Genomic DNA, 228,190 nt, shown 5'->3' on the forward strand with positions numbered 1-228,190 from the left:
TGTTCCCTGATCATCCCGATAATCTGCGCCTCGGTGAAACGGCTTTTCCTCATGTCGTCTGCTCCTTCTCAGGTTGGGCAGACTCTACATCACAGCGAGGGAACTTCCGGGGGGCAGGTCACCGCAAGGGTCATGAACCAGTGTTGGTTCAGGCATTCGGTGCGCACGCGTCCGTTGAATGCCTTGATGAAGGCATTATCGGTGGGTTTGCCGGGGCGTGAGAAGTCCAGAACGAGGCCCCGCTGGTAGGCCCAAAGGTCCATGTCACGCGAGGCGAACTTGATGCCCTGATCGATCCGGATCGTCTTCGGATAACCGACTTTCCGGCAAACCCGGTCCAGGGTGGCGATCACGCCTTGGCCGCGGTAGCTGTAGTGCACATCCAGCACCGGCACATAGCGCGGAAGGTGTCGGCGACTGTGAGAACGCGGAGCTTCTTGCCCGTTGCCAGTTGGTCGTGCACAAAATCCATCGCCCAGGTCTCGTTCGGACTGACGGCGTTGACACGGTCATCCCGCAGCTTGGCCTTGAGCCGCCACTTCGGCGTCTTGTTCCGCAGCTGAATCCCTAACCCCTTATAGATGCAGTAGACTTTCTTGATGTTGATGCCCCAGCCTTCACGGTCCAACCGGACGTGGACGCGCCGATAGCCATACCTGACACGCGTCTCACAGATCTCCCTGATCCGCTTGGCAAGGGCAGCCCGGTCGGTGCGGCGGGACTTGTAGTGGAACGTGGAACGGTCGAACCCGATGGCCCCACAAGCCCGCCGGATCGAGATCGCCCAATTTGCTGGGATCAGGTCAGCTCTGGCACGGCCCGCCCATTTCAACGGCTGATGCTGGTCGATCCGCCCATGAAAACGCCGCCCCGATCACAGGGGGCGGCGTTACGGCTTGTGCCCGATCAGAACGGGCTGTCGGGGAAATAGAACCGCGCGGCATTTTCCGGCGTGATCAGGGTCGAGCCGATGATGAACCGGCCATAAACCGGCGTGTCCGACACAAAGCGCAGCGCCGTCATCTCGATAGCTGCCGAAATCAGGGCAGGCGGATAGGTGACATCGACCGGCAGTTGCGGGTCTTTGTCCATGATCCGCTTGACGATTTCCTTCATCCCGGCGCCGCCGATGATCCACATTTCCTTTTCACGACCGGCTTGGGCGATGGCTTCCATCACGCCGATGGCCATATCGTCATCCGCCGCCCAGACCGCATCGATCTTGGGGTACTTCGACAGATAGTCCTGCATGACGGTAAAGGCTTCGTCGCGGTTCCAGTTGCCGTGCTGCTTGTCGAGGATTTCAATTCCCGACCCGTCGATGGCCTTCTCGAACGCCTCGACCCGCTCATTGTCCAGCGTGGTGGCGATGCCGCGCAGGATCACGATCTTCGATCCCGAGGCAAGGTTGGCCTTGAAATATTCGCCCGCAACCCGGCCAAAGGCGGTGTTGTCGCCCGCGACATACAGGTCTTCGATGCCTTCGACGGCAAGGCCACGGTCCACCACCGTCACCCATTTGCCGGCATCCTTCACCGCCTTGACCGGACCGGTCAGCGGTTCGGATTCGAACGGCAGCACGACCAGACCGTCGATGTTGCGGGTAGCCAGCATGTCTTCGATGTCATCGACCTGCTTGCCCGGTTCGCCCGCCGTGGCCAGCACGAATTTCAGGTTGGGATAGGCCTTTTCCAGCCGGGCGATGGATTGCTGGGCGTGCCAGTTCAGCCCGCCCATGAACCCGTGGGTGGCCGACGGGATCGACACGCCGATGGTATAGGTGGTTTCCTGTGCCTGAACCGAACTGGCGGTTGCCGCCCCTACGGCCAGAACCGCGGCGCTGCCAAGGAATTGTCTGCGTTTCATGGTCTCTCCTCCCAGATGACCGCCCGTTGGCGGGCCAGATTACCGCCCTTCGGCGGATGATTTCCCGCGTTGCAACACAACGGCGAGCACGATGATGACCCCCTGAATCGCCCCGTTCAGATAGGGCGACACCAGGTCGGCAAGGTTCAGGATGTTGTCGATCAGGCTAAGGATCAGCACGCCCACCACGGTGCCCCAGACCCGGCCATAGCCGCCTTTCAGCGCAGTGCCGCCGATGATCACGGCCGCAATCGCCTCCAGTTCCCACAAAAGGCCGGTGGACCCCGAGGCAGAGCCAAGACGAGGGACGTAAAGGATGGTCGCAAGCCCAACCAGCAGGCCAAGGATTACATAGGTCCACAGTTGAACCCGCTCGACCTTGACGGCGGAATAGCGCGCCACCTTGTCGTTTGACCCGATCGCCTCGCAATAGCGGCCAAAGCGGGTGTGGCGCATCGCCACCTCTCCCAGCACGGCGATGATGGCGAAAACGATGATCGGCCAGGCGATGCCGAACAGGCCCCCGTAATAGACCGGGCGGTAAAACTCGCGGGTGCCGAAGTCGAGGCTGAGGGTGCCGCCATCGGCGATCCAGGTCACAAGGCTGCGGAAAATGCCCATAGTGCCAAGGGTTACGATGAATGGCTCAATCCGCGCACGGGTGATCAGCAGGCCGTTTCCAAGCCCCGCCAGTAGGCCAACCCCCAGCGCCACGCCCATCCCCGCCAGCACCAAGGGAATACCCACCCCCAACCGGGGCAGCATCGCGTTCATCGCCAAAATCATCATGCCCGCAATGAACGCGGCCATTGAGCCGACCGACAGGTCCAACCCGCCAGAGGTGATGACAAAGGTCATGCCCACCGCGATCATGCCGATAAAGGCCGACCGGGCCAGCACGTTGGTGATGTTGCCGGCGGAATAGAAGTTTTCGTTCAGCCACGCCCCAAGGATCACCAGCAGGATCAGCGCGGCCAAGGGGCCAAGGGTGGACAGCGACAGGTTACGCATTCTCGATGGCCTTTTCTGTGGTTCCCATCACCAGCCGCACCACGGCGGTTTCGGTAATCTCGGCCCCGTCCAGCACGCCCGCCATACGGCCTTGCCGCATGACCAGAACGCGGTCGGAAAGGCCCAGAATCTCGGGCATGTCAGAGGAGATGACGATCACGCTGCGCCCCTCGCGGGCGAGGCGGTCGATGAAATGGTAGATCTGGCTTTTGGTGCCGATGTCGATGCCGCGGGTGGGTTCATCGATGATGATCACCTCTGGCTGGGCCAGCATGGTCTTGGCCAGCAACACCTTTTGCTGGTTGCCGCCCGACAGGTTGCCCACCGCCATATCGCGCTTGGGCGCGCGGATGTCGAAATCGGAAATGGCCTGGGTCAGCGCCTTTTCTTCAGCCTCGCGCGATACCAGCGGGCTACCAAAACGGTCCAGCGTGGAAAGGGTCAGGTTCTCGCGCAGCGTCTTGGCCAGCAGCAGCCCGCGTTCCTTGCGGTCTTCGGTCAGATAGGCCAGCCCCTGTTCCGCCGCCCCTGCGACCGAGCGGATCGTGGTTTCCGCCCCGTTGCGCAGCACGGTGCCCGAATGACGGCGCAGACCCACCAGCCCTTCGGCCAGTTCGGTGCGCCCAGACCCGACAAGGCCGGAAATTCCCAGAACCTCACCCTTGCGCAGGGCAAATCCGATGCCAGAGACCAGCGGCGGCACGGCGAAATCACGCACTTCCAGCACCACGGGGCCGAAATCGCTGCGGCGGGGCGGGAAGATGTCTTTCAGATCGCGCCCCACCATGGCCGTGGCCATGCCGTCCTCGGTCATCTCGCCGCGCATTGCCTGCCGCACCACGGCACCGTCGCGCAGCACCGTCACGCGGTCGGCCAGATGCGCCACCTCATCCAGTCGGTGAGAGGTGTAAAGCAGCGCCACACCTTGGGCGCGCAGCCGGTCGATCTGGCGAAACAGCACCTCCACCTCGTGCCCGGTAAGGACGGCAGAGGGTTCATCCATGATCAACACCCGCGCATTGCGCGACAGGGCCTTGGCAATCTCGACCATCTGGCGGTCAGACACCGGCAGGTCGCGGATGCGGGCATCGGGCGACACACGGCATTCCAACTGGTCCAGCAGGGCCTGCGTCGCCACCCGCATCGCCTTGTGGTCCAGCAGCCAGCCGCCCATTTCCCGGCCCAGCCAGATGTTCTGGCTGACCGTCAGGTCGGCGGCCAGATTGAATTCCTGATGGATGACGACGATGCCTTGCGCCTCGGCCTCGGCCCCGCTGCGATAGGTGGCGGGCTTGCCCTCGAACAGCACCTGACCGGAACTGGCCGCCAGAAAGCCGCCCAGAATTTTCATGATCGTCGATTTGCCCGCGCCGTTTTCGCCGATCAGGGCGTGAACCTCGCCGGGGTGCAGGGCGAAATCGATGCCGTGCAAAATTTCAATCGGGCCGAAACTTTTGCGAATGTCATGCAGCGCAAGGATCGCGGTCATAGCGTCACCCACGCCGCATTGCGCTTGGCTGACTGAACGGCGGCCTCGACAAAGCGCATCCCCTGCAAGCCGTCGGTCAGGGTTGGGTAGGTTACACCTTCGGGCACCGGTTGCCCGGCGTCATGGGCGCGGATGGCGCGGGCGGCTTCGGTGTAGATCGTGGCAAAGGCCTCCAGATACCCTTCGGGATGGCCACCGGGAACGCGGCTGACGCGCTGGGCCGCCGGGCTTGCCCCGGCCCCGTTGCGGGTGATCAGGCGCTTTTCCTGACCGAATGGGGTGAACCACAGGCGGTTGGGGTCTTCTTGCCCCCAGTCCAGCCCACCCTTTTCGCCATAAACCCGCAGCCGCAGCCCGTTTTCATTGCCGGGCGCCACCTGACTGCACCACAGCGTGCCCCGTGCGCCACTGGCATAGCGCAGCATCACATGGGCGTTGTCGTCCAGCTTTCTGCGCGGCACGAAAGACGACAAATCGGCGGCCAGGGCCTGCGGCACCTCGCCGCTGACAAAGGCGGCAAGATTATAGGCATGGGTGCCAATATCACCCAAAGCGCCACCCGCGCCCGACCGGGACGGATCGGTGCGCCATTCGGCCTGTTTCGATCCACTGGCCTCAACCGCCTCGGTCAGCCAGTCTTGCGCATATTCCACCTGTACCAGACGAATGCGCCCCAGATCGCCGCCCGCCACCATGGCGCGGGCCTGCCGGATCATCGGATAGCCGGTGTAATTGTGGGTCAGGATGAACAGGGCATTTGCCTTCGCCGCCACCGCTGCCAGCTTTTTCGCCTCGGCCATCGTGGCGGTCAGCGGTTTGTCACAAATCACATGGATGCCACGGCGCAGGAATTCGATCGCCGGGGCTGCGTGCATGTGGTTGGGTGTCACGATGGCAACGGCGCGGATGCCGTCCTTCAACCGCGCCTCGCGGCTGGCCATCTGGCGGAAATCATCATAGCTGCGCGCCGGGTCCAGCCCAAGTTCGGTGCCCGAAGCACGCGCCTTTTCGGCGGTCGAGGACAAGGCCCCCGCCACAAGCCGAAACTCTCCATCCAGCCGGGCGGCAATGCGGTGAACCGCGCCGATAAAGGCACCTTGCCCGCCGCCGACCATGCCAAGGCGAATGGGGTCCATCTAGCCCTCCAGCCCCAGCATCCGGCGATTGGCGGCGCGGTCGGCCCCCCCATCGGCGAAATCATCAAACGCCTTTTCGGTGACGCGGATGATGTGGGCCTTGACGAAATCCGACCCTTCGCGCGCGCCATCTTCGGGGTGCTTCAGGGCGCATTCCCATTCCACCACCGCCCAGCCATCAAAGCCGTATTGCGTGAGTTTCGAAAACACCCCGCCAAAATCCACCTGCCCGTCGCCAAGGCTGCGGAACCGCCCGGCGCGGTTTACCCAAGACTGGAACCCGCCATAAACCCCCTGCCGCCCGGTGGGGTTCAGCTCGGCATCCTTCACATGGAACATGCGGATGCGCTCGTGATAAATGTCGATGTTTTCCAAATAGTTCAGGTGCTGCAAGACATAATGCGAGGGATCATACAGCAGGTTGGCCCGCGCATGGTTGCCCACACGATCCAGAAACATCTCGTAACTGATGCCGTCATGCAGATCTTCGCCGGGATGGATTTCAAAGCACAGGTCCACACCCATGTCCTCGGCATGGTCCAGAATTGGCCGCCAGCGCCGGGCCAGTTCGTCAAACGCCTCCTCCACCAGCCCCGCCGGGCGCTGCGGCCACGGATAGACATAGGGCCATGCCAGCGCGCCCGAAAACGTCGCTTGCGCCGTCAGTCCCAGATTGCGGCTAGCGGTCAGGGCCTTTTTCACCTGATCCACCGCCCAGGCCTGCCGCGCCGCCGGATTGCCGCGCATGGCGGGCGTGGCGAAACCGTCAAAGGCCGCGTCATAGGCCGGATGCACCGCGACCAACTGGCCCTGCAGATGGGTGGACAGCTCGGTCACCACGACACCCGCTTCGGCGGCAACGCCCTTCACCTCATCGCAGTAGTCTTTTGATGTCGCGGCCCGGTCCAGATCGAACAGCCGCGCGTCCCAACTGGGCAGTTGCACGCCGACGTAGCCGCAATCGGCGGCCCAGCGGGTGATGGAAGCCAAGGAATTGAAGGGTGCGGTATCGCCCGCGAACTGCGCCAGAAACAGCGCCGGACCTTTGATCGTTCGCATCAGCCCCTCCCCGAGCGTGATGTAATCGGTTTCATTAACGATAGACGTGCAATGTAAACGATTGCAAGATGATTCCTGCCGCCGAAACCGGATTGAGCAGCCCGATCCCGCAGCGTAGGGAAGGACGATGAAGAAATATCGGCCCAATATCAGCGATGTCGCCCGTCTGGCGGGGGTTTCAACGGCGACGGTCAGCCGCGCCCTGTCAAACCCGTCGCTGGTCAGCGAGGCGACGCGCAAGGCGGTGCAGGGCGCGATTGCAACCACCGGCTACCGGCTCAACGAAACCGCGCGCAACCTGCGGCACCGGCGAACTGGCGGTATCGTGGCCTTGGTGCCCAATCTGGCGAACCCGTTCTTTTCGCAGATCCTGTCGGGCATCGCCTCGGTTCTTGGCCCGGCGGGGTATAACCTGCTGATCGCCGATACCCGCACCGCCGGGGCCGACCGTCTGCTGGATTATGCCGAACCCTCGCGGGCCGATGGGCTGATCATCCTGGACGGATCGCTGCCTGCCGCCGCCCTGACGGGCCGCATTCCGATGGTCGAGGCCTGCGAATGGGTGCCCGGCCTTGCGGCCCCCCGCGTCAAGATTGATAATCGCGCGGCGGCGGGACTGGCGGTCAATCATCTGGCCGATCTGGGCCACAGCCGCATCGGCCATGTCGTGGGCCCGGCGGGTAATGTGCTGAGCGTGGCGCGTCTGGCGGGGTATGAGGATACGCTGCGCAGCCGGGGTCTGCCCCTGATGCAAAGCGCAATCTATCAGGGCGACTTTTCGCTGGAGTCGGGCCGCGTTGCAGCGGAGGTGTGGCTGCAACAGCCGCAGGATACGCGACCAACTGCCCTGTTCCTTGCCTCTGATGCCATGGCTTGCGGTTTTATCGGCGAGGTGCAGCGTCATGGACTTTCGGTGCCACGCGATGTCTCGGTTGTGGGCTTTGACGATATCGAACTGATCGCCCATATTTCGCCGCCGCTGACCACAATCCGCCAGCCCCGCACGGCGATTGGCCAAATCGCGGCCGAGCGTTTGCTGAACCGTCTGCGCGGTGGTGAGGACACTGATCAGGATACAATCCTGTCGGTCGAACTTATCATCCGCGCCAGCACAGCCGCTCCACGTCTTTAACCGGCCACCTGTCAGAGAGTTTGCCACTCGCCGTATCGCGACGGGCATGCCCTTTGGCATCTCCACAAGATTGTTTGTTGCGACAACAAACAATCTAACCTACACTGCATCAACAGATCGATTCCGTGGGAGGAAAACATGCGCCGCCTTGGTATTCATTCGTTCGTCTGGACCAATGGCCAGACCCAAGAGGGCCTTGAAATGGCACTCGAGAAATCGGCCGAGCATGGCTTTCGGATGATCGAGTTTGCCTATCTGCGACCGGAACGCTTCAACCTTGATCGGCTGGCCACCAAGGCGCAGGCCCTGGGGGTGGAGATCGTCGTGACCATGGGCCTTCCCGCCGATGCCGATGTGTCGAGCGACGACAAAGCGGTGGTTGCCAAGGGCACAGCGATGCTGGCCGATGCGGTGCGGACGGTGCGCGATATTGGCGGTATCCGGCTGGGCGGCATCCTGTATTCGATGCACGGAAAGTACCAGAAGATGCCGACGCAGACGGGCTGGATGAACAGCGCGGGCGCCATTGCGGCGACGGCAGAGGTGGCCAAGGACAGCGGCGTTCAGATCGTGCTGGAGGTGGTGAACCGCTTTGAATCAAACCTGCTGAACACAACGGCCCAAGGCCTGAAGTTTCTGCACGACACCGGCCGCGATGATGTGTTCCTGCATCTTGATACCTTCCACATGAACATCGAAGAGGCGAGCCCCGCCGCCGCGATCCGCATGGCGGGCGACAAGCTGGCTTATTTCCATTTCAACGAGAACTATCGCGGCTACCTTGGTACAGGAACCATTGATTTCCCCAGCATTTTCGACGCCTTGGTCGCCATTGGTTTCCACAACCGTGACATCGTGTTCGAAAGCTTTTCCAAGGCGATTGTGGATGAGGGCCTGTCGCTGGCCTGCGGCATCTGGCGCGACACATGGGATGACAATAACCCGCTGGCCGCCCATGCCCGCCTGTTCATCGAACAGCGTTGGCAAGAGGCGCTGCTGCGGGCAGAAGTCAATGCGCAACCTTGAACAAGGCTAACCGCAGCACGGATGTTGACCCAAGAGGCAGACCAATGACAAAGCCTGAACCCCCCGGCAGTTCTGCCCGGTTCATCCGGCAGACCAACATGGTGGCGGCCTTGCAGGCGCTGTTTGACAACGGTCGCCTCAGCCGGGCCGATCTGGCGCGGCATCTGGGACTGAACCGGTCATCTGCGGGCAACATCATATCAGAGCTGCTGGAAAGCGCGCTGGTGCAAGAGATGCCTGACACCCCGCAGGATGACCTGCCGCGCACCGGCGGGCGCCCTGGCCGGGGGCTGGAATTGCAAGCTGGGGCGGCCTGTTTCATCGGAGCCGAGATCGGGGTTGAACATATCACCACGCTGCGGATGGACCTGAAGGGCGACATATCGCACAGCCGGATCGAGCGGTTTGACGGGCGGGCGGTTCCTGCTCGGCTGGCGGTGGAATGTGCGATTGCGCAGGCCTTTGACGGCATGTCCGAGGCAGAGCGCGATCTTATCGAAGGCTTTGGGCTGGCCGCTCCGGTGCAGATCGACGAAAGCGGCATGGTGCAGATCGCGCCGCTTTTGGGGTGGCTGGCCGAGGATCTGCATCTGCTGCTGCGTAAAGGCCTGCACAGCGACATTCCGGTGATGATCGAAAACGACGCCAACGCCTTTGCCTTTGGCGAAAGCTACCGCGATCCGGCAAGCAAGGCAGGCGTTACGCTGTTTTTGGTCATCGAAAGCGGCGTCGGCGGTGGCATCGTGATTGACGGCAAGCTGTTTCGCGGTGGGCATGGCCTTGCGGGCGAAATCGGTCATGTCCATGTACGGGATGGCACCGAACTGGAAGAGGTGTTGGGCCGGGCGCATCTGGAAAACCGCTACCGCAAGGCGACGGGTCTGCCGGCAACGACAGAGAGCTTTCTGAATGCCGTCCGCGCCGGTGAACCTCTGGCCGTCGGGATTGCCGAAGATTGGGCGCAGGATCTGGCACAAGCCATCGTTGCCGCCTGCCGGCTCTTGGACCCGAACCGCGTGGTTTTGGGCGGCGCGCTGGCGGCGCTTTATCCACTTGTGGCGGCACGGGTGGCGCGCGCCATTGGCGAGTTGCAGGCAGCGACGTTTCCGGTGCCGGATATCATCGTGCATCGCGCTGCTGAAAACGGAGCGGCTTTTGGTGCGGCCTGTATGCTGCACCGGCGGTTCCTGTCGCTGGAAAATGAGGCACTGCACAAGGCGTGACCGCCGGGTTTTGGCGTGGCGGTGGGGTTTTGACGAGGAGGAGGGCACGCATGGAACTTGCACCTAACAGTTTGGGGCCGACGATCTGTGTTGGCGAGATTTTGGTGGAAATCGTGGCAACCACGGTCGGCGATGGCTTTCGTCAGGCCCAACCGTTGGTTGGCCCTTATCCTAGCGGCGCGCCTGCGATCTTCATCGATCAATGCGGACGTATCGGCGGTTCGGCGGCGATGATCGGCGCCGTGGGGGATGATGACTTTGGCCGCGTCAATCTGGACCGGCTGATCCGGGACGGGGTGGATGTCTCGGCGATTGCGGTCGATGCAACCTTGCCGACCGGCAGCGCCTTTGTCCGCTATCGCGCCGACGGGTCGCGCGACTTTGTCTATAACATCGCCACTTCGGCGGCGGCGCGCTTTGGCTGGACGCCTGCGGTGGCCGGGCTTGCCGCGCGGGCCGGGCATCTGCATGTGATGGGGTCGGCGCTGTCGATGCCAAACGCCTGGGGGGTGATCGAACAGGCGGCTCAGCTAATTAAGGTGCGGGGCGGATCAATCTCTCTTGATCCGAACCTGCGGAAAGAGTTGCGCTATGATGAGGCGACCGAGGCGCAGTTTGCCAGATTGGTGGCAATGTCAGACTTGTTGTTGCCGTCTGGAGAAGAGCTAGAGCGCGCGGCGGGGGTGACGGGCGAGGCGGCAGCGGTCGCGCGGCTGTTCGAAATGGGCGTGACCGAGATCGTGCTGAAACGCGGCGACGAAGGCGCGACATGCTTTCAGCGCGACGGCAGCCGCATCGACGCGGCGGCCTTTGTGGTGGACGAGGTGGACCCGACCGGCGCGGGCGATTGCTTTGGCGGTGCCTATCTGGCCTGCCGCCGCCTTGGGATGCCGGTGGAACAGGCGCTGGGCTATGGCTGTGCGGCGGGTGCGCGCAATGTCACCCGGCGCGGCCCGATGGAGGGGGCGGGCACGCGGGCGGAACTGGATGACTTTATCCGAACCACGAAAAGGCGGGCATGATGCGGATCGAACTGGATCAACTGGCCGCTTTGCGGACCGCAGGCACGCCGCGCGGCATCACATCGGTCTGCTCGGCCCATCCGGTGGTGCTGCGGGCGGCCTTGCGCCATGGCGTCGCCACCGGGGCCACCGTGTTGATTGAGGCGACCTGCAATCAGGTCAACCATCAGGGCGGTTATACCGGCATGGTTCCCGCCGATTTTGCCGCTCTTGTGCAGCAGATCGCGGCCGAGGAAGTCTGCCCGATGGATCAGGTTATCCTGGGGGGCGACCATCTGGGGCCGAACCCCTGGCGCGACCGGCCCGCCGAGGAGGCGCTGGCAGAGGCGGAAAAGATGATCGCGGCCTATGTTGCTGCGGGCTTTCGCAAGATTCATCTGGATGCGTCGATGGGCTGTCTGGGCGAACCCGTGGCGCTGGATGACGAGGCAACGGCACGGCGCGCGGTGCGACTGGCCGCTGTCGCGGAACGAGTGGCGCGCGAACAGGGCGGGGCGATGCCGCGCTATATCATCGGCACCGAGGTGCCGCCGCCCGGTGGGGCCGACCATACCTTGCACGAGGTGCCGCCGACCGACCCCAAGGCCGCGCGCGAAACCATCGCCGTTCATCGCCGCATGTTCGCGGCGGCTGGTCTGGCCGATGCGATGGATAGGGTGATCGGGGTTGTCGTGCAGCCGGGGGTTGAGTTCGGCAATCACAACGTCATTCCTTATGCCCGCGCCAAGGCGCAGGCGCTGGCCCATGTGCTGGACACCGAAAGCGCACTGGTGTTCGAGGCGCATTCCACAGACTATCAAGGCACCGCCCCCCTGTCAGAGCTGGTTCAGGATGGGTTTGCCATCCTGAAAGTCGGCCCGGAGCTGACCTTTGTTCTGCGTGAGGCGCTTTATGCGCTGGACCTGATCGCCTCGGATCTGATCCCCGGATACGGTGACCGCCCGTTGCGCGCCACGATGGAGCGGATCATGCTGGACGCCCCCGGCGAGTGGGAACGCCATTATACGGGCAGCCCCGCCGTGCAGGCGGTGTTGCGGCATTATTCGCTGTCGGACCGTATCCGCTATTACTGGGTGCAACCGGCGGCGATGCAGGCTGTTGACCGGCTGATGGCCGCTCTGAAAGGCCAGTCGGTGCCGATGCCGCTGTTCTGGCAGCACTGGCCCGATGCCAACCGCTTTTCCGACACCCCGCTTGACCCCGATGCTCTGTTGATCTGGCGGGTGACGCAATGTCTGGACAGCTATCATGCCGCCTGTAGTCTGGGCGGATAACCATTTGACGGGGGCCGCATGAGCCATGATCTGAACGGGCGCTGCGTTGTCATCACCGGGGCGGCGGGCGGTATCGGCACGGCGATGGCCGAGGCCTTTGCCTCCACGGGCGCGCGGCTGGCGCTGGTTGATCTGCGCGCGCCAGAGGTATTGGCTGCCCGGCTGGGGCCGGGGCACGGGGCTTGGGCCTGTGATCTGGCGCAGCCTGCGGAAATTGCCCGGACAACGGCAGAGATCGGCGACCAGATGGGCATCGATGTGCTGATCAACAATGCAGGGCTGGGCATTGTCGCCCCCGCCGAAGAAATGTCGGTTGACGATTGGGACCGCACCCAGGCCATAAACCTGCGCGCGCCCTGGCTGATGGCCTGTGCGGCCTTGCCCTATCTGAAAGCATCGGGGCGGGGACGTGTGGTCAACATCGCCTCGCAGGCGGGCCTCATCGCCATTGCGGAACATGCCGCTTATGGCGCCAGCAAGGCCGGCCTGATCGGGCTGACCAAGGTTCTGGCGCTGGAATGGGCGCGGTTCGGCATTACGGTGAACGCCATTTCGCCGACGGTGGTGGAAACCCCGATGGCGCTGGTCGGCTGGTCAGGCGAAAAGGGAGAGCGTGCCAAGGCCGCCATTCCCGTGGGCCGCTTTGCCAAACCGGCAGAAATTGCCCATGCGGCGGTTTATCTTGCCTCGGTTCATGCCGGGATCGTCACCGGCGAAAATCTGGTGATGGACGGCGGCTTTACCATTCAATAGCGGCAGGAGAGGTCGGGCCGGGCAACAATCTTGCCCGACCCTTTCGCGTGATCAGATGTCGAAATTCGTCGGCAGCACGATCATGTCCCGAATTGTCACCGTCCGCTTGCGGGTCAGCATGTACATCACGGCATCGGCCACTTCCTCAGGCTCGATCAGCGCGCCGTTTTCCTTGGCTTTGCGCAGGTTCTCCTCTGGCCAGTCGGCCAGCAGCGCCGAGATCACAGGCCCGGGTGACACCTGACCCACGCGGATGCCCTGCTTGTTCAATTGCCGCCGCATGGTCTGCACAAAGCACGTCATCGCCCATTTCGAAGCGGAATAGACCGGCTCCCACTGAATCGGCAAATGGCCCGCGACAGAGGCGGTCACGATGATGTCGCCGGTGCCGCGCGCCTGCATATGGGGCAGAACGTCCCGCACGTTCTTCATCACCGCGTTGACGTTCAGGTTCAGCATGCGGTCAATCGTGTCGGTGTCCGTCTCGATCAGATCGCCGCCAATATAGCTGCCGGCATTGCAGTGCAGAATGTCGATGTGGCTGACCTTGGCCAGAATCTCGGGCACCATGGCCGAACAGCTTGCAGCGTCCAACAGGTTGGTCACCTGCGCCACCGCGTTGGGACCAAGTTCTGCGGTCAGCTTGTCCAGGGCAGATTTGTTGTAATCCACCATCACCACCTTGGCACCCGCATCCAGCAGTGCGCGCGTGGTGGCAAGGCCGATGCCAGAGGCGGCACCCGTGATGGCGGCAATCTTGCCTTCCATGGATTTGGTCATTTCAGTCTCCGGTAGGGGGTGAAAGGGTCAGACGGCCAGAAAGCCGCCGTCAATCGGCAGGACGGCCCCGGTCACAACCGGCGCATCGTCGGATAGCAGCAGGGCAATGGTGCGGGCGATGTCATCAACCTCGGCAAAGCGTCCCAGCGGGTGGCGCACCATCATCGGGTCTTTCTTTGCTGGTTCCGACCATGCAGCGGCGGCCAGTTCGGTCATCGTCACGGTGGGGGCCACTGCATTTACGCGGATGCCATGGGGCCCAAGCTCTTTGGCCATCACCCGCGTCGCCCCCTCCAGCCCGGCCTTTGAGGCGGCATAGGCCATGTGCCCTTCAAACCCGCGATGCCCGGCGATCGAGGTGACGTTCACGATCGCGCCGCCCCTGCCTGCCGCTACACGGGCGCGGGCAAATTCCTGCGCGCAAATCAGGGCAGCCCGCAGGTTGATGCCCATGACGGCCTCATACCCTTCTTCGGTCATGTCCAAGACGCTTTCCAGCACGTTGGTTCCGGCGCAGTTGACCAGGAAATCAGCCGTCCCCGCCGCCTTCATCGCGGCGCGGGCGGCAGCGTTGTCGGCCAGATCAACCCTGATCCCGACCGCCCCACAGTCGGCTGCCAGCGCATCAAGATCGCCTTGTGTCCGCGCCATTGCGATGACGCTGGCCCCCCGCGCCGCCATGATCTGTGCGCAGGCGCGGCCAATGCCTTTGCCCGCGCCGGTGACGATGACGGTTTTTCCTGCAAAATCAGCGGTCATTTCCCTTTTCCTTTTTCCGGTTGGTGAGGCGTTAGGGCGCCTTGGCCAACAACAGCTCTGCCGTCACATCATCGGTCACCAGCGTATCGACCAATCCACGACGGCAGGCGGCGCGGATGATATCCACCTTGTGCGGACCCGCGGCGGATAGGATTTTCTCTGGCACATTCAGCACCTTGTTCAGCGGCATTCCGATGGCGCGGTCGTCAATTGCCTGCGAGACGGAATTGCCGTCCTTGTCCAGAAACTGGCCCAGCACATCGCCAATCGCCCCCGAGGATTTCAGGTCTTCGACGGTCAGCCCTTGCGGCAAGCCATGCGACACGAGAAAGGACTTTTCAGAGACGTTGGAACAGGTCAGCAGCACTGCATCCAGCGTGTCGAACTTGCGAAAGTGATCCTGCATGGACCCCTGCGACAGGAACAGCTCGCGGTCGATACCCTGCGAAAGATAGATCGGCGCGGTCAGGATGGAATAATGCGCGCCCAGCACATCGGCAAAACCCGACGCGATGCCGAAGGAATTGAAGGTCGAACCCTGCGCCGTTCCACCCAGAATCGACACCACCTCAAGGTTGGGATGGGACTGGCGTTGCAGGCGGCGAATGGCCGAATCCAGCGTCAGCCCCCAGGACACGCCAAAGGACGTCCACTCGGCCACGCGCAGCCGCTCTGTCAGATGTTCGGCAAGGGCCGCCCCGACCGAGCGGTGAAATTCATAGTCGCTGTGGTTGGCCGGGCAGACGATGGCCTGTCTGATCTTCAGCTCTGCCATCAGCCGTTTTTGCAGTTCAAACCGTGGCAGGAACGGCGATTCGATCGAGATTTTGACAATGCCCAAGGCCTTGGCCCGCTGGATCGCCTGATTCACGCGCAGCCGTGTCACATCCATGATCAGGGCGGTTTCGGCCTGAGTCATCTCGTTCACATAATAGTGCCAGCAGACTTCCGCGATGAATTCTTCGCTGTCTGCAACAGGTTCGCGCGGCATGGGTCTGTCCTTTCCGATTTACGGATTGGCCTACGCCGACACCCCGTTCATCGCAACAACCGTGCCATATCTATCAAGTGTATTGCAATAGATACATATGAAAATTTTCACTTGCGCGAAAACGAATACATATGCATTTTGCTGCCAGGGGGAAGATGCGATTCGAATGGAAGGGACATTCGGACTGCCGTCTGCCTCTGCAAAAATAACCAGGGAGGAGACCCGAATGAACTTTGCTCTCAAGCTCAGCGCGTCCGTGCTGGCGTTGACAGTTGCCGCGTCTGCGGTGTTCGCGCAGGATGCGGCATGGTGGAAAAAGGCGGCAGAGCCCTATCAGGGCGTCACCCTGCATGGCGTGACCGAATCCTCGCCGCCGTCGAACTACATCCGCGAAGTGCTGGCTCCACAGTTCGAGCAACTGACCGGCATCCGAGTTGACGTGGAAACCACGTCCTGGGACCAGATGTTCGACAAGGCGATCAAGGACATGGAGGCCGGCACCGGCATCTATGACATGGTTTATATCGAACAGGACATCATCTATTCGTATCTGGCCCGGAACTTCCTGACCGACCTGACCGGCCTGCTGGCCGACAAGCCAGAGTTGAAGGCCGCGACCTACGACGAGGCGAACTTCACCACCTTCGCCAATTACTTCAAGGACGGCAAAGGCCACCTTTACGGTGTGCCGATGGAAGCCTTCATCAAGATTTACCTTTATCGCACCGATCTGTTCAACGACCCGGCCATCATGGCGGCCTATAAGGCGCAGACCGGCAAGGATCTGGCACCGGCCAAGACCCACGAAGACTATACCGCGATTGCCAAGTTCTTCTACGAATATGGCAAGGCCAACAATCTGGAGCTGTGGGGCACCACGGTTCAGGGCCATACCGGGCACCCCGCCTCGTGGTACGAATACTTTGAATCGGTTGCGCCAACCTTCGGCGTCTACAACTGGGGCATCGACGCCAACAACAACTATGCCGCCACGGTCGAGCATGGTGGCACGATGAACTCTGACACCGCGAAAAAGGCCCTTCAGTGGTGGCTGGACCTGCGCCAGTACGCACCGCCGGAAACCGATCAATCGACCTGGACCGAAACCGGCACCACCTTTGGCGCTGGCCGTGTGGCACAGGGCCTGATCTATGGTGAAAACGCGGGCTGGATCGCGGCGGATGCCGAAAAATCGCTGGTCACCGGCAAGGTGGGAGTCGCACTGCCGCCGCTGTCCGATGGCGTGATGGGAGCTGCCGAGGCAGGCAAGGGCTACATCGGTTACTATGACGGTGGCGCTTTCGGTCTGCCCGCAACTTCGAAGAACAAGGAAGCGGCTGCGCTGTTCTTGCAGTTCATCGGCCAGAACGAAGTGCAGCCCGACTGGGCCGTTGCCGCACCGCGCGTGACCAACACTGCAACCTATGATGATCCGAAGGTTGTAGCGATGGACGCCAAACTTGGTGGTTACTACAGCATGCTGAAGAACGATGGGCGACTGTTCGCAGGCGCACCTCCCTACCCGTTCCACGCTCAACTGCGTGAAGCAACTGCGCCGACCTTCTTCAAGATCCTGACCGGCGAACTCAGCGCGTCTGATGGTCTTGACCAGATGGCGGCGATCACGGAAGCGACCCTGACAGAACTTGGCTATCGCAAGTAAGCAGGCCTCCTGTCGAACCGACGGGCCGTCGCTGCAACCACGGCGGCGGCCCTGCAATCTGATCGGACCCGTCGCAGTCCGTCGAAACCATCGGTCAATCCAAAACAACTAGAGGGGGCGAGGCCTATGCAATCCAATCGGCTTGGCTGGATCTTGCTGGCACCGACGCTGGTGATCTTGTTCGCATTCGGGGTTTTGCCCTTTGTCTATGTCTTGTGGGTATCTTTCCACCAATGGAACCCCTTTGCGGTTGACCCGACCATGGTGTTCAACGGCGCAGACAACTTTCGCAAGATCGTCTTTGACGCCGATTTCCTGAACTCGGTTGGCGTGACGGTGATGTTCGTGTTTTTCGCCGTGATCTCGGAACTGATCGTCGGCTATTTTCTGGCGCAGGCCTTCATGCGCGAATTTCCGGGCAAGGCGTTTTTCCGCACCATCCACACCCTGCCGCTGATCATGGCACCGATCATCGTCGGCTCTGTCTGGAAGCTGATGATGACACCGTCGATCGGCATCATCCCGCATTATATGCAGCAATGGTTCGGTATCAGCGTCAACATCGGCACCTCGCCCTTTGCGGCCTTTACCACCATCATCATCATGGACATCTGGCACTGGACGCCGCTGGTCACCCTGACTCTGATCGCGGCGCTGGTTTCGTTGCCTGCCGACCCGTTTGAACAGGCCCAGATCGACGGTGCCAACAAGCGGCAGATCTTTTGGCACATCACTTTGCCGATGATAGCCCCTGCCGTTGTCGCCACCGTCTTCATCCGCCTGATGGACGCGCTGCGCACGGTGGACGAAGTCTGGATGCTGACCGGCGGTGGCCCGGGTTCGGCCACCCGGTTCGTCGGTGTGCATATCTTCAAAGAGGTCTTTCCCAAGACGAACTATGGCTACGGCTCCACCATCTCGGTTGTCGTGCTGTACCTGACGATCGTCGTCTGCTGGCTGCTGTATGTGACCATGCTTGCCCCAAGAAACACGAAGAAAGGTTAAGCCGATGAAAAAGCAAAACCCCTATGTCGGCATCATCTTCTGGACATTGGTCAGCTTTCTGACGCTGTTCCCGGTCTACTGGCTGTTCGTGATTTCGGTGAAACCTGCGGTGCAGTTGTTTTCCACCCCCGGTGTCTGGCTGACCGATCCCTATTGGGGCAACTATGCCAAGGTCTGGGGCGACCGCCTGCTACGCAGCTATATGCTGAACTCGATCATCATTTCGACCGGCAACGCGTTTCTTTGCACCATCCTTGGTTTTTTCGCCTGCTATGCGCTGTCGCGGTTCAAGATGGCCGGGAAAGAGTCGATCTTCTTCTGGACGATCACCAACCGCATGGCCCCGCCTGCCGTCTTTCTGCTGCCGTTGTTCCTGCTGATGACACAGGTTTACACCATCGGCGAATGGCGTCTGCTGGACACCCGGATCGGCATGATCCTGGTCTATTGCACCTTCAACCTGCCCTTCGCGATCTGGACCCTGCGTCCCACCGTCGAGGGCATTCCACGAGAGCTTGACGAGGCTGCCTTTGTCGATGGGGCCTCGCCCTGGCAGGTGGTTACAGAGGTGGTCTTTCCGCTGTGCCGCCCCGGTCTGGCCGTAACCCTGATCCTGACCTGGGTTTTTGCCTGGAACGAATACCTTCTGGCCGCCACGCTGACCAACTTCAATGCGCGCACGCTGACCACGGGCCTGTCGGAATATGTCACCTCGACCGGCACCGAATGGGGCATCATGGCGACCATTTCGGTCTTTACCCTGATCCCGGCGCTGATCGTGTTCGGCTTGGTGCAAAAGCACATCGTGGCCGGTCTGACCTTTGGCGCTGTGAAAGGATAAGGCATGGCACAAGAAACCACGCTTGCATCTGTGCATCTGGAAGATGCCGATGCGACCCCGCCATCCGCCCAAAAGCAGGGCTTTCTGCCGATAGAGACCAACTGGTTCGACCGGCTGTTCATCGCGGTGGTGATCTGGGTGGCCCTGTCGCTGTTCTGGTTCCGCTTTGTCGAGCCGATGGGACTCTCGATCTGGATTTCGAATGTCATCGCGCTTGTGCTGGCCGTTTGGATCATCAGGAAAGGCTGATCAGATGAAATCGCTTGTTCTGGAAAAGAAAGATCACCTGTCCTTGCGCGACTTTCCAGCGATTGACCGGGTTGAAGAGGTGCTTGGCCCGCGCGATGTGCGCATCAAGCTGCACACTGTGGGAATTTGCGGGTCGGACGTGCATTACTACACCCACGGCCGCATTGGCCCGTTTGTGGTGAACGAACCGATGATCCTGGGGCATGAGGCGTCGGGCACGGTGATCGAAGTCGGGTCGGCGGTGGCCAGCCTTAGGGTCGGTGACCGGGTTTGCATGGAGCCGGGAATCCCTGATCCGAACTCGCGGGCCACACGGCTGGGCATGTACAACATCGATCCGGCGGTGCGCTTTTGGGCCACGCCCCCGGTGCATGGCATTCTGCGCCCGACCTGCGTGCACCCTGAGGCGTTTACCTTCAAGATCCCCGATAATGTCAGCTTTGCCGAGGCCGCGATGGTTGAGCCGCTGGCTGTCGGCGTTCATGCCGCGACCAAGGCCCGCATCAAGCCGGGTGACAATGCCGTAGTGCTGGGGGCGGGGCCGATTGGTCTGGTGACCGCGCTGGCGGCACTGGCTGCGGGCTGCGCACGGGTTTACGTTACCGATCTGGCGGATAAAAAGCTGGAGATTGCGGGCGCACTCAGCCGCGCAATCACCCCGGTCAACGTCCGATCTGAAAACCTTGTCGATGTTGTCCGGCGCGATACCGATGGCTGGGGCGTGGATGTGGTGTTCGAGGCGACGGGTTCACCGCATGCCGCGAAAACGGTGTTCGAACCCCTGGCCCCCGGTGGCTGTGTGGTGATGATCGGCGGTCAGCCCGACCCGATCCAGTATGACGCCGGGGCGGCCATGGTGCGCGAGGCGCGGGTGGAAAACATCTTCCGCTATGCCCATGTTTTCCCGCGCTGTGTGGGCATGCTCTCCTCCGGGGCGATTGATGTGAAACCACTGATCACCCGGACCTTTGATTTCGACGAAAGCGTTCATGCTTTTGAAACCGCCGCATCTGCCCCTCCGGCGGACGTGAAAATGCAGATCAAGCTGCCGCAGTAAGGGGACAGACCAATGGCAAGTGTAACGATAAAGGATGTCGTCAAGCGGTATGGCGCGGTGCAAGTGATGCACGGGGTCAGCGTCGATATTCAGGATGGTGAATTCGTCGTTCTGGTCGGCCCGTCCGGTTGCGGCAAATCCACCCTTTTGCGGATGCTGGCGGGGCTGGAAGAAATCTCTGGCGGCACGATTTCCATCGGCGACAAGGTGGTGAACAACGTCCTTCCCAAGGAACGCGATATCGCGATGGTGTTCCAAAGCTATGCGCTTTATCCGCACAAGACGGTTTACGACAACATCGGCTTTCCGCTGAAAATGGCCAAGCGCCCAGCTGCCGAGATCGAAGAAAAGGTCACCAAGGCCGCCGAGGTGCTGGACCTTGGCAAATACCTCAAGCGCTATCCCAAAGAGCTTTCGGGCGGCCAGCGTCAGCGCGTCGCGATGGGCCGCGCCATTGTGCGCGACCCGCAGGTGTTCCTGTTCGATGAGCCGCTGTCGAACCTGGATGCCAAGCTGCGCGTCACCATGCGGATTGAGATCAAGGAGCTGCATCAGCGCCTTGGCACCACCATCGTCTATGTTACCCATGACCAGATCGAGGCGATGACCATGGCCGACAAGATCGTGGTGATGCGTGATGGCCGGGTGGAACAGGTGGGCAGCCCGCTGGATCTTTATGACAACCCCGACAATGTCTTTGTCGCAGGCTTTATCGGTTCGCCCTCGATGAATTTTCTGCATGGCAAGATTGCCCTTTCCGGGGGCCGCAAACAATTCGTGTCCGACAACGGGCTTGTGCTGCCCCTGCCGGAAACCGCCGCCGCCGAAGGGCAGGCCGTGACCTATGGCATCCGCCCCGAACATATCCGCATCGGGGATGGCGGCGTTACGATGAATGTGGTCGTGGTAGAGCCGACTGGCTCGGAAACCCAGATCTTTGCGAAATCGGGTGGCGATCTGATCGATGCCTTGGTCAAGGACCGCATCTCTGCGCGGCCGGGCAGCGAGATCGGCTTTCTGATCGACCCTGCCAACGTCCGGCTGTTTGACCGCAAGTCGGAGCGGCGCATTTGACAGAAGGCACGCCGCCCAAGACCAGGGCCGTCATCTTTGACATGGACGGCTGCCTTGTTGACAGCGAACCGCTCTCGCTAGAGGCGGTTGCCGCCGAAATCCGCGCCTCGGGTCTGCCGGATGTGACGGCGACCGAAGTGGGGGGGAAATATCTGGGCGTCTCGCTGTCGCAAATCGTCCGCGACGTCGAGTCGCGCCTTGGCCATCCCTGCCCCCCCGGTTTTACCGACCGGATGGAGGAGCGGCTGTTCGCCTCTTACAGCGCCGGTCTGCCGCAGATCGACGGGGTTGAGGGGCTGTTGGCGGTTCTGGACAAGGCCGGGATTGCGGTGGCAATCGCCTCTGGTGCCTCGGTGCGGCGGTTGGCCAGAACGCTGGATCATGCCGGGCTGGCCGGGTATTTCGAAGGCCGCAGGTTCAGTGCCGATCAGGTGCGCCACGGAAAACCTGCGCCCGATGTCTTTCTGCTGGCCGCCCGCGAGCTGGGCGTGGAGCCCCGCCATTGCGCCGTGCTGGAAGATTCACCGCATGGTATCAGGGGTGCGGTTGCGGCAGGGATGCGGGCGGTCGGCTTTGTCGGCGGCAGCCATCTTGCCGGTCTGCGCAAGGAACATGCTGCCATTCTGCGCGAGGCCGGGGCCGATCAGGTGATCGATACGCTGTCGCAGGCATTCGATGCCCTTATTCCACAGGAATTTCAAAGAGGTGCCCGATGATAACCCTTTGCAATGCCACGCTTGACCAATTGCCCGCAACGGTGCTGCGCCCAACCTATGACCGCGCGCGGTTGACCCCCGGCATCGTGCATATCGGGCTGGGCAACTTTCACCGGGCGCATCAATCCTGGTATCTGCACCGGCTGATGCAGCAGGGCCTTGCGCAGGATTGGGGCATCATCGGTGCGGGCGTGCGCGCCTTTGACGCCGCGCAGCGTGACAAGCTGGCGGCGCAGGATTACCTGACCACCCTGATCGAGCTGGACCCCTCGGGCCAATCGGCTGAGGTGGTGGGATCGATGATCGGCTATGTCCCCGTGGCCGAAGGCAATGGCCCGCTGATCGCCCAGATGGCAGACCCGGCCATTCGGATCGTGTCGCTGACTGTTACCGAAGGCGGTTATTACATCGACCCGGTAACCAAGGCTTTTGACGCGGGCCACCCTGACATGCAGTTCGATGCCGCCAACCCCAGCACGCCCCGCACCGCCTTTGGCGCGATTGCGGCGGCGCTGCGCCTGCGCCGGGACCGTGGGACCGGCCCCTTTACGGTGCAAAGCTGTGACAACCTGCAAGGCAATGGTGCCGTTTTGCGGCAAACGCTGGTGTCGCTGGCCCGCGCCTCTGACCCCGCGTTGGCCGACTGGATCGCGGCCACTTGCGGCTTTCCGAATGCGATGGTCGATTGCATCGTGCCGGCCACCGGGCCTGCCGAACTGGCGCTGGTGCACAGCTTTGGCATCGACGATGCGGCCCCCGTCACGCATGAAAACTTTCGCCAATGGGTGATCGAGGATGCCTTTTGCGCTGGTCGCCCGCCGTGGGAACGGGTGGGCGTGACCTTTACCGACAATGTTCACGGCTATGAGGCGCAGAAAATCCGCATCCTCAATGCCGGGCATCAGGTGATCGCCGCCGTGGCCGAAGTGATGGGCATGACCACGATTTCGCAGACGATGGCGCATCCGCTGATCCACGCCGCATTTCGCAAGATCGCGCAGGAAGAGATATTGCCACATGTTACCCCGGTGCCGGGTATGACACCGGCGCAATATCTGGACCTGATCGACACCCGCTTTGCCAACCCTGCCATCGTGGACACCGTGCGCCGGGTGGCGTTTGACGGCTCGTCCCGTCATACTGGAATGGTTCTGCCCACGGTGCGCGATGGGTTGAAGGCGGGCATCTCTGTGCGCGGTCTCGCCTTGGTCGAAGCGGCCTGGGCGCGGATGTGTCACGGCACCCGTGACGATGGCACCACGATTGAGCCCAACGATCCGTTCTGGCCCATTCTTACCCATCAGGCGCAACTGGCCCGCGCAACCCCGCGCCAGTGGTTAGATCTGCGCCAGTATTACGGCGATCTGGCCCAAGCCCCGGCCTTTGCCGAACCTTTCGAGTATTGGCTGACGATGATGTATCGCGATGGTATGAGCGCGACCCTGCAAAACTATCTTGGAGCCAATTGAATGACCTTTCTCGGAATCGATCTGGGAACATCCGGGCTTCGTGCGTTGCTGGTGGACGCGGCGGGCAACCCCGTCGGGGCGACCGAACGGTCCTATGACGCCAGGCGCCCCTTTCCGGGCTGGTCAGAGCAGGACCCGTCCGACTGGATCGCGGCCCTTGAAGGTGCGGTAGAGGAATTGCGCGCAAAATTCCCAGCCTTTGCCGAATTGCGCGGCATTGGTGTGTCCGGGCAAATGCACGGTGCGGTTTTGCTGGATGATGCGGGGCAGGTGCTGCGCCCGTGCATTCTATGGAATGATACCAGATCACACGCACAAGCCGCGCGGCTTGACGCGATGCCTGAACTGCGCGCGCTTTCGGGAAATATCGTCTTCCCCGGCTTTACCGCCCCCAAATTGGAATGGCTGCGCGAGAATGAGCCAGAGGTTCATGCCAGGGTTGCCAAGGTTCTGCTGCCGGCAGCCTATCTCAACCACTACCTGACCGGCGAATTCGTGGCCGATATGTCGGACAGCGCGGGAACCTCTTGGCTGGATGTCGGCAAGCGCCAATGGTCGGACAGCTTGCTGAAGGCCAGCCATATGCGCCGCGATCAGATGCCTGCGCTGGTCGAAGGGTGCGAAGAGGCGGGTCGCCTTCGCCCGGCTCTGCTGACAAAATGGGGCCTGCGCGGGCCGGTCAGCGTGGCAGGGGGCGCCGGGGACAATGCGGCGGCGGCCTGCGGCATCGGTGCGTTGCACGAAGGGCAGGGATTTGTCTCCCTTGGAACCTCGGGTGTGTTGCTTGTGGCACGCGATGGCTACAGCCCGGCACCGGAAACAGCCGTTCACACCTTTTGCCATGCCATTCCGGGGCGCTGGTATCAGATGGGTGTGATGCTGGCCGCGACCGACAGTCTGAACTGGCTTGCCCGCATCACCGACCGCAAACCAGCGGTCTTGACGGGCCAGTTGGGCGATGCCCTGAAAAAGCCGGGGCGCGTGCGCTTTCTGCCCTATCTGGCAGGAGAGCGGACGCCGCATAATGACGCGAATATCCGGGGCAGTTTCACCGGACTGGGCCTTGCCACCTCGGTGGATGATCTGACGCGGGCCGTGCTGGAAGGTGTTGCCTTCGGCCTGCGCGACAGTTTTGAAGCGCTGAAGGCGACGGGGGCCAACATGGAAAGCCTGATTGCCATCGGCGGTGGCACAGCTTCGCATTATTGGCTGCGCCTGATCGCCACGGTTCTTGATCTGCCGCTGCGCCTGCCCGCCGGGGGTGAATTTGGCGCGGCCCTTGGGGCCGCAAGGCTGGGCATGGCCGCTGCCACCGGGGTCAGCCCCGAAAGCATCATGACGACGCCAGACTCGCGGGAGACGATTGAGCCTGCGGCCGAAATGACCGGGGCGTTCGACGATGGATATGATGCGTTCCAGAGGGCCTATCCTGCGCTGAGATCGGTGCAGTAACCGCAGGCATAGGCAGGCACCAAGAGGTTTCTGTGAAGCCCAAACCGCCCTTGACAGCGGCGTAAGAGATATGACCGTCAGGCTGGTGGTGACGGTTCTGATCACGTTCGGCCCGTCTTCATGTTGCGCCCTTGCGTGTCCGGTTCGCGCATCCGCCGACCGGGATTTCGCCCTTGCAGCCAGACAGCCCCGACAGGGCGACGGGAAAAAGAGCGCCGATGAGGGAACCGCGTGGCGTGGTATCTGCCATTCAGCAGAACGTGCCGGGCAATGTATTTCGACCCCTTTCTTCCTGCGCCTACTTACAAGGTCCAGTGCGCAGGCGCCTTTGATGTCGCAAAATTGCCCATCCGCTTCGCAGCCGCGACTGTGACGACAGCCCTTCCAACCCCTCATGTCAGCACCCGTATCGCCAGGAGGGACGCCATGAGTGAAGTTGCCAGAACTGTCCGCGCCGGAGGCCGTGGCGCCCGCCGTGCCCTGCGTGCTGCCCCCGATTTCGAAATGCTTCCCGCGTTAAAGCGCGGCATCCCGGAATGCGAGGTGATGGATCAGGGTCGTGTCGAACAGATCGACAATGCCTCGATGTCAATTCTGGAAGAGATTGGCGTGATCTTCCGCGACGAGATCGCGATTGCCGACTGGAAACGCGCTGGGGCCAAAGTTGATGGCGACCGGGTCTATCTGGACCGCGGTCTTGTGCGCGAATTGATCTCCACCATCCCCTCGGGCTGGACATATCGGGCGCGGAATCAGGAAAGAAGCCTGCCCTTCGGCGGCAAGCATTCGATCTTTGTACCGATGACCGGCGCGCCCTTTATCCGCGATCTGGATGACGTGCGCCGCTGGCCGACGATCGCCGACCTGAACATGTTCCACAAGCTGTCGCATATGTCGCCGGCGCTGCATTCCACCGCGCACCACATTGTGGAGCCGATGGATATGAAGGTCAGCCACCGCCACCTGCACATCACCTATTCGTCGATGAAGCATTCCGACAAGACCTTCATGGGCATGACGACCAGCGGCAAGAACGCCGAAGACGTGATGGCGATGTGCGAGATCCTGTTCGGGGCGGATGTGATGGAGGAAACCCCCGTCACCACCGGCAACTGCAACGGCAACTCGCCGCTGGTCTGGGATGAGACGATGCTGTCTGCGATGCGCGCCTTTGTGAAGCGTAAGCAGCCGGTCCTGTGCTCGCCCTTCGTGCTGGGCGGGGCCAATACCCCGGCCTCGGTTGCCCCCGCTGTGGCGCAACTTAATGCCGAGGCGCTGTCGGCGCTGGCCTATACGCAAGTGATCCGCAAGGGCGCCCCGGCGATCTATGGCCATTACCTGTCCACGGTCAGCATGAAATCCGGCGCACCGATGGCGGGCACGCCCGAAATTTCGCTGATGAACTTCATGATCGGCCAGATGGCGCGTTACTATAACGTGCCGTGGCGCACCTCGAACAACCTGGGTGGGGCCAAGACTTTTGACGCGCAGGCCGGGTATGAAAGCGCCATGACGATGAACGCCGTCCTGCACGCGGGTGCCAATTACATCTGGCATTCGGCTGGCTGGAACGAAGCGGGCATGCATTGCTCCACCGCCAAGTTCGTGGTCGATGCCGAAATGTGCCAGATGGGCTACCGCATGGCCGAAGGCCCGCGCTGGGATGACTTTGACGAGGCAATGCAGGCGGTGCGCGATGTCGGCCCCGGCGGGCATTATCTGGGCCACCCGCATACTTTGGAAAACTTTGAGCGCGCCTTCTTCATGCCGAAGCTGTTTGACAACAACAGCATTGAACAATGGCAGGCCGAAGGCTCGGTCGAGATCACGCAGCGTGCGCTGGACCGCGCAAAGCAGCTTCTGGCCGACTATGAGGAGCCCAAGCTGGACGAAGGCGTGAATGAAGCCCTGCTGGACTATATCGCCCGCCGCGAGCGCGAAATTCCGGCGGTGGACGAGTTGAACACCGAACACTGATCCCTGTGACTGGCCGCCTTTCGGGGCGGCCTTCTTTTTTCTATCGACAGGTATAGTGATCGCTCTACTTTTTCTTTGCAAAGGTAGAGCAATCATTCTACTTCGTGGGCCATGATCAGCACAAAAGACAGAATCGCCTCGGACCTGGAACGCAGCTTTGCCGCGCTGGGCTTTGCCGAGCAGGGAGTCGAGGCGCTGCGGGCCGAGGCGGATGTGTCGCTGCGCACGCTTTACAAGCACTTCCCCAGCCGCGAGGCGATGATCGTCGGCGCACTGGAGCACCGCGATGTAACCTATTCCCGCTGGCTGGAGGGCGGACCAGAAGATGGTGCTGCGCATGTGCTGCATCCACTGGTCCGGTTGGGCGACTGGCTGGCCGAGGTGGCGAACACCGGCTGCCTGTTCCTGAACGCCTGGGCGCAGTATCCCGACAGTGCAGCCATTGCTGCGGTCGTGCGTGATCACAAGGCACGGCTGGCAGATGAGTTCCGGCAGCGTCTGGCTCGTGTGGTGCCGGGGCAGGACACCGGCCATCTGGCCGAAACGCTGTTCCTGCTGCACGAGGGCATGACCCAGGCTGCACGGTTGCAAGGCCGCGAGATTGCCTATGACGCCGCCATGCAGGCCGCCCGCGCGGCCCTGGCTGCCGCAAACATCCACTAGGGAGAAGACCTTGGGTCGCATCATGCACGCCGTCCTGCTGACCGGCCACGGCGGATACGAGGCGCTGGAATACCGGACCGATGTTGCGGTGCCACAGCCAAAGCCCGGAGAGGTGCTGATCCGTGTCGCCGCTGCGGCGATAAACAACACCGACATCAACACCCGTACGGGCTGGTATTCCAAGGCGGTGACAGAAGGCTCGAATCTGGGCGGAGCGGGGGGCTTTCAGGGGGCCGATGATGCCGATGCAAGCTGGTCTGGCGTTCCGCTGAAGTTTCCCCGCATTCAAGGGGCGGACGCTTGCGGGCAGATCGTCGCCGTGGGCGAGGGTGTGACCGCCGCGCGGATCGGAGAACGGGTGATCGTGCGCAACCTTTTGCGAAGCTATGTCGGCTGGAAGCCCTTTGACTGCTGGACCTTCGGGTCTGAATGCGACGGGGGCTTTGCGCAATATACCGTAGCCCCTTCGCGCGAGACGTTTGCGGTTGATTGCGATTGGACGGATGCCGAACTGGCCACCATACCCTGCGCCTGGTCAACGGCAGAAAACATGCTGCACCGGGGCAAGGTCGGGGCCGAAACGGTGCTGATTACCGGCGCGTCGGGGGGCGTTGGTTCGTCGGCGGTGCAACTGGCCAAGCTGCGCGGCGCGACCGTGATCGCTTTGGCGGGCAAGACCAAAGCGGATGAGGTCATGGCCCTTGGCGCTGACCGGGTGGTTGATCGTAAGGCCGATCTTGTCAAGGAACTTGGCCACGACAGCGTTGATGTCGTGCTGGACCTGGTGGGTGGTTCTGGCTGGCCGCAGCTTTTGGATGTGCTGAAAAAGGGCGGGCGCTATGTGATTTCGGGCGCCATTGCCGGGCCGCTGGCCCAGATCGACCTGCGCACGCTGTACCTTAAAGACCTTACCCTGTTCGGCGCGACATTTCAGGACGATTTGGTGTTCGAAAACCTCGTCTCCTATATCGAGGCGGGACGCATCCGCCCCGTCGTTGCCCGCACCTATCCCCTTTCCGATATCGTTCAGGCCCAGAAGGATTTTCTGGCCAAGGGCCATGTTGGCAAACTGGTCCTTATCCCCCCCTTCTGACAACGACTGAACGCCAGGAACCGCTCCGATGAAAATCAAGGAAATTCACGTCTACGCCCATGACCTGCCGGTCAAGAACGGGCCCTATACCATGGCCAATGCCAAGGTCTGGGCACTGGACACCACGCTGGTCAAGATCGTCACCGACACCGGCCTGGTTGGCTGGGGCGAGACCTGCCCGGTTGGCTCTACCTACGCGCCAAGCCATACCAAAGGTGCCCGCGCCGCGCTGGACGAGATGGGGCAGGGGCTGATTGGTGCCCCGCTTCATCCCCTGAGCCTGCGGCGCAAGATGGAGAGCCTGCTGAACGGTCACCGCTATGCCAAGGCCGCAATCGACATCGCGGCGTATGACATCATGGGCAAGGCAACCGGCCTGCGTGTGGCCGAGCTTTTGGGCGGCGTGGCGCAGGAAAACGTGCCATCCTATTTCGCCACCGGCGTGGGCGAGCCGGATGAGATCGCCCGCGTTGCCGCCGAAAAGGTGGCTGAGGGCTATCCCCGCCTGCAAATCAAGATCGGCGGGCGCCCGGTCGAGGTGGACATCGCCGTGATGCGCAAGGTCTGGGAGGTGATCCGCGGCAAGGGTGTGCGTCTGGCGGCCGATGGCAACCGCGGCCTGCCCACCCGTGATGCGCTGCGGCTTTCCCGCGAATGCCCGGATATCCCCTTCATCCTTGAACAGCCCTGCAACACCATAGAGGAGCTTGCCGCGATCCGGGGTCAGGTGCATCACGGCATCTATATGGATGAAAATTCAGAAGATCTTGCCACCGTCATCCGCGCAGCGGGGCAGGGGCTGGTTGATGGCTTTGGCATGAAGGTCACCCGTATCGGTGGCCTGCAACAGATGGCCGCCTTCCGTGACGTCTGCGAGGCCCGCAGCCTGCCCCACACCTGCGATGATGCCTGGGGCGGCGATATCATGGCTGCTGCCTGCACCCATATCGGCGCGACGGTTGCCCCCCGGTTGAACGAGGGCGTCTGGCTGGCCGCGCCCTATATCGAAGGTCACTATGATGCCAAAAACGGCATCGACATCATTGGCGGCCATATCAAGCTGCCGGAAGGTCCCGGTCTTGGTGTGGTGCCGGATGAGGGTGCTTTCGGCAATCCGGTTCTGTCATTCGGCTGAGGAAAGAAATGAACGATCTTAGGGGAAAGAAGGCGCTTGTAACGGGCGCAGCGGGTGGCATCGGCGCTGCGGTGGTTAAGGCTTTGCGGGCGCAGGGCGTTGCGGTGGCGGTTGCAGACCGCGATGTATCGGCGGTTGAGGCCGAGGCGCATCTGCCGGGGAACCTGCTGGAAGCCGCCTATGCCGATGGCTTGCCCGCTGCGGCCAAGGCCGCGCTGGGCGGGCTGGACATCATCGTCAACAACGCAGGCGTGATCACCCGTGGCAAGGTGGATGAAACCACGGATGCCGATTGGGATCTGTCGGTCGGGGTGAATGTGCAGGCGCCGTTCCGCATCTGCCGTGCGGCCATTCCGCTGATGGGGCCGGGCAGTGCCATCGTCAACGTCGCCTCGTGCTGGGGTTTGCGTCCCGGTCCGGGTCATGCGGTCTATTGCATGACCAAGGCCGCGATCGCCTCACTTACGCAGTGCATGGGCATGGATCACGCCGACAAGGGCATCCGTATCAATGCCGTCGCCCCGAACGAGGTAAACACCCCCATGCTGCGCACCGGCTTTGCCAAGCGCGGGTTCGATCCCGATAGTGCCGTGGCCGAGTTGGGCAAATCCGTGCCGCTGGGCCGGATCGCCGAGCCGGAAGATATTGCCGACGTGATCGTGTTTCTCGCCTCGGACGCCTCGCGCTACATGGTGGGCGCGGTGGTAGAGGTGAATGGCGGGAAGCCTGTGAAATGAGCCGCTTTGCAGGAAAAACCGCGCTTGTGACGGGCGGGCGGTCTGGCATCGGGCAAGCCATTGCCCGCCGCCTTGCCGACGAGGGCGCGCGGGTGTTTACCGCCCAGCGTGGCCCGGATGCCGCGTTCGAGGGCATCGAGGCCGATTTTACCGACACCGCCAGCCCCGCAAATGTGGTGGCCGAAATCATCGCCCGCGCGGGCCGTCTGGATGTGCTGGTGAACAACGCTGGCATGATGCAGGAGGCCCGCGCCGAAGCCATGTCGCTTGAAGATTGGGAGCGCAATCTGCGCGTCAACCTGACCGCGCCCTTCTTGTTCATCAAGGCTGCACTGCCGCATCTGCGCACGGGGCGGGGCGCAATTGTCAACATAGGCTCTATCGAGGGGCTGGGGTCCAACCCGCAGCACGCCGCCTATTCGGCGTCGAAGGCGGGCCTGCATGGGCTGACCCGCGCTGTGGCGGTGGACGAATCGACAGACGTGCGCTGCAACGCCGTTGCACCCGGCTGGATTGACACCGAGCTGAACGAAGCCTTCGTCAACGCCATGCCGGACCCGGCGGCGTTTCGCGCCAATATCGGGCGTATCCATCCGGTGGGGCGGACCGGCAAGCCCGAGGAAGTGGCGGCGCTGGTGGCATGGCTGGCCTCGGACGAGGCGGCGTTTGTGACGGGGCAAGTCTGGACGGTTGATGGTGGCCGGATGGCAAAGTTGAGCTTGCCCTAAACCGCGTCGGGGGCCACCCCGGCGTTCCTTTACCTTGTTCCCAAGGTTGCCCCACCATCGATCACAATGTTCTCCATCGTGATGTGCCGCGCCCGGTCAGATAGCAGGAACAGCACCAGATCGGCCACGTCGTCCACCTCGGCCATGCGGCGCAAGGGTATGCCTAGCCGCCAGGTCTTGGGATCACCGTTCAGCACCCCTTCAAGGCCGGACGTGGCCGCCTGGGTCTGGCGCTGCATCTCGGTGTTGGTCGATCCGGGCGAGACGATATTGCAGCGCACGCCATAGTCGGACAGTTCCAGCCCAAGGCATTTCATCGCATGGATGATTGCGGCTTTTGACGCAGGATAAGCCCCCAGCCCCACCCGTGGCGTGGTGCCCGAATTCGAGCCGATGGTTACAATGCCGCCCTGCCGACGGCTGGCCATATGGCGGGCGACGGGCAGGGTCAGCTCCAGCGTGGCCAGAAAGTTTGTCTCGACAATGCGGCGAATGCCATCTGCGGGGCAATCCAGCAGACGACCCGCCTCCAGCACACCGGCGGCATTCACCAGATGGTCGATGCCGCCGAAATCGGCGATCCAACGATCAAGCCCGGCAGTGAACCGCGCGCTGTCGGCGACATCCATCACCTCGCACAGCAAGGCATCGGCATTTGGCCCGGCCTCTTGCCGCAGGGCGTCAAGTTTTGCCTGCGACCGGCCAAGCGCAATCACCTGCACACCCGTGGCCAGCAGGGCAAGCGCGATGCCCTTGCCAATCCCTTGACTGGCCCCTGTGACGATGGCGACAGGCATCGTGTTCATTCCCGTCCCGCCCGCCATTCCTTGTAGCGCAGGAACACATTTGCCCCCAGGGTCGAGAATGGCTTTGGCGGCAGTTTCGTCGGCTGGGCATCCTTGGCAAAGTGACGGGTGGCGTCGGTTTCCAGACCCATCGCCAGCTCGGCGGCGGCAATGCCGGTCAGTGTTGAACGTGCGGTGCCAAGGCCGTTGCAGACAGTGGCAGCGAAAAGCCCCGCCTCCAGTTCTCTGGCAATCGAGACGCCATTGCGCGTCAGGCACAGGTGCCCGGCCCAGGTGTATTCCTGCTTCACGCCTTTCAGCGCCGGAAAGCGGTCGGCGAATTTCTGGCGATGGACGGCGGCTGTGCGGGTTAGCGCGGCATCCGACGCCTCCATTTCCGGCAGAAAGCTGGCACAGGTGCGGGTGATGATGCGGTTGCCGCCAAGGGCTGTGTCGATCCGGCGCATCGTGGTGCCCATCGGATCGGCGGGGGTCACACCCCAGCGCGGCTGACCACCCAGCGCTTTCACCGTCTGGGCAGAAAGATCCACCGTCATCGAGGCATAAAGGAAAACGTGCATCAGGCGGTTCTGGGCAAAGCCAAAGCTTTCCAGATGCCCGTTGTTCGCCAGAATGATCTTGCCCGCCGAAACGTGGCCGTGGGGGGTGGTTACGGTCCAGCCGCTGCCGCTGCGGGCAAAGGCGGTGACGGGCGTGTTTTCCCACACCCCCACGCCCGAGGCGCGCAGCCCCTCGCCAAAGCCGCGCACAAAGCCAGCCGGTTGCAGCATCACCGTGCCGGGGGTGTAAAGCCCCGAGACATAGTGGCGGCTGCCGGTCAGATCGAACATCCCCTTGGCATCAAGGCGCTCGTTCGGTTCGCCCAGCGAGGTCAGATGATCGGCATAGCTGCGGTTCAGCGTATCGGCAGTGTCAGAGGCCGCGCCATTCACCTTGCCCACCGGGTCAAAATAATCGGCCCTGATGCCGTAATCCGCAACTGCGCCCCGCGCAAAGGCGATGGCCTGCCGGTTCAGCGCGATCATCCCCCCGTCATCGCCATGCCCGGCGTAGTCATCCGAGGTAAGTTCATGCGGCAGGTCGATCATAAAGCCTGAATTGCGGCCCGAGGCCCCTTCGGCAAGGCGGGTTGCCTCCAGCACGGCGATTTTCAAGGTCGGGTCCAGTTCGCGCAACCTGCGGGCTGCAGCAAGGCCGGCAAATCCGCCACCGATGATCGCCACATCAACCCTCTGGTCGCCCGGCAGGGACAGGGGCGCTGGCTGGCCCGGCAAAATGGCGGACCATGCAGCGGGGCCTTTGTGCACGGGCGTGCGGCGGGCCTCATATCGGGTCATCTGGGTCCTCATCTTCTGGCACGTCTGGGCGGCGGTGAAAACCGCTCCGGCTGTCAAGTCATCTTTGTCCGGCACCAGGGCGGCACGCAAGGAAGCGCTTGCGCCGCCGCCCCGCTTGCAGACCTGGCAACCGCGACCCTACCCCTGCCGAAAGGGTCGATACGCCGCATCAGCCCACCGCTTCGTCCGTATCATCGGCCAGATCGACCCAGATCGTCTTGACCTGGGTGTATTGGTCATGGGCGTGGATGCCGTTGTCGCGCCCACCGAATCCCGACTGCTTGAACCCGCCGAAGGGGGTAGAAATATCACCCTCACCGAAGGAGTTCACCGTGACAGTTCCGGCCCGCAGCGCGCGGGCGCCGCGCAGGGCGCGCTTGATGTTGGCGGTAAAAATGCTGGCGGCAAGGCCATATTCGGTGTCATTCGCCAGCGCGATGGCTTCGTCAAAGCTGTCAACCGTAAGAACCGACAGCACCGGGCCAAAGATCTCCTCGCGCGCTTGCTTGGCATCGCGCGGAACATCAAGGATTGTCGGCTCGACAAAGCCCTTGCTGGCCTTGCCGCCAAGGATGACCTTGGGGCCCTTCTCCAGATAGCTGCAAACCTTGTCGAAATGCGCCTTGGACACCAGCGCGCCCACCCGGTTCACCGGATCCATCGGGTCGCCCATCGGCCATTCGCGGGCATGGGCGACGATACGCTTCAGCAGCTCTTCCTTGACACCCTTCTGCACGATCAGGCGCGAGGAGGCAGAGCAGTTTTCGCCCATGTTCCAGAAAGCACCGTTGACGATATGGGCCGCAACCCGGTCAAGGTTTTCGGCGTCATCCAGCACCACAGCCGGATTTTTGCCACCCATCTCCAGCGTGACTTCCTTGAGGTTGGATTCCGCCGCATAGCGCAGGAAGCGTCGCCCGGTTTCGGTGCTGCCGGTAAAGGACACAGCGTCAATGTCCATGTGGCGACCGATGGGTTCGCCAACCTCTGGCCCGGTGCCGGGCACCACGTTGAAGACGCCCGCAGGAATGCCCGCCTCCATCGCCAGTTCGGCCATGCGAAGGGTGGTCAGCGGGGTTTCCTCGGCCGGTTTGACGATGACCGAACATCCGGCGGCCAGCGCCGGGCCGATCTTCCACGCCAGCATGAGAAGCGGGAAGTTCCACGGCAGGACAAGTCCGACAACGCCCACGGGTTCACGCACCACCATGGCGATGTGGTTGTCCGATGCCGGGGCGACTTGATCGTAGATCTTGTCAATCAGCTCGGCGTGCCAAGTCAGGCAATTGATCGTCTCGGGGATATCAACCTGTTCACAGTCATAAATCGTCTTGCCGGAATCGAGGCTTTCCAGCACCGCCAGTTCGCGGGCGTTGCGCTTGACCAGTTTCGCCAGCCTGATCAGGGTCTCTTTGCGGTCCTTCGGATGCAGGCGCGACCAGCGGCCGTCTTCAAAGGCATCGCGGGCCTTTGCCACGGCAAGGTCCACATCTTCGGGCCCGCAAGCGGCAACCTTGGCCAGCACATCGCCCGTGGCGGGATTGACCGTGTCAAAGGTCTTGCCTGCGATGGCGGGGCGGAAATGGCCGTCGATGAAAGCCTGGGTCGGAATGGACAGACCGGCGGCGATGGCCTTGTATTCTTCGGTGGTCAGAAGGCTCATCGGTTCACTCCGCAACGATCTGGGCGATGGTGGTTTTCAACACGCGCACGGTTTGTTCCAACTGGCGCTTGTCATCTTTGTTCAGGCCTTTCAGCGGCGGGCGCGGCGGGCCGGCATACTGGCCCATCATTTCGCAGCCGTGCTTGATGCACTGGATGAACTTGCCACCCTGTTCCAGAACGCGCATCAGCGGCATCAGCGCCGACATGATGCGACGGCCCTTGTCGAAATTACCTTCGATTGCACAGGCCTTGTACAGCGCCAGATGTTCGGCGGGCAAAAAGTTCGATCCGCCACAAACCCAGGACCGCGCGCCCCAGGCGAAGAATTCAAGCGCCTGATCGTCCATACCGCAAGACATCTGGATATGCGGATAGTCGCGGGCCAACAGGTGGACGCGGTTGATGTCGCCCGAGGATTCCTTGATGGCGCAGAAATTGCGGCTGCGGCCGGCACGGTCCAGAAACTCCTCGCCCATGTTGATGCCCATCCGGCCGGGATAGTTATACAGCATGATCGGCAGATCGGCGGCGCGGTCGATGGCCAGCGCATTCAGCGCGTTTTCACGCTCGGTCGGCACGGAATAGGGCGGGCTGCCCACCAGGATCGAATCCGCGCCGATCTTGGCGGCATGTTCGGCCATGATGACCGAATCTTCCAGCCGGATCGCCACGGTGCCCAGCATCAGATGCACCCGGCCCTTGGTCACCTCACGGGCAAGGCTTGCCATTTCAAGGCGTTCCTGCATCGACTGGGCATAATATTCGCCGGTCGAACCGCCATTGATGATGCCATGAACGCCCGCAGCGATCAGGTATTCCAACTGTGCGACAAAAGCGTCGCGGTCGATAGTTCCGTCCTCACGATGGGGCGTGATGGCGGGGGTGTAGATGCCTTCGAATTTCATGAGGCTCCTCGTGTTTCGGCTACTCCGGGCGCGCGGCCCAGAGGAATGTTGATGCTTTCGGGGGTGACGAAGCTTTCGATCTGGGCGCGAGACAGCTCCCAGTGGGCCACGGCCAGATTGGCAGCGGCGTCGGCATTTCCGGCTTCGATCAGGTCAATGAACTGGTCGTGCTGGTCGGCGGCAAGCTCTCGCTGCGGGGCGAGGTGCAGCTTACGTGGGTTGTAAAAGGTCATCCCGATGCGGGTGTGGTCGATCAGCAGGCGGCGCAGGCTGGGCGTCAGGTATTCGTTATCGGCCATTTCGCCGATGATTGAATGGAAGCGCTCGTTCCCCAGCGCCCTTTCGGCCGCATCACCGGACTTGATCGCCTGACGGAACGCCCACTGGCATTCCTTCAGCTTTACGACCTGCGCAGATGTGGCGTTTTCAGCCGCAAGGCGCGTTGTCGCCGCATAGATCATCGGGGCGGCCACAAAGAAATTGCGCAGCGTCTTGTGTGACATGGGCGCCACCTGCGCGCCACGGTTTTCATGCAAGACCAGATAGCCCTCACCGGCAAGCTGGCGCAGCACCTCCCGCAGGGGGGGGCGAGAAATACCATAGATTTCCGCAAGTTCGGTTTCATCCAGATAGACGCCCGGCTCCAACGCCTCGGTCAGAACCTTGCGGCGCAGGTCCTCGATGCACTGGGTCTTCTTGCTGCGGGAATCGATGTCCAAGGGTTCTCTCCTGCCTGATCCGGGGGTCTTCACCGTGATTCAGGTAGCTTGCTTTCTGTGTAGTCTAATAAAATACATATTGTCTACATTAAAATTATATGGTTGTAGTTTGGAAACCGGGAGGAGAGATTCTGCATGGCTGAAACCCGCGAGGACGTGATCCGCTGCGAAGGAATCTGGAAGATCTTTGGCGACAAGTCGCGCCACGCGATGGAGGCGGTGCGCGCGCGCGGCCTTTCAAAAAAGGACATTCGCGAACAGTTTGACTGTGTTGTCGGTGTGCAGGACGCAAGTTTCACCGTGGGACGGGGTGAAATCTTTTGCATCATGGGGCTGTCAGGATCGGGCAAATCTACCTTGATCCGCCACATCAACCGACTGATCGAACCGACCTCTGGGGCGGTTTATATCGAGGGCGAAAACGTCAATGCGATGAATGCCGAGGCGCTGCGCAAACTGCGGGCGGAAAAGATCGGCATGGTCTTTCAATCAATGGCGCTGATGCCGCACCGGACTGTGCGCGACAATGTGGCGTTCTCGCTGGAAGTGCGCGGCGTGTCGGATGCCGAGCGGGCAAAGGTTGCCGCGAAGGCCATCGAAATGGTGGATCTGACGGGATGGGATGCAAAGTATCCTGACGAGCTATCGGGCGGCATGCAGCAGCGCGTAGGGCTGGCCCGTGCGCTGGCGGCGGACCCGACGATCCTGCTGATGGACGAGCCTTTCAGCGCGCTGGACCCGCTGATCCGGCGGCAATTGCAGGGCACCTTCATGGAGCTGTCGGCGGAACTGCACAAGACCACGGTCTTCATCACCCATGATCTGGACGAGGCAATCCGTATCGGCGACCGCATCGCCATCATGAAGGATGGGGTGCTGGTGCAGATCGGCACGCCGGAAGAGATCGTGACAGAACCGGCAGACGATTATGTGGCCGAGTTCGTGGCGGGGATTTCCAAGCTGGATCTGGTGACCGCAGCGCGGATCATGCAGCCGATGGCTGCCTATGTGCAGGCCAATGGCCCGCAAGACATGGGCACCTGGCCGGTTGGCAAGCCGGAAGACAAGCTCAACGAGCTGGTCGATCTGGCGGTGGGCACCGACCATCCGATCCTGATCGCGGCAGAGGGCGCGCCGATCGGCGTGGTGACCAAGCGCGCGCTGCTGCGCGGTATCCAGGGACGTGATGAAGAGAGGGCTGCCTGATGGCTGACACGAGCTTTGACTGGCTGAACCCCTTTGCCTCCATCGATCTGGGCATTGCGTCCTGGGCGGACGGCATCAAGCAATGGGCGATTTCCCACCGCGAGATGATCCAGCCCATCAAGCGGTTCTTCGAATCGGTGATCGTGGGTATTGAAGGCGCACTTCATGCGGTGCCACCCTTGGTGATGCTGGTGATTGTTGCACTGATCGCCTGGCAGGCGGCGGGGCGAAGGGCGGCGATCGTGGTCGGCTGTTGCCTGCTGGTTCTGGGCCTGCTTGCACCCGAGGCCTGGGGCTTGGCGATGACCACGCTGGCGATTGTCACCGCTTCGGTGATCTTGTGCGTGCTGATCGGGCTGCCTCTGGGGGTTCTGGCAGGCAAGAGCGACAGGTTCGAGGCCTTTATCCGCCCTGTGCTGGATACGATGCAGACCATCCCGGCCTTCGTCTATCTGGTGCCGGTGGTGATGATGATCGGCATCGGCAACGTCTCTGGCGTGATCGTCACGATCATCTTTGCCTTGCCGCCTCTGGTCCGGCTGACCTCGCTGGGCATCCGGGGGGTGAACCCTTCGGTGGTCGAGGCGGCGCGCGCCTTTGGAGCCTCTCCTGCGCAGATCCTGCGCAAGGTCGAGCTGCCACTGGCGACGCCGACCATTCTGGCCGGGCTGAACCAGACGATCATGCTGTCGCTTTCGATGGTTGTCATCGCCTCGATGATTTCCGTGAAGGGACTGGGGAACGAGGTGCTGCGGGCGATGGGGCGGCTGGATGCCGGCAAGGCCATCGTCGGCGGTTTGGGGATCGTGATGCTGGCCATCGTTCTGGACCGCATTACCCAAGGGCTTGGCCGGTCGGGCCGGGAGCGCGGGCATCGGCATTGGTGGGAGACCGGCCCGGCGGGCGTGTTGACTGCCATGTTCAAGAAGACCAACTGAAAAAAACAACTGAAAACAACTGGGAGATATCGAATGAAACTGTTCATGACGACCGCCCTGGCGCTGGCCCTTGCGGTTCCCGCCTTCGCGCAGGACAAACCCGGTGAGGGCGTGACTGTGCGCCCGATCCTGCCGGTGCAGATCGAAGAGCATTTCCAGCACGAGATCCTGTTCCGCGCGCTGGAAGATCTGGGCTATACCATCGCCGAGCCGAACGAGGCCGAGTATCAGACGATGATCCTGGCTGTCGGCGCGGGGGATGCCGACTTTACGGCAGTTGAATGGCGCACCCTGCATGACGGCTTCTATCAGGAAGCTGGCGGCGATGCGGTGATGTCGAAGGTCGGCCACTATATCGAAGGCGCGCTGCAAGGCTATCTGATCGACAAGAAAACCTATGACAGCGGCATCCACGACCTGAGCCAACTGGCCGACCCGGCCGTTGCCAAGCTGTTTGACGCGGATGGCGATGGCAAGGCCGACCTTGCCGGCTGCATTCCCGGCTGGGGCTGCGAGCGGGTGATTGAAACTGGCCTTGACGCCTATAAGCTGCGCGACACCGTGACCCACAATCAGGGTGCCTATCAGGCAATGATCGCCGACACGATGGCGCGCTTCCAGAACGGCCAGCCGATCCTGTACTATACTTGGACCCCCTATTGGGTTTCGGGCGCGCTTGTCCCCGGTCGTGACGTGGAATGGCTGAGTGTGCCCTTCACCGCGCTGCCCGATGGGGCCACCGGCAACACCGAGTTCAACGGCAAGAACCTGGGCTTTGCGGTGGACGAAATCGGCATTATCGCCCGCAACGACTTTTTGAAGGCCAACCCGGCTGCGGCAAAGCTGTTCGAGGTTGCAAAGCTGGACATCAACGACATCTCGGCAGAAAACAAGATGATCGCCGATGGCCAGAATTCGAATGACGACATCAAGCGTCATGCCGATGAATGGATCAAGGCGCACCAGGCTGATTATGACGCCTGGCTGGCTGCAGCCCGTGCTGCGGCAAAGTAAGTTGGGCTGACAGACCTTGGGGGCCGCCTTCCGGGGCGGCCCCTTTTTTATGGAGGAAGACATGACCGGACCCCAGCATTTCACCTTCTTCCTTCTGCACGAATTTACCCACATCGCCTTTTCCTGCGCATTGGAGCCGCTGCGGATTGCCAATCTGGTTTCCGGCAAGCCGCTCTATCGCTGGACCCTTGTCAGCGAGGATGGCAAAACCGCCACCTGCTCGAACGGCTCGGTTACACTGACGCAGGCGGGGCTGGAGCCTACGCGCCATACCGACCGATTGTTCGTGATCTCGGGTGTCGATGTTCAGACCCACACCACAGGCCCTGTCCTGAACTGGCTGCGGCGTGAACGGGCGTCGGGCACGCCCCTTGGGGCCATCTGTTCCGGGGCCTATGTGCTGGCCAAGGCCGGGTTCCTCGATGGGGTTGAGACATCGGTTCACTGGGCTTGGCATGACTTGTTTCAGGAAGAATTTCCCGAGGTTCGCCTGGTCCGCAATGTGTTCTGCGCGCGCGAAAAGATTATCACCGCCTCTGGCGGGACGGCCGCGGCAGATCTTATGCTGCATCTGATCGGGCGGGCGCATGGTGCCGATCTTGCGACCGAAGTTGCCGACCAGATGGTTTACAACGCCGTGCGCGAAGGAACTGCGGCGCAGCGCGTATCAATCCAGTCCCGGCACGGGATGCGGAATGAACACCTGAAACGCGCCATTGCCATCATGGAATCCAGCATCGAAACCCCCCTGTCGCCCAGTCTGATCGCCGAAGACCTGGGCATATCGACCCGGCAGTTGGAGCGGTTGTTCGCGCGCTACCTGAATTCTACCCCCAAGCACTATTTCATGGAGATGCGACTGAACCGGGCACAGAACCTGCTGGTGCAGACCGAGCAATCGGTAACGGAAATCGCCATGGCCTGCGGTTTTCAATCCACCTCGCATTTCTCCAAGGTGTTTCGGGCGCATTTCGGCACCTCGCCGGTGTTTCAGCGCGCCAAACTTGCTTAGGACGTAGCGTTCTGGCCTGTATCGGGCCGCGAGTTGGGCGACATGCGTGCAAGGCTTGGAGGGGTTAAGCGCAGGCATCCATGCCCGGTCGCCACCAAGGCCGGTGCTGCGTTAGAAAGCCATCCTTTGCTCTGCCTGCGCCGGAATCAGCCTTGTCGGCGATGGTTGCAACAGGTTGTCGCGCAGAGCTTTGCCCTGAGGCCAAGGCCCGAAACCCGACGCCACATTGATGTGGCCTGCATGACCCGCGTCGATCAATTCGCTGCCCCAGGCCGCGGCCAGATGGCGGGCGCGATCAAACCGCATCCACGGATCGTTCCGGCTTGCGACCACGTTGGTTGCGATATCGAAGCGCGGTTCCGGGATCGGGCCGAAATGGCCGATGCGATCATTGCCCATTGTCTCGGCCGGGGCGACCAAAAGGGCCGCCCGCACCCGCAGTTGCGGCCAGTTTGCCAGCAGCCGGGCGATCAAGACCGCCCCAAGCGAATGACCGACAAGAATGCAATCCGGGTGATGCAGGATCATCGAGGCCAGATCGGCCTCCCAGACCGCAGCAACAGGGTGGCTGGGCTCTGGCAGTTCCACCATCAGTGACCTGGGGTCTGTCGCCGCCCACCAGTGCTGCCAATGTGGCGCGGCAGAGCCATCAAGGCCGGGGACGATCAGGGTTTTGGTCATGTCATGCCTCCGGGTGCTGTTTGCGGGTCTCATATTAATCTAGCAAGATTATCGTGATTTTGGTTCCCAAAGACAGCTATGGAAAGGGAAGCTCATTCTCTTGGATGGGCCTAGCGCGATAGGGTATCGACCGGATAGGCGGTGGTGAACTTCATCCGTTCCATCGCAAAGTGGCTGGTGATGTTTTTGATCGGCACCGCATCGGTCAGGCGTTTGTAAAGCCTGTCGAATGCGATCATGTCGGCAACGGCCACGCGCAGAAGATAGTCGATCTCACCCGCCATGCGGTAAACTTCCATGATTTCGGGGATCGCGTCTGTGGCCTTTGCAAAGGCCTCGCGCCATTCGGCGGAATGGTCGGGTGCCTCAATGCCAACGAAGACCGTCAGGCCAAAGCCAAGCTTGGCCGCATCGGCCAAGGCCACGCGACCGGTCAGCACCCCGTTCGCTTCCAGCTTCTGGATACGCTTCCAGCAGGGCGTTTGCGACAGGCCCGCCTTGTCGGCAATCTGGGCGACGGGAAGTGTTGCGTCCCGCATCAGTTCTGCCACGATCTTGCGGTCAATCAGGTCCAGGTCGGTCATGGTCAGCTTGCCTTTCTTGCCCGGTTGCGGGGGCCGCAGATAAGAATGCACTAAATCAAAATAAAATCTACCGTCTTTATCGTGTATGTGTGATCAAAAGGAAAGAGAATGGTTCCTTCGCGTTCCTACGATGCTTTCTGCCGCCAAGCAGCCCAGCCTAGATCAAGGCCAGGCAAGGTTGCCTGCTGGGATGCCCAATCCGCTGCCAGACAGCGACATGCCAGAGCCTGGACTGGGCGGGCACTTCCAACACTTGCCAGCACACTGGCACCTGCCTTGGCGTTGCGGCAAAAGCGCGTGTCAAAGCTCAATCCCGCGCGCCACTTCAATCTCCTCCTGATCACTTGGCGCGACTTTTCAGATCTTGCCTGGTCATTTGAATTTCGGCTTCCACATATGCCCCCCGATAGACATACGAGGTCTCGTGGCGGGCATACTGGCCGTCACGGTCCGCACTCAGCCAGTTGAAGGACCCCACGCAAAGAAGATCATCGTCCACCGCAACGATTTTGCTGTGCAGCTTTTCCAGACGATGAAGCGATATGCCAATCTGCCTTAACGCCTGCTCGGCTTCATCGATCTGCCTGAGTCCTTCCGGCAAAAGGTCGGCGTTCAACAAAGGGTCGGCGTAGATGTCGATCACCGCACCTCGTGCGGCGGCAGACTGCAAACCCTTCAAAATCCCCGTGCGCTGCATCGTGCGCAGCTTGATCCAGGGACTGACGATCAGATAGCGGCGGGCATTGCCGGACAGGGCGTTCAACAGGAATGTATCATGCTCGGCGGCATCGCGCAGGCTTTGCAGTTGACGATCACGCTCTTGCAGGTCGGGACGAGGTGCCGGATGAAAGTCCAGTTCCCGGCCCGGACGATCAAGAAAGGCAGACAGCAGTGCGCGCGGTGACCCCGGCACAGCCTTTGCCATCAGGTCCATATCGCCAAACAGCAGAAAGCTGTCTTTGGCGCGCGACACCGTAACATTCAACATGCTGGGCGAGGCATCGATGAAGCCGCCATCGCCATGTTTGGAATAGACCGGCGAAAAGATCACAACCGGGCGTTCTGCGCCTTGTAGCGCATGGACAGTGCCGATTGTGATGGCTGCTTGTCCCGCTACACTGATCTTGTGGCCAGAGCAGGCAGCCCGCAGCGCACGAACCTGGGCGCCAAAGGGGGTAACGATGCCCACGATCTGCTCTATCGGGCGGCCATAGCGGTTTTCCAGGGCGGTGCGATTCTGGGCGATCCAGGCGGCGATGGTTGCAGCTTCTGTCGGGTTTGACCGGCTGTTGCCCGCGCGCGACACTTTTCCGTCGATGTGAAGGTATCCCATGGCGGGCAAAGGTGCATCCAGCGGCGCGGCCCCGCGCCTGGGACGCAGCTTGCCCTTGTAACAAAGGGCGTTGCTGTAACCAATAATCTCGTCATGGCAGCGGCGATGCTCGAATAGCCAGAGTCCGGGGTCCAGATCTGGCCAAGGCGAAACCCGGCATGCCTGTTGTGCAAGCTGCATGGCGCTGCCCGTGGTGGTGCAAAGGCCGGTGGCGGCCAAGGCCTGAATGTCCGCCTCTGTGCCCAGCAGTCCGGTTTCGCGCAGGTTTCCAAGGTCGACGGCGCGGGGCACGGTCGAAATTGGCTCGATCTGTCTGGTGTCCCCGATAACGAGCGCACGTTTCGCCAAAGAGAAGGCGGCACCTGCGACCTCTGGCAAGACCTGACCTGCTTCATCCATGATCAGAAGATCGATGAAATTATAGAGATACTTATTGGCCCATTTGTCACCGTCACGGCGGCTGTAAAAGAGTTTGGTTGGCAGGCTGGCAAGCGTGGAAACCGCGCAAGGGGTCAGCATCATGCGCCGATGCCAGCGCGGAACAAGGGTCGCACGGCCCCTCTTGTTCGCCGAAGCGGCGATCTCCGCCAGATCGGCCTCCATCGCCAACAGCCAGCGGCCCTCCCAATAATGTGTGGCCAGACGGAAAAGGTTGAAACGCAGCCCAAGGTCCAGCCGGTCTTCCAGCCCGTCCTCTCCGCCCAGCGCCAGCATTGCCTGATCACGCGCGGATTGGGCGGCGGTCAGTTCGGCGCACAGATCCCGGATGTGCTGAAAGGCCTTCCGTGCGGCGGACACTGCGGCCTCTGCTGTCAGAAGGGCCCTTTTCAAGTGCTGATCGATCTCTGATACCCGCCCAAGTCCTTGAATCCCGGGCAGCCCTTCAAGCGCCAGACGTGCCCGCAAGACGCGCTTGCGCTCCACCCCCGGAATGAAGCTGAACAGGGCAATCAGACTGGATTCCGCAGCTTGCTGTCGATCAAACGCCGCGCGGTGGCGCTGAATGGTGTTGGCCGCCTGTATCTGGGCATCCAGGTCCGCCTGCGCCCGACCTTCTGCCTGTTGAGGAGCCCGCCCCAGACCACTGACCTTGGCGGCAAGTATGGAGAGGTGGGCAACGCTGCGGTCGGCCTCGGCCAATTTGCTCACCTCACGCGTGATGGTGCCTTGCAGTGCCGCCACAAAGTCGGCCACATCTCCCTGACAGTCCGGCCCTTGGCAGTCTGGCAATGCCGCGCGCGCCGCAGTCAGCCAGACTTCTTTTGCCGCCTGAAAACCTTTTACGGTTTCCATCCGGGTCTGGAACTCTTCGGTCTGATATTTTTCGCCAGCGTCCTGCTTGCGAGAGTTCGCGGGCAGAAAGATGCCGTAACTGTCGATGCCGGGCAGCCATCGCCCGGCGAAACGCCCGTCGCCCGACGCGAAATCCTTGCCGAAGGCGTCGATGATATTGGTCACGGCCTGATTGTTAGAGGAGACCGCGACGATCACCGGCGGGTCGCCCCCCGCTACTGCCGCCCGAATCCATAGCCCGGCCACGGCCGACAGCAGCAAGGTGGTCTTTCCGGTTCCCGGTGGCCCGTTGACTGCGATGACCTCACCTTGCGCAGCCGCGTCCAGCCAGGCCAGCACTTGCCGCTGCTGTTCGGATAAGGGGAAGTGCGGGTTGGAATGGCCAAGACGTCGGGCAAGCGATGTTTCCACCACCTTATCCGTGACCGTCCCCTGCGTTGGGCTAACCATTCTTGCCAGAAGGGGCACCTCTGGATGATCGGCAAGAATCTTGTCGTAAAGGTCAAGAATGTTGCGCACCGTGGCCGAGGCGTCATCGGCACGCTCTAGCAAGCCATAGCCGGCAGGACGGTAATCCTGATCTCCCTCGGGCCAACCCTTTGTGACGGCATTCAGCATCTTGCGGCAATGCGCCAAATAGGCGGGCCAATCACAGGGATTTTGCAGCCGGAGCGGCTCTGCCACCAGAAATTCGTCCAGCGCATCAACGGTGCCTATGGAGAACTCGTCCGAGGGCAGCGGAGCCAGAACATCCCGCGCGATCACACTGCGCTGGGGCTGAATGCGCCCCTCGCGGTCGATCTGGGCTGTGGTGACAATGGGCGCCACCAATTCTGGCAGACCATTCCTCATTACCGCACCATGCGACATCCGCCGCGCTGCTACGAGTGGCCAAAGCCGCACCCCGATCGTTTTCGCGTTGGGCTGATCGTGAAACAGCAGGTTGACCGCGCCCAACGGCACCTCGCCACTTTGCAGTACCTCCGGCGAAAGTTCGATGAACCGGCTACGGTCGCGATGGCTGAACTTGCCCTTACCCAGCGCGCCATCGGCCAGCGAGGTGCGCCAATAGCGCAAGACCACATCAAAATTCCGGTTCATAAATAGGGCCTTAGGTCGAGAGTGAAAAAGCAAGAAGATGAACAAGGGAATGTGAGCGTTCGCCCGAAGAATGGCAAGCGCGCCCAGTCTTGATCGAGAGATGCCAAAGCCCTGTAAGTATAGAAGCGATCCAGACTGGGTTTGCAGGCGCAACGGGCATCTGCGCCACAAGGGTGAGCGCCATCGATCACTTTGGCGGGGCATCCAAACGTCCGAATTAACACCAAAAAATCCGCGAAAACACGGATTGAGATAGGTTCATTTCGTATTCGAAGAGTTTTGAGTGTCTTTCCAGACACTTCACGGTCTTGCCTGACAACAATCAGGCGGTGGTGAGCCGGACAGGATTCGAACCTGTGACCCGCTGATTAAAAGTCAGCTGCTCTACCAACTGAGCTACCGGCCCCACGCAGCCGCCCAATACGGAACCTGCGCAGGGGCGTCAACCCCGAATCGGGCGTAAATTCATCGGCTTGATACAGGGGAGACGGATGGTGAGCCGTGAAGGATTCGAACCTTCGACAAGCTGATTAAGAGTCAGCTGCTCTACCAACTGAGCTAACGGCCCATCCGTGGGGCGGGCAATAGTCTGATCACCCGTAAGGCGCAAGGGACAATTTTCTGGCCTCTGGAATCATCAAGGGCACAGGCGTATATGGGGCAAATGACAGACCAGACCCCAGAAACCGGCCTGCGTTTCATGAAGATGCATGGAGCAGGCAATGATTTCGTCGTGATCGACTCGCGCGGGCGGGGCGGGGCGGCAATGGTCACGCCTGCGCTGGCGCGGGCACTGGGTGACCGCAATCGCGGCGTGGGCTTTGATCAGTTGGCAGAGATCCGCGACAGCGATCAGGCCGATTTCGTCCTGGATTTCTGGAACAACGATGGCAGCCGCGCCGGGGCCTGTGGCAATGCCACGCGCTGCGTGTCGGATTATGTGATGGCGGGTGCGGGCAAAAAGGCGATCAGCCTCGTCACTCAGCGGGGCGGTCTGGCGGCGGTGCGTCTGCCGGATGGCCGGGTTTCGGTGAACATGGGGCATCCGCAGACCGATTGGGCCGAGGTGCCGCTGGCCGGGGCGGTTGATACCCTGCACTTGCCCCTGCCGGGCGGCCCGGTGGCCGTGGGCATGGGCAACCCGCATTGCGTGTTCTTCGTCGAGGACGCCGAAGATGTGAACCTGCCGCAGCTTGGCCCGCGCTATGAACATGACCCGCTGTTTCCCGAACGCACCAATGTGGAATTCGCCAGCCTGATCGGCCCCGACCGCCTGCGCATGCGGGTGTGGGAGCGCGGGGCGGGCATCACGCTGGCCTGCGGGTCGGGGGCCTGCGCCACCGCGGTTGCCGCCCATCTGCGCGGGTTGACAGGCCGAAAGGTGGCGCTGGAGCTGGATGGCGGCGTGCTGGAGGTGGACTGGCGCGAAGATGGGGTCTGGATGACCGGGCCGGTGGCCCATGTCTTCGACGGCTGGCTGTCGCCCGACTATCTGGCGCAGAACGCATGACCGCGCCGGTGTTTTCCACGCTGGGCTGCCGCCTGAACGCCTATGAGACCGAGGCGATGAAGGAACTGGCCGAAGCTGCGGGCGTTTCGGGCGCGGTGGTGGTGAACACCTGCGCCGTGACGGCCGAGGCGGTGCGCAAGGCCAAGCAGGAAATCCGCCGTCTGGCGCGCGAAAACCCCGGCGCGCCGGTAATCGTGACCGGTTGTGCCGCCCAGACCGAGCCGGAAACCTTTGCCGCCATGCCAGAGGTGACCAAGGTCATCGGCAACCATGAAAAGATGCAGGCTGAAACCTGGAACAGCCTGCGCGTGCCCGACCTGATCGGCGCGACCGAGAAGGTGCAGGTCAATGACATCATGTCGGTCAAGGAAACCGCCGGTCATCTGATCGACGGCTTTGGCCGGGTGCGCGCCTATGTTCAGGTGCAAAACGGCTGCGACCATCGCTGCACCTTTTGCATCATCCCCTTTGGCCGTGGCAATTCGCGGTCTGTCCCTGCGGGCGTGGTGGTCGAACAGATCAAGCGCCTGGTCGACAAGGGTTTCCTTGAGGTCGTGCTGACCGGGGTGGACCTGACAAGCTGGGGGGCTGACCTGCCCGCGCAGCCTCGGCTGGGCGATCTGGTCATGCGCATCCTGAAACTGGTACCCGACCTGCCGCGCCTGCGGATTTCCTCGATCGACTCGATCGAGGCGGATGACATGCTGATGCAGGCCATCGCCACCGAGCCGCGCCTGATGCCGCATTTGCACCTGTCGTTGCAGGCGGGCGACGACATGATCCTGAAACGGATGAAGCGCCGCCACCTGCGCGATGATGCCATCCGGTTCTGCGAAGAGGCCCGCCGCCTTCGCCCCGACATGGTGTTCGGCGCCGACATCATTGCCGGCTTCCCGACCGAGACGGAGGCGATGTTTGAAAACAGCCTGAAGCTGGTGGATGACTGCGGCCTGACCTTCCTGCACGTCTTTCCGTTCAGCCCGCGCAAGGGCACCCCGGCGGCGCGGATGCCGCAGCTGACCGGCCCGGTGATCCGCGACCGTGCGGCGCGGCTGCGGGCAGCGGGTGATACAGCACTGGCCCGCCATCTGGCCAGCCAGCAGGGGGCGACCCATCGTATTCTGACCGAAACCGCCCGCATGGGCCGGACCGAGCAGTTTACCGAAGTGGCCTTTGCCAGCGATCAGCCCGAGGGCGTGGTCATCACCGCAGCCATCACCGGACAACAGGGCGAACGCTTGCTGGCATGAAGCCGCCGCCGTTGCAATCCTGTCCCCCGGCGGCTATCTGATCGGGGCTGACGTCACGCGAGGAGCGATCCGATGAACTGGATTTCCAATTATGTCCGGCCCAAGATCAACTCGCTGTTTTCGCGGCGCGAGGTGCCCGAGAATCTGTGGACCAAATGCCCCGAATGCGGAACGATGCTGTTTCACCGCGAACTGGCGGCAAACCTGAATGTCTGCTCGAACTGCGATCACCATATGGCGATCAGCCCGCAAGACCGTTTTTCCGCATTGTTCGACACCGGCGTTTTCGTCGAGGTCAAGGTGCCGGAACCCGTCGCTGACCCGCTGCATTTCCGCGACCAGAAGAAATACCCCGACCGGCTGAAAGCGGCGCAAAAAGCAACCGGCACCAAAGAGGCGATGCTGGTGGCCGAGGGCGAGGTGGGCCGTACCCCCATCGTCGCAGCCGCCCAGGATTTCAGCTTCATGGCCGGGTCGATGGGCATGTATGTCGGCAATGCCATCGTGGCGGCCGCCGAACGTGCGGTAAAGCTGAAACGCCCGCTGGTGCTGTTTGCCGCTGCCGGGGGCGCACGGATGCAGGAAGGCATCCTGTCGCTGATGCAGATGCCGCGCACCACGGTGGCCGTGCAGATGCTGAAAGAGGCGCGGCTGCCCTATGTCGTCGTGCTGACCCACCCCACCACGGGCGGCGTGACAGCCAGCTATGCCATGCTGGGCGATGTGCAAATCTCTGAACCCAACGCCCTGATCTGCTTTGCAGGCCCGCGCGTGATTGAACAAACCATCCGCGAAAAGCTGCCCGAAGGGTTCCAGCGCGCCGAATATCTGCTGGACCACGGCATGCTGGACCGCGTGACGCATCGCAAGGCATTGCGCGAAGAGCTGATCACAATTCTGCGAATGCTGACCGGCCAACCCCCGGCGGTTAAGGGCGATTTGCCGCCGCCTGGTGAACCTGCGGTGATGGCGGAAGAAAAGTGACCACCTCTGACCTGATTCTGGACCGGATGATGACCTTTCATCCGAAAATCATCGACCTGACGCTGGACCGGGTGCATCGCCTGCTGGCGGCACTGGACCACCCAGAGCGCAAATTGCCGCCCGTGATCCATATTGCCGGCACCAACGGCAAGGGCAGCACCCAAGCGATGATACGCGCCGGGTTAGAGGCTGCTGGCGACAAGGTTCACGCCTATACCTCGCCCCACCTTGCCCGCTTTCACGAACGTATCCGGCTGGCGGGCGATCTGATTTCCGAACCCGCGCTGACAGCCCTGCTGGATGAATGCGTGCAGGCGAACGGCGGCGAAGAGATCACATTTTTTGAGATCACCACCTGCGCCGCCTTTCTGGCCTTTGCCCGCACCCCGGCAGACTGGACCTTGCTGGAGGTTGGGCTGGGCGGGCGGCTGGATGCCACGAATGTGGTCGATCAGCCGCGTCTGACCATCATCACCCCCGTCTCGCTGGATCACGTCGATTTCCTGGGCGATACCGTGGGCAAGATTGCCGGTGAAAAGGCCGGAATCCTGAAACGCGGCGTGCCGGTGATCGTCGGGCCCCAGACGGAAGAGGGGCTGGCCGTGATCGAGGCCCGCGCCGCCCGATTGGGCGCGCCGGTTCTGGCCTTTGGCCAACAGTGGAGCGTTTGGGAAGAACGCGGGCGGCTGATCTATCAGGACGAAAACGGCCTGTTGGACCTGCCCTTGCCCACCCTGCCCGGCCCGCATCAGATTCAGAACGCAGGCGCTGCGATTGCCGCCCTGCGCGCCTTGGGGCAAGACGAGGCCGCATGTGAAGCCGCCGTCAGCCGCGCTTTCTGGCCAGCCCGTATGCAACGGTTGAAGGTCGGGCCGCTGGTCGATCTGGCGCCCAAGGTCGAACTGTGGCTGGACGGCGGCCATAATCCGGCGGGCGGAGAGGCGGTGGCCACCACTCTGGCCCGGATGCCCGCGCGCGAAACGCACCTTATCTGCGGGATGCTGAACACCAAGGATGTTTCGGGTTACATGCGCCCCCTAGCGGGCCATGCCGCGCGCCTTCACGCAGTATCGATTCCCGGCGAAAAGAACACCCTTCCCGCCGAGGTGACGCGCGATGCGGCCATGTCGGTGGGCATTCCTGCGGTGTCGGCGCAGTCGGTTACCGCAGCCTTGGCCGAGATTGCCGCAACCTCACCCGAGGCACGGGTGCTGATCTGCGGTTCGCTGTATCTTGCCGGGGCGATCCTGCGCGAGAACGGCTGATCATTCGGCGGCAAGCAGGCTCATCACCGGATCGTCCTGAAGGAACTCTGCCGCCAGCAGGCGTTCCAGCCCTTCGTGCAGGGTGAACGGGGCGGCAAATCCGGGCAGCTCTGCCGCCCGGGCAAAGGTGGTTTCGGCACAAAACTTTTCAATACGGGCGGCGTTGACCGGGTGGCCCCGGCCCGTCGCGCGCGCCAGCCTGTCGGCCAGCCGCCCCAGCGTCATTCCCAACGCATAGGAAATGCGCGGCCCGGTGCCCGACCGGCCCGACAGGCGCTGTCGCGCGTGTTCCACAAGCATTGCCATCGTCATGTCGGGACCATCGGCATAGTTGTAAACCGCCAGATCGGGGCGCTGGCCAAGGGTGGCAAACAGGAAGGCCGCGACATTGCCGACATAGGCCATAGACTTGGCATTGGCACCATCGCCGACCATCACGAATTCATTCGCGGCGATCTGGGCCAGCAACCGATGCACATTGCCGCGGTTCCCTTCGCCAAACACAACGGCAGGGCGCAACAGGGTCAGGGACCCGCCAGTCTGCTCCTGCCAGTCACGCAAGACGCCCTCTGCCGCCGCCTTGCTTTGGCCATAGGGCGTATCGGGCGCAACGGGGCCGGTTTCATCGGTTCCCGGGGCTGCGGCCCCATAGACCGCAACGGAAGAGGTGAAAACAATCTGCCCGATGCCCCGCTGCCCCGCCAGTTGGCAGATGTTGCGCGTGCCATCGACATTGGTGCGAAAATACTCCGCCGGGTCGCGCAGGTCATCGCGGTGGGCCGCAGCCAGATGAACCACCACCTGCCCCGACAGGGCGGCAGACAGGGCGTCCGGGTCACGGATATCGGCGATTCGGCTGCGGCTGGAAAATTGGCGGCTGGGCACAAGGTCGATAACCTCAAACTCTTGCCCGGCGCGGGCCAACTGGCGGCAAAACGCCGTGCCGATAAACCCCGCCCCGCCGATAACGCTGATCTTGTCCATGGCCCCTCGTCCTTTGGTCGGGCAAAGGATGGCAGCGAAGGCTGAGGATTGGGTTAAGCCCGGCCCAGAAACTTGGCAATCCAGCGCCGCAAGCGGCTGCCGCGCCGCGCCAGACGGTCACAGCCCAATCCCAGAACCACGCCGGCAAGCACCTGCCACAGATCATGCGCACCCACCACGATTCGCGACCCGCCCACCAGACCGGCCCCCAGAATCGCAACCGATTGCGCCAGTGCGTTGCCCGCCAGACAATCGCTGACCAGACGAGAGGTTCCCAGCACGGCGGTCGAGGTATGGGCCGAAGGCATCCCCCCGGTTCCGCCATGCGGGCGCTGGTTGATCGACGTATCGCCCAGAGCGCCTTTGGTGCCATGCGCCAGCCCGAACATCACCAGATAGCGCAGGCCATATTCAACCCCTTCGCCATTCGCGGCGGCACAGCCCAGTGCTAGCATAGGCAGGGCGATTTGCAGCCGATCCCCCGTCTTTTCCACCCGCCCAGCCGTTAGCAGGACCACGGCAATGATTGCGCCGCTGATCAGAAGCCCCCGGAGTGAGCCGAGGAACAGATATTTCAGCAGGCGAAGCGCGGCATTTTGCATGGCCGGACCATGGTTTCGCGGCCCGCCGTTGTCCAGCGGTTCCGTTCGCGCCGTTTTGGCGCTACACCCCGCAAAACGGCAGGAGATCGCGATGGCAGCGGTTTGGGCAGGATGGCGCGCGCCGGTGGTGGCGATGCTGGTGATGCTGGTGATGCTGGTGCTGGCCTTGCCCGGCTTTTTCAGCCTGCCGCCGATTGACCGGGACGAGGCACGCTTTGCCCAGTCTTCGGCGCAGATGCTGGCCTCGGGTGACCTGATCGACATCCGGTTGGGGGATGAGCCGCGCTATAAGAAACCGGTCGGAATTTATTGGTTGCAGGCGGCGGTGGCCGGGCTGACCGGGCAGGGCGAAAGCATCTGGGCCTATCGGCTGGTGTCGCTGATCGGGGCGGTGGCTTCGGTGGGGCTGACCGTCGGTATCGCGCGGCGCGTGATGGGAGAGGGGCCTGCGCTGCTGGCCGGGGTAATGCTGGCTTCTTCTTTCCTGCTGGGGGGAGAGGCGCGGCTGGCCAAGACCGATGCCATGCAGCTTGCGACAATACTGGCGGCGCAGGCGGTTCTGGCGCGGGCGTTTCTGCCGGGGGGGCGCAACCAAAGGCCGGACCTGTCGTTTGGGGCGGCGATGGGCTTTTGGGTAGCGGTCGGGTCGGGCATTCTGATCAAGGGGCCGATCACGCCGCTGGTGGCCCTTTTCACCGTGACGGGGCTGTGCATTCACCGCCGCGATACCAAGATTTTGCGCGTGCTAAGGCCGGTTTGGGGCCTGCTGCTGGTGCTGGCCATGGTTGCCCCATGGCTGATAGCGATCACGTTCAAAAGCGGAGGGGCGTTCTGGGCGGCCTCGGTCGGGCAAGACATGCTGGCCAAGGTCGGGCAGGGGCAAGAAAGCCATGGCGCGCCGCCCGGCACCTATCTGGCGCTGGTATGGGCGACGTTCTGGCCCGGATCGGCGCTGCTGGTCGCGGCCTTGCCCGCGCTGTGGCACGGACGGCGGCAGCCGGTCATGGCCTTTGCCTTTGGCTGGATCGTGCCGGTCTGGCTGATGTTCGAACTGACCGCGACGAAACTGATCCACTATGTCCTGCCCGCCTATCCGGCCTTGGCGATTCTGGTGGCCTGGGGCCTGTCGCAGGCCATGCCGGGGCGGGCTTGGCGCGGGATAGGTGCGCTTGTGGCGGTGGCGGTTCCTGGGGGGGTACTGGTGGCGCTGTGGGTTGGGGCCGGGCAGATTGGCGCGCAACTGGCACCGAGTTACTTGCTGGGGGCCGCAGGTCTGGCGCTTGCCGCGCCGCTGTTGGCCATAGCGCTTTGGCGCGGGGCGGTGCCGTTGCAAATCGGCGCGCTGGCGGGCGCGGGGCTTGCCCTGTCGGTGGCTCTGTTTCCGACTCTGGCGCGGATTCCGACGCTGTGGCCTGCGGTCGCGCTGGCGGATGCGGCGACGACCCACCCCGACTGTCGCGCGCTTTCGGTTGGGTATGAAGAGCCTTCGGCCCTGTTCCTTACCCAAGGCAAACTGCGCTTTGCCACCCCAGAGACGCTTGGTGCAGAACTGGCCAAACCCGGATGTGTGTTTCTGGCGGTTGAGGCGCGGGCGGGTAGCGGTCTGGCGGTGGGCTTGACTCTGATTGGCGAATTTAGCGGCATGAACCTTGGCAATGGCCGCAAGGTTGATCTGAGCTTTTACCTGCGCCCGTAGCGGGCCATGAACATCTGCACTGCGCCGTCGATCACGCGGGCCACGGCGGCAGGCGCGCAACAGGAATCGTCGCCGACCCCAAACACCAGCCGGTCGTGAATGCCCGCCTTGCAAAGCTGGGTGAACTGTTCGGCCGCAAGGTCGATGTCGTCTATGGTCAGCTCGCCCCGGTCAACCGCGCAGCGCAGGAAATCCGCGATGCGGTCATGCACCAGTTTCGGCCCATAGTGATAAAACTCATGCGCCAGCGCCGGAAAGGTTGCGGCTTCGGCCACGGCAATACGGAAAATCCGCTGTCCAAAATCACTGACCAGAAACGCCGTCAGTTTTTCGGCAGCCAGCCGCAGCACCTGCGCCACGGGGATCGCCTCGTCAATCTGCGCCTCGGCCTCTTCGGCCTGACGGCGGCATTCTGCTTTGGCAATCTCCAGAAACAGCAGGCGCTTGTCGGGGAAATAGGCGTAAAGCGTGGCCTTCGACACGCCCGCCTCTTTCGCGATGTCATCAACCGAGGCACGTTCAAAGCCATCGCGCATGAAAACGGTCCGGGCGCCTTGCAGCACCTGGTCGAACTTGCGCCCCTTTACGATCACCTGCGGTTTTGCGGTCATCTTGTCCCCGGCTGTCGCGGGCAATGTAGCCCGCGCATCCACCGGGGGGCAAGCACTGGTCAGTTGCCAGCCGGGCAAGAGCCACCAAGCGTTGCGGGCTGGGCGCAGCCTTGGGTCACTGGGGCACTGCTGTCAGGGAAATCGAGGTGCGGAAGGTCAAAGGCGCAGGCGGCGGCAAGACCTGACAGCAGAGCCAGGGCAAGGGCGAGGGTTTGGGTGCGCAGGTGGCTCATGGTGATCTCCTTATTTTGAACCTGACGGTTTAGTTCGATATGAACGGGTCGGTTCGGCTTGGCAAGAAGTTTTGAACTGTTTGGTTCAAAATGTCGCATCTTGCCGCGGCGCGGCGATCTGTTAGTTTAGAATCATTCCAGAAGGAGCAAGACATGATCCCCGGCATTTCCTCGCGCCGCCGCTTTTCCGACCTGACAGAGCAAGAGGTTCTGGCGCTTGCCATCTCTTCCGAGGAAGACGATGCCCGCATTTATCGCAGCTATGCCGAGCGGTTGCGGGCCGACTATCCCGGCTCGGCCGCTGTCTTCGATGGTATGGCCGAGGAAGAAGATAACCACCGCCGCCGCCTGATTGACCTGCATCAAGACCGCTTTGGCCCGGTGATCCCGCTGATCCGGCGCGAACATGTGGCTGGGTTTTACGCCCGTCGTCCGGTGTGGCTGGCTGCGAACCTGAGTCTGGAGACGATCCGGGCCGAGGCGGCGGCGATGGAAAAGGGCGCGCAGGATTTCTATCTGCGTGCGGCTGCCCGTACCAGTGATGCCGCCACCCGCAAACTGCTGGGCGATCTGGCCGCTGCCGAGGCCACGCATGAAGCCAAGGCCGAAGAACTGGAGGCCACCAACCTGCCCGAAGGCGCGCGCAGCGATGAGGATCTGACGGCGCGGCGGCAGTTCATCCTGACCTGGGTGCAGCCGGGGTTGGCGGGGCTGATGGATGGATCGGTTTCTACCCTTGCCCCGATTTTTGCCACGGCATTTGCCACGCATGATAGCGCAACGACCTTTCTGGTCGGCCTTGCCGCAGCACTGGGCGCAGGCATTTCGATGGGGTTCACCGAGGCCGCGCATGACGATGGCGTGCTGTCGGGGCGCGGTTCGCCCATGAAGCGTGGCTTTGCTTCGGGGCTGATGACGGCGGTGGGGGGCCTTGGCCATGCCCTGCCCTATCTGATTGCCGATTTCTGGACCGCGACGGCGATTGCGGTGGTGGTGGTGTTCATCGAACTGTGGGCGATTGCCTGGATTCAGAACCGCTATATGGAAACACCCTTTCTGCGTGCCGTGATGCAGGTGGTGATTGGCGGTGCCCTTGTTTTCGCCACCGGAGTGCTGATCGGCGGCGGCTGAAGCGGGCGGGCGCGGGCAGGCTCTTGCCCCGGCCCGCGCGGCATGACAACCAAGGGTCATGCTTGCGATCCTGTTCAAGACCCTGCCGTTCTTTGCCATCATCGGTCTGGGCTTTGCCGCAGGCCGCGCGCGCTTTATTTCGCCCGAAGCAACCGGATCGCTGACGAAATTCGTGTTCTACTTCCCGCTGTCCGCGATGCTGTTCGGTTTTGCCGCGCGGATGTCGCTGGATCATATCTTTGATCTGCGGCTGGTGCTTGCCTATCTGGTGGCGTCGTTCTGCCTGTGGGGGTTGGTGTTCGCGGTCGGCCGGATGCGGACCCTGCCGCTGGCCGAGGCCGCGATGGAGGCCCATGCCGCCGTGTCGGGCAACACCGGGTTTCTGGGCGTGCCGATGCTGGTCAAGCTGATCGGACCTGCCGCCGCCGCCCCGGTGATGATGGTGCTGACGCTGGATATGGTGGTGTTTTCCAGCCTGATCACGCTGGTTGTGACCGCCAGCCGCGAAGGGCGGCTGCGGCTGGCCAGCCTAGGACCGCTGCTGCGGGGGCTGCTGGCCAACCCGATGATCGTGTCGATCGTGCTGGGGTTTTTGTGGTCGGGCCTTGGGCTGCCGCTGCCCGGCCCGCTGGATGAATTTCTGACTTTGCTGGGGGCTGCGGCCACACCCTGCGCGCTGTTTGCAATTGGTGCGTCGCTCGCGGGTCGCAGGGCCGACCGGCCAGCCGCCGCCGCCTGGATTTCTGCTGTAAAGCTGCTGGCGCACCCGGCGCTGGTGTCGGGCGCTGGCTGGGCACTGGGAGTTGAGCCTTTCGCGCTGGGCGTGATGGTGGCTGCGGCCTCCTTGCCAGTGGCGGGCAACGTCTTCATCTTGGCGCAGCATTACGGCGTCGCCCCGCAACGGGTTTCGACCGCCATCCTGATCTCGACCGCCGCGTCCATCCTGACGGTATCGGCGGTGATTGCCCTTGTGGAGAAGATATGAAGACGATTTCAGAAAACCGCTGTTTCGGGGGCGTTCAAGGGGTCTACTCCCACGCCTCGCAGGTCACCGGCTGCGACATGACCCTGGGCCTGTTCCTGCCCGAACAGGCCGAAACCGGGGCGGTGCCGGTGCTGTGGTATCTGTCGGGTCTGACCTGCACGCATGAAAATGCCATGGTCAAGGCCGGGGCCCAACGCTGGGCGGCCGAGGCGGGCATTGCGCTTGTTTTCCCCGACACAAGCCCGCGGGGTGACGGCGTGGCCAATGATGCCGCCTATGATCTGGGCCAGGGCGCGGGGTTTTACGTCAACGCGACCGAAAAGCCCTGGTCACCGCATTTCCAGATGTGGGATTACATCACGGACGAACTGCCGAACGCCTTGTTCAGCGCCTTTCCCATCGCCGAAGAGGCCCAAGCCATCAGCGGCCATTCGATGGGCGGCCACGGTGCCCTGACCATCGCGATGAGCTTTCCGGGACGGTTCCGCAGCGTTTCGGCCTTTGCCCCGATCTGCAACCCCACCGCCAGCGACTGGGGCCGCAAGCAATTTGCTGCCTATCTGGGGGCCGAAGAATCGACATGGGCGCAATATGACGCGACTTTGCTGATGAGAAAGCGCGGTTTTGATGGCCCGATCCTGATCGATCAGGGCACGCAGGACCAGTTCGTCGATCTTTTGAAGCCGGAATCCCTTGCCATGGCCATGGCAGAGCGCCGGCAGGGCGGCAGTTTCCGGATGCAGAAGGGCTATGACCACAGCTATTTCTTCGTCTCGACCTTCATGGAGGAGCATGTGGCGTTCCACGCTGCGGCACTTCACGCCTAAAAGCTGCCATTACGCCGCCAAAATCATCGTCTTCCCTGTTTGTCATGGCCCGAAAGGGACCGGCAAAGGGGAAAGACGATGAAGCGAGTTGGGACTGCCATCCTGAGCGCTGCGTTGATGGTCGCAAGCCTGCCGCTTGCGGCTATGACAACGCAGGAAAGTGAAGTACTGGACCTGATCAATCAGGAAAGGGCCAGACACGGATGTGGGGCACTGTCGGTAAATGCCAGGCTGACCGCCGCCGCCGAGGGCCATGCCGTCGCGATGGCGACCAAGAATTTCTTTGGTCACAAGGGGCCAAATGGCTCTACCCTGCGCAGCCGTACCAACCATGCCGGCTATCGCGGCGGATCGCTGGCGGAAAACATCGCTGCGGGCTGGTCGACGCCGCAAAAGACCGTTTCCGAATGGATGGCCAGCAGTGGGCATCGCCGCAACATTCTGACCTGCAAGTACCGCGAGACGGGCATCGCCATGGTCTACGACCCCAACGACGCGCCGATTCCGGGGCAGCCCTCTCATCCGATGAAGTATTATTGGGTGCAGGTTTTCGGCAAGAAGTAACGCCGTGAGGGTGCTTTACGTCGATGCCGACGCCTGCCCTGTGAAGGCCGAGGCGCAGCAGGTTGCGCTGCGCCATGGCTGGGCCATGGTGCTGGTGTCGAATGGCGGCATCCGCCCGGTGGATCATCCGCTGGTCCAGACCATCTATGTGCCCGACGGGCTGGATGTGGCGGATGACTGGATTGCAGAGCGCGCAGGGCAGGGGGATCTGGTGGTTACCTCAGACATCCCGCTGGCCGGGCGTTGTATTACGGCTGGCGCGCGGGTGATCAAACCTGACGGCGCGGTGCTTCATGATCGCAACATCGGCGAAGCGCTGTCGCTGCGCAATCTGATGACCGATCTGCGCAGTGCCGATCCGTTTCGTCAGGGCGGCGGGCGCGCCTTTGCCAAATCGGACCGCTCGCGTTTTCTGGATGTGCTTGATCGTGAGATCAGGGCCGTGCGACCGGCGCCCTGAACCGGGCGTTCCCGTCAGCCGATGTCGCAACGGGAACAGACCGGCGCGGCGCAACGCGGTTCCTTGGCGCTATGACGCCCGCAGTTCCGACCCCGGCCAAAAGCCCCCGTTCTGGCATATTGCTGGCCTTGGGTGGGGCCATGGTGCTGTCGCTGAACGATCTTTCGATCAAGGCGCTGTCGGCCACCTATGCTCTGCATCAGGTTATCTTGCTGCGTGCGCTGATCGGAATGGCGCTGGTGCTGGCGGTGATCAAATTTTCCGGCACCGGCTTTGCCCAGTTGCGCACCCGGCGCAGGGGCGCGCAACTGTTCCGCGTATCGATCGTGATGATCTCGAATGTCACCTATTTTGTAGGGCTGTCGCTGATGCCCTTGGCCGATGCGGTGGCGACGGCCTTTGTCGCGCCGCTGTTCGTCACATTGATGTCGGCGGTGATCCTGCACGAACATGTCGGGCCGCGCCGCTGGGCGGCGGTGGGCGTGGGTATGGTGGGCGTGATCATCATGACGCGGCCGGGCGCGGGCGTGATACAACCTGCCGCGATTCTGGTTCTGATTTCGGCGCTGTGCTATGCGGGCAGCCATATGATGACGCGCCGCCTGCGCGATACCGAAAGCGCGATGACGCTGAATTTCTATGTGCAATGCGGCTTCATCGTGGTCAGTTCGACCATGGGGCTGATGTTCGGCGACGGGCATCTGGCGCAGGCCCCGGGCGCGACATGGGAGTTTCTGTTCCGCCCGTGGATGGTGCCCCAAGGGCATCACCTGTGGGCCTTTGTCGCCACGGGTCTGGCGGTGGGCATCGGTGGTCTGATGATGAGCCAGGCCTACCGCACGACCGAAGCTGCGTTGATCGCGCCCTTTGAATATATCGGAATGCCGATGGCCATTCTGTGGGGGTTGGCCTTCTTTGGCACCTGGCCCGACCATACCGCCTGGGCAGGGATTGCGCTGATCTGCGGCGCAGGGCTTTATACGTTGTGGCGGGAAACGGTTCGAAGAAAGGTTCAGGATGTCGCGGCCCCAAGCGGTGATATTTGACATCGGCAATGTGCTGACGCGCTGGCAGCCAGAGGCGTTTTATGACCGGGTGATCGGGCAGGACCGCCGGCAGGCACTTTTTGCCGAGGTTGACCTGCATGGCATGAACGACCGCATCGACGAAGGCGCGTTGTTCCGCGAAACCATCTATGACTGGGCCGAGGCCTATCCTGCTTGGCGGGATGAGATTCGCATGTGGTATGACCGCTGGGACGAACTGGCCAGCCCCCGCATCGACGGCTCGATCCGCCTTCAGCGCACCTTGCGGGCCAAGGGGGTGCAGGTGTTCGCGCTGACCAATTTCGGGCGCTATTCGTTTGAGGAAGCCCTGCCCAAGATGGATTTCCTGCAAGATTTCGACCGCCGCTATGTGTCGGGCGTGATGGGCGTGATCAAGCCCGATCCGCGGATTTATGAGATGGTTGAGGCAGATTGCGGCTTGCCCCCTGAAAGCCTGCTGTTCACCGACGACCGGGCCGACAACATCACCGCCGCCGCCCGCCGCGGCTGGCGCACCCATCAGTTCGAAAGCTGGCAGGGCTGGGCCGCGCGTCTGGTGGCCGAAGACTTACTTACAAAACAGGAGGCCGGGCTTTGACCCTTGAGATCGTTCCGAAAGAGGCTGAAAGCCTGCTGACATGGCCCGGCCTACTGGCGGCGTTCGAGGCGGGGCACCTGTTGCCGCAGCCCGATATCAAGGATCTGTTCTGCTATCGCGGGCCTGACACCATTCTCGACCGTGCAACCTGGATCGACGGGCTTGGTGCTTTGGTCAAGGTGGCCACCGTCGTGCCCGGCAATGCCGCGCGCGGGTTGCCCACCATCTATGGCTCGGTCACGCTTTATGATGATGTGACGGGCGATCTGACCTCTCTGGTCGATTTCCATCTGGTGACCAAATGGAAAACAGCGGGCGACAGCCTGCTTTCGGCCTCAAAACTTGCCCGCAAGGATGCGCGCAAGTTCCTGCTGGTGGGGGCGGGCAACGTGGCGCGCTCGATGGTCGAGGCCTATTCCGCCTTGTGGCCCGATGCTGAATTCACCGTCTGGAGTCGCACCCGCGCCAGTGCCGAGGCGATGGGGCTGGGCGTGGCCGAGGATCTGGAAAGCGCGGTAAAGGCGGCAGATGTGATCTGCACCTGCACAATGGCGACCGAACCCCTGATCAAGGGCGACTGGCTGCAACCCGGCCAGCACCTTGACCTGATCGGCGCCTATAAGCCCAGCATGAGGGAGGTGGATGACACTGCGATGTCGCGCGCCCGCGTGTTCGTCGATGCCTGCGCCACCACGATGCACCATATCGGCGAGTTGATGGCGCCACTGAAGTCCGGTGCCATCACCGAGGCCGATATTCAGGCCGATTTCTATGACATCAAGTCCGGCGCCTATCGTCGGAATTCAGATGACGAGATCACCATCGCCAAGAACGGCGGCGGCGCGCATCTGGACCTGATGACGGCGGATTACATCGCCCGGCAGTGGAAGGCGCGGTAACATGGGGGCGGGCATGGAAACGACAGATGTTCTTGCCCGCGCCGCCGCTTTGCCCTGCTGGACCGCACCCGAAGGTGCGCGGATGCTGGAGGGTGGCAAGACCAACCAGAACATCCTGATCACCGATGCGGGCAAGCGGTTCGTCGTGCGCTTTGGCTACGACATTCCTGAACATGGCATCTTGCGCTGGCATGAGCTGATGGTGAATCGGGCGGCTGTGGCGGCGGGCCTGTCGCCCGCCATCCGATATTCCGCGCCGGGGGTTCTGGTGTCGGAATTTGTCGAGGCGCTGCCCATCACGGCGCAGGATCTGGCACAGCCCCGCGCAATCGAGGATCTGGCCGCGCTGCTGCGCCGCGTGCATGTCGATACCACGCGGCATCTGTCCGGCCCCGTCCTCAGCTTTTGGGTGTTTCACATCCTGCGTGACTATGCCCGGCAACTGGCAGAACGCGGCTCGCCCCATCTGCCGCTGATCCCTGCCCTGTTGGCCGAGGCAGAGGGGCTGGAGCAGGCAATCGGCCCCGTCAGCATGGTTCTGGGCCACAATGACCTATTGCCCGGCAACATCCTGAAAGGGGCCGACCGGCTGTGGCTGATCGACTGGGAATATGCCGGTCTGGGCAGTCCCCTGTTCGATCTGGGCGGACTGGCCAGCAACAATGGTTTCACCGAGGCGCAGGAGCGGTTGTTACTTGCCGCCTATTACGATGCCTCGGCCACCGATGCCCTGTGGCACCGCTATCAGGCGATGAAATGCGCCTCGCTTTTGCGCGAAACGATGTGGAGCATGGTCAGCGAGATCATCTCGAACCTCGACGTCGATTTCGCCACCTATACCGCCGACAACCTGTCGGCCTATCGCGCGGCGCTGGCTGCGCTGAACGCTTGAGGATGCCATGAAAGACCTGCCCACCTCGTCGAAAGTTGTCGTCATCGGCGGCGGCATCGTCGGCTGTTCGACCGCCTATCACCTGGCCCGCATGGGGGTAGAGGTGGTTCTGCTGGAAAGGAAAAAGCTGACCTCTGGCACAACCTTTCATGCCGCCGGTCTGGTGGGGCAGTTGCGCACCAGCGCCAATATCACCCAGCTTTTGGGCTATTCGGTGGACCTTTATAAGCGGCTGGAGGCAGAGACGGGTCAGGCGACCGGCTGGAAGATGAACGGCGGCATGCGCCTTGCCTGCAACGCCGAACGCTGGACCGAGGTGAAGCGGCAGGCGACCACGGCGCATTCCTTCGGCCTCGACATGCAGCTTTTGACACCGCGTGAGGCGCTGGACCTGTGGCCGATCATGACGATCGACGATCTGGTCGGCGCGGCCTATCTGCCGACCGACGGGCAGGCCAGCCCTTCGGACATCACGCAGGCCCTTGCCAAGGGCGCGCGGATGGCGGGGGCGAAGCTCTATGAGGATACCAAGGTTCTGCGGGTGCAGATTAATGAAGGCATCATCAAGGGCGTTGAAACTGAACACGGGTTCATAAACTGCGAAAAGGTGGTGCTGTGCGCGGGCATGTGGACCCGCCCCTTTGCCGCCGCCCATGGGGTGAACGTGCCCTTGGTGCCGGTGGAACACCAATATCTGATCACCGAGAAAATCGAGGGCGTGCCAACCGGCTTGCCCACCCTGCGCGACCCTGACCGTCTGACCTATTGGAAGGAAGAAGTCGGCGGGCTGGTGATGGGCGGGTATGAGCCGAACCCGAAGCTGTGGCGCGACGGCAGCCTGCCGCAAGGCTTCCATTATACGCTGCTGGATAACGATTTCGACCATTTCACCCCGATCATGGAACTGGCTTTGGGCCGCGTGCCGCTGATGGAAAACGCGGGTATCAAGCAGATGATCAACGGCCCGGAAAGTTTCACCCCCGACGGCATGTTCATTCTGGGTGAGGCCCCCGAGCAGCGGAATTTCTTCGTCGGCGCGGGCTTCAACGCCTTTGGCATCGCGTCGGGCGGCGGTGCAGGTATGGCGCTGGCCGAATGGGTGGCCAAGGGCGAGGCCCCGTTCGACCTGTGGCCCGCCGACATCCGCCGCTTTGGCCGCCCGCATTTCGATACCGACTGGATCCGGAAGCGCACCTATGAGGCCTATGGCAAGCACTACACCATGGCTTGGCCCAGCGAAGAACACCACTCGGGCCGCCCCAACCGTCGCTCGCCCCTTTATGACACGCTGAAAGCGGCTGGTGCGGTGTTCGGTGAGAAACTGGGGTGGGAGCGCCCGAACTGGTTCGCCGCGCCGGGTGAGGTGGCCGAAGACATCTACACCTATGAACGCCCCAACTGGCACAGTGCCGTGGCCCGCGAACACAAGGCGGCACGAGAGGCGGCGGTGCTGATTGACCAGACCTCTTTCGCGAAGTTCGTGCTGAAAGGCCCGGATGCCGAGGTGGCGCTGTCGTGGATCGCGGCAAATGATGTGGCGAAACCCGTGGGCAGCCTGATCTATACCGAGATGCTGAACGACCGGGGGGGGATTGAATGCGACCTAACGGTCGCCCGCATCAGGCATGACGAATATTACATCGTCACCGGCACCGGCTTTGCCACCCATGATTTCGACTGGATCGCGCGCAGCATTCCTGCGGGGATGAACGCCCAACTGGTTGATGTGACGGGGGCGTATTCGGTGCTGTCACTGATGGGGCCAAAGGCGCGGGATATTCTGGCCGAGGTGACGCGGGCCAATGTGTCGAACGCCGCCTTCCCCTTTGGCACAGTGCAGACCATCGGCATCGCCGGTGCCCCTGTGCGGGCCTTGCGGGTGACCTATGTGGGCGAACTGGGATGGGAGCTGCATTGCCCGGTGGAATGTGCCGCCAATGTCTATGCCGCCCTGCATGCGGCGGGCGCCAAGCATGGGCTGGTCAATGCCGGTTACCGCGCGATTGAAACCCTGCGGTTGGAGAAAGGCTATCGCGCCTGGGCCGGTGACATTGGCCCCGACCATACGCCGGATGAGGCGGGGCTGGGCTGGGCGGTCAAGCTGAAGAAGGACTTTGCCTTCAAGGGGCGCGAGGCGGTGGCGGCGCAGCGGGCGAATGGCGTCAAGAAAATGCTCGCCACCTTTACCGCCGCCCCCGAGGTTATCCTTTATGGCCGCGAGACGATTTACCGTGATGGCCAGCGGGTGGGCTGGCTGTCTTCCGGTGGGTATGGCCATACTCTGGGACAGTCCATCGGGCTGGGCTATGTGCGGAACCCCGAAGGCGTAACGGCGGATTATGTGCTGTCGGGCAACTATCAGTTGGAGGTCGCCAGTGAACTGGTGCCTTGCGAGGTCACGCTGTCGCCGCTCTATGATCCGAAGGGTGCCAAGATCAAGGCTTAGGGCAGGCCCGAAGGCCTGCCCACCGGCTCAATAGCGTTTCGCCATCGCCTCAACCGGCAGGGGGCGGATCTTGTCGGCGTGCCCGGCGGTGCCAAAAGCCTCAAACCGCTGGCGGCAGACCTCGGCCATCATTTCCATGGCGGGTTTCATGTATTTGCGCGGGTCGAACTCTTCCGGCTCTTCGGCAAGGGTCTTGCGGATCGCCGCCGTCATCGCCAGCCGGTTGTCGGTGTCGATGTTCACCTTGCGCACGCCAGACCGGATACCGCGCTGAATCTCTTCAACCGGAACGCCCCAGGTGGGTTTGATGTCGCCGCCATAGCTGTTGATGATGGCCTGCAAATCCTCGGGCACGCTGGAGGAACCGTGCATCACCAGATGGGTGTTCGGCAGGCGGCGGTGGATTTCCTCAATGACGTGCATGGCCAGAATGTTGCCATCGGGCTTGCGGGTGAACTTGTAGGCGCCGTGGCTGGTGCCCATGGCGATGGCCAGCGCATCCACCCCGGTTTCGGCCACAAAGCGCTGCGCCTCCTCCGGGTCGGTCAAAAGCTGGCTTTCATCCAGCTTTTCGGTCGCGCCATGACCGTCTTCCTGATCGCCCATCCCGGTTTCCAATGACCCCAGAACGCCCAACTCGCCCTCAACCGACACGCCGCAGGCATGGGCCATTTCGACCACGGACTTGGTGATGTCGCGGTTATAGGCATAGTCGGCGGGTGTTTTGCCATCGGCCTTCAGGCTGCCGTCCATCATCACTGATGTGAAGCCATTCTGAATGGCGGTGGCACAGGTGGCCAGACCATTGCCATGGTCAAGGTGCATACACACCGGAATCTCGGGATACATCTCGGTCAGCCCGTCGATCAGCCGGGCCAGCACCCGGTCACCGGCATAGGCGCGGGCGCCCCGGCTGGCTTGCAGGATCACCGGCGCATTGCTGGCCTTGGCGGCGGCCATGATCGCCAGCCCCTGCTCCATATTGGAAATGTTGAAAGCGGGCACCCCATAGGAATGTTCGGCGGCGTGGTCCAGAAGCTGGCGAAGGGTGATGCGGGCCATGACGGTTTCCTATTTCGTGTCAGACAGATAGCGGGCGATCAGGTCCACCTCTTCGGCGGCGCCAAACACCAGCGGCGTATGTTCGTGCAGGTCTTTCGGCAGGCGGTCGAGGATGGGGTTCAGGCCATCGGTGGCCTTGCCGCCCGCCTGCTCGATCAGAAAGGCAATCGGCGCGGCCTCGTACAGCGTGCGCAGGCGGCCCTGCTCGTATCCCTTGCGCCGGTCGCCCGGGTACAGGAACACACCGCCCAGCAGCAGGATGCGGTGCAGTTCGCCCACCGCCGCCGCCAGCCAGCGCATGTTGAAATCGCGGCCGCGTGGGCCATCCTTGCCGGCCCGCAGGTCCAGCGCCCATTGCTGCAACCCAAGGGGCCAGTGCCGTTCGTTCGAGGCATTGTAAGCGATGGTTTTCGCCTGTGGCTTCAGCCGGACATTCTCGCGCACGACGCGGAACCCGTCCAAGGCACGGTCATAGGTGGCGATGTGAACGCCATCCCCCAGCGACCAGCCAAAGTCACAGCTATGCCCGAAAGAGGCATAGCCCGAAGCAACCACCGCGCGCCCCGTGCGCAAAAACCCGGCAGGGTCGGCGGGCAAGATGGAAAACAGCATCCCCAAAGGTGCGCCGATACCAATGCTGCCCGATCCATCAATCGGGTCAATCGCCACATCCCATGCACCATCTGGGTTCAGCGTGACGACATGCGGGTCTTCTTCCGACAGAACCTGCCGCACCCCCGCCACGCGCAGGGCCGCCAGCATGTGGTCATGCGCGCCCACGTCCAGCGCCTTTTGCGCATCGCCGGAATCATTCGTGCCGACAATCGCCGCCGGGTCACCATAGAGCTTGCCCGCCGCCAGCCGGTCGGCCAGTGCAGGCACCGCGCGGGCCAGTGCCAGAACGATGGCCGCAGGGCCGTGATCCTTGGGCAGAAATTCATCCAGCGGCGCACCGGTAAGCGCGCCGTCATTCGGCAGACGCAGCATCGGATCAGCCTTTGTTATACTTGGCGTCAACTTCGTCGATGGCGCAGACATTGCCCGCCGACTTGCCGCTGGCATCAAAGTTCATCGTCTCGGCCAGCCAGGCATCGGCAATCGCCTTGGCCAGTTCGGTGCCGATCACCCGCGCGCCCATGGTGATGATCTGCGCGTTGTTCGACAGCGCGGCACGTTCCGCCGAATAGGTGTCATGGGTCAGCGCGGCGCGAATGCCCGGCACCTTGTTGGCCGCGATGCACACGCCAATGCCGGTGCCACAGCACAGGATCGCGCGGTCATATTTGCCCGCCATCACCTCATTCGCCACCCGGTCGGACAGGTTGGCATAGAACGGGTCCAGCGCGTCGCCAATACGGCTGACTTCGGTCACCTCATGCTTGCCCTTCAGATGTTCGGCCAGAACCTTGGCCAAGGGTTCGCCCGCGCTGTCGCCTGCAATTGCCAGTTTCATGATGTTCCCTTTCAGAGTTTCGCGGCGCATTTCGCCAGAATGTCGAGGTAGCCTGTGACGTTCCAGGCCGACCGCCCGATGAACAGCCCGTCGATATGCGGGCAGGTGATAAGCTCTTCGCAGTTTCCGGGGTTGACCGAGCCGCCGTAAAGGCAGGGCACCTTGCGGCCCAGGACGTCCTGGGCCACCGAAATGATCTCGGCCTGCCGCGCATCGGCATAATCTGACGTTGCCGGGATGCCGTTCACCCCAATCGCCCAGACAGGCTCATAGGCCAAAAGGATCGGCGCGGAATGCTGCGCAGCAGTCAGCTTGCCCAAGGCCCCGCGCACCTGCGCCTCCAGCACCTGAACCGCGCGGCCCGCCTCACGCTCGGCCAAGGTCTCGCCGATGCAGATCAGGGGGATCAGACCATGGTGCACGGCAGCTTCGGTTTTCAGGCCGACGGTTTCATCGGTCTCGCCGAAATGCTCGCGCCGTTCGCTGTGGCCCAGTTCCACGATGTCCAGCGCGCAATCCTTGAGCATCAGGGGCGAAACCTCGCCCGTCCAGGCGCCCTCATCGGCCCAGTGCATGTTTTGCGCGCCCACCTTCACACGGGTGCCCGCCAGCATCGCCTTTACTTCGCGCACGGCAGTAAAGGGCGGGATGACAAAGGGCTGGATGCGGGCATCGACGGCAGCACCTTGCAGGCCGCTGGCAAAGGCCTGCGCCTCGGCCAGTGTCTTGTTCATCTTCCAGCTTGTGCCGATCCAGACTTGCGGGGCCATGGTCATTCCTTTGCGATGGTCAGGCGAATGCCCGCGCGGTCAATCGCGGCGCGATCTTCGGGGGCGGGGGCATCGTCGGTGATGATGCTGTCAAACTCGGCCAGATCGGCCAGCACATGCAGGGCGGACCGGCCAAAGCGGCTGTGGTTGATCAGAAGGCAGGTCTTGGCCGCCGCGGCCATCATCGCGCGTTTTGACCGCACCACCGCATCATCCATGTGAAACGAGTGCAGCCCCGCAACGGCAGGCGAGGAGATAAAGGCAATATCGGCCCGTAGGCGCGACAGCGCATGTTCGGTGACCACCCCGAAAAACGCGTTGAACTTGGCATTGAAGATGCCGCCCAAGGCAATCAGCGTGATGCCCGGCACATCGCGCATCGTATCAATCACGGCAGCATTGTTGGTGATGATGGTCAGCGGGCGCTTGGCGGCCAGCGCCTCGCCCAGATGGGCAGCCATTGAGCCATCGTTGATCAGCACTGTCATGCCGGGTTCAACCAGATCCAGCGCGGCGCGGGCCATCCGGTCCTTGGCGGCCCCATCCTGCAAGGCGCGGATGCGGAAATCGCTTTCAAACTGGGTGCCGGCCTCAATTGTCGCCCCGCCGCGCACCTTGCGCAGCAGGCCTGCCTGCTCCAGCTCATCCAGATCGCGGTGGATCGTCATCTTGGACACGGCAAACCGGTCGGCCAGATCATCAAGGTCCACCGCGCGGGCCTGAACCAGCAAATCCATGATCGCCTGTCTGCGTTCTTCGCGCTTCACGGTGCCCTCCCCGGCTTTGAGGATTGATAACACGGATTCGCACTGTCGCAACATTTATTATGTGAATTTGTTAAATAGTAATGTGATTTTTGTTGTCGGATCACACAGCCTACGTTACGTTAGCGCAAACATAGGGAGGACTCTGATGCCGATGGACCCAACCGTTGCGGCCAAGGCCGCGCTTGATCCGCAGAACTTTGCGCTGGCCAATTGCATCCGTGCCTTGGCGATTGACGGGGTAGAGGCCGCGAAATCCGGCCATCCCGGCGCGCCGATGGGTATGGCCGATGCCGCAACCGCGCTGTTTCGCAACCATCTGAAATTCGATGCCGCCAACCCCGACTGGCCCGATCGTGACCGCTTTGTGCTGTCAAACGGTCATGCCTCGATGATGCTCTATGCCCTGCTGCACCTGACCGGGTATGAGGACATGACGCTGGATCAGGTGAAGAACTTTCGCCAATGGGGCGCGATCACCGCAGGCCACCCGGAATACGGCCATGCCAAGGGGATTGAGGTGACCACCGGCCCGCTGGGGCAGGGGCTGGCAACGGCAGTCGGCATGGCGCTGGCCGAACGGCGACTGGCGGCGGAGTTTGGCGCCGATCTGGTCGATCACCATACTTATGTGTTTCTGGGCGATGGCTGCTTGCAGGAGGGCATCGGGCAAGAGGCGATTTCGCTGGCCGGGCACTTGGGTCTTGGCAAGCTGATCGTGCTTTATGATGACAACTCCATCACCATTGACGGGCCGACCTCGGTGTCCTTCTCCGAAGATGTTCCGGCCCGCCTGCGCGCCTGTGGCTGGCATGTGCAATCTTGCGATGGCCATGATGGCAAGGCACTGAATGCGGCGATTGCGGCGGCCAAGGCGGAAGGGGCCAAACCGTCGCTGATCGCGATGAAAACCGTGATCGGCTTTGGGTCACCGGGCAAGGCAGGCACCTATTCCGTTCACGGCTCGCCCCTTGGCGCGGCAGAGGCGACGCTGACCAAAGAGGCGCTGGGCTGGCATGCCGCGCCGTTTGAAATTCCGGCCGATCTGGGTGCCCAGTGGCGCAGCATTGGTGCGCGCGGGGCAGATGCCCGCAAGGCGTGGCAGGCGCGGCTTGCCGCCCGTTCCCCCGCCGAACAGGCCGAATTCAACCGCCGCATTTCGGGCACCCTGCCTGCCGCCTATGACGCAGCAGTAAAGGCAGCCCGCGATGCCCTGTTCACCGCCCCGAAAAAGGCCGCCACCCGCAAGGCCAGCCAGATGGCGCTGGAGGCGCTGACCCCCGCGCTGCCCGAGATGATAGGCGGTTCGGCCGACCTGACCGGATCGAACCTGACCCGCGTTCCGGCTGTGGACAGCCAATACACCCGCGAATCCCCCGGCCGTTACATCGGTTATGGCGTGCGCGAATTCGGCATGGCGGCGGCGATGAACGGGCTGGGCCTGCATGGCGGGTTCATCCCCTATGGCGGCACGTTTCTGGTGTTCTCGGATTACTGCCGCAACGCCATCCGGCTTTCGGCGCTGATGGGGCTTGGCACGATCTATGTGATGACCCATGACAGCATTGGTCTTGGCGAAGACGGGCCGACCCACCAGCCGGTGGAACACATGGCCAGCTTGCGCGCCATTCCCAATCTGACCGTCTTCCGCCCCGCCGATACGGTGGAAACGCTGGAAGCGTGGGACATCGCCATCCGCAACCGCCATGTCCCGTCGCTGCTGGCCCTATCGCGGCAGGATGTGCCGCAACTGCGGTTGGAGGCTGGCACGGAAAACCTGACGGCCAAAGGGGCCTATGTTCTGCGCCAGTATGGGCAGGGCCGCGACGTGACCCTGATCGCCACCGGCACCGAAGTGGCCTTGGCGGTCGAGGCGGCAGAGGCGCTGCACGGTCAGGGCCTGTCGGTCGCCGTGGTCTCGATGCCCTCGTGGGAGCTGTTTGAGGCGCAGCCAGAGGCCTACCGTGCCAAAACGCTTGGCACCGCACCGCGCATCGCGGTAGAGGCGGCGGGCAAGTTTGGCTGGACACGCTATGTCGCCAGTGAGGCGGATGTGATCGGGATGCCCGGTTTCGGCGCCTCGGCCCCGGCAGAGCGGCTGTATCAGGAGTTTGGCATCACCAAAGAGGCGATCATCGCCCGCGCCCTTGCCTTGACGGGCCGCTGATCAGGAAACCAGTGCCCTTGCGGTCGGCTCATCGGTAATCAGCCCGGTCAGCCGCCCGCTTTCCAGAACCGCACGGATGGCCGCCACCTTTTGCCCCCCCCCGGCGATGGCTACGATGCGGCTATGCGCGGGGCCGTCCAGATCAACCGCCAGCGTGCGCGCCGTCAGCGTGGTTTCCAGAACCCGGCCACGGGCATCAAAGAAATGACCCAGCATTTCGCCCATGCCGCCGCCTGAATTGATCGCGGCAATCTCTCGCGGTTCGATCATGCCCGACGCGACCAGTTGCGCCCCCGCATCCGCCGTGCCGATACCCACGAATTTCAGGCCTGCGCCATTCGACAAGTCAAAGATTTCCCGTACACCTGGCTGAGCCAGCAGGATCGCCCGGTCCTCGACCGAATTGGCAAAGAAGGGTACCGGCATCACATAGGCCTGCGCGCCGGTTTTCTCGGCCAGACGGTGCATCACGTCATGAGGGTTCGCCGCATAGTGCCGGGTCAGCCCCCCCAACAGCGAAATGAACCGCACGCCCCCTGCATCGAAACGCGGCAATTGCTGCACCGCAGCGGCAAGGGTGCGGCCGTGGCCAAGGCCGATCACCGAATGCTCGGCACGTTCGATTTCCCGGCGCAGAAAGGCCGCACCAGCAAGGCCAAGGGCGCGCAGCGGCAGGCCGTCTTCGCCCAGATCGGGCGCCACCTCGCAATGGGTCAGCCCAAAGCGGCGGCAAAGCTGTTCTTCCAGCTCTGCACATTCCACAATGGCCCCGTCGATCGAGACCTTGACCACCCCATCCGCCACGGCCCGCGCAATCAAGCGGTGCGCCTTGACGGATGGCAGGCCCAGCCGCTTTGCCACAGCCGCCTGCGTCAGCCCGCCGGCGTAATGCAGCCATGCCGCCCGGATCGCCAGGCTTTCCTCAGGGTCCAGATCACCACGCCGCGCCATTCAACCCGCCTGTTCCATGATGCTGCGCAGCACGTCAGCCGACAGCGGCGCGGGGTTGGCCTTCATTGAAGAAGAGGTACTTGCCGCATCCGCCGCCACAGATTGTGCTGCGCGGTCGATGCCCATTTCGGTTAGCTTTGGCAGCCCTTGCTGCCGCGCCCAGGCTGCCAAATGCTGCGCAGCATTTGGCAGAGAAATGTCGGCCAAACCGAATGTCTGCCCGATCCACCGGCCCACCTGATCCAGCCGCGCAGGGTCGGCCACCGCCGCTCGGTTCGCCACCAGAACATGCGGCAACAGCGCACCACAGATCGCCCCATGCGCGGCCCCGGTCAGCCCGCCCAAGGGGCCAGCCAGACCATGCACCGCGCCAAGCCCCGCATTGGCCAGCGCGATGCCGCCGCACAGGCTTACCCAGGCCATTTCATCGCGCGCCGCAGAATCTTCGCCCGCCATGAGCCGGGTCAGCGCCAACAAGCCGCGTGGGATGGCATCGCGGCATAGCAGATCGGTCATCGGATTGGCGCGGGTGGAGACATAGGGTTCAATCACCTGCGTGATGGCATCCAGCCCCGAAGCAAGGGTGATGGCCTTAGGGCAGCCATCGGTCAGTGCGGGGTCCACTACCGCAAGCCGGGGCAGCATGCGCAGGTCGCGCAAGCTGACCTTGCGGGCATGGTCTGGCACGCCGATCACGGCATTGCAGGTTACCTCGGCCCCGGTGCCCGCTGTGGTGGGCATGGCGACAAAGGGTAGGGGGGGCACATCCAGCGGCAGGCCAAGGCCCACCACCTCCAGATGGTCCATCATCGGGCGGGGGGCAGGCACCAGGGCCGCAATCGCCTTGCCCGCATCAATCACCGCGCCGCCGCCAAGGGCGACCACCACCTGCACCCCCGCCTTGCGCGCCAGATCGACCCCGGCTTGCACCAAGGGGACATCCGGCTCTCGCGGCACAGAAAATCGTGTGACCTTGCACCCCGTCAACGCCGCCGACAGCCAGTCTGACCGGGCAGGATTGCCACCCTGCACCAGCAGAACCCGGCTGCCCATTGCCGCGATGCGTCCGGCCGCCTGCATGGCCTGCCCGCGCCCGAACAGGATTTCGGTGGCGGTGGCAAAGGCGAAGGGCTGGGTCATGCGGCGGTCCTGTTCTTGGTCCCTCAGATATTCAGGTCTTTCACGCCGGTGTCGATATGCGGTGCCCAAAACGCCACGCTTTCCGCAATCTGGGGGATGACCTGCCGGTCGTTCGGCTCTCGTTCCTTGAAGGAAAGCTCCAGACAGATCTCGTTATCCACCGCCCCGCCTTGGGCAAATGCGGCGAGCAGAGGAGTGGGTTGGATCTTGCCCTTGGCGTTGAACTCGGCGGTAAAGGGACGGTGGCCGCCCTTGTCCATCAGGCTTTGCTTGATGTGGATGATCGGGCTGACCTTTGGTACCGCGCGCGCCCAGGCGTAGGGATCATAATCATCGGGGTTATCGCTGGTCACATCGCCATGATCGATGTCGGCCATCATCCACATCGGCACGGCCATGTTCGCCGCCGTCAGCCGGGTTTGCAGTGCCATAGATTCGGCGATGGTGTCGCCAAATTCGCGGCCAATGCTCATCGGTTCCCAGAAAACATAGTGCAGTCCTGCCGCCTTGGCATGGTCGGCCACCTCGGCCCAGCAGTCGATGGCGATCTGGATCAGGCTTTCCCGCCGCTTTGGATTGTCGAAATCCTGATAGGTGAAAATCGCGAATTGCGTGCCCACCGAGGTGCCGCCCAAATCGGCGGTTATATCGGCAAAGGTCTTGAACCAATCGACGTAATAGCGCCGCACATCGCGGTCGGGGTGGCCAAAGTGGTTCAGGCGGCCATAGGGGCCGGTCATGCCACTGGTCACCCGCACACCGGTGCGCGCCATCGCCGCCGCCATCTGGTGCGTTAGACGGCGGATCACCGGGGCGGGCCAGGACGGGTTGATGAACTCATGCGTCAGTTGCAGGTCGCGGATGCGCAGGTCGCGCGCGACGGTGGTGATCAGGGCATCCGGGTCGGCAAAGCGGTTGACCAGCGGATTGGTGTTCAATGACAGGGTCAGGGGCATGGGAACCTCAGGCAGCAAGATGGGCGGCGAACCAGGCGGCAAAGGCCGCCTGTTCAGCCTCGGTCAGATGCAGGCGGTGCTTGGTGCGGCGCCAAAGCACATCCTCCGCCGTCTGCGCCCATTCGCGGGCAACGAGATAGCGCGCCTCGGCCTCATATAGATTGCCGCCGAAATGCTGGCCAAGCTCCGCAAGGCTGGCGGCACTTGCCACCACATCCTTGGTGCGGGCTCCATACAGGCGACCGTAATGCTGCACCAAAGCGCGGGGCATCCACGGATAGGTTTCGCGCAGGCCATTGGCAAAGGTTTCGTAATCGGCATTCGCAATCTCACCCCCCGGCAGGGGTGCGCCATGGGTCCAGTCGCCGCCCATGTTGGGGAAGATGTGTTTCAGCCGGTGCAGGCCGCGTTCGGCCAACTCGCGATAGGTGGTGATCTTGCCGCCAAAGACGTTCAGCATTGGCGCGCCGCCGGTCTCATCCAGATCAAAGACGTAATCGCGCGTCACCGCCGAAGGGTTGCCCTTGCCGTCATCGAACAGCGGCCGCACACCCGAGAAGCTGTGCAACACATCCTGCCGCCGCAGCTTTTCCTTGAAATAGCGATTCACGGCGGCCAGCAGATAGTCGATCTCGGTCTCCGCAATCGTCACATCCTCGGCCCGGCCTTCCCAGGCGATGTCGGTCGTGCCGATCAGCGCCTTGTCGCCCTCATACGGGTTGATGAAGATCACCCGCTTGTCATGGTTCTGCACCAGATAGGCATTTGCCCCGACCCACCATTTCGGCACTATGATATGGCTGCCCTTGACCAGCCGCACATTGCGCGACGAGTTTGACCCGGCCACGCTGTTGATGACATCCGACACCCAGGGACCGGCGCAGTTGACCAGACATTTGGCGCGGAAGGTGCGGGTTTCGCCGCTCAGCTTGTTTTGGGTTGTCACCGTCCAGCCGCCATTCTCGCGTCGGGCAGAGGTGGCGGGCGAGCGGGTCAGCACCAATGCGCCCTTTTCCGCAGCCCCCACCGCGTTCAGCGTGACCAGCCGGGCATCATCGACCCAGCAGTCGGAATATTCGAACCCGCGTTTGTAATCATCCAGGATCGGCGCGCCTTCGGGGTCGCGGTGCAGGTTCAGCGTGCGGGTGCCGGGCAGTTTCTTGCGGCCCCCCAGATGGTCGTACAGAAAGAGGCCAAGGCGCACCAGCCACGCGGGCCGGTCTTGCGGGCTGTGAGGCAGCACGAAGCGCATCGGCCAGATGATATGGGGGGCCGCATTCAGCAGCACCTCTCGTTCAATCAGCGCCTCGCGCACCAGACGAAATTCGTAATACTCCAGATAGCGCAGCCCGCCATGCACCAGCTTTCCCGACCGCGAAGAGGTGCCTTCGGCCAGATCGTCCTTTTCGCACAAGACAACCGAAAGGCCGCGCCCCGCGGCATCGCGTGCAACGCCCGCGCCGTTGATGCCGCCGCCAATCACGAAAAGGTCGATCATTCCGGGTTCACTGGTCATCCTGGTCTCCTGATGCGTGGCGTGCGGCGGCCAGGGCGTCCCATGCGGGGATGAGGCTGCGCCGTGCGGCGGTAAATGCGGGGAAGATGCGGTCATAGGCGGCGGCCAGCCTTGGGTCGGGCGGTTCTGCCGGACCCAAAAGCGGCGTGACCCATTCGGCGATGCAGGCCTGCATGTCGGGATAGGCACCGATGGCGACCGCCGCCATCATGGCGGCGCCCGCAGCCCCGGCCTCTTCGCGGTCCGATACGCGGACCGGCGCATGAATGGCCGCCGATAAGATGCCGCGCAACCCTTTGGAGCGTGCAGCCCCGCCGGTCAGCCGCAATTCGGACGGCAGTTTGCCCATGGCGCTGTAACAATCGCGCATCGCATGGCCCAGACCCTCGGCCACGGCGCGCACCAGATCGGGATAGCCGTGGGTCAGCGACAAGCCGGTAAAGCCGGCGCGGGCATTGGCGTTGACAAACGGCCCACGCTCTCCGGCCTCTGAGATATAGGGCATATAGGCGATTTGCCCGGGGCGGGTGGCGGCAAGCCAACCTTCGATCCGGGCGACCAGATCGCGGTGGCTGACCTCTTGCCCGAAATCGCGCAAGGCATCGGCGGCAAGGCCAAGAACCCAGTCAAGGTTCAGGGTGGCGGCCATGTTGGTTTGAACCTGGGTAACAATGCCGGGAATGGGCAGGCAGATCACATAGCCGGTGCCTTCGGCATTCAGATGCACATCCTGCCAGCGCACGGCCCGCATATGCACCCCGGTGGACCCGACGGTCGAACAGGCCACATCGCCGTCACCGCCATAAACCCCCGCCCCCAGCGCCGTCATAACCATATCGACATAGCCCAGCGACACCGGCGTTCCGGCAAGTAGCCCGGTCTGCGCCGCAGCCGCAGCCGTCAGCGGATGGGTAATCTGCGTGCCGTCGATGATTTCGGGCAGCAGGGCGCGGCGGTGCGTCAGCCCCAGCGCAGCAATCACCCCGTCATCATAGGCGCGGTTGCGATAGTTGCCGAAGGTAAAGCTGGCCTCTGACGGGTCGGTGGCGCGAATGGCTGTCAGGTTCAGATAGAGCCAATCCTTGCAATGCAGCGCAACCTCGGCCCGATCAAGCATTTCGGGCAGGACAGTATCCATATGGGCCATCTGGCTGCCTTGCTGGCATGTGTTCAGGCCGGTGCCCGTTGCCTCGAACCGCACGCGGTTGGCGGGTAGGGCTGCCAGCCTGCCCACGGTGGATGCAGCACGGGCATCCAGCCACAGCCAGGCGTCGCCCGCGGGGCGGTTGTCTCGGCCGACCAGCCAGGTTCCGTCGCCCTGCGCGGTCACCGAAATGGCAGCCGTGCGGGCGGCAAGGCCCGCGATCTTTTCGTGCAGCCCCCGCAGGGCCAGAGCGCAATCTTCCCAAGTCTGGCCCAGCGACTGCACCGCCGACCCATCCGCTCCGGTGCGATAGCGATTCGGGACAGCAGAGGCTGCGAGCTGCTTGCCGCGCAGGTCGAACGCCACGGCCTTGATGACTGAGGTGCCCGCATCGATCCCGATGATGATGTCTTTGACAGACATGGATTCCCCACGGCGTCCGCTATCGCTCATGCCCCCTCCTTCGCTTTGGCTGGCGTCTTTCCGTCGCGCAGATCCATCGCTTGGCTATGAAAATTGATATATCATAAACATCTCACATGGAATGTATTTTTTTACGGACATAGAAATTTATTTCAGTTACGCTGGGTGTGAGGGTGAGGAGATGGCAATCAACCATGCGGGTCAGGCCGGGCGAGAATGTGATCCTGCTGGGTCGTTGCGGTGAATGCCAGGGTTTGCTGCGTGGCGGCGAGGGTTCGCGGCCAATTCAGCTTATTTCTTTGTTATATCGCAGAATAATTCTGCAAAAGCAGCATGATTTTCTGCGACTGCATGGCGGCCGGACCGTGGTGGGGCTGTCTATCGCCCGCTGCCTACTGCACCTGATTCTCCGCGCGCCCTTGATAGGCGTTAAGCCTCGGGTTGGCCGTGAGATTAGGGATTTTGGAAATGGAAATCTATCACTCTTGACGAGATAGATAACTTAGATATATCACATAGGAGCTGCGGATCGCAGAGTCCCTGTCGCGAAGAGGAGAGCGTGGCGAGGACGGACAGAGGAGGGGGAAGGTTATGTCGCAACAGCGTCAGTATCACCGCGCCAATCGGGGCCACTGGCCCGCGTCTCTCTGCATACTGCTTTGACATTGTGCCGCCCAAAGGCGGCTTTGCCACATCGAATGCAATCCGAGGTCGAATGATGACGCAAACATCCGCACCCAAAGCCCCGGCCGCCTCGCGGCGAGGATTAGTGATCCTGACGGTCGCGGGGCTGGCCCTGCTGGGGGCAATCGCTCTTGATACGACCGTTGTCCATATCGGGTCCGAGGCCGATGTGCGCAAGCAGGCGTTCTCGCCCGACAGCTATGGAGAGACCGAGTTTCCCCGCATTCAGAAGCTGGTTCTGGAAAAGGCAGTTGATGGTTTGACGCTGGGTCCGGCCGTCATGGCCGACAAGGCGGCGGCGGCCAAACAATATGGCGTCGCCTCGACCACCGGCGCGATCATGTTGGTTAAACTGTCCGGCGTCGCGGCAGACCCGAAGTCGGGCGTTTATACGCTGGCGGTTGATGGGTTGCCGCCCGATATCAAGGTGCGCCTGCAAACCGGCCCGGCGATCAATGGCACTGATCTGCGCGATGCGCCCGGTGATATTGAATTCGGCAAGTTCAAAAACCAGATCGAGTATCAGGATGCGGGCTCCGGCATCAACCGCGCCATGAAAAAGACGGTGCTGGACGGGATCGACACCGCAAACCTGACCGGCAAAACGGTCGAGGTAGTCGGTGCCTTCCGTCTGGTGAACCCCAAGAACTGGATGATCACCCCCGTTCAGGTGACCGTGAAATGACCGACATTCCCGCAGCAAACCCCGATGTGGGCGAAGTGGTGCTTGCCGCGCGCAATGTCGCCAAATCCTATGGCCAAATTCATGCGCTGAAGGGTGTGAATTTCGACATTCATCGCGGTCAGGTCACCACCCTGTTCGGTGAAAACGGCGCAGGCAAATCGACGCTGATGAAAATTCTGTCCGGCGTGATCCGGCCCACCTCGGGCGAGATCATTCTGGATGGCCAGCCGGTGGCCTTCAACACTTCGACCGAGGCGCGCGATCGCGGCATCTCGATCATCCATCAGGAACTGAGCCTCGCGCCCAACCTGTCGGTGCGCGACAACATCTTTATGGGGCGGGAAATCAAGGGCCCGATGGGCGTTGATTTCGCCGAAGAAGAACGCCAGGTCCGCAAGCTGCTGGAGGAGCTGGAGGAAGACATTGATCCCCTGACCCCGGTTGAAGAATTGCGGCTGGGTCAGCAGCAGATCGTGGAGATTGCCCGCGCCCTTTCGGTCGATAGCCGCATCCTGATCATGGATGAGCCGACCAGCGCCCTGTCGGCGACCGAAGTTGAGGTGCTGTTCAAGGTGATCCGCGACCTGACCTCCAAGGGCGTCAGCATCGTCTATATCTCGCACCATCTGGAAGAGGCGTTGCAGATCACCAACCATGCCGTGGTTCTGCGGGATGGGGCGATGACCGCCTATGCGCCCCGGTCCGAGATCGATCTGGAATGGATCGTGCGCAACATGGTGGGCGAAAACTACGATCTGGGCAGCCCGCCCGGCGGGTATGATTTCGGCCCTGTCGCCCTGTCGCTGCGCGAGGTGACGGTGGCCGACCCCAAGGGGGGCGATTACAACGTCGTGGACAAGCTGTCGCTGGATGTGCGGGCGGGCGAGGTGGTCTGCATCTATGGCCTGATGGGCGCTGGCCGCACCGAGCTGATGGAGACGGTTGCAGGCCGCCTGCGCGCCACGACCGGCGAGGTTGTGCTGGAGGGCAAAGAGGTCTCGCATCTGTCCATCGCCCAGCGGATCGCACGCGGGCTGGCGCTGGTGCCCGAAGACCGCCAGCGCGACGGTCTGGTGCAAACCATGACCGTGGGGCAGAACCTGTCTCTGGCCTCGATCGCATCCTTTACCAAGGGCCTGTTCACCCAGAAAAAGGCCGAACAAGACCTGATTGACCGCACCATCAAAGAGGTGACGGTCAAAACCTCTGGCGGGGCTGCCGCCATCGGGTCGCTGTCGGGCGGCAACCAGCAAAAGGTGGTCATCGGTAAGATGCTGGCCACGCGGCCCAAGGTGATCCTGCTGGACGAACCCAGCCGCGGCATCGACATCGGTGCCAAGGCCGAGGTGTTCCGCCTCTTGGCCGAAGGGGCAAAGCGCGGTCTGGCCGTGGTCTATTCCACCTCCGAAGTGGGCGAATGCCTGTCAATCGCCCATCGGATCATCGTCATGCACAAGGGCCACATCTCGGCCGAGTTCGATTCAACCGTCACCAAGGAACAGATCATGGCCGCCTCTGGCGAGTCCGTGGCGGCCTGACACACCTTACGGGAGCATATTTCATGTCCGACACAAGTCTTACCCGTTCGGCTGCAAAGGGCAGCGCGCAATCCTTCAGCCTTGGCCGGTTGTTGCTGGAAGGCCGGGCCTTCTTTGCCCTGATCGCGATTATCGCGGTGTTTTCCTATCTGTCACCCAATTACCTGACGGTTTCGAACCTGCTGATCATGGCCAGCCACGTTGCAATCTATGGCATTCTGGCCATCGGGATGCTGCTGGTTATCCTGAACGGCGGTATCGATTTGTCGGTCGGTTCGGTTCTGGCGCTGTGCGGGGTGCTGGCCGGGGCGCTGATGCAGGGGGTCGAACTGCCGGTCTTTGGTGTGATCCTGTTTCCGCCAGTCTGGGCCGTGGTGGTGCTGACCTGTGCCGCCGGGGCGTTGGTGGGGGCATTGAACGGCGCGCTGATCGCCTGGTTCAAGGTGCCCGCCTTTGTTGCCACGCTGGGCGTGATGTATGTGGCGCGTGGGGTTGCCCTGCTGCAAACCAACGGCCTGACCTATAACAACCTGCATGGCCGCCCCGAACTGGGCAACACCGGGTTCGACTGGCTGGGCTTCAACCGGCTGGCGGGTGTTCCGATCTCTGTTCTGGTGCTGGCCACCATCGCCATTCTGACGGGGTTGATGCTGTCGCGGTCGTCCTTTGGCCGTTGGCTTTACGCCTCTGGCGGCAACGAACGGGCGGCCGATCTGTCGGGCGTGCCGGTCAAGCGGGTTAAGATCACCGTTTACACCCTGTCGGGCATTCTGGCCGCCGTTGCCGGGCTGGTGCTGTCGTCTCAGCTTACCTCGGCCGGGCCGACCGCAGGCACGACCTATGAGCTGACGGCGATTGCCGCCGTTGTCATCGGGGGGGCGGCGCTGACCGGGGGGCGCGGCACCGTGCGCGGCACCATGCTGGGCGCCTTTGTCATCGGCTTTCTGTCCGACGGCCTCGTGATCATCGGGGTGTCGTCTTACTGGCAGACCGTTTTTACCGGCGCTGTGATCGTGCTGGCCGTGCTGATGAACTCGATCCAGTACGGCAAAGGCGGCCGCAAATCCTGAACCGAACTTCTCCGCGTCGGCCGCAGCCGGCCCGCGCGGAAAGCCTGCCATATCGGCAAACTACCAACCCAAGGGAGAGAGACCAAATGTTGAAACTGACCCGCCGCGCGCTGATGGCCGCTGTTGCCGTGACGCCGCTGATGACGTTCGCCGCATCGGCCGAAGGCCTGATCTCGATCATCGTGACCGACCCGGCCAACCCCTATTGGAAGACCGAAGGCGACGTGGCCAAGGCCACCGCAGAATCGATGGGCTACACCGCCAATGTTGCGGCCCACAAGGGCGACACCAACGCCGAAAGCACCCTGATCGACACCGCGATCACCAACAAGTCGGTTGCGATCATCCTTGACCCGGCGAATGCCGACGGGTCGATCGGTGCCGTGAAAAAGGCTGTGGATGCCGGTATTCCGGTGTTCCTGGTCAACGCCGAGATCAACCAGGAAGGCCTGGCCAAGGCGCAGCTTGTGTCGAACAACGCGCAAGGCGCCGCACTGGGCGCCGAGCAGTGGGTTTCGATGGTGGGCGACAAGGGCAACTATGTCGAACTGTTCGGCAACCCCGCCGACAACAACGCTGCCACCCGGTCGAACGGCTATGAAACCGTTATCACCCAGTACCCCGATCTGGTGAAAGTCGGCAAGGAAGTGGCGGACTGGGACCGCACCAAGGGCTATCAGAAGATGCAGTCGCTGCTGCAAGCCAACCCCGACATCATCGGCGTGATCTCTGGCAATGATGAAATGGCGCTGGGCGCGATTGCCGCGCTGAAAGAGGCGGGCAAGCTGGCCAATGTCAAGGTCGGCGGCTTTGACGGTTCGCCTGATGCGGTCGATGCCGTGAAGGCGGGCGAGATGCAGTACACCGTTCTGCAACCCGTCGCCGTGTTCTCGGCCGAGGCTGTGAAGCAGGCTGACACCTTCATCAAGACCGGCGCCACGGGGGCCGCGACCGAAAAGCAGTTGTTCGACTGCCTGCTGATCACCAAGGACAATGTGGACAAGTACACCGGCCCGTTCACCCTGTCGCAGTAAGACCTCCCGAGGGGGTGGCTTTGGCTGCCCCTTTCCTCCTGCGGCACCGGGAAACCGGTGCCGCCCCTTGCCACAGACCCATGGCCAAGCTTTGCTTGCCTTTCGGGGCAGATGCGCTATCCGCACCTGTCAGGAGGCGCAGGAATGTCCGACAGCAGAGTCCCGATAGATCAGATGCCAGTGCTGACGCCCGAGCAGATAACGGCTGATCAGATCCCCTCTGACAGCCGACATGCACGCCAGATCGCGCGCCGCCACCTGATTGCCGAGGCGGTGATGACCGAAGGCACCATGCGGATCGAGGATCTGACCGCCCGGTTCGGCATTTCGCTGATGACCGCCCACCGTGACCTGGATGAGCTGGTCGGGCGTGGCCTTTTGCGCAAGACGCGTGGCATTGTATCGGCTGCTCCGACCAGTCTGGTCGAATCCAGTGCAGTGTATCGATCAACCCGGCAAGAGCTGGAAAAGCGGGCGATTGCCGCCGCCGCCGCCGCCCATATTGAACCGGGTCAGGCGGTTTTCTTTGATGACAGCACCACCGTGTTGCAGATGGTGCCGCATCTCGCCTCTCGTGTGCCGCTGACGGCGATCACCAACTCCATCACCCTGATGAACGAACTGCGGGGGGTGCGGGACATCACGCTCTTGGGCTTGGGCGGGCAATTCTATAACTGGTGCAACGCCTTCATGGGGCCGGTCACCACCGCCGAGATCCGCCGCCTGCGGCCCGATCTGGTCTTTCTGTCGATGTCGGCCATTACCGACGACATGGTGTTTCACCAAAATCCCGAGATGGTCGAGACCAAGCGCGCCATGTTCGACAGCGCCGCGCGCCGTATCCTGCTGGCCGACCATACCAAGTTTGAACGCCGCGCTTTGCATGCGATGGGGGCGCTGGACGAATTTGATGTGGTCATCGTTGATGACGGCACGCCGCCCCGCCTGATCGACAGGATGAGGGCGCGGGGCATCAATGTTGAGGTTGCTGCGGTACAGACCCCTTAGTTTGTAACCACAAATATTGGTATAATACCAAATTTCATGGTTACAAATTGCGCCCACCCGGTTAGTCTGGGGGTGCGGAGGATTTGCCATGACCAGCACCCCAGGCCCCTGCCTTCTGGGCATCGACAACGGGCTGACCGTTACCAAGGCTGTGGTGTTTGACGCGGCCGGGGTGGTTCTGGCCGTTGCCCGCCGCCGGTTGCCTCAGATCATTCCTCGCCCCCGTCATGTAGAGCGTGGCATGGCGGCATTGTGGGCCGCGACAGCCGAGGCGATTGCCGAAGCACTGGCCAAATCGGGCAGGGCCGCAGATATCGCCGCCGTGGCGGCAACCGCACATGGCGATGGGATTTACCTGCTGGATGCTGCTGGCACGCCGCTTGGGCATGGCATCCTGTCGCTGGACAGCCGCGCTGCCGGGGTGGTCGCCGGGTGGCAAGCGGATGGCACCGCGCAGGCCGCCTTGGCACGGACAGGTCAGATGCCCCATGCCTCGGCCCCTGCTGCCCTGCTGGAATGGCTGCGCCGGAATGAGCCTGACCGCTTTGCCCGCATCGGCCATGTCTTGGCCTGCAAGGACTGGCTGCGCTATTGCCTGACGGGTCAGATCGGCACCGACCTGACCGAGGCCAGCACATCTTTCACCGATGTGAACACGCAGGGCTATGACAGCAATATTCTGTCCCTGTTCGGCCTACAGTCCCTGCCTTGCACCTTGCCGCAGGTGGCCCGCCCCGATGAGGTTGTGGGCCATATCAGCGACGTGGCGGCACGGCTGACCGGGCTGCGCGCGGGCACGCCCGTGGTGGCAGGCTTGCATGATGTGACGGCTTCGGCGCTTGGCATTGGCGGGCATGGGCTGGGCCAGATTGCCATTGTTGCGGGCACCTATTCGATCAACGAAACCGTTTCACAGGTGCCCAAAACCGATGCGCGCTGGTTTTGCCGCAACGGACTGCGTCTGGGCGAATGGAACAACATGGCGATCTCTCCCGCCTCTGCCGCGAATTACGACTGGTTTCTGGATACGCTTTGCGCGCCCGAACGGGCCAGTGCAGAGGCCGGGGGCGGATCGATTCACGACCGGATCGGGCAAGAGGTGCAGGTGGCGCTGGACCGTCCTTCGACGGTGTTGTTCCACCCCTATCTTTACGGCTCGCCCCACGGGGCGGGGGCCAGCGGGGGCTTTCTGGGCCTGCGCGGCTGGCATGACCGGGCCGACCTGCTGCGCGCCGTGATCGAGGGCATCGCCTTTAACCACCGGGTTCATGTCGATGCGCTGCGCGACGGGTTCAACCCCGGCATCGCGCGACTGACGGGGGGCATTTCGCGCAACCCTGTCTTTGCCCAGATCTTTGCTGATGTGCTGGATATGCCGGTCTCGGTCAGCCAGACCGAAGAGGCTGCCGCATGGGGTGCTGCCCTGTGCGCAGGCAGCGGTGTGGGTCTGTTCACCAGCCCCACAGCCGACCCGCGTGACCTTGACGCACTTGGCCAGACCTACCACCCCGACCCGGCCCGCAGCGCCGATATGGCCCGGCGTTATGCCTTGCATTGCGACATCGCCACCAGCCTTGCTCCACTGTGGCCCCGGATCGAAGGCCTTGCCGAAGGGGCCGCACCATGACCGCCGACGCCCGCCGCGACCAGATCGCCGCCTATGTCGCCCAGCGGGGCGAGGTGCGGGTTGACGAACTGGTCACCGCCTTTGGCGTCTCGCGCATGACGATCCATCGCCACGTCGAGGAACTGGCACGCCAAGGTGTGCTGCGCAAGCTGCACGGGGCGGTCAGCGCCCAGCCCTCGGGCGTTTATGAATCGCTGTTCGGGTTCCGCCAGACCCATGCCACCGCTGCGAAACAGGCGATTGCCCGCGCCGCCGCGGCAGAGCTTTTGCCCGGCCAGATCGTGCTGCTGGACGATTCCACCACCGTCGCGACGCTGCTTGCCCATGTGCCAAAGGCGGCCCCCCTGACGGTGATGACCAACAGCCTTGCCCACGCGCCCGTGCTGGCAGGGATGGACGAGGTGCGGCTGATCGCACTGGGGGGCGAGTATCATCCGACCTACAACGCCTTTATTGGGCATCTGTGCGAAACGGCTTTGGCGCAGGTTCGGGTGAACCTTGCCATCTGCTCGGCTTCGGCGATCGCAGGCAATGCGGCACTGATTCAGGACCCGCAGGTGACGCGGGTCAAGCAGGCGATGCTGGCGGCAGCGGCCCGCAAGGTGCTGCTGGTTGATGGCACCAAGTTCGGCAAGGTTGCACTGCATCTCTTGGCTGACCTTGCGCAGTTTGACGCGATTTATACCGATGGTGCCCTTCCCGACGACGTTGCGCAGCGCTTGCACGATGCGGGCACTAAACTGGTTCAGGTGAGCGTGAAATGACCCCGGAAGACATTGACGTTCTGATCATCGGTGCAGGCATCAACGGGGCCGGGCTGTTTCGTGACCTGTGCGAACAGGGGGTCAAGGCGGTCATTCTGGACAAGAATGATTTCGGCTCTGGCACCTCGGCAGCGCCCTCCCGGCTTATTCATGGCGGGATCAAGTATCTGGAAACCGGAGAGCTGGGGTTGGTTGCCCAATCGACGCTGGAGCGGAACCTGCTGTTGAAAAACGCGCCGCATTATGTGCGGCCGCTGCCAACGGTGATCCCGATCTTTTCGTGGTGGAAAGGCGTGCCCTCGGCCATTCGCACCTTGTTCGGGTCAACCACAGCGCCCCGCAGCCGGGGGGCCGTGCTGATCAAGATCGGCCTTGCGATGTATGACTTTTATGGCGCGCGCCATCGGGTCATGCCGCGCCATGCGCTGTGGTCAAAGGCGCGCGCCTTACGAGAAATTCCGCCGCTTACGCCCCGAATCGTCGCGGCGGGCACCTATTACGACGCGACCGTCAGCCACCCCGAGCGGCTGGTGCTGGAACTGATCGAGGATGGCCTGCGCGCCAACCCCGCCAGCGATGCCCTGAACCATGCCACCTTGCAGGGAACGGACGGGCAGGCGATTCATGTGGTGCAGGCAGACGGACGATCCCGCAGCTTGTGGCCAAAGGTCGTGGTGAATGCGGCGGGGCCGTGGATTGATCTGGTCAACGCCCGCCTTGGTGCGGCCTCGCATCTGATCGGCGGCACCAAGGGGTCGCATATCCTGCTGCACCACCCCGAGCTGATCCGTGCCCTCAATGGCCGGATGATCTATTTCGAGGCAGATGACGGGCGCATCTGTCTGGTCTTTGACTATCTGGGTCGGGCGCTTGTGGGGTCTACCGACCAGCGGGCGGCAGACCCCGACAATGTGCGCTGTGATGAGGAAGAGATCGACTATTTCCTGCAAAGCCTGCAAAGCCTGCTGCCCGGTCTGCACTGTGATCGCAGCCAGATCGTCTATGCCTATGCCGGTATCCGCCCGTTGCCCGCCACGGATGGCACGGCGGTCGGGCTGATCAGCCGCGACCATTCTGCCCCGGTAATCGAACCTGCGGGCGACCGGCAATGGCCCATCATCTCGCTGGTGGGGGGCAAATGGACCACCTTTCGCGGGTTTGCCGAAGAGGTGGCCGATCAGCTTTTGGTCCGATTGGGTGCCGCCCGGAGGATCAGCACGCAGGGTCTGCCGATTGGCGGTGGCCGGGGCTATCCGGCAGATGAACCGCAAGCCTGGCTGGATGATGCGGTGGCAAAGTCGGGGGCCACGCCGGGACGAGCGAAGGCGCTGCTTGACCGCTATGGCACCAAAGCGACCGCGATTTTGCAGGCCGAAGGCGATGCGCCGGTCTTTCTGGCTGATGCTCCCGACTATTCCCGGCAAGAGCTGGACTGGATCACCCGCAACGAGCGTGTGGTACATCTGGAAGATCTTGTGATGCGCCGCACCGCCCTTGCTATCACTGGCGAGTTGACCGCGCGGGCGCTGGCGGATGCCGCCGACATCGCCGCCACCGCCTTGGGCTGGCAGCCCGACCAGCGCGACGCCGAGGTTCGCCAGACACAGGCGACTTTGGAAACCCGGCATCATATGCGTCTGGCATAAGGTCGCGCGCCGTCCCGCAATTGCAGGCATTTGCGCTTGGCCCCCTTGCAAAAGCCAGCGCAGCAGAGTAACCCGCCCCCACGGTCGGAGCGTAGCGCAGTCTGGTAGCGCACCTGCTTCGGGAGCAGGGGGTCGGAGGTTCGAATCCTCTCGCTCCGACCAAATTCCCGCATTATCATGAACATTTAGCGGTGCCATAAGGGCGCTCCCGGCACAAAGATTTGCTCTGCCATTGTGCGGGCGGGGTGGGGCGGTGAATCATCTGCCAAAAGCACCCCGAGACCGAACCGCCAAGGCCTGCCCTGAACCGCTGGCGCCCCGAAGGGTGCCGATGCGTGCGGCGCCTGCCTATGCCTCGCTGCCAAGCGGTGCAAGGAAGCGTTGCGACAGGGGAATCGATGCCGCGCCCAGCGTGCGGGCCTGATCGCCGATGGTGCCTTCAACGACATCGGGTTGTTCGATTCCCGAAAAATCCAGCGTTTGAAGGTTGGCTCTTACGGCTGAGACCAGCTCTAGCCGCCAATCCAAGGGCAACCAGCCATCGATGATCATGGCTCTGATATCGACCACCGCCGTCACCGTCAGGGCGGCATGGGCGATGCCCGCCGCCGCCGCTGCAATCCAGTCGCGGCGAATTTGCGGTGGCACCGGCCAGTCATGGGCGCGGTCCCAGATGGCGCGCGCATCATGCCCGCCCGCCCGCATCAGATGCTCCAGTCGGGCCAGAGAGCCGACGTTGATCAACTGGTGCATTCCGCCATCGGCCCGCGGCACGGGCAGCGAAGCGACAGCGGCCGCATTGCCCGAAGGCCCGACATGCAGCTTGCCGTTCAGCACCAACCCGCCGCCAATGAAATGGGCGATGAACAGGTGCAGGAAATCGGCGGGCCGGTCTTCGCGGCCAAAGATCAGTTCTGCCCCGCAGGCGGCGGTGGCGTCGTTCTGGATATAGGTTGGCAGGCCCGACAAGGTGGCAATTTCGGCCTGAATGTCGCGGTGACGCCAAGCGTCCATTTCGGCTTGCGGTGCGCCAACGAATTGCGCCCAGTTCCACAGTTGAAACGGCATGGCGATGCCAATGCCCGCGATACGCCCCGCCCGGTCGGCAGGCAGGCTTGCCGCCAGTTCGGGCAGCGCATGGGCGACGAAATCCATCACGACACCGGGCGTCGGATAGGGATAGGTATGGCGTCTCAGCCCCACGGTCTGGCCGATAAAATCCATCAGCATCAAGTCGGTCGATCGCCGCCCGATCTTCAGCCCCAGAAAATACGCCCCATCCGGGGCAAGGGCCATCGGCACCAGTGGCTGGCCAACCTTGCCGCGCACCTTTTCGCGCCGCACCAGCAGGCCATCATCTTCCAGCGCGCGCATGATCACCGAAACCGTCTGTGCTGACAGGCCAGTCATGCGGGCGATATCGGTCTTGGCCAGCGCACCATGCGACCGGACCAGCGAAAGAACCAACCGTTCGTTCTGCGCCCGCATTCCCGCCTGATTGGTGCCGCGCAAGACGATGCTGTCTGTTGCCGGTCGATCAGCCAAGGTCTCTGGCGTCAGGTTCAAGGTTCCATCCTCAATTCGGCGCGTCGGGCAAGATCACCCCTTTGCGCAGGATGATATTGGCGAACAGGGCGCGCTCTCCGGTTGCGAAGATGCAGTATGCGGACTTGATCCTGGGGTAAAGCTGATCGCCGCCCAGCGGACGAACCGTGAAAGACGGCGCAAGGCGGGCGCAGGTGGCGTCTATGCTGTTGTGAATGGGCGCAAACTGGGCTGGATCGTTGTTCAGTGCTGCCCGGAACACCGCATCAGGAACGGCAGTATCCAGCGGCAGAACGGCCAGAATCGCCTCCAACACCGCCAGCATGTCGTGTCCATCGGCGCGCACCAGGCGGCGCGCATGTTCCTGTGCGGGATAGTTGGCGTCCACCAGGGCCACCTCATCCCCATGCCCCATGGACCGCAGCGCATGAAGCGCGTCGGGCGACAGCAGCGGTGGGATGCCGATCAGCATCATTTAAATCCTTTGCCTCTATTCTGGGCAAAGCCTGCATCAGCTTGGCTGGCGCGTCAATAATAAATCACTGTGATTTATCTATTGACGTAAGGCAGGGAATCGCGCCATGTTGCGGCCATCGGCGACCGTTCGGGAAAACAGAGCCGCCGGACCTACAGGATTACCGCTTTCGGGAGGATTGCGAATGAAACTGAAGACCACTGCCCTGCTGGGCGCAGCGGCGTTTGCGCTGATGGCCGGTTCGGCTTCGGCTGCTGATCTGGTTTGCCTGATCACCAAGAACAACACCAACCCCTTCTTCGTGAAGATGAAAGAGGGTGCCGAGGCCAAGGCCAAGGAACTGGGCATGGATTTCCAGGCCTATGCCGGTGAGAAGGACGGCGATGCCGGCCCGCAACTGACCGCGATCGAAAACTGCGTTGCGGCTGGTGCCAAGGGTATCCTGATCACTGCATCGAACGACTCGGTCGCACCGGCGCTGAAAGACGCCCGCGCCGCCGGCATTCTGGTGATCGCGCTGGATACGCCGCTGGCCGATGCCGATGCGCAGGACATGACCTTTGCCACCGACAACTTCCAGGCGGGTCTGCTGATCGGCCAATGGGCCAAGGCCCAGATGGGCGATGCCGCGGCAAGCGCCAAGATCGCCATGCTGGACATCAACAAGGACAACATCTCGGTCGACGTGCAGCGTGACACTGGTTTCCTCAAGGGCTTTGGCGTCGAAGTGCCGGATCTGAAAGTGATGGGGTCGGAAACCGATGCCCGCGTCATCGGGCATGAATCGTCCGAAGCCAGCGCCGAAGGCGGTCAGCGCGCCATGGAAACCCTGCTTGCCAAAGATCCCGGCATCAACGTGGTCTACACCATCAACGAACCGGCCGCCGAAGGTGCCTTCCAGGCGCTGAAGGCCGCTGGCAACACCGCGCTGGTGGTTTCGGTCGATGGCGGCTGCCCCGGTGTGAAAAACGTGCAGGCGGGTGTTATCGGCGCCACCTCGCAGCAGTATCCGCTGGATATGGCCTCGAAGGGCGTCGAAGCGATTGCGGCTTTTGCCAAGGATGGCACCAAGCCTGCCGCCTCGGAAGGGCTGGGCTTCTTCAACACCGGCGTCAACCTGGTGACCGACAAGCCGGCCGAAGGCGTGCCTTCGATCGACTCTGCCAAAGGGCTGGAGCTGTGCTGGGGCTGATCCGGCCAAACTGAAATTGGCCAGTCTGAACCTGACTTGTCTGAACCCGGTCATCTGACCCGGCTTGATTGCGCGAAGGGCGGCTTTGGGTCGCCCTTCTTCACAAGGCGGCAATGACCGCCAGGTTTTCTCCAAGGAAGGGGGCATCTGCGCGATGAGCACGGAAACCACGCCAACCAAGACGGTCTCTGATTACGAGGCCGTGCTGAACAAGGCGGATACCGCCGTGGCCAGCTTTCAAAAAGATGACAGCACGCTGATACATCGCGCCCGTGGTGTGTTGCGCAACAACCCCACGCTGATTCCGGCGCTGGTGTTGCTGACGGCGGTCATCATTTTCGGCATCATTGCCGACAACTTTCTGAAGATCGGCGCACTTTCGACCATCCTCAAACAGGTCACGGTCACAGGTTTCATCGCGCTGGCGCAAACGCTGGTTATTCTGACCGCCGGGATTGATCTGTCGGTCGGAGAGATTCTGGTTCTGTCCTCGCTGATCATGGGGAACCTTGCGGTCAACGCCGGGCTGCCGGTTGGCATTGCCGTGATCATCGGCATGTTCTTTGCCCTGTTGATGGGGCTGTTGAACGGGGTATTGATCGCCAAGATCAAACTGCCGCCCTTTATCGTGACGCTTGGCACCTTCTCGATCTTCCGCTCGCTCAAGTTGTGGTATTCGGGGTCGGAATCCATCCGCAACGCCGATATCGTTGAAAAGGCGCCCGGCCTTTTGTGGTTCGGCAAAGGGATCAATTTGGGCGGTGCCTCGATCCTTTATGGCGGGATCACGCTGATGCTGCTGGCGGGCGTGCTGTGGTATATCCTGAACCACACCGCCTGGGGTCGCCATGTTCATGCCATCGGCGACGATCCTGATGCGGCGCGCCTGTCGGGCATCAACGTGGACCGCACGCTGATCTCTGTCTACGGTGTGGCGGGCCTGATCTGCGGCTTTGCGGCGTGGATCGCGATTGGCCGGGTGCAGTCGGTCTCTCCCATCGGGTTTGAAAACGTGAACCTGGCTTCGATCACCGCCGTGGTGATTGGCGGCACCTCACTGTTCGGGGGGCGCGGGTCCATCGTCGGTTCGGTGCTGGGGGCCTTTATCGTGCAGGTGTTCATCACGGGGCTCTCGCTGGCCGGGGTGGACGACTACTGGCAGATGTTTGCTGCGGGCTGCCTTGTCATCATCGCCGTGGCATTGGACCAATCGCTGCGGAGGGCGTCGCAATGACCCAGCAACCTATTCTGCAAGCCACCGGCCTGATGAAGCGTTACGGCACGGTGGTGGCCATGAACGGCGCCGATTTTGATTTGATGCCAGGAGAGATTCTGGCGGTGATCGGCGACAACGGCGCTGGCAAATCGACACTGATCAAGGCCCTGTCGGGGGCGGTAACCCCCGACCACGGTACCATCGAACTGGACGGCAAACCGGTTCATTTCCGCAGCCCCGACGATGCCCGCGCATCTGGCATCGAGACGGTCTACCAGAACCTTGCAATGTCGCCGGCGCTGTCGATTGCCGATAACATGTTTCTGGGCCGCGAATGGCGCAAACCGGGCATTCTGGGCAGCGTGTTCCGGCAGATGGACAAGCCGCGGATGAATGCCTTTGCCCGGCAAAAGCTGTCGGACCTGGGGTTGATGACCATTCAGGACATCAACGTCGCAGTCGAAAGCCTGTCGGGTGGTCAGCGTCAAGGCGTGGCCGTGGCGCGGGCAGCGGCCTTTGGCTCGAAAGTCGTGATCCTTGACGAACCCACCGCAGCGCTGGGTGTCAAGGAAAGCCGCCGCGTGCTGGACCTGATCCGCGATGTGCGGGCGCGTGGCATTCCGATCATCCTGATCAGCCACAACATGCCGCATGTGTTCGAGGTGGCCGACCGCGTTCACATCCACCGTCTGGGTCGGCGGCTGTGCGTCATCAACCCCAAGGACTACACGATGTCCGACGCGGTTGCCCTGATGACCGGCGCCATGGAGATCGACGGCAACAAGGCCGCCTGAGAACCGCCCCCCCGGCATTACGCCGGGGGGCTTACGCCGCCCGCCCGTCCAGCACGATGATGTCGCTGGCATTAACAGAAACGGTCAGGTCTTGGCCCGGCTGTGGCACCATTTGGCCCTCGCGGTTGAACCGGGCGATGATCAGGGGCATATTTCCCCCGGTCATCACCCGCAGCCGGATGATAGAGCCAAGAAACTCGCTGTCGGCGACGCGGGTGTTCAGGACCACATTGCCCTCATATCCCATGTGCAGCCCCTCTGGCCGGATCGCCAGCGAAACCGGCGTGCCGGTCGGCTGATCCAGTGTCCGGCCCAGAGCGATTGCACCTGCCGGAGTTTCAACCAGTCCAGCGGCGGCATCGGTGATCGTGCCGGGCAACAGGTTGAGCGACCCGATGAATTCGGCAACGAAGCGGCTCGCAGGGCGGTTGTAGATCTCGGAAGGTGCGCCGACCTGCTCGGCCCGCCCGCCATACATCACGACCACGCGGTCAGACATCGACATCGCCTCTTCCTGATCATGGGTCACGAACAGGGTGGTGATGCCAAGTTCGCGCTGAATGGCGCGAATTTCGCTGCGCAGGGAAATGCGGATTTTCGCATCCAGTGCGGAAAGCGGCTCGTCCAGCAGCAGAACGCGAGGGCGCGGCGCGATGGCGCGTGCCAGCGCCACGCGCTGTTGTTGGCCACCCGAAAGCTGGAACGGATAGCGCGCACCGAACCCGCCAAGACCAACCATGCCCAGCATCTCCTCCACCCGCTTTGCGGCTTCGGAACGCGGGGTGCCGGTAACCTTCAATCCGAAGGCCACGTTTTCGGCCACGGTCAGGTTGGGAAACAGCGCATAGGACTGAAACACCATGCCGATGCGGCGGCGGTTGGCGGGCAGGCCCGTCATATCCTGCCCGTCGATGGAAATCTGCCCAGAAGTCGGGCCTTCGAACCCGGCCAGCATCCGCAGCACGGTGGTCTTGCCGCAGCCCGAGGGGCCGAGAAGCGAAATGAACTCTCCCTTTTCGATGCCAAGGGAAAAATCGCGCACCACTTGCGTCGCGCCAAAGGATTTCTGGATGTTTTGCAGCGTTATGAACGACATCAGCGGCGTGCCTGCGTATGTTTTGAGAAACGGGAGAAAAGCTGGATCAGCCCCATAGAGGCCCAGGTGATAGCAAAGGCCACCACCGCCAGCGCGGCAGGTTCATAGGCCTTGTTCCCGCCCATCCAGACCATATAGGGGCCAAAGGCCGGGCGGTTCAGCAAGGCAGCAAGGACATATTCGCCGATGACGATGGCGAATGTCAGGAAGGCGCCGGACAGGATCGCCACAAGGATATTCGGCAGGATCACCTTGGCCATGATCGTGACCCATCCCGCGCCCAGCGACTGGGCCGCCTCGGTCAGCGTGCTTACGTCAATGGCGCGCAGGCCGGTGTCGATGGCTCGGTACATATAGGGCAAGGACAGCGTGGCATAGCCGCAGACCAGCAGAAAATCCGACCCCGCCGATGACCCCAGCAGTGGCAGCCAGCTAGAGGTGTTGTAAAGCCGGATATAGCCGAAGACGATGACGATGGGCGGAATGACCAGCGGCATCAGCGTCAGAAATTCGACCACCGGGCGCAGGCGCGGCAGTTTCAGCCGCACCCAGAACGCGGTGGGCGCGATGATCAGGACGCCCAGCACAATCGTTGCCATCGACAGGATGAAGGAATAGCCGATCGTTTGGTGAAACTGCGGATCGCCCAGCACATTGCGATAAGCATCCAGCGAATATTCGCCCCGCCGGGCCCGCAACGAAAATTCCAGCGTGCCGACCAGCGGCAGCAGAAAGTAAAGGCAGGCCAGCCCGAAGAACAGACCAGAGACGAGACGGCCGGATTTCATTTCTGCCACCTTTCGGCGCGGGCGCGCAGCGTGACGTAGATCAGGTTGGCAATGCCGGTGAAGAAGATCATCGCAAAGGCGACAGCATAGCCCAGATGCGGGTCTTGCAGCACATCGCCGCGGATTTGCGCAAACAGGATGATCGGCAGGATCGACAGCGACGATCCGGTCAGCGCCATGGCGGTGGCCACCGCGCCAAAGGCATTGGCAAACAGCAGCGCGAATGTACCCAGAAGCGAAGGCCACAGCACCGGCAAGGCCACCATGCGCCAGTATTGCGCGCCGCTGGCCCCAAGGCTTTCGGCGGCCTCGCGCCATTCCTTGCGCAAACCATCCAGCGCGGGGGTGATGATCAGGACCATCAGCGGAATTTGAAAATAGAGGTAGGCCAGTGCCAGACCGGGAAAACTGATCAGGTTAAAACCGGTCGCCATCAGGTTGATACCGAACCAGTCGCGCAGGATCACGGTGATCAGCCCCAGCCGCCCCAAAGTGGCGATAAAGGCAAAGGCCAAAGGCACGCCTGCAAAGTTTGAGGCGACGCCCGAAAACGTCATGGTCGCGCCGCGCAGCCAATCGGGCAACCCGCCCCGCGTAACCGCCGCCGCCAGCAGCAGCCCCAGCACGCAGCCCAAGGCCGCCGTCAGCAGGCTGAGTTTCAGCGACAACGCCAGCGCGTGCAGAATGCTGGGCGTCAGCAGGCCGCGCAGGTTCTGCAAGGTCACGGCCCCGTCGGGCGTGCGGAATGCACCCGTCACCACCTGCAAGGTCGGCAGGATCAGGAACAGCAGGGCAAAGGCCAGAAACGGAACAACGCCCAGCCAGACCAGCAGTCTGGACGCCGGGCGATCAGGGGCAAGCGGCATCGGCATATCCTGAAAAGTGGCCCCGCCACGGAGAGCAGCGTGGCGGGGCCGGTTTAGGTCAGATCACTCGGCGACCTGGGCGCCAACGACGGCATCCCACTGACCCGAAACGACTTCCTTGTTCTTCGACTGTTGTTCGACAGTCGGGAAGACGGCGCGGGTATAGGCCTCTGCCGGGGGCAGGGCGTCCAGCAGTTCCTTCGGCACTTCGCCAGCCGCAACCATCTTGTTGAAGCGCGCGGTGTGGCAATAGCCCTTGACGTAGCCGTTCTGTCCTTCGTTCGAGAAGATATGCTCCATCCACAGCTTGGCGGCATTCGGATGCGGAGCATAGGCGCTGATCGCCTGCACATAGACACCGGCCAGAACCGGGCCTTCGGGGATCACAACCTCAACCGGGGGGTTGCCCTTCAGGCTGTCACGCCACGCCAGCAGGTTATAGTCCCAGGCGGCGATGATCGGGGTCTGGCCTTGGGCCATGGTGCCCGACTTGCCGGTCACGGGCACGAAGTTGCCGGCCTTGTTCAGCTCGGCCATGAACTCCAGACCCTTCTTGCCCGACTCTTCGCCCGGCTGTGCGCCACGCGACAGGCCCGCCGACAGGATCGCCAGAATCGCCTGGTTCGAGGCGCGCGGATCGCCGGTCAGCGCGAAGGATGCGGCATAATCCGGCTTCAGCAGGTCATCCCACTTGGTGGGCAGGGTCTTGACCAGATCGGTGTTCACGCCGAACGCCATCACGCCGTAATAGGAACCGGCCCAGAAGCCATCGGCATCCTTGATGTCGGCGGAAATGTCGTCCCAGGTCGAAACCTTGTAGGGCTGGATCAGCCCCTCGTCCTTGGCTTGCGGACCGAAAGCCAGACCAACGTCGATCACGTCGGGGGCCTGTGGGCCGGTGTTGTCCTTGTTGGCGCGGATCGCCTCCAGCTCATCGGCCGAACCGGCGTCGGGGTTCAGCTCGTTGACGGTGATTTCCGGATACTTGGCTTTGAAGCTGGCGATGATCTCGCCATAGTTGCACCAGTCATGCGGCAGCGCGATGGTGGTCAGCGCGCCTTCCTTCTTGGCGGCGGCCTCGATATCGGCCAGCGTTTCGGCCGAAGCAGCGGTCGTGGCCAGAACGGATGCCAGCATGGCGATCAGGCTGGCACCAGAGGCAAGGCCCTTGAGGGTGGTCATGTGAAACTCCTGTCATGTCAACGGAACGCCGGTCCGACCCTGCCCCACACAGGTTAGGCGAAAGGTATCGCCCGGTCGGTCACGTCCTGTCGCTGGCCTAGTCGGCGGGCGTGACGGCCAAGTTTCGGATTTCTTTCAGTTTCGTGACATTCCAGCGGGTGCCCGTTTCAGCGCGCTTATCATGGCGCGGGCTTTCCTGTATGAGACTGGCACCAAAAATCGGAGTGCAGATGCACCACGCCCAGACCGCCGCCGACCTGTCCTTGCCGCGCAAGCAGCCGCGTGATGCCCGCCGTGCCCAACTGATCGAGGCCACGATCGAGGTGCTGGCGCGTCAGGGCTATGCCCGCGTGACCATGGCAGATGTGGCGCGGCGGGCGGGTCTGTCGCATGGGTTGGTGAATTTCCACTTTCACAGCAAGGAAAACCTGCTGGTCGAAACCTTGATATATCTGGCCGAGGAATATCGCCAGAACTGGACAACTGCGCTGGAGCGTGCGGGCGATGACCCGGCGGATCGGCTGCACGCCATGCTGACGGCCGATTTCAACCCCGAAATTTTTACCCCCTCGCGCATCGCTGCCTGGTGTTCCTATTGGGGAGAGGCGCAGAGCCGCCCGCTGTATCAGGAACGCTGCGGCAGCAACGATCTGGCCTATATGCAGGAACTGGAGAGCCTTTGCGCCCGCATGATCGCCCGCCACGGCTATACCGGCAATGCCGAGCGTATGGCCCGCGTGCTGCGCGTGACGGTCGAGGGGATGTGGCTGGACATGGTGACAATCCAGACCCCCTATAGCCGCGAAGAGGCGCGGGCGACGGTTCTTACCTCTGCCGCGGCCCTGTTTCCGCGCCATTTCACCGAGGCCGGGTTGATCGGTGGCTCGGTATGAGCGGCTTGCGCGCCCGTCTTTTCGCGCAAGCCCAGGCCGAGGGGTTTGCCGCCATGGGCATTTGCGCACCCGATGCGATCCCGCTGGCGCCCGAACGACTGCGGACCTTTCTGGAGGCGGGTGCCCATGGCCAGATGGGTTGGATGGCCGAGCGCGAGGGCTGGCGCGGCAACCCTGCCGCCCTGTGGCCCGAGGCGCAAAGCGTGATCATGCTGGCCGAGGTTTATACCCCGGAAACCGACCCCACCGCTGGCCTGTCGCTGACCGACCGGGGGGTGATCAGTTGCTATGCCCAAGGCAAGGATTACCACGATCTGGTCAAGCGGCGGCTCAAGCGTTTGGGCCGCTGGCTGCTGGATCAGGCAGGTGGCGAGATCAAGGTTTTCGTCGATACCGCCCCGGTGATGGAAAAGCCGCTGGCGCAGGCGGCGGGTTTGGGCTGGCAGGGCAAGCACACCAACCTGTTGTCGCGCGATCTGGGCAACTGGTTTTTCCTTGGCGCGATTTTCACCACGCTGGACCTGCCCAAGGACGCGCCCGAGGTCAGCCATTGCGGCAGTTGCATCGCCTGTCTGACGGCCTGTCCGACCAATGCCTTTCCTGCGCCCTACAAACTGGATGCCCGGCGCTGCATTTCCTATCTGACCATCGAACACAAAGGCCCGGTGGATGAGGCGCTGCGCCCTCTGATGGGCAATCGTATCTACGGCTGCGATGATTGCCTTGCCGCCTGCCCGTGGAACAAGTTTGCGGTGGCCGCGCGGGACATCGGCTATCAGCCCAAGGTCGGCTTGCCGGAGCTGGCCGATCTGGCCGCGCTGGATGATACCGCCTTCCGGGCGCGCTTTGCTGGCAGCCCGATCAAGCGGATTGGACGAGACCGAATGGTCAGGAACGTGCTTTACGCCATCGGTAATTCTGGCCAGTCCGCCTTGCGTGCCGTTGCCGCGCTCCTTCAGGCAGATGCGGACCCGACCGTGGCCGAAGCCGCAAACTGGGCCGTCAGCCGTCTTGACGCAGTTGGTCGCGCAACTCGGTGATCGCATCGCGCAAAGCTGTCAGTTGATCCAGATTCAACCCGCAGCGGTCAAAGATGCAGGCGGTGACGGCCCCTGACTTGGCCTTCAATACCCGCCCCTTTTCGGTCAGCTTGATATGCACCTGCCGTTCGTCCGCACCGTCCCGGCTGCGTGACAACAGGCCCTGCACCTCCATCCGTTTAAGCAGCGGGGTCAGGGTGTTCGACTCCAGTTGCAGCGCCCGGCCCAGGGCGCCAACCGTCTGCCCATCTTCCTGCCACAGCGACAGCAGCACCAGATATTGCGGATAGGTCACGCCCATATCGGCCAGCAACGGCGCATAGACGCGCTGCATCGCATGGTTGGCGGAATACAGCGCGAAACAGATCATGTCGGGCAGGGTGGGGGGGGCAGTTTCTGGCATCGGGCACCTCGAAGTCCAAAATAAATCGTGCGCGATTAAATCGCAAGGGCGTTGACTCGGATCTCGAGGCGGCATATTGATCGCATACGATATAATCGCAAACGATTGGAAATCCGATGTCCGTTGATCCGAAATACTGGACTGAAGCCACCGCAACCGGCGGCGGCCGCAATGGCCTGTCAAAGCTGGCGGATGGCAAGCTGACCATGACGATGGCCTCGCCCAAGGAACTGGGCGGCTCTGGTCTGGGCCACAATCCCGAAGAGTTGTTCGCGCTGGGCTATGCCGCCTGCTATCTGGGCGCGATGCGCTTTGTCGCGGGGGCCGAAAAGCTGGGCACCGTGCCAGAGGATGCCAGCGTGACGGCCAAGGTTGGCATCGGCCCGCGTGCCGAAGGGGGCTTTGGCCTTGCCGTGACATTGCAGGTTTCGCTGCCCGGTCTGCCCAAGGATGTGGCCGAAAAGATCGCCGAGCGGGGGCATTTCATCTGCCCCTATTCGCATTTTTCGCGCGGCGGCGTGAAGGTTGAAACCGAGGTTGCCTAAAGGCAGGCGGACATTCCCCCATCCACGAACAGGACCTGTCCGTTGACATAGGATGCCGCGTCTGACGCCAGAAAGATCGCGGCACCCTGCAATTCGGGCAGTTGCCCCCAGCGCCCCGCCGGGGTGCGGCGCGCAATCCAGCCGGTGAATTCCGGGTCGGCTACCAGCGCGGCATTCATCGGCGTGTCGAAATACCCCGGCGCAATGGCATTCACGCGCAGCCCCTTTGGCCCCCAATCGGTCGCCATGCCCTTGGTCAGATTGGCCACGGCCCCCTTGGTCATCGTATAGGGCGCGATGGTGGGCCGCGCCAAAGCCGTCTGGATCGAGGCGATATTGATGATCCGCCCCGCCCCTCGCCCGATCATATGGCGCGCGCAGGCTTGTCCCACATGGAAAACCGACGCGATATTGGTCTGTAACAACGCCTCGAAGTCATCCGGGTCGAAATCCTCCAGCGGCGCACGGCGCTGGATACCAGCGTTGTTCACCAGAATGTCGATCGGGCGATGGCTGGTCTCATAGCCATCCACCGCTGTCCTTGCCGCCTGATGGTCGGTCACGTCAAACGGCAGCAGGTCCACAGCCGCGCCTGTGTCCAGCAAGGTTGCTTGCGCACCGATCAGCCGATCAGCACTGCGCCCGTTCAGCACGATACGCGCCCCGGCGCTGGCAAGCCCTATCGCCAGCGACAGCCCGATTCCCTGACCCGATCCGGTAATCAGTGCGGTCTTGCCTGACAGGTCGAAAAGCGGATGTGTCATGGTCGTCTCCTGCCTTGCAGGCGGATGATAGCCGGGTAAGCTGCCAAAAACAGGGGGGATGATCATGGGTGAACGATTGAAGGGCAAGGTGGCCATCGTTTCGGGCGGTGCCACGGGCTGTGGTGCTGCGGCCGTGCGGATGTTTGCAGCCGAAGGTGCGGCGGTGGGCATCATCGACCGCAATGTCGAAGTTGGGCAGGCGCTGGCATATGAGATGGTACAGGCCGGTCACCGCGCGGTTTTCGCCGCCGCCGATGTCAGCCGCAAGGATCAGGTCGAGGCGGCTGTGGCCGCCGTTGCCGCCGCCCTTGGCTCTGTGAACGTGCTGTTCAACCACGCGGGCACCATCGTCATCAAACCCTTCCTTGAAACCGAAGAAGCCGATTGGGACATGCTGTTCGATGTGAATGTGAAGTCGATGTATCTGATGACCCGCGCCGTCCTCCCGATGATGCTGGATCAGGGCAAGGGGGCCATCGTCTGCACATCTTCTATCTCGGCGGTTTACGCCACCCCGAATGAGGTGCTGTATGACGCGACCAAAGGCGCTTGCCATATGTTCGCCCGTGCCATCGCGGTTGAATTCCGCGACCGGGGCATTCGCTGCAACGCCGTCTGCCCCGGTTTCATCGAAACCCCGCATGGCAAGCGTGAGGTCGAGCAGTTGTCGGCACTGGGTGTCGATGTCTCTGAGGCGGCGCTGAAGGCTGCGCAGGGCAGGTTTGGTCAGCCCGAAGATATTGCGCGGGCGGCGCTATATCTGGCCTCTGATGACGCTGAATTCGTCAATGGCACGCAACTGTTCGTTGATAACTGTTTCTCTGCCGTCTGATCCGGCGGGATTGCGTCGGTATTGGCCCGCGCACCGGCAGATTTCCGGTGGGGCTGCGACAAGACATTTGGGAAATGGCCGATTCGCCCCTACCTTGGACAGACAACAGGAGGATCGAGATGAAACATCTGATCGACCATCGCAAACCCGCAGGGGCCACGCGGATGCAGCACTTTCTGCGCGTGGCGCGTGACCGCAGCGAAAGCCCTTGGCGCGGGCTGTGGCAAAAACCCCATCAGCGCGGCACGTCCAATCGCAAAGCCGTGGAATTTGCCCGCATCGAGCGGGGTCGCAGCGTCTGACCGGCTTGACAGGAGGTTCGACGCCCCATAGCGAAGCGGCAGGGCTGCGGGGCCCTGCCGTCTGCGGCCTTTGGCTTTGGTGAATCCCCGCCTTGATGCAATCCGCTGAACCTTTCAGGCCGGGCGCATTGGCAATGCAGGCACCATGCAGAACACCCGGCGTCTCGAAAAGGGAACGCAGGATCATGGGACAACTTCCCACATTGGACGCAGCCAAGGCGCAGGCCCGCGCGCTGCGCACCGCACTGGAGGCCGAGGGCCGCGAGACTGGCCACAGCGAAGCGTTGGAGTTGGTCGCAAAAAGCCACGGGATGCGCGACTGGAACACGCTGCATGCCGCTATTGGCAACCGACCCGCGCCGCCGCTGGCCGTGGGTCAGATCGTCGAGGGCACCTATCTGAAGCAGCCCGTTCTGGCCGAGGTGATTGGCCTGATGCAGCTTTCAGAGGGGCGATGGGAGGTGCTGTTGCAGTTCGATCAGCCTGTCGATGTCGTCACTTTCGACAGCTTTTCGAACTACCGTAGTCGGGTCAGCAAGATCATCGGCGCGGACGGACGGTCGTTTGACGCAACTTCCGACGGAGTGCCGCATCTGGTGCTGAAATTATAAAAAGGGGGCGGGCCAACCGCCCCCTTTCCGTTTTAGCTGCGCACCAGCGCCTCGTATTCGGTGGCGATGTCGCGGGTCAGCGCGCCCACTTCGAACGTGTAATCGCCAATCTGACCCACTGGGGTAACTTCAGCGGCGGTGCCGGTCAGCCAGCATTGCTGAAAGGTTTCCAGTTCGGCGGGCATGATATGGCGTTCATGCACGGTGATGCCCTTGGCGCGCAGCATGCCGATCACGGTCTGCCGTGTGATGCCGTTCAGGATGGCGTCGGGCAGGGGGGTATGCACCTCTCCGTCCTTGACGAAGAAGATGTTGGCCCCCGTCGCCTCGGCCACATAGCCGCGATAGTCGAAGAACAGCGCATCGCTGCATCCTTTGGCCTGGGCTGCGTGTTTCGACATGGTGCAGATCATATACAGACCCGCCGCCTTGGCCGCCGTGGGAATGGTTTCAGGCGAGGGGCGCTTCCACTTGGCGATGTCAAGCTTGGCACCTTGGAACTTGGCATCGCCGTAATAGGCGCCCCAGGTCCAGCAGGCCACGGCCAGACGGACAGGATTGCCAAGGCTGGCCACGCCCATCTCATCCCCCGCCCCGCGGAAGGCGACGGCGCGCACATAGGCATCGGTCAGGCCATTGGCCTTCAGCACCGCTTCCTTCGCCGCGTTGATCTGCTCAACGGTGTAGGGGATCGGCATATCCAGCAGTTCACCCGATTTCAGCAGCCGCTGCGAATGTTCGGTCGATTTGAATATCTTGCCGTTATAGCAGCGCTCACCCTCAAAAACGGACGAGGCATAGTGCAGCGCATGGGTCAGAATGTGGACCTGCGCCTTGCGCCATTCGACCAGCTGGCCGTCCATCCAGATAAACCCGTCGCGATCGTCATAGCCAGCCATCATAGTCTCCGATATTTGCGAATGTTGCGCCTGCAATGTCTGCTTCGGACATAATATTGCGCCAAACTGCGGAATCGCTATCTTTCATGACTTGGAATGTCAACAAGGCTGACGTAAGTTCGCGTCAGTGGAGGATGGCATGGCCGAGAATTCAACCGGGGGCGAAAGCCTTCTGTTCCTGACGGATGAACAATTGCGGAAGGGCATCGAAGCGATGTTCTTTGCCTATCGCGGCTTTACCGCCGACCCGGACCGCATTCTGGAAGGCATGGATTATGGCCGCGCCCATCACCGTGCGATCCACTTCGTCCATCGCAGCCCCGGCACCACGGTAGGCAACCTGCTGGCCATTCTGGGCGTGACCAAGCAAAGCCTGAACCGCGTGTTGCGCACCCTGTTCGATGACGGTCTGGTCGAGGCGCGGGTGGGCAAGAAGGACAAGCGCGAACGCCATCTGTTCCTGACCGAAAAGGGCCGCGCATTGGAGCGCGAATTGTCTGATGCTCAACGCGCCCGGATGCGGGCCGCCTATCGCGCCGCAGGGCCGCAGGCGGTGCAGGGCTTTCGCACCGTGCTCGAGGCGATGATGGACCCGGAATTGCGACAGCAATATCAAGGGTTGAAGGAGGGGCGGCAATGACTGACCCGCAGGCCCATCTGCTGATTGTCGATGATGACGAACGCATTCGCGGGCTGTTGCAGAAATTCCTGATCCGCAGCGGCTATTTGGTGTCTGCCGCCCGCGATGCCGCACAGGCGCGTCGGTTGCTGGCGGGGCTGGAGTTCGACATGATCGTGCTGGATGTGATGATGCCGGGCGAGGATGGCATCGCCCTGACCCGCGATCTGCGCAAATCCAGTGCCGTGCCGATCCTGCTGCTGACCGCACGGGGCGAAAGCGCCAACCGGATCGAGGGGCTGGAGGCCGGGGCCGACGATTATCTGGTCAAGCCGTTTGAGCCGAAGGAACTGTTGCTGCGTGTGGGCGCCATCCTGCGTCGGATGCCGCAGGTGGCCCCGGCGCAGGCTGCGCCCAAGGTGCTGCATATGGGGGCGGTGCGCTATGACCTTGATCGCGGAGAGTTGTGGCGCGGCCAGGAAATGGTGCGCCTGACCGCGACCGAGGCCGCCCTGATGCGCGCCTTTGCCGCCCAGCCCGGCGTGCCGATCAGCCGCGACCGGCTGGTAGGCGACAGCCCGTCCGATGACAGTGCGGGCCAGGAACGCGCGGTCGATGTGCAGATCACCCGCCTGCGCCGCAAGATCGAGGATGACCCCAAGACGCCGCGCTATCTGCAAACCGTGCGCGGCGAGGGGTATATGCTGCAACCGGACTGAAGTTTGCAGCCGCCGGGGCGCTGCCCCGGACCCCGGAGTATTTCGAAAGGTGCAAATGGGTGCTGGTCTTTTCACATTCTGATTGCCTGTCACATGCTACGCCCGCAGGCCACCCCGAGCGGGCGGATCGTTTGCACGCGGTAGAGCGGGGTCTTGCTGACCTGTCCGTGACGCGGCGCGATTGCCCGATGGGGGATGAGGCGGATGTGCTGCGCTGTCATCCCCTGACCTATCTGGAGCGGGTGAAAGCGAAACTGCCCGATGAGGGTATGGCCATGCTGGACGGTGACACCTTTCTGTCGCCCGGATCATTGCGGGCCGCGATGCGCGCGGTCGGGGGCGCCTGCGCGGCGGTGGATGCGGTGCTGAGCGGCGAGGCGTCGCGCGCCTTTGTTGCCTGCCGCCCGCCGGGGCATCATGCCGAAACGGCACAGGCGATGGGGTTTTGTCTGTTCGGCACGGTTGCCATCGCGGCGAAACGGGCGCTGGACCATCACGGGCTGTCGCGCGTGGCCATCGTCGATTTTGACGTGCATCACGGCAATGGCACACAGGATCTGTTGTGGGAAGAGGGGCGCTGTCTGTTCGCCTCTTCCCACCAGATGCCGCTTTATCCGGGGTCTGGCAGCGCGGTGGAAAAGGGCGCGCATGGGCAGATTGTGAATGTGCCGCTGCGCGAAGGCTCTGGTGGTGCGGCGATGCGCGCGGCCTATCAGGCGCAGGTGTTTCCGCAGCTGGAGGCGTGGCAGCCGGAATTGCTGCTGATTTCAGCGGGGTTTGACGCCCATGCCGATGACCCTTTGGCTGGGTTGGAATGGCAGGCAGAGGATTTTGGCTGGCTGACGCGGGAATTGGTGCAGCGTTCCGGCGGGCGGGTGGTCTCGGTCTTGGAAGGCGGTTATGATCTGGATGCGTTGGCCAAAAGCGTGGCCGCCCATGTTGATGCGCTGAAGGAATGATGATGACGGACAAGCCCGCAGAAAAATCGGTTGCCGAGATGACGTTCGAAGAGGCGATGGCCGCGCTGGAATCGGTGGTGGGCCAGTTGGAGCGCGGGGATGTGGCGCTGGAACAGTCGATTGCGCTGTATGAGCGGGGGGCGGCGCTGAAGGCGCATTGCGCCGCCAAGCTGAAATCGGCCGAAGAAAAGGTTGAATTGATCCGCGTGCAGGAAGGCCGCGCCACCGGCACCACTCCGGCGGAGGGGCTGTGAGCTTTAACGCGGTTCTATCTGCCGATGCGCTGGCCATTCAGGCGCGGCTGGATGCGGCCTTGGCCGGGCTGGACGATCAGCCGGTCATCCATGCCATGCGCTATGCCGTTCAGGGCGGCAAGCGGTTGCGCGGCTTTCTGGTGCTGGAAGGCGCGCGGATGCTGGGGGTTAGCGCGGATCGCGCCATCAGCGCTGCAGCGGCGGTCGAGGCGCTGCACGCCTATTCGCTGGTGCATGACGATCTGCCCTGCATGGACAATGACGACCTGCGGCGTGGTCTGCCCACCGTTCATGTGAAATGGGATGAGGCGACGGCAGTTCTGGCGGGCGACGCCTTGCAGACGCTGGCCTTTGACTTGCTGACCGATCCGGCGCTGGGCGAGGCGCAGGTGCGGATTGCGCTGGTGGCCGGGCTGGCGCGGGCCAGCGGGGCCCAGGGCATGGTGCTGGGGCAGGCGCTGGATATTGCCGCCGAAACCGCGCCCGTGCCACTGAATCTGCCGCAGATCACCCGGTTGCAGGCGGGCAAAACCGGCGCGCTGATCGGCTTTTCGGCCAAGGCGGGGGCTGTGCTTGCCGGGGCCGATCCGGCACCTTTGCGCGCCTATGCCGATGCTTTGGGTCTGGCATTCCAGATCTGGGATGATGTGCTGGATGTCACCGGCGATGCTGCCAAGACCGGCAAGCGGGTGGGCAAGGATGCGGGGGCGGGCAAGGCCACCTTTGTCTCTCTCTTGGGACTGGACGGCGCCAAGGCGCGGGCCGCCGAACTGGTGACACAAGCCGAATCCGCTCTTTCCCTTTACGGGGCCGGGGCTGCGAACTTGATTGCAGCGGCGCGCTTCGCTATCTCGCGCGAAAGCTGAGGAGCCACGATGGCCGACCTTCCCGCCACCCCGATTCTTGACCGCGTGAAATTGCCCGTCGACCTGAAGGGTCTGTCGGACCGAGAGCTGCGGCAATTGGCCGATGAGCTGCGCGCCGAAACAATCAGCGCGGTATCGGTGACGGGGGGGCATCTGGGCGCGGGTCTGGGTGTGGTGGAACTGACCGTGGCGCTGCATGCCATTTTCAACGCGCCGCGCGACAAGATCATCTGGGATGTGGGCCACCAGTGCTATCCGCATAAAATCCTTACCGGGCGGCGCGACCGCATCCGAACCTTGCGCACCGAAGGTGGCCTGTCGGGCTTCACCAAGCGCAGCGAAAGCCCCTATGACCCGTTCGGCGCTGCGCATTCCTCAACCTCTATCTCTGCCGCGCTGGGCTTTGCTGTGGCGGCCGATCTGGGGGGTGACCCCGGCGATGCGGTGGCGGTGATCGGCGACGGCTCGATGTCTGCGGGCATGGCGTTCGAGGCGATGAACAACGCCGGCCATCTGAAAAAGCGGCTGTTCGTGGTGCTGAACGACAATGAAATGTCGATCGCCCCGCCGGTTGGGGCCTTTTCGGCCTACCTCAGCCGGATGTACGCGGGCGCGCCGTTTCACGACCTGAAATCGGCGGCGCGGGGCGTGGTGTCGCTGCTGCCCGGTCCGTTTCAGGAAGGGGCGCGGCGGGCCAAGGAAATGATCAAGGGTATGGCAGTGGGCGGCACCCTGTTCGAGGAGTTGGGCTTTACCTATGTCGGGCCGATTGACGGACATGATCTGGACCAGTTGTTACCCGTGTTGCGCACCATCCACGCCCGGGCCACCGGGCCAATGCTGATCCATGTGCTGACCAAAAAGGGCAAGGGCTATGCGCCCGCCGAAAACTCCCCCGACCGGGGCCATGCGCGGGCCAAGTTTGATGTGGTGACGGGTGAGCAGAAAAAGGCCCCCTCGAACGCCCCCAGCTATACCCGCGTTTTCGCCGAAAGCCTTATCAAGGAAGCCGAGGCCGACCCCAGGATTGTCGCCATTACCGCCGCGATGCCCGATGGCACGGGGTTGGACCTGTTCGGCGCACGCTTCCCCAAGCGCACCTTTGACGTGGGGATAGCCGAGCAGCACGCCGTCACCTTCAGCGCCGGTCTGGCGGCTGGTGGGATGAAGCCTTTTTGCACGATCTATTCCACCTTCCTGCAACGCGGTTACGATCAGGTCGTGCATGACGTGGCGATTCAGCGCCTGCCGGTGCGCTTTGCCATCGACCGGGCGGGGTTGGTCGGGGCCGATGGCGCGACCCATGCGGGCAGCTTTGACGTGGCCTTCCTTGCCAACCTGCCCGGCATGGTGGTGATGGCCGCGGCGGATGAGGCCGAGCTGGTCCACATGGTCGCCACCGCCGCCGCGCATGACGATGGACCCATTGCCTTCCGCTATCCCCGTGGCGAAGGCGTGGGGGTGGAAATGCCTGCACGCGGTGTGCCGCTGGAAATCGGCAAAGGCCGCATGATCCGCGAAGGCGGCCGGATAGCGCTTTTGTCCTTCGGCACCCGCCTGTCCGAAGTGTTGAAAGCGGCCGAGGCGCTGGCGGCCCGTGGCATCACCCCCACCGTGGCCGATGCGCGGTTCGCCAAGCCGCTTGACCGCGACCTGATCCTGCAACTGGCCCGCACCCACGAGGCGCTGATCACGATTGAAGAGGGCGCGGTTGGCGGTTTCGGCAGCCATGTCGCCCAATTGCTGGCCCATGAGGGCGTGTTCGACCGTGGCCTGAAATACCGCAGCATGGTGCTACCCGACTCCTTCATCGATCAGGCCAGCCCCGAGGCGATGTACCGCGTGGCCGGCATGGACGCCCCCCAGATCGAGGCGAAGGTGCTGGAGGTTCTGGGGGTTTCGGTGGTGGGGAAAAGGGCCTGAAGGCCCCTGCCCCTAGGGGAGAGGGAATTTGTCCCGATGACCACCTATGCCCCGTTGGCCATCGCAGCCCCCTCTCCCCTCGGGGGAGAGGGTCGGGTGAGGGGGTGAGGGGCGAGACAACCCGGCGCATGGACCTTTTCCATGTGTCGCGCCATACTCCCGCCATGGAAAACGATGTCCTGATTGTCGGTGGTGGCTTGAACGGCCCCGCCCTTGCACTGGCCCTTGCGCAAGGCGGGCTGACTGTCACTGTGGTCGATGCCCGGCCAGCGCCCGCGCGGGCCGAGGCGGGGTTTGACGGGCGGGCCTATGCGCTGGCCGTGGCCTCCAAACGGTTGCTTTCGGTTGTTGGTGTCTGGCCCCGACTGGCAGACAAGACCCAGCCGATCCTGAAGATCGTTGCCAGCGACGGGCGGGCTGGCGAAGGGCCAGCGCCGTTTTTCCTGACTTTTGACGCCGCCGAGATTGAAGAAGGCCCGATGGGCTTCATGGCGGAAGACAGGCACCTTTATGCGGCCTTCCTTGCCGCGATGGCCGAAGAGCCGCGCATCCGCCTGATTTCGGGTCAGACGGTCGTGGCGCAACAGGTTGGTCCTGCGGGTGTAAGCGTCACCCTGGCCAATGGCGACAGCCTGACCGCCAGGGTTCTGGTGGGCTGTGATGGCCGCACCTCTGGCGTGGCGCAGCGCGCGGGCATAAGGCGGCAGGGCTGGGGCTATGGCCAGACGGCCTTGGTCGCGGCAGTGCATCACGAACAGGACCATCACGGTACTGCGCATCAGTTCTTCATGCCCTCTGGCCCTCTGGCCATTCTGCCGCTGCCGGGGGGGCATCATTCCTCGATCGTGTGGAGCGAACAGGACGACACGGCAAAGGCGATTCAGGCGCTGGACGATGCCGCCTATCTGGAGATCTTGCGCCCGCGCTTTGGGGATTTCCTTGGCAAGATCGCACTGGCGGGGGACCGTTTCACTTATCCCTTGAACCTGACCCTGGCCGAGAAATTTGTAGTGCCCCGCATCGCGCTGGCGGGCGATGCGGCCCATGGGGTGCATCCGATTGCCGGGCAGGGGCTGAATCTTGGATTGCGCGACGTGGGGGCCTTGGCGCAGGTGCTGGTAGAGGCGGCGCGGCGGGGCGAGGATATCGGCGCGATTGACGTGCTGGAGCGGTATCAGACATGGCGGCGGTTCGATTCCACCTCGCTCGCCTTGGGGATGGATACCGTCAACCGGGTGTTTTCCAACGATAACCCGCTGTTGCGGTTGGGGCGCGATATCGGGCTGGCGGCGGTCAATGCGCTGCCCGGGCTGCGGCGCGGTTTCATCCGGCAGGCGGCCGGGCTGAAGGGCGATCTTCCGCGCCTGCTGGCGGGGCAACCAATCTAGCGGTGGGCGCTTGGAACCCATTCATGGCCGGTGTAGCCTGCGCCTCATGGCCCAGACCCCCTTTGCCCCCGGACTGCATCTGCTGCTTGACCTATACGGCGCCACACATCTTGACGCGGTGGCAGAGTTGGAGTGCGTCTTGCGACGGGCAGCCGAACGTGCCGGTGCGACGGTGATCGCCAGTCATTTCAAGCATTTCGGCGGCGGGGGCGGGGTGACTGGCCTCGTTCTGTTGGCCGAGTCCCACATCTCGATCCACACATGGCCCGAGATCGGCTTTGCCGCGGTTGATATCTTCATGTGCGGCGCGGCCCGCCCCGATCTGGCCTGGCAAGAGATCGAGGCCGCGCTAAAGCCAACCCGCACGCACCTTTCCCGGATAGAGCGGGGCACCGATCACTTGAACCAGGCATCCCACCCGGCGCTGTAATATCCCACCAGCGCATGGGATTGCAGCCGGTTCACATCAGCGGGCATATCCGCCTCGTCTGGCCCAAAAACCTGTGCCGCGCGCCAGACCTCGGGCGTGGCATAGCGCAGGCCATCCGGCAGATGAATGTCGCGCGGGGTCAGTGGGTGGGCTGCAACCAGCGTAAACCCCCAATCGCCAAAGCTGGGCACATAGACATGATAGGGCAGCACCCACAGCCTGCCGCCGGGCACAAATGGATTGCGCGTCGCCTGCAAGGTGTGAACCACCGACCAATAGCCCTGCCGCGCGAACAGCGGAGAGCCGGATTGCACCACCATCACCCCGGTCGCCGACAGCCGCTCTGCCAGCATGGCATAGAATTCCTGAGTATAAAGCTTGGACAGCGCAATCGACTTTGGGTCCGGCAGATCAACGATGATCACATCGTAACTGTCGCGGTTTTCTGCCGCAAAGGCCCAGGCATCGCCCGTCACCACCGTCATGCGCGGGTCGTTCAGCGATCCTGCGTTCAGCGCCACAAGATCGGCATGGCTGCGAAACAGCCCCGTCACGGCCCCATCCAGATCGACCAGTGTAACCGCCGCCACATCGGCGCTGCGAAACACCTCGCGCGCGGCCAGCCCGTCACCACCGCCCAGGATCAGCACCTTTTGCCGACGGGGGGCCAGCGCCATCGCCGGTTGCACCAGCATCTCGTGATAGCGGTATTCGTCCTGACTATCGAACTGGATCGAGGCATCCAGAAAGAACCGGGTCCGGCCCTGAAACCGCGTCAGGGTCAGGTGCTGATAGGGGCTGTCTTGTGACAGGATCACCTCATCCTCGAAGAGGCTGGCCTCAACCACCGACACCATCCGTTCCGATTGCACCAGAAAAACCGACAGGGCGCACAGCGCCACGGCCCAGACCACCACCAACCCGCGCGAGACCTGCGCCCGAAACAGCCAAAGTGAGATACCCGCGACCAGCAGGTTCAGCACCCCGAACGAAAGCGAGGCCGACATCAACCCCAGATGCGGCACGATCAACAATGGAAACGCAACCGAGGCCGCAAGCGCACCAACGTAATCGACACTCAGCACATTCTCGAACCGGAAGGCCGCCGCGCCCACCTCTTTCAGAACGCGGGCAATCAGCGGAATTTCCATCCCGCACAGAATGCCGGTCAGAACCAGAAACAGATACAGCGGCAGTTCAACCTCGCCCATCCAGGCATAGGCAAAGAACATGACGGGCGCCATGCAGCCGCCGATCACCCCCAGCGCGATCTGTGCCCAGACAAAACCGCTGACCGCGCGGTCCACAAAGCGCGTGACCCAGGCCCCCAGCCCCATCGAGGCCAGAAACACCCCGATGACCAAGGAAAACTGCCGCACGCTGTCGCCCAGCAGATAGCTGGACAGGGTGGCCGCGACCAATTCGTAAACCATTCCCGCCGCCGCCACGAGGAAGGTGGCGGCCAGCAGCCAGATCTCGCGCCCGCGCCCGTGGGGTGGGCCATCGTCCAAAGGCGTCATGAATGCAGGACAGCCGCGATGATGATGGCCAGCGACACAAAGACCGATCCGATCAGCACGGCAAGGGCGGTGTTCTGATCCTGCTCGATCTCTCGCACCACCGGAAAGGGCGCGATCTTGGTGATCAGCCACCAGCACAGGCCCATCAGGCCAACGCCAAGGGCGGTATAAAAGATCGTCGAGACGACCTCAGCAGGGTTGATAGCCGAAAACAGGGTCATGCCGTTTTCCCTCATTTGACGTTTGCGTTCTGAAATGTGTTGCCGCCGCTGCCAAGACGGATTGAGCGGTCGGTATCCAGGCTTTCGCCGCCGATGCCCATATAGCCCAGATAGGCGGCCCCCGATGACACCAGCAAAGAGCTGACAACAAAGACCGTGCGAACAAGGTTCAATCGTCATCTCCCCCAGCATCGGTGTCTTCGTCTTCCCAGTCCGATCCGCTCCATCGTTCTTTCTCGCGCAAAGAGCGGCGCAGGAAAAGGCCGCCGCCGATCAGCGCAAACAAGGTTGCCAAGCCCAGAGTGGGAAAGGCGGTCGCCGCCCCGGCGCGGGCGCTGACGGTCAGGGGCGGCGGCGGCATGGTTGCGGTGGTTTCCCCGATGCCACGCTCTGGCAGGTCAATCTCCATCATATAGCGGCCGGGCTCTTCGGGGCGAAACCGCAACTGGCTGCCCTCGTAACTTTCGGTCCAGCTTCCATCGCTGTCATGGCCGGAAAACCGGCCCAGTTCCCGCCCGATCTGAAACATCGGCTGGTCGTCGGGGTCACTGACCGTCACCTCCAGCCAGGCCCAGGTGTTATCATTCAGATCGCCGCGAAAGTTCACGACCGTCAATCGCCCCGCCTGATCAACCTCCAGCGGCAGTTCAACGGGCAACTGGGCCGCCGAAAGGCGGGTTGGTGGCAGGATCTGATGGCCTGACATGCTGGCGAAAACCGCGCTTAGCAGCAGGCCAAGCCCGGCAAAGGCTGCTGCTGCTGCGATCAGAAACCGCTCGTTCGGGGGTTCGCCAATGGTCTCAAGGGGGTGGCGCCCAAGTGCGCGCACTGGAGCGGCAGCAAATCCGAACGATTGCCACAGCGCGGTCTGCGGCGGCAGAACCGTGCGCTCCACCTCGCGCTCTGCCCCGGTTTCGGTGAACGACAGCATCGCGTCACTGCCAAGCAGGGTGATGGTGGTGGCGCGGTCGCCGATATGGGGCCGCCAGGTGAACTCTCCTTCGGCAAAGGTGATCCGCGCCTTTGACGTTTCGTAATAGGCATAGCTTTGCCCTGCCAAGCGGACCTGCGGGCGGCTGGTTGAGGTTTCGACCGCGATCTCGCTGACCCAGCCCGGCTGCGTGCCCTGACGCCAGCGGCGGGTCAGGAACAGGCGTCTCGCTTCCAGCGTCAGCCAGGAATAGCCGTGGGTTGGCGAATAGATCAGATGGTCGGTCCAGTCCCAGCTTTTGCCATCCGCCTCTTCGCGCCAGCCCAGAATGCCGATAATCTGATGGTCAACGCCCAGAACCTTGCCGCTGTCACCAATTTTAAGCGGTGTCTCCGGGCGCGGCATTTCGGCAAATTTGCTAAGGACGCGATACCCTGCGACGGCATCAAGCTCGGAACTGCAATAGCCGCAGATCTGGCTGACCACCCGGCCACCGCCCAGCACATTCAGCCCCGCCCCGCAGTTGGGGCAGCTTATGGCGGCAGGGGAACTGGCGGATTTCATGCCACCGTCACCTCGAACGGATCAACCCAGGTGCCCAGAAACCACGTCCAACTGTCAGGGCCACTTTCGCCCGACAGCAAGCTGCCGTCATTACCCGTGCAATTGACAAACCGATAGCGGTCCCCGACCCGCAGGATTTCCGGGAAAGACCCTGCAAGTGCCACGCATTCGGCCTCTTCCACCTCGGTCACGCTGAACCAGCGGCCGTCGGCGCCAACCTCTGCACCCAATGTTTCGGCTGGGGCGGTCTTGGGTGCGTCGGTGGCTGACAACGGGCGCTGAATCACGACATCGCCTTCGTCAACCGAGATCCAGACCCCACCGTCTTGGGTTTCGGCCCAGAATTCATCCCACTCTCCCCGGCCATAGCTGAACCGGGCCTGTCCGCGTGGAAAATAGGTCTGCCCGCCAATCGTGACGCTTTGGCCCAATCGGATCAGTTGCGCCGTATCGTGCATCACTCCCGCCTGACCGGCCAGCACGAACTGATCGTCCTGCAAAAATGATGTGGTGCCGCAATGCACGCAACTGACCATTTTAAGGGCCTTGAGCCTTGGTCCAAGGCCCGCACCGCATTTTGGACAGTTCATCTCGGTCATAGGCAAAGGATGGCGCAAATGTCCGTATAAAACCACGGAGATTTGCGCCTATGCGCTTGCCCATAGCGGCAGGCTGGCGGCACTGGCCGCGTATCGTGGGCTTTACCGCGCGGGGCGGAGTGCCTCTGTCGCCTTCGTGCCGCTGGTTGATCCGGTGGTGCGCCGATTTGTCGAGCGTTACATCAAAGGTATCGGCTGGGTCGGCCAGATTCCCTTTGATCTGAGCCGCCGCCCGGATGGCTCGGTTCTGCCTTCGGAATGCAAACTTCGGGAGACAAGCGGGCGGCCTCTGTCCGTGCGATACGGTTGGCTGAGACGACCTACGATCAAGTCTTCAGCATCGCAGGCAAAGCGGCGTTCGACCCCGGTTGCGGTTGCCAAAGGCCAATTCGTAAGCCAGCACAACGCATCTCTCCTGGGCGAAGGAGCGCATTTGAGGGGAAAAAACCGTCCACTCCAGCAATCATGAAACCAATTCCGACCCCGAGAGGCTATCATTGTGTGGTCAGATGCCGCGCCACATAAAGCTGCAAGGTGTCGAACGGGGCTGCCATATCCGTAGCAGTCGGATCATCGGATCATCGGGCCCGGTTAGATCCCCAGAACCGCCGCCGCCAAGGGTGCGTCGATGACGATCCTGTCTACATAGCCGCCCCGCAAGGCGGCGCGCGTCGGCTCCAGCTTGTGCAGGCCACTGACCACCAGCAGCCCGGTCATCTGCCGCAACGTCTGGTGATCGGTGCCGATCAGACGTTCATCCAACGCACCCAGCACGGGCGCACCGTTGGCATCAATGAAGCGACCGGCGATGATGCCCACCGCGCCACGCGCGACATAATCGGCCACCTCGGCCTCGGTCGCGATCTTGAACTGCACCACATGGGTGTCAGGCGTGCAGGGGCTCAGGGAATAGATCGACTTTGTGCAGCGCGCCAGATTGGTCAGTTGTTCTGCGATGATCGGCTCTGCCCGCAACATGCCCGCCAAGGCCGCCGTGGTGCAGACCGCCGGTGCGTTCAGGTTGATGCAGGCCGCCGACAGCCGGCGTGCGATTTCAGTTGAACAGCTTTCCGATGTGGGCAGCAACGGGTTTGCCATGGAGCCGATCAACTGGCGAACCGTCAGATTGGAGATTGGCCACCACGGCACGTTTTCCGACACAAACCAGACCGTCTGGCCCCAGCTGACCCCAAGCTCATCGCCCGGTTCCACGAAATCGGGCAGCGTCTGGGCCGCAGCCTCGCAGACCGCGCGGGTCAGCGCCTCGCCTTCCAGCCCCTCGGCGGGGATGACCTGCGCATCTTGCAGGTTGAACCGCGTGCGCAAGCCATCGGCCAGTTCGTTCAGCCGAAAATGCTCTCCGGCGATCTTGACGCAGACGATCTGACGCTCTTTTGCCAGCTTGAGATAGCTGATGATCGTCGGGCGCGACAGGTTCAGCTGCTTGGCAATTTCGCCTTGCGTCAGGTTCTTGGCATAGTAGAGCCAGGCCACCTCGGCGACGATGCGGTTTGATGGCTGGTTGCTGCGGCTCATGGTTCTCCTCGCACTGGCTTTTGCCTGCCGCGTCAGTCGGCAGTTGCGGCCAGTTTCAGCGCATCTTCGGTAATGTGCAGGTCGGTGTCCAGATCACGGTCTGCAATCAGGTTTTGCCTTGCCAGATCGGCATGATAACCCCGAACGGCCTGTGCGGGCGTAGCCTCGCCATCGGCCACAAGGCGCATCCAGCGGATCAGGGCCAGCTGATCCTCTGACGCGTTGATCTTGCGGCCAAACAGCGCTAACCGCCCGCCAAAGCGCTCGGTCTGCGCCACCAGTTCAAGCGTGTCGCGATGCGTGCCGCTGCCCCCGCCCAGAACGCCAACCACCAGCGACGGGTCATGCCCGGCCAGTTCCTCCAGCGCGGCAGGGCCATTATAGGCGATCTTGAGGAATTCTGGCCGCTCGGCGCGGGTCAGGCTGCCCATCGCGCGCAAGATGCAATCATTGACATAGGCACCCAGACCATCCGGCGGGACACCGATATCAAGGTTGGGGTTGAACACCTCCAGAAAATGCATGACCCCGGCCTTGCGGGTATCGGCGCGAAAGGCAGCATAGGCCTCCAGCGTGGCAGCGTCCCTTGCGGCATCATTCTGAAAGGTCAGCGAATAGAGGCCAAGGGGGGCGCGGGCCAATGACATGTCCGCCCCACGATAGGGGTGCGAGGCAAAACTGCGATAGCGCCCATGCCGGATGATGCCCCACATATCGGTCGCCTCGTTGCCGCGAAAGGCTGGCATGACAGCAGAGCCGTCAAAGGCACCATCTTCGGCCAGCGCCTCGATGTTGCTGGCAGAGGCCAGCATTATGTCGATGACATCCTGATCGATCAGGGCGCGCATCCGGGCCAGAAACTCGGCCCGGCTTCTGTAGCCGGTGATGCGCCCCGCGGCGTCGCGGCGGGGACCAGTTATCATCACGCCGCCCGACAGGTCGGCATCCTTGGCATCGGCCAGAATAAAGTCGCCTCGCCGGTAGTCTCCGGCGCGGATACGGGCGATCTTGGCGGCATAGCGGGTATGGGCATGGGACAAAAGCATGGGCATCACGCAAGGCAGGACCGGCCAGTGGCACGGTCAAAGATGTGAAGGTGGTCGGGCGACAGTGCAAAACTGACCGGATCGCCAATGGAGAGACCGCGAAAATCGCGAGTGACAAAGGACATATCGGCACCGTCAACCTCGGCGATGATCTGGCCTTCTGCGCCCATGTTCTCGATCAGCGAAACGCGGCCCGTGATTGCGCCCTCGGCGCCGGGCGAAACCCTTTCCATCCGGGTGGGGCGCAGACCCAGCTCAACCTCTTGCCCCTCGGCGACGGCAAAGCGACCCGGCGGCAGCGGGATGCGGACAGAGCCTGCCACCGCGGCGCCCCTCTCGATCCGGCCAAGCCGGAAATTCATTGAAGGGGAGCCGATGAAATCGGCAACGAAACGTGTGGCCGGGCGATCAAAAATCTCGTCCGGCGTGCCTTGCTGTTCGATGGCGCCCGCCCGCATCAGCACGATGCGATCAGCGATCGTCATCGCCTCCAGCTGATCATGGGTGACAAAGATCGTCGTCGTCTTCAGGCTGTTGTGCATCTTGCGGATCTCGGTCCGCAGCTTTTCGCGCAGCTTGGCATCTAGGTTCGACAAGGGTTCATCGAACAGGAACACCTTGGGGGTCTTGATCATGGCCCGCGCCATGGCAACCCGCTGCTGCTGACCACCCGACATCGCCTTTGGCTTGCGGTTCAGCATCGGCTCCAGCCCCAGCATTCGTGCAACTTCGCCAAGGCGGCGATCAATCTCTGGGCCAGGCACGCCCGCCCGACGCAGGCCGAAGGTAATGTTGTCGGCCACCGTCATGTGGGGATAAAGCGCATAGCTTTGAAATACCATCGCGACGCCGCGCTGGCCGGGGTGGCGGTTGGTTACATCTGCCCCGCCGATGCTGATGCGCCCAGCCGTCACCTCTTCCAGCCCCGCGATCATGCGCAGCATGGTGGATTTTCCGCAGCCAGACGGGCCAAGGAAAACCACGAACTCATGGTCAGGGATCATCAGGTTCAGCCCGTCAATTACCGGATGGGCGCCATAGCTTTTGACGATACCAGAGCATTCGATATGGGCCATGTCTTAGCCTTTCGTGCGTCCGCCGCTGCGGATCATAGAGTTGATAAGGCCCATCAGAAGGCCGATGAAGAAAAGCGGGGGCAGCACCAGAACCACCGTCGCGGCATTGATCACGCCCCAGGGCACTTCCTTGCCCAAAGAGGTGATAGAGGCCGCAACCACCGGCAGCGTGGCATTCTGCGCGGCAAGGGTCAGCGCCAGCAGCAATTCGTTCCAGACCAGAACGAAGGTAAAGACCAGCGCGCCAAACAGGGATGGCGCCGCCACCGGCAAAGAGATGCGCCAGAAAACCTCGGCCTCCGAGCAGCCCTCCATCGCGGCGGCTTCCTCGATTTCGGGCGGAACCCGTTCGAAGGCAGGCGTCGCCAGCCAGATCATGGTTGAGATCGTGGTCACCAGATAGACGAGGATCAGCCCGCCCAGACTGTCGTAGATCCCCAGATCAAGGTAGATCACGATGAAGGGAATGGCGATGGCCACCGGCGGCATGAAGCGCAGCGACAGGACGAAGAACTGGATGTCATCGCCCCGCCGGCGCATGTGACGGGCCAGCGTGTGGGCCGCCGGAATCCCCAGCAGCGCGCCGATCCCCACCGATGCCGCCACCACCAGAACCGAGTTTACCAGCCCGTCGCGAATGGTGGGATTGCCAAGGATGGTGGCAAAGTTATCCAGTGTGGGCGTGAAGAACAGCTTTGGCACCGGCGTCACGATGTCGCGCAGCTCTTTGAAGGCGCCAAGTGCTGTCCACAGGATAGGCGCCAGCGCGATCAGCACCAGAAGCCCAAGCGCCAGCCGCGCCAGAATACGAAGGATCAACGGGACCATTTTCTGCTCGCACGCCAGATAAGGGTGAAGGCGACCGTAGTGACGATCAAAAGCAGGATCGACATGGCCGAGGCATAGGACACCCGACCCCCAAGGTTGATGCCGGATTGATAGGCGTAAAGATCCAGCGTTTCGGTCGCTGTGCCGGGGCCACCGCCAGTCATGACAAAGATCAGATCGAACGACCGCAGCGATTCCACCGCCTTGACCAGTGCAAGGCTGATCAGCGGCCCTTTCAGCATTGGCAGGGTGACATAGGCATGAATCTGCCATGTGCGGGCGTTGTCCAGCATCGCCGCCTCGATAGGGTCGCGCGGCATGGTCTCCAGCAGCTTGACGAGGATCACCGTGAAGAACAGGCCCCATTGCCAGATATCGACCACCGCAACCGAAACCAGTGCCAGTGACGGGTTGGCCAGAAACTCGACCGGCCCTAACCCCGCCTCTCCGACGATCCAGTTCAACAGACCCAGCGAGGGCGAATAGAGGAACCGCCAGATGAAGGCCGCCGCCACGCGGGGCAGCAGAACCGGCGCAAGGAAGGCAAAGCAGATCAGGTTGCGCCAAAGCGCCCGCTTCACCGTTTCATGCACCAGAACCGCCAGCAGAACCGCCACCACCAAGGTGCCGGCAACCGTGATCAGCTCCCAGATCAGAGAGATCTCCAGCGCGTTGAAGAACCGCTTGTCGCGCAGAAGCCGCAGATAGTTGTAAAGCCCGACGAATTCATAGTCGGGCGACCCCAACACCCGGTTCATCAACGAAAACCAAACAGCCCCGGCGGTCGAAACCGCCGCCAGGAGGCCCAGAACGGTCAGCGCCGGGGCAAGGGTTAAAAGTATAAAGCGCTGTCGCGTCATCTTTGGTCCTTCCGTGGCAGGTTACCCGGACCGGGCACAGGGTCTGGCCGGTCCGGGCAGGCCATCATTTCACACGCGCCAGCGCGTCTTCGGCGGCAAAAGACACCTCGTCCAGCGATGCCTGAATGTCGCTGCGGGTGCCGGTGAACAGTTCTTCCAGCGCAAGGCCCAGCGTGTCACCGATCTCTGGCCAGGCCGGGTTGGCCATGATCAGCAGGTTGGTCCTGGGGCCGGTCGCCAGCAGCGCGTCGATGTATTCCTGCGGTACGGCCTTTTTGTAAGCCTCGCTTTGCAGGCTGGAGATGCGGGCGATGTCAGAGGCGATACCTGCGGCAAGGCGCTGCTGCTCCATCTCTTTCGATGTGGCCCAGCCCACGAAATCACCCGCGATGACCTTGGCGCAATCGTCCTTGGCCCCCACGGTCGAAATCGCCCAGCCATGCGCCCATCCCGCCGAGGGCAGGGGTTCCGGTGGCGGCGCATAGCCGACTTTGCCCACGACCTGACTTTTGCTGGCATCTTCCATCCACGGGCCGAAGACGTCGCTTTCGATCAGGATCGCCACCTGGCCACCGCGAAATGCCTCGACCGAATCCGACCAGTTGAAGGTGCCCACGCCGGGTGGGGCAGAGTGCATCAGGTCAATATAAAGGTCAGTCGCCTTGACCGCCGCCTCAGAGGCAAAGGCCGGTGCGCCGTCTTTCAGCCACTCGCCGCCCATGGCACGGAAGAATGGCGTCCAGCGCCACACGTTCATGCCAGAGCCGCGCTGCCCCCGCGCTGACCAGCCATAGACCTTGTTCGCAGGATCGTTCAGCGCCTTGATCGCGGCTACCATCTCGTCCAGCGTTTTCGGCGGGGCAATGCCTTTGGCCTCCAGCAGATCCTTGCGATACATCATGATGTCGCCGCCGCCGACAAAAGGCGCAAAATACTGCACCCCGCCGGACGAGGCGACATTGGCCAGATCGACGCGGAAATCCTTGAGGTCATAGTCAGCCGGAACCACGTCAGCCAGCGGATAAACCCAACCGGCATTGACGTATTCGGCCAGATTGGCCTCGTCCATGTAAATGACCTGATAGGAACCTGCGCCGGTCGATACGTCCAGCCGGGCCTTTGCGCGCCGCTCATTCTCACCCAAAAGGGTGATCTTGACCTCGGTTCCCCATTTCTTGTTGAACTCGGCCAGATGGGCGTCCAGCGCGGTTACGGCGGGCATACCTTGCCCGATCACGTTCAACTCTGGCAGCTTGCCCATGCAGGCGGCGGTATCCTGCGCCATTGCCGCCAAAGGCAACAGGGCGGCACAGGCGGTGCCAGCCATAAATCCCTTCAGTGTCATCGTCATTTTCCTCTCTCCCTATGTGGTCGTGCAGTTCCGATCTGTCGCCCGATGCGCGATCAGGGCGGTGCCGACGTTGCGGCGGCCAGATCCATCATTCCCCGGTCAAGCCGTTGGAATTCCTTGTAACCTTGCTCGTACAGCGCGGTATGGTCCTTGGATGGCGCATGGCTGCGACCGATCCGGCACATGGCGGTGCTGGCCGCGCCAAGATCTCGATAAAGCCCACCTGCCACCGCCGCGCAGATCGCGGCCCCCAAGGCACCAACTTCTTCAGCCTCCACCACCTCGACCGGGCGGCCGCAGACATCGGCAAAGATCTGCGCCCAGTGTGGTGACCGCGCGGCCCCCCCCGTCAGGCGGATCGCTGCGGGCCAGTGGCCATCTGCATGGCGCAGGATCTCTTCAGCATGGCGGCGGTGTTGAAAGGCCACCGCTTCGCAGATTGCGCGGATCATGCTGCCCGCGTCATCCGATGCGGCAAGCCCGATAAAGGTGCCCTGCCGGGGCAGCGGGCCATGGACATAGGGCAGAAACCGGCAGCGGCGGGCGGCAACCGGCACACGGGCCATGGCCTCCATGGCTTCGGCCATCGTCATCCGGCCCGCCATGGCGCGGTCGATATACCATCCCAGATTGGCGGCGGATGAGGGGCTGCCTTCGGCCACCAGCCGGGCCGCGCCGTCGCGGTGCAGCATGTTCAGGATCGGTGGGTCGTTTACCGTGGTGGCTTGCACCTCCAGCGCGTTGATCGCCCAGGTTCCGGCAATCATCACCATCCGGTCGGACGAGGTGACACCGGCACCCAAGGCGCAGGCGGCAACATCCATCATGCCGCTTGCCACGGGCAGGCCTTCGGGCAGGCCGGTCTGAGCGGCGGCGGCGGCATTTACCCGTCCGGCCACCGCCGAACTGCTGACAACGGGCGGCAGCCTAGGCGTCAGGCTTGGCAGGGCCAGCACCTGCCAGATTTCGGTTGAATGACTTGCCCTGTTCAGGTCCATCAGCCCGCCGCCACTGGCATCGGTGGGGTCGGTTGCCGCCGTGCCAGTCAGGCACATCCGCAGATAATCCTTGCAGGACAGGGCCCAGCGGCTGGCAGCCATCACCTCCGGCTCGGTCTCGGCCAGATGAGCCAATTGCATCACGGTCTGCCCGCCCCAGATGCGCTGACCGTTCATCTGTGAAATCAGGGTGGCCCGCCCGTCGCGGTGCAGTCGATCAGCCAGGGGTTGCGCCCGGTGATCGACCGAAACGATGCAGGGTCGCGTCGGCTGGCCCGCACCGTCCACCAGAAAGATGCCGTTGCCAAATCCGGTACAGCCCACCGCGACCAGCCGACTCGCGGCATCCGCGTGCTGCATCAGGCCGCGAATGGCCGTTGCGGTCGCCTGCCAGAAAGCCACAGGATCACGCTCTACCCGCCCGTCCGGGTGATGCAGGGTGGCCACCGCCGCAGCCTGTAATGCCTCTACCCGGCCAAAGGCGTCGATCAGCGCAACCTTGACTGCGGTGCCCCCCGCGTCAATCGCCAAGACCAGCGGCAGGTCGCGGCGGGTCATGCTCTCGTCACGACTTGCAGGCCCAGAATGCGCGGATCACGCAGCACCGTAGCCAGTTCAGCCTCGATCCAGCTTTCGTCGCGGCCCAGCTTGCGGGCCATCACAGCGGCGCAGGCACGCAGGGTTTCGGCTGTCAGGCACCCGGTTGTTACCAGACCTGTGCGCCGCAGCACGAGGTCTTCCAGACGGCAAGCCATGCGGTTGCGCACCAGCCACGCAATCTCGGCCTCGCTATAGTCGGGCTGACCGGGCAGTGCCACCATGGGGCCGGCTGCCTCTTCGACGGCAACCGCTGCCGCCAGCGCGCCATATCTGACAATCAGGGTAGCGATCCGGGCCTCGCTTGTCCCCAGCCGTGCGGCAAGGGTGGCCGCATCCAGCGCCGCCGCGCCCGGATAGGGCCTGCCAGCGGTAGATAAATTGCGCCTGCGGCCCAGCCGCGTCAGCGCGACATCAGCAGCCTGTTCGGCGAAAGAGCGAAAGGTTGTCCATTTGCCGCCCACCAGCGACAGAACCGGCACGGTGCCATGCCGTGCCTCGACCAGTGCATGATCGCGCGCGGCCTGCGTCGCGCTGCCATCGCCCGCCTGAAGCGGGCGGATGCCCGTTGTCACCGCGATAATCTGGTCTCTGGTGGGACGAATGTCGGCGAACAACCGGGTGAGCGCCGCCAGGAGATAGCCAATCTCGGCCCCTTCAACATTGCGGTCGTCAGGATCGGCGGTCTCTACCTCGGTCGTTCCCATCAGGATGCAATCACCGACAGGCAGGCAGATCACCATTCTCCCGGTGCCATCATCAAAGTAATAGGCCCGCCCGTTCATGCGGCGCTGCAACAAAGCATTGCGCAGCAACAGATGGGCCCCCTTGACCCCCCGGATCAAAGTGCCAGCGATGCCAAGGCGCGCGTTCACCCGGTCAATTGCCGCGCCAGCCGCATTCACGATCACGCGCGGATGCACAACTGCCTGTCGCCCACCCTGAATGGTATCGGTGATCACGATGCCACCCGCCCCGTCGGGGGCCCATGCCACATGGTTCAGGGCTGTGACACCGGACTGCGTCATCGCCTCGCCCAGCATTTCCATCACCAGCCCCTCGGGGCACAGGATCTGGCCGTCAAAATAGGTAACCACGGCTTTCACGCCATCGGGCATTCCCTTGGTCACGGCAGCGTTGCGCCCCCAGGCGGAATGACGCGGCAGGGCCCGGCGCACCGCGCCAAAGCGCTCATAAAAAGTCAATGCGCCCTTCAAGGCCACAAGGCTAAGGGGGCCGGGCCGCTTTGACAGACCGGAAAAGCGCAGTATGGCCCCGCCCAGACCTCGCAGCCGATGCTCCAGCGGGACCACAATCTGCAACGGCCGCACCGCATGGGGCGCGTCATGAAGCAGGGCGTTGCGTTCGCGCGCGGCTTCGGCCACCAGCCGGAACTCTCTCCCCTCCAGATACCGCAAGCCGCCATGCGCCATCCGGCTGGAGGCGCCACTGGCGCCAGAGCAGAAGTCGCCCTGCTCGACCAGCACCGCCGTCACGCCGTTCAGCGCCAGATCCCGCAGCGTCGCGACGCCGTTCACCCCACCGCCGATAATCAGAACATCGACCTGCGACAGCCCGCCCAACACAGACCACGCCGCATCGCGGGCAAGGGGGGTGTCGGGTGATGTTGCGGAAATCATGGCGTGCGCTCGGTTGGGTCTTTGGTCCGAGAACGCTAGGAAATAGATTTATAAATGTCAATTTAGCTTATCATTTATAAATACTAAAGTACAATACGGCCTGCTTGCTGCTGCGTCACCAAAGCGCAATGCACCACAGCGCCACGGGTACCCGTGACGGCTCGCTTGCAGGGGATGGAGGAGTTCGTATAACCAAAGCACACGGGAAACGGCTTAGACCGTCATCCCGTGTGCTTCGGTTTCGTGCATTGACCCTTGTGGATCAGTCTTCTTCCGCCGCCAGTTGCGATAGCATCTGCCCCTTGCCACGCATCCGCAGCACCATTGGCACCACCAAAGCCAACACTGAAAAGGCCAGCAGCGTGGCCGACAGGGGCGAGCCGACTAACGTTAACACGTCGCCCTGCGCAATCGACAGTGCCCGGCGCAGTTGCTGTTCGGCCATCGGCCCCAGGATCAGGCCCACCACCACCGGCGCGATCGGATAGCCATGCACCCGCATCAGATAGCCCATCAGGCCAAAGATCAGCAGCATGGCCAGTTCCACGGGCGAAGGGTTGGCCCCGATGGTGCCCAACGTGGCGAAGACCATGATGCCCGCGTAAAGCCAGGGCTTCGGGATGGTCAGCAGACGCACCCACAGCCCGATCAGCGGCAGGTTCAAGACCAGCAGCATGCAGTTGGCAATCAGCAGGCTGGCGATCAGCCCCCAGACCAGTTGCGGGTTGGTCACAAACAGCAGCGGCCCCGGTTGCAGCCCGAATTGCTGAAACCCGGCCAGCATGATGGCGGCTGTTGCACTGGTGGGCAGGCCCAGCGTCAGCAGCGGCACCAGCGTTCCGGCGGCCGAGGCGTTGTTCGCGGCCTCTGGCCCTGCCACGCCCTCAATCGCGCCATTGCCAAACTCCTCCGGGTGTTTGGACAGCCGCTTTTCGGCGGCATAAGACAGGAAAGTGCCAATTTCGGCCCCGCCCGCAGGCAGCGCGCCGATTGGAAAGCCAATCACCGTGCCGCGCAGCCATGCCTTCCACGACCGCGCCCAGTCCTGCGCCGTCATCCAGACCGAGCCTTTGATGGCAATGACCTGATCGTCGCCCGTGGCGCGGTTACCCGCCACAAAGAACGCCTCGCCCAGCGCAAACATGGCGACGGCCAGCGTTGTCACCTCGATCCCGTCCAAAAGCTGCGGCACGCCGAAAGCCAGCCGCGCCTGCCCGGTCAACTGGTCAATCCCCACCAGCGCCAGCGACAGCCCGATGAACAAGGAAATCAGCCCCTTGCGCGCACTGTCCCCAAAAGCCGACGATACGGTGATGAACGACAGGCACATCAGGGCAAAGTAATCACGCGGCCCAAAGGCCAGCGCCACCTTGACCACATAGGGCGCAAGAAACGCCAGCGCGAGCGTGGCGATCAGACCCGCGATGAACGACCCGATGGCGGCGGTTGCCAGCGCCGGGCCACCCCGCCCCGCACGGGCCATCTTGTTGCCCTCCAGCGCGGTGATGATCGACGCACTTTCGCCGGGCGTGTTCAGCAGGATCGAAGTGGTTGAACCGCCATACATCCCGCCATAGTAAATGCCCGCGAACATGATCAGCGACCCGGCAGGGTCATGGCCATAGGTCACCGGCAACAAAAGGGCGACGGTCAACGCCGGGCCGATGCCGGGCAGCACTCCCACGGCGGTGCCCAAGGTCACCCCGATCAGCGCATAAAGCAGCAGCATCGGGTCCATCGCGACCGACAGCCCCTGCATCAGGAAGGAAAGCGCCTCCATCCTATTTCCCCAAAAACAGATGCTCCAGCGGCCCGGCTGGCAGGGTCAGCTTCAACAGCCCCGCAAAAACCAGATAGACCACCAGCGCAAAGATGATGCCCACAGGAATGGTCAGCGCCAGATTGCGCTTGCCGAAACCTCGGGCGGTAAAGGCGAACAAAAGCCCAGTCGCAATGGCAAAACCGGCGGTGTTCAGCAGCAGGATCTGCGCGCCAAGCCCGCCCGCAACCCACAGCACCGACACCGCATCCTGCCGGGGCGGACGGACCGGGGTTTCGCGAAAGGCCGCAACCCCCGACCAGACCGCCAGCGCCAGCAGGGCATAGCCGATCCAGCGGGCCACATCACCGGGGCCCACACCGCTGTATCCGCCGGTCTGGTGCAGGCGCGCCGCATCCCACAGGATCACGCCACCAAGGACCGCTAGCAGCCCCGCCATGGCCAGCGCCGCCCCATCGGGGCGGCGCTGCGAGGGGTTGTACCCGCTCATTTCACCAGACCAATGTCCTTGAGGACGGTCGAGGTCGAGGCGATGTCGGCATCAAGCTGCGCCTTGAAGGCATCGCCCGCCAGATAGGTATTGGCCCAGCCCTTGGTTTCCAGCGCGGTCTTCCACGCGTCAGAGTTCACCATCTTTTCGACATCAGCCGAAATCGCGGCCTTCTGCTCGTCGGTGATGCCCGGCGCTGCGGCAACCATGCGCCAGTTTTGCAGCACCACATCCAGACCGGATTCCTTCAGCGTCGGCGCATCGACGCCTGCAATCCGCTCGTCCGAGGTGACGGCCAGAATGCGCAGCGCACCGGCATCGGCCTGCGCCTTGAACTCGCCCAGACCGGAAATGCCTGCCGTCACCTGCGAGCCAAGAATGGCGGCCAGCGCCTCGCCACCGCCGGAATAGGCGATGTAGTTGATCTTGGTGGGGTCCACACCCGCCGCCTTGGCGATCAGGCCCACGGCGATGTGGTCGGTGCCACCGGCGGAACCGCCTGCCCAGGAAACGGCACCCGGATCAGCCTTGAGCTTTTCGACGAGGCCGTTGATGTCCTTGATATCCGAAGAGGCAGGCACCACAATCGCCTCATACTCACCCGTCAGGCGCGCAATCGGCGTCACATCGGCCAGCGACACGGGCGAGGCGTTGGTCAGGATTGCGCCCACCATCACGAAACCGCCGACGATCAACTGATCTGCCTTGCCCGCATTCTGCGAGGCGAATTGCGCCAGACCCACAGTGCCGCCCGCCCCCGGCACGTTCTGCACCTGAACCGAGCTGGAAATGCCATCAGCCTGCAACACCTCTTGCATGGTGCGGGCCGTCTGGTCCCAGCCGCCACCCGGCGAGGCGGGGGCCATGATCATGTAATCCGTGGCGTGGGCGGGCAGCGCCAGCGCAGCCGCCATCATCCCTGCGAAAAGGGTATGTTTCATTGCAAGTCTCCTCCCATGACCGGCAAGGCCGGATGACCCATTCCTGCATGGCCAACCTGTCACAAAGCTGACATGGGCGAAGAAAAATGCCCAAGCCTTGGGCACTGGGAAAACTCAGTCGCCCGACAATGCCGCCTGCCAGCGCGCGATCAGCCGGGCGCGCTTGGACTGGTCCAGATAAACCAGCAGGCCGGGTGATACCGGAACCGGGCGCAATTGCGCGCCCAAGGCCGCCTCCATCGCGCCTGCGCTGTTTTCGGCCGAGACCTCAAGGCTGACAGCCGGAAGCCGCAGCTTTTCGGCCAGAATGGTCTGGCCCGCCTTTGACATGACAAAGGCCAGAAACCGCGCGCCCAGATCGGGCCTGCCCGCCGCGCGCGGCACCAGCCCCACGCGAGAGACGACCACTGTGAAATCGCGCGGCAGCACCAGCCCCACATCGGGATGGCTGCGCGCCCAATCGGCAGCGTAAGAGCCAAGGATGTTGTAGCCCACCAGCAGCCGCCCGTCCGACACCCGCTCCAAAATCTCCTGCGAGGTGGCGAATTCCTGCACCCCCGCCGCCCCCATGGCCCGGATGACCGACCAGATATCGGGGTAATGTTCCTGATCGCGCGCGAGGAACAGAAAACCCACGGCAGATTTCTGAATGTCATAGGTGCCGATGCGGCCATGCAGGGCCACTCCGCCCCGCGCCAGCCATTGCACCAGTTCATAGCGGCTGGCAGGGGGGGCGCTGCCCGCAAAGGCTGGGCGGTTGTAAACCAGCACCGCCGGTTCAAATGTCAGGGCAAAGGCCATGTTGCGCCAGTTGGCCCATCGCGGCCAGGCGGCGCTTTCGGGCACTGTCGCCTCTTGCGCATAGCCGTCATTGGCCAGTTTCACCTGCAAATCCATTGCCGAGGAAAAGGCGAAATCGGCCGTCACGCCGCCTGCATCGGTTTCGGCCACGATGCGGGCGGCGATCTGGCCGGTCAGCAGGTCTTCATACCGCACGGCAACATCGGGGTTTTCGGCCTGAAATCCCGCAATCAGCGGCTGGGCCAGCCGTTCATCCAGCGAGGAATAGATCACCACCTCTTGCCCGGTTGCCCCAGAGAAGGCGGCAAAGCTGAAGACCTCTGCCCGGCAGGGCAGCGCACCTGGACAAACTGTAACCAGGCTAAGAGCAAAGGCATGGGCAAGGCGGGCCAGCATGGGCGCATCATGGCAGCGCGCGGCATGGTTCACAACGCCCGTGACGCCCGCTAGGGTTACCATCAGGGGGAGGCGTGATGCGGATACTTCTGGTCGAGGATAACGCGGCTTTGGCCGAGGGACTGGCGCAGTTGCTGACCGGCGCGGGCTATGCCGTGGACCGGGTGGGCGATGGCGTATCTGCCGAGGCGCTTGCGGCGGCGGAACGCTTTGACCTCATCATCCTTGATCTCAATCTGCCCGAAATGGACGGCCTGTCCTTTCTGCGCGCAATACGGGCGCGCAACAATCAGGCGGCGGTGCTGATCCTGACAGCGCGCGGCACGCCCGAAGACCGCATTCGCGGCCTTGATCTGGGGGCAGATGACTATCTGGTCAAACCCTTTGACATTGGCGAGTTCGAAGCGCGGGTCCGCTCGCTTTTGCGGCGTCAGGCGGGGCTGCGCGCGGCCGAGGTGACGGTGGGCGCGGTCAAGCTTGACCTTGCCGCCCGTCGCTTTTCGGTGGCGGGCCAGACGTTGGACCTGCCCGCGCGCGAACATTCGCTGCTGGAACTGCTGTTCATGCGGGCGGGCAAGGTGGTGACCAAGGAGGCCATCGTTCAGTCGATGACCTCGCTGGATGACAGCCTGTCTGACAATGCCATTGAACAATATACCAGCCGCCTGCGCCGCCGCCTTGCCCCCCATGGCGTGCATCTGCGCACCGCGCGCGGCATCGGCTATTACATCGAGCGCGCGCCATGACGGGCAGCCTGCGCCGCCGCTTGCTGGGTTGGCTGCTGGCGGCGACCGTCGTGCTGGGCCTGCTGGCGCTGGCCGATACCTGGCGCGAGGCGGCCGATACGGCGACCGATCTGTCGGACCGGGTTCTGGCCGGGTCGGCACTGGCCATCGCCGAGCGGGTGACGGTGGGCGAAGATACCGGCCTTTCGGTTGATATTCCCTATTCCGCGCTGGAAATGCTGACCTCGACCGCGCAGGACCGGGTGTTTTACCGGGTTGACGGACCGCAGGGCTTTATCACCGGCTATGAGCAATTGGCGCTGGCGGTGCCGGGCACTGATGGCAAGGGTTTTGCCGACAGCACCTTTGCCGATGATCCGATCCGCCTGATCACGCTGGCGCGCACCGCCACGACCGGCGTCGGTGCGGTGCCCTTCACAGTGACGGTCGCGGAATCCACCTTGGCGCGACGGGAGTTGACCCAGGCGATCCTGCTGTCATCAGCCTTGCGGCTTTTGGGCATGATCCTTGGCGCCGCCGCCATCGTCTGGATTGCGGTGCCCCTCGCCTTGCGCCCGCTGAACCGGCTGGGCGAGGCGATTGCCGACCGCTCGCCCGATGATCTGTCGCCGATCCGGGCCGAGGTGCCGTCAGAGGTGCAGGGGCTGGTCGAGGCGGTGAATTCGCTGATGATGCGGCTGGAAACCGCGCTGGATGCCTTGCGCAACTTTACCGGCAATGCGGGCCACCAGTTGCGCACGCCGCTGGCTGTGATCCGCACCCAGCTTGCGCTGGCCGGGCGTGCCGATAGTCTTGCCGCGGCCCGCGATGCCACTGACAAGGGCGATGCCGCGCTGGCCGATGCCGAGCGTATTCTGGCGCAACTGTTGCTGCTGGCGCGGGTAGATGCCGCCACCGGCCAGCCGGGCGCTGCCATTGAGGTGGCGGCCCTTGCGCGCGAACTGACCGGCGAGATGGTGCCCCGCGCCGCCGCTGCCGGAATCGATCTGGGCTTTAGCGGCACCCCGGCACTGGCGCGGGCAGAGCCTGTCCTGCTGGCCGAGGCGCTGAAGAACCTGATCGACAATGCGTTGGCCTATGCAGGAACCGGGGCGGTGGTGACGGTCGAGGTTGCCCGCAACGACGATACCGTGGTGCTGGCGGTTGAAGATGACGGCCCCGGCATTCCCGCCGCTGCCCGCGCCCAATTGTCGGCGCGGTTTGCGCGGGGGGCCTCGGGTCCGGCGGGCTTGGGCCTTGGCCTGCCCATCGTTGCCGAAATCGCGGCGCTGTTCGGCGGGCAGTTGCATCTGGTGCAGGGCCCACAGGGCCGGGGGCTGCGGGCCGAACTGTCCTTGCCAGGCGCGGGGGTGGCGGCATGACCGGGGCAGGGCAGCGGCCACCGTCCTCTCCCGTCTGTTCACTGGCCGAGGTCGAGGGGCATGACATGCAACAGGAACTGGAGGTGGCCCGTTGGCGCCGCGCCGAACGCGAGCGGCTGCGCGCTGACCGCATGGCGATGGCGGTGGCCGCACGGCAGGATTGGGCGGCAGCCCTGATGCGGCATCTGTCGGCGGGCCTGTCCGGCTGGCTGGGCGATCCGAAAGGCCGCGTGATTTCGGGCTATTGGCCGATCAAGGGCGAGGCCGACCTGCGCCCCTGGTTGACGGAGTTACACGCGGCGGGGGCGATCATCGCCCTGCCGGTGGTGGTGACAAAGGCCAGCCCGCTGGTCTTTCGCCACTGGTATCCGGGTATGGTGATGGAGCGGGGAGACTGGAACATTCCCGTCCCGCCTGCCTCGGCAAAGGTGCTGCACCCCGACCTTTCGCTGGCCCCGCTGGTTGGTTGGGACCGCGCAAACTATCGCCTTGGCTATGGCGGGGGCTATTTTGACCGTACGCTGGCGGCGGCCAGCCCGCGCCCGTTCGTGGTGGGGGTGGGCCTGCAATCGGCCGAACTTGCCACGGTATTCCCGCAATGGCACGACATTCCCATGTCGGTCATCGTGACCGACGAAGGTGTCCAGTCGAACTCGCTCAGTCGATCTGGCGCGCCTCGCTGACCAGCATGATCGGAATGCCGTCGCGGATCGGAAAGGCCAGATGCGCGGCCTTGGAAATCAGCTCTTGCGCCTCGGCGTCATAGGTCAGGACGGCATGGGTGACAGGGCAGACCAGCGCCTCCAGCATCCGGCGGTCGTGAAGGGGGGCATCGGTCATTGCAAAACCTCGTCAGGGGCACCGCCAGAGCGCAGCGCGAATTCGATCAGGGTCACCAGCGTCTCGCGCCGGGCGGTCAGGCTGGGCGATTCCAGCAGCGCCTGTTTGTCCTCGGGCGCAAGGGGCAACAGCATCGACAGCGCGTTGATCAGCATTTCCGTCTCGGCATCCTTCAGGCTGGACCAATCGGTTCCCAGCTTGCGCGCCGCCAGAAACCGGCCCAGCAGGTCAAGAAAACCGCGCCTGTCAAACCCTTTGTCCTCCTCGGCGGTGCCCAGATCGCGGGCAAAGGGCGTCCAATCGACCAGACAGCGGCGATAGGGCGCAAAGCCCTGTACCTCTTCGCGGATACGAAAGCGCGACACGCCGGTCAGAGTGATCATATAGCGCCCGTCCTCGGTTTCGTTGAACCCGGTCAGCCGCCCGGCACAGCCGATGGCCGACAGCTTTTTCTCGCCCCCCGGCACCTCGCGCGGCTGAATCATTCCAATCAGCCGGGTGGGCGATTTCAGGCAATCATCCAGCATCGCCAGATAACGCGGTTCAAAGATATGCAGCGGCAACCGGGCGCGCGGCAACAGCAGCGCACCGGGCAAGGGAAAGACGGCAATCGTGTCGGGCAGGTCGATGTGTTTCATCATATCCCGAAGATAGCGCGAAACCGGATCAGGCGAAGATCATCGACGACAAACGGCGACGGCCCTTCAACACAATCGGGTCCTGCGGCTTCAATGCCTCGAAAATCGTGAAAAGCTGGGCGCGCGCGGCACCGTCGTTCCATTCGCGGTCCAGTTTGAACAGGTCCAGCAGGGTATCCACGGCCCCTTCTACATCACCCGTGGCGTGCAGGGCGGTGGCCAGATCAAACATCACCTGCCGGTCGCCGGGGGCTTTGGCCAGTGCTGCGCGCAATTCTTCAACCGGGCCAGCCTTGGCGGCCTGTTTGGCCAGCTCAATCTGGGCGCGTGCCGCCTCGACCTCTTTCGATTTGGCCAAGGCTGCGGGGGCATTTGTCACCAGCGCCTCGGCCTGATCCAGATTGCCCACCGCCAGATGGGCGCGGATCAGCCCGCCATAGGCACCGGCATTCTCGGGCTCTTCCTCCAGAATGGCGGCAAAGGTTTCTGCGGCATCGGCAGCGGCGCCTTCGGCCAGCATCTGCTCGGCCGCCTCCAGCGCTTCGGCCAGACCGCCATCGGCGGCACCGGGGCCCATCGCGCCAACCGTCTCCACAAACCGCTTGATGTCCGATGCGGGCAGCGCACCCTGAAAGCCATCCACCGGCTGGCCCTGCCAAAAGGCATAGACGGTGGGAATCGACTGGATGCGCAGTTGGCTTGCGATCATCTGATTTTCGTCGACGTTCACCTTGACCATCTTCACCGCGCCCCTGGCGGCGGTGACGGCGGCCTCCAGTGCCGGGCCAAGGGTTTTGCACGGCCCGCACCACGGTGCCCAGAAATCAACGATCACCGGCACCTCGCGAGAGGCCTCGATCACATCTTTCATAAAGGTGGCTTCGGTGCTGTCCTTGATCAGGTCGCTGGTGGCGGCTGCGGGCGTGGCAGGCTTTTCGGTGGTCCCGAACATGGCGTCCTCGGAATGGATATGGTTGCCCGTAATATGAGGGGCTTTGGCGCGGAATTGAAGGGGGCGGGCGGGGTTTACAGCGCAAACCCCGCCGCCTAGCCTTTGCCGGAAAAGGGAGGCCGCGATGCCCGTTCTTCTGTGCTTTGGCGACAGCAACACCCATGGCACCCCGCCCATGCGGATGCAGGGCGAATATCGACGGTTCGATGCGGCCGCCCGCTGGCCGGTTCTGGCGGCCAAGGCGCTGGCTTGGGATCTGGTGGAAGAAGGGCTGCCCGGCCGCACCGCGCAATTCGCCGATCCGGTGATGGGGGGCCATATGGACGGGCGCGAGGGGCTGAAAATCGCGCTGCAAAGCCATGGGCCGATTGATTTCCTGACGATCATGCTGGGCACCAATGATGCCAAGGCCCGCTATGGTGCCAGCGCCGAGCTGATCACCGGCGGCATTGCAGCCCTTCTGGACATTGCGCAATCCACCGAAATGCAAGATCGCCACGGCGGCTTTCGCATCCTCTTGATCTGCCCGCCCCCGGTGCTGGAGCAAGGCCCGATCATGGACCAGTTTTACGGCGCAAGGGCGCGCGGCCTTGCCCTGCCGCCGTTGTTGGCCGACCTTGCCCGCGCAAGGCGCTGCGGCTTTCTGGATGCGGGTACGCTGATCAAGGTCAGCCCACAGGACGGCGTGCATTTCGAAGCCGAGTCCCACGCCACCCTTGCGCAAGGTGTGGCGCAGGCGCTGGCTGATCTGGCGTCAGGCTGAGGGGCCCAGATCGACCCAGCCACAGCGGCGGGCGAATTCTTCGGGCTGAACCTCGGTATCAATCGCCATGTTCTCGCGGAAATCGCGAGAGCGCATGTCACGCCAGCGGTTGCGCCAGATATGCAGGCCGGACTTTGAGATTTTGATGATCGGCGACCGCAGCGGCAGCACGGCCCGCCATTTGCGGCGCATATAGTGGTAGCAGGCGGTGAAATCGCTGTCCAAAGCCTCGTGATAACGGTCATTGTGAATCAGCGGCAGCGCCCCGGCATAGGCGCGAAAGCCCTTTGCCCGTGCGATAGCCACAATGTCGGTGCCATACATGTGCCAGCCCGGCAGCTCCTCATCAAAGCGCAGGCCAGCCGAGCGTTTCATGATGATCAACAGCTCATCAAAACTTTGCACCTCGACCGGCTTCAAGGCCACGCTGCCCGCGATCAGCCCGATCGACGACGACCAGACTGGCCCGATATGGCCTGCATCCAGCGCCACGCCAAAGCTGCCGAACAGCGCCCAGTCGTCGGGCAGTTCCGCCAGACGCGCGCGCAAAACGGCATCCCAGCCCTTGGGCAGATAGACGTCATGATGAACGAATACCACGATCTCGGCATCCGTCGCATCCAGCGCGCGATTATAGGCGACCGAGGCCGAAGGTGCGCCCCATTCGACATGCAGCGGCAAAGACCCGTCGATAATGCAGGGAGAGCGACCAAGGTTGGCGTTCAGGATCGCTTCGGAATGGCTGGCACAGCACAGAACGATCTTCATGGGGTGTCTCCGAACAGGGCGGCCAGTTTTCTGGCCTCTTGGTCAATGTCATGACGGGCAAACACCCGCTTGCGCGCGGCAAGGCCCATGGCCTGCAAGGTGTCGCGCGGGGTGGCGGCCAGTTTCGCAATAGCATCGGCAAGGGTGGCAGCGTCGCCTGCGGGCACCAGCCAGCCGACCTCTGGCGTGACAAGCTCCGGCACACCGGCGATGGAGGTGGCAATAACCGGGCGCCCTGCCGCCATCGCCTCCATCACCACCACGGGCAGGCCTTCGGCGAAAGAGGGCAGGATCAGCGCAGTCGCCTTGGCCAGTGCCTGTTTCACCCCTGCCTCGTCCTGCCAGCCTGCCAGATGAATGCGCGTGCCCAGACCGGCGCGGGCAATTGCGCCCTCGATCTGGCCGCGCAATTCGCCGTCGCCCACAAGGGTCAGGTGCAGGTCCGGCAGGGTGGGGGCGGCAAGGGCCATCGCCTCAATCAGCAGGCCAAAGCCCTTTTGCCCAGCCAGACGACCAATCGCCACCAGATGCGGCCCGCCTTCGGGCAGGGGGGAGGGGGTGGCAAAGGCGCCGGGTTCGATGCCGCAATGAACAACGGCGATCTTGCCCCAGTTGTCGGGCGGGGTCCAACGGCACAACTGGCTGCGGCCATAGGAAGAAATGGCAACCACGGCCTTGGCACCTGCGATCTTGTCGCCCAAGGCCAGCGCATGGGGCGCGTCGAACTCTTCTGGCCCATGGGTGGTAAAGCTATACTCCGGCCCGCCCATCTGCCGGGCCAGCAGCGCGACCGTGGCCGAATTGGTGCCGAAATGGGCATGCAGGTGGCTGATGCCCTGATCCTTGCAACGGCGGGCAACATGCGCCGCCTCCAGCCAATAGATCACATGGCGCAGCCGCCCGCCGGTGCCGGGCACGCCCGCCGCCCCGCGCGCCCCGCACGCCAGCGCCAACCGCAACGCGGCCAACGCCTGACCGGGCCGCGCCACCATCCACCCCAAGGCCGAGGCCACAAGCCGCCGCCCGCCCATTTCCAGCACATGCTCTGTGCGGCGATCTTCGGCCAGATCGGCGGCATCCTTCAGCGCCGCGCGGTCCGACCGCATCGACAGGCGCAATACGCTATGGCCCAGCCGCTCGAGCGCGGCAATCTCGCGCCGGATAAACGTGTGCGAGGCACGCGGATAGGTATTGACCAGATAGGCAATCTTCACAGGGCACCTTTTTGCGGTCGGCTAACGCTGCCCTGCGGCAAAGTTGTGGCCAAGACCAGTGCCAGCAGCCATAACCCGGACAGAAGCCACTGGTAAAGCGCGTCGAAATCGGCTTTCGCAGGTGCAAAGTTCGGTATGGGTGCTGCGATGGGATTTGCCCAAGTGTTGTCTGGTCAGGGATTGTTCTCGCGCGCGATGCGCGGGTCGGTGGTGACGGCGGGGGCCTATGCAGTGTCGCAGGCGCTGCGCTTGGCCTCGAACCTGATTCTCGCGCGGCTGCTTTACCCCGAAGCGTTTGGCATCATGGCGCTGGTCTCGGTGGCGCTGGTCGGGCTGGCGATGTTTTCCGACCTGGGCCTTGGCCCGGCAATCTCGCAAAGTCCACGCGGCGATGACCCGGATTTCCTGAACACGGCCTGGACGCTGAACGCCCTGCGCGGCGCGGCGCTGTGGCTGATGACCTGCGCGCTGGCCTTGCCGATGGCGCGGCTGTATCAGGCGCCCGATCTGGCGTGGCTGCTGCCTGCCGCCGGCATCACCCTGTTGATCAGCGGGTTCAATCCGACGCGGATCGACACAGCAAACCGCCACCTGCTTTTGGGCCGCGTCACCGCGCTGGACCTTGCCTCTCAGGTGATCGGAACGACGGCGATGATCGCGTTGTCCCTGTCACTGCGGTCGGTCTGGGCGCTGGTGCTGGGCGCCATCGCCGGTTCACTGGCCAAGCTGGTGCTGACCTGGATCTTCCTGCCCGGACAGACCAACCGCCCACGATGGGAGCCGGCGGCGGCGCGCAGCCTGATCCACTTTGGCAAATGGATATTTCTGTCCACGGCTTGCGGTTTTTTGCTTTCGCAGGGTGACAAGGCGATTTTTGGCGCGTGGCTGACCCTGCCAGAGCTTGGGGTCTATAATATCGGCTGGTTCCTGGCCTCTTTCCCCGTTCTCTTGGCAGGCTCGGTGATCAGCCGGATCATGATTCCGCTTTACCGCGACTTTCCCCCGGCGGCGAATGCCGCAAACTTCCGGCGGATGCGCCGCCTGCGCTTTGGCGCCACGGGCCTGACGATCTGCTTGCTGGCAGTGCTGGGTCTGATCGGGGTGCCGCTGGTTCATCTGCTTTATGATCAGCGCTATGCAGGGTCCGGCGCGATCATTGTGGCCATGGCCTGTGTTCAGATGCCCGGCGTGATCGGCATGACCTATGACCAGTCGGCGCTGGCCGCGGGTGATTCCCGCAACTACTTTCTGGTCATCGCGCTGAAGGCGGTGATCCAGACACTGTCCTTTCTGGTGGGCATGTCGCTGGGTGGGCTGTTCGGGGCGCTTGCGGCGCAGGGGGCGGCGCTGTGCGTGATGCACCTGCCGATCATCTGGCTGGCCCGCCGTCACCATGCCTGGGACGGCCTTCATGATCTGGTGTTTTTCGCGATGGCCGCACTCTTGTGTGGTGTGGTGCTTTGGCACAACCAAGGCGTTCTGCCGCTTTAGATTCACCTACCGCGCTGTGTTCGTTCCAGAAACGGTGAAACCGGCCAGTTCTGCGATGTGCTGAGGGGACAAACTGCCCAGTACCTCGGCCTGTGGCGCGAAAATCATCACCCCGACGACGAATCAGCCCATTTCATAAACACAATTCCCGGCAGAACGATGCAATTGCTGGTTGTGGTGCAGCCAAATGAGGCAAGAAATAGGCGAACGATGGGCGCAAATATGAAGTTAACAGCGGTGGCGGTGGCTGCTCTGATCTCGCTAATTCCACACGAATTGAGGTAAAATGAATGCGTGGGGGCGTTCTGCCAGAGTGCCAAAATGATGTGGATTGAATTTTTCCCGCCCGGACGGTCGGGAAGCCCTAGAGGGTTATTTCCTAAACCGCCCGGCCAAAGACGATTGATTCCCTGTTTACTGTTTCGTGGTGAGTGACAATGACGGCTACATTTCCCGAGTTTGGTACGCCTAGCTCTTCTTCCGTCGCGGTAAGGTCCGCCACCGCATTGCGGATGGTTGGACGGCCAGGTCTGTATCGCAATGCTGTCAAGCGTCTGCTTGATGTTGCTGCTGTTGCAATGGCGGTGCCAGTTGTGGTGCCGGTTGTGCTTGCGGTGGCCATTGCGGTGTCGCGTGATGGCGGAAGCCCGTTCTATTCGCAGATGCGCGTCGGCAAGAACGGCAAGCGCTTTCGTATGTGGAAGCTGCGCAGCATGGTTCCTGACGCCGATGGCCGAATGGCCGCCCATCTTGAGGCCGACCCAGAGGCCCGCAAGGAATGGGAGCTTACCCAAAAGCTGAAGAATGATCCGCGCATCACCCGCATCGGCAGGCTGATCCGCAAAACCTCGATGGATGAGCTGCCGCAGCTTTGGAACGTGCTGAAGGGCGATATGTCTCTGGTCGGTCCTCGCCCGATGATGACCTGCCAAGAGGCGCTTTATCCAGGCACGGCTTATTACCTTTTGCGCCCGGGCTGCACCGGCTATTGGCAAACCTCGGCCCGCAATGAGACCACATTCGAGGCGCGCGCCGAATTCGACGCCGCTTACGAGGCTGACCTGTCACTGTGGACCGATCTCAAGGTGCTGGCCAAGACCGTGGGTGTGATCCTGCGCGGCACCGGCTGCTAAGACTTCCCAGCGAGGCAAATGAAAAGGCCCGCCAAATGGCGGGCCTTTTCATTTGGGAGCGGGTTGACGATTCAGGCCGTCAGGCCGGTTTTGTCGGGTCATCGACAAATTTTGGCAGACCTTTCAGCGCTTTGCCCGCAACCTTGACCGCAGGTATCATCACGACCGGGCGCAGGCCGAGCTGGCGCTCCATTTGGGCGGCGGTTCGGACAACCGGGCGCATCAGCTCGACCACAAAGGCCAGCGCAACCCCGGCAAGCAGGCTCACCAGGGCTCCGGCGATGACCAGCTTTTTGCGGCCACCGCCAATCGGCGCCTCTGGCGTGATGGCGCGGTCCAGCAGGGTGAAACGCTCGCTTTGCTGGCGCTCCGAAAGGCGCAGTTCGGTTTCGCTTTCGGCAAGGCGGCGGGTTGTATCCTTGTACTGGTCCTGCAATTGGCCCAACTGCCGGTCATAGGCGGACAGGGCGCGCTCCACCTCTGGTGTGGCGGCAAGGTTGCGCGACAGCTCATTCCGGCGCGCGTTCGAGGTGTCGATCTGGGCGCTGATCACCTCGATCTTGGCACCGATTTCTTCCAGCTGCCGCCGGTCCGTCTCGCGCTGAACCTCGCGGGCGCGGATGGTGGCAGCCTCGCGCTGGGCAGCGATCAGATCATCTGACATGCGGCGCAGATCGGCATCAATTGCCGACAACTGCTCTCGCATCGCCTGCATTTCAGTAGGCAGTGACAGTGCATTCTGGTTCTTGTAGGCGGTGATCTCGTCTTCCAGCTTGCTCATCAGGTTCCACAGGCGGCCCTCTTCTTCGGTAAAGAAGGCGACGTTCTTTTCCGCCCGGTCGCGCGCGCCAGAGGCCGACATGTCCAGCACCGATTGGGCCAGATCATTGGCAACACGGGCGGCAAGCTCTGCGTTGCCCATGCGCGCCAGGATCAGAATGGCCGACAGCCCCGGCCCTTGGCCAAAGCTCTGGCTGGCGGCGCTGTCGATGCCCTGAAAGGTGATCGAGTCGCGCAGCACGGCCAACTTTTGGTCCTGGGTCATGCCCGGTGCATCCTGAAACAACCCATGCCGCGCGATCACGGCTTGCAGGTTTTCCCGCGTCGTCAGCCGTTGTTCTATGCTTTGCAAGGTCTGCGCCGCGCTGGAGCCTGTGGCGCCATCGGCCTGCGATTGAACGGTGGGGGTTTCGATCTGGATTGCCGCCGCCGCCTCATAGATGTTCACGGTGGATTTGGCATAGGCGATTGCGGCGAAAACTCCGGCGGCAGCCACGAGAAGAATGATCCAGAACCGGCGACCCAGAAAGGACCAAAGCTCTTGCATTGATTGGATCTGGCCCATGATCAGTTCCGCCCATAGCCATATTGCTGCGCCGCGGGTTCCTCGGCCCGGTTCAGAACCACGCCCAGCAAGGGCAACCGTCCCTCCAGCACACGCTCGCAGGCGCGGATTTCTTCGGGGCGGGTTCGGGTGCCGTCGGTCACCAGCAGCACGGCATCGACCTGACTGGCCACCGCCAGCACATCATCGCCCGCCAGAACCGGCGGCAGATCGACCAGCACCACTTCGGGGTCAAGTAGCTCTGTAATTGCCGTCAGGGCCTCGGCGGTTTCAGGGCTGTGCAGCATTTCGGCGGCCATCGGCACCGGCGCCCCATTGACGCCCAACGCCAGAGTGCGGCCAAAGCGGCGGAAGATCGCCTCCAGCGGTTGTTCCCCGCTTAGGTAGTCGGCCAGCGGCGGCGCGTCGGAAATGCCCAGAATGCTGGCCAGCCGGGGGCGGCGCAGATCAAGGTCCAGCAACACCGTGCGGCTGTCGGGGCGGCGTGCCAGCGTCAGCGCCAAGTTGGTGGCAACAAAGGATTTTCCACAACCATGGGTTGGAGAGCTGATTGCGATCCTGCGCCAGTTCTTTTGCGTCAGGCCATGCAGCAACCGGCTGCGCAGATGGTCAAAGGCGGCGGCGGCCCGGTTGTCAGAAGTCATTGGAAACAAACCGTTTCCAAGCAGGTGCTCTGGCGACAGCCGCACCATTGCCAGCGATTCCCATACCTTGACCGGGTTCAACGCCAGCGACGGCAGCCCATGGGCAAAGATTTCCCGGCCGGTTGCAAGGTCATAGGTCACGGTCGGATTGGCCGAAACCGTACCGCGCCGGAACAAGGACACGCCGGTGGGCCGACCGACTTCTCCGGCCGCGTCACGGTCTGATTTCTTGTCAGAACTTCCCATACTTTCAAGACCTTGTGGCAATGGGGCCGCGATGTTGTGAATATTCATCGGTCAAACACACTCCCCAAGCACACGCCACACACTGGCGCCAAAACAAACCCTAGTCAGGGCCGGTGGCACCTTTTGATCGGTTGGTTCACCTGTGACAGCGACAACTGCCGCATCACAAGCCATCAGCAACAGTTCAAAAGCCCCAGCCAGCAGTTCAAGGCCTAGCAGATTTTAAGAGTTTTGGCAAAGTGCAGGTGCAGAAAACCGGGCTTGGCGCGGGGCCTTGGGAACCTTAAGGTCCGCACCAAAGGAAGGTCGCCCGACATGCCCGAAACACCCCGGATTCCCGTTATCGATGCCGTCGTGATCGGCCGGAACGAGGGCGCGCGGTTGCGTGCCTGCCTTCAGTCTTTGAAGGGCGGGGTGCGGCGTCTGGTCTATGTGGACAGCGGCTCGACCGACGGTTCGGTGCAGGCCGCCCGTGCCCTTGGGGCCGAGGTTGTGGCGCTGGATCTGAACCAGCCCTTCACCGCCGCCCGTGCGCGCAATGCCGGGTTGGCCAGCCTTGCAGCCGATCCGCCTGACTTTGTGCAACTGCTTGACGGCGATTGCCAGATGCAGCCGGAATGGCTGGCACGGGCGCTGGCCGCCTTTGCCGACCACCCTGCCGCTGTGGTGATCTGTGGACGGAGGAGAGAGCGGTTTCCCGAAGCCTCGGTCTGGAACCGGCTGGCGGATAGGGAATGGAACACGCCGGTCGGATCGGCGCGGGCCTGTGGCGGCGATGCGCTGATGCGCTTTGCCGATGTCCGCGCTGTTGGTGGTTATCGCGACGATCTGATCGCCGGGGAAGAGCCGGAATTGTGCCTGCGCCTGATCCGCCGGGGGGGGCAAGTCTGGCGGATCGATGCCGAGATGACGCTGCATGACGCAGCCCTGACCCGGATGTCGCAATGGTGGCGCCGCAGCCGCCGTGCCGGTCATGCCTTTGCCGAGGGGGCGGCCCTGCATGGCGCGGGGCCAGAACGGCACTGGCGGGCCGAAACCCGGCGCGCCTTGCTGTGGGGGGGCGTGCTGCCTGTGGTCATTCTGGTTGGTGGGCTGATCCACCCGGCCGGGTTTCTGCTGGCCCTCATCTACCCTGCGCAGATGCTGCGCCTGTCGCGGCACGAAGGGCTGGCATGGGCGTTCTGGATGACACTTGCGAAATTCGCCGAGGCGCAGGGCGCGCTTGGCTATTGGCTTGACCGTCTCCGTGGCCGTCGCCGAGGGTTGATCGAGTATAAGTGATCAGCCGCTTTGCCGCTGGCGCAGCGCCTCTGTCACCCGCGCGGGCAGAACCGCGATGCAGGCGGCATAGCGCGGAAACAGCCGCTTGGGGTCAGACAGGGCACGCCACAACCATTCCAGCGCCAACTTGCGCACCCAGACCGGCGCGCGGCGCTGCGTGCCTGCCAGAAAGTCCAGGCCCGCCCCGATCGAGGCAAAGCCGGTTCCGGGCGCAATGCGCCGCCCCATGGCGGCAAAACGCTCTTGCTTTGGGGCACCCAGCGCGATCAGGCACAGCCCGATGCCCTGGGCTGCAATCTCTGTCAGGATGCGAACAGCAAGGTCGCCTTCGGGGTCGAACCCCATCGGGGGCGCCTCGCACATCGCGATCTGGGCGCCGGGAACGATAGATGTCAGGCAGTCTGCCGCGCGCTGCAAGGCCCCGGTCGTCGCGCCAACCAGCGCAATCTTGCGGCCGGTGTCGGCAGCAACCTGAATCAGCGGAATCACCACATCCGAACCGGGCACCAGCGACACCGGATCCCCCGCCAGATAGGACAGCCACACCACCGGGTTGCCGTCGGCCACCACCATGTCCTGCGCGCCGTACACCTGCCGGAAGCTGGGGTCGCGGTCCAGCTTGACGATGTGGTCAAGGTTGATCGTCGCCAAGGCAAAGCCCTGCCCAGCCAGCAGCCGTGCCCGAACCGCAGCCAGCAAAGCTGTCCGGTCAGGGATGTTCACGGTGATCACTGTTTGACCAAAGCGGAAGTGCATGCAGGTTTTTCTCGTAACAACGCCCTCGCGATAGCACGCCTGCCCGCTCATGCCAAAGCCGTCTGTTTGGTCTTCGCGCAACATTGTGTTTCGCAAATCCACACTCGGACCGGTCTCGCGTTCCACGGGCGGTTCAAATCCGGGTCTGACACAACCCTGACGCTGTGCGCAGGGCGGCAACACCTTGCGTTGGATGGAGGATTGCGCCGCGTGGGTCAGATGCGAACCCGTTCCTGCGCCTGCCCCGAAGACATTCCCTTGCGGTTCGCAATCGGGCAAATGCTGCATTTTCTGGCGTATCCGGCGCATCGGCCAGAATTCTGCCACACCGGGGTGCTGTGGCCGACCCGATCCCCGTGCTAAGAGACGTGCCGAGTCTGTCAGGATGTTGCCGCGTGCCGAATGTTCTCGCCTATGTGATGCTTGCGATATGGCCATTGGTCATCGTGGCGATGTTTCGTCATCTGCCGCTGCGCAATGCCTTGGTCTGGGCGGTCGTCTCGGCGTATCTGATCCTGCCGCCGGTTGCGAAGCTGGATCTGCCGGTCGTCCCCGATCTGGACAAGTATTCGCTGCCCAACCTGACCATTGCCTATGCGATCCTGTTCATATTGCGCAAACAGGTGGACTGGCTGCCGCAAGGCCTGATCGGCAAGGTGCTGGTCCTGCTTTATGTCCTGTCGCCCTTCGGAACGATTATGACCAACCCCGATCCGATTCCCTATGCCTTGGGGGCGATTCCGGGCCTTAGAATCTATGATGCCTTTTCCACAATCGCCTATCAGATCTTCTGGATTCTTCCCTTCGTCTTCGCGCGGCAGTTTCTGGGTGATCCGGCGGGGCTGCGGGTTCTGACCCGTATTCTGATGGTTGCAGGTCTGGCCTATTCGATCCCGATGCTGATCGAAATTCGCCTTTCGCCGCAAATGAACGTGTGGGTCTATGGCTTCTTCCAGCACGATTTCTTTCAGACCATCCGCTATGGCGGCTACAGGCCGGTCGTGTTTTTGCCGCACGGCCTTTGGGTGGCGGTGTTTACGCTGACCAGCATGATGTGCGCGCTGCTTTTGGTGCGGATCGGGCCCGCTGACCGGCGGCCCAAGGCGCTGGCCGCGATGCTGTATCTGCTGTTCATGCTGGTTTTGTGCAAAAGTGCGGGGGTGCTGGCCTATGCGGTGGCGCTGTGCCCCTTGATCCTGTTTTTCCGGCCGCGCTTTCAGATCATGGTTGCCGGGGCGCTGGCCGTGATTGTTCTGGTCTATCCGCTGCTGCGCGGCCTGCATCTGGTGCCGCTGGACCAGATATTGCAGTTTTCCAACGGGTTGTCGCCCGACCGGGCCTATTCGCTGAACTTCCGCATCCAGAATGAGGAAATGCTGCTTTTGCGCGCCGAGGAACGTCCGTGGTTCGGCTGGGGCTCTTATGGCCGCAACTTCATGCACGATCCGGTCACCGGCAAGATGATCAACATCGCCGACGGGCAGTGGATCATCACCCTCGGCATGTATGGCTGGAGCGGCTTTATCGCCAACTTTGGCCTATCGGTTCTGCCCCTGCTGCTTTTGATGAGAGAGGCGTGGCTTGGCCGGGCCGAGGATATCACACGGATGGCGGCAGGCTGGGCCATGATCCTGTCGGCCTCGGTGCTGGATATGCTGCCCAATGCAACGCAGGTGCCGCTGACATGGCTGATGACCGGCGCCCTTTTGGGCGAGGCAGAGCGGTTGCGCGCACTGCGAGCCAGCCGACAGCGGCCACTGGTGCAACCAGCCATGAAAACAGTGATCTGATGGGACTGCGGGTCGATATCGGGGTTTTTGCCCATAACGAGGCGGCGGGCATCGCTGCGATGGTCCGTACGCTGGTGCAGCAAGACTCCGGCGGGATGGACCTGCGGGTCGTGATTCTGGCCAACGGCTGCCGGGATGAGACCGCCGCACTTGCCCGCACCGCCGCCGCGGGTTTGGCTCGGGTCGAGGTGGCCGATCTTGCCGCGCCGGGCAAGTCGCGCACCTGGAATACCTTTGTGCATGATGTGTCGCGGCCAGATGCAGACATTCTGATCTTTGCCGATTCCGACATCACCTTGCCGGCGGCGGATTGTCTGGCCCGACTGGCGCAGGGCCTTTCTGCCCGGCCCGCTCTATGGGTGCTGAACAGCCAGCCGGTCAAGGATATTGCCGCCAACCCCGTCGGGCTGACCCCGCTTGACCGGATGATTGCGGCGGCAGGCGGCGGGCTGGACGATTGGAAGCACGCCATCTGCGGCCAGCTTTACGCCATGCCCGCCGCTGCGGCGCGGCGCTTTCATCTGCCCATCGGACTGCCGGTCGAAGACGGGTTCCTGCGCGCCATGGTGCTGACCGATGCCCTGACCGGGCCAGAGGATTTCAGCCGGATCGACGGGCTGGACGGGTTGTTTCACATCTATGCGAGCGAACGCAGTATTGGTGCCCTGTTGCGCCATCAGGTCCGAATTGTCATTGGTTCTGCGATCAACGCCGCCCTTTTCGCTCAGTTGCGCGATCTGCCTGCCGACCGGAGGCACCCCCAGCTTCGGACGTCCGCCGCTGATTCGGCCTGGGTTGGCGGGGTGATCCGTCAACGGCTGCCCTCGTGGCGTTTTGGCTATGTGCCGTGGCACTTTCTGACCAAGCGTCTGGCGCGCGGCTTCGCCGCGCCGCGCAACGCAAAGCGCCTTCCGGTTGTGGCGGCGGGGTTTGGTTTCGACGCGATTGTTTACATCTGGGCGCAGATTCGCATGGCCAAAGGCGACGGTGCGGGATTTTGGTAGGATTTTGGCGGCCCCCTTGGGGGGTTTGCCCAAAATTCCGCATGATCGGCCCGTAATTGTCACCCTTGCGTGCAATATCCCGCGGTGGATGCGGCCGGGGTGTATTGCCGCGTGGAACTGCGATAGATTTCATGCGCTTCCATCAGGTGATGGTTGCCGTATCAGTGGGTAAGTTTGCATGGCCGACGGCGCCGAGATTCTGGGACTGAATGATACCGATATTGCGGTCGTCGGCATGGCCGCGCATCTGCCGGGCGCGCCCGATATTGCGGCCTACTGGTCCAATCTTGCTGCCGGTGTTGAATCGATCCGCGCTCTGTCGCGTGAGGAATTGCTGGCGGCTGGCGAAAGCCCGGCGCGCATGGCCAAGGCCAACTATGTGCCCTCTGCTGCCGTGCTGGACAGGTTCGCTGATTTCGACGCAGATTTCTTTGGGTTTTCGCCGAAAGAGGCCGCTATCCTTGACCCCCAGCACCGCCAGTTTCTGGAGGTGGCGTGGGAGGCGCTGGAAAATGCGGGCCACCCGCCCGAAAACTTCCCCGGCGCGGTCGGCGTTTATGCCGGTTGCGGCATGGGCAGTTATTTCTATTTCAACCTGTGTTCCAACCGCGATCTGGTCGATCAGACCGGCATGTTCCTGTTGCGGCACACCGGGAACGACAAGGACTTCCTGTCCACCCGCGTCAGCCATGTGTTCGACCTGAAAGGCCCGTCGATCAACGTGCAGACGGCCTGTTCCACCAGTTTGGTGGCGGTGCATTTCGCGACGCAGGCCTTGCTGAATGGCGAATGCGACATGGCGCTGGCGGGCGGTGTGACCATCGAGTTGCCCCACGCCCGTGGGTATCTGTTCACCGAGGGCGAGATCCTGTCGCCCGATGGTCATTGCCATGCCTTTGACCACCGCGCCAAAGGCACCGTGTTCGGCTCGGGCGCGGGCTGTGTGGTGCTGCGCCGCGCCAAGGATGCGGTGCGTGACGGCGATCATATCTGGGCCATCCTGAAAGGGTCGGCGGTCAACAACGACGGCGCGGCCAAGGCCGGCTATCTGGCCCCCTCGGTCGACGGTCAGGCCCGCTGCATCGCCGAGGCGCAGGCGATTGCCGGCGTCACCGGCGATGACGTGACCTATGTCGAATGCCACGGCACCGGCACCTATCTGGGCGACCCGATCGAGGTTGCCGCCCTGACCAATGCCTTCCGCGAAACCACCGATCAGGTGGGGCATTGCCGCCTTGGTTCGGTGAAAACCAACATCGGCCATCTGGATACGGCGGCGGGCGTGGCCAGCCTGATCAAGGTCGCGCTGTCGCTGCATCACCGCCAACTGCCGCCAAGTCTGGGGTATGAGGCGCCGAACCCCTCGATTGACTTTGAAACCTCACCCTTCAAGGTGAATGACCGGCTGACCGACTGGCAGGCGCCAACACGAGTTGCGGCTGTCAACTCTCTGGGCGTTGGCGGCACCAATGCCCATGCCATTCTGGCCGAGGCGCCGGTTCGCGCGCCGTCGGAAGACAGCATCTGGCCGTTCCAGCCGCTTGTTCTGTCGGCGCGGTCCAAGGCCGCGCTTGACGGGCAGACGGCCCGCCTTGCTGCTCACCTGCGCGCCCACCCCGAGCAGCCGCTTGCCGATGTGGCCTATACGCTGAAAGAGGGCCGCCGCGCCTTTGAAAAGCGCCGGGTCATCGTGGCCGCCAGCCATTTGGAAGCCGCCAGCCTGCTGGAGGGCGCCGATACGCGGCGGGTCTTCAACCACGACCGGCTGGATGCGCCCGAGGTGGTGTTCATGTTCCCCGGCGGCGGCGCGCAATATGCGGGCATGGCGCGCGACTTGTATGAAACCGAACCCGTCTTCGCCGATTGGATGGACCGGGGGTTGGCGGTACTGGAACCGCAACTGGATTATGACATCCGCGCCCTGTGGCTGCCCGAAAAGGGCGGTGAGGCTGCAGCGAATGAGGCGCTGAAAAAGCCCTCGGTCCAGCTGCCGCTGATCATGATCACGGAATTCGCACTGGCGAAGCTGTATGATAGCTGGGGCGTTACCCCCAGCCATCTGATCGGCCATTCGATGGGCGAAAACACCGCCGCCGCGCTGGCCGGGGTGATGAGCTTTGAAGATTGCATCGGCCTTGTCCTGCTGCGTGGCCGCCTGTTCGACACCATTGCGCCGGGCGGGATGCTCTCGGTGCCCATGGCCGAGGGCGACCTGCGCCCGCTGGTGACCGGCGATCTGGATATGGCCTCGGTCAACGCGCCGGGCCTGTGTGTTGTATCTGGCCCCGATGCCGCATTGAAGATGCTGGCGGAAACCCTGTCGGCGCAAGGGGTGGATACCCAGCGCATCGCCATCGACATCGCGGCGCATTCCCGGATGCTGGAGCCGATCCTCGGCCGCTTTGGCGATTACCTGCGGTCCATCAAGCTGAACGCCCCGCAACTGCCGATCATCTCAAACCGCACCGGGCAGCCGCTGACGCCCACACAGGCGACGGACCCGGAATATTGGGTCGCCCATCTGCGCAACACCGTGATGTTCCAGCAGACCATCGGCGCGCTGCTGGATGAGCCGCGCGTGTTTGTCGAAATGGGTCCGGGCCGCGCGCTGTCGTCCTTGGCGCAGGCTAACAGCGTCGCCTCGGGTCAGGTCATACCCGCCTTGCGCCACCCCGAACAGGCGATGGCCGATGACGCCTGGCATATCGGCACCATCGCCCGCCTCTGGGCCTGTGGTGTGGCCGTGGATTGGGAGCCGATCTGGGCCGGCGCGCGCCGCAACCGCGTGGTGCTGCCGACCTATGCCTTTCAGAAGAAGCCCTATTTCATCCAGCCCGGCAAAGCGGCCGAGGCGGAAACCACCCTGCCCGAGCGGGTGGAGAACATTGCCCAATGGGGCTGGAAACCGCATTGGCGCCCCGCCTCTGCCGGTTTCGACATTGCCGAACTTGCCGAGGTACCCCCCCAGAACTGGCTGATCTTTGTCGATGACACCGGCCTTGGCGCCGCCACCGCCGCCCGCCTGCGCGCCGCAGGGCACGAGGTGCATACCGTCCGCACCGGCGATGCCTTTGGCCGCGATGGCCAAGGCGGCTATATCCTTGCACCTGAACGCGGGCGCGAGGGTTATGACGCGCTGATCGCCGATCTGGTCAGCCATGGCCATGCGCCGAACCGCATCGCGCATTTCTGGCTGGTGACCGCACAGGAGAAATTCCGTCCCGGCTCCAGCTTCCTCCATCGTAATCTGGAACAGGGTTTTCATTCTCTGATGTTCCTCGCGCAAGCGATTGCCGAGGAAAACCTGCCGCGCCCCATCCACCTGATCGCCTTCACCACCGGGGCGGCTCAGGTGAAAACCGAAGGGCTGACCTATCCGGAGAAAGCCACCCTGCTTGGCCCGGCCCGCGTGATCCCGCGCGAATTGCCGGGGGTGACGGTGTCCACATTGGACCTGACCTTGCCGCCCGCGCCCCGTCGCGGCGCTGCGGACCTGTCGGACCTTACTGACCGCGTGCTGGAAGAACTGCTGCAAGACCCCGCCGAAGGCTTGGCCGCCCTGCGTGGTACCCGTCGCTATGTGCAAGACCTGCGCGCGCAGGCGCTGCCCGATGCCGGCGCAACCCTGCCGCAAGGGGCGCATGTGCTGATCACCGGCGGTTTCGGCGGCATCGGCCTGACCGTGGCCGAAGATCTGATCAAGCGTCACGGCGCCAAGATCACCCTGATCGCCCGCCGCGCCCTGCCCGAGCGTTCGCTCTGGCCGCGCTGGCTGGCTGGGCATGATCCGGCAGACCCGATCAGCCGCCGCATTCTGGCGCTGCAACGGCTGGAATCCTTGGGTGGGCAGGTCACCGTCGCCCCCGCCGATGTGTGCAACCTTGAAGATATGCGCGCGGCTGTTGCGCAGGCCGAGGGCCAGTTTGGCCGCGTGCAGGCCGTCATCCATGCCGCAGGCGTGGTCAGCGATGGCCCCCTGATGACCAAGACCCCAGCGCAGGTAGAGGATGTTCTGTCGCCCAAGGTTCATGGCACGCTTGTGCTGGACAAGCTGTTCCCCGATGGCACGCTGGATCTGATGGTGCTGTTCTCCTCGACCTCCACCATCACCGGTCCTGCCGGGCAGATCGACTATGTGGCGGCGAATGAATTCCTGAACGCCTGGTCGAAATCGCGCGCGGGCGACAAAACCAAGGTCGTCGCGCTCAATTGGGGCATCTGGAGCGGCGTCGGCATGGCGGCAGAGGCTTTGGCCGAGCGCACCGGCGACCGGCCCCCCGCGCCAAAGGTGGCGATCAAGGCGCCGATGCTGGACGAGGCGACCTTTGACGCCAAGGGCAACCGCATGTTCACCGCCGATTATGGCATGGACCGCTGGGTGCTGGATGGCCACCGCACCAAATCGGGGCAGGCGCTGATCCCCGGCACCGGATACCTGGAGATCGTGGCCGAGGCGATGCGGGCACAAGGCGAGGCCGGGCCGTTCGAGATCAGCGACCTGACCTTTTTCCGCGCTTTGGATGTGGCGAATGCAGAGACGCGCTCGATCCGCGCCACGCTGGCGCGCAGCGATCAGGGCTATGGGTTTGATCTGCATTCCGGCATCCAACATCAGGGCCGCACCGGCTGGGTTCTGCATGCGCAGGCCGCCATCACGCCGCTGCCCGAAGCGCCCCGCCGCATCGACCCCGGTGCCATCGCCGCCCGCCTGCCCGCCCCCGAACTGGGCGACGGCCTGCCCAGCCCGCAAGAGGCGCATCTGGCCTTTGGTCCGCGCTGGCGGGTGCTGCGGTCGCGCAGCATCGGCGCGGGCGAGGGGTTGGCGCGGCTGACCCTGCCAACGGCCTTCCGCGCCGAGCCTGATCAGGGCTGGCTGATCCACCCCGCGCTGATGGATCTTGCGACCGGCTGGGCCATGGGCCTGATCACGGGTTATAGGCCAGATCACCTCTGGGTGCCGGTCAGCTATGGCGCGGTGCGGGTGCTGCGCCCACTGCCTGCCGATATTGTCAGCCATATCCGCAACGCCGCCGACAACCGCGCCGATCGACCCACTGCGCGGTTCGACGTGACGCTGGCCACGCCCGAGGGCGAGGTGTGCATCGAGATTGTGGGTTTCACCATTCGTCGGCTTGATGGCGAATTGTCCTTCCCACGCCCTGATGCGCGCGAACTGACCTTTGACGAAGGCCCCCGCTCGGGGCGGGCGATGTCGCCCGCCGAAGAGCGTCTGATGCACAGCTTTACCCAAGGCATCCGCCCGGAGGAGGGGGCCGAGGCTTTCGCCCGTGCCGTGGCGACCGGGCAAAGCCAGATCATCGTGTCGTCGCTGGACCTGCCCGCACTGGTGCGCCAGACGGCCGAGGCCGAGGCGGCCAAGGTGGAGGGCCAGTCCTTCGACCGGCCCGATCTCGACACCGCCTATGTCGAACCAAGGAATGACATTGAACGCACCTTGGTCGGCTTCTGGCAGGAATTGCTGGGCGTGGGCAAGGTGGGGGTCGAGGACAGCTTCTTTGACCTTGGCGGCCACAGCCTGATCGCGGTGCGCCTGTTCGCCATGGTCAAGAGAACCTTCCGCGTCGATTTCCCGATCTCGGTCCTGTTCGAGGCGCCCAGCATTGCCGCTTGCGCCAAGCTGATCGCAGCCGAGGTGGGGGAGACGGATACCCCGACCGAAGGCAAGGCCTCCGCCGCCCCGCGCCGCAGGTTCACCCACCTGGTCCCGATGCACGAGGGTGAGGGCGGTCAGCGCCGCCCCTTCTTTCTCGTGGCGGGCATGTTCGGCAACGTCCTGAACCTGCGTCACCTTGCGCAGCTTCTGGGTGGCGACCGGCCGTTCTATGGCCTGCAAGCGCGGGGCCTCTTGGGCGAAGACCAACCCCACCGCACCATCCCCGAAGCGGCGACCGATTACATCGCCGAACTGCGGCAGGTGCAGCCCCATGGCCCCTATCTGCTGGGTGGTTTCTCGGGCGGCGGCCTGACCGCCTGGGAAATGGCGCGGCAGTTGGAAGCAGCGGGGGAAGAGGTTTCGCTGCTGGTTCTGCTGGATACGCCTTTGCCGGTGCGTCCGTCGCTTAGTCGCCCCGACAAGGCGCTGATCAAGCTTGCAGAACTGCGCGCCAAAGGCCCCGGCTATCTGGCCGAATGGGCGCGTAACCGTTGGGAGTGGGAAAAGACCAAGCGTCTGGCCCCCGAAACCGCAGGCACCGCCCAGTTCCACAATGCCGAGATCGAGGCGGCTTTCCGCGACGCTATCGCCATCTATGACCTGCCGCAACGCGCCGGGGCCACGGTGATGTACCGTCCGCCCTTGGACCGCAAATGGCAGGTCACGGGCGGGCGCTGGGTGTCGGCTGCCAAGGAATATGTGTTCCCCGACAATGACCTGACCCGCTTTGCCGCCGCCTTGCAGGTGGTCGAGGTGCCGGGTGATCACGACTCGATGGTGCTGGAACCCAACGTCCGGGTGCTGGCCGCCAAGATGCGCGCCGCGATTGCGCAAGCCGAAGGCGGGCCGGGTCAGGTCGTGCCGTTCCGTAGTCTGGCGGCCGAATGATGCCCACGCTGCTGACGGTGATCCTGAACTGGCGCACGGCCGAGATGACGCTGCAATCGGCCGAGGCGGCCTTGCGCGCGCTGGACGGAATCGACGGGGCATTGGTGATCGTGGATAACGATTCCGGCGACGGCTCGTTTGAAACCATGACGGCAGAGGTTGCCGCGCGGGGTTGGGACAAGGGGCCGCAGCAAGTGCGTGTCATCCAGTCCGGCCGCAACGGCGGTTTTGGCGCGGGCAACAATGTCGGCATCCGTGCCGGTCTGCCGGAGGGCGGGCGGCCTGATTTCGTCTATATCCTGAACTCGGATGCCTTCCCGCAGGCCGGTGCCATTCGTGCGCTGATGGATCACCTTGTGGCCAATCCGGCCACCGGCTTTGCCGGCAGTTTCATTCAGGGCGATGACGGCGCGCCCCATCGAACCGCCTTCCGCTTTCCTTCGGCGGCGGGCGAGTTCGAGGCGCATACCCGCTTTGGTCCCATCAGCCGTCTGTTGAAAAATAGCATCGTTGCGCGCCCGATCCCCGAGGCCACAACGCGCGTTGATTGGCTGGCAGGGGCCAGCCTGATGATGCGGATGGAAGTGCTGGATCGGATCGGCATTTTTGACGAAACCTTTTTCCTGTATTTTGAGGAAACCGACCTTTGCCGCCGCGCAGCGCTGGCGGGCTGGCCCACCGATTATGTCCTCGAATCGGTCGTGGTGCATATCGGTTCGGTTTCCACCGGAATGGGCGGCTGGCAGCGGATTCCGCGCTTTTGGCTGGATTCCCGGTGGCATTATTTTCAAAAGAACCACGGAACCGCCTATGCCTTGGGCGCAACGCTGGCCGCAGTGCTGGGCGGTGCCCTGTGGCGGCTGCGTCTTGTGATCCAGCGCAAGGACAGGGGCGATCCGCCGCATTACCTTCGTGACATGGCCACGCATCATGCCCGCGCGCTTTTTGCCGGGCGCGGTGCAGATGTGGCCCGTAACCAGACGCGCCCCGCCGAATAGGGGCCTCCGCCCGTCGGGCGGGAAGGAGTAGTGATGACCCAGTTTTCCGTTTTGCTGATCGGCAATGAAACCCTGACCCATGAATGTGGCGCGCAAATTCTGGCGCGCGGGCATCGGATTGCTGCCGTGGTGTCGCGCCATGCCGAGGTGCGGAAATGGGCCGTTGGCAATGGTATCCGCGTTGTCGATGCGGGCGATTGGGCGGCGCTGGCGGGAACGCAGGTGGATTGGCTTTTGTCGGTGGCAAACCTTACCGTGGTTCCGCCGCAGGTGCTGGCCATGGCCAGCAAAGGGGCGGTGAACTTTCACGATGGCCCCTTGCCCGAACATGCCGGCCTGAACGCGCCGGTGTGGTCTATTCTGGCCGGTGCCGCGCAGCACGGCATTTCGTGGCACATGATCGAAGGCGGCGTGGATGAGGGCGACATTCTTGAAGCCCGCCGCTTTGACATTGCCCCGAACGACACCGCGCTGACCCTGAACACCCGGTGTTTCGAGGCGGCGCTGGAAAGCTTTCCCGCCGTGCTGGTTCAGTTGGAAACCGGCCTGCGCCGCCAGCCGCAAGACCTGTCGCGCCGGGGCCTGCATTTGCGCACCGACCGGCCCGCCGCGATGGGGCGGCTGGATTTTGCCCAACCCGCCGAACAGGTGGCCCGCATGGTCCGCGCGATGGACCATGGCCGCTACTGGAATCCGGTTAGCACCGCCAAGATTGCCACCGGAACCCGCATGCTGAACGTCGGCACGGTCGAGGTTGAGGCGGGGCAGGGTGCCCCCGGTCAGGTTCTGTCCGCCACGCCCGAAGGGCTGGTGGTTGCCTGCGCCAGCGGTGCCGTGCGGCTAAACCGCCTGACCTGTCAGGTGAAAGGCGGGGCGATTTGCCCCTCGACCATCACCGAAGCCACTTTGCCGCTTTTGTCGGCGGACGAGGCTGGGCGCCTGACTGCGGCACTGGCGGCTGTGGTTTCGGGCGAAGGCGCTGTGCGCAAGGCTCTGAAATCCATGAATCCGGCGGCGGTGCCGGGGGCCTTTTCCGCCACGGTTGCCGATTGGCGCAGCCTGCCGCTGGCAGGCGATCTGGCCGCTTTGGCCTTGGCGGCGGCGCGGGGGCTTGGGTTGCAGGATGTGACGATTGCTTATGGTGGTGCGGGCCTGCCGGGCTATCTGGCCGATTGGGTTCCGGTTCCGCTTGCCACCAGCGGAACGCTGGCCGAGGCGCGCACTGCGCTGGATGCTGCGCTGACCAAGGCCGTCGCAACGCCGACATGGCCGCTCGATCTGATGACCCGCGATGCCGCGCTGCAAGGGGTGGTGGCTCCGCAACTGGCGCTGTCGCAATCGGGTGCTGTTCCGGGCAGCGTCATCACCCTGACGCCTGCCGCCCTGCACTATGATGCCGCCCGCCTGCCCGAGGCTGAGGCGCAGGCGATTGCCATCCGCATCGCCGCGCTGGCCGCGACCCTTGCCGCCACTGCCCCCGATACGCCCTTTGCTGCCCTGCCCAACATGACCTCCGCCGAACAGGCGCAGGTCACATCTGACTGGAACGCAACCCTTGGCCCCCGCACCACCCTTTGCGTGCATCAGGCGTTCGAGGCGCAGGTGGCCCGCACCCCCGACGCCATCGCGCTGGTCTGCGAGGGGCAGGCGCTGACCTATGCCGCCCTGAACACCCGCGCAAACCGTGCCGCGCATGTGCTGGTTTCCATGGGTGTCACCCCCGGCACGTTGGTGGGCCTGTATTGCCGCCGCAGCCTCGATCTGGTGATCGGCGCACTGGCCATCCAAAAGGCGGGCGGGGCCTATGTGCCGATGGACCCGGCCTATCCTGCCGATCGGATCGCGCTTTATCTGGAGGATTCCGGCTGCCCGGTGGTGGTGACGCAATCGGGCCTGCCGCTCCCTGCCCATGCGGCGCAGGTGCTGGAACTGGATACCGATGGGCGCTTGGCCTCGGCCCCGGTGACCAACCCGGAAACCGGCGTCGGCCCGGCAGACATTGCCTATATGATCTATACCAGCGGCTCGACCGGCCGGCCCAAGGGCGTGATGGTCGAACATCGCAACGTCGCCAACTTCTTCACCGGGATGGATGACCGCATCGGCCCCGATGGCGGGGTGTGGCTGGCCGTCACCTCGCTGTCGTTTGACATTTCGGTGCTGGAACTGTTCTGGACGCTAGCGGGCGGCTTCAAGGTGGTGATTTCCTCTGATGAGAACCGGGCGCTCGTTTCCAGCGGCCGGATCACCTCGGCCAAACAGATGGATTTCTCCATCTACTATTGGGGCAATGACGATGGCGTCGGCCCCAAGAAGTACGAACTGCTGCTGGAAGGTGCCCGCTTCGCCGACACCCATGGGTTCGTGGCGGTCTGGACGCCCGAGCGCCACTTTCACGCCTTTGGCGGGCCCTATCCGAACCCCTCGGTCACGGGCGCTGCCGTAGCGGCGGTGACCAGGAATATCAGCGTGCGCGCAGGCTCTTGCGTCGTTCCCCTGCACCATCCGGCACGGATTGCCGAGGAATGGGCGGTGATCGACAACCTGACCAACGGCCGCACCGGGCTGGCGATTGCCAGCGGCTGGCAGCCAGAGGATTTCGTGCTCCGCCCGGAAAACACCCCGCCCGCCAACAAGGCCGCGATGTATGCCGCCGCCGATCAGGTGCGTCGCTTGTGGCGCGGTGAGGGGGTTGATTTCCCCAAGTCCGACGGCAGCATGTTCACCGTGAAAACCCAGCCGCGCCCGGTGTCAAAGGAACTGCCCCTGTGGGTGACCACCGCAGGCAACCCCGAGACGTGGCGAGAGGCGGGCGAACTGGGCGCCAATGTGCTGACCCACCTTCTGGGCCAGTCGGTTGACGAGGTTGCGACCAAGATCAAGATCTACCGCGAGGCGCGGGCCAAGGCCGGACATGATCCGGAAGCCGGCGTCGTCACCCTGATGCTGCACACCTATGTGGGCCGCGACCGTGATCAGGTGCGCCGTGTGGCCGAAGGCCCGATGAAGGCCTATCTGGCGGCTGCCGTGGGGCTGGTGAAGCAATACGCCTGGGCCTTCCCGGCCTTCAAGAAACCGGCGGGCGTGACCAACCCGATGGACATCGACCTGCGCACCCTGTCGGATGAAGAAAACGCCGCGATCCTCGATTTCGCCTTCCAGCGCTATTTCGACGATTCGGGCCTGTTCGGCACGGTGGATGACGCCATTGCCCGCGTTGAACAACTGAAGCGTATTGGCGTGGGCGAGGTCGCCTGCCTGATCGACTATGGCATCGCGCCGGAAAAGGTGCTGGAGGGGCTGTATCCGCTGGCCGAAGTGGTCAAGCGCGCCAACTCGGGCGGCGGGGTTGAGGAGGATGATTACTCCATCGCCGCCCAACTGATCCGCCACAACGTCACCCACCTGCAATGCACCCCGTCGATGGCGCGGATGATTGCGATGAATGAGGAGGCGCGGGGTGCCCTGTTGGGCCTGAAAACCCTGATGGTCGGTGGCGAGGCGCTGGCCGGCGCGCAGGTGGCCGATTTGCGCAAGGCGACGGGTGCGCGCATCCTGAACATGTACGGCCCGACCGAAACCACCATCTGGTCCTCGGTCGAGGAGGTGGGCAACGACGATGGCATCCAGAACATCGGCAGGCCCTTGGTGAACCAGCAGATGTATGTGCTGGATGAGGCTGGCACGCCAGTTCCGCCAGGCGTTCCGGGCGAATTGTGGATCGGCGGCGATGGCGTGACGCGCGGCTATTGGCAGCGCGCGGATCTGACGGCAGAGCGGTTCAAGCCCGACCTCTTTGTCACGTCTGACCGCGCCGCCCCTTGGGGTGCGCGGATGTATCAGACCGGCGATCTGGTGCGCTGGCGGGCGGATGGCAAGCTCGACTACATCGGCCGTACCGATTTTCAGGTGAAACTGCGCGGCTATCGGATCGAATTGGGGGAGATCGAGGCGGTGCTAGAGGCCCAGCCCGGCGTAACGCAGGCGGTCGTTATGGCGCGCGAGGATACCCCCGGCGACCTGCGTCTGGTCGGTTATTACAGCGGTACGGCGACCGAGGCAGCCCTGCGCCCTGCGCTGGCCACCGGCCTGCCCGAACATATGGTGCCCGCGCATTTCGTGCGGCTGGACAGCTTTCCGCTGACCCCCAACCGCAAGGTCGACCGCAAGGCACTGCCCGCGCCTAACGCCGCCCCCGTTGCGACCGAGGCCTTCGTCGCGCCGGACGAGGGGATCGAGGCGCAGTTGGCCACGATCTGGCAAAAGGTGCTGGGCGTGCCCAAGGTCGGCAGCCGCGACAACTTTTTTGCACTGGGCGGGCATAGCCTTTTGGCCGTGCAGGCGCATCGGGAAATTCGCGACGGGTTGGGCATCAAAAAGCTGTCGATCACCGACATCTTCCGTTTCCCAACCCTGTCGGCGCTGGCGAAACATCTGGATGACGGGCCGAAACCCGTCGCAGCGCCCGTGGCGCCGCAGGCCCTGTCTGACCGGGCCGATGCCCGCAATGATGCCATGGCGCGGCGGCTGGCGATGCGGGCGCGGCGGACCGGGGCGGATGCCTGACCTTCTGGCGGCCTTGCGGGCGGTCTTGCCTTCGGGCGTGGTTAGTGCTGCGCCCGACGACAGCCCCCTTTGGCCGGTTGAACAGATTGGCCCGGCTGTGCCCGGTCGTCTGGCAGAGTTTGCTGCGGGCCGGTCTGCCGCCCGCGCCGCCATGCGGGCGCTGGGTCATAACCCGGCAGCTATCCCAGCCGGGGCTGACCGCGCGCCCCTCTGGCCCGCCGGTCTGACCGGATCGATCACCCATTGCGCCGGGGCCTGCCTTGCTGTGGTGGGCAGAACAACGCAATGGGCCGGGCTGGGGTTGGACGCAGAGCCTGTTGCTAACCTTGAACCGGCGCTGTGGCCGACCCTGCTTGCCGAAGGCGAAAGCGTAGCAGACGGGCAAGCAGCTTTGGCTCTTTTTGTCGCCAAAGAAGCGGCTTACAAGGCGCAATATGCCCTGAGCCGGCAGCTTTTCGATTTTCAGACCCTGCGGCTGATCTGGCAGGGTGACCGCTTTGGGGCCGCGTTTACCCGCGCCGTAGCACCCTTTGCGTCAGGCACCGTCTTGTCCGGGCAGATGGTGCGGACATCCGGCCATCTTGCCGCCTTCGTCGCAATCGCGGCACAGGAGCAACGAATTCCTTAGACACACTCCATCGTCGCGCTATTGTGCCCCGACGCGACGCTTTGGGAGGAGCTGCCCCGTGAACAAACTGATTGCCCTGATCTGCGTGATCAGCTGGTCAGGCTTTTGGGCCTTCGGCTATCTGGCCTTGTCGGCCAGCAGCGCCGATGCGCGGCAGATGACCATGGCTGCCTTGCTGGCGGCAGCGGGGTTTCTGACCGGAACCTTCGCTTATATGGCCTTGGTCCGGCGCCACCCCTGACGGTCAGGCAGCTTCTGCCGGGCGGCGGATTTTCACCGCAGCATCTAGCACCAGCGGGCGCAAGCCGTTGCCGCCAGCGTCCAGCACCTCGAACAGGTGGCGCCGCATCCGGGGTTCCCAGAAGTCATTGATATGAGAGGCCAGCCCCTCGATCCCTTGGTCATGGGGCTTTGATTCCATGAATTTGGCGATCTGGTTGGCCATATAGATCAGCTTGGCATGGGGCGCGTCATGCGACATCTGCGGCCTCCTCGGGGGCAATGCGGTGGGAATGGGTGAAAACTTCAAAACCGTCCCTGCGGGCAAGGCCGATCAGGGTGATGCCCGCCTTGTCGGCCATGTCGACGGCGGTGGCCGTGGGGGCAGAGGCGGCGATGATCATGGCAAAGCCGGCGGCGGCGGCCTTTTGCACCATGTCGATCGAGGTGCGGCAGGTCAGCACTAGCGCGCCATCGACATGCGGGGCACGGGCCAGCGCGCCGATCAACTTGTCCAGCGCGTTGTGGCGGCCAACATCCTCGCGCGCGGCAAGGATGCCTGCGCCCGGCGCCCAGAAGGCGGCAGCATGGGCGGCGCGGGTAATGTCATGCAGGGGCTGATGATCAGTCAGCGCCGCCATCGCCGCCATGATCTGGTTGGGCGACAGGGTAAACCCCTGTTCGGTAACCACACGGGGTTTGCGCGCCGCCTCTTCCAGACTGTCGATGCCGCACAGCCCGCAGCCCACCGGTCCGGCCATTGACCGCCGCCGCGCGCTTTGCCGCGCCTGGGCCGCATCTTTCAGCCAGATTTGCAGATCAATGCCAAGCTCGGCCTCAACCACCTCAATGCTGTCGATCTCTTCTGGCATCGCAATGCCCTCGGTCAGCGAAAAGCCATAGGCGAAGTCGGTCAGATCGGCGGGCGTCGCCATCATCACGGCTTGGGTCGATCCGTTGTAGGTAATGGCCACCGCCACCTCTTCTGGCAGCTCTCGGCTGCCGTCAGAGGCGCGGCCCTGCCCGAAGGCAAGGCGCGCGTGGGGGCGGTGGGTTATCATTCCGCCGCCGCAATCCGGCGCGACAGCGTGGCAAAGGCGTTATAGCCTTCCTGCCATTCGCTTGGCCCGTTCGAGGGGCTGATCTGCACTGCCGTCACCTTGTATTCCGGGCAGTTGGTCGCCCAGTCGGAATAGTCGGTGGTGATCACATTGGCCTGCGTGTCGGGGTGGTGGAAGGTGGTATAGACCACACCCGGGTTGACCTTGTCGGTGATCGTTGCGCGCAGCGTGGTTTCGCCCGCACGGCTGGCCAGACGCACCCAGTCACCTTCCTTGATGCCGCGGTTTTCGGCGTCATGCGGGTGAATTTCCAGCACGTCCTGATCATGCCACATCACGTTGTCGGTACGCCGGGTCTGCGCGCCGACGTTGTATTGCGACAGGATGCGCCCGGTCGTCAGCAACAGCGGAAAGCGCGGGCCGGTCTTTTCATCGGTCGCCACATATTCGGTGTTGATGAATTTACCCTTGCCGCGGACGAACCCGTCAACGTGCATCAGAGGCGTGCCTTCGGGGGCCTTGTCATTGCAGGGCCACTGCACCGACCCCATGGTTTCGATCTTTTCATAGGTCACACCGGCGAAAGACGGCGTGGTCATGGCGATCTCTTCCATGATCTGTGACGGATGGGTGTAGCCCCAATCCGCGCCCATGGCATTGGCGAACAACTGGGTCACTTCCCAGTCGGCATAGCCCTGCTTTGGTGCCATCACCTTGCGCACCATGTTGATGCGGCGTTCGGCGTTGGTGAAGGTGCCGTCCTTTTCCAGGAAGGACGACCCGGGGAAGAACACATGGGCGTAGTTCGCGGTTTCGTTCAGGAACAGGTCGTGGACGATCACACACTCCATCGCCGCCAGCCCGGCCGAGACATGCTTGGTATCGGGGTCCGATTGCAGGATGTCTTCGCCTTGGCAGTACAGGCCCTTGAACGTGCCCTCAACCGCCGCATCCAGCATGTTGGGAATGCGCAGGCCAGGCTCTGGGTCGATGGTCACGCCCCAAAGGTTTTCATAGATCGCCCGAACCTCGGGGCCTTTTACATGGCGATAGCCGGGCAGTTCGTGTGGGAAAGACCCCATGTCGCACGAGCCTTGCACGTTGTTCTGGCCGCGCAGCGGGTTCACGCCGACACCGGGGCGACCGACGTTGCCGGTCATCATGGCAAGGTTGGCAATGCCGATCACGGTGGTCGAACCTTGGGAATGTTCGGTCACGCCCAGCCCGTAATAGATGGAGCCGTTGCCGCCGGTGGCGAACAGACGCGCCGCTGCGCGCATTTCGCTGGCCTTGACGCCGGTCAGCAACTCGACCGCCTCGGGCGAATTCTGCGGCTGGCTGACGAAATCGGCATAATCCTGGAATTCATCCCAATCGCAACGGTCGCGGATGAATGCCTCGTCATACAGCTTTTCGGTCACGATCACATGCGCCAGCGCCGTGACAACCGCCACGTTGGTGCCGGGGGTCAGCGCAAGGTGATGCGCGGCGCGGATATGCGGGCTGTCCACCATTTCAGTGCGGCGCGGGTCAACCACGATCAGCTTGGCCCCTTTGCGCAGACGCTTTTTCAAGCGGCTGGCGAAAACGGGATGGCCAGAGGCCGGGTTGGCACCGATGACGATGACAACATCGGTTTCTTCAACCGAGTCAAAGTCCTGCGTGCCTGCGCTGGTGCCCAGCGTCTGGCCAAGGCCATAGCCGGTGGGCGAATGGCAGACGCGGGCGCAGGTGTCGGTGTTGTTGTTCTGAAACACCGCGCGGGTCAGCTTTTGCACCAGATAGGTTTCTTCATTGGTGCAACGGCTGCTGGTGATCACCCCGACAGATTTCTTCCCATGCTTGGCAATGATGCCCTTCATGCGGTTCGCGGCAAATTCCATCGCCTCGGGCCAGGAGACTTCCTGCCACGGGTCATTGATGCTGTCGCGGATCATCGGGTTCAGGATGCGGTCCTTGTGGGAGGCATAGCCATAGGCGAACCGGCCCTTGACGCAGCTATGGCCACGGTTGGCCTTGCCGTGCTTGTAGGGCGTCATCCGCACCAGCTCATCGCCGCGCATTTCGGCCTTGAAGCTGCATCCCACACCGCAATAGGCGCAGGTGGTGATGACCGAGCGTTCCGGCGTGCCGATGTCGATCACCGACTTTTCCTGCAAGGTTGCGGTCGGGCAGGCCTGCACGCAAGCCCCGCAAGACACGCAATCCGACGACAAGGCGGTATCGGTTTTCGCGCCGAAGGAAACGCGGCTGTCAAAGCCACGGCCTTCGATGGTCAGCGCGAAGGTGCCCTGCACCTCTTCACAGGCCCGCACGCAGCGCGAGCAGACGATACATTTCTGCGGATCATAGCTGAAATAGGGGCTGGAATCGTCGCGCGGGATGTAGTTCGGGTTGGCGATGCCCGAGGTGTCCTTGGCGCGGAAATGGGTATCAATCGCCTCATACCGCACATCGCGCAGGCCTACGGCCCCTGCCATATCCTGCAATTCGCAGTCGCCATTGGCCGAACAGGTCAGGCAATCCAGCGGGTGGTCGGAGATATAAAGCTCCATCACACCACGCCGCAGGGTTTTCAGCTTGCCGGTCTGGGTATGCACCTTGATGCCGGGGGCAACCGGGGTGGTGCAGCTTGCCGGGGTGCCATTGCGGCCCTCGATCTCGACCAGACACAGGCGGCACGATCCGAAAGCGTCGATGCTGTCGGTGGCGCAGAGTTTCGGCACCGAAATGCCAATCTCAGCGGCGGCGCGCATGATGCTGGTGCCTTCGGGGACGGTGATGTCGAACCCGTCGATGTTCAGCGTGACCATCTGCTTGGATTTGGCGGCAGGGGTGCCGAAATCGCGGTCGGGGATGATGAAATCTTTCATTCCGCAGCCTCCTTGGCGCGCGCGAAGTCGTCGGGGAAATGGGTCAGTGCCGACATGACGGGATAGGGGGTGAACCCGCCCAAGGCACACAGCGACCCGGCCTTCATGGTGTTGCACAGGTCGGTCAGCAGGGGCAGGGCACCACTGTCACCGCGCCCGATCCGGTCCAGCGTTTCCACGCCACGCACGGCGCCTATGCGGCAGGGGGTGCATTTGCCGCAGGATTCTATGGCGCAGAATTCCATCGCGAACCGTGCCATACCCAGCATGTCGGCGGTGTCGTCAAACACGGTCAGACCGGCGTGGCCGATCAACCCGTCCTTGCCGGCGAATTCCTCGTACCCAAAGGGCGTATCGAACAGGCCAACCGGGAAATAGGCGCCCAGGGGTCCACCCACCTGCACCGCCTTGACCGGGCGACCCGATGCCGTACCGCCGCCGATCTGGTTCACGATCTCGCCCAAGGTCAGGCCAAAGGCGATCTCGTACAGCCCGCCATGCTTGACGTTCCCGGCGATTTGCAGCGGGATCGTGCCGCGCGACCGGCCAAGGCCAAAGCCCTGATAGAACGCCGCGCCCTTGGCGAAGATCACCGGGATCGACGCCAGCGAGATCACGTTGTTCACCACGGTCGGCTTGCCAAGGAAGCCTTCCAGCGCGGGCAGCGGTGGTTTGGCGCGCACGATGCCGCGCTTGCCCTCCAGGCTGTTCAGCAGGCTGGTTTCCTCGCCGCAGACATAGGCGCCCGCGCCAACGCGGACCTCCATGTCAAAGGCCGGGCCACGGCCCAGAACCGAAGCGCCCAAGACCCCGGCGGCGCGGGCAACTTCAACCGCCTTTTGCATCACCGCAATGGCAACGGGGTATTCCGAACGGATATACACAAACCCCTTGGTTGCCCCGCAGGCCAGACCGGCAATCGCCATGCCCTCGATCAGGGTGAAGGGGTCGCCCTCCATCAGCATACGGTCGGCAAAGGTGGCGCTGTCGCCTTCATCGGCGTTGCAGACGATGTATTTGCGGTCGGCCTTGGCCTCGGACACGGTTTTCCACTTGATGCCGGTCGGAAAGCCCGCGCCACCCCGGCCACGCAGGCCCGAGGCGGTAACCTCGGCCACCATATCCGGCGCGGTCATGCCAAGCGCGCGTTCCAGCCCGGCAAGGCCGCCATGGGTGCGGTAATCGTCCAGCGACAGCGGGTCCACCACACCCACGCGGGCAAAGGTAAGCCGTGTTTGCGCCTTCATCCACGGCAGGTCTTCGGTCAGCCCCAGCGCCTTGGGGTGCTGCGCCAGATCGCCAAACAGCGCAGGAACATCGGCAACCGTCATCGGGCCAAAGGCCATGCGGCCCGCAGGTGTTTCCACCTCGACCAGCGGCTCCAGCCAGACCATGCCACGGCTGCCATTGCGCACCAGCGTCACATCACCGCCACGCGCCAGAATGGCTTCTGCCACCTCATCGGCACCAAGGGCAACGGCGGCGGAATCCAGGGGGACGTAAATCTTCATTTCAGGCCCCCGATGATCTTGGTCAGTTTGGCCTCATCGACCCGGCCCACCAGCTTGCCATCGACAATCGCCGCCGGACCACAGGCACACAGGCCCAGACAGAACACCGGCTCCAGCGTGATCTTGCCGTCCTTGGTAGTTTCATGCCATTCGATGCCCAGTTCCTTGCGGGCATGGTCGGCCACGCGATCCGCGCCGACCGACTGGCACGATTCTGCGCGGCACAGTTTCAGCACATGGGCGCCCGCGGGCTTTTCGCGGAAATCATGGTAAAAGCTCATCACGCCATGCACTTCGGCACGGCTCAGGTTCAGATCCTGCGCGATGATCGGCAGCGCCTCTTGTGGCACATGGCCGAATTCTTCCTGAATGGCGTGGAGGATCGGCAGCAGCGCCCCCTCCATCCCGCGGTGGCGGTTCAGGATCTCTGCGACCCGCTCTGTGGTCTGCACGGAATCAAGCATGTGGCGGCCCTTATGGTAGCTTGCCGCGGTGATACGCCGATTGATATGGAAATCAATATGGACTTCCCGTTGCTTGATAGGAGTTTCCTATCAAACCTGCCGTGCACGGGCGGCAAAACGGTTAGCCTCATCGATCAGGGCCGACAGCACAGGGGTCTGCGGGTCGCGCCGGGGGTTGATCAGGCCCACCAGATGCTCGGCCTCGGGCTGCACTATGGGAATGGCGTGCAATCCGGCATCGGCGAAAATCTCTGCCAGACGCTTCGGCACGATGCTGGCCCATTGACCTGTGCGGACATGGGCGATCAGCGCGATGGTCGAGTTTGATTCCACCGTTGCCTGTACCCGCGCGCCCGCCTCGGCCAGATGGCGGTTGACGATGCGGCGGTTCTGCATGTCGGCGGTCAGCAGGCACAAGGATTCCTGCGCCACCTCGGCCCAGGTCACGCTGGGGCGCTGAAACATCGGCGAGGTGGCGGTACAAAGAAAGCGGTAGAATTCCTGATAAAGCGGCGTCTGCGTGACGCGGCCAAGGGGTTCGTTGTCCAGATAGGTGATGCCTGCATCCAGCTCCAGACTTTCCAGCCCCGACAGGATTTCCGCCGAGGTGCGCGACAGGATCGACACCTGAACATTCGGGTGGCGCTGGGCAAAGGGGGCGGTCAGATCGGCGATCATTGGCAGAGCGGTGGGAATGACCCCGATCCGCAAATTGCCCGAAAGGCCGGAATGCACGCTGCGCATCTCGTCCCGCAGGGCCCGCACATCGCCCACGATCCGCCGCGCCCAGTCCAGCACGCGCTGGCCCTCGGGCGTCAGTCCCTGATAGCGTGACCCGCGATAGACCAGTTGCACACCCAACTGATCCTCTAGTTGCCGGATGGCTGAGGACAGGCTGGGCTGCGTCACGCCGCAAGCCTCTGCCGCGCGGCCAAAGTGGCGCTCGTTGGCCAAGGCGATGAACATTTCCAGCCGGTCGATCATGCCCGGCAGGGTGAAGCGCCGGGCCGCCGATGGCAAGCGGTCTTAGTCGGCGCGAATGCCGGGCAGGGCCGAGGAATAGGCCACGATGAACTGCCCGTTCATCGGCTTGGTGGTGTAATAGTTCAGTGGTCTGACAATGTGCTTGCCGGTGAACTTGAACGGCGCACCCCCCTGTTTGGCCGAAAACATCGGGCTGCCCGCCACCATCGAAAACTCATAGGCCGCATTGCCCGCCGGATCGGGAAACCACGGCTCCATCACAGTGACGGTGGCCTTTGCCTCGTCATAGGCATGGATCACGTTGACATGCCCGCCCAAGGGGCCGCTGGCAAAGCCGATGATCATCGGAAACCGTCGCGCCTCGATGTATTTCTGTAATTTCGGTGCTGGAATCCGTTCCGCCCGCAGGGATGATTGCGAGGCGAAAAAGCTGACGATTCCGTCAAGTTGGATAGAGCCGTCGCGCAAGGTCACCCCGCCGCTGGCACCCAGAATGCTCATCTGGGTGCGGGTGGTCACATCGGGCACCGCGCGGGTCCACCACGCAAGACATGCGGCCCAGCAAGCCATCGGGTCAATTTGCCCCTCGGGTGGAATGTTCAGATCATTGCCGGGCATGGTGCCATCGGCCCGCGTTACCTGCACCTGCAAGATCACCGGCCCGAATCCGGCCCCGATGGGCATGGCGGGCAGGCCGTATTTTGCCTCGAACCCGCCAGGGGGCGGGGTAAAGCCCACGGTGATCAGCGTCGTGCCGATTTTCAACCCCTTGACCGTGGCGGTCCAGCGAATGCCGTTGCGACGGGGCGCAAAGGCCGTGTTGTCCACCACATTTGGGTCATTCGACAGCAACTCTATCGCCTGCGCTTGTCCCAAGGCCAGAACGTCAATGTCTCGGCTGCTGCCCACGGGCACCTGCAAGCGCCATACCGTCTGGCTGCCAGCCTCGGTGTCATAGCCCTTGGGGGCGGCGGTTTCAGGCTTGGCGCAGGTAATCCATGAGTTTGCCATGTGCGGTCCGAATATGGGGATGAAACCTGCGCGAGTGTCCGCCTCGCCCTGAAATCTGGCAAGGGGAGATATTCCTGACGCTGCGGGGATAAACGCCCCGGACTGACCATTGCGCATAGGCCAAGGGCGGCTTACCTCTGGGCCATGCGCATCAATCTTCCTTTTGTCAAAAAGCCCGCCGTGGTTCCGGTCATCCGTCTGCAAGGCGCCATCGGCACCGGCAGGAACGGCCTGTCCGATGCCGCCCTTGCCCCGGTGATCGACAAGTCCTTCCGCATGAAGCCTGCTGCGATTGCGCTGGTGATCAACTCTCCCGGCGGATCTGCGGTGCAATCCAGCCTGATTGCCGCCCGCATCCGGCGGCTGGCCGAGGAAAAGGGTGTTCCAGTTCACGCCTTTGTCGAGGATGTCGCGGCGTCGGGGGGCTATTGGCTGGCCTGTGCAGCCGATGACATCTGGGTCGATGCCTCGTCTCTGGTAGGCTCGATCGGGGTCATCTTTGCCTCGTTCGGCTTCCCCGAATTCCTGAGCCGCCACGGCGTTGAGCGCCGGGTCATCACGGCGGGCACCAACAAAAGCCTTGCCGACCCCTTTCTGCCGCAGCGCCCCGAGGATGTGGAGCGGCTGAAAGCGCTGCAAGGCCCGATCCATCAGGCCTTTATCGCCCATGTAAAGGCCCGGCGCGGCGCGCGGCTGACCCCCAGTGAACCGGGTGCCGACCTGTTCAATGCAGATGTCTGGGTAGGCCAGCAGGCGGTTGACCTTGGCCTTGCCGACGGTCTTGCCCATCTGGTGCCCAAGATGCAGCAGCTTTACGGCGCAAAGGCGCGCTTGGTGCCGATGGGGCGCAGGCGGGGCCTGTTGTCGCGCTTTGGCCTGACGCTTGCGCAGGATGCCATGGCGATGGCCGAGGAGCGCGCCCTGTTCGCAAGGTTCGGGCTATAGCATGGTCAAGGCGGTTCTGGGCTTTCTGTTGATCATGGTGCTGATCGGGATGATCGGTAACGCTCTGACGAACGGTTGGCTGAAGGGGTTCCTGACGCGCAAGGCCAGTCGCGGTATGGTCGATACCTGTCCGCGCTGCGGGCGCTATCTGATCGGCAAGTCGGGGTGCGATTGCGGAAAGAGGCGGGGATGACGGCAGCACTGGTTACCGGGGCGGGTAAGCGGCTTGGCCGCGCCATGGCGGTCTATCTGGCTGGCCGTGGCCATGATGTGGCCATTCACTACGCTACCTCGCGGGATGAGGCAGAAGAGACCGCCGCACAGGTTCGCGCACTGGGCCGCAAGGCCACAAGCTTGCAAGCCGACCTGCTGGATGAGGCGCAGGTTCTGCGGCTGATCCCCGATGCGGTTGCGTCACTGGGGCAACCGCTGACTGTGCTGGTCAACAACGCCTCGATCTTTGAATATGACAATATCACCACCGCCACCCGCGCCGGTTGGGACCGTCATATGGAATCAAACCTGCGCGCGCCCTTTGTGCTGACGCAGGCCTTTGCCAAACAGGCGCCCGCGCCGAGTTTGGATGAAAACGCAGAACCCGTGGCGCAGGCGCTGGTGGTCAACATGCTGGATCAGCGGGTGTGGAAGCTGACGCCCGAATTCATGACCTATACCCTTGCCAAAATGGGCCTTTGGGCGCTGACCCAAACCGCCGCGCAGGCGCTGGCCCCTGCCGTGCGCGTCAACGGCATCGGCCCCGGCCCCACCTTGCGCGGCGGGCGGCAATCGGAAACCCACTTTGCCCGTCAGCGTGCGGCAACCGTGTTGAAGCGCGGGTCAAACCCCGCCGATATCACCGCGGCGCTTGGATTTTTCCTGGATAGTCCGGGTGTCACGGGTCAGATGATCGCGGTAGATGGTGGCCAGCATCTGGCCTGGCAAACCCCTGATATTCTGGGGGTTGAGTGACCGTCCGTCACCTAGCTGCGGCGACTTGTCCACTTTTCACATCCGGGTCACGCCCATGTTACAAATCTTGTGATTTTTCAGTCCCTTGCCAGACGATCAAAATTCTTCCTTTTATTTTCAATTGGTTATAGTTTTGCTTATTTTTTGTGCAATGCAACGAACGGGCCAAAATACAAGGGAAATTTGCCTCTCCTGAAAACTTCTCCGCAAACTTATCCACAGAAACCGTGGACAGCTTTCCTCTTGCCCCTGAACCCGCGACATTGCAGCCAAGGACAAGAATCGAGACATCTGCAAAGCAGGCTTTGGCATGACCGAAACACCCCTTACGGGCCATGATCTCATTCAGGATTATCTGAAGACGCTGGATGGTTCGCCCGGCGTCTACCGCATGCTGAATGCGGCGTCCGAGGTGCTTTATGTCGGCAAGGCCCGCAACCTGCGGGCGCGGGTGTCGAACTATGCGCGGCCGTCGGGCCATTCGGGGCGTATCGCCCGGATGATCCATGAAACCGCCAGCATGATGTTCCTGACCACGCGCACAGAGGTAGAGGCGCTGCTTCTGGAACAGAACCTGATCAAGCAGCTCAAGCCGCGCTACAATGTGCTGATGCGGGACGACAAAAGCTTCCCGAATATCCTCATCAGTGGTGAACACGCCTTTCCCCAGATCAAAAAGCACCGCGGCGCGAAAAAGGAAAAGGGCGCCTATTTCGGCCCATTTGCCAGCGCGGGCGCGGTGAACCGCACGCTGAACCAGTTGCAAAAGGTGTTCCTGCTGCGCAACTGCTCGAACGCGATGTTCGAAAGCCGCACGCGCCCCTGCCTGCAATTCCAGATCAAGCGCTGTTCCGCGCCCTGCGTCGGCCGCATCAGCGAACAGGGCTATGGTGAGCTGGTCTCCGACGCCAAGCTGTTTCTCGAAGGCAAAAGCACAAATGTGCAGGCCGATCTTGCCAAACAGATGGCCGAGGCCAGCGACGGGATGGAGTTTGAACGCGCCGCCGCCCTGCGCGACCGCATCCGCGCGCTGACGGCGGTGCAATCCTCGCAAGGCATCAATCCGCGCGGCGTGGCCGAGGCGGATGTGGTGGCGGTTCATCTTGATCACGGGCAGGCCTGTGTTCAGGTGTTCTTCATCCGCGCGCATCAAAGCTGGGGCAACCGCGATTTCTACCCCCGCACCCCGGCAGGGGCCGAAGAGCCGGAAATCCTCGAAGCGTTCCTGACCCAGTTTTATGACGACAAGGAACCGCCTCGGCTGATCCTGCTGTCCCACCCCGTCGAAAACCCCGATCTGGTGGCCGAGGCGCTGTCGGACCGCGCGGACCGCAAGGTTGAACTGGCCGTTCCCCAGCGTGGTGAAAAGGCCGAGCTGGTCGAGAACGCTACCCGCAACGCCCGCGAAAGCCTGGCGCGGCGGATGTCGGAAAGCAGTACGCAGAACAAGCTGCTGCAAGGGTTGGCTGATGCCTTTGATCTTGATGGTCCGCCGCAGCGGATCGAGGTCTATGATAACGCCCATATTCAGGGCAGCGACGCCGTGGGTGGCATGATCGTGGCCGGGGCCGAGGGCTTCCTGAAATCCCAATACCGCAAGTTCAACATCCGGTCCGAGGCGGGCCGGAACTCCGACGACTTCGGAATGATGCGAGAGGTCATGACCCGCCGCTTCGAACGCCTGCTGAAGGAAGACCCCGAAAGGAAAACCGACGCCTGGCCCGACCTTCTCTTGATCGACGGGGGCGCGGGGCAGGTTTCTGCCGTGGGCGGCATCCTGTCGGAACTGGGGGTCGATGACATCGCCATGATCGGCGTCGCCAAGGGCATCGACCGTGATGCCGGCAAGGAAGAATTCTACCGCGAAGGTCAGCCGCCCTTTGCCCTGCAAAGGAATGACCCGGTCCTCTACTTCATCCAGCGCCTGCGGGATGAGGCGCACCGCTGGGCCAACGGTGCCCACCGCGCCAAACGCGCCAAGGCCGTTGGCGTTACCCCGCTGGATGAAATTCCCGGTGTTGGCGCCACAAGAAAACGCGCCCTTCTGGCCCATTTCGGCAGCGCCAAGGCGGTGTCCCGCGCTGCCTTGCCGGACCTGATGGCAGTGCCCGGCATTTCAGAGGCGATGGCCGAAACCGTCTACAACTTCTTCCATACGGCGGGCTGATCTTCCTCTTGGCGAAAATACTCCACGGGGGTGCGGGGGTGTGAAACCCCCGCTTCAGCCGGTCACCACCTGCACCACCACGGCCGAATAAAACACCATCGACGCCGCCAGCACGAAAACATGCCAGATCGTGTAATGAAACGGCAGCCGCTCCCACAGGTAAAACACCACGCCAGCGGTATATAGCAGCCCGCCCACCATCATCAGCACCACCACAGCGCCGGGCAGCGCGGCAAGCAGGTCACCGCCCGCCACAAATCCGGCCCATCCCATCCCCAGATACAGCGCCAGCGCTGCCACCCGGAACCGCGCGGGCGAGATGGCCTTCAGGATCACCCCGGCAATGGCCGCCACCCACAGCACCCCGGTCAGCAGCCATCCCTGACCCGAGATCAGCGCAAAGGGCGTATAGGTGCCCGCGATTTTCAGATAGATCGCCGAATGGTCCAGCCGCCGCAGCAACCAGCCCCAATCGGGCCGCGAGATCATGTTATAAAGCGCCGAACACAGGATCATGCCCACCAGCGTTGCGCCATAAACCGCCGTGCCTACCACCGCAGGCGCATCGCCCCGCAGCATCGCCGCCAGCACGATAAGAACCGGCACTGCCCCCACCACCACAACCAACCCGGCAATATGCACCACCGCGTCCGAAAGACGCTCTGCCGGGGAGTAAAGGGTGCGGGGCTGCAACATGCGCCAAGGCTAGGCCAGCCCGCTGCGCCCCGCAATCAAAGCCTTTGTGACAGACGCAACGTACGCGCCCTTCATTGACGCAAAACCTTCACATCCCGCCGCTAACACCGCCCCTGAAACCCGGAGGCTGCCATGACCCAGATCGATACCACATTTGCGAAGGACTGGCTGGCCGATGAACTGGCCGATGTGCTGGATGAGGATTATGAGCTGGAAATCGAAGACGCGACCCTCTCGCGCGAGATTGCCCGCATCTACAAGGACAAGCATCCCGATTCGCTGGACCGCCGGGTCTATCTGTCCAACCTCATTCACCTTCAGGCCGAGCTGATCAAGTTGCAGGACTGGGTTGTCCATACCAAACAAAAGATCGTCGTCATCTTCGAAGGCCGCGATTCGGCCGGCAAGGGCGGCGTGATCAAGCGCATCAGCCAGCGGCTGAACCCCCGCGTCGTGCGCACCGTGGCCCTGCCCGCACCATCCGACCGCGAGCGCAGCCAGTGGTACTTTCAGCGCTATGTGCCCCATTTGCCCGCAGGCGGTGAAATCGTCCTCTTTGACCGCAGCTGGTATAACCGCGCGGGGGTAGAGCGGGTGATGGGCTTTGCCGATGAAGATCAGGTCGAACAGTTCTTCAACGACGCCCCCGAATTTGAACGCATGTTGCTGCGCTCTGGCATCATTCTGGCGAAATACTGGTTCTCGATCACCGATCAGGAACAGCAGATGCGCTTCCTCATGCGGATTCACGATCCGATGAAGCAATGGAAACTCTCACCGATGGACCTGCAATCCCGTGTCCGGTGGGAGCAGTATACCAAAGCCAAGGAAGAGATGTTTGAACGCACCAACATCCCCGAGGCCCCTTGGTACATCGTCGAAGGCAATGACAAAAAGCGCGCACGCCTGAACTGCATCCAGCACTTCCTGTCGCTGATCCCCTATCAGCCCGTCCCGCATGAAGAAATCCGGCTGCCGGAACGCGTGTTCAACCCCGATTACGAACGCGCCACCCTGCCGCCGGAACTGTACGTCCCACAAAAATTCTAGGCGGCGACGGACTGGCCCTTGCCGCGCGTAGAAATTCAGCACTTCCTTTCGCTGCGTTTTCGGCTACCAATCCGCCCATGATCTGGAACATTCCCAACACGCTCACCTTCCTCCGGTTGCTGGCAGCTCCGGGGGTTGCGGTGATGTTTTTGTACTTCCACCGCCCCTGGGCCGACTGGTTTGCGCTGACCCTGTTTGTTGGGGCCGCCATCACTGACTGGTTCGACGGCTATCTGGCCCGGCTTTGGAAGCAGGAATCCAAGTTCGGCGCCATGCTTGACCCGATCGCCGACAAGGCGATGGTGCTGATCGCGATCATGGTACTGACCGGCTATAACGGCATGAATCCCTGGCTGATCTTGCCTGCAACCATCATTTTCTTCCGCGAAGTCAGCGTATCGGGCTTGCGCGAATACCTGGGCCCCGCTGTCGGCACGCTCAAGGTGACCAAGCTGGCAAAGTGGAAAACCACGGCGCAGATGGTGGCGATTGCCGCGTTGTTCCTTGGAACCGGGCTGGAATACCTCAATGGTGTCAAGATGCACGGCATGACGCCCGAGCAATATACCGATGCCGTAGCCGCCGGTCTGGCCGACCCGATCCGCGCCTGCGGCAAACGCGACTGTGCATCTGTGGCGGGCGATGTCGGCCTGGTGCTGATCTGGATCGCTGCCGTTCTGACGGCCATCACCGGCTGGGAATATTTCCGCAAGGCGCTGCCCTTCCTGAAGGACAAGTGATGATTGAGGTCCGTTATTTCGCCTGGCTGCGCGAACGCATCGGCACCAACCGCGAGGCGGTCCAGACGCAGGCGGCCACGGTGGCCGACCTCGTGGCCGAACTGGTGGCGCGCAGCGAAGGCCATGCGCTTGCCTTCGAGGATCGCAAGAGCCTGCGGGTCGCGGTTGATCAGGAACTGGCCGACTTTGCTGCCCCCTTGTCCGGCGTGCGCGAGGTGGCTTTTTTCCCGCCGATGACAGGGGGCTAGGCATGCGGCTTTCGGTGCAAGAGGCGCCTTTTGATTTCGGCACCGAAGCCGGGGCCTTTGCTGCCGCCGTTCAGGGTGCCGGTGCGGTCGTAACCTTTACCGGCCTTGTGCGCGACGAAGGCGGCAGGCTGTCGGTGATGGAGATCGAACATTACCCCGGCATGACCGAAACCGCGATTGCCGCGATGATGGATCAGGCGCAGGCGCGCTTCAAACTGGCCGACGCGCTGGTGATCCACCGCCATGGCCGTCTTGCTGCGGGCGAGGCGATCATGATGGTCGCAACCGCAGCACCCCACCGCGCCGATGCCTTTGCGGCAGCCGAGTTCCTGATGGATTATCTTAAATCCCGCGCGCCATTCTGGAAAAAAGAAATCGGCCCGGACGGCGCGGAATGGGTCGCCGCCAAGGACGTGGACGAGGACGCCTTGAAGCGCTGGTAAGCGCCTAGCGAAAGCGTCCTTGCCAATCCGCCTGCATCCCCAGTCCCCGCGCCTCATAAACCCCCCGCGCGATGGCCCGCGACAGGCAGACCGCTGCGGCATGGCCCAACAGGAACTGGTCTACCACGGGGTCCGCCAAAGGCCTTTCGCCTGTTGCCGCCGCAAAGACCAGATCGCCATCCAGCAGCGTGTGTGACGGCACCAGCGCCCGCGCCATCCCGTCCTGCGCCGCCACGGCCAGCCGCGTCGCCTGTGCCTGTGTCAGTGCGGCATCGGTTGCGATGATGGCAATGGTGGTCGCCTCTCCCAGCCGCTTTCCCGGCAAAGGCGCGTTTGGCGCGGCCGGTGCGGGGCAGGGGCCAAGCCCGCCGAATTCCCCCTCCATCTCCCAAGGTGCTGACCAGAACCACGGCCCATCGCCCACCACCGCCGAGCCAAGCGCATTCACCGCCACCAGCGCCCCAACGGTAAACCCCGATGGCAAGACGCAAGAGGCTGATCCCAGCCCGCCCTTCAGTGTCGCGGTCGTCGCCCCGTATCCCGCCCCCGTCGTGCCAAGGGCAAACTCCGCCGCCGCCACCTCCAGCGCCTTCAGCCCCAGCTTGTAATAAGGATTGCGTGCCCACTTCTTGTTCCCGCCATTCAACAGGTCGAACAGGATCGCCCCCGGCACGATCGGCACCCGCTGCCCGCCCACATCGAACCCGCGCCCCAGCGTGCGCAAGCCATCGGCCACGCCCGAACAGGCATCCAGCCCAAAGGCCGACCCGCCAGACAGGACCAGCGCATCCACCTCTTGCACCAACCTTTCGGGCGCCAGCAGGTCGGTTTCCCGCGTGCCCGGCGCACCACCCATCACCGAAACCGCCGCCACAAAGGGCCGGTCCCCCACCAGCACTGTCGCCCCGCTGCGCAACGCGGCATCGCTGGCATTGCCCACCCGCAACCCCGCCACATCGGTAATCAGGTTCCGCGCACCCTGTTTCATCTTCATCTTGGCCCAAATATCCTCGGGGGTAAGGCCGCAGGCCCAAGGGGGCAGACAGCCCCCTTTCCCCGCCCGTCACAGGCGCTATGGTTGCCACGGTAGCGGCAAGGAGGCAGCGATGCAAAAGGTTGCGGTGATCACGGCGGGCGGCTCTGGCATGGGGGCGGCTGCGGCGCGGCGGCTGGCAGCCGATGGCTATCAGGTGGCGATCCTGTCCTCTTCGGGCAAGGGAGAGGCACTGGCCCGCGAATTGGGCGGAGTGGGCATCACCGGTTCGAACCAGTCGAACGACGATGTGAAACGCCTGATCGAAGCCACGATGGACCGCTTTGGCCGCATTGATGCGCTGGTCAACAGTGCCGGCCACGGCCCCCGCGCCGCACTGCTCGATATCACCGACGAGGGCTGGCATCAGGGCATCGACATCTATTTCCTGTCCGCCGTTCGCCCCATCCGCCTTGTCACCCCGATCATGGAGGCGCAGGGCACCGGCGGTGCCATCGTCAACATCACCACCTTCGCCACATTCGAGCCCGACCCCGCCTTTCCCACCTCGGGCGTCGCTCGCGCGGGCCTTGCCGCCTTTACCAAGCTCTTCGCCGACAAATATGCCCCCCAAGGCATCCGGCTGAACAACGTCCTGCCGGGCTTCATCGACAGCTTGCCCGAAAAGGAAGAGTTCCGCGCCCGCATCCCGATGGGCCGCTATGGCAAGGCGCAGGAAATCGCGGCGACCGTCAGCTTTCTGTGTTCCGAAGGCGCAGGCTATATCACCGGCCAGAACCTGCGGGTCGATGGCGGCATCACAAGGTCGGTCTAGGCCATGTCTTGCACCATCACTGCGATTGAACACTCCCCCGACCGGGGCAGGGGCCTTGCGCGCGACATGCGGGTGCGCTGGGCGCTGGAAGAACTGGGCCTGCCCTATGAGGTGCGCCTGCTGTCCTTTGCCGAGATGAAGGAACCCGCGCATCTGGCGCTGAATCCCTTTGGTCAAATCCCCACCCTGCAAGAGGGTGATCTGGCCCTGTTTGAATCCGGTGCAATCATTCTGCACCTTGCCGGGCAGTTTCCGGGCCTGCTGCCCCAACAGGCCAATGCCCGCGCCCGTGCCATCGCATGGATGTTCGCCGCCCTGAACACCGTGGAACCCCCCATTGTCGAATGGTCGATGGCGCGCATCCTTGAAAGCAAGGAGACGTGGTTCGACCAGCGTCAGCCGATGCTGGTCGAACGCATCCGAAGCCGGCTGGCGGCCCTTTCCGCCCGCCTTGGTGATGCCGAATGGCTTGATGGCGGCTTCAGCGCAGGTGACCTCCTCATGGTCACCGTGCTGATGCGGCTGGGCGCGTCGGATCTGGTCGAAGAACACCCGAACCTTGCCGCCTATATGGCCCGTGCCAAGGCACGACCTGCATTCCAGCGCGCCTTTGCCGCACAACTGGCGGTCTATCAGGCCAGTGCTGCGCAAGGCTGACTAGCGCCGCCGCTCTGCCCTTGCGGCGAAAAACGCCAGCACCACCATGGCCATCAGCCACAACAGGCTTGGCTTTGGCTTGCGGTTTTTCGGAATGTCCAGATTCGGGTCCATCCCCTGACCCTAACACAGCTTGCCCCGCTTCCCCTTTGCGGCATTTCGCGCTAATCCCCATCCCGACCCGATATTTGCCGAAACCGGAAGGCCAGACCGATGAAATTCACGCTCTCGTGGCTCAAGGATCACCTCGATACCACCGCTTCGGTGGACGACATCGCCTATGCCCTGACCGATCTGGGGCTGGAGGTGGAAGAGATCACCAACCCCGCCGCGCGTCTGACCGCCTTTACCCTCGCCAAAGTGACCGAGGCCGTGCAGCACCCCGATGCTGACCGGCTGCGGGTCTGCAAGGTGATGACGGATGAGGGCGAAAAGCAGATTGTCTGCGGTGCGCCGAACGCGCGGGCCGGGATCACCGTGGTTCTGGCCAAGCCCGGCGATTATGTGCCCGGCATCGACGTGACGCTGGGGGTGGGCAAGATCCGCGGCATCGAATCCCACGGCATGATGTGTTCGGAACGCGAGCTGGAGCTGTCCGACGAGCACAACGGCATCATCGAACTCCCTTCGGGTGAGGTGGGCCAGAAATTCACCGACTGGCTGGCGACGAACAACCCCGGCGCGGTCGATCCGATGTTCCATATCAAGATCACCCCCAACCGCCCCGATGCCCTTGGCGTGCGTGGCGTGGCGCGGGATCTTGCCGCGCGGGGTCTGGGCACGCTGAAACCGCTGCCTGCGGTAAAGGTGGCGGGCACCTTCCCCTCGCCCATCGGCATGACGCTGGCGCCCGAAGTGGCCGAAAGGGCCTGCCCGCATTTCCTTGGCCGCGTTATTCGCGGCGTCAAGAACGGCCCTTCCCCCGCCTGGCTGCAACAGCGGCTCAAGGCGATTGGCCTGCGCCCGATTTCGGTGCTGGTGGATATCACCAACCTGTTCACCTTTGACCTGAACCGCCCGCTGCATGTGTTCGATGCGGCCAAGGTGAAGGGCAATCTGGTGGTGCGTTCAGCGCAGGAAGGCGAAAGCCTGCTGGCCTTGGACGGCAAGACCTATGCCCTGCAACCGGGCATGACGATCATCGCCGATGACCATGGCGTCGAATCCCTTGGCGGCGTGATGGGCGGCGAAGCCTCGGGCTGTTCTGACGACACCACGGATGTGTTCCTTGAAGCCGCCTATTTCGACCCGATCCGCACCGCCACCACGGGCCGCGCGCTGAAAATCAACTCGGATGCCCGCTATCGCTTTGAACGCGGCATCGACCCGGCCTTCACGGCGGAGGGGATCGAGCGGGCGACGCAATTGATCCTTGATCTCTGCGGCGGCGAAGCCTCGGAGCTGGTCATCGCGGGCAAGGCGCCGGATACCACCCGCGCCTATCGCCTCGATACCGCCCGCCTGATCAGCCTTGTCGGCATGGACATCCCCCCCGCCACCCAACGTGCCACGCTGGAGGCGCTGGGCTTCACCCTGAACGGTGACATGGCGACCCCGCCTTCGTGGCGCCCCGATGTGCTGGGCGAGGCCGATCTGGTTGAAGAGGTCGCCCGCATCGCGTCGCTGACCAAGCTGGAAGGCAAGCCCCTGACCCGCGCCACGGCGGGCGTGCTGCGGCCCATCCTGACGCCCATCCAGATGCGGGAAAAGGCGGCGCGGCGCACGATTGCCGCCTTGGGTTACAACGAATGCGTGACCTATTCCTTCATCGACGAAGGGGCTGCGAAACTGTTCGGTGGCGGCACCGATGCCGTGCGTGTGGACAACCCGATTTCCTCGGAAATGACCCATCTGCGGCCAGACCTCTTGCCTGGCCTGTTGCGCGCCGCCGCCCGCAATCAGGCGCGCGGCTTTGCCGATCTGGCGCTGGCTGAAATCGGTCCGGTCTTTGCCGGTGGTGAACCGGGCGAGCAGGCATTGCACGCGACCGGCCTGCTGGTCGGTTCTTCGGCCCCGCGCGACCCCTATGGCAGCCGTCGCCCTGTCGATGTGTTCGACGCCAAGGCGGATGTGGAGGCGGTTCTGGCCGCCCTTGGTGCGCCTGCCCGCGTGCAGGTGGGCCGCAAGGTTGCAGGCTGGTGGCACCCGGGCCGCTCGGGCGCAATCGGCCTTGGGCCGAATGTCATGGCGACATTTGGTGAGGTTCACCCCAAGGTTCTGGCCGAAATGGGCGTGAAAGGCCCGGCGGTGGCTTTCACCGTTCTGGTTGCCGCCGTGCCTTTCCCCAAGGTGAAAACCCCCACCCGGCCCGCGCTGACCATCAGCGACCTGCAAGCGGTGGACCGCGATTTCGCCTTTGTGGTGGATAAAGGGGTCGAGGCGTTGACGGCGGTTCAGGCCGCCCAAGGCGCCGACAAGGTGCTGATCGAAAGCGTTCGGGTGTTCGACCAGTTCACCGGCGACAAGGCCGAGGCGCAGATGGGCCCCGGCAAGAAATCCATCGCCCTGACGGTGCGCCTGCAACCCACGACCGCGACCCTGACCGATGCCGATATTGAGGCGGTGTCGAAAAAGATCGTCGAAAAGGTCACCAAGGCCACCGGCGGCACGTTGCGGGGCTGATCAGCCCCGCGCGTAAACCTCTTGCGTCTCGGCCAGCGCCTGATCCAGGCGGCGACCGGGAACATAGGGAGCAAGATCGGCCCCCATGACCAGCCCCGGCAACAGCGCCGGGCTGGCCACCGGCGCACCCAGAACCGTCGTCACCGGAATGACCCCGACCCAGACCGGATGGTTGCCGTCCTCCTCATCATCGCCGACGCCCTTGGCGCGGATCTTGGCCGAGGCTTCGGCAATCTCCATCCGGATCACAGCTGTCGCCTTCACCTCTTGCGGGGTGATCGCGCGCAAGCTGGCGCTGCGACCGGGATAGAACCGATCCGTCGCGGCGATAAGCTGCGCCAGCTTCTCTTCGGGGTCAGTTACTAGTTCAGTGGTGCCAAAGCACATGGCCGACCGGTAATTGGCCGAATGGTTGAACCCCGACCGCGCCAGAACCAGCCCGTCCAGATGTGACACCACAACACAAGCCTGCACTCCGGTGGCCAGATGCCGTATCATCCGGCTGGCCGAAGACCCGTGCCAGTAAAGCATCGTCCCTTCACGCCAGATCAGCGTGGGGGTGCAGAACGGCTGACCGTCCAGCACATATGACACATGCGCCAGCATCGCGGCATCCAGAATGCCATGCACCGTCGCGTGGTCATAACTGCCCCGCTCATGCACCCGCTTGACGCGGTTTCTGGGGGAAACGGGATAGCTTTGCTCGGTCATGGTCTTGCCTTTCGGAGGGGATTGGCCCAGCGATAGGTGGGTAAATTGGTTTCTGAAAGGTCCAATATGATGCCAGATCATCAAGCCAATTCTGCCGACTGGTCGGGACTTACCCCCATTCTGCCACCCGATGGCCCCCGCGCCCGCGCGCTTTATGCTGCCCTGCGCGGGCTGATTGAGGGCGGCACCCTGCCGCCGGGTGCCAAGCTGCCGCCCACCCGCGACCTTGCCGCGCGGTTCGCCGTGTCGCGGGGCGCGGCGGTGGCGGCCTATGAGCAACTGCTGGCCGAAGGCTTTGCGCAGGCCCGTGTCGGCGCGGGCACCTATGTCGCCACCCATGTGCCCCGCCTTGGCCCCGTGCCAGCCGCGCCCAGCCTGCCCGAGATGCCACGCTATGACCTGCCGGGTGCCATCGGCACCGCCTTTGACGATGACCGCACCCGGCGGCAGTTGCGCGCCTGCCTCAACCGCCACCTGCTGCCGCCCAACGGTGCCCATCTGCGCTATGCCGATCCGCGGGGGTCTGCCGACCTGCGGGCCGAGGTCGCCAGCTATCTGCGCACCGCGCGCGGCGTGCGCTGCACGGCGGATCAGATCATCCTGACGGGGGGTACCCAGCAGGCGCTGGACCTGATCTTGCGCGCCGTCCTGTCGCCCGGCGATGCGGTCTGGTTCGAAGACCCCGGTTACCCCAGTGCGCGCGTCGCGCTGGAGGGCGCAGGGATGCGGTTGGTGCCGGTGCCGGTGGATGAACAGGGATTGGATGTGGTGGCGGGTATTACCGCCGCGCCACAGGCAAGGGCGGCCTATGTCACGCCTTCGCATCAATATCCGATGGGCGTGGTGATGACGATGCCACGCCGTCTGGCGTTGATTGACTGGGCCAAGGCAGCGGGGGCCTGGATCATCGAGGATGACTATGACAGCGAGTTCCGCTTTGCCGGGGCACCGCTGACAGCACTTCAGGGCCTGGATGACGGGGGCCGCGTCATCTATATCGGCACCTTCGCCAAGGCGCTGTTCCCCGGTCTGCGGCTGGGCTATCTGGTCCTGCCGCCTGACCTGCTGACCCCTGTCGTACAGGCCCGCGCCCGGATTGACCGCTCTCCGCCCACCCTTGCCGAAGGGGCCTTGGCAGAATTCCTGCGCGACGGCCATTTCGCCGCCCACCTGCGCCGCAACCGCCGCCGGGCCGAGGCGTCACGCGATGCCATGGTGCAGGCTTTGGGCGCTGTAGGGCTGACGGTTGCGCCACCGGAACAGGGTTTGCACCTGATCGCCCCGCTTTCCATGGGCACCGACGACCACGCCCTTATCGCCCCGCTTGCCGAAAAGGGACTGGCTGCGCGGCCCTTGTCGGCGCTTTATCTGGGGGGCAAGGCCCAAAGTGGCCTTGTCATGGGCTTTTCAGGCTTTTCACCCGAGGAGATCCGCGCGGCGATTGCCCGTGTCGCCCCGGTGCTTACTTTGCCCCGAACAACCGCTTGATCTTGCCCCAGAACCCGCTGGCCTGCGCCTCGGCGCTGTCAAACGCCTCGCCCATATTGGCCGCCGCCGGTTCCACCGTGCGTTCCCAGAACTGCGCCCACATGCGGCGGATCATGACGACAAGGAAGATCAGGAACAGGATCACGATGATGCTGACGTACGGAATGATCCGCTCATCCGGGCCGCTGGCCAGCCGGACGCTGACCGCATTGGGGTAGATCGACAGGATCGGCAGCCGCCAGCCGTAATGCGTGACCACCACCCATTTCGGCGCCTCGGCGGTAGATTTCAGGTTCCCCGCCGCCGCCTGCAAGTTCGAGCTGTCGTATTTGAAATAGGGCGGCCAGATCCAGCCGGTATCCTCATTGCGATACACCATCGGGCTGCCGTTTTCGTAAACCGCCTCGATAAAGCGAATGTCGCGCGTCGTGGTGCTTTCCGCCGTTCCGGTATCGGGGTTGGAATAGGCCCAAGAATTCTCGGCCCCGACGGTGGTCAGCCGGTTATAGGTGTTGGTAATGCGCACGATGTCGTGCTGCGGCAGGGTGTAGTGCAGGAAGCCCAGCACAAACAGCACCAGCGCGCCGCGAAACACCCATTTCGCCCAGAACAGAAACCTGGCCATCTTGCCCTCCGTCACTTCCAGTTCACCAGATAGGCCGTTGCCACTGCCACGACCAGAGGCACGATGTACACCAGCACAATCATCTTGCGCCGGAACGAATGCCGCCACCGTTCCATCCCGAGTTCGATAAAGGCCGTGCGCTCATCGGGCAGGCGGCCTTCGTTGGCGGGGTCGGTGTCCCATTCCTTCTCCAGCGCCTCGCGCCGGGTAGAGCGGGAATAGACCGAGACCAGCAGGTAAACCACCGTCAGAAGGACAAAGCCCAGCAGTCCGGCACGCAAAAGGCCTATCATCATCCATCCCTATTCACTGCGCCCCAGGGGCCAAGCACTTGCCCCATATCGCGGGCGGGCTTGGGGTGGGGCCGGTCGCGCGTGTCCATCGACGGTTCGGGACCGAACAGGGCCTCGCGCGCGCCCTGCGCATCCACCTTGTATTCGCGTTCCAGAAAATCAACCACCCATTGCCGCTTGCGGTCGGACCAGGTGGCATACTGGGCGTAGAACAATTCCTTGTGCACGATGAACATCTGCCGCACATCCATCGGCGACAGTTCAGCCAGCAGCATGTTCACAAGGTCACGGTTCGGCCCCGGCGCACCACGCAGGGTGTAGAAATAGCAGGCGTGTTCGCTGGAAATCCGCGGCCACTGGCCCTGCCCCTCGACCCAGCGCAGCAGGGCGGCAAGGCCAAGGAACTCATCTGGCAGGCTGTCGCCCAGCCGATAGGCGATCTTGCGCAACTCGGTCCGCCGGGCATCGGCGATGTCGATGCCCAGCTCTTCCGCCGCCTCGACCAGAATGAAATCCATCTTCTGCCGCAGCACCGCCGCGGCATCCAACCCCCGCGCCTGCACGATGGGTTCCACCAGCCCGTTCCGCTCCAGCCAGTCGGCAATCGCATTGCGCTGGGTCAGGTCCATCACCGGAGAGATCGGCATTGCGCCAAGGGCGGTCCGGGGCTGCGAAGAGAGCACACCGGGAAACCGCGCCTCCTGAAACACATAGATGCCGCCGAAATGGCTGGTCCAGAAATTCGGCTGCTGAAAGGTCATCGCGGGCAGGGCAATCGGCACGCGCGTCACATCGCCGGTTTTCCGAGCCAACTCGATCATCTGGCCAATCAGCGCCTCATCCCGCCAGCCGTCGCCCTCACCGCGAAAGCGGTCGATCAAGCCAGTCAGCTTTTCGGCATCAGCCACATGCCCGCCAATCGTATCCGCCTCAACCGTGACCTGCTTCATTTCCAGCAGACGGGCAGGGGTGGACACCTCGTAAACCGAGCCCTGCAACTCCCCCGCCACCGCATCCCGCGCGGTCAGGGCAAACAACTGCGCCTCGTTCTTCTCGATGAACTGGGTCAGGATGCCGCGAGAGGTCGAGAATTTCATATTCAGCAGCGGCGCGGTTTTCTGGCTGGTGGTCAGCAAGATGAACTGCCGGTTCGCGCCATTGGGGTTGAGGTACAAGGGATCGCCCAGCTCGTCCCCGATTTCCGGCGAATAGCCCGAGATGTCGATGTGGAAATCCTTCATGGCAGTGGTCTTGCCGGTAAGGTGTTTCAGCGCACGGTTATACCGCTCGACCAAAGCCGGAGAGGAGATTTCGACAAGGTTGCCGAACATGAGGCCAGCGGCGATGAGGCGGTTCATCAGATATTGTTCCTCTTACGTCGATGCAGAAAAACCGCCGCACCGATGACGATAAGGGGAAGCCACAGCAAGGCAGAAAGGATCGCCATCGTTGTATAAACCTCAAGTGTCGGATCGCTGGCATTCAGGCAGTTGCGGACTGGCTCTTCAACCAGTTCTCTGACGCTAAGCCCGCAAACCGCATAGGTTAATCCCGCGCCCGACAGGAAAATCGCACCCAAAAACCCGACAATGCCGACGGCGATGAGGCGGTTCACCGTGTTTTTCCCTGTCCATCCATGCCACCATCCGAGGCAAGGCGCCTCCCCTCCCCCTCGTGGGGAGGGGATGGGGGTGGGGGGCCACTAACGCCCGCAGCATCCAGTATCATCTGCATAAACCCTTCCAAATTCCCATCTACCTCCGGGTTCCAGAACCGCACCACCCGGAATCCCTGCGCGACAAACCAAGTATCCCGCCGGGCATCCCTTTCCCCGCCATGCCCGCCACCATCGACCTCGATCACCAGCCGCCGCCCAAGATCGGCAAAGTCGGCGATATACGGGCCAATGGGTGCCTGCCTGCGGAAATGGGTGCCAAGCATCCGGTTCACCTCGCGCAGACGCGACCAGAGCAAACGCTCCTGCCGCGTCATCTCATGGCGCAAGCGGCGGGCGTTCTGGCGAGTCTGGGGTTTTATGCGGGTCATCTGCGGTCAGCCCCCCACCCCCATCCCCTCCCCACGAGGGGGAGGGGAGGCACCCAGCTTTCCAAGGTATCCGCCAAGGCCTGCCGCACAAGCGCCAACACTGCCCCAAGTGACGCCCTCCTCCTTGTGGGGAGGGATGGGGTGGGGGGCTTTAACGGATGCAGAAGGCCGCATCACCCCCGCCCCTCCACATACCGCCGCTTCGCCTCTTCCGCCCGCCTCATATCCCGCACCATACCCTCAATCGCCGCCTCATCGCTCTTGTCGGCATAGCGGAATTCGCTGTCGGCATAGCGGTTGATCTCCTGCACCACCATCTCGACCGTGATCGGCTGCATCAGCTCGCGGATCATCGCGACCTTCTGCTCATAGGGCTGGAACAGGAACAGCTCGGGGTTTTCCATCCACACATCGGGCAATTCCACATCCATCGCCCGCACCTTCACCGCATCGGTGATGTTCTTGACCGCGCGGCCGGTAAACCGCTCATCCGCCTGTTGAATGGCCTTCAGGTAACTGCCCAGCTTGGCGATGGTGTCCAGCGGACCAACCTGCGCCGCCACCTGATCCCACACCTTCACCAGCCCCGACTCATGCGGGCGCGAATATCCGGCAAAACTCTCGCTGACGGCTTTTCTGATTTCCTGAGCGGCAAAAAGCTGATGGTCGCCCACCCGAATCGCGTGGTTCTTGCCCAACAGCAGCGACAGGATGTCGATGTAATCTTCGCGGCTTTGCGGTCCGTCCACCAGAAACCGCGCCCCGGCCCGCTGGCGCAGGGCGTCATCGACATTCTCGGGGTAGTTGGAAAACATACCAAAGGTGCAATTGCCCCGCACCACGGTATTGGCCCCGGCAAAGGCCCCCATGAACACCGCCGTCACCTCTTGCTGACCCGCGCTTGATTGCCGGTCGCCGCGCTTGCCCGCCACCTGGTCAATGTCGTCAATCGTGCCGAACCCGATCACCGTCGGGTCCAGCACCGCATCCACAAAGGCCTTGGCATTCTGGCCCGATTTGCCCTGATAGCTGTCGATCTGCTCGATGCCAAAGTTTTGATAGCGGAACGGGTAGCCCGCCACCTTGCAATAGTCGTTCAATAGGCCCGCCATCATCTGAATAAGGGTGGTCTTGCCGGTCCCAGGCTTGCCATCGCCCATAAAGGTGAAAATGAACCCACCCAATTCGGCGAATGGATTCAGCCGCCGGTCGAAATCATAGGCCATCAGCATCTTGGCCAGCTTCATCGCCTGATACTTGGCGATGTGATTGCCGATCACCTCATTCGGCTTCTTGAAGGCCATGGCCAGCGCGCCACCCTTGGCCGCCCGCGCCGGTTTGAAGCCGGAAATCGCCAGCCCATCGGCCTCGACCTTCCACGAATTGCCGGTAAACGCCTCCAGCCGGGGCGCGGTGGCGGCGCGCAGCGCCACCTTCTGCATCAGCGCCTCACAAAAGGCGGCAATCACCGCCACCAGACGCGGCTCATCGGTGCCAAAGCCGCCAATGTCCTGATCCAGCTCCCACAAGGCGCCTTGCAGGGCGAGGGGGGCGTTGTCGGTCAACACCTCCTCCACCTCGCCAATCTCGACCGTCTGGCTGCCAAGCTGAGGGGCCAGCAGAAAAGCGGTGGCATTGGCAAAGGTATATAGAACCGCCAGCGCCTCGGCGGCCAGCAGTTCCGAAAACTCCGCCCTTCGCGCCTCGGGCAGGCGGCCTTCCAGATTGGCACGCTTCAACTCGGCCAGCGCCGATTGCGCCGCAAAGGTCTCTCCCAGCGCCAGCGCAATCGCTACCCCGCGCCGCAGCGCGCCCAGCGCCGCCGCTTGCAAGGGGGAAACCAGCCCGTCCCCCATCCCCTCGATCCGATCGAGCAACCGCACCCCGCCCGGTCGCGCGGTGGACCGCGCCGCCATGCCCGGCACGGTCGAGCGGAACCGCGGCCGCGCCCCGATCCCGGGCGAGCGTTCGACCGCCGCCTCCACCGCCTTCGCCAGCCGGGGCGCATGGTCGAACCCGGTCACCAGCCCCAGCGCCGCCTCATACTGCGCCCGGATCGTCTCTTCCCGCAGTTCCATCGTATCGCGCGTGACCATCGAATTGCCCTTCTTCAAATACTCCGGGGGTGAGGGCCGAAGGCCCGAGGGGGCAGCGCCCCCTACATCGCCGGCAAGATCTGCCCGCCCGCCCCCACGACAAATTTGCGAACATCCCGCAGGCCGGGTGCGTTCAGGTCAACCATGGCCTGAAACGGCTGTTCGGGCAGAATGACCATCCGCTCCGTCCGGGTCGAGCCAGTCTCGGCCCCCGCCAAAGGATCGAGTTTCCAGATCTGGCGGTTGGCGGTGGAGAACCAGCCGTCCTTCACATCTTCCTCGCGGTCGCTGATCAGGTCTTCCACGGTCCAGACCAGCGCCCAATCCTCGCCATCCGGCGCATCGGCATTGGCCAGCACGGTTGAAATCGGCCCCGATTGCAGGGTGAAATCCTTCGAGTGCATCGGCCCAAGCGTGATCCGCCGCAGCCTTTTGGGGTGAAACCCTTCGAAATCCTTATCGAACCCTTGGGCAATCGTCAGCAGCTTCAGCCCGCCGACCGATTGCGCCATGATCCCTTGGGAAACCAAGGGCCAGCGCCGGTCGTCATTCGGCAGGGGTTTCCTGCCCGAATCCTCGGCATCCATCAGATAGACCACCGGCAGGTTGGCCTGCGTGTCATAGACCGCCCAATGGATCAGGAAATGCCGCCGGTCGCCCCGGTCTTCGATAAACTGCGCATCGGGGTCGTTGCGGGTCAGGAACAGCCCGCCCTGCGCCAAGGCCTCATAATAGAGGCGCTGCGACAGCGCGAATTGCAGCGCGGTCGGCACCGTCAGATCGCGCACGATCTGGCGCACCATCCGGTCCTTCAGCTCCGCCTCTGACGCCATCCCCGCCAGATGCTTGCCCGCCTGCGCCGCATCGACCGCCATGGTCATCAGTTCCTGCGCGATGGGAAAGCCCGACTCATGCCGGTCAAACGTCAGCTTCGGCGCGCCATCGGCCCGCCCCGTCATCAGGTATTTGTAATTCAGCGCCCGAAACGTCGCACTGATCGCCGCAAGATAGCGGTCCAGCACGCGCGTCTCGGTCCGCGTCAACCGCCCCTCCTCCTCGACCTCCGAGGCAACGCGGACAAGATGTTGCGTGATCCGGTCGAACTTGGCGAAATAGCGCCGCGCGATGACCGGATCATAGAGTTCGGCGTGGTCCGAAGTGAGCTGGTCCTTGATAGAGGGGTCAGGCATCACGGTCTCTGCCTCTTGAGTCACAGTGCAGCACCCACTGCCAAAAAGGGATCTCGCACAGGAAGTCACCAATATAAGTGTGCTCTATCGCTCCTGTTTTAAGCAGCAGAAGACGGGCTACCACACGCCAGATTGAAACTATCAGCGCAAATATCCCCGCAACAGAGATCGCCGTGGCCGGCCAGGCCAATGCCCCGATGTCAGCCGGTGCGTTTTCCAGCACAACCTCATTCACGAACAACACAGCATAGGCCGCAACAAGGCACAAAGCACCTCCGCACAAACCGATAAGAGTCTGCTTTCTAAAGGTCATCCCCCATACGTATTCTTGTCGTGCTTCTCGACAATCGCCTGGAACCGGCGCGCGAACCGCTCATCCGCCTTGGCCTTCTGCTCCAGAATCTGGCGGGCAAAGACCATGTGGCCCTCATGCGCCTCCAGCATGTCGGCCATCTTGTCGTTGGTGGCGGCGCCAATCGCGGCCATGGCGGCCTGCGCCTCTTGGTCCGTCTTCACGCCGATCTCGTTGATGCGGTGGGCCACATCCTGCTGCTGCGCGGTTTTCAAGCTGCTGGTCAGCGCATCATACAGCACAACCCGCTGCTTGGTGTCGGTTTGCAATTTGTTGATCAGCACCAGTTGCGTTGCCGCCTGATTGGTGAGTGAATCGACCCAGGTCTTGCCCTTCTCGATATACCGCTCCAGCGTCTGTGACTTCGCAAGCTGCACCTGCTCATCCTGCACCAGAGCATTATAGCGCCCGTTCAGCGCCGCCAGATCGGTTTCCAGCTTGGTGCGCGCGGCGGCGTCCTGTTCCACGCTGATCTTGTTTTCCAACTCGATGATCTTGGGGTCCATGCCCGCAATCTCGGCCCGCACGGCTTCCAGTGCCGAAACCGTGCCCTCGCGCTCGGTCAGGGTCTGGCCAAGGTTGGTTTCAACGCGGGTCTTCTGGGTGTTCAACAGATCCAGCTGGCCCTGCAACAGTTTGACGATCACATCCGACTTGCCGATCAGATCCTGCAACTTGTCGTCAATGCTGGCTGTGCGCAGCCGCTCTTGCCGCAGCGATTCCGATTTGGTGTCAGAAAAGATGCCGACAAAGCTCTCCCAGCCGGTCTTGGTCCGCATCTCGGAAAAGTCTTTCGAGAAGCCCGCCGTCACATCATCCAGCCCCATGATCAGCTCGGCGATATTGGCGTTCATCACCTCGGCGTGCTTTTGCACATCGGCCAAAGTGGCGTTTTCCACGTCAATCGACGCCTCGCCCGCGTCCAGTTTGGCGCGCCCCGCCTCAATCTGCGCCGTCACCGCCGAAATCTTGGCCTGCGCGGCGGCAACCTGCTTTTGGCTTTCCTCAATCTGGCTGTCGAAATCGGCCATCTGGCCCTCCTTGGGAAACTGACGCTGACCATATAGGAATGTAACAATACTTTACATCCCCTGTCTCATGAAAATCGGATTGCCCAGGGTGCCCCACCAAGGCAGTCTGACCGCATGAGCGATAGCGCCATCCTTGCCCAAGTCACCGCGCGCCGCCAAGAGCTTATTGGTCTCGCGCAAGACTTGATCCGCATTCCCACCCTGAACCCGCCGGGGCGGGAGTATCGGCGCATCTGCGACTATCTGGCCGAACGGATGCTGGCGCAGGGCTGGCAGGTCGAGCTTTTGCGCGCCACAGGTTCACCCGGCGACAGCGACGCTTATCCGCGCTGGAACATGGTCGCCCGCCTGTCGCGCGGCCCCGGCCCTTGCGTGCATTTCAACGGCCATCATGATGTGGTCGAGGTTGGCCATGGCTGGACCCGAGACCCCTTTGGCGCAGAGTTGGACGGCGACCGCATCTATGGCCGCGGCGCCTGCGACATGAAGGGTGGCATCGCCGCCAGCATCATCGCCGCTGAAGCCTTCGCCGCCGCTCGCCCCGACTTTCGCGGCACCATCGAAATTTCCGCCACGGCGGATGAGGAAACCGGCGGCTATGGCGGTGTCGCCTGGCTGGCCGAGCGCGGCTATTTCAGCCCCGAAAAGGTGCAGCACGTCATCATCCCCGAACCCCTGCACAAGGACCGCATCTGCCTTGGCCATCGCGGTGTCTGGTGGGCCGAGGTCGAAACCCATGGCCGCATCGCCCATGGCTCGATGCCCTTTCTGGGCGACAGCGCCATCCGCCACATGGGCGCCGTTCTGGAAGAGATCGAGGCACGGCTTTACCCCCTTCTTGCCACCAAGCGCACCGAAATGCCGGTGGTGCCCGAAGGTGCGCGGCAATCCACCCTCAACATCAACTCGATCCATGGCGGAGAGGCAGAGCCCGAACTCGGATCGACTGCGTTGCCCGCACCTTGTGTGGCCGACCGCTGCCGCATCGTGCTGGACCGACGCTTTCTGATCGAGGAGCAGCTGGATCAGGTGAAAGCCGAGGTCGCAGAGGTGCTAGAGCGTGTCCGCGCCCGCCGCTCCGGCTTTACCTATGACATCCGCACCCTGTTCGAGGTGCAGCCCACCATGGCTGACCGCGACGCACCTGTGGTGAAATCAACTGCCGCCGCGATTGAGGCGGTGCTGCACCGCCTGCCAGATTATGTCGTCTCGCCCGGCACCTATGACCAGAAGCATATCGACCGGATTGGGCGGCTGAAGAACTGCATCGCCTATGGTCCGGGCCTGCTGCATCTGGCGCATCAGCCCGATGAATGGGTGGGTGTGCAAGATATGGAGGACAGCGCGAAAGTCATGGCGCTGGTGCTGGCCGATCTGTTGGATTAGGCGCTGGTCCCCCGCTGCGACGGGTCAGACCGGGATGTTGTCGATCAGGCGTACGCCGTCAAGCCAGGCGGCGGCCAGCATCCGGCGGGCGCGGCGCGGGTCATCCGAGGGCATCAGCGTTCCGGCGTCGCGCAGCTCGATATATTCCACGCGTTCAAACCCCGCCGCGCGGACCTTTTCAGCGGCCTCGCGGATGGCCATGCGGTCCGACTGCCCGGCTCGGATATCGGTGGCGGCGGCGGTGATCGCGGAATAGAGCACCCCGGCAATCGCCCGCCCCTCGGGCGTCAGGCGAACATTGCGGGAGGACATGGCAAGGCCATCGGCCTCGCGGATCGTCTCGCAGCCCACCACCTCGACCGGCAGGTTCAGATCACGCACCAACCGCAGCACGACCTGCAGCTGCTGCCAGTCCTTCTGGCCGAAATAGCCGCGATGCGCCTCGGTCATGCCGAAGAGCTTGGTCACCACCGTGGCTACCCCGTCGAAATGGCCGGGGCGCATGCGGCCTTCCAGCGGTTCCGACACGCCGGCCACCGAAACCGTGCTGGCAAAGCCCTCGGGGTAAACCTCGTCCACGCTGGGGGCGAAGACGATATCGACCGGCACGCTGGACAGCAGGGAGGCGTCCGCCTTGAGCGTGCGGGGGTATTTCTTCAGGTCGTCGGGGTTGTTGAACTGCTTGGGGTTCACGAAGATCGTGGTGATCACCCGCCCGCATTCGGCCCGCGCGCGACGGGCCAGCGACAGGTGGCCTTCGTGCAGCGCGCCCATTGTGGGCACCACGCCCACACTCTCACCCGCAGCGCGCCATGCCCGGACCCTTTGGCGCAATTCGGCGACGGTATGGACGATTTCGGTCATTTCGGCTCTTTCGCAGTCGAAGATTTGGGCGCGGCCAGGGTGTCTGGGAAGGAATGTTCCTCGGTCGGGAAGGCTCCGCTGCGCACTTCGGCGGCATAAGCGGCAATCGCCTCATCCGCCTCTTGGCCAAGGGCGGCAAAGCGCTTGACGAATTTCGGGCGAAAATCGGTGAACATGCCAAGCATGTCATCAACCACCAGAACCTGCCCGTCGCAGTGTACGCCCGCGCCGATGCCGATGGTGGGGATCGTCAGGCTTTGGGTGATCCGCGCTGCCAGCCCCATCGGCACCTTTTCCAGAACCACCGCAAACGCCCCAGCCGCCTCGACCGTGCGGGCATCTTCCATCACCGCTTCGGCCTCTCCCTCGCGGCCCACCACCTTGTAACCGCCCAAGGTATTCACCGATTGCGGCGTCAGCCCGATATGGGCCATCACCGGCACACCGCGTTTGGTCAGGAAGGCAATCGTTTCCGCCATATGCGCCCCGCCTTCCAGCTTGACTGCGGGCGCGCCGGTTTCGGCCATCAGACGGGCGGCGTTGCGATAGGCCTGCTGCGGGCTTTCCTCGTAACTGCCAAAGGGCATGTCGATCACGACCATCGCCCTCTGGCAGCCCTTCACGACCGACCGGCCATGCAGCACCATCATCTCCATCGTCACGCCCAGTGTGCTGGCCATCCCGTGCAAGACCATGCCAACCGAATCCCCTACCAGCGCAATATCGCAATGGGCATCAACCAGCCGCGCCATCGGCGTGGTATAGGCGGTCAGCACCACCATTGGGGCCTGACGCTTGCGGGCGCGGATATCGGGCGGCAGAACCGGGCGGGCGGTGGACGTTGCGCTCATGGCTCGGGCGGCTCCGCAGTTGTCATCTGCCCGATATAAGGGCACAGCCGCGACGCCTGTGCAAGATTATTGCGCTGCATCGCGGCGAAGGTCGCAGGCTTGACCGCAGCGTCATGTCCATGCCCAATCCGCCCGCATCAACAGGAGCAAGCCATGTCCCTTCTCGCACGCCTCTCGCGCGAGGGTATCACCCCCGAGATCGCCCGCCCCAAGACCGTTCTGGCGGGCGACCCCGTTCACACCACCTGGAACCAGGAAGCGCGGGGCAACCTGTTTGCCGGCATCTGGCAGTCGACCCCCGGCAAATGGGCCGTCAGCTATTCGGAATGGGAATATGTTTTCATCCATCAGGGGCATTCCATCCTGACGGACCAGAACGGGGTCGAGACCCATCTGAGGGCGGGCGACAGCTGGCTGATCCGCCCCGGCTATGAAGGAACGTGGGAGGTTCTGGAGACCACCCTGAAGGATTACGTCATCCTGGCCTAGGCCGGGCGGGCGGCACCGGGGGCGCAAAAGAAAACGCCCCCGGCCGGGTGGCGGGGGGCGTCTGGTCCGGTGGGCCGGTGTCAGCCGGCCGAGGCGGTTGCGGCGTCTGCCGTCGCTTCGGGCAGTGGCGGGCAATCTTCGGGCGAGATGCCCTTACGCTTGCAGGCGCTCAGGCGCTTTTTGTCAGCCTTGGCGGCCTCTTTCGCCGCTTTGGCCGCAGCGATCCGCTCATTCTCGGCCTTTTGCGCGGCCTGTTCGGCCATCAGCTTTTCATCATCGATCTTTTTCGCGGCATTCTCTGGCGTGTCCGGCACGGCGCGGCCATAGGCGTCGTCGGTATAGGGGCCTTCGATCGCGATGCTTTCCTCAAGGCTGCGCACCTTCACATGCGTCCCGCTGGGGATCTTGTTGTAAAGGTCGATGGCATCCTGGTTGAACAGGCGGATGCAGCCCGCGCTGGTGGCGTGGCCGATCGATTCATTCTGCACGGTGCCGTGGATGCGGAACATCGTGTCGCGGCCGCCGCGGTACAGATACATCGCCCGTGCGCCCAGCGGGTTGTCGATGCCGCCCGCCATGCCACCGGCATATTCGGCGTAAAGGTCGGGGCGGCTGCGCACCATGTTGGCGGTGGGCTGCCACGACGGCCATTCCGCCTTGCGCCCGATATAGCCCGACCCACGGAACGACAGACCTTCGCGGCCCACGGCGATGGCATAGCGCGTCGCCTGGCCACCCTCGCCCACCAGATAGAGTTTGCGCGCGAAGGTATCGACGACGATCGTGCCCGGCGCATCGGGGCCGTTATAGGCAACTTCGGTCTTGGCGCGATCTTCCTCAAGCAGGCGCGGATCGACCGGCGGAATGAAATAGGCGCCGTCCTGCACCCCTTCATAGCCGGGCACCGAGGCCAGGCTTGCCGGGTTTTCGACCTTGGCTTTCGGCGCACAGGCCGCAAGAGCCGACAGGGAAACAAGCGCCAGAAGGCGGAGGGAGAATCTGTTCAAGGTGTTGATCCGTTTGGCAGCGGTTTTGGGCACCAAATCCCTCTGCGGTGCCCAGCGTCAACCCCCGCTGGCCAATGTTGGAAAAAGAAAATCCCCCGGCAGGGCCGCCGGGGGAAAGATTCGGTAGAAATCCGCTTATTTCACGTCGCCGATGGTCCAGAACAGCGTTTCGCCCGAGTTGTCGCTGACCCCGTCATTGTCGGTCACGACCCAGCCCTTGCCAGCGGCATCGATGGTAAACCCTTCCACCTTTTCCGGGGTTACGCCCTTCAGCACGGCCAGATCGGGCAGCAGGTCGCGGAACAGTTCCTTTTGCACCACCGGCAGGGTGCCACCCAGCTCGGCAGGTTTCAGGTCGGCCAGTTTGACGCGGTAGATCTTTTTGATCGTGGCGGCAGGCCCGATCTGGTTGTCACGCTCGATCACATAGGCATGGTCGCCGTGAACGGTCAGTTCCGACAGGCCGACCCAGGCATCCTTGGCGTCGGTGGTGTCCAGCGGGTAATGCACCGCGCCCCAGACCTTTTCTTCCGGGTCATAGGACAGCAGTTTCACCATGCCCTTCGGGTCATCCTGCCATTCGCGCTGCACGGCCAGCCACAGCTTGCCATCGACCAGCGCCACGCCTTCAAAGCCATAGCGGATTTCATTGTCCAACAGGGCTTCGGGCAGGGCGACCTCTTCCTTGATCTCGCCTTCGTCGTTCACATGCAGCAGGGCATGGGGCACGCCCTTGTCGCTGCGCCCTTCGGAGGCCAGCCAGAACCCGCCCTCACCATCGGCCACGATCCCTTCCAGATCCAGCTTTTGCGCCGCATCGCCGCCACGGGTCACCACCATGGCTTTGGTGATCTTGGCCGGGGTCTGCGTGGTGTCGATGGTGTAGATCGTCGGTTGCGCAGCATAGGCAGAGTCGGAAATCGCATAGATCGTTCCGGCATTGGCCGGATCGGCTGCCAGACCCGACAGGGCACCCCAGCCGATCAGTTCCTCACTGCCAGCCGAGGTGATCATCGGATAGGCTGCCGTACCTTCGGCAAGCTCATAAATCATCACCTGCGCCCGCGCGCCGCCGTCTTCCACCAGATCAACCTCGTTCGCGGTCGCGAACAGGTTGCGCTCGGGGATAGAAACCATGCCTTCGGGGCTGATGCCCGACGGCAAGATTTGTTTCAGCACCGGCTTTGCCACATCGGTCAGGTCATAAACCCCGATGACTGAGGCGCGTTCCGAGGCGACAAAGGCATAGCGGGTGTCGCCAAAGGTGGCCACATCGACCGATTCCAGCTCGACGCCCTTCGACTTCGACCGCCCTTCGGGATAATGGCCCATCGCCACAATCGCATGTTCCAGGCTGGGGCCGCTTTCATAAACGACGGTGCCGTCCTTCTTGAACACCGTCCACGACCGGCTGCCACCTTTGTAGTCGCCCTCGTTGGCAACCGCGAAATGGTCCTCATCAATCCATTTCAGGCCATCGGGTTCACGCAGCACGCCTTCCTTCTTCTTGGTGAAGGTCAGCTTGCCATCGGTCTTGGTGTCGATGCCGTCCAGATCAATCGCGCCCGCGCTGAAATGGCTGATGCTGCCATCGGCGGCGACCACCACGATTTCGTTGTTTTCCTGCATGGTCAGGGCGATGTCGCCCTTGGCGTTGATGTCCACGAACTCCGGCTCGGGGTCTTCGCCCGCCACGGCGGCCAGCCCGGTCACGTCGATCTTTTGCAAGCTGGCGCAATCGGCAGCCCCGTCCTTGACCGGCAGCTTGGCCAGCCAGCCCGCAGGCATCTGCGGCATCTCGCCGTCGTTCACATCCTCGTCGCGCTCATTTTCAATGGCGATGGCCAGAAAGCTGCCATCCTTGGCCGCAGCCACCGAATCCGGCTGCCCGCCCAGATCGCATTCGGTCACGATCTTCTTGGTCGCCACGTCAATCGTCACCAGCTTGCCCGAAGGATTGGCCTTCGATTCCGAGGTGTTGACGGCCGCGTAAATCTTGCCCGCCACTTCCTTGGCAGTGGTCGGCTCTCCGCCCACGTCAATATTGCCAAGGGCTTTCGGTGCCTTTGGGTCGGTGATGTCGATCAGCCCGATCACACCCAGCGGGCTGTCGGTATAGATCAGCGTCATGCCATCTTCGGTCGCCGTAATGATCTCGGCCGAGGTCGGGCGCGCTTTGTCCTCGCCGTCCGCCATGTTGTCGGGCGTGGCAAAGGTTGCAATGCGGTTGAAGGTCGGCTCGGCCAAAGCAGGCAGCGCAGTAACCATGGCAAGAAGCGAGCACATGCTCGTCAGGCGGATTTGCATCGTAATTTCTCCGTCAGGGACGGGCGACAGATGGGCAGGGTTGCCAAAACCGCGATGACAGCGTTGCGAAACTTCTGTGACGTGACGGGAAAAGATTAACGGGTGCGGCGCAATCTGCTAGAAATCCTTTGCCCACGGCAACTTGGGCGAAAACAGCCGGAAAATCGGCGACTGGACAGTGAGAGACCATGAAAACAACCCTGCTTGCAGCCGCATTTTGCGCGCTTGCCTTGCCCGGTCAGACGGCGACTATCGCCTCTGGCCCGGTGCCAACCGACAATTACATCACCATCAACGGGCGCGACTGGGCCTGGGCCTTGCCGTGCGGCGCGGGCAGCGAAAGCTGCTGGCTGCCCAACCAGCTTGATCTGACGGGGCAGGCCAAATACGGCTGGCGTCTGCCAACGGTGAACGAGATTGTGCTGTTCATTGGCGCCGACCTGCGCGGATTTCAAAATCTGTTCATCAAGTCGGACGGCTCTGTCACCTGCGCATCGGCATGGTTCAACGCGATCTGGGCGCATTGCGACAATGAAAACAGCGTCTGGAACGTCACGAACGATTCTTATGACGAAACCTTCGTGATCCGCGACGAGGCGGCCGAGGTGTCGCCGGTGCCGCTGCCGGGCGCTGCGGGCCTGTTGGCGGCAGCCATGGGCGCCCTGGGTCTGGCACGTCGCCGCAAGGCGGCCTGACCCCATCCTGAAAGGTGCCCCGCCGCAACCGGCGGGGCATTTTGCCTTCAACCAACCACGTTGGTTTCGGGGCCATAGGGATATTTGGTGATATCCTCGTTGCCATCTTCGGTGATGAACAAGATGTCATGTTCGCGGTAGCCCCCCGCGCCCGGCTGCCCCTCTGGGATGGTCAGCATCGGCTCCATCGAAATGACCATGCCCGGTTCCAGCACCGTGTCGATATCCTCGCGCAGTTCCAGCCCGGCCTCGCGGCCATAGTAATGGCTGAGAACACCGAACGAATGGCCATAACCAAAGGTCCGGTATTGCAGCAACTGCCGCTCTTCGAGGAAGTCGTTGATCTTGGCCGTCACCTCGGCGCAGGACACGCCGGGTTTCAAAAGGCTCATCCCGTATTCATGGGCGGCGACGTTCGCCTCCCATATCCGCAGGCTGGCCGGATCAACCTCTTTCACGAACATCGTGCGTTCAAGGGCGGTGTAATAGCCACTGATCATCGGGAAGGTGTTCAGCGACAGGATATCCCCGCGCTTCAGCAGGCGGCTGGTTACCGGGTTATGCGCGCCGTCGGTATTGATGCCCGACTGGAACCAGACCCAGGTGTCGCGGTATTCGGCATCGGGAAAGCGTTTCGCAATCTCCAATTCCATCGCGTCGCGGCCTGCCATGGCAATGTCGATCTCGCGCAGGCCTTCCTTCACCGCCTCGCGGATGGCATAGCCGCCCACGTCGGCCACACCGGCGCCATGGCGGATCAGGTCCAGTTCGGCCTGCGATTTGCGCATCCGCTGTTCCATCGTGGCGGGCGCAATGTCCATGCCGCGCTTGGGCTGAAGGAAGTGGTTCAGCTTTTCCGATTGCAGCAGTGTCAGGTGATCGGCCTCACAGCCGACATGTTTGCCGGTGCCGACAACCGAGGCAATCGCGCGCCAGTAATTGTCGCGCTGCCAGTCGGTATAGGTGATGTTGTCGCCATGGCTGCGCCGCCACGGCTGGGCGGCATCAATCCCGGCGCTGATCGTGACCGACTGGTCCTTGGTGACCACCAGCCCATAGGGCCGCCCGAACGAGCAGTAGAGGAACCCCGAGTAATAGGCGATGTTCTGCATTGAGGTCAGGACAACCGCGTCCAACCCGTGCAGATCCATCACATCGCGCAAACCCTCGATGCGGTCTTCGTATTCTTCGGCAGAAAAGGGCAGCACCCGGTCGCCTTGGTGAAAGCGATATTGTTGTGGACGTTCCGTCATATCAGACCTCACTTGATGGGGCCTGCCTGTTGTGGCGCGAGACCCCGAAAGGTCCCGGCGTACAGGACTTGGGCAGGTTTCCCTGCAAGCGGCGGGGCAGTACCCCTGTGGCGACGCCATCGCCACGGCTTGAGCGCATGATAGCGCGGGCCGTGGCAAATAGGCAAGCCTGTGCTTAAACCGCCTTGCCCGCGAAATCGGCGGCGGAATGGCGTTCCGGCACCTGTTCGGTATCCGGCCCCCAGGTGCGGTTTACCAGGCGCCCGCGCTTGACCGCCGGGCGGGAATCGATCTTTTCGGCCCAGGCCAGCACGTTCTTGTAGGAGGACGCATCCAGAAATTCGGCCGCATTATAGGCGCGCCCCAGAACCAGCCCGCCATACCACGGCCATATCGCCATATCGGCGATGCTGTATTCATCGCCCGCGATATAGGGCCGAGTGGCCAGCAGACGGTCCAGCACATCAAGCTGGCGCTTGGTTTCCATGGCATAGCGGTTGATCGGGTATTCGTATTTCTCGGGCGCATAGGCAAAGAAATGACCGAACCCGCCGCCGACAAAGGGGGCGGACCCCATCTGCCAGAACAGCCAGTTGAGCGTTTCGGTCCGTTCCGGGCCGCTGGCGGGAAGGAAGGCGCCGAATTTCTCGGCCAGATGGACCAGAATTGACCCACTTTCAAAAAGCCGCACCGGCCGCTCTCCGGTGTAATCCCACAGGGCTGGAATCTTGGAATTGGGATTCAGATCGACAAAGCCAGATCCGAACTGATCGCCTTTGGAAATGTTGATGGTCCATGCATCATACTCGGCGCCGGTGTGTCCGGCCTCCAGCAGTTCCTCGAACATGATGGTGACCTTGACGCCATTCGGAGTGGCCAGCGAGTGCAACTGGAACCCGTGCTGCCCGCGCGGCAGGGGGGCATCATGCGTCGGCCCGGCGATGGGGCGATTGGTCGAGGCGAACTGTCCGCCGTTTTCCTTGTCCCAGGTCCAGACCTTGGGGGGCACATAGGGGCTATTCATCAGGCGTCCTTTCGGGGTGCATCGGCCAGAACCTAAGCACGATTCCGCCCCGCGACAATCTGGCCGCCTTGTGCATTCCTGCACCGACCCCATCTGCAAAATGTAACAATGCGGAGAAAACAATGCGCTGCCCGACCGATGGTGAAACCCTTGTCATGGCCGACCGCAACGGGGTCGAGATCGACTATTGCCCGAAATGCCGAGGTGTGTGGCTGGATCGCGGAGAACTGGACAAGATCATCGAGCGCGCAGGCGCCGCTGCCCCGGTCCGCGATGCCGCGCCGGTCTATCAGCCGGAACCCGGACGCCCGCCGCGTCAGGAGGAACTGCGGCGATACCGTGATGATGACGATGACGACCATCGCCACGGCGGCAAGCGCAAGCGGCGGGAGAGTTTCCTGGGAGATTTGTTCGATTTTTAGGCAATTCCTTTGGTGGGGTGCGTGTTTGCACGCCCCCCCCAAAGGTGCCTTACCTCTTTAGCGCGACAGGCCGCCCGGCAGCGTCGGCATATCCAGCGCCGAGAACCCGTAGTGGCGCAGCCAGCGCAGGTCGGATTCGAAGAAGGCGCGCAGGTCGGGGATGCCGTATTTCAGCATGGCAATCCGGTCGATGCCCATGCCGAAGGCGAACCCCTGCCACTGCGCCGGATCAACCCCCGCCGCCGACAGCACCTTGGGGTGGACCATGCCGGAGCCGAGGATTTCCAGCCAGCTGTCACCCTGGCCGATCTTGAGCTGACCGCCTTCCCATGAGCAGCGGATGTCCACCTCTGCCGAGGGTTCCGTGAAGGGGAAGTGCGACGCACGGAAACGCAGTTCGACCGAAGGCACCTCAAAAAACGCGCGGCAGAATTCCTCCAGCGTCCATTTCAGGTTGGCCATCGAAATATCGCGATCAATCGCCAGACCTTCGACCTGATGGAACATCGGGGTGTGGGTCTGGTCCATATCCATCCGGTACACCCGGCCCGGCGCGATGACGCGGATCGGTGCGCCCTGTTCGGCCATGGCGCGAATCTGCACGGGCGAGGTATGGGTGCGCAGCACATGGGGTGGGCGATTGTCGCCGGTCGCGCGGTGCATGAAGAAGGTGTCATGTTCCTGCCGCGCCGGATGTTCGGGCGGAATGTTCAGCGCGTCAAAGTTATACCAGTCAGATTCGACCTGCGGCCCTTCGGCGACCGAAAAGCCCATATCGGCGAAAATCGCCGTCAGCTCTTCCATCACCTGCGATACGGGGTGAATCGTGCCCATCCGACGGGGACGGCCCGGCAGGGTGACATCCAGCCACTCGCTGCGAAGACGTTCATCCAGCGCCGCATCGGCCAGCGCCGATTTCTTGGCGCGAAGGGCGGCGTCAATCTCGTCCTTCAGCGCGTTCAGGCTGGCACCTGCGGCCTTGCGGGCCTCGGGCTCCATTTTGCCAAGAGTGGCCATCAAGGCCGAAATCTCGCCCTTCTTGCCAAGGGCGGAAATGCGCAGGTCTTCCAGCGCGGCCTCGCCATTGGCATCGGCAACGGCGGTCAGATACTTGGCCTTGAGGGTGGAAAGCCCGTCCATTTGCGCCTCCTTGGGATCGGGCATCGTGCTAGCGGGCAGGGGCCAGATTTGCAAGGGCAGAGGTCAGTCTGCCATCAGCGCCTTCAGCACCACCTGCGCCTCGGGGCTGTCCCATTCGGCACCGCCGATCAGGCGGGCAACCTCGCGCCCTTCGGGATCGACAATCACGGTGACCGGCAGGCCCAGAACGCCCATCGGGCGGGCAAGCTGCGATTTGGGGTCGCGCAGCACGGGCAGCACCTTCACGCCCGCCTCGGCATAGAACTTGTCGATCCGCTCGGGGTCATTCCGGCCAGCAGCCACCGGCACCACGGCAATTTCTGGCATCAGCGTCTGCAAACGGTCAAGCGAGGGCATTTCGCGCCGGCAGGGCGCGCACCAGGTGGCCCAGAAGTTCAGGACCATCCATTTGCCCTTATACTCGGCCAGCGAGGTTTCGGTGCCGTCACCTTTGGTCAGCACCGCATCGGGCAGAAGTTTCGGCTCTGCTCCCGGAACCAGCTTTTCCATCTCCCCCGTCAGAAGGGGCGTCAGGTCCACCGCTGCCGCCGGGTTTGCGCCAAGCACAAAGGCCGTATAAAGAGCCGCCAAGACCAGTTTCCGCATATCCCCTCCGAGGCATCCGATGACCGAGACCGCAACCCCAAAAGCCGCCAACACCATGTGGGGCGGGCGTTTCGCCGAAGGACCGGATGCGATCATGACGGCGATCAACGCCTCGATCGGGTTCGACCAGCGGCTTTACGCGCAGGATATTGCAGGCTCGCGCGCCCATGCCGCGATGCTGGCGGCACAGGGTATACTGAGCGATAGCGATGCGGCGGCCATCGGGGAAGGGCTGCTCACGGTCTTGTCAGAGATTGAAGGCGGGAAGTTCACCTTTTCCACCGCTTTGGAAGACATTCACCTGAACGTGGAATCCCGCCTGACCGAGCTCATCGGCGAGCCGGGCAAGCGGCTGCACACCGGGCGCAGCCGCAACGATCAGGTGGCCGTCGATTTCCGCCTGTGGGTGCGCGACCAGTGCGATGCGGCGATTTCGGGGCTGGAGGCGCTGATGAAAGCGTTTCTGGCGCAGGCCGAGGCGGGGATAGACTGGGTGATGCCGGGCTTTACCCACCTGCAAACCGCACAGCCCGTCACCTGGGGCCATCACATGATGGCCTATGTCGAGATGTTTGCCCGCGACCGCAGCCGGTTTCAGGACGCCCGGCGGCGGATGAACGAATGCCCCTTGGGGGCGGCGGCACTGGCGGGGACCAGTTTCCCCATCGACCGTTTCGCCACGGCGCAGGCGCTGGGCTTTGACCGGCCCACGGCGAACAGCCTTGATTCGGTCAGCGACCGCGATTTCGCGCTGGAATTCCTGTCGGCCAGCAGCATCTGCGCCATGCACCTGAGCCGCTTTGCCGAGGAGCTGGTGATCTGGTCATCTGCGCAGTTCCGTTTCGTGCGTCTGTCGGACCGCTGGACGACCGGCAGCAGCATCATGCCGCAGAAAAAGAACCCCGATGCGGCGGAACTGCTGCGTGCGAAACTGGGGCGGATTCTGGGGGCGACGGTGGCCCTGTTCACCATCATGAAGGGCCTTGCGCTGACCTACTCCAAGGACATGCAGGAAGACAAGGAACAGGTGTTCGACGCCGCCGACAATCTGATGCTGGGCCTTGCCGCGATGACCGGCATGGTCAGCGACATGGTCGCCAACCGCCCGGTTCTGGAAACCGCTGCGGCCAGCGGCTTTTCGACCGCCACCGACCTTGCCGACTGGCTGGTTAAGAACCTTGGCCTGCCCTTCCGCGAGGCGCATCACGTCACCGGCACTCTGGTGGCCCTGGCCGAAAAGAAGGGCTGCGACCTGCCCGACCTGTCGATTCAGGAAATGACCGCCGTTCACGCCGGCATTACGCAGGATGTCTATTCGGTGCTTGGCGTGCAGAATTCCGTGCGCAGCCGCGCATCTTACGGCGGAACTTCGCCAGAGCGCGTGGCCGAACAGGTTGCCCGCTGGCAGGCCGCGCTGGCCTAGGGCAACCTAGGCCCCATGCGTGCCCTGATCGCCCTTCTGGCCCTTGCCGCCTGTACCAACCCCAGCCTTGGGGTCGGGTTCGGCGTGGGCGCGGGCGGGGTCTCGGTCTCTCCGGTGGTTTCCGGCACCGTGGGCGGCGTGCGAACATCCGTTTCCGCATATTGAGGTTTTTCATGCGCACCCTTGCCGTTTTGTCCCTGCTTGCCCTTGCCGCCTGTGGTGCCGATGGTGCGCCCACCAAGCCCGCGCCCAAGCCGGGGGTTTCCATCTCGGGCGAGGCGGCGGTGGGCGTGGTGGTGAAGTAGGCCGCAGGGCGCGGGAAATCCCTTTTCACACCTGCCCCTTGCGTTGCCCCCGACGCGCGGCGTGATATACCCGCCCCAACCGCGCGGAGGCACCCATGGACCATTTCCTTTACAAGAACGGCACCCTGCATGCCGAGGACGTGGCCCTGGCCGATATTGCGGCTTCGGTCGGCACGCCATTCTATGTCTATTCCGCCGCCACCCTGACGCGGCATTACCGCCTGTTCACCGAAGCCCTGTCGCCTCTGCCGCATCTGGTGTGCTTTGCCATCAAGTCGCTGTCGAACGTCGCCGTGCTGAAACTGCTGGGCGATCTGGGGGCGGGGATGGATGTGGTCTCGGGCGGGGAATATCTGCGCGCCAAGGCCGCTGGCGTGCCCGGCGACCGCATCGTCTTTTCCGGCGTGGGCAAAACGCGCGATGAAATGCGGCTGGCCCTGAAAGGCGGTATCCGTCAGTTCAACCTCGAATCCGAACCCGAAATGCGCGCGCTGTCGCAGGTGGCGACCGAATTGGGCGTGGTGGCCCCGGTGGCCGTTCGGGTAAACCCGGACGTGGATGCGAAGACCCACGAAAAGATTGCCACGGGCAAGAAGGAAAACAAGTTCGGCATCCCGATTGACCGCGCCAGCGCCGTTTATGCCGAAATCGCCCGTCTGCCGGGGCTGAAGGTCGTCGGCATCGACGTGCATATCGGCAGCCAGTTGACCGAGCTGGAACCCTTTGAACTGGCGTTCAAAAAGGTTGCCGATCTGACGCGGCAACTCCGCGCCGAAGGGCATACGATCACTCGGCTGGACCTTGGGGGTGGTTTGGGCATTCCCTACACCCGGTCTAACGAAGCGCCACCGCTGCCCACCGATTATGGTGCCATGATCAAGCGCACGTTGGGCGATCTGGATGTGGAGATCGAGATTGAACCGGGCCGCCTGATTTCCGGCAACTCGGGCCTGATGGTGTCAGGCGTCATCTATGTGAAGAACGGTGAAGACCGTGATTTCCTGATCCTCGATGCCGCGATGAACGACCTTGTGCGCCCGTCGATGTATGGCGCGCATCATGACATCATTCCGGTGGTGGAGGCCCCCGCAGGCAGCCCGACCCAAGCCTATGACATCGTGGGTCCGGTCTGTGAAACCGGCGACACCTTTGCCAAAGGCCGCGACCTGCCGCTGCTGGCCGAGGGCGATCTGGTCGCCTTTCGCAGCGCCGGGGCCTACGGCGCGGTGATGTCCAGCGAATACAACACCCGCCCCCTTATCCCCGAGGTGCTGGTGAAGGGGGATCACTTCGCTGTCATCCGCGCCCGCCCGACCTATGACGAAATGCTGAACCGCGATAGCATTCCTGAATGGCTTTGACCGGCCATATCTATTTGACCTGAAAGCGAGGGCATGGAGCAGACCAGAACCGCCCCGGACATGCTGAAACGGCTTGAAACCCCCTTGCGGCTGACGCTGGCGGGGCTTTGGGCTGAACGGCTGTGCCGTGCCTTCTGGCCGCTGTGGTCGCTGGCGATTGCCATTCTGGCAGCCCTTGCCTTTGGCGCGCAGGATCATCTGCCGCTGGACCTGTTTTGGTATCTGGCCGTTGCTCTTGCCGCAGGTCTGGTCTGGGCGGCATGGCACGGCTGGCGGCGGTTCCGCAAACCCCTTCGGGCCGAGGCTTTGGCGCGCATTGATGCGCGCCTGCCCGGCCAGCCCCTTGCCGCGCTGAACGACACGCAGGCGCTGGGCCTGAACGATCCGGCCTCGCAGGCGCTATGGGCGGCGCACCGAACCCGCATGGCCGAACGGGCCAACGGCGCAAAGGCGGTGGCACCCGACCTGCGGCTATCGTCGCGCGACCCCTATGCCTTGCGCTATATGGCGCTGACGGCGCTGATCATGGCGCTGGTCTTCGGCTCGCTTTGGCGGCTGACCTCGGTTTCCGCCCTTGCGCCGGGTGGTGCGCAGGCGGCTGCCGCGGGGCCGACATGGGAAGGCTGGGTCCAGCCGCCACCCTATACCGGCAAGCCCGCGCTATATCTGAATGACCAGAAGGGCGACGATCTGGCCTTGCCTGCCGGCACCCGGGTGCAACTGCGGTTTTATGGCGAGGCGGGCAGCCTGATCCTGAATGAAACCGTTTCGGCCCGCACCGATGCCCCCCCGGCATCCGAAGCGAAACAGGATTTCACCGTCACCCGCGCCGGAAAGCTGGAGATCGCAGGCTCGGGGGGCCGGTCATGGGATGTAACGTTGATCCCGGATGCGCCGCCGCAGGTTTCGGTTGTGGGCCAGATCGGCCGCACCGCCGATGGCCGATTTAAACAGGGGTTTTCGGCCAAGGATGATTATGGCGTAACCAAGGGGCAGGTGGTGATCACCCTTGATCTGCCCGCCGTTGACCGCCGCTTTGGCCTTGCCACCGATCCGCAGGATGTGGCCCCGGTCACGCTGGACCTGCCCTTGCCCCTGCGCGGCAAACGCACCGAATTCACCCAGGAGCTGGTGGATGACCTGTCCAAATCCATCCTCGCCAACCAGCCCGTCACCCTGACGCTCTCGGTCAGCGATGCGGCGGGCCAGACCGGCAGCACTGCCCCGGTCAAGGTTACCCTGCCGGGCAAACGCTTTTTCGATCCCTTCGCCGCCGCCCTGATCGAAATGCGCCGCGACATATTGTGGAGCCGCACCAACGCCCCTCGCGCCGTCCAAATCTTGCGCGCCGTCACCTTCGCGCCCGAAGGCTTCATCCGCAACGAACGCGCCTTCCTGCGCCTGCGCGTCGCCATGAAGCGGCTGGAGGCGAACGCCACCACCCTGACCCCGGCGATCCGCGACGAGGTGGCCGAAGAGCTGTGGCAAGTGGCCCTGCTGGTGGAAGAGGGCGATCTGCAATCGGCCAAGGAGCGCCTGAAACGCGCGCAAGACCGGCTGGACGAGGCGATCCGCAACGGTGCCTCGCCCGAGGAAATTCAGGCCCTGATGGATGAGATGCGTCAGGCGCTGGACGATTACATGAAAAAGCTGGCCGAGGACCAGAAGCGCAAGGGTGGCGATCAAACCTCGCAGAGCGATGGTCCCAAGATCGAGATGAGCCAGGACCAGCTTCAGCAGATGCTGGATAAGCTGCAAAAGCTGATGGAAGAGGGCAAAACGGCCGAGGCCGCCGAGTTGATGGACCAGTTGCGCCAGTTCATGGAAAACATGCAACTGGCCGATGGCGCGGGCGGTGAGGGGCAGGGTGGCCCTGGCCAGCAGGCAATGCGCGATCTGGGCAAAACCCTGCGCGGCCAGCAGGGCCTGTCTGATGACGCCTTCCGCAACATGCAGCGCGGGCAAGGGCAGGGCGAAGGCCCGGACCTGGGACAGAACCCGGACCTGGGACAGAACGATGGGCAGGGCGATCAGCCCGGCACGCCGCAGGGCCAGCCCGGCGATCAGCCGAATGGTCAGCAAGAGGGCCAGCTGGGCAATCAACCGGGCCAAAGCCTGCAAGATCGTCAGGCTGAATTGCGGCAAGAGATCGAGCGCCTGCAAGCTGAGGGCAAGCTGCCCGGCGCGGGCACCGAACAGGGCGAGGCGGGGCGTAAGCAACTTGATGAAGCCGGTCGCGCCATGGATCAGGCCGAACGTGCGCTGCGCGACGGCGATCTGCCGGGTGCGCTCGACCGTCAGGCCGAGGCGATGGATGCTATGCGAGAGGGCCTGCGCAACTTTGGCGAAGCCTTGGCGCAGGAAAATCGGCAACAGGGCGGGTCAGAGCGTCTGGGGCAGGCCGATCCGCAGGACGGCCCGCCCAATGGCCGCGACCCCTTGGGTCGCCAGACCGGCAATGGCTATCGTATCGGGTCCGACAACAACCTGCCCGAAGGCAAGGATGTTTACCGCCGCGCGCAGGAACTGCTGGACGAGATCCGCCGTAGATCGGGTGAACAATCGCGCCCCGAAGGCGAGCGTGATTACCTGAAACGCCTGCTCGACCTGTTCTGATCCGCTGCTGCGCTGGCAGCCACTCTATCCAGCTTCAAAAAGGTGTGGGAGGGAGGTGCGTAAGCCCCCGGCAGGCCCGATTTCAACCCGAGTCAATAGACCCTGGCTCGCACATGTTAGGCGACCAAGGGCTGGCAAAAATCGTTGCCAACTCTCCTCGGTTGGGAGGGTGACAGGTGGGTTGAACCGGCGGGACAGGCGCTCCAGCCTCAGCCCGGATCGCTGGTGATGCCGCGGATTTGCCCGCTCAGGCTGCGCAATGTCTCGTCCAGCCACAACCGTCCGGCATCGACCTTGCCGACATAGGCTGTCAGGCTCGGACCGGCACCGGGGAATTGTTCCGACAGTTTCGGCGCCATGACATAAACCACCGTTGCCACAACCGCCGCCAGAACAGTCAGCAGAAACCCGGTGCGAAAGCCGCGTCGCCCCGGTTTGCCCAGCGTTTCGGCCACGGCCCCGGCCTCGCCGTCGCGGGGCTCTGTCGTGGCGCGCAGGGTGGAGTTGATCTCGTCAATCTCTGGCAACAGGTCACGCCGGGCCTGCGGTTTGGCCGGTTCGGCCATTGGCGGCGGCGTCTCGATGCCCTTCATCGCGGCAATCCGGCGCGCGGCGGCATCGGGGGCCGGGGGCGGTTGCAGGCCCAGCTCGGTCTGGGTCTCGATCGGCTGTGGCGCCTCGGACTTGCGGGCGGCGGTCTCGCGCTCGGCCTCTTCGCGCAAGACCGACAGCACGGAATCGTCGATTGACCGCGCGGCTGGCCCCTCTGCCGCAATCGCGGGCGCGGGGCCGGGCATCGGCGCGGGCGCAGGGGGCAGCTCCTCGTCATCCTCTTCGGGCATGGGCGAGAACAACGCGTCCTCCGCCTCGGCGGCGGCCGTCACATCGGGGGGAAGCTGAAACCACGCATGGCCGCAATTTGAACATTGCACATCACGCCCCGCCTCGGGGATGACCGAGGCATCCACCTCGTACTCTGCATCGCAGTTGGGGCAGATCAGGCGCATCACGCTTCCGTATTTGCTCTCAGTCAGACCCATTCGCAGGCCTTTTGTGGAATGTGTAGCAACGAAGTCTGCAATCTCCAAGCCTTTGTCTTTCCGCAACATACCGCTGCGACTTGTGATTGGCGCGTTTCCGGGCAATTCTCGCCCCCGCTTGGAATGGGGGATTGCAGTGATTGCCTTCGAGAACGTCGCCTACAACTATGGCGGGGGCGAACTTCTGTCAGACATCTCGTTGCGTCTGGCACCGGGGTCTTTTCATTTCCTGACCGGGCCATCCGGGGCGGGCAAGACCACATTCCTGAAACTGTGCTATGCGGAACTGCTGCCGACGGCTGGCCATGTCACGATCTTTGATCACGACGTTCATGGCCTGACGCGCGATGATGTCGCCATGACCCGGCGGCGGATTGGCGTTGTGCATCAGGATTGCCAGTTTCTGGATCATTTGCCGCTGTCGGCCAACATTGCGCTACCCTTGATGGTGGCGGGTCGGGCAGCGCCGCAGGGCGATCTGTCTGACCTGATGGGCTGGGTGGGACTTGACCGGCTGGCCCACAGCTTGCCGCCGCAATTGTCGGGGGGCGAACGGCAACGCGCCGCCTTGGCCCGCGCCATCATTACCGGGCCGGATGTCATTCTGGCCGATGAGCCGACCGGCAACCTGGATTGGGACATGTCGCTGCGCCTGCTGACGCTGCTTGTGGAGCTGAACCGGATGGGGAAAACCGTGGTCGTCGCCACCCATGACCTGAACCTGATCCGTCAGGCCAAAAGCCTGACCGCAGCGCGTGTGCTGCGCATCGCCAAGCGGCGCATCCAGCTTGCGGGGGCCGACCTGTGAGTCTGCAACTGACCCTGCCGCCGCAGATCACCCGCCTGCTGCAACACCGCATCTTTCACGCCAGCCCTGCCGATTCGGTGGTGCCGCCCTCTGGCCACACCGCCTGGCTGACCAGCTTTACCGCCGGTGCCATGACCTTTCTGGCGGTCTTTGCGCTGGCGCTGTCGCTGGCCTCTGGTCGGTTGGCTGAACGCTGGGCCGGTGCGCTGGACCGCACGGCCACAGTGCGTATTGCCGCGGCATCGGGCCAGATCGATGCCCAGACCAAGGCGGTTCTGGCTGTGCTGGCCACCACCCCCGGTATCGCGAGCGCCCGCGCCTTGGGCGATGACGAGCAGCGCAAGCTGCTGGAGCCGTGGTTCGGCCCTAACCTGCCCGTGGAATCGCTGCCCCTGCCGCGCCTGATCGAAGTGACCGAGGATGGCAGCGGCTATGATGCTGAGGGCCTGCGCCAGCGCTTGACGGCAGAGGCACCGGGCGCGGTGTTCGATGATCACACCCGCTGGCGCAAACCGCTGGCAACGGCGGCCTCTCGGCTGCGGCTTTTGGGCTGGCTGGCCATCGCGCTGATCGGGTTGACCATGGCCGCGATGATCACGCTGGCCGCCAATGCCTCGCTTGCCGCCAATGCGCAGGTGATCGGCGTGCTGCGCCTTGTTGGTGCGCGCGACAGCTATATTGCCCGCGCCTTCGTGCGTCGCTTTACCCTGCGCGCCTTTGCAGGAGCGGCGGCAGGGGCGCTGGGCGGCATGCTGGGTGTGGCGCTGCTGCCTTCGGCCGATGCGGCGGGGGCGTTCATGACCGGCCTTGGCTTTCACGGGGCGGGCTGGCTTTTGCCGCTGGTCCTGCCACCTCTGGCCGGGCTGGTGGCCTTTGCCGCCACCCGCGCCGCCGCCTTTCGCAAACTGAGGGAGCTGCACTGATGCCCACCCCGATCCGCTGGCTTCTGTCACTGATTTTCGTCGTGCAGATGTATCTGGCGATGGCAGTGATTGCGCTTGTCTTTGCCCCTTTCGCCCTGTTCAGCCGCAACGCGGCCTTCATGGCCTGCCACAGCTTTTGCGCTTGGGTGATCCTCACCGCGCGTATCCTGTGCGGCCTGCGGAGTGAGGTGCGCGGCACCCCGCCGACATTCGAGGCCGTGGTCGCCGCCAAGCATCAAAGTTTCTTTGACATCATCCTGATCTTCCACGCCGTCCCGCGCGGCAAATTCATCATGAAGCGAGAGTTGCTGTATGCGCCCTTCCTTGGCCAATACGCCCTGCGCATCGGTTGCGTGCCGGTTGATCGCGGCAAGCGCGGGGCCGCAATCACCAAGATGAAGGCCGATGTAGCGCGTGGCGCGGCCAGCCCGGGCCAGTTGATCATCTATCCGCAAGGCACCCGTGTGCCCCCCGGTGAAAAGCGGCCCTACAAGGTGGGCACCGGGTTGCTTTATGATCAACTGGCACAGCCCTGTGTGCCAGTCGCCACCAATGTGGGCCTGTTCTGGCCCAAACGCGGCATATTGCGCAAACCCGGCCTTGCGGTGGTCGAATTCCTGCCGGTGATCCCGCCCGGCAAACCCGTGCCCGAATTCATGACCTTGGTCGAGACGCAGGTGGAAACCGCATCGGATCGCCTGATGGAACAGGCGCAAAGGGGCTGACCATGGCCACCAGGCCCGAAACCGTCGCAACGATCCTTGATGCCCTGCCCGGCACCAGCGCCCGCAAGATGTTTGGCGAATATGCTCTGTATCTGGATGGCAAGGTGGTGGCGCTGATCTGCGATGACAGCCTGTTTGTCAAAGATCTGCCGCCCGCCCGCAGCCTTTTGCCAGATGCGCCGCTGGCCCCGCCCTATCCGGGCGCAAAGCCGCATCTGGTGGCCGATGGCTGGCTGGATGATCCCGAGACTCTGGCCACCGCCATCGGCGCTTTGGCTGCGGTGCTTCCCCTGCCAAAGCCAAAGGCCGCGAAGCCGAGCGCAAAGAAAGGCTGACGATGGACTGGATCACCGATCTCGACGCGCTGCACGTCCATTACGGCACACCGGGTCAGCCCGCCATGCGCAAGGTCACGGCGGCGCTGACCCCGGCCTATCGACAGTTTATCGAGGCCTCTCGCTTCTGCCTTCTGTCCACAGTGGGGCCAGAAGGCACCGATGGCAGCCCGCGCGGTGACCAAGGGCCGGTGGTTACGGTGCAGGATGCCGAAACCTTGCTGCTGCCGGATTGGAAAGGGAATGAGCGGATCGATTCCCTGCGCAACATCCTGCGGGACGGGCGGGTCAGCCTGTATTTCATGATCCCCGGATCGACCACCTCGGTCCGCGTCAACGGCACCGCCCGACTGACCGCCGACCCCGCGCTCTGTGCCCGGTTCGAACGCGATGGCCGCAATCCCCGCACCGTCATCGTCATCCGCGTGGCAGAGGTTTATTCCCAATGCGCCCGCGCCCTGCAACGCAGTGCGCTTTGGACCAGTGGCGACCAGTCGGCAGGCCTGCCTACCGTTGGCCAGATGCTGGAACAGGCCACACGGGGCGAGATTGATGGTTCTGCCTATGACGCCGAACGCGCCACCCGCGCGCATCTGGGCTGGTGGTAGGCCGGGCCTATCCCAGCAGACACTCGCTGACGGCCAGATCAATCGCCAGATGGGCCTTGGGGCCAAACTCACGCCCGGCGACATTGATGAAGATTGCGTTGTTCGTCACACGCAGGTCGGCATCGCTGACCGCCATAGTCGTCGTCGCCGCATCGACATGGGCGGCGGTGAACAGCGCGCAATCGGCGGCAAAGCGCAGCACATAGCCGTTGAAGGTGGCAGGCCAGAAACTGCCCGCACCGGTTTCATAACCAATCTCGATCCGGTTTGGCAGAATCTCGATCGTGACCGGCACCACATCCAGCCCGTTCTGGCCGCCCTCTGGCCCCATTCCGAACTCGATCCCGTCGTCCACGCGGACCGTCTGGCCCCTGCTTTCCAGCAGGGGCTGCGCCGGATCGTCATAGGTCAGGGTGTTCAGGGTGACCAGCCGCCCTTGCAGCGTGCCACCGGCAAGGGCAGGGGTTGCCAGCAGCATGAGCAGGGCCGCAAAAAGCCGCCCGCCGCGCATCAGGCAAACTTGAGCGCGATGATGCCCGACAGGATCAGCAGCACGCCCAGCACCCGCAGCGCATTGACCGGCTCGTTGAACAGGAACACCGCCAGAATGGCTGTGCCCACCGCGCCGATGCCGACCCAGACCGCATAGGCCGTGCCCACCGGCAGCGATTTCATCGCCACCGACAACAGCCAGAAACTGGCCAGCGCGCCCGCAATGGTCAGAACCGAGGGCACCAGCCTGGTGAAGCCTTCGGAGTATTTCAGCCCCAGCGCCCAGCCCGTTTCCATCAGCCCGGCAATCAGAACGATGAGCCAGGGGTTCATGCCGCCAGACCTTTCGCTCCCATATCCAGGAACTTTTGCCGACGGTCTTTCAGCAGCACTTCTGGCTTCTTGCCCACCAATTCCTTGAGCATCGCCTCAATCGCCTTGCCCACCGCCTCGATGGTTTCCTTGCGCCCGCGCTGCGCGCCGCCCAAGGGCTCCTTGATGATCCGGTCGATAACGCCCAGCTTTTGCAGCTCTTGCGCCGTCAACCGCATCGCCTCGGCGGCTTCGCGCATCTTTTCGGCGTCTTTCCACAGGATCGAGGCGCAGCCCTCGGGTGTGATCACCGAATAGACCGAATGTTCCAGCATCGCGACGCGGTTTGCCGTGGCAATGGCCACCGCCCCGCCTGATCCGCCCTCACCCACCACGACCGAGATCAGCGGCACACCGATTTGCAGGCATTTCTCTGTGGACCGGGCAATCGCCTCGGCCTGGCCGCGTTCCTCGGCTCCCTTGCCGGGGTAGGCGCCGGGGGTGTCGATCAGCGTGATCACCGGCAGGCGGAAGCGGTCGGCCAATTCCATCAGCCGCACGGCCTTGCGATAGCCTTCTGGCCGCGCCATGCCGAAATTCCGCTCGATCCGGCTTTTGGTGTCATTGCCCTTTTCGTGCCCGATCACCACCACCGGCGTATCGTTGAACCGCGCCAACCCCCCGATCACGGCATGATCTTCGGCAAAGCCACGATCCCCGGCCAGAGAGGTAAATTCGGTGAACAGCGCCTCGACGTAATCCTTGGTATGGGGGCGGTCTGGGTGGCGGGCCACAAGGCATTTCTGCCATGGCGTCAAGGCTTTATACAGGTCACGCAGCGCGGTCTCCGCCTTGCGGTCCAGCCCTTCGGTTTCCTTGGAAATATCCATCGAAGGGTTCGCGCGCGCCAGCGCCCGCAGCTCTTCGGCCTTGCCTTCGATTTCCGCGAGGGGCTTTTCGAAATCCAGATAGTTCATCGGACACTCCGCAAAGGACCGCTTCTATATGGCCAAAGGGGGGGCAAGATGCAACTCGGCAAGATAGGCAACACGGCGCCATGACCGCACGCTCGGCGTTGCCTTGCAACTTTGGTCAAGTCTGGCCAAGGTCGCGGGGCAGGGCAGGGGCTGGGCGGAACCGATGCAGATCTATTTCTTCAATGATACCCGCAGCGCCCGCCACGCCGGGTGCCATGCTGTCTGCCGTTCGCTGGATGCGGCTCTTGCAGGGGTGCCCGGCCTGACGGTGACGACCCGCCAGATGACTGGCGAGTTCTTTGTTGATCCGGCGGGATTCGAGGCAGCGGATGTCATTTTCATCAATGGTGAGGGTACCATCCACCATTCGGCCAAAGGTGCGCTGCTGCTGCTGGAGGTGATTCAGACCGCGAAAGAGGCGGGCAAGCCCGTGCTGCTGGTCAACGCTCTGTTTCAGCAATACGAGGTGCCCTACCCAGACATTCTGGCCGACCTTGCCCTGCTGACGGTGCGCGAACCGCGCAGCGCCGCCTTTGCCCGCAGGTTCGGTGGCCAGCCGGTCGTGTTGCTGGATGCGGCCGCTGACCCGCGCTTTCTGGGCGGTGGCCGTCCGCTGCCCGTCCATCACCCGGTGATGATCGGTGGCGCGCATCGCGCCGGGCTGCTGACCGATTCTTTCGCCGGGATCGAGGGCCAGAAGTTGACGATGCACAGCGCCCGGTTCGAAGACATAGTCGCCACCTTGCAACAGGCTGACATCTACCTGACCGCGCAGCATCATGGTGTTTATGCGGCGGCGCTGGCTGGCTGCCCCTTCATCGCCACGCCGTCGAACAGCCACAAGATCGAATCTTTTATCGACTGGACCGGCCTGCCGATTCCGATCTGCCTGAAACGGGCAGAGGTGGAACCGGCCATGCGCTTTGCCATGGCCAACCGGTCAATCTTTACAGAATTGCAGGATTTCATGCGTAGCCAGCGTGTGCTTGACAGCGCAATGATCGCCGAAGCCCTGGGCATCACCCATCCCTGACCCGGCTTGGCAGGCGCAGAAAAAAGCAACGCCCCATGGCTTTTGGCCATGAGGCGCGCTCGTCCTCCCCTAAACGCGGTCTTGGGCCTCCATTCCCGCCACCGCTGGGTATTCCGTTACGTCACTGCCCTAGGGATGGACGCTGCAAGGCAAGAGTTGCATGTTTCGCGGGCAGTCTGTCAACAATTCTGTTACGAAGCTGCAATCAATTCGGCCTGTTTCACCACGACTTCGGCCTGTTTGATCGAGGCGATGTCCACCAGACGGCCCTTGAACACGGTTGCGCCCTCACCCCGCGCCTTTGCGGCCTCCATCGCGGCCAGAATCTCGTGCGCTTCGGCCACGGCAGATTCGCTGGGGGTAAAGACCTCGTTGGCAAGCGCGATCTGCTTGGGGTGGATCGCCCATTTGCCCACCATGCCCAACGTGGCCGAGCGGCGGGCTTGCGCGCGATAGCCTTCGTCATCGGAAAAATCGCCGAACGGGCCATCGACCGGCAAAACGCCATGGGTGCGGCAGGCGGCGACAATGGCGGCCTGCGCCCAGTGCCAGGGGTCGGACCAGTGCCGCACACCCTCGCGCAGCATGTAATAGTTTTCCTGCGTTCCGCCGATGCCGGTGGTTTGCATGCCCATGCTGGCCGCGAAATCGGCGGCCCCCAGGCTCATTGCCTGCAACCGGGGAGAACTGGCGGCAATTTCTTCGACATGGGCAATGCCCGCCGCCGATTCGATGATCACCTCAAAGCTGATCGGCTTGGTCCGCCCCTTGGCCCGTTCCACCGCCGTCACCAGCGCATCGACCGCATAGACATCTGCCGCGCAACCGACCTTGGGAATCATGATTTGGTCCAGCCGGTCGCCCGCCTGTTCCAAGAGATCGACCACATCGCGATACCACCATGGCGTATCCAGCCCGTTGATCCGCACCGAAAGCGTCTTGCGGCCCCAGTCCACCTCGCTGATCGCCTTGATGATATTTTCGCGCGCGCTGTTCTTGTCGGAAGGCGCAACCGAATCTTCCAGATCCAGATTGATCACATCGGCCGCACTTGCCGCCATCTTTTCAAACAGCGCCGGGCGCGATCCGGGGCCGAACAACTGGCACCGGTTCGGGCGGGCAGGTGCGGGTGGCTGGAGGCGAAAGCTCATGCGATCCTCATGGTAACGAAATTTCGTATGATTTGATGATTTCGATATATTCTTGCGCATGCCTTCGCAAGTGAAATTTGCGCTTGCGGCAATGCGGGCGCGGCATCGCCCCGTATTCCGCCACCCCGCTGCAACGCCTACCCGTGACAGCACGCCATGAATCGGCTATGGGCAGGAAAACGCGTCAGGAAGGAAGCGACAGATGGCTGAACACAAGCCCGGCACCATGGATATCCGCACCCAGGAAAAGACCTTTGCGGGCTTCATCAAGTTCACCACCTACACCACAGTCGTGATCCTTTTGGTGCTGATCTTCCTCGCGCTGTCCGGCACCTGATCCGGCGCCTGCCTTTAGAACGGGTTCCCCCACATGCGTGTTTTTCTGACCAAGGCGCTTGCCGTCCTGTCGCTTGTGGTGCTGGCCGGTTGTGCCACCACCGCCGAAAAGAAATGGGCGCCCGACGCTGCGGTCGCCGCCGCCCGCTATGTGAAACCGGGGCCAAAGCAGGTGACCTTGTTCACCGTGGTCAGCAACCGGTCGAACGCGGGTGCGCATAGCGGGCTGCTGATAAATGGCTCGGAGCGGGTGATGTTCGATCCGGCGGGCACTTGGTATCATCCCCGCCTGCCCGAACGGAATGATGTGCATTTCGGCGTGACCGACCAGATGGTCGATTTCTACATCGATTATCACGCCCGCGAAACCTATCGGGTTGTCGAACAGACTGTGACCGTCTCGCCAGAGGTGGCTGATCTGATCATCGCCCGCGCCAAGGCCTATGGTGCCGTTCCCAAGGCGCAATGCGCCAAGGCAACCTCTGCCGTGCTGGCGGGCGTTCCCGGGTTCGAGGCAATCCGCCACACCTGGTATCCCAACAAACTGTCGGATGAATTCGCCACCTTGGCGGGGGCAACGCGGCAGGTCTTCACCGACAACGATGCGCCAAACAACCATGGCGTGCTGATGGTTCAGGTTGAAGATGATGTCAGTCCGGCGGACAATCACCCGTAGGGCAATTCTGAAACGGGTGCCCTTCAGGGTCCGGCGGGGGCGGAACTGTGCTGATCCACGGTATCATTCTGGCGGGTGGCGCGGGTCGCCGCATGGGCGGGGCCGATAAGGCCCTGCTTTCGCTTGGTGGCAGGCCGCTGATCTCGCATGTCATCGAACGCTTTGCGCCGCAGGTCGAAACCTTGGCCCTTTCGGCCAATGGCGATCCGGCGCGCTTTGCGGGCTATGGTCTGCCAGTCCTGCCGGATGATACGCCGCTTGGCCCGCTGGCGGGTATTCTGGCAGGCCTGCGTTATGCGCAAGAGAATGGGGCAACCGCGCTGGTCTCGGCACCCTGCGACAGCCCCTTTCTGCCCGGCGATCTGGTGCCACACCTGTGTCTTGCTGCCGAAACCACGTCCTCTGGCCTTGCGCTGGTGCAGGCGGGCGGGCGTGATCAGGGCGTGTTCGGCCTGTGGCCAGTGGCGCTGGCCGGGGCGCTGGCCGCCTTCCTCGCCTCGGGCGCTAAACCAAGGATCACCGATTTCGCCGGGCTGTATGGCGCGGCGCGGGCAATTTATGCCGATGACACGGCCTTTCGCAACCTCAACACTCCCGATGATCTTGCCGCCGCTCAGGCGTTGTTGGGAGGCGCGGCATGAAGGTTTATGGCGTCATCGGCTGGAAGAATGCAGGCAAGACCAGCCTGATGGAACGACTGGTGGCCGAAATCACCGGGCGCGGCTTTACCGTTTCAACTGTCAAGCATGTTCACCATGATGTGGACCTTGATCACCCCGGCAAAGACAGCTTTCGTCACCGTCAGGCAGGCGCGACCGAGGTTGTTCTAGCTTCGGCACACCGCTTTGCCCTGATGCGCGAACATCGTGGGCCAGAGCCAGAACTGCCGCAGGTGCTGGCCCGCCTTGCCCCGGTCGATCTGGTGCTGGTCGAAGGCTACAAGCGAGACGCCCACCCCAAGGTTGAGGTCTGGCGCGCCGAAACCGGACATCCGCTGATCCAGCCCGCCGACTCCCTGGTGCGCGCAGTGGCAACCGATACCAACCCCGGCCCCCTGCCTGTGCCCGTGCTGGACCTGAACGACACGGCTGCTGTGGCCGATTTCATTCTGCGAGAGGTGGGGCTTGCGCCGGTTTGACACCGTGGCGGTGGCTGATTGGTCAGCCACATCGGGCCTGTCGCCCGCCCGCCCCTCTGCCGACGCGATCTGGGTCGGAATTTGCCGCGCCGGTCAGGTTGAAGATCACTATCACCGCAGCCGCGCCGTGGCAGAGGCTCAACTGGTAACTCTGATCGCGCAGGAAACCGCCGCAGGCCGTCGCCTGCTGATCGGGTTCGATTTTCCGATGGGCTATCCTACCGGCTTTGCCGCCCGCCTGACCGGACAGCCCGGCGCGCGCGCCATTTGGGGCTGGCTGGCCGCGCGGATTACGGATGATGCGCAAAACCGCAACAACCGCTTTGAGGTCGCCGCCACGGCCAATCGCCAGCTTGGTAACCCCGGCCCGTTCTGGGGCCGCCCCGCCGGGCTGAGCCTGCTCGACCTGCCGCCCCGCAAGCTGGCTGATTATCCCGCCCTTTGTCTGGCCGAGCGGCGTCAGGTCGAACGCCTTGTCCCGCGCGCCCAGCCGGTCTGGAAGCTCTATACCACCGGCGCTGCTGGCGGTCAGGCGCTGATGGGCCTGCCAATGATCCACCGCTTGGCCCAAACCCCCGGCGTGGCGGTCTGGCCCTTCGATCCCCCCACCGCTCCGGCAGTTCTGGCAGAGGTTTACCCCTCGCTCCTCTCCGGCCCCGTTGCCGCCACCGCCGACCCGATCCGCGACCGCGCGCAGGTGCGCCTGCTGTCCCGCGCGCTTTGGGCGGCACCGGCCCCCCTGTTCGACGTGCCCGCCACCGAAGAGGGCTGGATTCTTGGTGCAGGCCACGCCGCTCTTTTGGCTGCATCATGCGCATAACCCTGCAAGACGGCCTGCCCCAAGCGCTGCGCCCGCAGGCGGCAGATCTTTATTGGCAGGCTTTTGGCGGCAAACTGGGCCGCGTCATGGGGCCGGAGCGCAAGGCGCTGGCCTTTTTGCGCGACGTGATCCGCGCCGATCATGCGGTGGTTGCCGTCGATGATCAGGGCCAGCTTCTGGGCCTTTTGGGGTTCAAATCCCCGGCTGGCAGCTTTGCGGGAGGCGATCTGGCGCAGATGCGCCGCCATTATGGTCTTTTCGGCAGCGCCTGGCGCGTGCCGCTGTTGTGGCTGCTGGGACGAGAGGTCGATAACGACCGTTTCCTGATCGACGGGCTTTGCGTCGCCCGGCAGGCCCGCAGCCTGGGCATCGGCACCGCCCTGTTGAACGCCGCCTATGACCATGCCCGCGCCCGGGGCTATGCCGCGATCCGGCTGGATGTGGTTGATACCAACTGGCGCGCCCGTCAGCTTTATGAACGCCACGGCTTTCAGGTGGTCAAGACCAGCCCCCTTGGCCTGTTGCGCCATGCCTTCGGCTTTGATGCCGCCCATACCATGGTGCGCGCCCTCTGATCCTGTCGCGGCTACAGGGGGGCACCACGCGCCGCTAACTCGCCACCAGCACCTCCGCTTCGCGGATGATCTCGCGCGCTTCGGCGGGGCGGTATGCGATCAGCATGTCGATGATCGCGCTTTTGCGCAAAGGCTTGGTCATATAGCGGTCGATCCCTGCGGCCAGAATGCTCTCGGCGTCGCCCTCCATCGCATGCGCAGTCATGGCGATGATCGGCACATGGCGCTGGCCAGCCTCGGCGGCGCGGATGGCCTGTGCCGCTTCACGCCCGTCCATCTCTGGCATGGAAATATCCATGAAGATGATGTCGGGCCGCAGCGTCTGCCACAATTCCACCGCCTCGCGACCGTTGCCGGCAAAGGTCAACTCTATCCCGGTGCCGCGCACCATCTTTTGAAACACAAGCTGGTTGGTGCGGTTGTCTTCGGCGGCCAGCACCCGCACCGCGCGGCGTTCGCTGGGCGGCAGCAGGGTCACAACCTCGACCGCTTCCGGCTGCGGTTCTGCCGGACGTGTCAACGATTTCAGGCGGCGATACAGGTCGGCGCGCAGCAGCGGTTTTTGCAGAATGGCGGCCAACTCTCCGGCGTCCGCCTCGGCCATCGCCATTGTGGGGTTCGATGACAACAGCATCACCGGCACCATCCAGCCTGCGGCCCGGATACGGCGCAACAGGGCGATGCCGTCCATCTCTGGCATGTCATGGTCGGTCAGCACCACATCGAACGCTCCGTCATTCGCCAGTGTCACCAGCGCCTCAGCCCCCGACCGGCACAGCACCACCTCGATCCCGCAGGGGGCAAGCTGGCGTTCCAGAATGGTGCGGTTGATGAACTGGTCATCCACCACCAGCGCGCGGTGAATTTCCACCGGCAGGCGCTGCGGCTCTGCCGTCTCTGCCACTGGCAGGCACAGCCGAAAGCCGAAGGAAGAGCCCTGCCCCAACTCGCTGTCCACCCAGACGGCCCCCTCCATCCGCTCGATCAGACGGCGGGTGATGGCCAGCCCCAGCCCGGTGCCCTCGAACTTGCGGTTCGACTGGCTTTCCACCTGATTGAACTCGCCAAAGATGTGGTCAAGGTTGTCGGGTGCAATGCCGATGCCGGTATCTTCCACCGTCACATGCAGCTCTTGCCGGTCATCGACCAGATCGAACCCGACCACCCGCACCATCACATGACCGGCTTCGGTGAACTTCACCGCATTGCCGATCAGATTGGTCAGCACCTGCCGCAGCCGCGCCGGATCAGCCACAAAGCGCGTGGGCAGGAACATATCGTAATCGATCAACAGATCGATCCCTTTGGCATAGGCGCGCGGTTGCAGCAGCATCGCCACTTCGTGGATCGTGCGTTCCAGATCGAAGGGCACGGGGTAGAATGTCAGCCGCTCGGCCTCGATCTTGGAATAGTCGAGGATGTCGTTGATGATCACCAGCAATGCCTCGCCCGAGGACCGGATGGTCTCGGCGAACAAGCGCTGTTCCTCACTTAGCGTGGTATCGCACAGCAGTTCGGCCATGCCGACGACACCGTTCATCGGAGTGCGGATTTCGTGTGACATGTTGGCCAGAAAGGCGGATTTGGCGCGGTTTGCCGCCTCTGCCGCTAGGCGGGCATCTTCCAGCGCCTTTTGCTGTTCCTTATCGCGGGTAATATCGACCCGCAGCCCGACCCGTCCGCCATCGGGTGTCTGGTGGTCCTGCGCCCGCACCCAGCGCCCGTCCGACAATTGCTGCTCCACAGCACCTTGCGGGTTGCGGTGCTGGGCCAGCCTTCCGGCCAGCCAGTCCTCCTCGCGCCCCACTGCATCGACGTGCTGGCCATGGGTCAGGCCATAGCGCAAGATCTCCTCAAACCGCGCGCCGGGCTGCATTGCGGGGGCCGAGGCGGGATAGGTGTCGCGGTAATTCTGGTTGCAGATCAGCATCCGCTCTTCGCGGTCAAACAGCACAAAGCCATCGGGAATAGCCTCGATCGCGGCCCAGATGCGCTTTTGCTCGGTGATGTCGACCACAAGGCTGACCAGATCACCGTCGCGCGCGCGACGGTCTACGATGCGCAGCCATTGGCCGTTGGTCAGGCGCAGTTCAACCGGCTCCATCTCGGCGGCCGCGCGCCGAGCCAGCATCAGCGCCACCCAATCCGCCGGGGCTTCTGTCAGATCAACAATGCCCGACCGCGCCACAAGGTCCAGCAGTTGGCGGTAGGGCGTGCCCGGCTGCAATAGCTGGCCGTTGAAAAAGCCCAGATATGCCCGGTTCGCCGCGACCAGATGGTCTTGCGCGTCAAACACCGCAAAGCCGTCACGAATGGTGTTGATCGAATCCCACAGCCGCCGCTCTGCCATGTCGGCGGCGCTATGGGCGCGTTCCAGATCGCCCAGAAACCGGCTGGCCTGCCCTTTCAGCGCCTCTGCCTCGGTCAGCGCGGTATGCACGACATGGCGCTGTTCCACGATCTGGTCCGAAAGGGCGCGGGCATGCAGCGCCAGCTTTTCGTTGGCGGCAATCAGCTCACGGCTTTTCTGCTCCAGCAAGCGCTCTGCCGCCAGCCTTGCCCGCCGCTCTTTCGCAAGCCGATCCGTAAAGTCCATTCTGCCCGTCCTGTGGCCGCGCGTGACCCTTGGCGACTCGCGGTCAGGATCGGGGAACATCGTGAAGGCGGGCTTAACGGGCGAAATGACCCAAGGTCGCTGCGAATCCTTGCAAGCCTCTGCCCGCCCGTGCCAGATTCGCAGCGTTATTCGACGGAGGATTGGTGATGATTGCATTTCGTTCGGCCCGGATTTTCGGGGCGTTGGCCGTGGCATTTGTGCTGGGTATGGCCCCCGTGCTGGCCGATGACCTGATCCCCCAAAAGCGGCTGGCCATTTCGGAAAACACCGATCTGCCCGGCGGCGATCTGGCATCGATCTTCGACACCACGCTGGAGGCTTGCGAACGTGCCTGCCTGTCGAACAAGGCATGCACCGCATTCACCTTCAACACCCGCAACGGCTCTTGCTTTCCGAAATCCGGTCCGGGAGAGGCCGCGCCCTTCATTAACGCCTATTCCGGCTTTGTGATCCCCGCCTCCAAAGGGGCCGAGGCACTGGCTACGACCCGCGCGGCAGAGCTGACATTTGTCGGCTCATGGGAATATGGATCAATCACCGGGCAGGCCGCCGATCTGGCGAACCAGCATACCACTAACGGCTACTCCGCCGAGGAACACCTTGCCTCCGCCGCAGATGCAGAGGCGCAGAACGACCTGCGGGGGGCGGCGAATTTCACCGGCGCTGCCGTGAACCTGTCGGACAGCGCGGCGGACTGGCTGGAGTATTCCCGCCGCCTGTATCTGGCCGCCAATCAGGATCAGGGCAACCAGAACAGCTGGTATGAGAAATCCTATTACGCCGCCGCCAACGCCTATCTGCGGTCGGACGGCAAGCCGCAGCAGCATTCCATTCTGGTCCAGATGGGGCAGGCGTTGGAGCAGATCGGTCGCGGCCGCGATACGGTTCAAGCTCTGCGCCTTGCCGAAAAGCTGCAACACCGCGACGATACCGCCGCCCTCTTGGATGATGCCATGGGCAAATACGGTTTTCGCGTGGTGGATAACGAGGTTCAGGCCGACAGCCTTCGCCCGCGCATCTGCGTGAACTTCTCGGAAGACCTGATCAAGACCGGCACCGACTATACCACCTATGTGCAACTGCCCGCGCCCGACCTGACGGTTTCCTTCGACGGTTACCGCCAGCTTTGCGTCGAAGGCCTGACCCATGGCAGCCGCAGCACCGTGACCTTCCGCGAGGGCCTGCCCTCTGCCGATGGCCAGACCTTGGCGAAATCCATCGACATCACCGCCTATATCCGCGACCGCAATCCCGGCGTCCGCTTTCCCGGGCGCGGCTATGTCCTGCCCAAGGCGGGCGGAGCCGCCGTTCCGGTCGAAACCGTCAACACCGAAAAGCTGGATCTGACCGTCTATCGCGTGACCGACCGCAACCTTTTGCGCGCCATCCAGAACGGCTATTTCGGCACTCCGATGTATGATTATCAGGAATATGATTTCAGCGAGCAGATCGGCACCGAAGTCTGGACCGGCACGGCCAGCGTCAAGCAGGACGTGAACCATGACGTGACAACCCGCCTGCCGCTGGATGAGGCGCTGAAGGGTCAGCCCGCAGGCGTCTATGCCTTGCGCGCCGCTGTTCCGGGGGTGGACGAATCCACCATTCCCGCCGGTTGGCAGTGGTTCGTGGTGTCTGACCTTGGCATCACCACCATGTCCGGCGTCGATGGCCTGCATGTCTTTGTGCGTGGCCTTGGCGATGCCGGGGCCAAGGCGGGCATTCCTGTGCAACTCCTCAGTCAGGCGAATGAAATCCTTGGCACCGCGACGACCGACGATCAGGGCTATGCCCATTTCGAGGCCGGTCTGACCAAGGGCACCGGCGCAGCCACCCCCGCGCTGGTCGTCGCCAAAGAGGGCGATCAGGACGTGGCCTTCCTGTCGCTGCAAGACCCAGAGTTCGACCTGTCCGACCGGGGCGTCGAAGGCCGCGAAGCCGCGCCTCCTGTCGATGTGTTCCTTGCGACCGACCGCGGCGCCTATCGCGCCGGGGAAACCGTCAACGTCACGGCCCTGACCCGCGATACCGAATCCCGCGCGATTGAGGGGCTGCCCCTGACCGCCGTGCTGACCCGCCCCGATGGCGTCGAATATTCCCGCGCGCTGGCGCAGGATGCGGGCGGCGGTGGCCATGTCTTCGCCCTGCCGGTGGCGGGCAACGCGCCCCGTGGCGTCTGGCGGCTGGATATGTATGCCGACCCCAATGATGCCGCGCTGACCTCGCAAACCTTCCTTGTCGAAGATTTCCTGCCTGAGCGGATCGACTTTACCCTTGCCCTGCCCGAAACCCCGGTGCGCCTTGGCGAAACCCCCGACCTCAAGGTCGATGCGCGCTATCTGTTCGGTGCCCCCGGTGCCGATCTGGCTGTGGAGGGCGAGGTGTTCCTGCGCGCGGCCAGCGGCCTCGCCAGCTTCCCCGGCTATGTCTTCGGCAAATATGATGAGCCCTTCTCGGGCGTGATGACCAGCCTTGACCCCGCCCGCACCGATGAGGCGGGGGCCGTGACGCTGGCCCTGCCGCTGCCCGTGGTCGAAGACCCCGGCCGCCCGCTGGAAATTCGCGCCACCGTCCGCGTTGCGGAAGGCTCGGGCCGTCCGGTGGAACGTCAGGTCACCAAGGCGCTGACCCCCTCGGCCCCGATCATCGGGGTGAAGCCGCTCTTTGACAACGTGGTGCCCGAAGGTGCCGATGCCCGCTTTAGCCTTGTCGCTGTCGGCCCGGACGAGGCGCCGGTGGCGATGAAGGTGAAATGGTCGCTGTCGCGCATCGACACGAATTACCAATGGTATCAAAGCTATGGCAACTGGAACTGGGAGCCGGTAACCACCCGCACCCCGGTGGCCGATGGCACCACTGACCTTGCCTTTGCCGCCAGCGATATTACCGCCAAGGTCGAATGGGGCGAATATGAACTGAAGGTCGAACAGATGGGTGGCGGCAGTGCCGCCACCTCCACCACCTTCTGGGCAAGCTGGTATGCCCCGGCGGATGCCACGGCAACGCCCGATACGCTGGAACTGTCGCTGGACAAACCGGCCTACAAGCCCGGCGATGTGGCGCAGGTGCGTGTGGTGCCGCGTGCGGCAGGCAAGGCGCTGGTGACGGTGCTGTCGAACCGGCTGGTGGCGATGAAGGCGGTTGACCTGACGGCGGGGGAAAACCAGATTCCGCTGGATGTGACCGACGATTGGGGCGCTGGCGTCTATGTTACCGTCTCCGCCCTGCGCCCGATGGATGTGGCCGCCGGTCACAACCCCGCCCGCGCGCTGGGCCTTGCCCATGCGTCGATTGACCCCGGCGACCGCGCGCTGAAAGCGACGGTCGAGGTCGCGCCAGAGGCTGCCCCGCGTGGCCCGCTGGATGTGGCCGTGAAGGTAGATGGCGTTGCCGCAGGCGATCAGGCCTATGTGACGATTGCGGCGATTGATCAGGGCATCCTGAACCTGACCGCCTATACACCGCCCGATCCGCAAGGCTATTACTTCGGTCAGCGCAAGCTGGGTGTGGGCATCCGCGACATCTATGGCCGTCTGATCGATGGCCTTAGCGGTGAGACAGGTGAGGTGCGCTCGGGCGGCGACGCGGGCGCGCAGGCCCGCCTGCAATCGCCCCCCCCCACCGAAGAGCTTGTGGCCTACTTCTCGGGCCCCGTGACCGTGGGTGCCGATGGCTATGCGCGGGCGACCTTTGACCTGCCGTCCTTCAACGGCACGGTAAAGGTGATGGCCGTTGCATGGTCCAAGAAAGGCGTGGGGCAGGCCAATGCCGATGTGCTGGTGCGCGACCCGGTGGTCGTGACCGCCAGCCTGCCGCGCTTCCTGCAACCGGGCGACCAAAGCCGCGTTCTGCTGGAGATTGTCCATGCCACCGGGTCTTCTGGCCGGATGAGTTTGGATGTTACCTCGGGCGGGCTGACCATCGGTCAGGTGCCCTCGGGTTTTGATCTGGCCGACAAGGGCAAGGCCACCTTCTCGGTGCCGGTTACGGCGCGCGATGTGGGCAACCAGACCATCGACGTGCGCCTGACCACGCCAGACGGCAAGGTTCTGGCCAAAACGCTGACCGTGCCGGTGCAGGTCAATGACCCCCCCACCGTTCATGTCAGCCGCTTCAAACTGGCCAAGGGCAAAGAGTTCACCTTTGACCAGAACGCCTTTGCCGGCCTGCTGCCGGGGTCCGCCAAGGCCACCATGGCCGTCGGCCCCATCGCCCGCCTGAACGCCCCCGGCATTCTGGCCGCCCTTGACCGTTACCCCTATGGCTGCACCGAGCAGATTACGTCCAAAGCCCTGCCGCTCCTCTACTTCGATCAGGTGGCTCTGGCGCTGGATCTGCCCCATGCCGACAACCTGCAACAGCGGATCAATGAATCGATCACCGCAGTTCTGACCAACCAGTCGGCAGCGGGCGGTTTCGGCCTTTGGGGGCCGTCGGATGGCGATATGTGGCTGGATGCCTTCGTGACCGACTTCCTGTCACGCGCCAAGGCCCGTGGCTTTGCCGTGCCAGACCGCGCCCTGCGCACCGCGCTGGATAACCTGCGCAACAAGACCAACTACTACGCCGATTTCGACAAGGGCGGTGAGGATCTGGCCTATGCGCTGATGGTGCTGGCCCGTGAAGGGGCGGCAGCAGTGGGCGATCTGCGCTATTACGCCGATGTGAAGGGCGACGCCTTCGCCACCCCGCTGGCGCAGGCCCAACTGGGCGCGGCCCTTGCCAGCTATGGCGACCAGCAGCGCGCCGACGCCATGTTCCGTCGTGCCGGGGCGACCCTCAATGCACTGAAAGGCCCGGATACCGAGCAAATCTGGCGCGCCGACTATGGCACCGACTTCCGCGATGCCGCGGGGGTGCTGGCTCTGGCGGCAGAAAGCGGGTCGAACGCGGTGGATCGGGATGCGCTGACCGCCCGCATCGCCCGCGACACGGCACTTTCGACGCAAGAGGCAACGTGGTCGCTGCTGGCCGCCAATGCGTTGATCGACCGCAAGGGGGCAGAGGGCATCACGCTGAACGGTGCGCCCGCCGATGGCCCCTTGGTCAAGGTGTTGGACGCCAATTCCACCGATCCGGTGGTGGTCAAGAACGGCAGCGATGCCGATACCGTGCTGACCGTCACCACCTATGGCGTGCCGACCGACCCGGAACCTGCGGGCGGCACCGGCTATGGCATCACCCGCACCTACTATACCTTGGACGGTCAGCCCGCTGACATGGCCAAGGTCAAGGTCGGTGACCGTCTGGCTGTGGTGCTTGAGGTGACGCCCTATGGCCGGGGAGAGGCACGGCTGATGGTCAACGACCCGCTGCCCGCAGGGTTGGAGATTGACAACCCCAACCTGCTCGCAGGCGGCGATGTCGGCAACCTTGACTGGCTGTCGGCAGAAACCGAGGTGGCCCATTCCGAGTTCCGCCAGGACCGCTTCCTGACCGCGATCGACCGGATGGACAATGCGACCTTCCAGCTTGCTTATATCGTCCGCGCCATCTCACCCGGCACCTACCACCACCCGGCGGCCTCGGTCGAGGATATGTACCGCCCCGACCTGACCGGGCGCAGCGAAACGGGCAGCCTGACCATTGGTGAGTGATGGGCCGATGGCTTCTGGCACTGGCGGCGGGCCTTTGGCTTGCCGCCCTTGGCCGTGACGGGTTTGACGCTTGGGTCGATGCCACCGAGCTGCCGCCCTTGGTCGTGCAAACCTCGGTTCAGGTGCAGGACAGGAATGGTGAATTGCTGCGGGCCTATACCGTGGCCGATGGCCGCTGGCGCATGGCGGTTGATCTGGGGCAGGTCGATCCGGCCTTCATCGCCGCCCTCTTGGATTATGAGGATCGCCGTTTTTACACCCACGGCGGGGTAGATCCGCGCGCCGTGCTGCGTGCGGTGGGGCAGGCGGTCCGATATGGCCATGTTGTCTCGGGCGGCTCGACCCTGACGATGCAGGTCGCGCGGCTGCTGGAAGATTCCGGCACCGGTAAGGCCAGTGGCAAGCTGCGGCAGATGCGGGTCGCCTGGGCCTTGGAGCGGCGGCTGACCAAGGATCAGATCCTGACGCTTTACCTGCACCTCGCCCCTTATGGCGGCAATCTCGAGGGGCTGCGTGCCGCCTCTATCGCCTATTTCGGCAAGGAGCCGCGCCGCCTGACGCCCGCGCAGATCGCCCTGCTGGTGGCCATTCCGCAATCGCCCGAGGGCCGCCGCCCCGACCGTTCGGTCGAACGCGCCACCAATGCCCGCGACCGGGTTCTGGCCCGGCTGCAACGCGACGGGCTGATTGACGCTGATCAGGCTCGCGCCGCGAGCACCGAGCCCGTCCCCGCCGCCCGCCGCCCCTTTCCCGCCCTTGCCCCGCATCTGTCCGACCGCGCCCGCGCCGCCGACCCCACCGCGAAAACCCTGCGCCTGACCATCGACAAACCCTTGCAGGTAGCGCTGGAGAAACTCGCCGCCGAAACCGTGGCCGGGCAGGGTGAGCGGATGCAGGTGGCGATTGTGGTGGCCGATCATGCCAGCGGCGAAATCCTTGCCTCGGTCGGTTCCGCCGCGTTCAAGGCCGATCAGCGGGCGGGGTTCGTCGATATGACCCAAGCCCTGCGCAGCCCCGGCTCTACCCTGAAACCGCTGATCTATGGTCTGGCGTTTGATGATGGCCTTGCCCACCCCGAGACGATGATCGAGGATCAGCCGACTAATTTCAACGGCTACCGCCCCCAGAACTTCGACCGCCAGTATCGCGGCACCATCCGCGTGCGCGAGGCGTTGCAGATGTCGCTGAACATCCCCGTGGTCTCGCTGACCGAGGCGATGGGGCCTGCCCGCCTGCTCAATGCGCTGGACAAGGCCGGGGTTGGCTATCGCCTGCCGATGGGTCAGCCGGGGCTGGCGATTGCCTTGGGCGGCATCGGTGTGACCTTGCAGGATATGGTGCAGCTTTACGCCGCCCTTGCGCGCGGCGGGGTGGCGCTGCCCTTGCGCTGGCAGATGGACGGGCAGGGGGAAGAGGGCCAGCGCCTGATCGGCCCGGTCGCCGCCTGGTATGTCGGCGATATTCTGGCGGGCCTTGCACCACCGCCGGGATCGCCCGCGAACCGGCTGGCCTATAAGACCGGCACCTCCTATGGCAACCGCGATGCCTGGGCCATCGGCTTTGACGGGCGGCATGTGGCAGGCGTGTGGATGGGCCGCCCCGATGGCACGCCGGTGCCGGGGGCCTTTGGTGCCGATCTGGCAGCGCCGGTGTTGTTTCAGGCCTTCGCGCGACTGAAACCGAAACTTGATCCGCAGCCGCCGGCGCCGCCATCGGCGCTGATGCTGGCCAATGCGCAACTGCCCGCGCCGCTGCGCACGTTCCGCAATCGCCACGCGGCGTTTCAGGCGGCGGAAGATGCGCCCGCCGTCTCGTTCCCGCCAGACGGGGCCGAGGTGGAACTCCTGCCCGACGGGTTGATGGTCCGCGTCACCGGGGGCCACGCGCCCTATACCTGGCTTGCCAATGGCGTGCCGGTGGCCCTGTCACTGGCGGCGCGCGAGGCGATGCTGACCGGGCTGGGGCGTGGTTTCGTCACCTTGTCGGTGATCGACGCGCAGGGGCTGTCTGCAAGGGCAACGGTGCGCCTGCGGTAAGCGCCGGGGGGTGTCTGCCCCCCACGGCCTTCGGCCTCCCCTCGAGGATATTTTTGCCAATGTGAATGGAGAAGGCGGAGCGTG

Annotated in this window: 212 protein-coding genes, 3 tRNA genes and 2 pseudogenes; 116 read left to right on the forward strand and 101 right to left on the reverse strand. The window is 63.2% G+C overall.

Annotation, left to right across the window (positions count from 1 at the left end):
* Positions 1-122 precede the first annotated feature (122 nt).
* The 6 genes and pseudogenes from JI744_RS08185 to JI744_RS08210 all read right to left on the reverse strand — a co-directional run.
* Positions 123-790: pseudogene (locus JI744_RS08185) on the reverse strand (IS3 family transposase); the annotation flags it as partial.
* A gap of 116 nt (positions 791-906) precedes the next feature.
* Complete coding sequence (locus JI744_RS08190) at positions 907-1,866, reverse strand: ABC transporter substrate-binding protein (protein WP_202659416.1); 960 nt, start codon at positions 1,864-1,866, stop codon at positions 907-909.
* Positions 1,867-1,905: 39 nt separating this feature from the next.
* Positions 1,906-2,877 carry an ABC transporter permease gene (locus JI744_RS08195; RefSeq protein WP_202659418.1) on the reverse strand — a complete coding sequence of 324 codons (972 nt, stop codon included), beginning with the start codon at positions 2,875-2,877 and terminating at the stop codon, positions 1,906-1,908.
* Entirely contained in the window at positions 2,870-4,366 is a 1,497-nt protein-coding gene (locus JI744_RS08200) for a sugar ABC transporter ATP-binding protein (RefSeq protein ID WP_202659420.1), read from the reverse strand. The genes JI744_RS08195 and JI744_RS08200 overlap by 8 nt, the downstream gene beginning before the upstream one ends.
* Positions 4,363-5,502, reverse strand: a complete 1,140-nt coding sequence (locus JI744_RS08205) for a Gfo/Idh/MocA family protein (protein WP_202659421.1) — start codon at positions 5,500-5,502, stop codon at positions 4,363-4,365. The genes JI744_RS08200 and JI744_RS08205 overlap by 4 nt, the downstream gene beginning before the upstream one ends.
* Positions 5,503-6,561: a sugar phosphate isomerase/epimerase family protein gene (locus JI744_RS08210; protein ID WP_202659431.1), complete on the reverse strand. Its 1,059-nt coding sequence runs from the start codon at positions 6,559-6,561 to the stop codon at positions 5,503-5,505.
* Positions 6,562-6,688: 127 nt separating this feature from the next.
* Between JI744_RS08210 and JI744_RS08215 the strand changes: the two genes are divergently transcribed.
* From JI744_RS08215 to JI744_RS08240, 6 genes are all read left to right on the forward strand, one after another.
* Positions 6,689-7,693, forward strand: a complete 1,005-nt coding sequence (locus JI744_RS08215) for a LacI family DNA-binding transcriptional regulator (protein WP_202659433.1) — start codon at positions 6,689-6,691, stop codon at positions 7,691-7,693.
* Positions 7,694-7,831: 138 nt separating this feature from the next.
* Complete coding sequence (locus JI744_RS08220; RefSeq protein ID WP_202659435.1) at positions 7,832-8,719, forward strand: sugar phosphate isomerase/epimerase family protein; 888 nt, start codon at positions 7,832-7,834, stop codon at positions 8,717-8,719.
* A 44-nt stretch (positions 8,720-8,763) separates the two neighbouring features.
* Positions 8,764-9,942 carry an ROK family transcriptional regulator gene (locus JI744_RS08225; protein WP_202659437.1) on the forward strand — a complete coding sequence of 393 codons (1,179 nt, stop codon included), beginning with the start codon at positions 8,764-8,766 and terminating at the stop codon, positions 9,940-9,942.
* A 50-nt stretch (positions 9,943-9,992) separates the two neighbouring features.
* Positions 9,993-10,964, forward strand: coding sequence for a tagatose kinase (locus JI744_RS08230; protein WP_202659440.1), 972 nt, complete (start codon positions 9,993-9,995; stop codon positions 10,962-10,964).
* Positions 10,961-12,238: a D-tagatose-bisphosphate aldolase, class II, non-catalytic subunit gene (locus tag JI744_RS08235; protein ID WP_236019341.1), complete on the forward strand. Its 1,278-nt coding sequence runs from the start codon at positions 10,961-10,963 to the stop codon at positions 12,236-12,238. Before JI744_RS08230 ends, JI744_RS08235 begins: the two co-directional genes overlap by 4 nt.
* An 18-nt stretch (positions 12,239-12,256) precedes the next feature.
* Entirely contained in the window at positions 12,257-12,991 is a 735-nt protein-coding gene (locus JI744_RS08240) for a GolD/DthD family dehydrogenase (protein WP_202659442.1), read from the forward strand.
* A gap of 51 nt (positions 12,992-13,042) precedes the next feature.
* Here JI744_RS08240 and JI744_RS08245 read toward each other — a convergent pair whose 3' ends face one another.
* Genes JI744_RS08245 through JI744_RS08255 form a run of 3 tightly spaced genes read right to left on the reverse strand, consistent with a single transcriptional unit; the run spans position 13,043 to position 15,521 of the window.
* Entirely contained in the window at positions 13,043-13,771 is a 729-nt protein-coding gene (locus JI744_RS08245; RefSeq protein ID WP_202659444.1) for an SDR family oxidoreductase, read from the reverse strand.
* 27 nt (positions 13,772-13,798) lie between these two features.
* Positions 13,799-14,530 carry an SDR family oxidoreductase gene (locus JI744_RS08250; RefSeq protein ID WP_202659446.1) on the reverse strand — a complete coding sequence of 244 codons (732 nt, stop codon included), beginning with the start codon at positions 14,528-14,530 and terminating at the stop codon, positions 13,799-13,801.
* Between the two features lie 31 nt (positions 14,531-14,561).
* Positions 14,562-15,521: a sugar-binding transcriptional regulator gene (locus tag JI744_RS08255; RefSeq protein WP_202659448.1), complete on the reverse strand. Its 960-nt coding sequence runs from the start codon at positions 15,519-15,521 to the stop codon at positions 14,562-14,564.
* Between the two features lie 226 nt (positions 15,522-15,747).
* Between JI744_RS08255 and JI744_RS08260 the strand changes: the two genes are divergently transcribed.
* From JI744_RS08260 to JI744_RS08330, 15 genes are all read left to right on the forward strand, one after another.
* A complete protein-coding gene (locus tag JI744_RS08260; protein WP_202659450.1) occupies positions 15,748-17,184 on the forward strand; it encodes an ABC transporter substrate-binding protein in 1,437 nt (478 codons plus the stop codon).
* A 126-nt stretch (positions 17,185-17,310) separates the two neighbouring features.
* Positions 17,311-18,189 carry a carbohydrate ABC transporter permease gene (locus JI744_RS08265; RefSeq protein ID WP_202659452.1) on the forward strand — a complete coding sequence of 293 codons (879 nt, stop codon included), beginning with the start codon at positions 17,311-17,313 and terminating at the stop codon, positions 18,187-18,189.
* Between the two features lie 4 nt (positions 18,190-18,193).
* A complete protein-coding gene (locus JI744_RS08270; protein ID WP_202659454.1) occupies positions 18,194-19,030 on the forward strand; it encodes a carbohydrate ABC transporter permease in 837 nt (278 codons plus the stop codon).
* A 3-nt stretch (positions 19,031-19,033) separates the two neighbouring features.
* A complete protein-coding gene (locus tag JI744_RS08275) occupies positions 19,034-19,279 on the forward strand; it encodes a DUF2160 family membrane protein (protein WP_202659456.1) in 246 nt (81 codons plus the stop codon).
* Positions 19,280-19,283: 4 nt separating this feature from the next.
* On the forward strand, positions 19,284-20,336 hold the full coding sequence (locus JI744_RS08280) for an NAD(P)-dependent alcohol dehydrogenase (protein ID WP_202659458.1): 1,053 nt from the start codon (positions 19,284-19,286) through the stop codon (positions 20,334-20,336).
* A gap of 12 nt (positions 20,337-20,348) precedes the next feature.
* Positions 20,349-21,410 carry an ABC transporter ATP-binding protein gene (locus tag JI744_RS08285; RefSeq protein ID WP_202659461.1) on the forward strand — a complete coding sequence of 354 codons (1,062 nt, stop codon included), beginning with the start codon at positions 20,349-20,351 and terminating at the stop codon, positions 21,408-21,410.
* Positions 21,407-22,126 (forward strand): HAD family hydrolase, encoded by a 720-nt coding sequence (locus tag JI744_RS08290; protein WP_236019342.1) that lies wholly within the window; start codon positions 21,407-21,409, stop codon positions 22,124-22,126. Before JI744_RS08285 ends, JI744_RS08290 begins: the two co-directional genes overlap by 4 nt.
* Complete coding sequence (locus JI744_RS08295; protein WP_202659463.1) at positions 22,123-23,595, forward strand: mannitol dehydrogenase family protein; 1,473 nt, start codon at positions 22,123-22,125, stop codon at positions 23,593-23,595. The genes JI744_RS08290 and JI744_RS08295 overlap by 4 nt, the downstream gene beginning before the upstream one ends.
* Positions 23,596-25,047: a xylulokinase gene (gene xylB, locus JI744_RS08300; RefSeq protein WP_202659465.1), complete on the forward strand. Its 1,452-nt coding sequence runs from the start codon at positions 23,596-23,598 to the stop codon at positions 25,045-25,047.
* 426 nt (positions 25,048-25,473) lie between these two features.
* Positions 25,474-27,024: a trimethylamine methyltransferase family protein gene (locus tag JI744_RS08305; RefSeq protein ID WP_202659467.1), complete on the forward strand. Its 1,551-nt coding sequence runs from the start codon at positions 25,474-25,476 to the stop codon at positions 27,022-27,024.
* Between the two features lie 111 nt (positions 27,025-27,135).
* Entirely contained in the window at positions 27,136-27,687 is a 552-nt protein-coding gene (locus JI744_RS08310) for a TetR/AcrR family transcriptional regulator (protein WP_202659469.1), read from the forward strand.
* Between the two features lie 22 nt (positions 27,688-27,709).
* A complete protein-coding gene (locus JI744_RS08315) occupies positions 27,710-28,780 on the forward strand; it encodes an alcohol dehydrogenase family protein (protein ID WP_202660434.1) in 1,071 nt (356 codons plus the stop codon).
* A 28-nt stretch (positions 28,781-28,808) separates the two neighbouring features.
* Positions 28,809-29,915: a mandelate racemase/muconate lactonizing enzyme family protein gene (locus JI744_RS08320; protein WP_202659471.1), complete on the forward strand. Its 1,107-nt coding sequence runs from the start codon at positions 28,809-28,811 to the stop codon at positions 29,913-29,915.
* A gap of 8 nt (positions 29,916-29,923) precedes the next feature.
* Positions 29,924-30,652, forward strand: a complete 729-nt coding sequence (locus tag JI744_RS08325) for an SDR family NAD(P)-dependent oxidoreductase (protein ID WP_202659473.1) — start codon at positions 29,924-29,926, stop codon at positions 30,650-30,652.
* Positions 30,649-31,380, forward strand: a complete 732-nt coding sequence (locus JI744_RS08330) for an SDR family NAD(P)-dependent oxidoreductase (protein WP_202659475.1) — start codon at positions 30,649-30,651, stop codon at positions 31,378-31,380. The genes JI744_RS08325 and JI744_RS08330 overlap by 4 nt, the downstream gene beginning before the upstream one ends.
* A 29-nt stretch (positions 31,381-31,409) precedes the next feature.
* Here JI744_RS08330 and JI744_RS08335 read toward each other — a convergent pair whose 3' ends face one another.
* The 5 genes from JI744_RS08335 to JI744_RS08355 all read right to left on the reverse strand — a co-directional run bounded on the left by JI744_RS08335 (position 31,410) and on the right by JI744_RS08355 (position 36,812).
* Positions 31,410-32,186 carry an SDR family NAD(P)-dependent oxidoreductase gene (locus tag JI744_RS08335; protein WP_202659477.1) on the reverse strand — a complete coding sequence of 259 codons (777 nt, stop codon included), beginning with the start codon at positions 32,184-32,186 and terminating at the stop codon, positions 31,410-31,412.
* A complete protein-coding gene (locus JI744_RS08340) occupies positions 32,183-33,523 on the reverse strand; it encodes an NAD(P)/FAD-dependent oxidoreductase (RefSeq protein WP_202659479.1) in 1,341 nt (446 codons plus the stop codon). Before JI744_RS08340 ends, JI744_RS08335 begins: the two co-directional genes overlap by 4 nt.
* Positions 33,524-33,692: 169 nt before the next feature.
* Positions 33,693-35,186 carry an aldehyde dehydrogenase gene (locus tag JI744_RS08345; protein WP_202659481.1) on the reverse strand — a complete coding sequence of 498 codons (1,494 nt, stop codon included), beginning with the start codon at positions 35,184-35,186 and terminating at the stop codon, positions 33,693-33,695.
* Between the two features lie 4 nt (positions 35,187-35,190).
* On the reverse strand, positions 35,191-36,093 hold the full coding sequence (locus JI744_RS08350) for a dihydrodipicolinate synthase family protein (protein WP_202659483.1): 903 nt from the start codon (positions 36,091-36,093) through the stop codon (positions 35,191-35,193).
* Positions 36,090-36,812, reverse strand: a complete 723-nt coding sequence (locus JI744_RS08355; protein WP_202659486.1) for a GntR family transcriptional regulator — start codon at positions 36,810-36,812, stop codon at positions 36,090-36,092. The genes JI744_RS08350 and JI744_RS08355 overlap by 4 nt, the downstream gene beginning before the upstream one ends.
* Positions 36,813-36,947: 135 nt before the next feature.
* Between JI744_RS08355 and JI744_RS08360 the strand changes: the two genes are divergently transcribed.
* The 4 genes from JI744_RS08360 (at position 36,948) to JI744_RS08375 (ending at position 40,982) form a co-directional block, all read left to right on the forward strand.
* Positions 36,948-38,018 (forward strand): quaternary amine ABC transporter ATP-binding protein, encoded by a 1,071-nt coding sequence (locus tag JI744_RS08360; protein WP_202659488.1) that lies wholly within the window; start codon positions 36,948-36,950, stop codon positions 38,016-38,018.
* Positions 38,018-38,956, forward strand: coding sequence for an ABC transporter permease (locus tag JI744_RS08365; protein ID WP_236019343.1), 939 nt, complete (start codon positions 38,018-38,020; stop codon positions 38,954-38,956). Before JI744_RS08360 ends, JI744_RS08365 begins: the two co-directional genes overlap by 1 nt.
* Before the next feature lie 33 nt (positions 38,957-38,989).
* On the forward strand, positions 38,990-39,970 hold the full coding sequence (proX, locus tag JI744_RS08370; RefSeq protein ID WP_202659490.1) for a glycine betaine/L-proline ABC transporter substrate-binding protein ProX: 981 nt from the start codon (positions 38,990-38,992) through the stop codon (positions 39,968-39,970).
* 61 nt (positions 39,971-40,031) lie between these two features.
* Complete coding sequence (locus tag JI744_RS08375) at positions 40,032-40,982, forward strand: GlxA family transcriptional regulator (protein ID WP_202659492.1); 951 nt, start codon at positions 40,032-40,034, stop codon at positions 40,980-40,982.
* 111 nt (positions 40,983-41,093) lie between these two features.
* On the opposite strand, the gene JI744_RS08380 is transcribed toward JI744_RS08375, so the two are convergent.
* The 5 genes from JI744_RS08380 to JI744_RS08400 all read right to left on the reverse strand — a co-directional run bounded on the left by JI744_RS08380 (position 41,094) and on the right by JI744_RS08400 (position 46,542).
* Positions 41,094-41,663, reverse strand: coding sequence for an RBBP9/YdeN family alpha/beta hydrolase (locus tag JI744_RS08380; RefSeq protein ID WP_202659503.1), 570 nt, complete (start codon positions 41,661-41,663; stop codon positions 41,094-41,096).
* 110 nt (positions 41,664-41,773) lie between these two features.
* Entirely contained in the window at positions 41,774-42,247 is a 474-nt protein-coding gene (locus JI744_RS08385; protein WP_202659505.1) for an Lrp/AsnC family transcriptional regulator, read from the reverse strand.
* Between the two features lie 340 nt (positions 42,248-42,587).
* Complete coding sequence (locus tag JI744_RS08390; protein ID WP_202659507.1) at positions 42,588-45,974, reverse strand: AAA domain-containing protein; 3,387 nt, start codon at positions 45,972-45,974, stop codon at positions 42,588-42,590.
* A 330-nt stretch (positions 45,975-46,304) separates the two neighbouring features.
* Positions 46,305-46,380 (reverse strand) — tRNA-Lys (locus JI744_RS08395).
* A gap of 86 nt (positions 46,381-46,466) precedes the next feature.
* Positions 46,467-46,542, reverse strand: a tRNA-Lys gene (locus tag JI744_RS08400).
* A 96-nt stretch (positions 46,543-46,638) separates the two neighbouring features.
* Here JI744_RS08400 and dapF point away from each other — a divergent pair.
* The 4 genes from dapF (at position 46,639) to JI744_RS08420 (ending at position 50,983) form a co-directional block, all read left to right on the forward strand.
* Positions 46,639-47,484, forward strand: coding sequence for a diaminopimelate epimerase (gene dapF, locus JI744_RS08405; protein WP_236019344.1), 846 nt, complete (start codon positions 46,639-46,641; stop codon positions 47,482-47,484).
* Positions 47,481-48,734: a tRNA (N(6)-L-threonylcarbamoyladenosine(37)-C(2))-methylthiotransferase MtaB gene (mtaB, locus tag JI744_RS08410; protein WP_202659519.1), complete on the forward strand. Its 1,254-nt coding sequence runs from the start codon at positions 47,481-47,483 to the stop codon at positions 48,732-48,734. The genes dapF and mtaB overlap by 4 nt, the downstream gene beginning before the upstream one ends.
* A gap of 72 nt (positions 48,735-48,806) precedes the next feature.
* Complete coding sequence (gene accD, locus JI744_RS08415) at positions 48,807-49,718, forward strand: acetyl-CoA carboxylase, carboxyltransferase subunit beta (protein WP_202659521.1); 912 nt, start codon at positions 48,807-48,809, stop codon at positions 49,716-49,718.
* A gap of 26 nt (positions 49,719-49,744) precedes the next feature.
* The gene (locus tag JI744_RS08420; RefSeq protein ID WP_202660436.1) at positions 49,745-50,983 is read left to right on the forward strand and encodes a bifunctional folylpolyglutamate synthase/dihydrofolate synthase; all 1,239 of its coding nucleotides are present in this window, start codon (positions 49,745-49,747) and stop codon (positions 50,981-50,983) included.
* On the opposite strand, the gene JI744_RS08425 is transcribed toward JI744_RS08420, so the two are convergent.
* Together JI744_RS08425 and JI744_RS08430 are read right to left on the reverse strand one after the other, a co-directional pair.
* Complete coding sequence (locus JI744_RS08425; protein WP_202659523.1) at positions 50,984-51,967, reverse strand: NAD-dependent epimerase/dehydratase family protein; 984 nt, start codon at positions 51,965-51,967, stop codon at positions 50,984-50,986.
* Between the two features lie 53 nt (positions 51,968-52,020).
* Entirely contained in the window at positions 52,021-52,569 is a 549-nt protein-coding gene (locus JI744_RS08430; RefSeq protein WP_202659533.1) for a phosphatase PAP2 family protein, read from the reverse strand.
* A gap of 91 nt (positions 52,570-52,660) precedes the next feature.
* Between JI744_RS08430 and JI744_RS08435 the strand changes: the two genes are divergently transcribed.
* The gene (locus tag JI744_RS08435) at positions 52,661-54,265 is read left to right on the forward strand and encodes an ArnT family glycosyltransferase (RefSeq protein WP_202659535.1); all 1,605 of its coding nucleotides are present in this window, start codon (positions 52,661-52,663) and stop codon (positions 54,263-54,265) included.
* On the opposite strand, the gene JI744_RS08440 is transcribed toward JI744_RS08435, so the two are convergent.
* Together JI744_RS08440 and JI744_RS08445 are read right to left on the reverse strand one after the other, a co-directional pair.
* Complete coding sequence (locus tag JI744_RS08440; protein WP_202659537.1) at positions 54,250-54,876, reverse strand: TetR/AcrR family transcriptional regulator; 627 nt, start codon at positions 54,874-54,876, stop codon at positions 54,250-54,252. The two genes, JI744_RS08435 and JI744_RS08440, sit on opposite strands and share 16 nt — an antisense overlap.
* 59 nt (positions 54,877-54,935) lie before the next feature.
* Positions 54,936-55,109, reverse strand: coding sequence for a hypothetical protein (locus tag JI744_RS08445; protein WP_202659539.1), 174 nt, complete (start codon positions 55,107-55,109; stop codon positions 54,936-54,938).
* A 153-nt stretch (positions 55,110-55,262) separates the two neighbouring features.
* On the opposite strand from JI744_RS08445, the gene mbfA reads away from it, so the two are divergent.
* The 10 genes from mbfA to JI744_RS08495 all read left to right on the forward strand — a co-directional run bounded on the left by mbfA (position 55,263) and on the right by JI744_RS08495 (position 64,957).
* A complete protein-coding gene (mbfA, locus tag JI744_RS08450; RefSeq protein WP_202659540.1) occupies positions 55,263-56,240 on the forward strand; it encodes an iron exporter MbfA in 978 nt (325 codons plus the stop codon).
* 58 nt (positions 56,241-56,298) lie between these two features.
* The gene (locus tag JI744_RS08455; protein WP_202659542.1) at positions 56,299-57,225 is read left to right on the forward strand and encodes an AEC family transporter; all 927 of its coding nucleotides are present in this window, start codon (positions 56,299-56,301) and stop codon (positions 57,223-57,225) included.
* On the forward strand, positions 57,222-58,052 hold the full coding sequence (gene fghA / locus JI744_RS08460; RefSeq protein ID WP_202659544.1) for an S-formylglutathione hydrolase: 831 nt from the start codon (positions 57,222-57,224) through the stop codon (positions 58,050-58,052). The genes JI744_RS08455 and fghA overlap by 4 nt, the downstream gene beginning before the upstream one ends.
* 144 nt (positions 58,053-58,196) lie before the next feature.
* Positions 58,197-58,616, forward strand: coding sequence for a CAP domain-containing protein (locus JI744_RS08465; RefSeq protein WP_202659546.1), 420 nt, complete (start codon positions 58,197-58,199; stop codon positions 58,614-58,616).
* A gap of 4 nt (positions 58,617-58,620) precedes the next feature.
* The gene (locus JI744_RS08470; protein ID WP_202659548.1) at positions 58,621-59,076 is read left to right on the forward strand and encodes a YaiI/YqxD family protein; all 456 of its coding nucleotides are present in this window, start codon (positions 58,621-58,623) and stop codon (positions 59,074-59,076) included.
* A gap of 71 nt (positions 59,077-59,147) precedes the next feature.
* A complete protein-coding gene (locus JI744_RS08475; protein ID WP_202659550.1) occupies positions 59,148-60,122 on the forward strand; it encodes a DMT family transporter in 975 nt (324 codons plus the stop codon).
* Complete coding sequence (locus tag JI744_RS08480) at positions 60,094-60,720, forward strand: HAD family hydrolase (RefSeq protein ID WP_202659552.1); 627 nt, start codon at positions 60,094-60,096, stop codon at positions 60,718-60,720. The genes JI744_RS08475 and JI744_RS08480 overlap by 29 nt, the downstream gene beginning before the upstream one ends.
* A complete protein-coding gene (locus tag JI744_RS08485) occupies positions 60,717-61,619 on the forward strand; it encodes an ornithine cyclodeaminase family protein (protein WP_202659554.1) in 903 nt (300 codons plus the stop codon). The genes JI744_RS08480 and JI744_RS08485 overlap by 4 nt, the downstream gene beginning before the upstream one ends.
* A 13-nt stretch (positions 61,620-61,632) precedes the next feature.
* Complete coding sequence (locus tag JI744_RS08490; protein ID WP_202659556.1) at positions 61,633-62,511, forward strand: choline/ethanolamine kinase family protein; 879 nt, start codon at positions 61,633-61,635, stop codon at positions 62,509-62,511.
* 7 nt (positions 62,512-62,518) lie between these two features.
* Positions 62,519-64,957: a GcvT family protein gene (locus JI744_RS08495; RefSeq protein ID WP_202659558.1), complete on the forward strand. Its 2,439-nt coding sequence runs from the start codon at positions 62,519-62,521 to the stop codon at positions 64,955-64,957.
* Positions 64,958-64,984: 27 nt separating this feature from the next.
* On the opposite strand, the gene fba is transcribed toward JI744_RS08495, so the two are convergent.
* Genes fba through JI744_RS08520 form a run of 5 tightly spaced genes read right to left on the reverse strand, consistent with a single transcriptional unit; the run spans position 64,985 to position 69,009 of the window.
* Positions 64,985-66,019, reverse strand: a complete 1,035-nt coding sequence (fba, locus tag JI744_RS08500) for a class II fructose-bisphosphate aldolase (protein ID WP_202659565.1) — start codon at positions 66,017-66,019, stop codon at positions 64,985-64,987.
* 9 nt (positions 66,020-66,028) lie between these two features.
* The gene (locus JI744_RS08505) at positions 66,029-67,006 is read right to left on the reverse strand and encodes a class 1 fructose-bisphosphatase (RefSeq protein ID WP_202659567.1); all 978 of its coding nucleotides are present in this window, start codon (positions 67,004-67,006) and stop codon (positions 66,029-66,031) included.
* A gap of 4 nt (positions 67,007-67,010) precedes the next feature.
* Entirely contained in the window at positions 67,011-67,472 is a 462-nt protein-coding gene (gene derI / locus JI744_RS08510) for a D-erythrulose-4-phosphate isomerase (protein ID WP_202659569.1), read from the reverse strand.
* A gap of 11 nt (positions 67,473-67,483) precedes the next feature.
* Complete coding sequence (locus tag JI744_RS08515; protein ID WP_202659571.1) at positions 67,484-68,248, reverse strand: triose-phosphate isomerase; 765 nt, start codon at positions 68,246-68,248, stop codon at positions 67,484-67,486.
* The gene (locus JI744_RS08520; protein ID WP_202659573.1) at positions 68,245-69,009 is read right to left on the reverse strand and encodes a DeoR/GlpR family DNA-binding transcription regulator; all 765 of its coding nucleotides are present in this window, start codon (positions 69,007-69,009) and stop codon (positions 68,245-68,247) included. The genes JI744_RS08515 and JI744_RS08520 overlap by 4 nt, the downstream gene beginning before the upstream one ends.
* A 145-nt stretch (positions 69,010-69,154) precedes the next feature.
* On the opposite strand from JI744_RS08520, the gene tkt reads away from it, so the two are divergent.
* Positions 69,155-71,173 carry a transketolase gene (gene tkt, locus JI744_RS08525; protein WP_202659575.1) on the forward strand — a complete coding sequence of 673 codons (2,019 nt, stop codon included), beginning with the start codon at positions 69,155-69,157 and terminating at the stop codon, positions 71,171-71,173.
* Here tkt and JI744_RS08530 read toward each other — a convergent pair whose 3' ends face one another.
* From JI744_RS08530 to JI744_RS08550, 5 genes are read right to left on the reverse strand one after another with little or no spacing between them, the layout of a single operon-like run.
* Positions 71,174-72,124 carry a sugar-binding transcriptional regulator gene (locus JI744_RS08530; protein ID WP_202659577.1) on the reverse strand — a complete coding sequence of 317 codons (951 nt, stop codon included), beginning with the start codon at positions 72,122-72,124 and terminating at the stop codon, positions 71,174-71,176. It lies immediately after the preceding gene.
* Positions 72,125-73,264: an iron-containing alcohol dehydrogenase gene (locus JI744_RS08535; protein ID WP_202659579.1), complete on the reverse strand. Its 1,140-nt coding sequence runs from the start codon at positions 73,262-73,264 to the stop codon at positions 72,125-72,127.
* 23 nt (positions 73,265-73,287) lie between these two features.
* Entirely contained in the window at positions 73,288-74,220 is a 933-nt protein-coding gene (locus tag JI744_RS08540) for a TIM barrel protein (protein WP_202659581.1), read from the reverse strand.
* A gap of 7 nt (positions 74,221-74,227) precedes the next feature.
* On the reverse strand, positions 74,228-75,736 hold the full coding sequence (locus tag JI744_RS08545; protein ID WP_202659582.1) for a glycerol-3-phosphate dehydrogenase: 1,509 nt from the start codon (positions 75,734-75,736) through the stop codon (positions 74,228-74,230).
* Positions 75,726-77,333, reverse strand: coding sequence for an FGGY-family carbohydrate kinase (locus JI744_RS08550; RefSeq protein ID WP_236019346.1), 1,608 nt, complete (start codon positions 77,331-77,333; stop codon positions 75,726-75,728). Before JI744_RS08550 ends, JI744_RS08545 begins: the two co-directional genes overlap by 11 nt.
* A 688-nt stretch (positions 77,334-78,021) precedes the next feature.
* Here JI744_RS08550 and JI744_RS08555 point away from each other — a divergent pair.
* From JI744_RS08555 to JI744_RS08595, 9 genes are all read left to right on the forward strand, one after another.
* Positions 78,022-78,672 (forward strand): DUF2291 family protein, encoded by a 651-nt coding sequence (locus JI744_RS08555; RefSeq protein ID WP_202659584.1) that lies wholly within the window; start codon positions 78,022-78,024, stop codon positions 78,670-78,672.
* Positions 78,669-80,210, forward strand: coding sequence for a sugar ABC transporter ATP-binding protein (locus tag JI744_RS08560; protein ID WP_202659586.1), 1,542 nt, complete (start codon positions 78,669-78,671; stop codon positions 80,208-80,210). The genes JI744_RS08555 and JI744_RS08560 overlap by 4 nt, the downstream gene beginning before the upstream one ends.
* A 23-nt stretch (positions 80,211-80,233) precedes the next feature.
* Positions 80,234-81,280 (forward strand): ABC transporter permease, encoded by a 1,047-nt coding sequence (locus JI744_RS08565; protein WP_202659595.1) that lies wholly within the window; start codon positions 80,234-80,236, stop codon positions 81,278-81,280.
* Between the two features lie 86 nt (positions 81,281-81,366).
* Complete coding sequence (locus tag JI744_RS08570; protein WP_202659597.1) at positions 81,367-82,314, forward strand: D-ribose ABC transporter substrate-binding protein; 948 nt, start codon at positions 81,367-81,369, stop codon at positions 82,312-82,314.
* A 144-nt stretch (positions 82,315-82,458) separates the two neighbouring features.
* Positions 82,459-83,322, forward strand: a complete 864-nt coding sequence (locus JI744_RS08575; RefSeq protein ID WP_202659599.1) for a DeoR/GlpR family DNA-binding transcription regulator — start codon at positions 82,459-82,461, stop codon at positions 83,320-83,322.
* An 88-nt stretch (positions 83,323-83,410) separates the two neighbouring features.
* Entirely contained in the window at positions 83,411-84,949 is a 1,539-nt protein-coding gene (locus JI744_RS08580) for an FGGY-family carbohydrate kinase (protein WP_202659601.1), read from the forward strand.
* Complete coding sequence (locus tag JI744_RS08585; RefSeq protein WP_202659603.1) at positions 84,946-85,713, forward strand: DeoR/GlpR family DNA-binding transcription regulator; 768 nt, start codon at positions 84,946-84,948, stop codon at positions 85,711-85,713. Before JI744_RS08580 ends, JI744_RS08585 begins: the two co-directional genes overlap by 4 nt.
* Positions 85,710-87,359, forward strand: coding sequence for a glycerol-3-phosphate dehydrogenase/oxidase (locus tag JI744_RS08590; RefSeq protein ID WP_202659605.1), 1,650 nt, complete (start codon positions 85,710-85,712; stop codon positions 87,357-87,359). Before JI744_RS08585 ends, JI744_RS08590 begins: the two co-directional genes overlap by 4 nt.
* Positions 87,360-87,444: 85 nt before the next feature.
* A tRNA-Pro gene (locus tag JI744_RS08595) sits at positions 87,445-87,521 on the forward strand.
* A 186-nt stretch (positions 87,522-87,707) separates the two neighbouring features.
* On the opposite strand, the gene JI744_RS08600 is transcribed toward JI744_RS08595, so the two are convergent.
* Together JI744_RS08600 and JI744_RS08605 are read right to left on the reverse strand one after the other, a co-directional pair.
* Entirely contained in the window at positions 87,708-88,847 is a 1,140-nt protein-coding gene (locus JI744_RS08600) for an ROK family transcriptional regulator (RefSeq protein ID WP_202660438.1), read from the reverse strand.
* An 88-nt stretch (positions 88,848-88,935) separates the two neighbouring features.
* Positions 88,936-89,376 (reverse strand): RbsD/FucU family protein, encoded by a 441-nt coding sequence (locus tag JI744_RS08605; RefSeq protein WP_202659607.1) that lies wholly within the window; start codon positions 89,374-89,376, stop codon positions 88,936-88,938.
* Positions 89,377-89,563: 187 nt separating this feature from the next.
* Between JI744_RS08605 and JI744_RS08610 the strand changes: the two genes are divergently transcribed.
* The 3 genes from JI744_RS08610 (at position 89,564) to JI744_RS08620 (ending at position 92,581) form a co-directional block, all read left to right on the forward strand.
* The gene (locus JI744_RS08610) at positions 89,564-90,571 is read left to right on the forward strand and encodes a substrate-binding domain-containing protein (protein ID WP_202659609.1); all 1,008 of its coding nucleotides are present in this window, start codon (positions 89,564-89,566) and stop codon (positions 90,569-90,571) included.
* A 154-nt stretch (positions 90,572-90,725) separates the two neighbouring features.
* Positions 90,726-91,805 (forward strand): ABC transporter permease, encoded by a 1,080-nt coding sequence (locus JI744_RS08615; RefSeq protein ID WP_202659611.1) that lies wholly within the window; start codon positions 90,726-90,728, stop codon positions 91,803-91,805.
* Positions 91,802-92,581: an ATP-binding cassette domain-containing protein gene (locus tag JI744_RS08620; protein WP_202659613.1), complete on the forward strand. Its 780-nt coding sequence runs from the start codon at positions 91,802-91,804 to the stop codon at positions 92,579-92,581. Before JI744_RS08615 ends, JI744_RS08620 begins: the two co-directional genes overlap by 4 nt.
* A gap of 31 nt (positions 92,582-92,612) precedes the next feature.
* Here the strand turns inward: JI744_RS08620 and JI744_RS08625 are convergent, their stop codons facing one another.
* The 4 genes from JI744_RS08625 to JI744_RS08640 all read right to left on the reverse strand — a co-directional run bounded on the left by JI744_RS08625 (position 92,613) and on the right by JI744_RS08640 (position 96,513).
* Complete coding sequence (locus JI744_RS08625) at positions 92,613-93,677, reverse strand: ABC transporter ATP-binding protein (RefSeq protein WP_202659615.1); 1,065 nt, start codon at positions 93,675-93,677, stop codon at positions 92,613-92,615.
* On the reverse strand, positions 93,677-94,465 hold the full coding sequence (locus JI744_RS08630; RefSeq protein ID WP_202659617.1) for an ABC transporter permease: 789 nt from the start codon (positions 94,463-94,465) through the stop codon (positions 93,677-93,679). Before JI744_RS08630 ends, JI744_RS08625 begins: the two co-directional genes overlap by 1 nt.
* Positions 94,462-95,331, reverse strand: a complete 870-nt coding sequence (locus tag JI744_RS08635) for an ABC transporter permease (RefSeq protein ID WP_236019347.1) — start codon at positions 95,329-95,331, stop codon at positions 94,462-94,464. The genes JI744_RS08630 and JI744_RS08635 overlap by 4 nt, the downstream gene beginning before the upstream one ends.
* 63 nt (positions 95,332-95,394) lie before the next feature.
* Positions 95,395-96,513 (reverse strand): ABC transporter substrate-binding protein, encoded by a 1,119-nt coding sequence (locus tag JI744_RS08640; RefSeq protein WP_202659621.1) that lies wholly within the window; start codon positions 96,511-96,513, stop codon positions 95,395-95,397.
* Between the two features lie 200 nt (positions 96,514-96,713).
* Here JI744_RS08640 and JI744_RS08645 point away from each other — a divergent pair, with 200 nt between their 5' ends.
* Positions 96,714-97,406: a TetR family transcriptional regulator gene (locus JI744_RS08645; protein ID WP_202659629.1), complete on the forward strand. Its 693-nt coding sequence runs from the start codon at positions 96,714-96,716 to the stop codon at positions 97,404-97,406.
* A complete protein-coding gene (queG, locus tag JI744_RS08650) occupies positions 97,403-98,446 on the forward strand; it encodes a tRNA epoxyqueuosine(34) reductase QueG (protein WP_202659638.1) in 1,044 nt (347 codons plus the stop codon). The genes JI744_RS08645 and queG overlap by 4 nt, the downstream gene beginning before the upstream one ends.
* Here the strand turns inward: queG and JI744_RS08655 are convergent.
* On the reverse strand, positions 98,409-98,849 hold the full coding sequence (locus JI744_RS08655) for a MarR family winged helix-turn-helix transcriptional regulator (protein ID WP_236019348.1): 441 nt from the start codon (positions 98,847-98,849) through the stop codon (positions 98,409-98,411). The genes queG and JI744_RS08655 overlap by 38 nt on opposite strands.
* A 116-nt stretch (positions 98,850-98,965) precedes the next feature.
* Between JI744_RS08655 and JI744_RS08660 the strand changes: the two genes are divergently transcribed.
* On the forward strand, positions 98,966-99,394 hold the full coding sequence (locus JI744_RS08660) for an organic hydroperoxide resistance protein (RefSeq protein ID WP_202659640.1): 429 nt from the start codon (positions 98,966-98,968) through the stop codon (positions 99,392-99,394).
* Here the strand turns inward: JI744_RS08660 and JI744_RS08665 are convergent.
* Positions 99,391-100,158: an SDR family oxidoreductase gene (locus JI744_RS08665; RefSeq protein WP_202659642.1), complete on the reverse strand. Its 768-nt coding sequence runs from the start codon at positions 100,156-100,158 to the stop codon at positions 99,391-99,393. The two genes, JI744_RS08660 and JI744_RS08665, sit on opposite strands and share 4 nt — an antisense overlap.
* Before the next feature lie 64 nt (positions 100,159-100,222).
* Between JI744_RS08665 and JI744_RS08670 the strand changes: the two genes are divergently transcribed.
* From JI744_RS08670 to JI744_RS08680, 3 genes are all read left to right on the forward strand, one after another.
* On the forward strand, positions 100,223-100,990 hold the full coding sequence (locus JI744_RS08670; RefSeq protein ID WP_202659644.1) for an SDR family NAD(P)-dependent oxidoreductase: 768 nt from the start codon (positions 100,223-100,225) through the stop codon (positions 100,988-100,990).
* A gap of 119 nt (positions 100,991-101,109) precedes the next feature.
* On the forward strand, positions 101,110-101,292 hold the full coding sequence (locus tag JI744_RS08675) for a hypothetical protein (protein WP_202659646.1): 183 nt from the start codon (positions 101,110-101,112) through the stop codon (positions 101,290-101,292).
* A 185-nt stretch (positions 101,293-101,477) separates the two neighbouring features.
* Complete coding sequence (locus tag JI744_RS08680; protein ID WP_202659648.1) at positions 101,478-101,903, forward strand: glyoxalase superfamily protein; 426 nt, start codon at positions 101,478-101,480, stop codon at positions 101,901-101,903.
* 32 nt (positions 101,904-101,935) lie between these two features.
* Here JI744_RS08680 and JI744_RS08685 read toward each other — a convergent pair whose 3' ends face one another.
* Positions 101,936-102,802, reverse strand: a complete 867-nt coding sequence (locus tag JI744_RS08685) for a branched-chain amino acid aminotransferase (protein ID WP_202659650.1) — start codon at positions 102,800-102,802, stop codon at positions 101,936-101,938.
* Positions 102,803-102,941: 139 nt separating this feature from the next.
* Here JI744_RS08685 and JI744_RS08690 point away from each other — a divergent pair, with 139 nt between their 5' ends.
* From JI744_RS08690 to speD, 8 genes are all read left to right on the forward strand, one after another.
* Complete coding sequence (locus tag JI744_RS08690; protein WP_202659652.1) at positions 102,942-103,442, forward strand: MarR family winged helix-turn-helix transcriptional regulator; 501 nt, start codon at positions 102,942-102,944, stop codon at positions 103,440-103,442.
* Positions 103,439-104,140 carry a response regulator gene (locus JI744_RS08695; protein ID WP_202659654.1) on the forward strand — a complete coding sequence of 234 codons (702 nt, stop codon included), beginning with the start codon at positions 103,439-103,441 and terminating at the stop codon, positions 104,138-104,140. The genes JI744_RS08690 and JI744_RS08695 overlap by 4 nt, the downstream gene beginning before the upstream one ends.
* Positions 104,141-104,160: 20 nt before the next feature.
* A complete protein-coding gene (locus JI744_RS08700) occupies positions 104,161-105,099 on the forward strand; it encodes a histone deacetylase family protein (protein WP_236019370.1) in 939 nt (312 codons plus the stop codon).
* A gap of 2 nt (positions 105,100-105,101) precedes the next feature.
* Positions 105,102-105,353 (forward strand): exodeoxyribonuclease VII small subunit, encoded by a 252-nt coding sequence (locus tag JI744_RS08705; protein ID WP_202659658.1) that lies wholly within the window; start codon positions 105,102-105,104, stop codon positions 105,351-105,353.
* Entirely contained in the window at positions 105,350-106,219 is an 870-nt protein-coding gene (locus JI744_RS08710) for a polyprenyl synthetase family protein (RefSeq protein ID WP_202659660.1), read from the forward strand. Before JI744_RS08705 ends, JI744_RS08710 begins: the two co-directional genes overlap by 4 nt.
* A 9-nt stretch (positions 106,220-106,228) precedes the next feature.
* The gene (dxs, locus tag JI744_RS08715) at positions 106,229-108,142 is read left to right on the forward strand and encodes a 1-deoxy-D-xylulose-5-phosphate synthase (RefSeq protein ID WP_202659662.1); all 1,914 of its coding nucleotides are present in this window, start codon (positions 106,229-106,231) and stop codon (positions 108,140-108,142) included.
* A gap of 164 nt (positions 108,143-108,306) precedes the next feature.
* Positions 108,307-109,530, forward strand: coding sequence for an FAD-dependent monooxygenase (locus tag JI744_RS08720; protein ID WP_202659664.1), 1,224 nt, complete (start codon positions 108,307-108,309; stop codon positions 109,528-109,530).
* A gap of 46 nt (positions 109,531-109,576) precedes the next feature.
* Positions 109,577-109,960, forward strand: a complete 384-nt coding sequence (gene speD, locus JI744_RS08725) for an adenosylmethionine decarboxylase (protein ID WP_202659666.1) — start codon at positions 109,577-109,579, stop codon at positions 109,958-109,960.
* Here speD and JI744_RS08730 read toward each other — a convergent pair.
* The 17 genes from JI744_RS08730 to JI744_RS08810 all read right to left on the reverse strand — a co-directional run bounded on the left by JI744_RS08730 (position 109,927) and on the right by JI744_RS08810 (position 128,198).
* Complete coding sequence (locus tag JI744_RS08730) at positions 109,927-111,480, reverse strand: polyamine aminopropyltransferase (RefSeq protein ID WP_202659668.1); 1,554 nt, start codon at positions 111,478-111,480, stop codon at positions 109,927-109,929. The genes speD and JI744_RS08730 overlap by 34 nt on opposite strands.
* A complete protein-coding gene (locus JI744_RS08735; protein ID WP_202659670.1) occupies positions 111,477-111,701 on the reverse strand; it encodes a DUF350 domain-containing protein in 225 nt (74 codons plus the stop codon). The genes JI744_RS08730 and JI744_RS08735 overlap by 4 nt, the downstream gene beginning before the upstream one ends.
* An 11-nt stretch (positions 111,702-111,712) precedes the next feature.
* On the reverse strand, positions 111,713-111,874 hold the full coding sequence (locus JI744_RS08740; protein WP_202659672.1) for a hypothetical protein: 162 nt from the start codon (positions 111,872-111,874) through the stop codon (positions 111,713-111,715).
* Positions 111,871-113,196 (reverse strand): DUF4178 domain-containing protein, encoded by a 1,326-nt coding sequence (locus JI744_RS08745; protein WP_202659674.1) that lies wholly within the window; start codon positions 113,194-113,196, stop codon positions 111,871-111,873. Before JI744_RS08745 ends, JI744_RS08740 begins: the two co-directional genes overlap by 4 nt.
* A complete protein-coding gene (locus JI744_RS08750) occupies positions 113,193-113,795 on the reverse strand; it encodes a DUF4178 domain-containing protein (protein WP_236019349.1) in 603 nt (200 codons plus the stop codon). Before JI744_RS08750 ends, JI744_RS08745 begins: the two co-directional genes overlap by 4 nt.
* Positions 113,796-114,386: 591 nt before the next feature.
* Complete coding sequence (locus JI744_RS08755) at positions 114,387-115,331, reverse strand: sugar-binding transcriptional regulator (protein WP_202659676.1); 945 nt, start codon at positions 115,329-115,331, stop codon at positions 114,387-114,389.
* A gap of 32 nt (positions 115,332-115,363) precedes the next feature.
* Positions 115,364-116,383 (reverse strand): hypothetical protein, encoded by a 1,020-nt coding sequence (locus JI744_RS08760; RefSeq protein WP_236019350.1) that lies wholly within the window; start codon positions 116,381-116,383, stop codon positions 115,364-115,366.
* Positions 116,383-117,453 carry an ABC transporter ATP-binding protein gene (locus tag JI744_RS08765; protein WP_202659678.1) on the reverse strand — a complete coding sequence of 357 codons (1,071 nt, stop codon included), beginning with the start codon at positions 117,451-117,453 and terminating at the stop codon, positions 116,383-116,385. Before JI744_RS08765 ends, JI744_RS08760 begins: the two co-directional genes overlap by 1 nt.
* A 3-nt stretch (positions 117,454-117,456) precedes the next feature.
* On the reverse strand, positions 117,457-118,281 hold the full coding sequence (locus tag JI744_RS08770) for a carbohydrate ABC transporter permease (protein ID WP_202659680.1): 825 nt from the start codon (positions 118,279-118,281) through the stop codon (positions 117,457-117,459).
* Positions 118,269-119,141, reverse strand: a complete 873-nt coding sequence (locus tag JI744_RS08775) for a carbohydrate ABC transporter permease (RefSeq protein WP_202659682.1) — start codon at positions 119,139-119,141, stop codon at positions 118,269-118,271. The genes JI744_RS08770 and JI744_RS08775 overlap by 13 nt, the downstream gene beginning before the upstream one ends.
* A gap of 64 nt (positions 119,142-119,205) precedes the next feature.
* Entirely contained in the window at positions 119,206-120,486 is a 1,281-nt protein-coding gene (locus tag JI744_RS08780; RefSeq protein ID WP_202659684.1) for an ABC transporter substrate-binding protein, read from the reverse strand.
* A 59-nt stretch (positions 120,487-120,545) separates the two neighbouring features.
* On the reverse strand, positions 120,546-122,048 hold the full coding sequence (locus tag JI744_RS08785) for an FGGY-family carbohydrate kinase (protein ID WP_202659687.1): 1,503 nt from the start codon (positions 122,046-122,048) through the stop codon (positions 120,546-120,548).
* Positions 122,045-123,727 (reverse strand): glycerol-3-phosphate dehydrogenase/oxidase, encoded by a 1,683-nt coding sequence (locus JI744_RS08790; protein WP_202659689.1) that lies wholly within the window; start codon positions 123,725-123,727, stop codon positions 122,045-122,047. Before JI744_RS08790 ends, JI744_RS08785 begins: the two co-directional genes overlap by 4 nt.
* Positions 123,728-123,989: 262 nt before the next feature.
* On the reverse strand, positions 123,990-125,507 hold the full coding sequence (locus tag JI744_RS08795; protein WP_202659691.1) for a tripartite tricarboxylate transporter permease: 1,518 nt from the start codon (positions 125,505-125,507) through the stop codon (positions 123,990-123,992).
* Position 125,508: 1 nt separating this feature from the next.
* Positions 125,509-125,997, reverse strand: coding sequence for a tripartite tricarboxylate transporter TctB family protein (locus JI744_RS08800; RefSeq protein WP_202659693.1), 489 nt, complete (start codon positions 125,995-125,997; stop codon positions 125,509-125,511).
* Positions 125,994-126,938, reverse strand: a complete 945-nt coding sequence (locus JI744_RS08805) for a tripartite tricarboxylate transporter substrate binding protein (RefSeq protein ID WP_202659695.1) — start codon at positions 126,936-126,938, stop codon at positions 125,994-125,996. The genes JI744_RS08800 and JI744_RS08805 overlap by 4 nt, the downstream gene beginning before the upstream one ends.
* 114 nt (positions 126,939-127,052) lie before the next feature.
* The gene (locus JI744_RS08810) at positions 127,053-128,198 is read right to left on the reverse strand and encodes an ABC transporter substrate-binding protein (protein ID WP_236019351.1); all 1,146 of its coding nucleotides are present in this window, start codon (positions 128,196-128,198) and stop codon (positions 127,053-127,055) included.
* Positions 128,199-128,212: 14 nt separating this feature from the next.
* Here JI744_RS08810 and JI744_RS08815 point away from each other — a divergent pair, with 14 nt between their 5' ends.
* Genes JI744_RS08815 through JI744_RS08825 form a run of 3 tightly spaced genes read left to right on the forward strand, consistent with a single transcriptional unit; the run spans position 128,213 to position 130,925 of the window.
* On the forward strand, positions 128,213-128,881 hold the full coding sequence (locus JI744_RS08815; protein WP_202659697.1) for a response regulator: 669 nt from the start codon (positions 128,213-128,215) through the stop codon (positions 128,879-128,881).
* A complete protein-coding gene (locus JI744_RS08820) occupies positions 128,878-130,242 on the forward strand; it encodes a sensor histidine kinase (protein ID WP_202659699.1) in 1,365 nt (454 codons plus the stop codon). Before JI744_RS08815 ends, JI744_RS08820 begins: the two co-directional genes overlap by 4 nt.
* Complete coding sequence (locus JI744_RS08825) at positions 130,239-130,925, forward strand: 5-formyltetrahydrofolate cyclo-ligase (RefSeq protein ID WP_202659701.1); 687 nt, start codon at positions 130,239-130,241, stop codon at positions 130,923-130,925. Before JI744_RS08820 ends, JI744_RS08825 begins: the two co-directional genes overlap by 4 nt.
* On the opposite strand, the gene JI744_RS08830 is transcribed toward JI744_RS08825, so the two are convergent.
* From JI744_RS08830 to trxA, 3 genes are read right to left on the reverse strand one after another with little or no spacing between them, the layout of a single operon-like run.
* Positions 130,900-131,082: a Trm112 family protein gene (locus tag JI744_RS08830; RefSeq protein ID WP_202659703.1), complete on the reverse strand. Its 183-nt coding sequence runs from the start codon at positions 131,080-131,082 to the stop codon at positions 130,900-130,902. The two genes, JI744_RS08825 and JI744_RS08830, sit on opposite strands and share 26 nt — an antisense overlap.
* On the reverse strand, positions 131,079-131,723 hold the full coding sequence (locus JI744_RS08835; protein ID WP_202659711.1) for an LON peptidase substrate-binding domain-containing protein: 645 nt from the start codon (positions 131,721-131,723) through the stop codon (positions 131,079-131,081). The genes JI744_RS08830 and JI744_RS08835 overlap by 4 nt, the downstream gene beginning before the upstream one ends.
* A 25-nt stretch (positions 131,724-131,748) precedes the next feature.
* Complete coding sequence (gene trxA, locus JI744_RS08840) at positions 131,749-132,672, reverse strand: thioredoxin (RefSeq protein ID WP_202659717.1); 924 nt, start codon at positions 132,670-132,672, stop codon at positions 131,749-131,751.
* Between the two features lie 124 nt (positions 132,673-132,796).
* Between trxA and JI744_RS08845 the strand changes: the two genes are divergently transcribed.
* On the forward strand, positions 132,797-133,435 hold the full coding sequence (locus JI744_RS08845; protein WP_202659719.1) for a GDSL-type esterase/lipase family protein: 639 nt from the start codon (positions 132,797-132,799) through the stop codon (positions 133,433-133,435).
* On the opposite strand, the gene JI744_RS08850 is transcribed toward JI744_RS08845, so the two are convergent.
* A complete protein-coding gene (locus tag JI744_RS08850; RefSeq protein ID WP_202659721.1) occupies positions 133,427-134,203 on the reverse strand; it encodes a glycosyltransferase family protein in 777 nt (258 codons plus the stop codon). The two genes, JI744_RS08845 and JI744_RS08850, sit on opposite strands and share 9 nt — an antisense overlap.
* The gene (locus JI744_RS08855; protein ID WP_202659723.1) at positions 134,200-135,417 is read right to left on the reverse strand and encodes a glycosyltransferase family 4 protein; all 1,218 of its coding nucleotides are present in this window, start codon (positions 135,415-135,417) and stop codon (positions 134,200-134,202) included. Before JI744_RS08855 ends, JI744_RS08850 begins: the two co-directional genes overlap by 4 nt.
* Before the next feature lie 147 nt (positions 135,418-135,564).
* Here JI744_RS08855 and JI744_RS08860 point away from each other — a divergent pair, with 147 nt between their 5' ends.
* A complete protein-coding gene (locus JI744_RS08860; protein ID WP_202659725.1) occupies positions 135,565-136,908 on the forward strand; it encodes an oligosaccharide flippase family protein in 1,344 nt (447 codons plus the stop codon).
* A gap of 512 nt (positions 136,909-137,420) precedes the next feature.
* On the forward strand, positions 137,421-138,041 hold the full coding sequence (locus JI744_RS08865) for a sugar transferase (RefSeq protein WP_236019352.1): 621 nt from the start codon (positions 137,421-137,423) through the stop codon (positions 138,039-138,041).
* Between the two features lie 79 nt (positions 138,042-138,120).
* Here JI744_RS08865 and JI744_RS08870 read toward each other — a convergent pair whose 3' ends face one another.
* Entirely contained in the window at positions 138,121-139,386 is a 1,266-nt protein-coding gene (locus JI744_RS08870) for a GumC family protein (protein ID WP_202659729.1), read from the reverse strand.
* A 2-nt stretch (positions 139,387-139,388) separates the two neighbouring features.
* Positions 139,389-140,276 carry a CpsD/CapB family tyrosine-protein kinase gene (locus JI744_RS08875; RefSeq protein ID WP_202659731.1) on the reverse strand — a complete coding sequence of 296 codons (888 nt, stop codon included), beginning with the start codon at positions 140,274-140,276 and terminating at the stop codon, positions 139,389-139,391.
* A 315-nt stretch (positions 140,277-140,591) separates the two neighbouring features.
* Between JI744_RS08875 and JI744_RS08880 the strand changes: the two genes are divergently transcribed.
* On the forward strand, positions 140,592-141,557 hold the full coding sequence (locus JI744_RS08880; RefSeq protein ID WP_202659733.1) for a glycosyltransferase: 966 nt from the start codon (positions 140,592-140,594) through the stop codon (positions 141,555-141,557).
* Here JI744_RS08880 and JI744_RS08885 read toward each other — a convergent pair whose 3' ends face one another.
* Positions 141,558-142,313 (reverse strand): WecB/TagA/CpsF family glycosyltransferase, encoded by a 756-nt coding sequence (locus JI744_RS08885; RefSeq protein WP_202659735.1) that lies wholly within the window; start codon positions 142,311-142,313, stop codon positions 141,558-141,560.
* A gap of 395 nt (positions 142,314-142,708) precedes the next feature.
* On the opposite strand from JI744_RS08885, the gene JI744_RS08890 reads away from it, so the two are divergent.
* From JI744_RS08890 to JI744_RS08920, 7 genes are all read left to right on the forward strand, one after another.
* Positions 142,709-144,103, forward strand: coding sequence for a hypothetical protein (locus JI744_RS08890; protein WP_202659736.1), 1,395 nt, complete (start codon positions 142,709-142,711; stop codon positions 144,101-144,103).
* Positions 144,103-145,107, forward strand: coding sequence for a glycosyltransferase (locus tag JI744_RS08895; protein ID WP_202659738.1), 1,005 nt, complete (start codon positions 144,103-144,105; stop codon positions 145,105-145,107). Before JI744_RS08890 ends, JI744_RS08895 begins: the two co-directional genes overlap by 1 nt.
* Positions 145,108-145,285: 178 nt before the next feature.
* On the forward strand, positions 145,286-151,669 hold the full coding sequence (locus tag JI744_RS08900) for a type I polyketide synthase (protein WP_202659746.1): 6,384 nt from the start codon (positions 145,286-145,288) through the stop codon (positions 151,667-151,669).
* A complete protein-coding gene (locus JI744_RS08905) occupies positions 151,669-152,667 on the forward strand; it encodes a glycosyltransferase family 2 protein (protein WP_202659748.1) in 999 nt (332 codons plus the stop codon). Before JI744_RS08900 ends, JI744_RS08905 begins: the two co-directional genes overlap by 1 nt.
* Before the next feature lie 33 nt (positions 152,668-152,700).
* Positions 152,701-157,233, forward strand: a complete 4,533-nt coding sequence (locus JI744_RS08910; RefSeq protein WP_202659750.1) for a MupA/Atu3671 family FMN-dependent luciferase-like monooxygenase — start codon at positions 152,701-152,703, stop codon at positions 157,231-157,233.
* Positions 157,226-157,861: a 4'-phosphopantetheinyl transferase family protein gene (locus tag JI744_RS08915; protein ID WP_202659760.1), complete on the forward strand. Its 636-nt coding sequence runs from the start codon at positions 157,226-157,228 to the stop codon at positions 157,859-157,861. Before JI744_RS08910 ends, JI744_RS08915 begins: the two co-directional genes overlap by 8 nt.
* Before the next feature lie 58 nt (positions 157,862-157,919).
* Positions 157,920-158,102: a hypothetical protein gene (locus JI744_RS08920; protein WP_202659762.1), complete on the forward strand. Its 183-nt coding sequence runs from the start codon at positions 157,920-157,922 to the stop codon at positions 158,100-158,102.
* A gap of 3 nt (positions 158,103-158,105) precedes the next feature.
* Here the strand turns inward: JI744_RS08920 and JI744_RS08925 are convergent, their stop codons facing one another.
* The 7 genes from JI744_RS08925 to JI744_RS08955 form a co-directional block, all read right to left on the reverse strand.
* Positions 158,106-158,342 carry a formate dehydrogenase subunit delta gene (locus tag JI744_RS08925; protein WP_202659764.1) on the reverse strand — a complete coding sequence of 79 codons (237 nt, stop codon included), beginning with the start codon at positions 158,340-158,342 and terminating at the stop codon, positions 158,106-158,108.
* Positions 158,332-159,141, reverse strand: coding sequence for a formate dehydrogenase accessory sulfurtransferase FdhD (gene fdhD, locus JI744_RS08930; RefSeq protein ID WP_202659766.1), 810 nt, complete (start codon positions 159,139-159,141; stop codon positions 158,332-158,334). The genes JI744_RS08925 and fdhD overlap by 11 nt, the downstream gene beginning before the upstream one ends.
* Positions 159,138-162,014 carry a formate dehydrogenase subunit alpha gene (gene fdhF, locus JI744_RS08935; protein ID WP_202659768.1) on the reverse strand — a complete coding sequence of 959 codons (2,877 nt, stop codon included), beginning with the start codon at positions 162,012-162,014 and terminating at the stop codon, positions 159,138-159,140. Before fdhF ends, fdhD begins: the two co-directional genes overlap by 4 nt.
* Entirely contained in the window at positions 162,011-163,525 is a 1,515-nt protein-coding gene (locus tag JI744_RS08940; RefSeq protein ID WP_202659770.1) for a formate dehydrogenase beta subunit, read from the reverse strand. The genes fdhF and JI744_RS08940 overlap by 4 nt, the downstream gene beginning before the upstream one ends.
* A complete protein-coding gene (locus JI744_RS08945; protein ID WP_202659772.1) occupies positions 163,522-163,989 on the reverse strand; it encodes a formate dehydrogenase subunit gamma in 468 nt (155 codons plus the stop codon). Before JI744_RS08945 ends, JI744_RS08940 begins: the two co-directional genes overlap by 4 nt.
* A 90-nt stretch (positions 163,990-164,079) precedes the next feature.
* Complete coding sequence (locus tag JI744_RS08950) at positions 164,080-164,973, reverse strand: LysR family transcriptional regulator (protein WP_202659774.1); 894 nt, start codon at positions 164,971-164,973, stop codon at positions 164,080-164,082.
* Positions 164,974-165,015: 42 nt separating this feature from the next.
* Positions 165,016-165,984: a papain-like cysteine protease family protein gene (locus JI744_RS08955; RefSeq protein WP_202659776.1), complete on the reverse strand. Its 969-nt coding sequence runs from the start codon at positions 165,982-165,984 to the stop codon at positions 165,016-165,018.
* A 144-nt stretch (positions 165,985-166,128) separates the two neighbouring features.
* Between JI744_RS08955 and JI744_RS08960 the strand changes: the two genes are divergently transcribed.
* The 3 genes from JI744_RS08960 to JI744_RS08970 are packed head-to-tail and all read left to right on the forward strand — an operon-like array spanning position 166,129 to position 167,898.
* The gene (locus tag JI744_RS08960) at positions 166,129-166,929 is read left to right on the forward strand and encodes a S49 family peptidase (protein WP_202659778.1); all 801 of its coding nucleotides are present in this window, start codon (positions 166,129-166,131) and stop codon (positions 166,927-166,929) included.
* Between the two features lies 1 nt (position 166,930).
* The gene (locus tag JI744_RS08965) at positions 166,931-167,122 is read left to right on the forward strand and encodes a hypothetical protein (RefSeq protein WP_202659780.1); all 192 of its coding nucleotides are present in this window, start codon (positions 166,931-166,933) and stop codon (positions 167,120-167,122) included.
* Complete coding sequence (locus JI744_RS08970) at positions 167,119-167,898, forward strand: SDR family oxidoreductase (protein ID WP_202659782.1); 780 nt, start codon at positions 167,119-167,121, stop codon at positions 167,896-167,898. Before JI744_RS08965 ends, JI744_RS08970 begins: the two co-directional genes overlap by 4 nt.
* 58 nt (positions 167,899-167,956) lie before the next feature.
* Here the strand turns inward: JI744_RS08970 and JI744_RS08975 are convergent, their stop codons facing one another.
* Complete coding sequence (locus JI744_RS08975) at positions 167,957-168,235, reverse strand: hypothetical protein (RefSeq protein ID WP_202659784.1); 279 nt, start codon at positions 168,233-168,235, stop codon at positions 167,957-167,959.
* Between JI744_RS08975 and uvrC the strand changes: the two genes are divergently transcribed.
* Positions 168,209-170,065, forward strand: a complete 1,857-nt coding sequence (uvrC, locus tag JI744_RS08980) for an excinuclease ABC subunit UvrC (protein ID WP_202659786.1) — start codon at positions 168,209-168,211, stop codon at positions 170,063-170,065. The genes JI744_RS08975 and uvrC overlap by 27 nt on opposite strands.
* Before the next feature lie 54 nt (positions 170,066-170,119).
* Here uvrC and trhA read toward each other — a convergent pair whose 3' ends face one another.
* Positions 170,120-170,761 carry a PAQR family membrane homeostasis protein TrhA gene (gene trhA / locus JI744_RS08985; protein WP_202659794.1) on the reverse strand — a complete coding sequence of 214 codons (642 nt, stop codon included), beginning with the start codon at positions 170,759-170,761 and terminating at the stop codon, positions 170,120-170,122.
* A gap of 132 nt (positions 170,762-170,893) precedes the next feature.
* On the opposite strand from trhA, the gene ppk2 reads away from it, so the two are divergent.
* The 4 genes from ppk2 to JI744_RS09005 all read left to right on the forward strand — a co-directional run bounded on the left by ppk2 (position 170,894) and on the right by JI744_RS09005 (position 173,242).
* The gene (ppk2, locus tag JI744_RS08990) at positions 170,894-171,811 is read left to right on the forward strand and encodes a polyphosphate kinase 2 (RefSeq protein WP_202659796.1); all 918 of its coding nucleotides are present in this window, start codon (positions 170,894-170,896) and stop codon (positions 171,809-171,811) included.
* Positions 171,812-171,888: 77 nt separating this feature from the next.
* Positions 171,889-172,551, forward strand: coding sequence for a CDP-diacylglycerol--glycerol-3-phosphate 3-phosphatidyltransferase (pgsA, locus tag JI744_RS08995; protein ID WP_202659798.1), 663 nt, complete (start codon positions 171,889-171,891; stop codon positions 172,549-172,551).
* Entirely contained in the window at positions 172,551-172,799 is a 249-nt protein-coding gene (gene moaD, locus JI744_RS09000; RefSeq protein WP_202659800.1) for a molybdopterin converting factor subunit 1, read from the forward strand. The genes pgsA and moaD overlap by 1 nt, the downstream gene beginning before the upstream one ends.
* A 2-nt stretch (positions 172,800-172,801) precedes the next feature.
* Positions 172,802-173,242: a molybdenum cofactor biosynthesis protein MoaE gene (locus JI744_RS09005; RefSeq protein ID WP_202659802.1), complete on the forward strand. Its 441-nt coding sequence runs from the start codon at positions 172,802-172,804 to the stop codon at positions 173,240-173,242.
* A 4-nt stretch (positions 173,243-173,246) separates the two neighbouring features.
* Here JI744_RS09005 and JI744_RS09010 read toward each other — a convergent pair whose 3' ends face one another.
* On the reverse strand, positions 173,247-174,230 hold the full coding sequence (locus JI744_RS09010) for a P1 family peptidase (RefSeq protein ID WP_202660447.1): 984 nt from the start codon (positions 174,228-174,230) through the stop codon (positions 173,247-173,249).
* A 118-nt stretch (positions 174,231-174,348) separates the two neighbouring features.
* Here JI744_RS09010 and JI744_RS09015 point away from each other — a divergent pair, with 118 nt between their 5' ends.
* From JI744_RS09015 to pheT, 3 genes are all read left to right on the forward strand, one after another.
* The gene (locus JI744_RS09015; protein ID WP_202659804.1) at positions 174,349-175,050 is read left to right on the forward strand and encodes an SDR family oxidoreductase; all 702 of its coding nucleotides are present in this window, start codon (positions 174,349-174,351) and stop codon (positions 175,048-175,050) included.
* 3 nt (positions 175,051-175,053) lie between these two features.
* Positions 175,054-175,707, forward strand: a complete 654-nt coding sequence (locus JI744_RS09020) for a glutathione S-transferase family protein (RefSeq protein ID WP_202659806.1) — start codon at positions 175,054-175,056, stop codon at positions 175,705-175,707.
* Positions 175,708-175,920: 213 nt separating this feature from the next.
* Positions 175,921-178,329 carry a phenylalanine--tRNA ligase subunit beta gene (gene pheT / locus JI744_RS09025; protein WP_202659808.1) on the forward strand — a complete coding sequence of 803 codons (2,409 nt, stop codon included), beginning with the start codon at positions 175,921-175,923 and terminating at the stop codon, positions 178,327-178,329.
* On the opposite strand, the gene JI744_RS09030 is transcribed toward pheT, so the two are convergent.
* Entirely contained in the window at positions 178,330-179,040 is a 711-nt protein-coding gene (locus tag JI744_RS09030; RefSeq protein ID WP_202659810.1) for a pyridoxamine 5'-phosphate oxidase family protein, read from the reverse strand.
* A gap of 69 nt (positions 179,041-179,109) precedes the next feature.
* On the opposite strand from JI744_RS09030, the gene pdxR reads away from it, so the two are divergent.
* The gene (gene pdxR / locus JI744_RS09035) at positions 179,110-180,528 is read left to right on the forward strand and encodes a MocR-like pyridoxine biosynthesis transcription factor PdxR (RefSeq protein ID WP_202659812.1); all 1,419 of its coding nucleotides are present in this window, start codon (positions 179,110-179,112) and stop codon (positions 180,526-180,528) included.
* Here the strand turns inward: pdxR and JI744_RS09040 are convergent.
* The 9 genes from JI744_RS09040 to JI744_RS09080 form a co-directional block, all read right to left on the reverse strand.
* Complete coding sequence (locus JI744_RS09040) at positions 180,503-181,153, reverse strand: DUF1523 family protein (protein ID WP_236019353.1); 651 nt, start codon at positions 181,151-181,153, stop codon at positions 180,503-180,505. The genes pdxR and JI744_RS09040 overlap by 26 nt on opposite strands.
* Before the next feature lie 11 nt (positions 181,154-181,164).
* Positions 181,165-181,446 carry a hypothetical protein gene (locus JI744_RS09045; protein WP_236019354.1) on the reverse strand — a complete coding sequence of 94 codons (282 nt, stop codon included), beginning with the start codon at positions 181,444-181,446 and terminating at the stop codon, positions 181,165-181,167.
* Positions 181,446-182,804 (reverse strand): DUF6638 family protein, encoded by a 1,359-nt coding sequence (locus tag JI744_RS09050; RefSeq protein WP_202659815.1) that lies wholly within the window; start codon positions 182,802-182,804, stop codon positions 181,446-181,448. Before JI744_RS09050 ends, JI744_RS09045 begins: the two co-directional genes overlap by 1 nt.
* Positions 182,804-183,061, reverse strand: coding sequence for a hypothetical protein (locus JI744_RS09055; RefSeq protein ID WP_202659817.1), 258 nt, complete (start codon positions 183,059-183,061; stop codon positions 182,804-182,806). Before JI744_RS09055 ends, JI744_RS09050 begins: the two co-directional genes overlap by 1 nt.
* Positions 183,058-183,492, reverse strand: a complete 435-nt coding sequence (locus tag JI744_RS09060) for an endonuclease domain-containing protein (RefSeq protein WP_268885785.1) — start codon at positions 183,490-183,492, stop codon at positions 183,058-183,060. The genes JI744_RS09055 and JI744_RS09060 overlap by 4 nt, the downstream gene beginning before the upstream one ends.
* A 173-nt stretch (positions 183,493-183,665) precedes the next feature.
* Positions 183,666-185,588, reverse strand: a complete 1,923-nt coding sequence (locus tag JI744_RS09065) for an AAA family ATPase (RefSeq protein WP_202659821.1) — start codon at positions 185,586-185,588, stop codon at positions 183,666-183,668.
* Positions 185,589-185,650: 62 nt separating this feature from the next.
* On the reverse strand, positions 185,651-186,778 hold the full coding sequence (locus JI744_RS09070; protein ID WP_202659823.1) for a hypothetical protein: 1,128 nt from the start codon (positions 186,776-186,778) through the stop codon (positions 185,651-185,653).
* Positions 186,771-187,091: a hypothetical protein gene (locus JI744_RS09075; RefSeq protein ID WP_202659825.1), complete on the reverse strand. Its 321-nt coding sequence runs from the start codon at positions 187,089-187,091 to the stop codon at positions 186,771-186,773. Before JI744_RS09075 ends, JI744_RS09070 begins: the two co-directional genes overlap by 8 nt.
* Positions 187,088-188,161: a hypothetical protein gene (locus tag JI744_RS09080; protein ID WP_202659827.1), complete on the reverse strand. Its 1,074-nt coding sequence runs from the start codon at positions 188,159-188,161 to the stop codon at positions 187,088-187,090. The genes JI744_RS09075 and JI744_RS09080 overlap by 4 nt, the downstream gene beginning before the upstream one ends.
* A gap of 114 nt (positions 188,162-188,275) precedes the next feature.
* On the opposite strand from JI744_RS09080, the gene JI744_RS09085 reads away from it, so the two are divergent.
* Positions 188,276-189,547 (forward strand): acetylornithine deacetylase/succinyl-diaminopimelate desuccinylase family protein, encoded by a 1,272-nt coding sequence (locus JI744_RS09085; RefSeq protein ID WP_202659829.1) that lies wholly within the window; start codon positions 188,276-188,278, stop codon positions 189,545-189,547.
* A 24-nt stretch (positions 189,548-189,571) separates the two neighbouring features.
* Here the strand turns inward: JI744_RS09085 and panC are convergent, their stop codons facing one another.
* Together panC and panB are read right to left on the reverse strand one after the other, a co-directional pair.
* A complete protein-coding gene (gene panC, locus JI744_RS09090) occupies positions 189,572-190,411 on the reverse strand; it encodes a pantoate--beta-alanine ligase (RefSeq protein WP_202659831.1) in 840 nt (279 codons plus the stop codon).
* A complete protein-coding gene (gene panB, locus JI744_RS09095) occupies positions 190,408-191,262 on the reverse strand; it encodes a 3-methyl-2-oxobutanoate hydroxymethyltransferase (protein WP_202659834.1) in 855 nt (284 codons plus the stop codon). Before panB ends, panC begins: the two co-directional genes overlap by 4 nt.
* 153 nt (positions 191,263-191,415) lie before the next feature.
* Between panB and JI744_RS09100 the strand changes: the two genes are divergently transcribed.
* A complete protein-coding gene (locus JI744_RS09100) occupies positions 191,416-191,751 on the forward strand; it encodes a cupin domain-containing protein (RefSeq protein WP_202659836.1) in 336 nt (111 codons plus the stop codon).
* Between the two features lie 296 nt (positions 191,752-192,047).
* Here JI744_RS09100 and JI744_RS09105 read toward each other — a convergent pair.
* Together JI744_RS09105 and JI744_RS09110 are read right to left on the reverse strand one after the other, a co-directional pair.
* Positions 192,048-192,767, reverse strand: a pseudogene (locus JI744_RS09105) (L,D-transpeptidase); the annotation flags it as partial.
* A gap of 126 nt (positions 192,768-192,893) precedes the next feature.
* On the reverse strand, positions 192,894-195,065 hold the full coding sequence (locus JI744_RS09110; protein WP_202659838.1) for an esterase-like activity of phytase family protein: 2,172 nt from the start codon (positions 195,063-195,065) through the stop codon (positions 192,894-192,896).
* 188 nt (positions 195,066-195,253) lie between these two features.
* Between JI744_RS09110 and JI744_RS09115 the strand changes: the two genes are divergently transcribed.
* Positions 195,254-195,760, forward strand: coding sequence for a hypothetical protein (locus tag JI744_RS09115; RefSeq protein ID WP_202659840.1), 507 nt, complete (start codon positions 195,254-195,256; stop codon positions 195,758-195,760).
* 47 nt (positions 195,761-195,807) lie between these two features.
* On the opposite strand, the gene JI744_RS09120 is transcribed toward JI744_RS09115, so the two are convergent.
* Positions 195,808-197,013, reverse strand: a complete 1,206-nt coding sequence (locus JI744_RS09120) for an aminopeptidase P family protein (RefSeq protein ID WP_202659842.1) — start codon at positions 197,011-197,013, stop codon at positions 195,808-195,810.
* Positions 197,014-197,188: 175 nt separating this feature from the next.
* Positions 197,189-198,037 (reverse strand): glutathione-dependent disulfide-bond oxidoreductase, encoded by an 849-nt coding sequence (yghU, locus tag JI744_RS09125; protein WP_202659845.1) that lies wholly within the window; start codon positions 198,035-198,037, stop codon positions 197,189-197,191.
* A 122-nt stretch (positions 198,038-198,159) separates the two neighbouring features.
* Between yghU and JI744_RS09130 the strand changes: the two genes are divergently transcribed.
* The gene (locus tag JI744_RS09130) at positions 198,160-198,459 is read left to right on the forward strand and encodes a TFIIB-type zinc ribbon-containing protein (RefSeq protein WP_202659846.1); all 300 of its coding nucleotides are present in this window, start codon (positions 198,160-198,162) and stop codon (positions 198,457-198,459) included.
* Positions 198,460-198,516: 57 nt separating this feature from the next.
* Here the strand turns inward: JI744_RS09130 and pheS are convergent, their stop codons facing one another.
* Together pheS and JI744_RS09140 are read right to left on the reverse strand one after the other, a co-directional pair.
* Positions 198,517-199,599, reverse strand: a complete 1,083-nt coding sequence (gene pheS, locus JI744_RS09135; RefSeq protein WP_202660453.1) for a phenylalanine--tRNA ligase subunit alpha — start codon at positions 199,597-199,599, stop codon at positions 198,517-198,519.
* A 63-nt stretch (positions 199,600-199,662) separates the two neighbouring features.
* The gene (locus JI744_RS09140) at positions 199,663-200,205 is read right to left on the reverse strand and encodes a TlpA family protein disulfide reductase (RefSeq protein ID WP_202659848.1); all 543 of its coding nucleotides are present in this window, start codon (positions 200,203-200,205) and stop codon (positions 199,663-199,665) included.
* 19 nt (positions 200,206-200,224) lie between these two features.
* Here JI744_RS09140 and argH point away from each other — a divergent pair, with 19 nt between their 5' ends.
* From argH to JI744_RS09160, 5 genes are all read left to right on the forward strand, one after another.
* Positions 200,225-201,628, forward strand: coding sequence for an argininosuccinate lyase (argH, locus tag JI744_RS09145; RefSeq protein WP_202659850.1), 1,404 nt, complete (start codon positions 200,225-200,227; stop codon positions 201,626-201,628).
* A 15-nt stretch (positions 201,629-201,643) separates the two neighbouring features.
* On the forward strand, positions 201,644-201,793 hold the full coding sequence (locus JI744_RS09150) for a hypothetical protein (RefSeq protein WP_202659852.1): 150 nt from the start codon (positions 201,644-201,646) through the stop codon (positions 201,791-201,793).
* Positions 201,794-201,801: 8 nt separating this feature from the next.
* Complete coding sequence (locus JI744_RS19235; RefSeq protein WP_268885787.1) at positions 201,802-201,933, forward strand: hypothetical protein; 132 nt, start codon at positions 201,802-201,804, stop codon at positions 201,931-201,933.
* A 95-nt stretch (positions 201,934-202,028) separates the two neighbouring features.
* Positions 202,029-203,294 carry a diaminopimelate decarboxylase gene (gene lysA, locus JI744_RS09155; RefSeq protein ID WP_202659854.1) on the forward strand — a complete coding sequence of 422 codons (1,266 nt, stop codon included), beginning with the start codon at positions 202,029-202,031 and terminating at the stop codon, positions 203,292-203,294.
* 33 nt (positions 203,295-203,327) lie between these two features.
* Positions 203,328-205,910 carry a TIGR02302 family protein gene (locus JI744_RS09160; RefSeq protein ID WP_202659856.1) on the forward strand — a complete coding sequence of 861 codons (2,583 nt, stop codon included), beginning with the start codon at positions 203,328-203,330 and terminating at the stop codon, positions 205,908-205,910.
* Between the two features lie 209 nt (positions 205,911-206,119).
* Here JI744_RS09160 and JI744_RS09165 read toward each other — a convergent pair whose 3' ends face one another.
* Positions 206,120-206,950, reverse strand: coding sequence for a zinc-ribbon domain-containing protein (locus tag JI744_RS09165; protein ID WP_236019355.1), 831 nt, complete (start codon positions 206,948-206,950; stop codon positions 206,120-206,122).
* A gap of 136 nt (positions 206,951-207,086) precedes the next feature.
* Between JI744_RS09165 and JI744_RS09170 the strand changes: the two genes are divergently transcribed.
* From JI744_RS09170 to JI744_RS09190, 5 genes are read left to right on the forward strand one after another with little or no spacing between them, the layout of a single operon-like run.
* Positions 207,087-207,758 carry a cell division ATP-binding protein FtsE gene (locus JI744_RS09170; RefSeq protein WP_202659866.1) on the forward strand — a complete coding sequence of 224 codons (672 nt, stop codon included), beginning with the start codon at positions 207,087-207,089 and terminating at the stop codon, positions 207,756-207,758.
* Positions 207,759-207,784: 26 nt separating this feature from the next.
* On the forward strand, positions 207,785-208,681 hold the full coding sequence (locus JI744_RS09175) for a cell division protein FtsX (protein WP_202660457.1): 897 nt from the start codon (positions 207,785-207,787) through the stop codon (positions 208,679-208,681).
* The gene (locus JI744_RS09180) at positions 208,681-209,406 is read left to right on the forward strand and encodes a lysophospholipid acyltransferase family protein (protein ID WP_202659868.1); all 726 of its coding nucleotides are present in this window, start codon (positions 208,681-208,683) and stop codon (positions 209,404-209,406) included. Before JI744_RS09175 ends, JI744_RS09180 begins: the two co-directional genes overlap by 1 nt.
* A gap of 2 nt (positions 209,407-209,408) precedes the next feature.
* Positions 209,409-209,741, forward strand: a complete 333-nt coding sequence (locus JI744_RS09185; protein ID WP_202659870.1) for a TfoX/Sxy family protein — start codon at positions 209,409-209,411, stop codon at positions 209,739-209,741.
* A gap of 2 nt (positions 209,742-209,743) precedes the next feature.
* On the forward strand, positions 209,744-210,349 hold the full coding sequence (locus JI744_RS09190; protein ID WP_202659872.1) for an MSMEG_1061 family FMN-dependent PPOX-type flavoprotein: 606 nt from the start codon (positions 209,744-209,746) through the stop codon (positions 210,347-210,349).
* 7 nt (positions 210,350-210,356) lie between these two features.
* Here JI744_RS09190 and JI744_RS09195 read toward each other — a convergent pair whose 3' ends face one another.
* The 3 genes from JI744_RS09195 to JI744_RS09205 are packed head-to-tail and all read right to left on the reverse strand — an operon-like array spanning position 210,357 to position 212,130.
* Entirely contained in the window at positions 210,357-210,827 is a 471-nt protein-coding gene (locus JI744_RS09195; protein ID WP_202659874.1) for a hypothetical protein, read from the reverse strand.
* A 32-nt stretch (positions 210,828-210,859) separates the two neighbouring features.
* A complete protein-coding gene (locus tag JI744_RS09200; RefSeq protein ID WP_202659876.1) occupies positions 210,860-211,174 on the reverse strand; it encodes a DMT family transporter in 315 nt (104 codons plus the stop codon).
* Complete coding sequence (locus JI744_RS09205) at positions 211,171-212,130, reverse strand: acetyl-CoA carboxylase carboxyltransferase subunit alpha (RefSeq protein ID WP_202659877.1); 960 nt, start codon at positions 212,128-212,130, stop codon at positions 211,171-211,173. The genes JI744_RS09200 and JI744_RS09205 overlap by 4 nt, the downstream gene beginning before the upstream one ends.
* 103 nt (positions 212,131-212,233) lie before the next feature.
* Here JI744_RS09205 and JI744_RS09210 point away from each other — a divergent pair, with 103 nt between their 5' ends.
* A complete protein-coding gene (locus JI744_RS09210; RefSeq protein WP_202659879.1) occupies positions 212,234-213,163 on the forward strand; it encodes a polysaccharide pyruvyl transferase family protein in 930 nt (309 codons plus the stop codon).
* Positions 213,164-213,354: 191 nt separating this feature from the next.
* Here the strand turns inward: JI744_RS09210 and JI744_RS09215 are convergent, their stop codons facing one another.
* Positions 213,355-214,314: an L-malyl-CoA/beta-methylmalyl-CoA lyase gene (locus tag JI744_RS09215; protein WP_202659886.1), complete on the reverse strand. Its 960-nt coding sequence runs from the start codon at positions 214,312-214,314 to the stop codon at positions 213,355-213,357.
* Between the two features lie 202 nt (positions 214,315-214,516).
* Here JI744_RS09215 and JI744_RS09220 point away from each other — a divergent pair, with 202 nt between their 5' ends.
* Genes JI744_RS09220 through JI744_RS09245 form a run of 6 tightly spaced genes read left to right on the forward strand, consistent with a single transcriptional unit; the run spans position 214,517 to position 217,859 of the window.
* Entirely contained in the window at positions 214,517-214,651 is a 135-nt protein-coding gene (locus JI744_RS09220; RefSeq protein WP_202659888.1) for an aa3-type cytochrome c oxidase subunit IV, read from the forward strand.
* A gap of 33 nt (positions 214,652-214,684) precedes the next feature.
* On the forward strand, positions 214,685-215,326 hold the full coding sequence (locus JI744_RS09225) for a hypothetical protein (RefSeq protein WP_236019357.1): 642 nt from the start codon (positions 214,685-214,687) through the stop codon (positions 215,324-215,326).
* A gap of 47 nt (positions 215,327-215,373) precedes the next feature.
* The gene (mobA, locus tag JI744_RS09230; protein WP_202659890.1) at positions 215,374-215,967 is read left to right on the forward strand and encodes a molybdenum cofactor guanylyltransferase MobA; all 594 of its coding nucleotides are present in this window, start codon (positions 215,374-215,376) and stop codon (positions 215,965-215,967) included.
* Positions 215,964-216,464 (forward strand): molybdopterin-guanine dinucleotide biosynthesis protein B, encoded by a 501-nt coding sequence (mobB, locus tag JI744_RS09235; RefSeq protein ID WP_202659892.1) that lies wholly within the window; start codon positions 215,964-215,966, stop codon positions 216,462-216,464. Before mobA ends, mobB begins: the two co-directional genes overlap by 4 nt.
* On the forward strand, positions 216,451-217,284 hold the full coding sequence (locus JI744_RS09240; protein ID WP_202659894.1) for a hypothetical protein: 834 nt from the start codon (positions 216,451-216,453) through the stop codon (positions 217,282-217,284). Before mobB ends, JI744_RS09240 begins: the two co-directional genes overlap by 14 nt.
* The gene (locus JI744_RS09245) at positions 217,275-217,859 is read left to right on the forward strand and encodes a GNAT family N-acetyltransferase (protein WP_202659896.1); all 585 of its coding nucleotides are present in this window, start codon (positions 217,275-217,277) and stop codon (positions 217,857-217,859) included. The genes JI744_RS09240 and JI744_RS09245 overlap by 10 nt, the downstream gene beginning before the upstream one ends.
* Before the next feature lie 34 nt (positions 217,860-217,893).
* Here the strand turns inward: JI744_RS09245 and JI744_RS09250 are convergent, their stop codons facing one another.
* A complete protein-coding gene (locus JI744_RS09250) occupies positions 217,894-220,455 on the reverse strand; it encodes a hybrid sensor histidine kinase/response regulator (RefSeq protein ID WP_202659898.1) in 2,562 nt (853 codons plus the stop codon).
* A gap of 227 nt (positions 220,456-220,682) precedes the next feature.
* Here JI744_RS09250 and JI744_RS09255 point away from each other — a divergent pair, with 227 nt between their 5' ends.
* Both JI744_RS09255 and pbpC read left to right on the forward strand, forming a co-directional pair.
* Positions 220,683-226,070 (forward strand): alpha-2-macroglobulin family protein, encoded by a 5,388-nt coding sequence (locus JI744_RS09255; protein ID WP_236019375.1) that lies wholly within the window; start codon positions 220,683-220,685, stop codon positions 226,068-226,070.
* Entirely contained in the window at positions 226,070-228,106 is a 2,037-nt protein-coding gene (gene pbpC / locus JI744_RS09260) for a penicillin-binding protein 1C (protein ID WP_202659902.1), read from the forward strand. The genes JI744_RS09255 and pbpC overlap by 1 nt, the downstream gene beginning before the upstream one ends.
* Positions 228,107-228,190: the final 84 nt, after the last annotated feature.

The organism is Fuscibacter oryzae (assembly GCF_016765795.1).
Taxonomy (GTDB): Bacteria; Pseudomonadota; Alphaproteobacteria; order Rhodobacterales; family Rhodobacteraceae; genus Fuscibacter; species Fuscibacter oryzae.

Coding starts and splice junctions, on each gene's coding strand:
- JI744_RS08190 (WP_202659416.1), bottom strand. CDS start 1,866: ATGAAACGCAGACAATTCCTTGGCAGCGCCGCGGTTCTGGCCGTAGGG.
- JI744_RS08195 (WP_202659418.1), bottom strand. CDS start 2,877: ATGCGTAACCTGTCGCTGTCCACCCTTGGCCCCTTGGCCGCGCTGATC.
- JI744_RS08200 (WP_202659420.1), bottom strand. CDS start 4,366: ATGACCGCGATCCTTGCGCTGCATGACATTCGCAAAAGTTTCGGCCCG.
- JI744_RS08205 (WP_202659421.1), bottom strand. CDS start 5,502: ATGGACCCCATTCGCCTTGGCATGGTCGGCGGCGGGCAAGGTGCCTTT.
- JI744_RS08210 (WP_202659431.1), bottom strand. CDS start 6,561: ATGCGAACGATCAAAGGTCCGGCGCTGTTTCTGGCGCAGTTCGCGGGC.
- JI744_RS08215 (WP_202659433.1), top strand. CDS start 6,689: ATGAAGAAATATCGGCCCAATATCAGCGATGTCGCCCGTCTGGCGGGG.
- JI744_RS08220 (WP_202659435.1), top strand. CDS start 7,832: ATGCGCCGCCTTGGTATTCATTCGTTCGTCTGGACCAATGGCCAGACC.
- JI744_RS08225 (WP_202659437.1), top strand. CDS start 8,764: ATGACAAAGCCTGAACCCCCCGGCAGTTCTGCCCGGTTCATCCGGCAG.
- JI744_RS08230 (WP_202659440.1), top strand. CDS start 9,993: ATGGAACTTGCACCTAACAGTTTGGGGCCGACGATCTGTGTTGGCGAG.
- JI744_RS08235 (WP_236019341.1), top strand. CDS start 10,961: ATGATGCGGATCGAACTGGATCAACTGGCCGCTTTGCGGACCGCAGGC.
- JI744_RS08240 (WP_202659442.1), top strand. CDS start 12,257: ATGAGCCATGATCTGAACGGGCGCTGCGTTGTCATCACCGGGGCGGCG.
- JI744_RS08245 (WP_202659444.1), bottom strand. CDS start 13,771: ATGACCAAATCCATGGAAGGCAAGATTGCCGCCATCACGGGTGCCGCC.
- JI744_RS08250 (WP_202659446.1), bottom strand. CDS start 14,530: ATGACCGCTGATTTTGCAGGAAAAACCGTCATCGTCACCGGCGCGGGC.
- JI744_RS08255 (WP_202659448.1), bottom strand. CDS start 15,521: ATGCCGCGCGAACCTGTTGCAGACAGCGAAGAATTCATCGCGGAAGTC.
- JI744_RS08260 (WP_202659450.1), top strand. CDS start 15,748: ATGAACTTTGCTCTCAAGCTCAGCGCGTCCGTGCTGGCGTTGACAGTT.
- JI744_RS08265 (WP_202659452.1), top strand. CDS start 17,311: ATGCAATCCAATCGGCTTGGCTGGATCTTGCTGGCACCGACGCTGGTG.
- JI744_RS08270 (WP_202659454.1), top strand. CDS start 18,194: ATGAAAAAGCAAAACCCCTATGTCGGCATCATCTTCTGGACATTGGTC.
- JI744_RS08275 (WP_202659456.1), top strand. CDS start 19,034: ATGGCACAAGAAACCACGCTTGCATCTGTGCATCTGGAAGATGCCGAT.
- JI744_RS08280 (WP_202659458.1), top strand. CDS start 19,284: ATGAAATCGCTTGTTCTGGAAAAGAAAGATCACCTGTCCTTGCGCGAC.
- JI744_RS08285 (WP_202659461.1), top strand. CDS start 20,349: ATGGCAAGTGTAACGATAAAGGATGTCGTCAAGCGGTATGGCGCGGTG.
- JI744_RS08295 (WP_202659463.1), top strand. CDS start 22,123: ATGATAACCCTTTGCAATGCCACGCTTGACCAATTGCCCGCAACGGTG.
- xylB (WP_202659465.1), top strand. CDS start 23,596: ATGACCTTTCTCGGAATCGATCTGGGAACATCCGGGCTTCGTGCGTTG.
- JI744_RS08305 (WP_202659467.1), top strand. CDS start 25,474: ATGAGTGAAGTTGCCAGAACTGTCCGCGCCGGAGGCCGTGGCGCCCGC.
- JI744_RS08310 (WP_202659469.1), top strand. CDS start 27,136: ATGATCAGCACAAAAGACAGAATCGCCTCGGACCTGGAACGCAGCTTT.
- JI744_RS08315 (WP_202660434.1), top strand. CDS start 27,710: ATGCACGCCGTCCTGCTGACCGGCCACGGCGGATACGAGGCGCTGGAA.
- JI744_RS08320 (WP_202659471.1), top strand. CDS start 28,809: ATGAAAATCAAGGAAATTCACGTCTACGCCCATGACCTGCCGGTCAAG.
- JI744_RS08325 (WP_202659473.1), top strand. CDS start 29,924: ATGAACGATCTTAGGGGAAAGAAGGCGCTTGTAACGGGCGCAGCGGGT.
- JI744_RS08330 (WP_202659475.1), top strand. CDS start 30,649: ATGAGCCGCTTTGCAGGAAAAACCGCGCTTGTGACGGGCGGGCGGTCT.
- JI744_RS08335 (WP_202659477.1), bottom strand. CDS start 32,186: ATGAACACGATGCCTGTCGCCATCGTCACAGGGGCCAGTCAAGGGATT.
- JI744_RS08340 (WP_202659479.1), bottom strand. CDS start 33,523: ATGACCCGATATGAGGCCCGCCGCACGCCCGTGCACAAAGGCCCCGCT.
- JI744_RS08345 (WP_202659481.1), bottom strand. CDS start 35,186: ATGAGCCTTCTGACCACCGAAGAATACAAGGCCATCGCCGCCGGTCTG.
- JI744_RS08350 (WP_202659483.1), bottom strand. CDS start 36,093: ATGAAATTCGAAGGCATCTACACCCCCGCCATCACGCCCCATCGTGAG.
- JI744_RS08360 (WP_202659488.1), top strand. CDS start 36,948: ATGGCTGAAACCCGCGAGGACGTGATCCGCTGCGAAGGAATCTGGAAG.
- JI744_RS08365 (WP_236019343.1), top strand. CDS start 38,018: ATGGCTGACACGAGCTTTGACTGGCTGAACCCCTTTGCCTCCATCGAT.
- proX (WP_202659490.1), top strand. CDS start 38,990: ATGAAACTGTTCATGACGACCGCCCTGGCGCTGGCCCTTGCGGTTCCC.
- JI744_RS08375 (WP_202659492.1), top strand. CDS start 40,032: ATGACCGGACCCCAGCATTTCACCTTCTTCCTTCTGCACGAATTTACC.
- JI744_RS08380 (WP_202659503.1), bottom strand. CDS start 41,663: ATGACCAAAACCCTGATCGTCCCCGGCCTTGATGGCTCTGCCGCGCCA.
- JI744_RS08385 (WP_202659505.1), bottom strand. CDS start 42,247: ATGACCGACCTGGACCTGATTGACCGCAAGATCGTGGCAGAACTGATG.
- JI744_RS08390 (WP_202659507.1), bottom strand. CDS start 45,974: ATGAACCGGAATTTTGATGTGGTCTTGCGCTATTGGCGCACCTCGCTG.
- dapF (WP_236019344.1), top strand. CDS start 46,639: ATGACAGACCAGACCCCAGAAACCGGCCTGCGTTTCATGAAGATGCAT.
- mtaB (WP_202659519.1), top strand. CDS start 47,481: ATGACCGCGCCGGTGTTTTCCACGCTGGGCTGCCGCCTGAACGCCTAT.
- accD (WP_202659521.1), top strand. CDS start 48,807: ATGAACTGGATTTCCAATTATGTCCGGCCCAAGATCAACTCGCTGTTT.
- JI744_RS08420 (WP_202660436.1), top strand. CDS start 49,745: ATGATGACCTTTCATCCGAAAATCATCGACCTGACGCTGGACCGGGTG.
- JI744_RS08425 (WP_202659523.1), bottom strand. CDS start 51,967: ATGGACAAGATCAGCGTTATCGGCGGGGCGGGGTTTATCGGCACGGCG.
- JI744_RS08430 (WP_202659533.1), bottom strand. CDS start 52,569: ATGCAAAATGCCGCGCTTCGCCTGCTGAAATATCTGTTCCTCGGCTCA.
- JI744_RS08435 (WP_202659535.1), top strand. CDS start 52,661: ATGGCAGCGGTTTGGGCAGGATGGCGCGCGCCGGTGGTGGCGATGCTG.
- JI744_RS08440 (WP_202659537.1), bottom strand. CDS start 54,876: ATGACCGCAAAACCGCAGGTGATCGTAAAGGGGCGCAAGTTCGACCAG.
- JI744_RS08445 (WP_202659539.1), bottom strand. CDS start 55,109: ATGAGCCACCTGCGCACCCAAACCCTCGCCCTTGCCCTGGCTCTGCTG.
- mbfA (WP_202659540.1), top strand. CDS start 55,263: ATGATCCCCGGCATTTCCTCGCGCCGCCGCTTTTCCGACCTGACAGAG.
- JI744_RS08455 (WP_202659542.1), top strand. CDS start 56,299: ATGCTTGCGATCCTGTTCAAGACCCTGCCGTTCTTTGCCATCATCGGT.
- fghA (WP_202659544.1), top strand. CDS start 57,222: ATGAAGACGATTTCAGAAAACCGCTGTTTCGGGGGCGTTCAAGGGGTC.
- JI744_RS08465 (WP_202659546.1), top strand. CDS start 58,197: ATGACAACGCAGGAAAGTGAAGTACTGGACCTGATCAATCAGGAAAGG.
- JI744_RS08475 (WP_202659550.1), top strand. CDS start 59,148: ATGACGCCCGCAGTTCCGACCCCGGCCAAAAGCCCCCGTTCTGGCATA.
- JI744_RS08480 (WP_202659552.1), top strand. CDS start 60,094: ATGTCGCGGCCCCAAGCGGTGATATTTGACATCGGCAATGTGCTGACG.
- JI744_RS08490 (WP_202659556.1), top strand. CDS start 61,633: ATGGAAACGACAGATGTTCTTGCCCGCGCCGCCGCTTTGCCCTGCTGG.
- JI744_RS08495 (WP_202659558.1), top strand. CDS start 62,519: ATGAAAGACCTGCCCACCTCGTCGAAAGTTGTCGTCATCGGCGGCGGC.
- fba (WP_202659565.1), bottom strand. CDS start 66,019: ATGGCCCGCATCACCCTTCGCCAGCTTCTGGACCACGCCGCCGAACAT.
- JI744_RS08505 (WP_202659567.1), bottom strand. CDS start 67,006: ATGCTGCGTCTGCCGAATGACGGCGCGCTTACCGGTGCGCCGCTGGAT.
- derI (WP_202659569.1), bottom strand. CDS start 67,472: ATGAAACTGGCAATTGCAGGCGACAGCGCGGGCGAACCCTTGGCCAAG.
- JI744_RS08515 (WP_202659571.1), bottom strand. CDS start 68,248: ATGACCATGGCCCCGCAAGTCTGGATCGGCACAAGCTGGAAGATGAAC.
- tkt (WP_202659575.1), top strand. CDS start 69,155: ATGCCGATGGACCCAACCGTTGCGGCCAAGGCCGCGCTTGATCCGCAG.
- JI744_RS08530 (WP_202659577.1), bottom strand. CDS start 72,124: ATGGCGCGGCGTGGTGATCTGGACCCTGAGGAAAGCCTGGCGATCCGG.
- JI744_RS08535 (WP_202659579.1), bottom strand. CDS start 73,264: ATGACCCAGCCCTTCGCCTTTGCCACCGCCACCGAAATCCTGTTCGGG.
- JI744_RS08540 (WP_202659581.1), bottom strand. CDS start 74,220: ATGCCCCTGACCCTGTCATTGAACACCAATCCGCTGGTCAACCGCTTT.
- JI744_RS08545 (WP_202659582.1), bottom strand. CDS start 75,736: ATGACCAGTGAACCCGGAATGATCGACCTTTTCGTGATTGGCGGCGGC.
- JI744_RS08550 (WP_236019346.1), bottom strand. CDS start 77,333: ATGAGCGATAGCGGACGCCGTGGGGAATCCATGTCTGTCAAAGACATC.
- JI744_RS08555 (WP_202659584.1), top strand. CDS start 78,022: ATGACGCAAACATCCGCACCCAAAGCCCCGGCCGCCTCGCGGCGAGGA.
- JI744_RS08560 (WP_202659586.1), top strand. CDS start 78,669: ATGACCGACATTCCCGCAGCAAACCCCGATGTGGGCGAAGTGGTGCTT.
- JI744_RS08565 (WP_202659595.1), top strand. CDS start 80,234: ATGTCCGACACAAGTCTTACCCGTTCGGCTGCAAAGGGCAGCGCGCAA.
- JI744_RS08570 (WP_202659597.1), top strand. CDS start 81,367: ATGTTGAAACTGACCCGCCGCGCGCTGATGGCCGCTGTTGCCGTGACG.
- JI744_RS08575 (WP_202659599.1), top strand. CDS start 82,459: ATGTCCGACAGCAGAGTCCCGATAGATCAGATGCCAGTGCTGACGCCC.
- JI744_RS08580 (WP_202659601.1), top strand. CDS start 83,411: ATGACCAGCACCCCAGGCCCCTGCCTTCTGGGCATCGACAACGGGCTG.
- JI744_RS08585 (WP_202659603.1), top strand. CDS start 84,946: ATGACCGCCGACGCCCGCCGCGACCAGATCGCCGCCTATGTCGCCCAG.
- JI744_RS08590 (WP_202659605.1), top strand. CDS start 85,710: ATGACCCCGGAAGACATTGACGTTCTGATCATCGGTGCAGGCATCAAC.
- JI744_RS08600 (WP_202660438.1), bottom strand. CDS start 88,847: ATGCGGGCGCAGAACGAACGGTTGGTTCTTTCGCTGGTCCGGTCGCAT.
- JI744_RS08605 (WP_202659607.1), bottom strand. CDS start 89,376: ATGCTGATCGGCATCCCACCGCTGCTGTCGCCCGACGCGCTTCATGCG.
- JI744_RS08610 (WP_202659609.1), top strand. CDS start 89,564: ATGAAACTGAAGACCACTGCCCTGCTGGGCGCAGCGGCGTTTGCGCTG.
- JI744_RS08615 (WP_202659611.1), top strand. CDS start 90,726: ATGAGCACGGAAACCACGCCAACCAAGACGGTCTCTGATTACGAGGCC.
- JI744_RS08620 (WP_202659613.1), top strand. CDS start 91,802: ATGACCCAGCAACCTATTCTGCAAGCCACCGGCCTGATGAAGCGTTAC.
- JI744_RS08625 (WP_202659615.1), bottom strand. CDS start 93,677: ATGTCGTTCATAACGCTGCAAAACATCCAGAAATCCTTTGGCGCGACG.
- JI744_RS08630 (WP_202659617.1), bottom strand. CDS start 94,465: ATGAAATCCGGCCGTCTCGTCTCTGGTCTGTTCTTCGGGCTGGCCTGC.
- JI744_RS08635 (WP_236019347.1), bottom strand. CDS start 95,331: ATGCCGCTTGCCCCTGATCGCCCGGCGTCCAGACTGCTGGTCTGGCTG.
- JI744_RS08640 (WP_202659621.1), bottom strand. CDS start 96,513: ATGACCACCCTCAAGGGCCTTGCCTCTGGTGCCAGCCTGATCGCCATG.
- JI744_RS08645 (WP_202659629.1), top strand. CDS start 96,714: ATGAGACTGGCACCAAAAATCGGAGTGCAGATGCACCACGCCCAGACC.
- queG (WP_202659638.1), top strand. CDS start 97,403: ATGAGCGGCTTGCGCGCCCGTCTTTTCGCGCAAGCCCAGGCCGAGGGG.
- JI744_RS08655 (WP_236019348.1), bottom strand. CDS start 98,849: ATGCCAGAAACTGCCCCCCCCACCCTGCCCGACATGATCTGTTTCGCG.
- JI744_RS08660 (WP_202659640.1), top strand. CDS start 98,966: ATGTCCGTTGATCCGAAATACTGGACTGAAGCCACCGCAACCGGCGGC.
- JI744_RS08665 (WP_202659642.1), bottom strand. CDS start 100,158: ATGACACATCCGCTTTTCGACCTGTCAGGCAAGACCGCACTGATTACC.
- JI744_RS08670 (WP_202659644.1), top strand. CDS start 100,223: ATGGGTGAACGATTGAAGGGCAAGGTGGCCATCGTTTCGGGCGGTGCC.
- JI744_RS08675 (WP_202659646.1), top strand. CDS start 101,110: ATGAAACATCTGATCGACCATCGCAAACCCGCAGGGGCCACGCGGATG.
- JI744_RS08680 (WP_202659648.1), top strand. CDS start 101,478: ATGGGACAACTTCCCACATTGGACGCAGCCAAGGCGCAGGCCCGCGCG.
- JI744_RS08685 (WP_202659650.1), bottom strand. CDS start 102,802: ATGGCTGGCTATGACGATCGCGACGGGTTTATCTGGATGGACGGCCAG.
- JI744_RS08690 (WP_202659652.1), top strand. CDS start 102,942: ATGGCCGAGAATTCAACCGGGGGCGAAAGCCTTCTGTTCCTGACGGAT.
- JI744_RS08695 (WP_202659654.1), top strand. CDS start 103,439: ATGACTGACCCGCAGGCCCATCTGCTGATTGTCGATGATGACGAACGC.
- JI744_RS08705 (WP_202659658.1), top strand. CDS start 105,102: ATGACGGACAAGCCCGCAGAAAAATCGGTTGCCGAGATGACGTTCGAA.
- dxs (WP_202659662.1), top strand. CDS start 106,229: ATGGCCGACCTTCCCGCCACCCCGATTCTTGACCGCGTGAAATTGCCC.
- JI744_RS08720 (WP_202659664.1), top strand. CDS start 108,307: ATGGAAAACGATGTCCTGATTGTCGGTGGTGGCTTGAACGGCCCCGCC.
- speD (WP_202659666.1), top strand. CDS start 109,577: ATGGCCCAGACCCCCTTTGCCCCCGGACTGCATCTGCTGCTTGACCTA.
- JI744_RS08730 (WP_202659668.1), bottom strand. CDS start 111,480: ATGACGCCTTTGGACGATGGCCCACCCCACGGGCGCGGGCGCGAGATC.
- JI744_RS08735 (WP_202659670.1), bottom strand. CDS start 111,701: ATGACCCTGTTTTCGGCTATCAACCCTGCTGAGGTCGTCTCGACGATC.
- JI744_RS08745 (WP_202659674.1), bottom strand. CDS start 113,196: ATGAAATCCGCCAGTTCCCCTGCCGCCATAAGCTGCCCCAACTGCGGG.
- JI744_RS08750 (WP_236019349.1), bottom strand. CDS start 113,795: ATGACCGAGATGAACTGTCCAAAATGCGGTGCGGGCCTTGGACCAAGG.
- JI744_RS08755 (WP_202659676.1), bottom strand. CDS start 115,331: ATGAGCCGCAGCAACCAGCCATCAAACCGCATCGTCGCCGAGGTGGCC.
- JI744_RS08760 (WP_236019350.1), bottom strand. CDS start 116,383: ATGCCCATGCTTTTGTCCCATGCCCATACCCGCTATGCCGCCAAGATC.
- JI744_RS08765 (WP_202659678.1), bottom strand. CDS start 117,453: ATGGCCCATATCGAATGCTCTGGTATCGTCAAAAGCTATGGCGCCCAT.
- JI744_RS08770 (WP_202659680.1), bottom strand. CDS start 118,281: ATGGTCCCGTTGATCCTTCGTATTCTGGCGCGGCTGGCGCTTGGGCTT.
- JI744_RS08775 (WP_202659682.1), bottom strand. CDS start 119,141: ATGACGCGACAGCGCTTTATACTTTTAACCCTTGCCCCGGCGCTGACC.
- JI744_RS08780 (WP_202659684.1), bottom strand. CDS start 120,486: ATGACACTGAAGGGATTTATGGCTGGCACCGCCTGTGCCGCCCTGTTG.
- JI744_RS08785 (WP_202659687.1), bottom strand. CDS start 122,048: ATGACCCGCCGCGACCTGCCGCTGGTCTTGGCGATTGACGCGGGGGGC.
- JI744_RS08790 (WP_202659689.1), bottom strand. CDS start 123,727: ATGATTTCCGCAACATCACCCGACACCCCCCTTGCCCGCGATGCGGCG.
- JI744_RS08795 (WP_202659691.1), bottom strand. CDS start 125,507: ATGGAGGCGCTTTCCTTCCTGATGCAGGGGCTGTCGGTCGCGATGGAC.
- JI744_RS08800 (WP_202659693.1), bottom strand. CDS start 125,997: ATGAGCGGGTACAACCCCTCGCAGCGCCGCCCCGATGGGGCGGCGCTG.
- JI744_RS08805 (WP_202659695.1), bottom strand. CDS start 126,938: ATGAAACATACCCTTTTCGCAGGGATGATGGCGGCTGCGCTGGCGCTG.
- JI744_RS08810 (WP_236019351.1), bottom strand. CDS start 128,198: ATGGTAACCCTAGCGGGCGTCACGGGCGTTGTGAACCATGCCGCGCGC.
- JI744_RS08815 (WP_202659697.1), top strand. CDS start 128,213: ATGCGGATACTTCTGGTCGAGGATAACGCGGCTTTGGCCGAGGGACTG.
- JI744_RS08820 (WP_202659699.1), top strand. CDS start 128,878: ATGACGGGCAGCCTGCGCCGCCGCTTGCTGGGTTGGCTGCTGGCGGCG.
- JI744_RS08825 (WP_202659701.1), top strand. CDS start 130,239: ATGACCGGGGCAGGGCAGCGGCCACCGTCCTCTCCCGTCTGTTCACTG.
- JI744_RS08830 (WP_202659703.1), bottom strand. CDS start 131,082: ATGACCGATGCCCCCCTTCACGACCGCCGGATGCTGGAGGCGCTGGTC.
- JI744_RS08835 (WP_202659711.1), bottom strand. CDS start 131,723: ATGATGAAACACATCGACCTGCCCGACACGATTGCCGTCTTTCCCTTG.
- trxA (WP_202659717.1), bottom strand. CDS start 132,672: ATGTTCGGGACCACCGAAAAGCCTGCCACGCCCGCAGCCGCCACCAGC.
- JI744_RS08845 (WP_202659719.1), top strand. CDS start 132,797: ATGCCCGTTCTTCTGTGCTTTGGCGACAGCAACACCCATGGCACCCCG.
- JI744_RS08850 (WP_202659721.1), bottom strand. CDS start 134,203: ATGAAGATCGTTCTGTGCTGTGCCAGCCATTCCGAAGCGATCCTGAAC.
- JI744_RS08860 (WP_202659725.1), top strand. CDS start 135,565: ATGGGATTTGCCCAAGTGTTGTCTGGTCAGGGATTGTTCTCGCGCGCG.
- JI744_RS08865 (WP_236019352.1), top strand. CDS start 137,421: ATGGTTGGACGGCCAGGTCTGTATCGCAATGCTGTCAAGCGTCTGCTT.
- JI744_RS08870 (WP_202659729.1), bottom strand. CDS start 139,386: ATGGGCCAGATCCAATCAATGCAAGAGCTTTGGTCCTTTCTGGGTCGC.
- JI744_RS08875 (WP_202659731.1), bottom strand. CDS start 140,276: ATGGGAAGTTCTGACAAGAAATCAGACCGTGACGCGGCCGGAGAAGTC.
- JI744_RS08880 (WP_202659733.1), top strand. CDS start 140,592: ATGCCCGAAACACCCCGGATTCCCGTTATCGATGCCGTCGTGATCGGC.
- JI744_RS08885 (WP_202659735.1), bottom strand. CDS start 142,313: ATGCACTTCCGCTTTGGTCAAACAGTGATCACCGTGAACATCCCTGAC.
- JI744_RS08895 (WP_202659738.1), top strand. CDS start 144,103: ATGGGACTGCGGGTCGATATCGGGGTTTTTGCCCATAACGAGGCGGCG.
- JI744_RS08900 (WP_202659746.1), top strand. CDS start 145,286: ATGGCCGACGGCGCCGAGATTCTGGGACTGAATGATACCGATATTGCG.
- JI744_RS08905 (WP_202659748.1), top strand. CDS start 151,669: ATGCCCACGCTGCTGACGGTGATCCTGAACTGGCGCACGGCCGAGATG.
- JI744_RS08910 (WP_202659750.1), top strand. CDS start 152,701: ATGACCCAGTTTTCCGTTTTGCTGATCGGCAATGAAACCCTGACCCAT.
- JI744_RS08915 (WP_202659760.1), top strand. CDS start 157,226: ATGCCTGACCTTCTGGCGGCCTTGCGGGCGGTCTTGCCTTCGGGCGTG.
- JI744_RS08925 (WP_202659764.1), bottom strand. CDS start 158,342: ATGTCGCATGACGCGCCCCATGCCAAGCTGATCTATATGGCCAACCAG.
- fdhD (WP_202659766.1), bottom strand. CDS start 159,141: ATGATAACCCACCGCCCCCACGCGCGCCTTGCCTTCGGGCAGGGCCGC.
- fdhF (WP_202659768.1), bottom strand. CDS start 162,014: ATGAAAGATTTCATCATCCCCGACCGCGATTTCGGCACCCCTGCCGCC.
- JI744_RS08940 (WP_202659770.1), bottom strand. CDS start 163,525: ATGAAGATTTACGTCCCCCTGGATTCCGCCGCCGTTGCCCTTGGTGCC.
- JI744_RS08945 (WP_202659772.1), bottom strand. CDS start 163,989: ATGCTTGATTCCGTGCAGACCACAGAGCGGGTCGCAGAGATCCTGAAC.
- JI744_RS08950 (WP_202659774.1), bottom strand. CDS start 164,973: ATGATCGACCGGCTGGAAATGTTCATCGCCTTGGCCAACGAGCGCCAC.
- JI744_RS08955 (WP_202659776.1), bottom strand. CDS start 165,984: ATGGCAAACTCATGGATTACCTGCGCCAAGCCTGAAACCGCCGCCCCC.
- JI744_RS08960 (WP_202659778.1), top strand. CDS start 166,129: ATGCGCATCAATCTTCCTTTTGTCAAAAAGCCCGCCGTGGTTCCGGTC.
- JI744_RS08965 (WP_202659780.1), top strand. CDS start 166,931: ATGGTCAAGGCGGTTCTGGGCTTTCTGTTGATCATGGTGCTGATCGGG.
- JI744_RS08970 (WP_202659782.1), top strand. CDS start 167,119: ATGACGGCAGCACTGGTTACCGGGGCGGGTAAGCGGCTTGGCCGCGCC.
- uvrC (WP_202659786.1), top strand. CDS start 168,209: ATGACCGAAACACCCCTTACGGGCCATGATCTCATTCAGGATTATCTG.
- JI744_RS08975 (WP_202659784.1), bottom strand. CDS start 168,235: ATGGCCCGTAAGGGGTGTTTCGGTCATGCCAAAGCCTGCTTTGCAGAT.
- trhA (WP_202659794.1), bottom strand. CDS start 170,761: ATGTTGCAGCCCCGCACCCTTTACTCCCCGGCAGAGCGTCTTTCGGAC.
- ppk2 (WP_202659796.1), top strand. CDS start 170,894: ATGACCCAGATCGATACCACATTTGCGAAGGACTGGCTGGCCGATGAA.
- pgsA (WP_202659798.1), top strand. CDS start 171,889: ATGATCTGGAACATTCCCAACACGCTCACCTTCCTCCGGTTGCTGGCA.
- moaD (WP_202659800.1), top strand. CDS start 172,551: ATGATTGAGGTCCGTTATTTCGCCTGGCTGCGCGAACGCATCGGCACC.
- JI744_RS09005 (WP_202659802.1), top strand. CDS start 172,802: ATGCGGCTTTCGGTGCAAGAGGCGCCTTTTGATTTCGGCACCGAAGCC.
- JI744_RS09010 (WP_202660447.1), bottom strand. CDS start 174,230: ATGAAACAGGGTGCGCGGAACCTGATTACCGATGTGGCGGGGTTGCGG.
- JI744_RS09015 (WP_202659804.1), top strand. CDS start 174,349: ATGCAAAAGGTTGCGGTGATCACGGCGGGCGGCTCTGGCATGGGGGCG.
- JI744_RS09020 (WP_202659806.1), top strand. CDS start 175,054: ATGTCTTGCACCATCACTGCGATTGAACACTCCCCCGACCGGGGCAGG.
- pheT (WP_202659808.1), top strand. CDS start 175,921: ATGAAATTCACGCTCTCGTGGCTCAAGGATCACCTCGATACCACCGCT.
- JI744_RS09030 (WP_202659810.1), bottom strand. CDS start 179,040: ATGACCGAGCAAAGCTATCCCGTTTCCCCCAGAAACCGCGTCAAGCGG.
- pdxR (WP_202659812.1), top strand. CDS start 179,110: ATGCCAGATCATCAAGCCAATTCTGCCGACTGGTCGGGACTTACCCCC.
- JI744_RS09040 (WP_236019353.1), bottom strand. CDS start 181,153: ATGGCCAGGTTTCTGTTCTGGGCGAAATGGGTGTTTCGCGGCGCGCTG.
- JI744_RS09045 (WP_236019354.1), bottom strand. CDS start 181,446: ATGATAGGCCTTTTGCGTGCCGGACTGCTGGGCTTTGTCCTTCTGACG.
- JI744_RS09050 (WP_202659815.1), bottom strand. CDS start 182,804: ATGAACCGCCTCATCGCCGCTGGCCTCATGTTCGGCAACCTTGTCGAA.
- JI744_RS09060 (WP_268885785.1), bottom strand. CDS start 183,492: ATGACCCGCATAAAACCCCAGACTCGCCAGAACGCCCGCCGCTTGCGC.
- JI744_RS09065 (WP_202659821.1), bottom strand. CDS start 185,588: ATGGTCACGCGCGATACGATGGAACTGCGGGAAGAGACGATCCGGGCG.
- JI744_RS09070 (WP_202659823.1), bottom strand. CDS start 186,778: ATGCCTGACCCCTCTATCAAGGACCAGCTCACTTCGGACCACGCCGAA.
- JI744_RS09075 (WP_202659825.1), bottom strand. CDS start 187,091: ATGACCTTTAGAAAGCAGACTCTTATCGGTTTGTGCGGAGGTGCTTTG.
- JI744_RS09080 (WP_202659827.1), bottom strand. CDS start 188,161: ATGGCCGATTTCGACAGCCAGATTGAGGAAAGCCAAAAGCAGGTTGCC.
- JI744_RS09085 (WP_202659829.1), top strand. CDS start 188,276: ATGAGCGATAGCGCCATCCTTGCCCAAGTCACCGCGCGCCGCCAAGAG.
- panC (WP_202659831.1), bottom strand. CDS start 190,411: ATGACCGAAATCGTCCATACCGTCGCCGAATTGCGCCAAAGGGTCCGG.
- panB (WP_202659834.1), bottom strand. CDS start 191,262: ATGAGCGCAACGTCCACCGCCCGCCCGGTTCTGCCGCCCGATATCCGC.
- JI744_RS09100 (WP_202659836.1), top strand. CDS start 191,416: ATGTCCCTTCTCGCACGCCTCTCGCGCGAGGGTATCACCCCCGAGATC.
- JI744_RS09110 (WP_202659838.1), bottom strand. CDS start 195,065: ATGCAAATCCGCCTGACGAGCATGTGCTCGCTTCTTGCCATGGTTACT.
- JI744_RS09115 (WP_202659840.1), top strand. CDS start 195,254: ATGAAAACAACCCTGCTTGCAGCCGCATTTTGCGCGCTTGCCTTGCCC.
- JI744_RS09120 (WP_202659842.1), bottom strand. CDS start 197,013: ATGACGGAACGTCCACAACAATATCGCTTTCACCAAGGCGACCGGGTG.
- yghU (WP_202659845.1), bottom strand. CDS start 198,037: ATGAATAGCCCCTATGTGCCCCCCAAGGTCTGGACCTGGGACAAGGAA.
- JI744_RS09130 (WP_202659846.1), top strand. CDS start 198,160: ATGCGCTGCCCGACCGATGGTGAAACCCTTGTCATGGCCGACCGCAAC.
- pheS (WP_202660453.1), bottom strand. CDS start 199,599: ATGGACGGGCTTTCCACCCTCAAGGCCAAGTATCTGACCGCCGTTGCC.
- JI744_RS09140 (WP_202659848.1), bottom strand. CDS start 200,205: ATGCGGAAACTGGTCTTGGCGGCTCTTTATACGGCCTTTGTGCTTGGC.
- argH (WP_202659850.1), top strand. CDS start 200,225: ATGACCGAGACCGCAACCCCAAAAGCCGCCAACACCATGTGGGGCGGG.
- JI744_RS09150 (WP_202659852.1), top strand. CDS start 201,644: ATGCGTGCCCTGATCGCCCTTCTGGCCCTTGCCGCCTGTACCAACCCC.
- JI744_RS19235 (WP_268885787.1), top strand. CDS start 201,802: ATGCGCACCCTTGCCGTTTTGTCCCTGCTTGCCCTTGCCGCCTGTGGT.
- lysA (WP_202659854.1), top strand. CDS start 202,029: ATGGACCATTTCCTTTACAAGAACGGCACCCTGCATGCCGAGGACGTG.
- JI744_RS09160 (WP_202659856.1), top strand. CDS start 203,328: ATGGAGCAGACCAGAACCGCCCCGGACATGCTGAAACGGCTTGAAACC.
- JI744_RS09165 (WP_236019355.1), bottom strand. CDS start 206,950: ATGGGTCTGACTGAGAGCAAATACGGAAGCGTGATGCGCCTGATCTGC.
- JI744_RS09180 (WP_202659868.1), top strand. CDS start 208,681: ATGCCCACCCCGATCCGCTGGCTTCTGTCACTGATTTTCGTCGTGCAG.
- JI744_RS09185 (WP_202659870.1), top strand. CDS start 209,409: ATGGCCACCAGGCCCGAAACCGTCGCAACGATCCTTGATGCCCTGCCC.
- JI744_RS09190 (WP_202659872.1), top strand. CDS start 209,744: ATGGACTGGATCACCGATCTCGACGCGCTGCACGTCCATTACGGCACA.
- JI744_RS09195 (WP_202659874.1), bottom strand. CDS start 210,827: ATGCTGCTGGCAACCCCTGCCCTTGCCGGTGGCACGCTGCAAGGGCGG.
- JI744_RS09200 (WP_202659876.1), bottom strand. CDS start 211,174: ATGAACCCCTGGCTCATCGTTCTGATTGCCGGGCTGATGGAAACGGGC.
- JI744_RS09205 (WP_202659877.1), bottom strand. CDS start 212,130: ATGAACTATCTGGATTTCGAAAAGCCCCTCGCGGAAATCGAAGGCAAG.
- JI744_RS09215 (WP_202659886.1), bottom strand. CDS start 214,314: ATGAGCTTTCGCCTCCAGCCACCCGCACCTGCCCGCCCGAACCGGTGC.
- JI744_RS09220 (WP_202659888.1), top strand. CDS start 214,517: ATGGCTGAACACAAGCCCGGCACCATGGATATCCGCACCCAGGAAAAG.
- JI744_RS09225 (WP_236019357.1), top strand. CDS start 214,685: ATGCGTGTTTTTCTGACCAAGGCGCTTGCCGTCCTGTCGCTTGTGGTG.
- mobB (WP_202659892.1), top strand. CDS start 215,964: ATGAAGGTTTATGGCGTCATCGGCTGGAAGAATGCAGGCAAGACCAGC.
- JI744_RS09245 (WP_202659896.1), top strand. CDS start 217,275: ATGCGCATAACCCTGCAAGACGGCCTGCCCCAAGCGCTGCGCCCGCAG.
- JI744_RS09250 (WP_202659898.1), bottom strand. CDS start 220,455: ATGGACTTTACGGATCGGCTTGCGAAAGAGCGGCGGGCAAGGCTGGCG.
- JI744_RS09255 (WP_236019375.1), top strand. CDS start 220,683: ATGGCCCCCGTGCTGGCCGATGACCTGATCCCCCAAAAGCGGCTGGCC.
- pbpC (WP_202659902.1), top strand. CDS start 226,070: ATGGGCCGATGGCTTCTGGCACTGGCGGCGGGCCTTTGGCTTGCCGCC.